This is a genomic window from Mesorhizobium sp. RCAM 06353, assembly GCF_059683585.1.
Genome location: NZ_CM185031.1, coordinates 228,368 through 455,526, shown reverse-complemented (window position 1 = coordinate 455,526; position 227,159 = coordinate 228,368). Strand labels below are relative to the sequence as shown.

At 63.3% G+C, this 227,159-nt stretch carries 203 protein-coding genes, 2 tRNA genes, 1 other RNA gene, 4 pseudogenes and 1 riboswitch (2 of these 211 running past the window's edge); of the genes and pseudogenes, 111 read left to right on the top strand and 99 right to left on the bottom strand.

Features of this window, described 5'->3' with window-relative positions:
* The 4 genes from AC56QX_RS02035 to AC56QX_RS02020 all read right to left on the bottom strand — a co-directional run.
* Window positions 1-596 carry the beginning of a cysteine desulfurase-like protein gene (locus AC56QX_RS02035; protein WP_497113481.1) on the bottom strand. 679 nt of this gene lie to the left of the window's left edge, so only the first 596 of its 1,275 coding nucleotides appear in the window; the start codon lies at window positions 594-596; its stop codon lies beyond the left edge, outside the window.
* 48 nt (window positions 597-644) lie between these two features.
* The gene (locus AC56QX_RS02030; protein ID WP_027032891.1) at window positions 645-1,319 is read right to left on the bottom strand and encodes an amino acid ABC transporter permease; all 675 of its coding nucleotides are present in this window, start codon (window positions 1,317-1,319) and stop codon (window positions 645-647) included.
* Between the two features lie 169 nt (window positions 1,320-1,488).
* On the bottom strand, window positions 1,489-2,286 hold the full coding sequence (locus AC56QX_RS02025) for an ABC transporter substrate-binding protein (protein ID WP_497113480.1): 798 nt from the start codon (window positions 2,284-2,286) through the stop codon (window positions 1,489-1,491).
* A 396-nt stretch (window positions 2,287-2,682) separates the two neighbouring features.
* Entirely contained in the window at window positions 2,683-3,444 is a 762-nt protein-coding gene (locus tag AC56QX_RS02020; RefSeq protein WP_497113479.1) for an HpcH/HpaI aldolase family protein, read from the bottom strand.
* 120 nt (window positions 3,445-3,564) lie between these two features.
* Here AC56QX_RS02020 and AC56QX_RS02015 point away from each other — a divergent pair, with 120 nt between their 5' ends.
* Window positions 3,565-4,656 (top strand): LLM class flavin-dependent oxidoreductase, encoded by a 1,092-nt coding sequence (locus AC56QX_RS02015; RefSeq protein ID WP_497113478.1) that lies wholly within the window; start codon window positions 3,565-3,567, stop codon window positions 4,654-4,656.
* A gap of 24 nt (window positions 4,657-4,680) precedes the next feature.
* Here the strand turns inward: AC56QX_RS02015 and AC56QX_RS02010 are convergent, their stop codons facing one another.
* The 13 genes from AC56QX_RS02010 to AC56QX_RS01950 form a co-directional block, all read right to left on the bottom strand.
* A complete protein-coding gene (locus AC56QX_RS02010) occupies window positions 4,681-5,094 on the bottom strand; it encodes a RidA family protein (RefSeq protein ID WP_497113477.1) in 414 nt (137 codons plus the stop codon).
* A gap of 65 nt (window positions 5,095-5,159) precedes the next feature.
* Complete coding sequence (locus tag AC56QX_RS02005; RefSeq protein ID WP_497113476.1) at window positions 5,160-6,308, bottom strand: acyl-CoA dehydrogenase family protein; 1,149 nt, start codon at window positions 6,306-6,308, stop codon at window positions 5,160-5,162.
* 209 nt (window positions 6,309-6,517) lie between these two features.
* Window positions 6,518-7,330 carry an enoyl-CoA hydratase family protein gene (locus tag AC56QX_RS02000; RefSeq protein ID WP_497113475.1) on the bottom strand — a complete coding sequence of 271 codons (813 nt, stop codon included), beginning with the start codon at window positions 7,328-7,330 and terminating at the stop codon, window positions 6,518-6,520.
* Complete coding sequence (locus AC56QX_RS01995; protein ID WP_027043615.1) at window positions 7,327-7,797, bottom strand: MarR family winged helix-turn-helix transcriptional regulator; 471 nt, start codon at window positions 7,795-7,797, stop codon at window positions 7,327-7,329. Before AC56QX_RS01995 ends, AC56QX_RS02000 begins: the two co-directional genes overlap by 4 nt.
* Entirely contained in the window at window positions 7,791-8,564 is a 774-nt protein-coding gene (locus AC56QX_RS01990) for an SDR family NAD(P)-dependent oxidoreductase (protein WP_497113474.1), read from the bottom strand. Before AC56QX_RS01990 ends, AC56QX_RS01995 begins: the two co-directional genes overlap by 7 nt.
* Window positions 8,561-10,855 carry a bifunctional salicylyl-CoA 5-hydroxylase/oxidoreductase gene (locus AC56QX_RS01985; RefSeq protein ID WP_497113473.1) on the bottom strand — a complete coding sequence of 765 codons (2,295 nt, stop codon included), beginning with the start codon at window positions 10,853-10,855 and terminating at the stop codon, window positions 8,561-8,563. Before AC56QX_RS01985 ends, AC56QX_RS01990 begins: the two co-directional genes overlap by 4 nt.
* A 142-nt stretch (window positions 10,856-10,997) precedes the next feature.
* Window positions 10,998-11,597 carry a VOC family protein gene (locus AC56QX_RS01980; protein ID WP_497113472.1) on the bottom strand — a complete coding sequence of 200 codons (600 nt, stop codon included), beginning with the start codon at window positions 11,595-11,597 and terminating at the stop codon, window positions 10,998-11,000.
* 77 nt (window positions 11,598-11,674) lie between these two features.
* Window positions 11,675-12,511 carry an ATP-binding cassette domain-containing protein gene (locus tag AC56QX_RS01975; protein WP_497113471.1) on the bottom strand — a complete coding sequence of 279 codons (837 nt, stop codon included), beginning with the start codon at window positions 12,509-12,511 and terminating at the stop codon, window positions 11,675-11,677.
* A complete protein-coding gene (locus AC56QX_RS01970) occupies window positions 12,504-13,382 on the bottom strand; it encodes an ABC transporter ATP-binding protein (protein WP_497113470.1) in 879 nt (292 codons plus the stop codon). Before AC56QX_RS01970 ends, AC56QX_RS01975 begins: the two co-directional genes overlap by 8 nt.
* Complete coding sequence (locus AC56QX_RS01965) at window positions 13,379-14,248, bottom strand: ABC transporter permease (RefSeq protein ID WP_497113469.1); 870 nt, start codon at window positions 14,246-14,248, stop codon at window positions 13,379-13,381. The genes AC56QX_RS01970 and AC56QX_RS01965 overlap by 4 nt, the downstream gene beginning before the upstream one ends.
* Window positions 14,214-15,221 carry an ABC transporter permease gene (locus tag AC56QX_RS01960; RefSeq protein WP_497113468.1) on the bottom strand — a complete coding sequence of 336 codons (1,008 nt, stop codon included), beginning with the start codon at window positions 15,219-15,221 and terminating at the stop codon, window positions 14,214-14,216. Before AC56QX_RS01960 ends, AC56QX_RS01965 begins: the two co-directional genes overlap by 35 nt.
* Before the next feature lie 90 nt (window positions 15,222-15,311).
* On the bottom strand, window positions 15,312-16,841 hold the full coding sequence (locus AC56QX_RS01955) for an ABC transporter substrate-binding protein (protein ID WP_497113467.1): 1,530 nt from the start codon (window positions 16,839-16,841) through the stop codon (window positions 15,312-15,314).
* A gap of 113 nt (window positions 16,842-16,954) precedes the next feature.
* Window positions 16,955-18,529 carry a phytoene desaturase family protein gene (locus AC56QX_RS01950; RefSeq protein ID WP_497113466.1) on the bottom strand — a complete coding sequence of 525 codons (1,575 nt, stop codon included), beginning with the start codon at window positions 18,527-18,529 and terminating at the stop codon, window positions 16,955-16,957.
* Window positions 18,530-18,647: 118 nt separating this feature from the next.
* Between AC56QX_RS01950 and AC56QX_RS01945 the strand changes: the two genes are divergently transcribed.
* The 7 genes from AC56QX_RS01945 (at window position 18,648) to AC56QX_RS01915 (ending at window position 29,364) form a co-directional block, all read left to right on the top strand.
* Complete coding sequence (locus AC56QX_RS01945; protein WP_127373568.1) at window positions 18,648-19,439, top strand: cyclase family protein; 792 nt, start codon at window positions 18,648-18,650, stop codon at window positions 19,437-19,439.
* A gap of 16 nt (window positions 19,440-19,455) precedes the next feature.
* Entirely contained in the window at window positions 19,456-21,027 is a 1,572-nt protein-coding gene (locus AC56QX_RS01940) for a phytoene desaturase family protein (protein ID WP_497113465.1), read from the top strand.
* The gene (locus tag AC56QX_RS01935; protein WP_027043603.1) at window positions 21,027-21,509 is read left to right on the top strand and encodes a MarR family winged helix-turn-helix transcriptional regulator; all 483 of its coding nucleotides are present in this window, start codon (window positions 21,027-21,029) and stop codon (window positions 21,507-21,509) included. The genes AC56QX_RS01940 and AC56QX_RS01935 overlap by 1 nt, the downstream gene beginning before the upstream one ends.
* A 44-nt stretch (window positions 21,510-21,553) precedes the next feature.
* Window positions 21,554-23,707, top strand: a complete 2,154-nt coding sequence (locus AC56QX_RS01930; RefSeq protein ID WP_497113464.1) for a thiamine pyrophosphate-dependent enzyme — start codon at window positions 21,554-21,556, stop codon at window positions 23,705-23,707.
* Entirely contained in the window at window positions 23,700-25,286 is a 1,587-nt protein-coding gene (locus AC56QX_RS01925; protein WP_497113463.1) for an indolepyruvate oxidoreductase subunit beta family protein, read from the top strand. Before AC56QX_RS01930 ends, AC56QX_RS01925 begins: the two co-directional genes overlap by 8 nt.
* A 268-nt stretch (window positions 25,287-25,554) precedes the next feature.
* Window positions 25,555-28,962: an acyl-[ACP]--phospholipid O-acyltransferase gene (locus tag AC56QX_RS01920; protein ID WP_497113462.1), complete on the top strand. Its 3,408-nt coding sequence runs from the start codon at window positions 25,555-25,557 to the stop codon at window positions 28,960-28,962.
* Between the two features lie 153 nt (window positions 28,963-29,115).
* Window positions 29,116-29,364, top strand: coding sequence for a GCG_CRPN prefix-to-repeats domain-containing protein (locus AC56QX_RS01915; protein WP_497117641.1), 249 nt, complete (start codon window positions 29,116-29,118; stop codon window positions 29,362-29,364).
* 89 nt (window positions 29,365-29,453) lie between these two features.
* Here AC56QX_RS01915 and AC56QX_RS01910 read toward each other — a convergent pair whose 3' ends face one another.
* From AC56QX_RS01910 to AC56QX_RS01865, 10 genes are all read right to left on the bottom strand, one after another.
* Window positions 29,454-30,686 (bottom strand): DUF1501 domain-containing protein, encoded by a 1,233-nt coding sequence (locus AC56QX_RS01910; protein ID WP_497113461.1) that lies wholly within the window; start codon window positions 30,684-30,686, stop codon window positions 29,454-29,456.
* Window positions 30,687-30,732: 46 nt separating this feature from the next.
* Entirely contained in the window at window positions 30,733-32,199 is a 1,467-nt protein-coding gene (locus AC56QX_RS01905) for a DUF1800 domain-containing protein (RefSeq protein WP_497113460.1), read from the bottom strand.
* A gap of 114 nt (window positions 32,200-32,313) precedes the next feature.
* Entirely contained in the window at window positions 32,314-32,592 is a 279-nt protein-coding gene (locus AC56QX_RS01900) for a GCG_CRPN prefix-to-repeats domain-containing protein (protein ID WP_497113459.1), read from the bottom strand.
* A 109-nt stretch (window positions 32,593-32,701) separates the two neighbouring features.
* A complete protein-coding gene (locus AC56QX_RS01895) occupies window positions 32,702-33,157 on the bottom strand; it encodes a periplasmic heavy metal sensor (protein WP_497113458.1) in 456 nt (151 codons plus the stop codon).
* Window positions 33,154-33,600, bottom strand: a complete 447-nt coding sequence (locus AC56QX_RS01890; RefSeq protein WP_497113457.1) for a hypothetical protein — start codon at window positions 33,598-33,600, stop codon at window positions 33,154-33,156. The genes AC56QX_RS01895 and AC56QX_RS01890 overlap by 4 nt, the downstream gene beginning before the upstream one ends.
* Before the next feature lie 113 nt (window positions 33,601-33,713).
* Complete coding sequence (locus AC56QX_RS01885) at window positions 33,714-34,250, bottom strand: RNA polymerase sigma factor (protein ID WP_497113456.1); 537 nt, start codon at window positions 34,248-34,250, stop codon at window positions 33,714-33,716.
* 45 nt (window positions 34,251-34,295) lie between these two features.
* Window positions 34,296-34,739 (bottom strand): EF-hand domain-containing protein, encoded by a 444-nt coding sequence (locus tag AC56QX_RS01880; protein WP_497113455.1) that lies wholly within the window; start codon window positions 34,737-34,739, stop codon window positions 34,296-34,298.
* A 216-nt stretch (window positions 34,740-34,955) separates the two neighbouring features.
* Window positions 34,956-35,144 carry a YodC family protein gene (locus AC56QX_RS01875; RefSeq protein WP_019863018.1) on the bottom strand — a complete coding sequence of 63 codons (189 nt, stop codon included), beginning with the start codon at window positions 35,142-35,144 and terminating at the stop codon, window positions 34,956-34,958.
* Window positions 35,145-35,243: 99 nt separating this feature from the next.
* On the bottom strand, window positions 35,244-36,314 hold the full coding sequence (locus AC56QX_RS01870; RefSeq protein ID WP_497113454.1) for a YihY/virulence factor BrkB family protein: 1,071 nt from the start codon (window positions 36,312-36,314) through the stop codon (window positions 35,244-35,246).
* A 10-nt stretch (window positions 36,315-36,324) separates the two neighbouring features.
* Window positions 36,325-36,477: a hypothetical protein gene (locus tag AC56QX_RS01865; protein WP_497113453.1), complete on the bottom strand. Its 153-nt coding sequence runs from the start codon at window positions 36,475-36,477 to the stop codon at window positions 36,325-36,327.
* 198 nt (window positions 36,478-36,675) lie between these two features.
* Here AC56QX_RS01865 and AC56QX_RS01860 point away from each other — a divergent pair, with 198 nt between their 5' ends.
* On the top strand, window positions 36,676-36,996 hold the full coding sequence (locus AC56QX_RS01860) for a hypothetical protein (protein WP_497113452.1): 321 nt from the start codon (window positions 36,676-36,678) through the stop codon (window positions 36,994-36,996).
* Between the two features lie 122 nt (window positions 36,997-37,118).
* Here the strand turns inward: AC56QX_RS01860 and AC56QX_RS01855 are convergent.
* Window positions 37,119-37,194 (bottom strand) — tRNA-Thr (locus AC56QX_RS01855).
* A gap of 287 nt (window positions 37,195-37,481) precedes the next feature.
* On the opposite strand from AC56QX_RS01855, the gene AC56QX_RS01850 reads away from it, so the two are divergent.
* Window positions 37,482-38,627, top strand: a complete 1,146-nt coding sequence (locus AC56QX_RS01850; RefSeq protein WP_497113451.1) for a hypothetical protein — start codon at window positions 37,482-37,484, stop codon at window positions 38,625-38,627.
* Window positions 38,628-38,747: 120 nt separating this feature from the next.
* Here AC56QX_RS01850 and AC56QX_RS01845 read toward each other — a convergent pair whose 3' ends face one another.
* A complete protein-coding gene (locus AC56QX_RS01845; RefSeq protein ID WP_497113450.1) occupies window positions 38,748-40,349 on the bottom strand; it encodes a cisplatin damage response ATP-dependent DNA ligase in 1,602 nt (533 codons plus the stop codon).
* Window positions 40,350-40,353: 4 nt separating this feature from the next.
* Complete coding sequence (locus AC56QX_RS01840) at window positions 40,354-41,361, bottom strand: ligase-associated DNA damage response exonuclease (protein WP_497113449.1); 1,008 nt, start codon at window positions 41,359-41,361, stop codon at window positions 40,354-40,356.
* A 105-nt stretch (window positions 41,362-41,466) separates the two neighbouring features.
* On the opposite strand from AC56QX_RS01840, the gene AC56QX_RS01835 reads away from it, so the two are divergent.
* From AC56QX_RS01835 to AC56QX_RS01820, 4 genes are all read left to right on the top strand, one after another.
* Entirely contained in the window at window positions 41,467-42,384 is a 918-nt protein-coding gene (locus AC56QX_RS01835) for a class I SAM-dependent DNA methyltransferase (RefSeq protein ID WP_497113448.1), read from the top strand.
* Between the two features lie 152 nt (window positions 42,385-42,536).
* Window positions 42,537-42,899, top strand: a complete 363-nt coding sequence (locus tag AC56QX_RS01830; RefSeq protein WP_497113447.1) for a hypothetical protein — start codon at window positions 42,537-42,539, stop codon at window positions 42,897-42,899.
* A 136-nt stretch (window positions 42,900-43,035) separates the two neighbouring features.
* Window positions 43,036-43,563, top strand: a complete 528-nt coding sequence (locus AC56QX_RS01825; RefSeq protein WP_497113446.1) for a P-loop NTPase family protein — start codon at window positions 43,036-43,038, stop codon at window positions 43,561-43,563.
* A 192-nt stretch (window positions 43,564-43,755) separates the two neighbouring features.
* A protein-coding gene (locus AC56QX_RS01820; RefSeq protein WP_497113445.1) for an IS5 family transposase occupies window positions 43,756-44,516 on the top strand; the annotation gives its coding sequence in 2 pieces (ribosomal slippage) (window positions 43,756-44,083 and window positions 44,083-44,516; 762 coding nt in all).
* A gap of 18 nt (window positions 44,517-44,534) precedes the next feature.
* Here the strand turns inward: AC56QX_RS01820 and AC56QX_RS01815 are convergent.
* The 7 genes from AC56QX_RS01815 to AC56QX_RS01785 form a co-directional block, all read right to left on the bottom strand.
* A complete protein-coding gene (locus AC56QX_RS01815) occupies window positions 44,535-45,476 on the bottom strand; it encodes a 2-hydroxyacid dehydrogenase (RefSeq protein ID WP_497113444.1) in 942 nt (313 codons plus the stop codon).
* Between the two features lie 30 nt (window positions 45,477-45,506).
* Window positions 45,507-47,135, bottom strand: a complete 1,629-nt coding sequence (locus AC56QX_RS01810; RefSeq protein ID WP_497113443.1) for an ABC transporter ATP-binding protein — start codon at window positions 47,133-47,135, stop codon at window positions 45,507-45,509.
* The gene (locus AC56QX_RS01805; RefSeq protein ID WP_497113442.1) at window positions 47,132-48,271 is read right to left on the bottom strand and encodes an ABC transporter permease; all 1,140 of its coding nucleotides are present in this window, start codon (window positions 48,269-48,271) and stop codon (window positions 47,132-47,134) included. Before AC56QX_RS01805 ends, AC56QX_RS01810 begins: the two co-directional genes overlap by 4 nt.
* A complete protein-coding gene (locus AC56QX_RS01800; protein ID WP_475453724.1) occupies window positions 48,271-49,368 on the bottom strand; it encodes a microcin C ABC transporter permease YejB in 1,098 nt (365 codons plus the stop codon). Before AC56QX_RS01800 ends, AC56QX_RS01805 begins: the two co-directional genes overlap by 1 nt.
* A gap of 30 nt (window positions 49,369-49,398) precedes the next feature.
* A complete protein-coding gene (locus tag AC56QX_RS01795) occupies window positions 49,399-51,261 on the bottom strand; it encodes an extracellular solute-binding protein (RefSeq protein ID WP_497113441.1) in 1,863 nt (620 codons plus the stop codon).
* Window positions 51,262-51,275: 14 nt separating this feature from the next.
* Window positions 51,276-53,153 (bottom strand): extracellular solute-binding protein, encoded by a 1,878-nt coding sequence (locus tag AC56QX_RS01790; protein ID WP_497113440.1) that lies wholly within the window; start codon window positions 53,151-53,153, stop codon window positions 51,276-51,278.
* A gap of 166 nt (window positions 53,154-53,319) precedes the next feature.
* On the bottom strand, window positions 53,320-54,003 hold the full coding sequence (locus AC56QX_RS01785) for a c-type cytochrome (RefSeq protein ID WP_497113439.1): 684 nt from the start codon (window positions 54,001-54,003) through the stop codon (window positions 53,320-53,322).
* Window positions 54,004-54,197: 194 nt separating this feature from the next.
* On the opposite strand from AC56QX_RS01785, the gene AC56QX_RS01780 reads away from it, so the two are divergent.
* Both AC56QX_RS01780 and AC56QX_RS01775 read left to right on the top strand, forming a co-directional pair.
* Window positions 54,198-54,926 (top strand): 3-deoxy-manno-octulosonate cytidylyltransferase, encoded by a 729-nt coding sequence (locus AC56QX_RS01780; protein WP_497113438.1) that lies wholly within the window; start codon window positions 54,198-54,200, stop codon window positions 54,924-54,926.
* 42 nt (window positions 54,927-54,968) lie between these two features.
* Window positions 54,969-55,832 carry a prephenate dehydratase gene (locus AC56QX_RS01775; protein WP_497113437.1) on the top strand — a complete coding sequence of 288 codons (864 nt, stop codon included), beginning with the start codon at window positions 54,969-54,971 and terminating at the stop codon, window positions 55,830-55,832.
* 55 nt (window positions 55,833-55,887) lie between these two features.
* Here AC56QX_RS01775 and AC56QX_RS01770 read toward each other — a convergent pair whose 3' ends face one another.
* The 3 genes from AC56QX_RS01770 to AC56QX_RS01760 are packed head-to-tail and all read right to left on the bottom strand — an operon-like array spanning window position 55,888 to window position 57,645.
* A complete protein-coding gene (locus AC56QX_RS01770) occupies window positions 55,888-56,193 on the bottom strand; it encodes a Dabb family protein (protein WP_497113436.1) in 306 nt (101 codons plus the stop codon).
* Between the two features lie 31 nt (window positions 56,194-56,224).
* Window positions 56,225-57,169: an NAD(+) diphosphatase gene (nudC, locus tag AC56QX_RS01765; protein ID WP_497113435.1), complete on the bottom strand. Its 945-nt coding sequence runs from the start codon at window positions 57,167-57,169 to the stop codon at window positions 56,225-56,227.
* 56 nt (window positions 57,170-57,225) lie between these two features.
* The gene (locus AC56QX_RS01760) at window positions 57,226-57,645 is read right to left on the bottom strand and encodes an HIT domain-containing protein (protein ID WP_477223057.1); all 420 of its coding nucleotides are present in this window, start codon (window positions 57,643-57,645) and stop codon (window positions 57,226-57,228) included.
* Window positions 57,646-57,800: 155 nt separating this feature from the next.
* Between AC56QX_RS01760 and ffs the strand changes: the two genes are divergently transcribed.
* The 12 genes from ffs (at window position 57,801) to AC56QX_RS01700 (ending at window position 69,387) form a co-directional block, all read left to right on the top strand.
* Window positions 57,801-57,897: signal recognition particle sRNA small type (gene ffs / locus AC56QX_RS01755), an RNA gene on the top strand.
* 104 nt (window positions 57,898-58,001) lie between these two features.
* Entirely contained in the window at window positions 58,002-59,825 is a 1,824-nt protein-coding gene (locus AC56QX_RS01750) for a DNA polymerase III subunit gamma/tau (RefSeq protein WP_497113434.1), read from the top strand.
* A 23-nt stretch (window positions 59,826-59,848) separates the two neighbouring features.
* On the top strand, window positions 59,849-60,172 hold the full coding sequence (locus AC56QX_RS01745) for a YbaB/EbfC family nucleoid-associated protein (protein ID WP_027043571.1): 324 nt from the start codon (window positions 59,849-59,851) through the stop codon (window positions 60,170-60,172).
* Window positions 60,173-60,247: 75 nt separating this feature from the next.
* Entirely contained in the window at window positions 60,248-60,655 is a 408-nt protein-coding gene (locus AC56QX_RS01740; protein ID WP_497118066.1) for a hypothetical protein, read from the top strand.
* Window positions 60,656-60,885: 230 nt separating this feature from the next.
* Window positions 60,886-61,869 carry a cell wall hydrolase gene (locus AC56QX_RS01735; protein ID WP_497113433.1) on the top strand — a complete coding sequence of 328 codons (984 nt, stop codon included), beginning with the start codon at window positions 60,886-60,888 and terminating at the stop codon, window positions 61,867-61,869.
* A gap of 90 nt (window positions 61,870-61,959) precedes the next feature.
* Window positions 61,960-62,565 (top strand): recombination mediator RecR, encoded by a 606-nt coding sequence (gene recR, locus AC56QX_RS01730; protein WP_497113432.1) that lies wholly within the window; start codon window positions 61,960-61,962, stop codon window positions 62,563-62,565.
* Between the two features lie 26 nt (window positions 62,566-62,591).
* On the top strand, window positions 62,592-63,884 hold the full coding sequence (locus tag AC56QX_RS01725) for a lytic murein transglycosylase (protein ID WP_497113431.1): 1,293 nt from the start codon (window positions 62,592-62,594) through the stop codon (window positions 63,882-63,884).
* Window positions 63,885-64,144: 260 nt separating this feature from the next.
* Complete coding sequence (locus AC56QX_RS01720) at window positions 64,145-65,788, top strand: ABC transporter substrate-binding protein (protein WP_096453270.1); 1,644 nt, start codon at window positions 64,145-64,147, stop codon at window positions 65,786-65,788.
* Window positions 65,789-65,806: 18 nt separating this feature from the next.
* Entirely contained in the window at window positions 65,807-66,868 is a 1,062-nt protein-coding gene (locus tag AC56QX_RS01715) for an ABC transporter permease (protein WP_497113430.1), read from the top strand.
* Window positions 66,865-67,785: a nickel transporter permease gene (gene nikC / locus AC56QX_RS01710; protein WP_497113429.1), complete on the top strand. Its 921-nt coding sequence runs from the start codon at window positions 66,865-66,867 to the stop codon at window positions 67,783-67,785. Before AC56QX_RS01715 ends, nikC begins: the two co-directional genes overlap by 4 nt.
* A 10-nt stretch (window positions 67,786-67,795) precedes the next feature.
* Complete coding sequence (locus tag AC56QX_RS01705; RefSeq protein WP_497113428.1) at window positions 67,796-68,641, top strand: ABC transporter ATP-binding protein; 846 nt, start codon at window positions 67,796-67,798, stop codon at window positions 68,639-68,641.
* Complete coding sequence (locus AC56QX_RS01700; protein WP_497113427.1) at window positions 68,638-69,387, top strand: ABC transporter ATP-binding protein; 750 nt, start codon at window positions 68,638-68,640, stop codon at window positions 69,385-69,387. Before AC56QX_RS01705 ends, AC56QX_RS01700 begins: the two co-directional genes overlap by 4 nt.
* Window positions 69,388-69,393: 6 nt before the next feature.
* Here AC56QX_RS01700 and AC56QX_RS01695 read toward each other — a convergent pair whose 3' ends face one another.
* The 3 genes from AC56QX_RS01695 to AC56QX_RS01685 are packed head-to-tail and all read right to left on the bottom strand — an operon-like array spanning window position 69,394 to window position 74,707.
* Window positions 69,394-72,495 (bottom strand): efflux RND transporter permease subunit, encoded by a 3,102-nt coding sequence (locus AC56QX_RS01695; protein WP_497113426.1) that lies wholly within the window; start codon window positions 72,493-72,495, stop codon window positions 69,394-69,396.
* Window positions 72,495-73,571 (bottom strand): efflux RND transporter periplasmic adaptor subunit, encoded by a 1,077-nt coding sequence (locus tag AC56QX_RS01690; RefSeq protein WP_497113425.1) that lies wholly within the window; start codon window positions 73,569-73,571, stop codon window positions 72,495-72,497. Before AC56QX_RS01690 ends, AC56QX_RS01695 begins: the two co-directional genes overlap by 1 nt.
* The gene (locus AC56QX_RS01685) at window positions 73,568-74,707 is read right to left on the bottom strand and encodes an efflux RND transporter periplasmic adaptor subunit (RefSeq protein ID WP_497113424.1); all 1,140 of its coding nucleotides are present in this window, start codon (window positions 74,705-74,707) and stop codon (window positions 73,568-73,570) included. Before AC56QX_RS01685 ends, AC56QX_RS01690 begins: the two co-directional genes overlap by 4 nt.
* Before the next feature lie 237 nt (window positions 74,708-74,944).
* On the opposite strand from AC56QX_RS01685, the gene AC56QX_RS01680 reads away from it, so the two are divergent.
* Entirely contained in the window at window positions 74,945-76,222 is a 1,278-nt protein-coding gene (locus AC56QX_RS01680; RefSeq protein WP_027043559.1) for a 4-aminobutyrate--2-oxoglutarate transaminase, read from the top strand.
* 106 nt (window positions 76,223-76,328) lie between these two features.
* Here AC56QX_RS01680 and AC56QX_RS01675 read toward each other — a convergent pair whose 3' ends face one another.
* Window positions 76,329-77,579 (bottom strand): NAD(P)/FAD-dependent oxidoreductase, encoded by a 1,251-nt coding sequence (locus AC56QX_RS01675; protein ID WP_497113423.1) that lies wholly within the window; start codon window positions 77,577-77,579, stop codon window positions 76,329-76,331.
* A 434-nt stretch (window positions 77,580-78,013) separates the two neighbouring features.
* Between AC56QX_RS01675 and AC56QX_RS01670 the strand changes: the two genes are divergently transcribed.
* The 18 genes from AC56QX_RS01670 to trmB all read left to right on the top strand — a co-directional run bounded on the left by AC56QX_RS01670 (window position 78,014) and on the right by trmB (window position 95,166).
* Complete coding sequence (locus AC56QX_RS01670; RefSeq protein ID WP_497113422.1) at window positions 78,014-79,303, top strand: imelysin family protein; 1,290 nt, start codon at window positions 78,014-78,016, stop codon at window positions 79,301-79,303.
* A 113-nt stretch (window positions 79,304-79,416) separates the two neighbouring features.
* Window positions 79,417-79,728, top strand: a complete 312-nt coding sequence (locus tag AC56QX_RS01665; protein WP_497113421.1) for a (2Fe-2S)-binding protein — start codon at window positions 79,417-79,419, stop codon at window positions 79,726-79,728.
* Complete coding sequence (gene bfr, locus AC56QX_RS01660) at window positions 79,694-80,179, top strand: bacterioferritin (protein WP_258585963.1); 486 nt, start codon at window positions 79,694-79,696, stop codon at window positions 80,177-80,179. The genes AC56QX_RS01665 and bfr overlap by 35 nt, the downstream gene beginning before the upstream one ends.
* A 12-nt stretch (window positions 80,180-80,191) precedes the next feature.
* Window positions 80,192-81,787, top strand: coding sequence for a di-heme oxidoreductase family protein (locus AC56QX_RS01655; protein WP_497113420.1), 1,596 nt, complete (start codon window positions 80,192-80,194; stop codon window positions 81,785-81,787).
* Window positions 81,787-82,866, top strand: a complete 1,080-nt coding sequence (locus tag AC56QX_RS01650) for an imelysin family protein (protein WP_497113419.1) — start codon at window positions 81,787-81,789, stop codon at window positions 82,864-82,866. The genes AC56QX_RS01655 and AC56QX_RS01650 overlap by 1 nt, the downstream gene beginning before the upstream one ends.
* 2 nt (window positions 82,867-82,868) lie before the next feature.
* A complete protein-coding gene (locus AC56QX_RS01645; protein ID WP_497113418.1) occupies window positions 82,869-83,972 on the top strand; it encodes a DUF1513 domain-containing protein in 1,104 nt (367 codons plus the stop codon).
* A 96-nt stretch (window positions 83,973-84,068) separates the two neighbouring features.
* On the top strand, window positions 84,069-84,746 hold the full coding sequence (tsaB, locus tag AC56QX_RS01640; protein WP_497113417.1) for a tRNA (adenosine(37)-N6)-threonylcarbamoyltransferase complex dimerization subunit type 1 TsaB: 678 nt from the start codon (window positions 84,069-84,071) through the stop codon (window positions 84,744-84,746).
* A gap of 1 nt (window position 84,747) precedes the next feature.
* On the top strand, window positions 84,748-85,242 hold the full coding sequence (gene rimI / locus AC56QX_RS01635; RefSeq protein ID WP_497113416.1) for a ribosomal protein S18-alanine N-acetyltransferase: 495 nt from the start codon (window positions 84,748-84,750) through the stop codon (window positions 85,240-85,242).
* 26 nt (window positions 85,243-85,268) lie between these two features.
* Window positions 85,269-86,069: a lyso-ornithine lipid O-acyltransferase gene (gene olsA, locus AC56QX_RS01630; RefSeq protein WP_497113415.1), complete on the top strand. Its 801-nt coding sequence runs from the start codon at window positions 85,269-85,271 to the stop codon at window positions 86,067-86,069.
* Between the two features lie 75 nt (window positions 86,070-86,144).
* Window positions 86,145-87,554 carry a tRNA (N6-isopentenyl adenosine(37)-C2)-methylthiotransferase MiaB gene (miaB, locus tag AC56QX_RS01625; RefSeq protein ID WP_497113414.1) on the top strand — a complete coding sequence of 470 codons (1,410 nt, stop codon included), beginning with the start codon at window positions 86,145-86,147 and terminating at the stop codon, window positions 87,552-87,554.
* A gap of 83 nt (window positions 87,555-87,637) precedes the next feature.
* The gene (locus AC56QX_RS01620; protein WP_023766987.1) at window positions 87,638-88,630 is read left to right on the top strand and encodes a PhoH family protein; all 993 of its coding nucleotides are present in this window, start codon (window positions 87,638-87,640) and stop codon (window positions 88,628-88,630) included.
* 18 nt (window positions 88,631-88,648) lie between these two features.
* Window positions 88,649-89,149, top strand: coding sequence for an rRNA maturation RNase YbeY (gene ybeY / locus AC56QX_RS01615; RefSeq protein WP_497113413.1), 501 nt, complete (start codon window positions 88,649-88,651; stop codon window positions 89,147-89,149).
* Between the two features lie 27 nt (window positions 89,150-89,176).
* Window positions 89,177-90,271: a hemolysin family protein gene (locus AC56QX_RS01610; protein ID WP_497113412.1), complete on the top strand. Its 1,095-nt coding sequence runs from the start codon at window positions 89,177-89,179 to the stop codon at window positions 90,269-90,271.
* Between the two features lie 16 nt (window positions 90,272-90,287).
* Window positions 90,288-90,758: a VOC family protein gene (locus tag AC56QX_RS01605; RefSeq protein ID WP_497113411.1), complete on the top strand. Its 471-nt coding sequence runs from the start codon at window positions 90,288-90,290 to the stop codon at window positions 90,756-90,758.
* Between the two features lie 99 nt (window positions 90,759-90,857).
* Entirely contained in the window at window positions 90,858-92,447 is a 1,590-nt protein-coding gene (gene lnt, locus AC56QX_RS01600; protein WP_497113410.1) for an apolipoprotein N-acyltransferase, read from the top strand.
* A gap of 139 nt (window positions 92,448-92,586) precedes the next feature.
* A complete protein-coding gene (locus tag AC56QX_RS01595) occupies window positions 92,587-93,006 on the top strand; it encodes a helix-turn-helix domain-containing protein (protein WP_027032979.1) in 420 nt (139 codons plus the stop codon).
* Window positions 93,007-93,174: 168 nt separating this feature from the next.
* Window positions 93,175-94,440, top strand: a complete 1,266-nt coding sequence (gene metK, locus AC56QX_RS01590; protein WP_497113409.1) for a methionine adenosyltransferase — start codon at window positions 93,175-93,177, stop codon at window positions 94,438-94,440.
* Window positions 94,441-94,464: 24 nt separating this feature from the next.
* A complete protein-coding gene (trmB, locus tag AC56QX_RS01585) occupies window positions 94,465-95,166 on the top strand; it encodes a tRNA (guanine(46)-N(7))-methyltransferase TrmB (RefSeq protein WP_497113408.1) in 702 nt (233 codons plus the stop codon).
* Window positions 95,167-95,195: 29 nt separating this feature from the next.
* Here trmB and AC56QX_RS01580 read toward each other — a convergent pair whose 3' ends face one another.
* Window positions 95,196-95,360: a hypothetical protein gene (locus tag AC56QX_RS01580; RefSeq protein WP_477441123.1), complete on the bottom strand. Its 165-nt coding sequence runs from the start codon at window positions 95,358-95,360 to the stop codon at window positions 95,196-95,198.
* A gap of 290 nt (window positions 95,361-95,650) precedes the next feature.
* Here AC56QX_RS01580 and rimP point away from each other — a divergent pair, with 290 nt between their 5' ends.
* From rimP to AC56QX_RS01530, 10 genes and pseudogenes are all read left to right on the top strand, one after another.
* Complete coding sequence (gene rimP / locus AC56QX_RS01575; protein ID WP_497113407.1) at window positions 95,651-96,295, top strand: ribosome maturation factor RimP; 645 nt, start codon at window positions 95,651-95,653, stop codon at window positions 96,293-96,295.
* Between the two features lie 48 nt (window positions 96,296-96,343).
* A complete protein-coding gene (gene nusA / locus AC56QX_RS01570; protein WP_497113406.1) occupies window positions 96,344-97,939 on the top strand; it encodes a transcription termination factor NusA in 1,596 nt (531 codons plus the stop codon).
* Between the two features lie 38 nt (window positions 97,940-97,977).
* Window positions 97,978-98,628 carry an RNA-binding protein gene (locus AC56QX_RS01565; RefSeq protein ID WP_497118064.1) on the top strand — a complete coding sequence of 217 codons (651 nt, stop codon included), beginning with the start codon at window positions 97,978-97,980 and terminating at the stop codon, window positions 98,626-98,628.
* Window positions 98,625-101,204 carry a translation initiation factor IF-2 gene (gene infB / locus AC56QX_RS01560; protein ID WP_497113405.1) on the top strand — a complete coding sequence of 860 codons (2,580 nt, stop codon included), beginning with the start codon at window positions 98,625-98,627 and terminating at the stop codon, window positions 101,202-101,204. Before AC56QX_RS01565 ends, infB begins: the two co-directional genes overlap by 4 nt.
* 173 nt (window positions 101,205-101,377) lie before the next feature.
* On the top strand, window positions 101,378-101,830 hold the full coding sequence (gene rbfA / locus AC56QX_RS01555; RefSeq protein WP_497113404.1) for a 30S ribosome-binding factor RbfA: 453 nt from the start codon (window positions 101,378-101,380) through the stop codon (window positions 101,828-101,830).
* Window positions 101,830-102,807, top strand: coding sequence for a tRNA pseudouridine(55) synthase TruB (truB, locus tag AC56QX_RS01550; RefSeq protein WP_497113403.1), 978 nt, complete (start codon window positions 101,830-101,832; stop codon window positions 102,805-102,807). Before rbfA ends, truB begins: the two co-directional genes overlap by 1 nt.
* Window positions 102,808-102,851: 44 nt before the next feature.
* Entirely contained in the window at window positions 102,852-103,946 is a 1,095-nt protein-coding gene (corA, locus tag AC56QX_RS01545) for a magnesium/cobalt transporter CorA (protein WP_497113402.1), read from the top strand.
* A gap of 77 nt (window positions 103,947-104,023) precedes the next feature.
* Window positions 104,024-104,398, top strand: a complete 375-nt coding sequence (rpsO, locus tag AC56QX_RS01540) for a 30S ribosomal protein S15 (RefSeq protein WP_272481095.1) — start codon at window positions 104,024-104,026, stop codon at window positions 104,396-104,398.
* Between the two features lie 408 nt (window positions 104,399-104,806).
* Window positions 104,807-106,955 (top strand): annotated as a pseudogene (gene pnp, locus AC56QX_RS01535) (polyribonucleotide nucleotidyltransferase).
* A 69-nt stretch (window positions 106,956-107,024) separates the two neighbouring features.
* Window positions 107,025-108,035, top strand: a complete 1,011-nt coding sequence (locus AC56QX_RS01530) for a class I SAM-dependent methyltransferase (RefSeq protein WP_497113401.1) — start codon at window positions 107,025-107,027, stop codon at window positions 108,033-108,035.
* A gap of 17 nt (window positions 108,036-108,052) precedes the next feature.
* Here the strand turns inward: AC56QX_RS01530 and AC56QX_RS01525 are convergent, their stop codons facing one another.
* The 4 genes from AC56QX_RS01525 to fabA all read right to left on the bottom strand — a co-directional run bounded on the left by AC56QX_RS01525 (window position 108,053) and on the right by fabA (window position 112,384).
* Window positions 108,053-109,597, bottom strand: a complete 1,545-nt coding sequence (locus AC56QX_RS01525; protein ID WP_497113400.1) for a putative bifunctional diguanylate cyclase/phosphodiesterase — start codon at window positions 109,595-109,597, stop codon at window positions 108,053-108,055.
* 164 nt (window positions 109,598-109,761) lie between these two features.
* On the bottom strand, window positions 109,762-110,565 hold the full coding sequence (fabI, locus tag AC56QX_RS01520; protein ID WP_477223017.1) for an enoyl-ACP reductase FabI: 804 nt from the start codon (window positions 110,563-110,565) through the stop codon (window positions 109,762-109,764).
* Between the two features lie 33 nt (window positions 110,566-110,598).
* A complete protein-coding gene (gene fabB, locus AC56QX_RS01515) occupies window positions 110,599-111,819 on the bottom strand; it encodes a beta-ketoacyl-ACP synthase I (protein WP_497113399.1) in 1,221 nt (406 codons plus the stop codon).
* Window positions 111,820-111,868: 49 nt separating this feature from the next.
* Complete coding sequence (gene fabA, locus AC56QX_RS01510) at window positions 111,869-112,384, bottom strand: 3-hydroxyacyl-[acyl-carrier-protein] dehydratase FabA (RefSeq protein WP_010913332.1); 516 nt, start codon at window positions 112,382-112,384, stop codon at window positions 111,869-111,871.
* A 243-nt stretch (window positions 112,385-112,627) separates the two neighbouring features.
* Here fabA and irrA point away from each other — a divergent pair, with 243 nt between their 5' ends.
* A complete protein-coding gene (gene irrA, locus AC56QX_RS01505; protein WP_497113398.1) occupies window positions 112,628-113,077 on the top strand; it encodes an iron response transcriptional regulator IrrA in 450 nt (149 codons plus the stop codon).
* A gap of 10 nt (window positions 113,078-113,087) precedes the next feature.
* The gene (locus AC56QX_RS01500; protein WP_497113397.1) at window positions 113,088-113,468 is read left to right on the top strand and encodes a DUF4260 domain-containing protein; all 381 of its coding nucleotides are present in this window, start codon (window positions 113,088-113,090) and stop codon (window positions 113,466-113,468) included.
* Here AC56QX_RS01500 and AC56QX_RS01495 read toward each other — a convergent pair.
* The gene (locus AC56QX_RS01495) at window positions 113,458-114,018 is read right to left on the bottom strand and encodes an SH3 domain-containing protein (RefSeq protein WP_497113396.1); all 561 of its coding nucleotides are present in this window, start codon (window positions 114,016-114,018) and stop codon (window positions 113,458-113,460) included. The two genes, AC56QX_RS01500 and AC56QX_RS01495, sit on opposite strands and share 11 nt — an antisense overlap.
* Window positions 114,019-114,166: 148 nt before the next feature.
* Here AC56QX_RS01495 and AC56QX_RS01490 point away from each other — a divergent pair, with 148 nt between their 5' ends.
* Window positions 114,167-115,168, top strand: coding sequence for a 2-hydroxyacid dehydrogenase (locus AC56QX_RS01490; protein ID WP_027043526.1), 1,002 nt, complete (start codon window positions 114,167-114,169; stop codon window positions 115,166-115,168).
* 27 nt (window positions 115,169-115,195) lie between these two features.
* On the opposite strand, the gene AC56QX_RS01485 is transcribed toward AC56QX_RS01490, so the two are convergent.
* From AC56QX_RS01485 to AC56QX_RS01445, 9 genes are all read right to left on the bottom strand, one after another.
* On the bottom strand, window positions 115,196-115,684 hold the full coding sequence (locus AC56QX_RS01485) for a GNAT family N-acetyltransferase (RefSeq protein ID WP_497113395.1): 489 nt from the start codon (window positions 115,682-115,684) through the stop codon (window positions 115,196-115,198).
* Between the two features lie 2 nt (window positions 115,685-115,686).
* On the bottom strand, window positions 115,687-116,439 hold the full coding sequence (locus tag AC56QX_RS01480) for a molybdopterin-synthase adenylyltransferase MoeB (protein ID WP_497113394.1): 753 nt from the start codon (window positions 116,437-116,439) through the stop codon (window positions 115,687-115,689).
* A gap of 31 nt (window positions 116,440-116,470) precedes the next feature.
* Window positions 116,471-117,610, bottom strand: coding sequence for a DNA replication/repair protein RecF (gene recF, locus AC56QX_RS01475; RefSeq protein WP_497113393.1), 1,140 nt, complete (start codon window positions 117,608-117,610; stop codon window positions 116,471-116,473).
* 78 nt (window positions 117,611-117,688) lie between these two features.
* On the bottom strand, window positions 117,689-118,807 hold the full coding sequence (gene dnaN, locus AC56QX_RS01470; RefSeq protein ID WP_497113392.1) for a DNA polymerase III subunit beta: 1,119 nt from the start codon (window positions 118,805-118,807) through the stop codon (window positions 117,689-117,691).
* A 362-nt stretch (window positions 118,808-119,169) separates the two neighbouring features.
* Entirely contained in the window at window positions 119,170-120,714 is a 1,545-nt protein-coding gene (gene dnaA / locus AC56QX_RS01465) for a chromosomal replication initiator protein DnaA (protein ID WP_497113391.1), read from the bottom strand.
* Between the two features lie 858 nt (window positions 120,715-121,572).
* Window positions 121,573-121,839: a 30S ribosomal protein S20 gene (gene rpsT / locus AC56QX_RS01460; RefSeq protein ID WP_027043520.1), complete on the bottom strand. Its 267-nt coding sequence runs from the start codon at window positions 121,837-121,839 to the stop codon at window positions 121,573-121,575.
* A 181-nt stretch (window positions 121,840-122,020) separates the two neighbouring features.
* Window positions 122,021-122,794 (bottom strand): enoyl-CoA hydratase, encoded by a 774-nt coding sequence (locus tag AC56QX_RS01455; protein ID WP_497113390.1) that lies wholly within the window; start codon window positions 122,792-122,794, stop codon window positions 122,021-122,023.
* Window positions 122,795-122,826: 32 nt separating this feature from the next.
* Window positions 122,827-123,717, bottom strand: a complete 891-nt coding sequence (gene mutM / locus AC56QX_RS01450; RefSeq protein WP_497113389.1) for a bifunctional DNA-formamidopyrimidine glycosylase/DNA-(apurinic or apyrimidinic site) lyase — start codon at window positions 123,715-123,717, stop codon at window positions 122,827-122,829.
* Complete coding sequence (locus AC56QX_RS01445) at window positions 123,710-124,951, bottom strand: phosphopentomutase (protein ID WP_497113388.1); 1,242 nt, start codon at window positions 124,949-124,951, stop codon at window positions 123,710-123,712. The genes mutM and AC56QX_RS01445 overlap by 8 nt, the downstream gene beginning before the upstream one ends.
* A gap of 130 nt (window positions 124,952-125,081) precedes the next feature.
* Between AC56QX_RS01445 and AC56QX_RS01440 the strand changes: the two genes are divergently transcribed.
* Window positions 125,082-126,005, top strand: coding sequence for a phosphate/phosphite/phosphonate ABC transporter substrate-binding protein (locus AC56QX_RS01440; RefSeq protein ID WP_497113387.1), 924 nt, complete (start codon window positions 125,082-125,084; stop codon window positions 126,003-126,005).
* 6 nt (window positions 126,006-126,011) lie between these two features.
* On the opposite strand, the gene AC56QX_RS01435 is transcribed toward AC56QX_RS01440, so the two are convergent.
* From AC56QX_RS01435 to AC56QX_RS01425, 3 genes are all read right to left on the bottom strand, one after another.
* Window positions 126,012-126,635, bottom strand: coding sequence for a TadE/TadG family type IV pilus assembly protein (locus AC56QX_RS01435; RefSeq protein WP_497113386.1), 624 nt, complete (start codon window positions 126,633-126,635; stop codon window positions 126,012-126,014).
* Between the two features lie 34 nt (window positions 126,636-126,669).
* Entirely contained in the window at window positions 126,670-127,260 is a 591-nt protein-coding gene (locus AC56QX_RS01430) for a TadE/TadG family type IV pilus assembly protein (RefSeq protein WP_497113385.1), read from the bottom strand.
* 141 nt (window positions 127,261-127,401) lie between these two features.
* Window positions 127,402-127,824, bottom strand: coding sequence for a pilus assembly protein N-terminal domain-containing protein (locus AC56QX_RS01425; protein ID WP_497113384.1), 423 nt, complete (start codon window positions 127,822-127,824; stop codon window positions 127,402-127,404).
* A gap of 356 nt (window positions 127,825-128,180) precedes the next feature.
* On the opposite strand from AC56QX_RS01425, the gene AC56QX_RS01420 reads away from it, so the two are divergent.
* From AC56QX_RS01420 to AC56QX_RS01380, 9 genes are all read left to right on the top strand, one after another.
* Window positions 128,181-128,357, top strand: coding sequence for a Flp family type IVb pilin (locus AC56QX_RS01420; RefSeq protein WP_027043512.1), 177 nt, complete (start codon window positions 128,181-128,183; stop codon window positions 128,355-128,357).
* Window positions 128,358-128,540: 183 nt separating this feature from the next.
* A complete protein-coding gene (locus AC56QX_RS01415) occupies window positions 128,541-129,059 on the top strand; it encodes an A24 family peptidase (RefSeq protein ID WP_497113383.1) in 519 nt (172 codons plus the stop codon).
* A gap of 217 nt (window positions 129,060-129,276) precedes the next feature.
* Entirely contained in the window at window positions 129,277-130,092 is an 816-nt protein-coding gene (cpaB, locus tag AC56QX_RS01410) for a Flp pilus assembly protein CpaB (protein ID WP_497113382.1), read from the top strand.
* Entirely contained in the window at window positions 130,089-131,606 is a 1,518-nt protein-coding gene (locus AC56QX_RS01405; protein WP_497113381.1) for a type II and III secretion system protein family protein, read from the top strand. The genes cpaB and AC56QX_RS01405 overlap by 4 nt, the downstream gene beginning before the upstream one ends.
* 14 nt (window positions 131,607-131,620) lie before the next feature.
* Window positions 131,621-132,331, top strand: a complete 711-nt coding sequence (locus AC56QX_RS01400; RefSeq protein WP_497113380.1) for a CpaD family pilus assembly protein — start codon at window positions 131,621-131,623, stop codon at window positions 132,329-132,331.
* Between the two features lie 36 nt (window positions 132,332-132,367).
* The gene (locus tag AC56QX_RS01395; protein ID WP_497113379.1) at window positions 132,368-133,657 is read left to right on the top strand and encodes a CpaE/TadZ family protein; all 1,290 of its coding nucleotides are present in this window, start codon (window positions 132,368-132,370) and stop codon (window positions 133,655-133,657) included.
* Between the two features lie 23 nt (window positions 133,658-133,680).
* Complete coding sequence (locus tag AC56QX_RS01390) at window positions 133,681-135,189, top strand: TadA family conjugal transfer-associated ATPase (protein WP_497113378.1); 1,509 nt, start codon at window positions 133,681-133,683, stop codon at window positions 135,187-135,189.
* A gap of 29 nt (window positions 135,190-135,218) precedes the next feature.
* Window positions 135,219-136,232: a type II secretion system F family protein gene (locus AC56QX_RS01385; RefSeq protein ID WP_497113377.1), complete on the top strand. Its 1,014-nt coding sequence runs from the start codon at window positions 135,219-135,221 to the stop codon at window positions 136,230-136,232.
* Window positions 136,233-136,241: 9 nt separating this feature from the next.
* Window positions 136,242-137,267 (top strand): type II secretion system F family protein, encoded by a 1,026-nt coding sequence (locus AC56QX_RS01380; protein ID WP_497113376.1) that lies wholly within the window; start codon window positions 136,242-136,244, stop codon window positions 137,265-137,267.
* A 79-nt stretch (window positions 137,268-137,346) separates the two neighbouring features.
* On the opposite strand, the gene AC56QX_RS01375 is transcribed toward AC56QX_RS01380, so the two are convergent.
* Window positions 137,347-138,168, bottom strand: a complete 822-nt coding sequence (locus tag AC56QX_RS01375; protein ID WP_497113375.1) for a tetratricopeptide repeat protein — start codon at window positions 138,166-138,168, stop codon at window positions 137,347-137,349.
* Window positions 138,169-138,298: 130 nt separating this feature from the next.
* On the opposite strand from AC56QX_RS01375, the gene AC56QX_RS01370 reads away from it, so the two are divergent.
* The 5 genes and pseudogenes from AC56QX_RS01370 (at window position 138,299) to pdeM (ending at window position 144,496) form a co-directional block, all read left to right on the top strand.
* Window positions 138,299-139,663 carry a leucyl aminopeptidase family protein gene (locus AC56QX_RS01370; RefSeq protein WP_497113374.1) on the top strand — a complete coding sequence of 455 codons (1,365 nt, stop codon included), beginning with the start codon at window positions 138,299-138,301 and terminating at the stop codon, window positions 139,661-139,663.
* Between the two features lie 76 nt (window positions 139,664-139,739).
* Window positions 139,740-140,090, top strand: coding sequence for a MarR family winged helix-turn-helix transcriptional regulator (locus AC56QX_RS01365; protein WP_010913361.1), 351 nt, complete (start codon window positions 139,740-139,742; stop codon window positions 140,088-140,090).
* A gap of 29 nt (window positions 140,091-140,119) precedes the next feature.
* On the top strand, window positions 140,120-140,980 hold the full coding sequence (locus tag AC56QX_RS01360) for a C40 family peptidase (RefSeq protein WP_497113373.1): 861 nt from the start codon (window positions 140,120-140,122) through the stop codon (window positions 140,978-140,980).
* A 269-nt stretch (window positions 140,981-141,249) separates the two neighbouring features.
* Window positions 141,250-143,783: pseudogene (locus AC56QX_RS01355) on the top strand (ligase-associated DNA damage response DEXH box helicase).
* Window positions 143,780-144,496 (top strand): ligase-associated DNA damage response endonuclease PdeM, encoded by a 717-nt coding sequence (gene pdeM, locus AC56QX_RS01350; protein WP_497113372.1) that lies wholly within the window; start codon window positions 143,780-143,782, stop codon window positions 144,494-144,496. The pseudogene AC56QX_RS01355 and the gene pdeM overlap by 4 nt, the downstream one beginning before the upstream one ends.
* Window positions 144,497-144,502: 6 nt before the next feature.
* Here the strand turns inward: pdeM and AC56QX_RS01345 are convergent, their stop codons facing one another.
* The 4 genes from AC56QX_RS01345 to AC56QX_RS01330 are packed head-to-tail and all read right to left on the bottom strand — an operon-like array spanning window position 144,503 to window position 149,396.
* Window positions 144,503-145,438 (bottom strand): dimethyl sulfoxide reductase anchor subunit family protein, encoded by a 936-nt coding sequence (locus tag AC56QX_RS01345; protein ID WP_497113371.1) that lies wholly within the window; start codon window positions 145,436-145,438, stop codon window positions 144,503-144,505.
* Window positions 145,439-145,441: 3 nt separating this feature from the next.
* Window positions 145,442-146,176, bottom strand: a complete 735-nt coding sequence (locus AC56QX_RS01340) for a 4Fe-4S dicluster domain-containing protein (protein ID WP_497113370.1) — start codon at window positions 146,174-146,176, stop codon at window positions 145,442-145,444.
* Window positions 146,173-149,103 (bottom strand): molybdopterin oxidoreductase family protein, encoded by a 2,931-nt coding sequence (locus tag AC56QX_RS01335; RefSeq protein ID WP_497113369.1) that lies wholly within the window; start codon window positions 149,101-149,103, stop codon window positions 146,173-146,175. Before AC56QX_RS01335 ends, AC56QX_RS01340 begins: the two co-directional genes overlap by 4 nt.
* Complete coding sequence (locus AC56QX_RS01330; protein ID WP_497118076.1) at window positions 149,100-149,396, bottom strand: hypothetical protein; 297 nt, start codon at window positions 149,394-149,396, stop codon at window positions 149,100-149,102. Before AC56QX_RS01330 ends, AC56QX_RS01335 begins: the two co-directional genes overlap by 4 nt.
* On the opposite strand from AC56QX_RS01330, the gene AC56QX_RS01325 reads away from it, so the two are divergent.
* On the top strand, window positions 149,382-150,284 hold the full coding sequence (locus tag AC56QX_RS01325; protein WP_497113368.1) for a LysR substrate-binding domain-containing protein: 903 nt from the start codon (window positions 149,382-149,384) through the stop codon (window positions 150,282-150,284). The two genes, AC56QX_RS01330 and AC56QX_RS01325, sit on opposite strands and share 15 nt — an antisense overlap.
* Here the strand turns inward: AC56QX_RS01325 and AC56QX_RS01320 are convergent, their stop codons facing one another.
* From AC56QX_RS01320 to AC56QX_RS01305, 4 genes are all read right to left on the bottom strand, one after another.
* Complete coding sequence (locus AC56QX_RS01320) at window positions 150,285-151,541, bottom strand: Hsp70 family protein (protein ID WP_497113367.1); 1,257 nt, start codon at window positions 151,539-151,541, stop codon at window positions 150,285-150,287.
* Window positions 151,542-151,714: 173 nt separating this feature from the next.
* The gene (locus AC56QX_RS01315) at window positions 151,715-152,506 is read right to left on the bottom strand and encodes a TIGR02186 family protein (RefSeq protein WP_477441166.1); all 792 of its coding nucleotides are present in this window, start codon (window positions 152,504-152,506) and stop codon (window positions 151,715-151,717) included.
* On the bottom strand, window positions 152,506-153,429 hold the full coding sequence (locus tag AC56QX_RS01310) for a sulfite exporter TauE/SafE family protein (RefSeq protein ID WP_027043492.1): 924 nt from the start codon (window positions 153,427-153,429) through the stop codon (window positions 152,506-152,508). The genes AC56QX_RS01315 and AC56QX_RS01310 overlap by 1 nt, the downstream gene beginning before the upstream one ends.
* 191 nt (window positions 153,430-153,620) lie before the next feature.
* Window positions 153,621-157,754, bottom strand: coding sequence for a peptidoglycan-binding protein (locus AC56QX_RS01305; RefSeq protein WP_497113366.1), 4,134 nt, complete (start codon window positions 157,752-157,754; stop codon window positions 153,621-153,623).
* 460 nt (window positions 157,755-158,214) lie between these two features.
* Here AC56QX_RS01305 and AC56QX_RS01300 point away from each other — a divergent pair, with 460 nt between their 5' ends.
* The 8 genes and pseudogenes from AC56QX_RS01300 (at window position 158,215) to AC56QX_RS01265 (ending at window position 167,698) form a co-directional block, all read left to right on the top strand.
* Window positions 158,215-158,676, top strand: coding sequence for a MerR family transcriptional regulator (locus tag AC56QX_RS01300; RefSeq protein WP_172234990.1), 462 nt, complete (start codon window positions 158,215-158,217; stop codon window positions 158,674-158,676).
* Window positions 158,677-158,965: 289 nt separating this feature from the next.
* Window positions 158,966-160,757, top strand: a pseudogene (locus tag AC56QX_RS01295) (acyl-CoA dehydrogenase).
* Between the two features lie 51 nt (window positions 160,758-160,808).
* A complete protein-coding gene (locus AC56QX_RS01290; protein ID WP_497113364.1) occupies window positions 160,809-161,981 on the top strand; it encodes an acyl-CoA dehydrogenase family protein in 1,173 nt (390 codons plus the stop codon).
* A gap of 33 nt (window positions 161,982-162,014) precedes the next feature.
* Window positions 162,015-163,223 (top strand): acetyl-CoA C-acetyltransferase, encoded by a 1,209-nt coding sequence (locus AC56QX_RS01285; RefSeq protein ID WP_497113363.1) that lies wholly within the window; start codon window positions 162,015-162,017, stop codon window positions 163,221-163,223.
* A gap of 14 nt (window positions 163,224-163,237) precedes the next feature.
* On the top strand, window positions 163,238-165,457 hold the full coding sequence (locus AC56QX_RS01280) for a 3-hydroxyacyl-CoA dehydrogenase NAD-binding domain-containing protein (RefSeq protein WP_497113362.1): 2,220 nt from the start codon (window positions 163,238-163,240) through the stop codon (window positions 165,455-165,457).
* 65 nt (window positions 165,458-165,522) lie between these two features.
* Window positions 165,523-166,068 carry a thioesterase family protein gene (locus tag AC56QX_RS01275; RefSeq protein ID WP_497113361.1) on the top strand — a complete coding sequence of 182 codons (546 nt, stop codon included), beginning with the start codon at window positions 165,523-165,525 and terminating at the stop codon, window positions 166,066-166,068.
* Window positions 166,069-166,192: 124 nt separating this feature from the next.
* Entirely contained in the window at window positions 166,193-166,831 is a 639-nt protein-coding gene (locus tag AC56QX_RS01270; RefSeq protein WP_497113360.1) for a S24 family peptidase, read from the top strand.
* Window positions 166,832-166,840: 9 nt separating this feature from the next.
* Window positions 166,841-167,698 carry a thermonuclease family protein gene (locus tag AC56QX_RS01265; RefSeq protein WP_497113359.1) on the top strand — a complete coding sequence of 286 codons (858 nt, stop codon included), beginning with the start codon at window positions 166,841-166,843 and terminating at the stop codon, window positions 167,696-167,698.
* Here the strand turns inward: AC56QX_RS01265 and AC56QX_RS01260 are convergent.
* Window positions 167,664-169,310: a lysine--tRNA ligase gene (locus AC56QX_RS01260; protein ID WP_497113358.1), complete on the bottom strand. Its 1,647-nt coding sequence runs from the start codon at window positions 169,308-169,310 to the stop codon at window positions 167,664-167,666. The genes AC56QX_RS01265 and AC56QX_RS01260 overlap by 35 nt on opposite strands.
* 169 nt (window positions 169,311-169,479) lie before the next feature.
* On the opposite strand from AC56QX_RS01260, the gene AC56QX_RS01255 reads away from it, so the two are divergent.
* Window positions 169,480-169,893 (top strand): tellurite resistance TerB family protein, encoded by a 414-nt coding sequence (locus tag AC56QX_RS01255; protein WP_477222971.1) that lies wholly within the window; start codon window positions 169,480-169,482, stop codon window positions 169,891-169,893.
* Between the two features lie 43 nt (window positions 169,894-169,936).
* Here AC56QX_RS01255 and AC56QX_RS01250 read toward each other — a convergent pair whose 3' ends face one another.
* On the bottom strand, window positions 169,937-170,761 hold the full coding sequence (locus tag AC56QX_RS01250; protein WP_497113357.1) for an ABC transporter substrate-binding protein: 825 nt from the start codon (window positions 170,759-170,761) through the stop codon (window positions 169,937-169,939).
* A gap of 285 nt (window positions 170,762-171,046) precedes the next feature.
* On the opposite strand from AC56QX_RS01250, the gene AC56QX_RS01245 reads away from it, so the two are divergent.
* From AC56QX_RS01245 to AC56QX_RS01235, 3 genes are all read left to right on the top strand, one after another.
* Entirely contained in the window at window positions 171,047-171,778 is a 732-nt protein-coding gene (locus AC56QX_RS01245) for a helix-turn-helix transcriptional regulator (protein WP_172234531.1), read from the top strand.
* 98 nt (window positions 171,779-171,876) lie between these two features.
* The gene (locus AC56QX_RS01240; RefSeq protein ID WP_477441178.1) at window positions 171,877-172,515 is read left to right on the top strand and encodes an acyl-homoserine-lactone synthase; all 639 of its coding nucleotides are present in this window, start codon (window positions 171,877-171,879) and stop codon (window positions 172,513-172,515) included.
* Between the two features lie 8 nt (window positions 172,516-172,523).
* The gene (locus tag AC56QX_RS01235) at window positions 172,524-173,270 is read left to right on the top strand and encodes an enoyl-CoA hydratase-related protein (RefSeq protein ID WP_497118062.1); all 747 of its coding nucleotides are present in this window, start codon (window positions 172,524-172,526) and stop codon (window positions 173,268-173,270) included.
* A 54-nt stretch (window positions 173,271-173,324) separates the two neighbouring features.
* On the opposite strand, the gene ppk2 is transcribed toward AC56QX_RS01235, so the two are convergent.
* Window positions 173,325-174,233, bottom strand: coding sequence for a polyphosphate kinase 2 (gene ppk2, locus AC56QX_RS01230; RefSeq protein WP_497113356.1), 909 nt, complete (start codon window positions 174,231-174,233; stop codon window positions 173,325-173,327).
* Between the two features lie 120 nt (window positions 174,234-174,353).
* On the opposite strand from ppk2, the gene AC56QX_RS01225 reads away from it, so the two are divergent.
* From AC56QX_RS01225 to AC56QX_RS01215, 3 genes are all read left to right on the top strand, one after another.
* Window positions 174,354-175,619, top strand: a complete 1,266-nt coding sequence (locus AC56QX_RS01225) for an ATP-binding protein (protein WP_497113355.1) — start codon at window positions 174,354-174,356, stop codon at window positions 175,617-175,619.
* 109 nt (window positions 175,620-175,728) lie between these two features.
* Entirely contained in the window at window positions 175,729-176,454 is a 726-nt protein-coding gene (gene phoU / locus AC56QX_RS01220) for a phosphate signaling complex protein PhoU (RefSeq protein ID WP_497113354.1), read from the top strand.
* 97 nt (window positions 176,455-176,551) lie between these two features.
* Window positions 176,552-177,559: a magnesium and cobalt transport protein CorA gene (locus AC56QX_RS01215; protein WP_497113353.1), complete on the top strand. Its 1,008-nt coding sequence runs from the start codon at window positions 176,552-176,554 to the stop codon at window positions 177,557-177,559.
* Window positions 177,560-177,655: 96 nt separating this feature from the next.
* Here the strand turns inward: AC56QX_RS01215 and AC56QX_RS01210 are convergent, their stop codons facing one another.
* Window positions 177,656-178,177, bottom strand: a complete 522-nt coding sequence (locus AC56QX_RS01210; RefSeq protein WP_027043472.1) for a GcrA family cell cycle regulator — start codon at window positions 178,175-178,177, stop codon at window positions 177,656-177,658.
* 357 nt (window positions 178,178-178,534) lie between these two features.
* On the opposite strand from AC56QX_RS01210, the pseudogene AC56QX_RS01205 reads away from it, so the two are divergent.
* The 3 genes and pseudogenes from AC56QX_RS01205 to AC56QX_RS01195 all read left to right on the top strand — a co-directional run bounded on the left by AC56QX_RS01205 (window position 178,535) and on the right by AC56QX_RS01195 (window position 181,807).
* Window positions 178,535-179,735: pseudogene (locus AC56QX_RS01205) on the top strand (aspartate aminotransferase family protein).
* 16 nt (window positions 179,736-179,751) lie between these two features.
* Window positions 179,752-180,663 carry an ornithine carbamoyltransferase gene (gene argF, locus AC56QX_RS01200; RefSeq protein WP_172234523.1) on the top strand — a complete coding sequence of 304 codons (912 nt, stop codon included), beginning with the start codon at window positions 179,752-179,754 and terminating at the stop codon, window positions 180,661-180,663.
* A 112-nt stretch (window positions 180,664-180,775) separates the two neighbouring features.
* Window positions 180,776-181,807 carry an Hsp33 family molecular chaperone gene (locus AC56QX_RS01195; protein WP_027043469.1) on the top strand — a complete coding sequence of 344 codons (1,032 nt, stop codon included), beginning with the start codon at window positions 180,776-180,778 and terminating at the stop codon, window positions 181,805-181,807.
* A gap of 120 nt (window positions 181,808-181,927) precedes the next feature.
* Here the strand turns inward: AC56QX_RS01195 and AC56QX_RS01190 are convergent, their stop codons facing one another.
* A complete protein-coding gene (locus tag AC56QX_RS01190) occupies window positions 181,928-182,872 on the bottom strand; it encodes an IS110 family RNA-guided transposase (protein ID WP_497113352.1) in 945 nt (314 codons plus the stop codon).
* Between the two features lie 389 nt (window positions 182,873-183,261).
* Here AC56QX_RS01190 and AC56QX_RS01185 point away from each other — a divergent pair, with 389 nt between their 5' ends.
* Window positions 183,262-184,452, top strand: a complete 1,191-nt coding sequence (locus AC56QX_RS01185; RefSeq protein ID WP_497113351.1) for an integrase core domain-containing protein — start codon at window positions 183,262-183,264, stop codon at window positions 184,450-184,452.
* 59 nt (window positions 184,453-184,511) lie between these two features.
* On the opposite strand, the gene apaG is transcribed toward AC56QX_RS01185, so the two are convergent.
* Window positions 184,512-184,904, bottom strand: coding sequence for a Co2+/Mg2+ efflux facilitator ApaG/CorD (apaG, locus tag AC56QX_RS01180; protein ID WP_027146773.1), 393 nt, complete (start codon window positions 184,902-184,904; stop codon window positions 184,512-184,514).
* A 301-nt stretch (window positions 184,905-185,205) separates the two neighbouring features.
* On the opposite strand from apaG, the gene AC56QX_RS01175 reads away from it, so the two are divergent.
* Complete coding sequence (locus tag AC56QX_RS01175; protein ID WP_497113350.1) at window positions 185,206-186,357, top strand: ceramide glucosyltransferase; 1,152 nt, start codon at window positions 185,206-185,208, stop codon at window positions 186,355-186,357.
* Window positions 186,358-186,389: 32 nt separating this feature from the next.
* On the opposite strand, the gene AC56QX_RS01170 is transcribed toward AC56QX_RS01175, so the two are convergent.
* On the bottom strand, window positions 186,390-187,580 hold the full coding sequence (locus AC56QX_RS01170) for an O-succinylhomoserine sulfhydrylase (protein ID WP_475453527.1): 1,191 nt from the start codon (window positions 187,578-187,580) through the stop codon (window positions 186,390-186,392).
* A 55-nt stretch (window positions 187,581-187,635) separates the two neighbouring features.
* Window positions 187,636-187,713: riboswitch (SAM riboswitch) on the bottom strand.
* Between the two features lie 139 nt (window positions 187,714-187,852).
* On the opposite strand from AC56QX_RS01170, the gene AC56QX_RS01165 reads away from it, so the two are divergent.
* A complete protein-coding gene (locus tag AC56QX_RS01165) occupies window positions 187,853-188,947 on the top strand; it encodes a 2'-deoxycytidine 5'-triphosphate deaminase (protein ID WP_497113349.1) in 1,095 nt (364 codons plus the stop codon).
* 99 nt (window positions 188,948-189,046) lie between these two features.
* Complete coding sequence (locus AC56QX_RS01160) at window positions 189,047-189,820, top strand: ABC transporter substrate-binding protein (RefSeq protein WP_497113348.1); 774 nt, start codon at window positions 189,047-189,049, stop codon at window positions 189,818-189,820.
* Window positions 189,821-189,838: 18 nt separating this feature from the next.
* Here AC56QX_RS01160 and AC56QX_RS01155 read toward each other — a convergent pair whose 3' ends face one another.
* The 5 genes from AC56QX_RS01155 to chvE all read right to left on the bottom strand — a co-directional run bounded on the left by AC56QX_RS01155 (window position 189,839) and on the right by chvE (window position 195,573).
* The gene (locus AC56QX_RS01155; RefSeq protein WP_497113347.1) at window positions 189,839-190,294 is read right to left on the bottom strand and encodes a hypothetical protein; all 456 of its coding nucleotides are present in this window, start codon (window positions 190,292-190,294) and stop codon (window positions 189,839-189,841) included.
* A gap of 15 nt (window positions 190,295-190,309) precedes the next feature.
* Entirely contained in the window at window positions 190,310-191,302 is a 993-nt protein-coding gene (araD1, locus tag AC56QX_RS01150; protein WP_477446331.1) for an AraD1 family protein, read from the bottom strand.
* Window positions 191,303-191,589: 287 nt separating this feature from the next.
* The gene (mmsB, locus tag AC56QX_RS01145) at window positions 191,590-192,876 is read right to left on the bottom strand and encodes a multiple monosaccharide ABC transporter permease (protein ID WP_497113346.1); all 1,287 of its coding nucleotides are present in this window, start codon (window positions 192,874-192,876) and stop codon (window positions 191,590-191,592) included.
* A complete protein-coding gene (gene mmsA / locus AC56QX_RS01140) occupies window positions 192,873-194,405 on the bottom strand; it encodes a multiple monosaccharide ABC transporter ATP-binding protein (RefSeq protein ID WP_497118061.1) in 1,533 nt (510 codons plus the stop codon). Before mmsA ends, mmsB begins: the two co-directional genes overlap by 4 nt.
* A 97-nt stretch (window positions 194,406-194,502) precedes the next feature.
* Window positions 194,503-195,573 (bottom strand): multiple monosaccharide ABC transporter substrate-binding protein, encoded by a 1,071-nt coding sequence (gene chvE / locus AC56QX_RS01135; protein WP_027043461.1) that lies wholly within the window; start codon window positions 195,571-195,573, stop codon window positions 194,503-194,505.
* Window positions 195,574-195,886: 313 nt separating this feature from the next.
* Between chvE and AC56QX_RS01130 the strand changes: the two genes are divergently transcribed.
* A complete protein-coding gene (locus AC56QX_RS01130) occupies window positions 195,887-196,876 on the top strand; it encodes a LysR family transcriptional regulator (protein ID WP_497113344.1) in 990 nt (329 codons plus the stop codon).
* An 85-nt stretch (window positions 196,877-196,961) separates the two neighbouring features.
* Here the strand turns inward: AC56QX_RS01130 and AC56QX_RS01125 are convergent, their stop codons facing one another.
* Window positions 196,962-197,216, bottom strand: coding sequence for a hypothetical protein (locus AC56QX_RS01125; protein ID WP_497113343.1), 255 nt, complete (start codon window positions 197,214-197,216; stop codon window positions 196,962-196,964).
* Between the two features lie 395 nt (window positions 197,217-197,611).
* On the opposite strand from AC56QX_RS01125, the gene AC56QX_RS01120 reads away from it, so the two are divergent.
* Window positions 197,612-198,373: a Stf0 family sulfotransferase gene (locus AC56QX_RS01120; RefSeq protein WP_497113342.1), complete on the top strand. Its 762-nt coding sequence runs from the start codon at window positions 197,612-197,614 to the stop codon at window positions 198,371-198,373.
* Between the two features lie 98 nt (window positions 198,374-198,471).
* On the opposite strand, the gene AC56QX_RS01115 is transcribed toward AC56QX_RS01120, so the two are convergent.
* The 9 genes from AC56QX_RS01115 to AC56QX_RS01075 form a co-directional block, all read right to left on the bottom strand.
* Window positions 198,472-198,545: transfer RNA gene (locus AC56QX_RS01115), tRNA-Gly, on the bottom strand.
* 95 nt (window positions 198,546-198,640) lie between these two features.
* A complete protein-coding gene (locus AC56QX_RS01110; protein WP_497113341.1) occupies window positions 198,641-200,527 on the bottom strand; it encodes an acyltransferase family protein in 1,887 nt (628 codons plus the stop codon).
* Between the two features lie 203 nt (window positions 200,528-200,730).
* Window positions 200,731-202,221: a hypothetical protein gene (locus AC56QX_RS01105; protein WP_497113339.1), complete on the bottom strand. Its 1,491-nt coding sequence runs from the start codon at window positions 202,219-202,221 to the stop codon at window positions 200,731-200,733.
* A 49-nt stretch (window positions 202,222-202,270) separates the two neighbouring features.
* The gene (locus AC56QX_RS01100; protein WP_497113338.1) at window positions 202,271-202,726 is read right to left on the bottom strand and encodes a GtrA family protein; all 456 of its coding nucleotides are present in this window, start codon (window positions 202,724-202,726) and stop codon (window positions 202,271-202,273) included.
* Between the two features lie 32 nt (window positions 202,727-202,758).
* Complete coding sequence (locus AC56QX_RS01095; protein WP_497113337.1) at window positions 202,759-203,784, bottom strand: glycosyltransferase family 2 protein; 1,026 nt, start codon at window positions 203,782-203,784, stop codon at window positions 202,759-202,761.
* Between the two features lie 127 nt (window positions 203,785-203,911).
* Window positions 203,912-205,339 carry a sensor histidine kinase gene (locus tag AC56QX_RS01090; RefSeq protein WP_497113335.1) on the bottom strand — a complete coding sequence of 476 codons (1,428 nt, stop codon included), beginning with the start codon at window positions 205,337-205,339 and terminating at the stop codon, window positions 203,912-203,914.
* Complete coding sequence (locus tag AC56QX_RS01085; RefSeq protein ID WP_497113333.1) at window positions 205,336-206,010, bottom strand: response regulator transcription factor; 675 nt, start codon at window positions 206,008-206,010, stop codon at window positions 205,336-205,338. Before AC56QX_RS01085 ends, AC56QX_RS01090 begins: the two co-directional genes overlap by 4 nt.
* Window positions 206,011-206,059: 49 nt before the next feature.
* Window positions 206,060-206,446 (bottom strand): hypothetical protein, encoded by a 387-nt coding sequence (locus AC56QX_RS01080; protein ID WP_497113332.1) that lies wholly within the window; start codon window positions 206,444-206,446, stop codon window positions 206,060-206,062.
* Between the two features lie 191 nt (window positions 206,447-206,637).
* On the bottom strand, window positions 206,638-207,255 hold the full coding sequence (locus AC56QX_RS01075; RefSeq protein WP_497113331.1) for an outer membrane protein: 618 nt from the start codon (window positions 207,253-207,255) through the stop codon (window positions 206,638-206,640).
* Between the two features lie 462 nt (window positions 207,256-207,717).
* Here AC56QX_RS01075 and AC56QX_RS01070 point away from each other — a divergent pair, with 462 nt between their 5' ends.
* The 3 genes from AC56QX_RS01070 (at window position 207,718) to AC56QX_RS01060 (ending at window position 209,868) form a co-directional block, all read left to right on the top strand.
* The gene (locus AC56QX_RS01070; protein ID WP_497113330.1) at window positions 207,718-208,656 is read left to right on the top strand and encodes a hypothetical protein; all 939 of its coding nucleotides are present in this window, start codon (window positions 207,718-207,720) and stop codon (window positions 208,654-208,656) included.
* Complete coding sequence (locus tag AC56QX_RS01065; protein WP_497113329.1) at window positions 208,653-209,495, top strand: hypothetical protein; 843 nt, start codon at window positions 208,653-208,655, stop codon at window positions 209,493-209,495. Before AC56QX_RS01070 ends, AC56QX_RS01065 begins: the two co-directional genes overlap by 4 nt.
* 109 nt (window positions 209,496-209,604) lie before the next feature.
* Complete coding sequence (locus AC56QX_RS01060; protein WP_497113328.1) at window positions 209,605-209,868, top strand: DUF6460 domain-containing protein; 264 nt, start codon at window positions 209,605-209,607, stop codon at window positions 209,866-209,868.
* A 4-nt stretch (window positions 209,869-209,872) separates the two neighbouring features.
* On the opposite strand, the gene AC56QX_RS01055 is transcribed toward AC56QX_RS01060, so the two are convergent.
* Window positions 209,873-210,775 (bottom strand): histone deacetylase family protein, encoded by a 903-nt coding sequence (locus AC56QX_RS01055; RefSeq protein ID WP_497113327.1) that lies wholly within the window; start codon window positions 210,773-210,775, stop codon window positions 209,873-209,875.
* Between the two features lie 132 nt (window positions 210,776-210,907).
* On the opposite strand from AC56QX_RS01055, the gene AC56QX_RS01050 reads away from it, so the two are divergent.
* Window positions 210,908-212,248, top strand: coding sequence for an MATE family efflux transporter (locus AC56QX_RS01050; RefSeq protein WP_497118059.1), 1,341 nt, complete (start codon window positions 210,908-210,910; stop codon window positions 212,246-212,248).
* Here the strand turns inward: AC56QX_RS01050 and AC56QX_RS01045 are convergent.
* Both AC56QX_RS01045 and AC56QX_RS01040 read right to left on the bottom strand, forming a co-directional pair.
* Window positions 212,241-213,320, bottom strand: coding sequence for a quinone-dependent dihydroorotate dehydrogenase (locus tag AC56QX_RS01045; protein ID WP_497113326.1), 1,080 nt, complete (start codon window positions 213,318-213,320; stop codon window positions 212,241-212,243). The genes AC56QX_RS01050 and AC56QX_RS01045 overlap by 8 nt on opposite strands.
* Window positions 213,317-213,667, bottom strand: coding sequence for a DUF952 domain-containing protein (locus AC56QX_RS01040; protein ID WP_497113325.1), 351 nt, complete (start codon window positions 213,665-213,667; stop codon window positions 213,317-213,319). Before AC56QX_RS01040 ends, AC56QX_RS01045 begins: the two co-directional genes overlap by 4 nt.
* Before the next feature lie 107 nt (window positions 213,668-213,774).
* Between AC56QX_RS01040 and AC56QX_RS01035 the strand changes: the two genes are divergently transcribed.
* Both AC56QX_RS01035 and AC56QX_RS01030 read left to right on the top strand, forming a co-directional pair.
* Window positions 213,775-214,209, top strand: coding sequence for a hypothetical protein (locus tag AC56QX_RS01035; protein WP_497113324.1), 435 nt, complete (start codon window positions 213,775-213,777; stop codon window positions 214,207-214,209).
* Between the two features lie 126 nt (window positions 214,210-214,335).
* Complete coding sequence (locus AC56QX_RS01030; protein ID WP_497113323.1) at window positions 214,336-214,995, top strand: response regulator transcription factor; 660 nt, start codon at window positions 214,336-214,338, stop codon at window positions 214,993-214,995.
* A gap of 300 nt (window positions 214,996-215,295) precedes the next feature.
* Here the strand turns inward: AC56QX_RS01030 and AC56QX_RS01025 are convergent, their stop codons facing one another.
* Window positions 215,296-218,784 carry a PAS domain-containing hybrid sensor histidine kinase/response regulator gene (locus AC56QX_RS01025; RefSeq protein ID WP_497113322.1) on the bottom strand — a complete coding sequence of 1,163 codons (3,489 nt, stop codon included), beginning with the start codon at window positions 218,782-218,784 and terminating at the stop codon, window positions 215,296-215,298.
* A gap of 264 nt (window positions 218,785-219,048) precedes the next feature.
* Between AC56QX_RS01025 and mscL the strand changes: the two genes are divergently transcribed.
* Window positions 219,049-219,471 (top strand): large conductance mechanosensitive channel protein MscL, encoded by a 423-nt coding sequence (gene mscL / locus AC56QX_RS01020; RefSeq protein WP_475453476.1) that lies wholly within the window; start codon window positions 219,049-219,051, stop codon window positions 219,469-219,471.
* A 105-nt stretch (window positions 219,472-219,576) separates the two neighbouring features.
* The gene (locus AC56QX_RS01015) at window positions 219,577-220,743 is read left to right on the top strand and encodes a pyridoxal phosphate-dependent aminotransferase (protein WP_497113319.1); all 1,167 of its coding nucleotides are present in this window, start codon (window positions 219,577-219,579) and stop codon (window positions 220,741-220,743) included.
* Window positions 220,744-220,815: 72 nt separating this feature from the next.
* On the opposite strand, the gene hemA is transcribed toward AC56QX_RS01015, so the two are convergent.
* Window positions 220,816-222,093 carry a 5-aminolevulinate synthase gene (gene hemA, locus AC56QX_RS01010; protein ID WP_497113318.1) on the bottom strand — a complete coding sequence of 426 codons (1,278 nt, stop codon included), beginning with the start codon at window positions 222,091-222,093 and terminating at the stop codon, window positions 220,816-220,818.
* A 266-nt stretch (window positions 222,094-222,359) separates the two neighbouring features.
* Between hemA and galE the strand changes: the two genes are divergently transcribed.
* From galE to AC56QX_RS00995, 3 genes are all read left to right on the top strand, one after another.
* Window positions 222,360-223,355, top strand: a complete 996-nt coding sequence (gene galE / locus AC56QX_RS01005) for a UDP-glucose 4-epimerase GalE (RefSeq protein ID WP_497113317.1) — start codon at window positions 222,360-222,362, stop codon at window positions 223,353-223,355.
* Between the two features lie 102 nt (window positions 223,356-223,457).
* Window positions 223,458-224,708, top strand: a complete 1,251-nt coding sequence (locus AC56QX_RS01000) for a D-amino acid dehydrogenase (RefSeq protein ID WP_497113316.1) — start codon at window positions 223,458-223,460, stop codon at window positions 224,706-224,708.
* Window positions 224,709-224,710: 2 nt separating this feature from the next.
* Window positions 224,711-226,537, top strand: coding sequence for an alanine racemase (locus AC56QX_RS00995; protein ID WP_497113315.1), 1,827 nt, complete (start codon window positions 224,711-224,713; stop codon window positions 226,535-226,537).
* Here AC56QX_RS00995 and AC56QX_RS00990 read toward each other — a convergent pair whose 3' ends face one another.
* Window positions 226,538-227,159, bottom strand: the end of a protein-coding gene (locus tag AC56QX_RS00990) for an FGGY-family carbohydrate kinase (protein WP_497113314.1). 755 nt of this gene lie beyond the right edge of the window; 622 of the gene's 1,377 nt are visible here — the last part of the coding sequence; its start codon lies beyond the right edge, outside the window; the stop codon is at window positions 226,538-226,540.

The window sequence follows — 227,159 nt, the reverse complement described above, 5'->3', positions numbered from 1 at the left end:
CCAACTGCGTGCGCGATCTCTGCCACCGAGGCGACATCGACGATCGAGCCGATCGAGTGTGCTGTGACCGTGCAGGCGACAAGACGGGTGCGGTCGGAGACCAGGGGCTTGAGATCGTCGACATGCAGATTGCCGTCCTCGCGCATGCGCCACCATTTGAACTTGGCGCCGACGGATTCCAGCGCCAGCCATGTGGCGATGTTGGCGTCATGATCCATGTCGGTGACGACGATCTCGTCACGCTCCTGCAGCATCTGGCCGATGCCGAGGCTGACCAGGCGGATGAACGAGGTGGCGTTCATGCCGAAGCAGATTTCGGCCGGGCTATAGGCGTTGATCAGCAGTGCCACGCTTGTCCGGGCATCGGCGACCGACTGGTCGACGGTGACGCTGCGGCCATAGCGGCCGCCGCGCTGCACATTGTGCGAAACCAAATGGTTGGTCACCGCGTCGAGCACGCTCTGCGGAATCTGCGCGCCGGCGGCATTGTCCAAGAAGATGAAATCGCCGGCCCGCTGCAGAGCGGGAAACATGGCGCGGATGGTGTCGACGGGGAACGCTGAGGCGTTCGCATTGTCGGTCTGGTGCTTGTTCACGGGGTAGGCTCCTACAAAGGACTTGGGCGAGTGGATCAGTCGGGAATGTCAGCGCGTCTTCTCGGTCTTGAAGCGGTCTTCAAGCAGGCTGACGAGGCGGACCATCGGCCAGAGGAAGATGAGGTAGACGAGTGCTGCGCCGATCAGCGGCGAGGGGTTGGCGTAGAGCGACTGCGCGTTGGTCGCCTCCTTCAAGAGTTCCGGCAGCGCCACGGTCGAGGCGAGCGAGGTGTCCTTGAACATCGACACGCAGTTGCTGGTCATTGGCGGGATGACCACGCGGATCGCCTGCGGCAGCACCACCTTGCGCAAGGTCAAAAGGAACGGCAGGCCGAGCGCCTGCGACGCCTCGAACTGGCCTTTCGGAATGCTCTCTATGCCGGAGCGGAACACTTCGGCCGAATAGGCCGACATGATGAAGGCAAACGCCGTCACCGCGGACGCCCAGGACGACAGCCGGATGCCGAGGAAAGGCAGCGCGTAATAGATCAGGATCAGCACGACCAGCACCGGCAGAGCTCGAAAAATGTCGGTATAGCCGACCGCCAGCCAGCGCAGCGGCTTCGGCGCATAGAGCCGCACCAGGCTGATCCCCAGGCCGATGGGGATACCGATGCCGATGCTGAGGATGCCGAGCAGCAGCGTGTTCAGGAAGCCGCGCAGCAGCGCCGGCAGGCTGGACATGATGACATCGGGATTGAAGAAGGTGTCGATCAGCGACATGGGAGCGTTCCCGAACTGTTTTGTGTCCCGCGACGCCAGAGCAAAGGGTGCTCCAGTTAGAACCAAACGACGTCGCCTACGGTGAGGCGGTCTGTGCGGCAGCAGGCGCTGGAGCGTGAAATGAATCGTGCCGGCCTGGAAAGCCGGCACGATTTGAGTGCATTGCCGCTCAGGCCTTCGGCAGCGGCATTTCCTTCACCGTCGAGGAATCGGCCGGCGCGTCGCTGCCGAACCACTTCTTGTGGATCGCGGCCAGCGTGCCGTCCTTCTTCATCGCCGTCAGCGCGTCGTTGAGCTTGCCGAGTAGCGGGTGGTCTTTGGTCATCATCAGCCCGTACTGTTCGCCGGTCTTGATGCGCTGCTTGACCTTCAAATCCTTCATCTTGGTGAAGGAATATTCCATGCCCGGAATGTCGCTGACAGCGGCATCGACGCGGCCGGCGCTGAGGTCGAGCAGCAGGTTCTGCTGCGTGTCATAGCCCTTCACGTCGCTGAAGCCGTCGGCTTCCTGATGCGCCTTGACCCAGGTCTCACCGGTCGAGCCGGACAGCACGCCGACGATCTTACCCTTGAGGTCGGCCTCGGTGTTGACAGCGCTGTCGGTCTTAGTGGCGATGCCCATATCGGAATCGTAATAGGGTTGCGTGAAGGACTGCGACTTCAGCCGCTCCGCCGTGATGGTGATCGAGGAGATGGCGACGTCGATGCGCTTCGACGTGGTGGCGGCGAACAGCGCCTGGAAGCCGAGGTCGGCGATGTCGGTCGTCATGCCGATGCGCTTGGCCGCTTCGTTGACGATGTCGACTTCAAAACCCTCGAAGGTGCCGCTCTCGTTCTTGTATTCGAAGGGCGGATTGGTCGGGTAGGCGCCGACATTGAGCACATCGGCGGCATAGGCGGTCGCGGGGCCGGCGGCGATGCCGATGGCAGCGGCAAACAGGATAAGATTGCGACGGTTGAGCTTCATTGGAGTTCCCTCTGGGGTATTCCCTCTGGTTGTTGATCGGACGGGGCTGGCCCCGCACGGTTTCTTGCCGTCCCACCTCCCAGCGGGGCGTCAATTCATGGCCGCGACAATGTGCGCGGTGGCAAATGGTTTCGGTGTGCAGGTCGCGGATCTTGGCGCGCACGCCATCGAACGCATAGCGCGCGCTGGACGACGACTGGGGCAGCATGAACGTCAAGGACTGAACCCCTCCCACCCGAACACCACGATGGACTGGCCGGCAACCCCCTCCGGCACGGGCAACCGCCATCGATTTTGAATGCTTATCCAAAGTGGGACGCTTTTCAAGGCGAAAGTTTTAAGCTTAAAAAGCTTGGCCGGCCTGTTGCTCCGGCGATACGCTTTTTGCCTGGCCGTCTATGCCAATTCGTCGTGCGCGGCCGCACAGTTGGCCGCGGCGCCGGCGCCCAGAAACATCGTGTCGCTGGCCAGCACGAAGAAACTCGCGCCGATGGCTGCCCAGCGGCTGACAGTCTGCGGGCTGGCGCAAAATATGCCGGCTGCCTTGTCGCGTGCGATCGTCGCGCCGATGATTGTCCGGATCGCCGCATTGAGCTTGTCGGCGCCTTGCGGTCCGACTGCGTCGATCGATACCGAAAGATCACCGGGGCCGACGAAGATCACGTCGACCCCGTCGACGGCCGCGATCGCGTCGATGTTGGCGAGCCCCTCCGATGTCTCGACCTGGACCGCGACGACGGTTCTGTCGTTGGCGCCGGCAAGATATTCGGGAATGCGATAGCCGTAGCCGGCGGCCCGGCCGGGTCCGACGCCGCGCTCGCCCAGCGGCGGATAGCGCGAGGCTTTCACGGCCATCGCGGCCTGGGCTGCGGTCGAGACGCGCGGCACCAGCACGCCTTGCGCGCCGCTGTCCAGCGCCGCCTGGATGGCTTCCCGCGCATGGCCGGGAACGCGCACCATCGCCGGCACGCGATGGACGTCGGCCGCGCGCACCATGGTCTCGATCATGTCGCGCGAAATCTGGGCATGCTCCCAGTCGATGCAGAGGAAATCGAGGCCGGCCTGTGCCATCACTTCAACCGCGACGGGATGCGGAATGGCAGCAAAGGAACCGACGAGGTTTGCCTTGCCGATGCATTTCTGACGGAATTCGCTCATGCCGATCCCTTTCTCATTCCGCCGAATTCATATCGGCAAACCATCGCAAGGCGAAGCTATTTCATGCTTGAAATATTTTCGCGGAGCCGTAGCGTGCGATCTTCGCCGGGAGGTCACGACATGAACAAACCACATCCCTTGCACGGCTCCAACAAACTGAAACTCGGCGTCTTTTCGACCAATGCGGATGGCGGTCTTGCCATCACCGATGTTCCGGAACGCTGGACGGCAAGCTGGCAGGACAATCTGACGGCGGCGCAAATTGCCGACCGCGCGGGGCTGGAGTTCATGCTGCCGATTGCCCGCTGGCGTGGCTTTGGCGGCCGCAACAAGGTGCGCGAATGGTCGTTCGAAACCTTCACCTGGGCAGCGGCGCTTGCCGTGGCCACCGAACAGATCGGCCTGTTCATGACCGTGCACGTGCCGCTGGTGCATCCGCTCTATGCCGCCAAGGCGCTGGCGACGGTCGACCACATCAGCCAGGGCCGCGCCGGCCTCAACATCGTCTGCGGCTGGAACCCGAAGGAGTTCGGCATGTTCGGCACGCCGCTGGTCGAGAAGGGTTACGACCAGGCGGCCGAGTGGATCGAGATCCTCGAAAAGCTTTATGCGTCGGCCGAGCCTCTCGACTACGAAGGCACCTACTATCGCCTGAAGGAAGCCGTCAGCCGGCCGGCCAGCCTGCAGGCTCGGCGCCCGGTGACCATGAACGCCGCATTCGGTGGGCCGGGCCGCGATTTCGCCGCCGCCCGATGCGATTATCTGTTCACCACCTTTTCCGAGATCAGCGATGCCGGCAAGCATGTCGCCGATATCAGCGAACGAGCCGACAAGGTTGGCCGGGATGTCGGTGTCTACACCGTGGCGCATGTCGTCTGCCGCCCGACGATGGAAGAGGCGCAGGCTTACTACACGCGCTATGCCGTTGATATGGCGGACCATGACGCGGTCGACGCCCACATGGCCGGCAAGAAGGAATTCTCGCAGTCGCACGACCCGCACGCCTATGACCGCTACCGCCAGCGCTTCGCCGGCGGTGCCGGCACCTATCCCCTGATCGGTACGCCGGAAACAATCGCCGCCGAGATGGCTGCCATTGCCGGACACGGCTATCAGGGCATTGCGCTGTCCTTCGTCAACTATACCAGGGAGTTGCCCTATTTCTGCGACCACGTGCTGCCGATTTTGAGGCAGGCGGGGCTGCGCGCATAAATTATTCCGCGAGCAACGAATTCATTATTCCGGGCGAACAAGTTCGTCCGGAATGACGGCGGTAGCCTGGATCTCCACCTTGGCGCGGTCCTCTACCAGCGCCACCACCTGCATGGCGGCCATCGCCGGAAAATGCCGGCCGATCACCTCGCGATAGGCTTCGCCGATGCCCCTGAGGTTGGCGAGATATTCGGCCTTGTCGGTGAAATACCAGGTCATCGAGGTGATGTGCCGCGGCTCAGCACCTGCCTCGGCCAGCACCGCGACGATGTTCTCGAGCGTCTGCCGCACCTGGCCGACAAACTCGTCGGTTTCGAACTGGCACTGCCCGTTCCAGCCGACCTGTCCGCCAACGAAGATGAGCCGCCCCCGCGCCGCGACGCCATTGGCGTAGCCGACCGGCTTGGCCCAGCCTTCCGGCTGCAAAATCTCGTGCATTTCTAGCCTCCCCGTATTCCCAAAAACCAAAGTCTCAAAATTGAATGCCCGTCAATTTTTCATCATCAGGCCGCGCCCATCACTTGCCGCGCGATGACCACCTTTTGCACGTCGGATGCGCCCTCATAGATGCGTAGCGCGCGAATCTCGCGATACAGGCTTTCGACGATGTGGCCTTTGCGGACGCCGTCGCCGCCATGCAGTTGCACCGCCTTGTCGATCACCTCTTGGGCCTTGTCGGTGGCGAACAGTTTGGCCATCGCCGCCTCGCGAGTGACGCGAGCGGCTCCCATGTCCTTGGTCCACGCGGCGCGGTAGACCAGAAGGGCTGCCGCATCGACGTCGAGCGCCATGTCGGCTATATGGCCCTGCACCATCTGCAATTCCGCCATCGGCGCGCCGAACAGTTTGCGCTCGGCCACTCTCTTGATGCTTTCATCGAGCGCGCGTCGGGCAAAGCCGAGTGCTGCCGCACCGACGGTCGAGCGGAACACGTCAAGCACCGACATGGCGATACGAAAACCGTCGCCGGGCTTGCCGATCAGTGCGGCGGCAGGCAGGCGGACCTTGTCGAAGGAAAGCCGCGCCAGCGGATGCGGCGCGATCACTTCGAGGCGTTCGGCAATGCCGAGGCCCTTGACGTCACCAGGCACGATGAAGGCGGAAAGCCCCTTGGCGCCCGGCGCCTCGCCGGTGCGGGCAAAGACGACATAGAGATCGGCGATGCCGCCGTTGGAAATCCAGGTCTTTTCGCCAGTGAGCACATAGCTGTCGCCGTCACGGGTCGCCGTCATCTCCGTGTTGGCGACATCCGATCCCGAGCGTGGTTCCGACAAGGCAAAGGCCGAGATCGCCTTGCCCGCACGCGTCTTTGCCAGCCATTGCTGCTGTTCCGATGTACCGAAAAGGCTGAGCGCACCGGTGCCGAGCCCTTGCATGGCAAAGGCGAAATCGGCGAGCCCATCATGGCGGGCAAGCGTCTCGCGCGTGATGCACAGAGTGCGCACGTCGAGGGGGCCAGGATTGTCGGTGTCAACAGCTGTCGGCTTCAGCCAGCCGTCCCGGCCAAGTTTTTGCACCAGTTCGCGGCAGGCCGCATCGACATCATGGTGATCGACCGGGAGATTTGTCGCGCACCAGGCTTCCAGCCGTTCGGCCAGTTCGCGATGACGGTCCTCGAAGAACGGCCAGTTGAGAAAGGAACGGTCAGGCATGGAGGTAACCTTCCGCGTGTTGGTGCGAGGCACCCCCCTCTGTCCTGCCGGACATCTCCCCCGCAAGGGGGGGATTGGCAGCCTTGCCGACGGCTTCGACCTGGCAACGTTGGAGAGTGGCGAAAACAGAACGTGCAGCTGATCTCCCCCCTTGCGGGGGAGATGGCCGGCAGGCCAGAGGGGGGTGCCTGGGCGAAAACCAATCATCCTCAATTGCCCTCGAACACCGGCTTTTCCTTGGCCACGAACGCCTTGTAGGCGCGCTCGAAGTCGCGCGTCTGCATGCAGATCGCTTGCGCCTGTGCTTCCGCCTCGATCGCCTGCTCGAGGCCCATCGACCATTCCTGGTTGAGCTGCGTCTTGGTGATGCCATGGGCGAAGGTCGGGCCGGAGACGATGCGCGCCGCCATGTCGAGCGCGTCGGCCTCGAGCGATGCGGCATCGACCAGCCGGTTGTAGAAACCCCAGCGCTCGCCTTCCGTCGCCGTCATGGTGCGGCCGGTGTAGAGCAGTTCGGCGGCGCGGCCCTGGCCGATGATGCGTGGCAGGATCGCGCAGGCGCCCATGTCGCAGCCGGCGAGGCCGACGCGGGTGAACAGGAAGGCGGTCTTGGCTTCCGGCGTGGCGATGCGGATGTCGGAGCTCATGGCGATGATGGCGCCGGCGCCGACCGCCACACCGTCGACCGCGGCGATGATCGGCTTGCCGCAATTCAGCATCGCCTTGACGAAATCGCCGGTCATGCGGGTGAAGGCGAGAAGCTCTTTCATGTCCATCTTGACCAGCGGGCCGATAATGTCGTGGACATCGCCGCCGGAGCAGAAATTGCCGCCATTGGACAGGAACACCACGGCATCGACATCGTCGGCATAGACGAGGTCGCGGAATGTGTCGCGCAACTCGGCATAGCTGTCGAACGTCAGCGGGTTCTTGCGCTCCGGCCGGTCGAGTCGGACCTTGGCGATCCTGCCCTCGACCTCCCAGAGGAAGTGTTTCGGCTTGAGGCTGGCCATTGCGGTCATTCGCGTCCCTCCCAGTTGCTGCGGAACGAGGTCAGCATGCCGGTCAGCCGGCGGGCATCTTCTTCGCTCACCTTGCCCAGCAATTCGCCGATCCAGCCCTCATGCGCCGCGGCAATGGTGGCAAAGGACTTGGTGCCTTCATCGGTCAGCCGCACCATCGAAGTGCGTCGGTCGCCATTGCGGCGCGCGCGGGCGACCAGCCCTTCCGAAACCAGCCGATCGACAATGCCGGTGACATTGCCGTTGGAGACCAGCAGGAAGCGCGACAGGTCGCTCATCAGCATGCCTTCCGGCACGCGGTAGAGGGCCGCCATCACATCGAAACGCGGCAGCGTTGTATCGAATTCTTTCTTCAGGCGCTCGCGCAGTTCGGCTTCGATCGTGCGCGAGGCGCGCAGCAGCCTGATCCACAGGCGCAGCCGGTCCTTGCCGGGTCCTGACGGCGCGGGCAGGGGGCCGGCTACCATGTTTCGCCTCCTGAAATGGAGATCGTCTGTCCGGTGATCGACCGGGCGGCATCGCCGCACAGCCACAGCACGGCGGCGGCAACTTCCTGTGGCTGGATGAAGCGGCCTTGCGGGTTGGTCGAGGCGAGACTTGTTCGCGCCTGCTCGACCGAACGGCCGGTCTTTTCGATGATGCGCTGGATAGACTCCTCCAGCATGTCGGTCTCGACGAAGCCCGGGCAGACCGCATTCACGGTCACGCCCGATTTCGCCGTCTCGGCGGCAAGAGCCCGCATCAGTCCGACGACGCCATGCTTGGCGGCCACGTAAGGCGCGACATAGGCGTAGCCCTTCAACCCAGCCGTGGAGGCGACGAACACGATCCGCCCCGATTTCCGCGCGGCCATGCCGGCCAGTGCCGGCTTCACCGTCAGGAAGGCGCCGGTCAAATTGACGTCGAGCGTCCGCTGCCAGTCGGCCAGCGTGGTCTTGTGCGCCGGCGTGCTGCCGGCCATGCCGGCATTGGCGACGACGATGTCGAAGGGCCCGCGCACGGCTTCCGCCGTCTGGTAGAGCGACGCCATCGCCGTCTCATTCGTAACATCGGCGGCGATGCCGAAAATGCGGTCGCTTTCGCCGGCCACCTTGGCAAGCTCAGCCTCGCGGCGACCACAAATGGTCACATCAATGCCCGCGCCCGCCAGCGTCAGCGCGATGGCCCGGCCGACGCCGGAACCGCCGCCGGTGACCAGCGCATGCTTGCCCCTGATCGCTGTAGCGGCCGTCATACTTTCAGCCCCGCCGCGGCATCGCGCTCGGCCAGCCGGTAGAGCTGGTCGCGTCCGGGCAGATAGGGATCCGGCCACTTCACGCCACGGTCGCCGAGCGTCACCGCCGCATGCAGCGTCCAGTAGGGGTCGGCGAGATGCGGGCGGGCCAGCGCCACCAGATCGGCGCGGCCGGCCATCAGGATCGAATTGACATGGTCCGGCTCATAGATGTTGCCGACCGCCATTGTCGCCATGCCGACCTCGTTGCGGATGCGGTCGGAAAACGGCGTCTGGAACATGCGGCCATAGACCGGCTTGGCTAGCGCCGAAGTTTGCCCTGCCGAGACGTCGCAGATGTCGACGCCGGCCTCATGCAGCAGCTTTGCGATCTCGACCGCGTCGGCCGGCGTGACGCCTTCGATACCGACCCAGTCATTGGCCGAAATGCGCATCGAAATCGGCTTTCCCGCCGGCCAGACGGCGCGCACCGCGCGGAAGATTTCGAGGGGATAGCGCATGCGATTCTCAAGCGAACCGCCGTAGTCATCCGTGCGCCGGTTGGTGACCGGCGTGATGAAGGACGACAGGAGATAGCCATGCGCGGCGTGAATCTCCAGCATGTCGAAGTCGCAGCGGTCGGCCATCTCGGCGGAGGCCACGAACTGGTCGCGCACCAGATCCATGTCGGCGCGGTCCATCGCCTTCGGCACCTGATTCTGCGGCGACCACGCCACCGCCGATGCCGCCATGATGGGCCAGTTGCCGGAGGTCAGCGGCACGTCCGTGCCTTCCCAGCCAAGCCGGGTCGAGCCCTTGGCGCCGGAATGGCCGATCTGGGCGCAGATCTTGGCTTCGGTCTCGGCGTGGACGAAATCGACCAGCCGCTTCCATGCCACCTCATGTTCGGGCGCGTAGAAGCCGGGACAGCCCGGCGTGATGCGGCCTTCGGGGCTGACGCAGGTCATCTCGATATAGATGAGGCCGGCACCGCCCTTGGCGCGCTCGGCATAGTGAGAAAAATGCCAATCGGTCGGGCAGCCGTCGACGGCCTTGTACTGCGCCATCGGCGAGACGACGACGCGGTTGTTGAGCCTGAGGTCGCGCAGCTTGAACGGCGCGAACATCGGCGCGCGGCGCAGCCTGTTGCCGCCGGCACCCGCCTGGCGCTGGAACCACTCTTCCGCACCACCCAGCCACTCGGCATCGCGCAGCCGCAAATTCTCGTGGCTGATGCGCTGCGAGCGGGTCAGCAGCGAATAGTTGAACTGCACCGGATCGAGCCCGAGATAACGCTCGACCTCCTCGAACCACTCCAGCGAATTGCGCGCCGCCGATTGCAGCTTCAGCACCTCGGTGCGGCGGGCGTCCTCATATTTGCGGAACGCTGCGTCGAGGTCCGGCTCGATCTCGACATATTCGGCCAGCGCTACCGCGCTTTCGAGCGCCAGCTTGGTGCCGGAGCCGATCGAGAAATGCGCCGATGCCGCCGCGTCGCCCATCAGCGCCAAATTCTTGTACGACCAGCGCTCGCACAGCACGCGCGGGAAATTGATCCAGGCCGAACCACGGATGTGGTTGGCATTGGTCATCAGCGCATGGCCGCCGAGATGCTTCGCAAAGATCCTCTCGCAGACGGCGATGGACTCCTGCTGCGACATCGCGCCGAAGCCGAAGGCAGCCCAAGTCTGTTCGCTGCACTCGACGATGAAGGTCGCGGTTTCGCTGTCGAACTGGTAGGCGTGTGCCCACACCCAGCCATGCTCGGTCTTCTCGAAGATGAAGGTGAAGGCGTCGTCGAATTTCTGGTTGGTGCCGAGCCAGACGAATTTGCACTTGCGAGTGTCGATGTCTGGTTTGAAGATGTCGACGAAAGTGTTGCGCGCCCTGGAGTTCAGCCCGTCGGCGGCGACGACCAGATCATGCGTCTCCATGTACGGTCGGGGGTCGGCGATGTCGGTCTCGAACATCAGCTTGACACCGAGTTCGCGGGCGCGGCGCTGCAGCAGGACCAGCAGCCGCTTGCGGCCGATGCCGCAGAAGCCATGGCCTGACGAGACCGTGCGCACGCCGTCATGGATGACGGCGATGTCGTCCCAATAGGCAAAATGCTTCTTGATCCAGACGGCGCTGACCGGGTCATTCTTGGCGAGGTTCTCGAGCGTCTCGGCCGACAGCACGACGCCCCAGCCGAACGTGTCGTCGGCGCGGTTGCGCTCGAACACCGTCACATCATGCGCGGCGTCCCGGAGCTTCATCGAAATGGCAAAGTAGAGGCCGGCTGGTCCGCCGCCGAGAACCGCAACCTTCATGTCTGCGATCTCCTCTTCGCTTGCTGTCTCGTGAGTATCGCGCCGGCGGATAGATATTTCAAGCTTAAAGTTTTATATCGAAATCATTATGCGGGCATTGGACGGCGCGCTTGCGTGTCGTTCCGCAAGCGCGCGCCAAGGGTCACTTTTCCGGATTCTTCGGACTCCACAGCACTGTCTCGGCACCCTTCTCATAGGCCATGCCGTCAGGATAGCTGATCGCTTCCAGCTGCAATCCCCAGGGCGCCTGGAAATAGAGAATGGTCTGGCCGGCGGCCGGCCCTTCCTTGACCGGCAAAGGCCCCATCCTTGTCTTGACGCCCTTGCCGTCGAGATAGGCTTTGGCCGCCGCGACATCGTCGACATAGAGGGCAATGTGGAAGCCGCCAATGTCGCTGTTCTTCGGCGTCAGGTCTTTCTGGTCGGGCGCGGTGTATTTGAACAGCTCGATGTTCGATCCATAGCCGCAACGAACCATGGTGACCTGCTCGATGACGGCCTTGGGATCGACGCCCAGAAGGTCCTGCATGAAGGTACCCTTGTCGTCGGCGAACGGGCCGAACGACATCGCCTTCTTGCAGCCGACCACCTCGGTGAAGAAGTCGACCGCCTGCTTCATGTCGGGAACGGTGATGCCGGTGTGGTCGTGGCCGCGCATGCCGGGGATCGAATCCGCCGAGGCCATGCCGGCACTGCCAAGGATGGCGGCGGCGAGCATTGCATTGCGAAGTATCGTCTTCATGTCAGTCCTCTCCATTGGCGGGACCTGGGTCTTTGCGGTCGCATGTCCGAAGCCCGCTTTTCGGCATGCGTATGCATTCACGTCGGCGGCTTGGCCGCGGAAGGGATGTCCAGCCAGCCGGCGTCGATTTCAGGCAGCGGAATGGCGGCGATGAGATCGCGCGTGTAGGCCTGCCTGGGATTGTCGAACAAGGCGTCGGTGGCGCTGGCCTCGACGATGACGCCTTCGCGCATGACGATCACTTGCTTGCACAGCCGCCGGATGACCGACAGATCGTGGCTGATGAAGGCGACCGTCAGGCCCATCTCGGCCGCGAGCTTCTCCAGCAGGGTGAGGATCTGCGCCTGCGTCGAGACATCGAGGCCGGAGACGATCTCGTCGGCCAGCACGAATTTCGGTGACAGCGCCAGTGCGCGCGCAATGCCGACACGCTGGCGCTGGCCGCCCGACAGTTCGTGGCGGTAGCGGCTGGCAAAACTCTGCGGCAGCCCGACCCGCTGCAGCGCTTCGGCGACGCGTCCCTTCAAATTATCGCCGAGGCCGTTCTGCTTCAGCGGCGCGGCGATGATGCTGGCAATGGTGCGGCGCGGGTTGAGCGACGACATCGGATCTTGGAAGATCATCTGCAGATTGCGGCGCAGCGGCCGCAGCTCCGCCTCCGACAGGTGCGTGATATCTAGGCCATCGAAAGTGACGCTGCCGGCGCTGGGCTCCAGCAGGCGGACCAAGGCACGGCCGAGCGTCGACTTGCCGGAACCGGATTCGCCGACAATGCCGGTCACCGATCCCTTGGGCAGGTCGAAGTCCAGACCCTTCAGAATCTGGGCCAAAGGCGCGCGGCCAATCAGCGGCTTGCGCGTCATGTCGGGCAGCGCAACCTTCAACCCGCGCACGGAAAACAGCGGCTCAGCCATGCGGCCGCCTCCAGGCTTGGTCGGCGGTTGCGATCTCCGAAGCGAGCCCGGCCAGCACGGCATCGTCGACTGGCTTCAACGAGGCGAACGGGTCGGTGTAGCGGGGTGTCGCCGCCATCAGCGCCCGCGTATAGGGATGTTGCGGCGCGGCGAAGAGTGCAGCCGTCTCGGCTTCCTCCACCACCTTGCCGGCATAGAGCACCGAGACCTTCTGGCTGATCTTGGCGACGACGCCGAGATCATGGGTGACGAACAGGATCGCCGTGCCATGCTCGCGCTGCAACGCAGCGATCAGGCGCAGGATCTGCTTCTGCACGGTGACGTCGAGCGCCGTGGTCGGCTCGTCGGCGACGATCAGCCGGGGCTCGGCGGCGAAGGCGGCGGCAATCAGCACGCGCTGGCGCATGCCGCCGGAGAGTTCATGCGGATAGCTTTTCAGCACGCGGTCGGGGTCGCGGATCTGCACCTCGTCCAGCAACTGCCGGATGCGGGTGTCGGCCTTCTCGCCGCTCCAGCCAAGGATGCGCACCAGCCGGTCTGTCATCTGCGGGCCGATGCGTCGCGACGGATTGAGCGCGGTCAGCGGATCCTGCGGAATCAGCGCCGTGCGGGCACCGATCAGCGTGCGCCGTGCCTTGGGGTTCAGCTTGCCGAGGTCTTCGCCCTCAAGCCGCATGTCGCCTTCGACGATGCGCACGCTCGACGGCAGCACGCCGAGCACCGCCTTGCCGATCATCGTCTTGCCGGCGCCGCTCTCGCCAACCAGCGCGCGGACCTCGCCGGGCTGCACCGAGAGCGACACTGAGCGCAGCACGCGAGCGCCGTTCGGCAGCACGGCGCTCAGATTGGCGATGTCGAGGCAGGCGCTCATCGCAGCACCGGGTCGAAGCGCGCCTTCAGCGCCTCGCCGAACTGGCTGAACGACAGCACGGTGAGGATCAGCGTGATCAGCGGAAACACCAGCACCCACCAGGCCTGGTGGATCGACAGCCGGCCCTCGGCGATGATGCTGCCCCAGGTCGGGTCGTCGGTCGAGATCGACAGATTGACGAAGGACAGGATCGCCTCGACGATCACGGCGATGCCCATCTCTAGGGACAACAGCGCAACGATCGACGGCACCACATTGGGCAGCACTTCGCGCAGCATGATGCCGATGCGGCCGTAGCCGGCGATGCGGGCATTTTCGACATAGTCCATGCGCGACTGGCCCATCGCCTCGGCGCGGATCACCCGGCAAAAACGCGTCCAGTCGATGATGGCAATCGCAAGGATGACGGAGCTGAGGCCAGTGCCGAGAACGGCCACCAGGAGAATGGCGAACAGCACCGGCGGAAACGCCATCCAGACATCGACGATGCGCGAGATGATGCGGTCGGCCCAGCCGCCGAAATAGCCGGCGATCAGCCCAAGCGTCGAGCCGACCAGGCAGGCGGCGATCGCCGCGGCAAAGGCGACGATGAAAGCGATGCGGCCGCCGAAGATCAGCCGCGATAGCAGGTCGCGGCCGAGGCTGTCGGTGCCCAGCCAATAGCCGGGCTCGGCGCCATCGAGCCAGAACGGCGGCAGCCGCTCCAGCATCAAATCCTGCGCCAGCGGATCCTGCGGCGCGACCAGCGGCGCGAAGATCGCCGCCAGCAGTGCCAGCAGCAGCCAGCCGCCGGCGAGCCATAGCCTCGGGCTCAATCCACGTCTTGAGGCTCTATCCATGGCGCAGCCTCGGATTGAGCAGTGCATACATCATGTCGACGGTGAGATTGATCAGCACGAACAGCAGCGCGAAGACCAGCACGATGCCCTGGATCAGCGGCAGGTCGCGATTGATGACGGCATCGATCGCCATGTTGCCGAGGCCTTCATAGGAAAACAGCCGCTCGACGATGACCGTGCCGCCGATGAGGAAGGTGAATTGCACGCCAACCAATGTCAGCGTCGGCAGCGCGGCGTTCTTCAGCGCCTCGCGCAGGATGACCTGCGTTTCCGAAAATCCCTTCACTCGTGCCAGCACGACATAGTCGAGGTCGAGCACTTCCTTCAGCGACTGTTTCAACAGCTGCGAGATGATCGCGGCCAGCGGTAGCGCCAGCGCCACCGCCGGCATCAGCATGTGCTTCAGGAGATCCCAGGTCAGGTCGAGGCGCAGGCGTAAAATGCTTTCAAACAGGTAGAACTGGGTGACGAAGGGCAGGTCGAGCTGCGGCGACACACGGCCGGAAATGTCGAAGATCGGCACCAGAACGCCGAACAAAAGAATCAGCACCAGGCCCCACAGGAAATCGGGGATGGAAAGCGCTGCACCACTGGCGATGTCGATGCCGGCCTCGACCGCCGTGCCACGCTCACGCGCGCCGAGTATCGCCGTCGTCCCGCCAAGCCCCACCGCCATGATCAGCGCGACGATGGCGAGTTCCAGCGTTGCCGGCAGCCGGTTGAAGACGAGGCCGAGCACGTCTTGCCTGAGTGAGATCGAGGTGCCGAAATCGCCCCTGACGACACCGGCAAGCCAGATGAAGAACTGCTGCACGATGGTCTTGTCGAGGCCGTAAAGCGCGCGCAGCCGGGCGATGTCGGCATCCGTCGCGCCGGGCGGCAGCATCATGGCGATCGGATCGCCAGGCGCGACGCGGATCACGACGAAGACGACGACGGCCACGCCGAACAGCGTGATCAGCATCGTCAGGAGACGGATCAGGAATCGTTGCAGGAGCATGTAAATCTTTGCGGGAGCCCGTGGGCTCGTATGCCCGAATGGAAATGCGCGCCGTCATTGACGACGGCGCGCGGCAATTCCAGGCCGATATCAGGCCGGGGTCATCAGGGCCGGCAGCAGCGCACCGGAAATGTGCTGGACCACGTTGACGCCCTTGGCATGCACGATCGGCTGCGCGAACTGCAACAGCGGCAGCACATAGGCCTGCTCTGCGATGTACTTGTCGACCTCTTTCCAGCCGGCGATGCGCTTGGCTTCGTCCTTCTCGCCCCACAGCGGTCCGATCTTCGCATCGAGATCGTCGGTCTTCCACGACGAATGCGGCGACGGGCCGAACATGGCGAAGCCGGTCGAGGTGGTAGGATCGCCGATGGCGTTGCCCCAGTTGTAGAAGGCAGCAGGCGCCAGCTTGTGCGCGGCGCGCAGCTCGTAGTGCTTGGCGATCTCATAGACCTCGATCGTCGCCTCTATGCCGACCTTGCGCCACATGCCGACGATCGCCTGCACCATCTCGTAGTCCTTGGGCTTGAAACCCTTGGTGGTCTGGATGGTGATCTTGGCGGGCTTCTCCGGCGAATAGCCGGAGGCGGCCAGCAACTCCTTGGCCTTCTCCGGATTGTGCTCGACCTTGATCGACGCATCGTAGGCGGCATATTCAGGGGTTTCCAGCGTCGCGATCGGCTGGCCGTAGCCGCGCAGCAACCGCTTGACCAGAAGCTCCTTGTCCACCGCCATCACGGCCGCCTGGCGGACGTTCTTGTCCAGCATCGCGTCCTTGTTGTTGAAGAAGATCATGCCGATGTCGGAGACGTTCTTGCACGAGCCGGCGAGGCCGTCCTTGGCGATCAGCCGGTCATATTCCTCGTACGGGATTTCCAGCGTCACCTGCGAGGAACCGGACTCGATTTCGGCCACACGGCTCGCCGCGTCGGTGACGAACTTGATCGTCACATTCTCGAAGGCCGGCTTGTCGCCCCAATAGTTCGGGTTGGCCTTGAGCCGCAGGAAGGCATTGCGCTCGAATTTTTCCACCATGTAAGGGCCGGTGCCGATCGGCGCCTTCTCGAAACCTTCGGCGCCGACCTTCTCGTAATAGGCCTTCGGCAGGATGTAGCCGGTCAGGAACGACATCCACTTGAAATAGACCGGGTCGAACTGCACCACGTCGCCGGTGATCTTGTTGCCGTCGATCTTGAAGTTGTTGACGTTCTTCCAGACGAACTGGATCGGGTTGCCGGTCTTTTCGTCACCCGCGCGCTGCAACGACCAGACGACATCCTCGGGCGTGAAGGGCGAACCGTCATGCCATTTCACGCCTTCGCGCACCGTCATCGTCACCTTGGTGCGGTCGTCGTTCCAGCCCCATTCGGTGAGCAGGCCGGGTGCGAAGGACAAGTCCGGCTTCTGCGGGATGAACTGGTCGAACACCGACTGGTAGAGGCCCTGGATCGTCGGGTTGACGGCGGAGGGGCCGGTGGTCGGATCCCAGGACGGCAGGTTGACATTGTAGGCGATGGTCAGTTCGCCGGCAGCGGCCTTGGCGATCTTCGGCAAGCCCACGGCGGCCACCCCAAGTGCCGCGGCACTGTATCCCAGCAATTCGCGTCTGTTGATTGTCATGGTCGTTCCCCTTGTTGGTTTTCTGTTTTCGTCGCGCGGCAATGTCACTTCATTGGTTCAGGCTTCGTGGCAGCAGCGCCTTGCCTCTCGTCACCTCTATGCAATCGTCGGTCCTACCTCCCGCCAAGCTGTTGCGCGAGCATATAGCCCGAGGCCGCACCCGTGCCGGCGCCCGGCCATGTCGCGGCGCCGGTGAGATGCAGATTGCCGACCGGCGTGTTCCAGCCGGCAAAACCACGCGCCGGACGGAACAAAAAATTCTGCGCCAGATGATGGCTGCCGCAGACCTGGTCGCCGCCGACAAGGTTCGGGTTCTCGCGCTCGAGATCGATGGGTGAGAACACCGCCCGGCCGAGGATTTTCGCACGCAAGGCCGGCGCGTAGGTCTCGATGATGTCGAGCACGCGCTCGGCATAGGCCTCCTTGACCTGATCCCAATGCGCGGGCGCGATCTTGCCAGCGGCATCGCCCAGGATTTCGGCCGGCAGCATGCGCACCTGCACCCACAGCACATGCTTGCCCTCAGGCGCGCGCGACGGATCGATCGACGAGGGCTGGCCAACGACCAGCACCGGCTCGTCCGGCAGCATGCCTGCCATCGCCTGCTGATAGGTGCGCGACATGGCATCAAGCGACGGCGACAGATGCACATAGGCGAACTGCCGAAGCTCGGCACCGGCGCGCCAGTCCGGCAGATTGTCCAACGCCAGGTGGATCATCATCGTGCCCGGCGCGTAGCGAAATTTTTGCATCGCCGTATCGAAGCCGGCGTCGCCGGAACCATTTGGCAGCAGTTTACCTGCCAGCGCCTTGGGCGCGACGCCGGCGATGACCGCCTTGGTGGCGGTATGCGTCTCGCCGGAAGCGAGACGGACGCCGGTCGCCTTGCCGGCGGAAACCGTGATCTCGGTCACTTCGGCGCCGGTGACGATCGCACCGCCGGCCGACGTCACCATGCCCGACAAAGCGCGGATGATGGTGTCGGCGCCGCCCTTGCCCAGCGCCATGCCAAAGCTCTGGTTGGCCATCGATTCAAGATAGGGGAATACTGCACCGCCGGCGATATCAGGGGCGAAATCGAGATGCATGCCCCAGGTCGCGAGCGTCGCGCGCACATGCGGCGACTCGAAAGTCTCCTCCAGCCAGGCGCGCGGTGAGGACAACAGCAGACGGCCAGTATCGAGCGCGCCGGACATGCCCTTCTTGCGCCACAGGTTCCAGGCGGTGCCGGCAAGGGCGCGGGCGCTCATCGGCGAACCTAGCAGCCGGAACAGGTGTTCGGCCTCCGCCGGGAAGGCGGCAACCAATCTGCGCCATGTCGCGGCATCGGCGGCTGAAAAGACGGCCATGCGCGCTACGGTTTTTTCCAGATCGTTGCTGATGCCGACCCAGCGCCCGTCCGGAAAGGCGCTGGCGAAACAGTCGGCGACCGGCGCGAACTCCAGCCCCTGCGCTTTCAATTCATTTGCATATTTCCGGTGGAAGGCGGAGCCGGCAAACAGGCTCAGATTCATCGCGCCGAAATCGTGACGGAAGCCGGGGAGGGTGAATTCGCGGGTCTGGACGGAGCCGCCGATTGTTGCGCCGCGCTCGAAAATCCCGGTTTTCCAGCCTTTGAGCGCCAGATGCGCGGCGCATGCCAGACTGTTGTGGCCCGCCCCGACAAAGATGGCGTCGAACTCGCTCACGCCCCGTTCCCATTTCCTTTATGCTTAAAGATAATTGCAGATGCATATGTTTTCGTCTAGTAGGATATTAAGGGCCGAGACGAGCCTTGATCATCATCGAAAAGAGGGAACAGAGACAATGGACACCCAAAAACTCCTCGGCGAAGTCGCCGGCCAGCTGCTTTCAGGCGCCATCAAGGTGGTTGACCTCTCGGCGCCGCTCGGTCCCGACACGCCCCTGATCAAGTTGCCGCCGGAACTCGCCGTCGACACGCCGAAGGTCGAGATCCACAACATCTCGCGCTATGACAAGAACGGCCCTTGGTGGGCCTGGAACTGGCTGAAGCTCGGCGAGCATTCGGGCACGCATTTCGACGCGCCGCAGCATTGGATCAGCGGCAAGGACTATCCGGACGGCGCCACCGACACCATTCCGGCGCAGAATTTTGTTGGCCCGGTCAACGTCATCGACTGCTCGAAGGAAGCTGCCGCTGACCATGATTTCCTGCTCACCGTCGACCACATCAAGGCATGGGAAGCCAAGCATGGCGCCATCAATGCCGGCGAGTGGGTGGTGATGCGCACCGACTGGTACAAGCGCAACGGTTCGGAAGCCGAGTTCCTCAACGCCAACGAGACCGGCCCGCACACGCCTGGCCCGACGGCTGAAGCTATCCAGTTCCTGATCAGCAAGGACATCAAGGGCTGGGGCTCGGAGACGATCGGCACGGATGCCGGCAAGGCCGGCGGCATGGAACCGCCATTCCCGGCGCACACGCTGATGCACAAGGCCAACCGCTACGGGCTGGCCAGCCTCTGCAATCTCGACCAGCTGCCGCCGAAAGGCGCGATCCTGATCGCCGCCCCGCTCAAGATCGAGCACGGCACCGGCAGCCCGATCCGCGCGCTGGCGCTGGTGTCGAAAGGCTAAGCGAAGGCACGCTGAGGTGGGTCAGCCCGATCACATCATCGTCGGCAGCGGCATCAACGCGCTGGTCTGCGCGGCGATGCTCGGCGGCAAGGGGGCGAAGGTGCTCGTCCTCGAGCGCAACGACCGCATCGGCGGCTGCATGCGCACCGAGGAGGTCACCGCACCCGGCTTCATCCATGATGTGATGGCGACGACCTTCGTGCTGTTCATCACCTCGCCGGCCTTTGCAGCATTGGGCGGCGATCTCGCCCGACACGGGCTGGAGTTCTGCCATACGGCCAAGCCGACGGGTGTGCTGCGGCCGGACGGCAGCCATGCCGTGCTGAGCACCGATCGCGCCACCAATATTGCCGCGCTCAACGCGATCGTCGCTGGTGATGGCGACCGGCATGCGGACGATGTCGGTGGCATCGAGCGCAATGCCGGCCTGCTCTTCGGCCTGCTCGGCGGCAGCCTGTGGTCTTATCCCACCGCGAAACTGTTGGCCGGTGACGCCTGGCGGCGTGGCCCGCGTGGCCTTGCCGCCTTTCTCGGCGAGGCGCTGGTGCCAGCTCGAAACTGGCTGGAAAGCACGTATCAGTCCGAAACCATCCGCGCGCTGTGGGCACCCTGGGTGCTGCATGCCGGGCTAGGGCCCGAGGATGCCTTCTCCGGCCAGATCGCTAAGGTGATCGCCTTCGCGCTGGAGGCGGCCGGCGCGCCGATCGTCAAGGGCGGTGCGAAGAACCTGCTCACCACCTTCGAAGCCTTGATCAGGGAACGCGGCGGTGACATCCGCACCGGTGCCGATGTCGCCTCGATCGTCCAGGCCGGCGGCCGCGCCAGCGGCGTGCAGCTGGCATCTGGCGAGACAATCACGGCAAACAAGAGCGTCATCTGCTCGGTCACGCCGACGCAGCTTTACGGTCGTCTGCTCGGCGCGAATGCGCCCAAAGCCGATGTCGAGGCGACGCAGAAATATCGCTACGGCAAAGGCAATTTCCAGATCCACTATGCTCTCGACAAGCCGCCGGCATGGCGCGGCGATGGTCTCGACAAGGTGGCGCTGCTGCATCTGACGCCCGGGCTGGATGGCGTGTCGAAAGCCTGCAACGAGGCGGCGCGCGGCATGCTGCCGGAAGTGCCGACCATTTGCGTCGGCCAGCCGCATGCGCTCGACCCGTCGCGCTGTCCACAAGGCAAGGCGATCCTGTGGCTCCAACTGCCCGAGGCGCCCCGGCACATCAAGGGCGATGCCGCAGGCAAGCTTGAGGCGCCCGCTGACGGGCAATGGACTGACGCGCTGCGCGAAGCCTATGCCGATCGTGCCGAAGCCATTCTCGCCAGCCATATCGATGGCCTCAAGGACAGCATCATCGCGCGCCGTGCCTATTCACCGGCCGATCTCGAAGCGATGAACATCAATCTGGTCGGCGGCGACCCTTATGGCGGCTCCTCGACCCTCGACCAGTCCTTCCTGTGGCGGCCGTTCAAGACCAGCCGCAACCACCAGACCGGCATCAAGAACCTCCACCATATCGGCGCCTCGACGCATCCCGGTGCAGGCCTCGGCGGCGGTTCCGGCTTTCTCCTGGCAGGGAGGCTGTGATGGAGCAGAAGGTCGCGGAAAAACGCCAGCGCATTTCGACCCTGGGTCAGATCGGCCTGCAGCAATTCGCGCCCTATCTGATGAACCGCATCATGGGCCGCTACAACGCCACCTTGCGCGACGATTTCCGCAAACAGGGGCTGACCATTCCGCAGGTGCGTACGCTGGCGGTCCTTTCGGTCGCCGACGGCGTCACGGTCAACGACCTCTCGGTCTATACGGTCATCGAGCAGTCGACCTTGAGCCGCACGCTCGACACGCTGGAGGGGCAAGGCTTCGTGCGGCGCGAGCAAGGCGTCACCGACAGCCGCATTCGCCACGTGTTCCTGACCGACGATGGCCGCGCCGAGTTCACCCGCGCCTGGCCGGCCATGCATGACGCCTTCGAGGCGATGTTCGACGATATCGACGACGCTGAATACGCGGCGCTGATCGCGACGCTTTTGAAGATGCTCAAGAACATTCGCAAGCACGACATCTAGACATACGCGCTGGCCGCATCGGCCGGCAACGGAAGGTTGGAAAAATGGCCGAACGGTCTTTTGCCAAGGAAGTCGAAAAGCTCCGGCTCGGCGCCGGCGAGGAGTTTGCCGGGGAGGGCATTCTCGCCATCACCAAGGCACTGCTGCAATGCGGCGTCGGCTATGTCGGCGGCTATCAGGGTGCGCCGATCAGCCATCTGATGGATGTGCTGGCCGACGCGCAGGACATTCTGGGCGAGCTCGGCGTGCATTTCGAGGCGAGCGCTTCGGAGGCCACCGCCACCGCCATGCTGGCCGCCTCTGTGCATTATCCCATCCGTGGCGCGGCGACCTTCAAGTCGACCGTCGGCACCAATGTCGCCTCCGATGCGCTGGCCAATCTGGCCTCCGGCGGCGTCACCGGCGGCGCGCTGATCATCGTCGGCGAGGATTACGGCGAGGGCTCGTCGATCATGCAGGAGCGCAGCCATGCCTTTGCCATGAAGAGCCAGGTCTGGCTGCTCGACCCGCGCCCGAACCTGCCGTCGATCGTCAAAGCGGTCGAAGACGGGTTCGAGCTGTCCGAGATTTCCAACACGCCTGTGATGCTGCAGGTTCGCATCCGCTGCTGCCACGTCCATGGCCATTTCATCGCCAAGGACAACAAGCGCCCGCCGATGTCGGTGGCCGATGCGCTCGACGCACCGCGCCGCGACACCGGCCGCATCGTGCTGCCGCCCGCTTCCTTCCTGCACGAGAAAGAGAAGGTGCAAAAACGCTGGCCGGCGGCGGTCGATTTCATCGCCAAGAACAAGATCAACGAATTCTTCGGCTCGGACCATGGCTCTGTCGGCATCGTCATGCAGGGCGGCATGTACAATTCGGTCATCCGCGCCTTGCAGCGTCTCGGTCTTGCCGACACCTATGGCGAGACGGATGTGCCGCTCTATGTGCTCAACGCCGTCTATCCCTTGATCGACGATGAGTTCCTGTCCTTCTGCGAGGGCAAGCAGGCGGTGCTGGTCGTCGAGGAAGGCCAGCCGAATTACATCGAGCAGGCCTTTGCCGCGATGCTGCACAAGGCCGGGCGCGGCACCAGGCTGGTCGGCAAAGAGTATCTGCCGATGGCCGGCGAATATACCGGCCAGGTCATGCTCGACGGCATCGGCACCTTCCTGCGCGCCGAGGCGCCGCACCTGCTCCCGGGCGAAGTGCGCGCACCCAACAAAGTCGGTGACGGCGTCGACACCGCGGACCTGATCAATGTCGTGCCCGGCCGTCCGCCGGGCTTCTGCATCGGCTGCCCGGAGCGGCCGATCTTTGCCGCGACAAAGCTGGTCGAGCAGGAACTCGGCAAGCACCACATCGCCTCCGACATTGGCTGCCATCTGTTCTCGATCATGCCGCCCTTCGAACTCGGCGCCACCACCATGGGCTACGGTCTGGGGCCAGCCTCGGCCTCGGCCTTCAATTCGCCCGACGCCAAGCGCCGTTCGATCTCCTTCGTCGGCGATGGCGGCTTCTGGCACAACGGCCTGACCTCCTCGATCGGCAATGCGGTGTTCAACAAGAATGATGGCGTCATCGTTATCGTCGACAATTTCTACTCCGCCGCCACGGGCGGGCAGGACATCCTGTCATCGCGCGCCGGCAACAAGACCAAGTCGACCAAACATCCGATCACCGAGGCGGTGAAAGGCATGGGGGTCAAATGGCTGCGCCATGTCGACCGCACCTATGACGTGACCAAGATGCAGGACACGTTGCGCGAGGCGCTGACGACGGACGAGAAGGGGCCGAAGGTCATAGTCGCCTCGTCAGAATGCATGCTCAACCGGCAACGTCGCGAGAAGCCGCTGGTCGACAAGGCGATCAAGGGTGGCGAGCGCGTGGTAAAGCCGAAATTCGGCGTCGATGAGGATATCTGCACCGGCGACCATGCCTGCATGCGGCTCTCAGGCTGCCCGTCGCTGTCGGTGAAGTCGCTCGACGATCCGTTGCGCGATGATCCGGTGGCGAGCATCGACCAGAGCTGCGTCGGCTGCGGCAATTGCGGCGAGGTCGCCGATGCGGCGGTGCTGTGCCCGTCCTTCTACCGCGCCGATGTCGTGCACAATCCGAGCCGCTGGGACCGCTTCCTCGAATCCGCACGCCGCGCCACCATCGGCCTGTTGCAACGCCGCCGCGAAAGCCGGCGCCTGACCTTCGCCGATGCTTGACGCTGTCCCGCCATTCCGCGCCAAAGTCGGCGCCCAGGACGACGAGCGCGTCATCAAGCTCGCCGTGCTGGCCGTCGGCGGCCAGGGTGGTGGTGTGCTGGCCGACTGGATCACCGATGTCGCCGAGCGCAATGGCTACGTCGCGCAATCGACCTCGGTCGCCGGCGTGGCCCAACGTACCGGCGCGACGATCTACTATATCGAGATGGCCCGCGACACTGGCCGGCTGCCGGTCTTCGCGCTGTCGCCGTCGCAGGGCGACGTCGATATATTGATCGCCGCCGAATTGATGGAAGCCGGTCGCGCCATCATCCGCGGCTTTGTCACGCCGGAGCGCACCACGCTGATCGCCTCCTCGCACCGCATCGCCGCCGTGTCGGAAAAGATCGAGCCGGGCGACGGCCGCGCCTCATCTTCCAAGGTGCATGCGACAGCGGAAGCGGCGTCCAAACGCTTCATCGCCTTCGACATGGAAAAGATCGCCGCCGACAATGGCTCGATGATCTCGGCCAGCCTGCTTGGCGCGCTGGCCGGATCCGACGCGTTGCCGTTCACGCGCGAAAGCTACGAGCAGGCGATCGGTGCCGGCGGTCGCGGCGTCAAGGCCAGCCTTGCCGCCTTCGGTGCCGCCTATGACCGCGCGCGCCGCACGGCCGCACCGGCGCCAAAGCCGGCAGAGCCGGCGATTGTCGAATCCGCCCTGGGCGCGGGGCGTGTGACCGGCCCCCAAAACCTGTTGCAGGGCTGGCAGGCGCTGGCCGCACGCATCGACCTGATGCCCGTGGCGGTGCGCGACATGGCGCTCAGGGGCCTGAGAAAGGTCGTCGACTATCAGGACATCGCTTACGGGCGGGAATATCTCGACCGGCTGGACAAGGCCGTCGCGCTGGATGGCGCCGACCATGCCCATGCGCTGTCCATCGCCGCCGCCAAGCATCTCGCCAATGCCCTGTGCTATGACGACATGATCCGCGTCGCCGACCTGAAGACGCGCTCGACGCGCGAAAAGCGCGTGCGCAAGGAGGTCGGCGTCAAGGACGGCTCGATCCTGCAGGTCACCGAATATTTCCATCCGCGCATCGAGGAATTCTGCGGCACGCTGCCGGCGGGGCTGGGCAGCTATATCGAGAACCGGCCGAAACTCGCTGCCTTCCTCGACCGCCGCATCAACCACGGCCGCCGCATCCGCACCGACAGCCTTGCCGGTTTCGCAGCCCTCTGGTTTATCGGCGGTCTGCGCCGCTGGCGCCGGAGCCTGTTGCGCCACAAGGTCGAGATGACCCATCTCGATCGCTGGTACGCGTTGGCGCTCGGCCATGTGCCGGCAGACTACGCGCTCGCCGTCGAAATCCTCAACTGCCGCCGGTTGATCAAGGGCTACAGCGACACCCATGTCCGCGCGCAATCGAAATTCGACCGCGTGCTGTCGGCGCTTCCCATGCTCAAGGGCCGCGACGATGCCGGCGACTGGATACGTCGCCTGCGCGAGGCGGCGCTGAAGGACGAGAAGGGCGACATGCTAGACGGTGCGCTGAAAACCGTGGCAACGCTAGGACCAGGCCCGGCACCCGGCAACTGAGACACCCTGACCCTGACAGACCTCACCAGCTGCTGGCTCCATTTGGGCCGCGGTGAACGCTGTTCATTTTCCGCTTGAACAATGTTCAAAACCTGATAGAGTGCGATTGTGAACGATGTTCATTTCCGGCAAGCCGAAAGCCGTGGATGGGCATCAAGCGCAGTAAGGAAGTTTAATCAGCTCACTGATATCACTGAGATTGAAACACCGCCTTCAACCCGCAGAGCCTCCGGCGCATCGTCGCAGGTCCCGCAAAATGGAAATCGCCATGAACACGCATCTGATGTTGTCCCGGCGCTTTGCGCCTCTGTTCTGGACGCAGTTCCTGTCCGCCTTCAACGACAATTTCCTCAAGAACACGCTGGTGTTCCTGATCCTCTTCACGTTGGCCGCCGATCAGGCGGCTTCGCTGGTCACGCTCGCCGGGGCCGTCTTCATGGCTCCGTTCCTGTTGTTGTCTGCCCTTGGCGGCGAGATTGCCGACCGCTTCGACAAGGCGCTGATCGCGCGCCGGCTGAAATTCACCGAGATCGCCGCGGCGGCAGTCTCTGTCGCCGGCATCGCTCTGTCGTCGATCCCGGTGCTGATGGTGGCGCTGCTGATGTTCGGCGTCATCTCGGCGCTGTTCGGACCGATCAAATACGGCATCCTGCCCGATCATCTCGAGCGCAAGGAACTGCCCAAGGCCAACGCCTGGATCGAGTCGGCGACGTTTGCCGCCATCCTCGGCGGCACCATTGCCGGCGGCGTCGTTTCCGCCGATGGCATCGGCGTCACCGTCTTCGGACCGATCATGATGGCGTTGGCCGTCGGCTGCTGGTTCGTCAGCCGCTACATCCCGTCCACCGGTTCGGCGGCGCCCGACCTTGTCATCGACAAGAACATCTTCCGTTCGACCTGGCGTCAGGTCAGCGAATTGCGCACCGACACGCGCATCTGGCGCGCCGGCCTGATGACCTCCTGGTTCTGGCTGATCGGCGCCATCGTGCTGTCGATCCTGCCGACGATGATCAAGGATTCACTCGGCGGCAACGAGATCGCCGTCACCGTCTATCTCGCTGTGTTCGCCGTCTCCATCGCGATTGGCTCTGCCATTGCCGCATGGATGTCGCAGGGGCGCATCGTGCTTCTGCCGGCACCGGTCGGCACGGCGCTGCTGGCGCTGTTCGGCCTGCATCTGGCCTGGACCATCTGGAGCATGCAGCCTTCGCCCAAGGCCGAAACCCTTGGCCTGTTCTTCGCCGGACCCAACACGATCCGCGTCGCGATCGACCTTGCCGGCATGGCCATCGCCAGCGCCTTCCTCGTGGTGCCGACTTTCGCCGCGGTACAGGCCTGGTCGCCCGAAGCGCGCCGCGCCCGTGTCGTCGCTGCCGTCAGCATCGTCAATGCCGGCTTCATGACGGTCGGCGGCATTATCGTCGCTGTCATCCAGACGAAAGTCTCGACCGGCGGCATTCTGTTCGGGCTCGCCGTGGCCAACGCCGTTGCTGCCTGGCTGATGTTGAAATTCCTGCCGACCAACGCGTTTCGCGACTTCGTCTCCATTCTGTTCCGCGCCTTCCTGCGCCTGGAGGTCGAGGGCATGGAAAACCTCAAGGCGGCGGGCAAAGCGCCGATCCTGGCACTCAACCACGTCAGCTTTCTCGACGGTCCGCTGGCGCTGACGCTGACCGACGAGGAGCCGGTCTTCGCCATCGACTACACCATCGCCCAGGCCTGGTGGATGAAGCCGTTCATGAAGCTTGCCCGCGCTCTGCCGCTCAACCCGGCCAAGCCGATGTCGACCCGCACGCTGATCAAGGTCGTGCAGGGCGGCGATCCTCTGGTCATCTTCCCCGAAGGCCGCATCACCGTCACCGGCGGGCTGATGAAGGTCTATGACGGCGCCGCAATGGTGGCGGACAAGACCGGCTCGATGGTTGTGCCGATCCGCATCGACGGGCTGGAGAAAAGCCCGTTCTCTCGGCTGACGTCACAGCATGTGCGCCGCCGCCTGTTCCCGAAGGTCAAGGTGACCATTCTGGAGCCGGTCAAGCTCGAAGTGCCGCAGGAACTGAAGGGCCGCAAGCGCCGCGCCGCGGCGGGTGCGGCACTCTATCAGGTGATGTCGGATCTCGTCTTCCGCACCCAGGACATCGACAAGACGGTGCTGGAAAAGATCATCCTGACGGCGAATGAACGCGGCATGGGAGAGCTTGCGGTGCAGGATCCGGTCACCGGTTCGCTGAGTTATGGCAAGCTGCTCACGGCGGCCGCCGTACTCGGTGAGAAATTCCAGAACCTTTACACCGATCAGCAGACGCTCGGCATCATGCTGCCCAACGCCAACGGCTCTTGCGCCACACTGCTTGGCGTGATGTCGGCCGGCAAGGTGCCGGCGATGATCAACTTCACCGCAGGTGCCGCCAACATCCTGTCCGCCTGCAAGGCGGCGCAAGTCCGGACTGTGCTCACGTCTCGCGCGTTCGTCGAGCAGGCAAAACTCGGCGCGGTGGTCGAAGAAATCGGCCGCTCGGTCGACATCGTCTGGCTCGACGATCTGCGCAAAACCATAGGTCTCAAGGACAAGTTGCTCGGCCTGCTGCGCAAGTCGACGCCGCGCGCGAAGCGCTTGCCCAACGACCCGGCGGTGATCCTGTTCACTTCGGGGTCGGAAGGCACGCCGAAGGGCGTGGTCCTTACCCACCGCAACATCCTGGCCAATGCCGCGCAGGCGGCCTCGCGCATCGACTTCCACTCGGGCGACAAGGTGTTCAACGTCTTGCCGATCTTCCACTCCTTTGGTTTGACGGCTGGCACGGTGCTGCCGCTGATTTCGGGCGTGCCGGTCTATTTCTACCCATCGCCGCTGCACTACCGCCTCGTGCCGGAACTGATCTACGCATCCAACGCGACCATCATCTTCGGCACGGATACGTTCCTCAGCGGCTATGCACGTACCGCGCACCCGTACGACTTCCGCTCGATACGCTATTGTTTTGCCGGCGCGGAGCCGGTCAAGCAAGCGACGCGCATGACCTATATGGAAAAGTTCGGCGTGCGTATCCTCGAGGGCTACGGCGTGACCGAAGCGGCACCTGTAATCGCCATCAATACGCCGATGTACAACAAGTCCGGCAGCGTCGGCAAAATCATGCCCGGAATGGAGTATCGCCTGGATGCGGTGCCGGGCGTTGACGAAGGCGGACGTCTCTACGTGCGCGGCCCCAATGTAATGGCGGGCTATCTGCGCGCCGAGAAGCCGGGCGTGCTCGAAACGCTGCCGGATGGCTGGCATGACACTGGCGACGTCGTCTCCGTGGACGAGGGCGGCTTCATCACCATTCGCGGCCGCGCCAAGCGTTTCGCCAAGATCGGTGGCGAGATGATTTCGCTCGCCGCCGTCGAGGCGCTGGCGGGCGAATTGTGGAAAGGCTCGTTGTCCGCCGTCGCTTCCGTACCGGATGCGCGCAAGGGCGAGAAGCTCATTCTCATCACCGAGGCTCCCGGCGCCACACGCGCTGAGTTCCTGAGCTTTGCCAAGGCGAATGGCGCAATGGACCTGATGGTGCCTGCCGAAGTGCGTGTCGTGCAGAAAGTGCCGGTGCTCGGCTCCGGCAAGCTCGACTTCGCCGGCGTGACCAAACTGCTGCGCGGGGAGGATGCGCCGCTCGGCAAGGTCGAGGCCGCCTGATCGAGGTGACACGCTCGGCGCCGCGCGGAAAGTCGCGGCGTCGCCTGGCGAGCGCTTTGCCGCTAACGAATATGTGATCGGACCACCCACCCGGCATTCAGCCGGGTGGGTGGTATACTGTCCTCGGGAATGTCACCCATGAAGGACACTATCATGCTCACCAGATACATTTTGCCGATTGCTATCGCCGCAGGCACATTGATGCTGTCGAGCGTCGGCTCGCAGGCCTTGCCCATGGCAAAGCCCAGCGCCGCTCCGTTGCCAGTAGAGAGCGTCGGCTGGAGATGCGGCCCTGGCTGGCACATGAACGGCTGGGGAAAATGCGTGCCCAACCGTCGTCGCGTGATAATAGTCAGGCCGGGACATTGGCGGCACCATCACCACTGGCACCACCACTGGTAATCACGGAGCGGATCGACGCGGCACCCGCTCTGAAATGACGCGGGCGTTTGCACCAGAGGTGGCGTCCCCTGTGACGCCATCTTCCTTCCTCATGCGACGAGATTCCGCATCGGCTTCACCGTGGCGGACTCCGGAAACACCTTGTCGCCGAGCACGGCGGCCGAAAGGCCGAACTGGTCGGCGAGCAGGCCTTTCAGCACCGCCCTGACATCGCTGGTCGGCGCCAGATCGCGCTGTTGGTAAAGCTGAGCCGGCTTCAATCCCGGCCAGTCGGCGATAATGCGGCCGCCCTTGATCGCGCCGCCGGCGAGTAGCACCACCGTGCCGGTGCCGTGATCGGTGCCGACCGTGCCGTTGATCTGCGCCGTGCGCCCGAACTCGGTGATGGTGACGATCGCCGTGTCCTTCCAGCGTTCGCCGAGCCCCTTCTCGAATTCCTCGAAGGCGCCGTCGAGGCCACCGAGCAGCGTGGCGAGCCGGCCGGTCGCGCCGCCTTCGTTGACATGCGTGTCCCAGCCGTCGAAGGCAAGGGCGGCAACGCGCGGCCCGTCATCGGCCGCGATCAGCTTGGCCGCGCCTTGCGCGGCCTGCCGCATGCCGGCGGCGCTGTCGAGGCCGCCCTTCGGCTTCATCGACTTTGCGCCCATCTGGTCGTCGAGCGCCATGCGGTCGGCGTCGAGGCCCTTCTCCAGGGCCACCGCCAGCACCGGGTCGCGATGCTGGTAGAGATCGAGAACCCGTGCCGCGAGGTCGCCGGCCGGCGCCGGCAGCGATTGCGGCGCCCAGCCGAGCACGGGGGCAGCACCTCGGATCACGAGCGGCGTCGACGGGCCGACAGCCAAGCCGCCAAGCGTCGCCACGCGGTCACCCGCCGGCAGGCTCTCCAGCGCCCGGTTGAGCCATCCGGTGGCGACATGACCCGGGCCGGCGAAACCGCTTTCCAGCACATCCTGCCCGTCGAAATGTGAGCGTTCGCGATAGCCGGTCGCCGCGGCGTGCACCACTGCCGCCTGGTTGGCCTTGAACAGCCGCGCAAACACCGGCATCGCCGGATTGACCGCGAAGAAACCATCGAGAGGCAGCGCCGGGTGCGGGCCGGTGAGCGACAAAGCGATGTCGCCATGCAGGCCGGCATAGTCGGGATCGCCGACCGGACCGACCGCCGACAGGCCGTCGAGCGCGCCGCGCAGCACGATGACGACCAGGCGCGGATCGCGATTGTCGGCGGCGCGGGCGAAGCGCGGCAGATAGGCCCAGGCAAACACCGCGCCGCCGCTCATCAGCACGGCGCGGCGGGAGGGGGTTTCACACAGCAGGCTCATGACTTGGTCTCCATGGGAGTTGTCGGCGCAGGACCTGTCGCTCGACCTATCGTCTCTGGAATTCGGGCGCCATCAGCAGCAGCGCCAGGCCTTGCTGCTTGGACTCGGCGCGGGCCACCGCTTGCCGCGTCTCGGGCGAGGCGGAAGGGCCGATGACGGCGTCGAGCATGTCGTTGGGATTGCCGATATCCTTGACCTCGCGGGCCGCCTGCCAGGCGATGTCGAGGCGGATCTTCATGCCTTCGGCCGAGGCCCAGCTGTCCGCCTGATCGGAAAAGCCGTTCGGTCCCGGCGGCTGCCAGAGCGGCTCGCCGAGTGCGTTGAGCCAGTTGAGCGACTGGCCGGGATCGTTCGCCGGACCCGGGCCGGCCGCCCGGCGGATGGCGGCGATGTAGTCGAAGGGCGAGCGCATCTTGGCCAGGGGTGTCGACCAGGCCTCCGGCATATCGATGAGCGACGATGCCAGTGCCCGGAGATTGCCGTCGCTCTTGGCGAAAACCTTGGTCAGGCGCGCAACCGCCGCGGGCGGCGGGTCGTCGGCTATGAAATGGCGGGCAAGCTCTGTGGCGATGTGCTGCGCCGTCGCCGGATGGCTGGCGATGTCTTTGAGTGCCGCCTCGGCCTGACCCATGCCGCCGGCCGGATAGGTCTTGCCCAGCAGCACGGCATCGCCCGGCTCATGGGCGTTGGCGTTGAAGACGGAACTGCCTGGTTCGCCCAGCCGGCCTTCGCGTCCTGCCATCGTCCAGCCGGTCAGGATGCGCGCGAAGCTGGTGACGTCGGCCTGTGTATAGCCACTGCCGACGCCCAGCGTGTGCAGTTCCATGATCTCGCGGGCAAGGTTCTCGTTGAGGCCGCGCTGGCGGTTCTTGCCGGCGCGGGAGTCCGGACCGATCGACTGCTGGTTGTCGAGGTAGAACAGCATCGCCGGATGCCGCTCGACCGCCATCAGCATGTCGGCGAAACGGCCGAGCACGAAGGGCCGGATGGCTTCCCGTTCGAAGGCACCGGCGCTCGCGCGCACGATGTTGTCCTTCGCCACGGAAACGCAGAAATGGTTCGACCAGAAATAGACCAGACGTTCGACAAAGCCGGCCTCCGCCCGCAGCGCGTTGTCGAAGCGCGCCTGGGCTTCTGCGCGGAACAGCGTCGCCTCGATTGGCGGCGCGGGCTTTGCCGGGGCTGGCGACGGCGGCACGGGTTGGACAGGCATGCTCTGGGCGCTCGCCGTCGCCGGCTGCGCCGTGGCTGCGGCCATATGCTCGCGGTCGAGCTTGCGTTGGAAATTTGCCGCCATGCTGGCCTGGATGGCTGGCGTGCTGCCCGGCAGGCTGGCATAGGCCGGATCGTCAAGCGAGATCAGGGCGATGTCGGGCTGCCGCAGTTCCGCCTTCAGATAGCCGCGCGGGTCGTGGGCCACCCTGTCGCGATCGCCGAGCCTCGCGCCGAGGCCGAAGCGGTTGAAAGCAACAAGGGCTGGATCTGGCGGGGAATTGGAGGCCGGGATTGCCAAGTCAGCTCTCCATTGCTGGGGCTTCCTGCGCGCGGTGCCGGAAGCCCGTTCGAACCGTTTCGTGCCTGTTCAACCGAGGTGGTGGGGCCGGCGCTGCGGCCGGCCCGGGCGATCCTACCAGCGATGCCAGCGGTGCCAGTGGCGGTGCGGATGCCCGATGTAAAAGGCCGGGCCATGCCAGTAGTGGTAACCGGGGTAGACCACCACGCGGTTGGGGACGCAGCGGCCCCAGGGGTTGGGATGCCAGCCAGGGCCGCAACCCCAGGCGACGTGCTCGACCAGCGCCGGGGCGGCAACCGGCGCCAGCGGCATCGCCGAGGATGCCGCAACCGTCGCCGCCGTTCCGGTCACCGTAAGAGCGGCGGTGATCGCGTATTTTGTCAGAGAGTTCATGACCATGCTCCGAAGTTGTCCGAGGTTGAAAACCTGTCGCACCACACGGTCCGGCAGGTCCTGCCCTTCATTTCGTTAAACGGGCGCCGTCGGCATTTTCCGTCGGTCGTCATGGCGATTTTTTTGGTGTGGCGGATGGCTGTGTCCCGCTGCGTCTTGCGAGGCCCTCCCCCAAGACGCTGCGATCCTCGGCGGACCCCGCCGCCGCGAACTCGACAATGCGCTGCTCCAGCCGCGTGCGCACGGTGACGTCGGCATTGCGGGCGCGCTCGAGCGCCGCCGACAGCGCCGCCGTGTCGAGGACAGGCTGCTGCAGCAGATCCGCCGCCTCGCGCCTGGCCTGCTGGCCGTCGAGGATGATGTCGCGCGACTCGCGGCGGACTTCGCGCAACGCCTTGCGGAACAACATACGCTGCTGGTCGGGAAGCCGGGCGCCCGCCGCTTCCAGCGAGTAGCCCTGGGCCGGCTTGCCGCTTCTTATCCAGACGGCCCCGCCGGCCAGCGCCCCGGCCAGGAAGACGTTCGCCACCACCGATGCGATGAGGAGATTACGGCCTGCGCTCATAGGTCTTCCTCGATCGTCTCGGGGCCGGCATCGCCGAACGCCGTCGCATTGGCATCGAGCACATAATGGTCGGGCTGAACCTCGGGCGTGACGACGGTCACCAGCGCCAGTCCGGCGATGGCGCCGGCCAAGCCAATGCCGGCAAGCCCCAGCCCCAGCCACCAGAACCGCTGGCGCCGGCGCCGGACGATGTGCCGGTCGGCGGTCCGCAGGATCGTGTCATGCAGTGCCTTGCCGGGGTGCGGGACGCTGTAGCTGTCAAGCAGGGCGTCAAGCGTGCCGGCCTTTCGCGAAATGGCTTGCCCTGTCTCGCTTGAAGCAAAGGCGGAGGCGGCTTCGCGCTCCGCTTGCGGCCAGCGCCGCAAATCGCCGCCATAGGCTTCGGCGAGCGCCGCAAAGCGTCTGGCGTCCATTGCCGGGCCGTCCTCGATGTCTTCAGCCATCTGTCTTCCCCTTGCCCTTTGGTGCCGCGTGCCCACGCGGGTTGGAAACGAGGCAGCCCCGCCGGACGCCAGCAAGGCGCGATGAATGTCTTTCATTCATGGTCGCGCCTTTCTCAGTCATGGACGCCATCCCTGGCCAGGATCATCTGCAAGGCCCGCCGGCCGCGCGAGAGCAGGCTCTCCAACGCGTCGACGCTGATCTCCAGTGTCGCGGCCGCCTCTATGTTGGACATCTCCTGATAATAGACCAGGATGATCGCCTCGCGCTGGCGTGGCGCGATTGCCTGCAAGGCCTGCTCGACTCGATGCGGCTCTTCGCTTGCATCGGGAAGCGGAGCAGGGTCCGCCATGTCCGGCAAATCGTTGGTCACCACCTCGCGACGCCGGCGCAGCCGGTCGTAGCAAAGGTTGAGCGTCACCCGGTGGATCCAGCTGTCGAAGCGTGCATTGCCGCGCCGCCAGCTTGAGGCATGACGCCAGATGCGCAGGAAGGTTTCCTGCGCGACGTCCTCGGCCTCCGCCGCGTCGCCCAGCATGCGCGCGGCGAGCGAAAGGATGCGCGGCAATTTGCGCGCGACGAGCGCCTGCACCGCCGCGGGATCGCCAGCGCCGACCAGACGAACCAGCTCCTCGTCCGGATCGGCGCTCATCGGCTGGCGCACTCCCGATATCCATCACGCGTCATGGCCTCTTGGTCATTGCTCCGGCTTGGCAGCGGATTTGTGGCCTGGCATCTCGTCGGCCGTCAGAATGCCGTCGCCATTCTTGTCCAGCCTGGCAAAGCGCTTGGCAAAGAACGCATCGAGCTCGGCGCGATCGATGAAGCCGTCATGGTTAGAATCGATGCGCGCGAAGGATTTGGCGGCGTCGCCCTTGACGTTGCGCTTGGCCTGAAAGGCCTCCCACTCCAGCAGGCTGATCTTGCCGTCGCCATCCGTGTCGGCGGCCATGATCGCCTTCTCCCGCCGCTTCTGGAACTTGGCCAGCGTGATGTCGGACCTGACCCTTGGCGCAGCCGGGGCGGCGGCCGGCGGCGTGGCGCCGGGAGACGTGGCAACTGGAGGCTGCGTCGCCGTCTGGGCGAGGGCCGCAACGGTCAGCAGGCTCAAGGCGGCGGCAAGGATCGAACGGCGTATCATGCTTAGGCGTCTCCGGTTGGCGCATCGGCCACGGCCCATGCCGTGGTCACGCTTCAACCGTTAAACGCCGCGACAAGGGAAAATCCGTCGGTCGCCTGCGCCGATCATCCGATTCGGCGATGCAGCCTCGGTGCTGGTTCCAGGAGCAGCGGCCATGGCACCGCATCCGGCGCCATTGGAATTCACGCCGGCCGGCCCCTGGCGAACGGGCAGGAGCTACGCCGATGGGTCGGCCGCCACCAATTGGTCCGGTTTGAAACCCGCATGTTGCGGGATCCAAACATCGCCCTCGCGGTTGAACCAGTGGCAGAGATACATGCCGGAAGCGGCGCCGTCGCTGACAGTCATCTTCGGCCCTCCCGACTTCAGCTTGACGACGTCTCCGGTCTTGAAAGTGTTGGGCATTTTGGACCTCCCATGCTGAGGCCCACGAGTTTCCCACCAAACCCGAGTCGCGACAATGGCGGATATGGGTCGACGGCAGCGCAGCCATCAGGCCAGGTATCAATCCGCAATCTTGCCCAACGTGTCGGCGACGACGGCGCCGCGCTTGCCCATCGGGCGAGCCGGCCCCGTGGTGGAGTCGACGGCGGTCTGATGCTCCATCTCCGCATTGATGGCGGCGCCGGCGATCAGGATGATGACCGAAATCCACGTCCACATCATCAAGCCGACGACCGCGCCCAGCGACCCGTATGTGGCGTTGTAATTGGCAAAATGCTGCAGGTAGAACGAGAACAGCCAGGATGCCGCGATCCACGCCACCGTCGCAATCAAGGCGCCCCAGCTCAGCCAACGCCATTTCGCATGTTCGCGGCTTGGCCCGAAGCGGTAGAGCAGGGAAATGCCGGTCAGCATGGCGCCGATCAGGATCGGCCACCGAGACACCGCGACGAGCGTTTCTGTCCAGGCATCAAGATAGAAATACTGCAGCAGTGCCGGAACCACGCCCACCGTCAGCAACAGCACTATACCGATCAGCAGCGCTCCGACCGTAAACAGGATCGACATCGCGTTGAGCATGAGGAAGCTGCGTTTCTCGCGCTCTTCATAGGCGATGTTCATCGCGTCGAAGAGTGCTTTCATGCCGCTGTTGGAACTCCACAGCGCGATGCCAAGGCCAATGAAGAAACCGGTGCCGAGTGCGCCCGGCTTCTGACTGGCCAGTGCTTGCAACTGGCCGCGAATGAGGTCCAACCCACCCGATGGCAGCAATCCGCCGAGATAGGCGACATGGTCGGCGACCGCAACCGGATCGGCGACAAAGCCGTAAATTGAAATGAACGCGGCCAGCGCCGGAAACAGTGCCAACAAAAGGTAGAAGGTGGCGCCGGCCGCGACGAGCAGAACCCGGTCCTTGTTGAATTCTTCCCACAGCCGCCAGAAGATATCCTTCCAGCCGAGAGCAGGTATCTGTGATGGCCAAGCCGCGTCGCGCCCTCGATCACCCTTCTCCGCCCTCAGGGTCGCCTTACTATCCTGCGTCGTTGATGCAGCGCGACTGGCCGCTTCTTCGTCGATCAACGAGGCTTGCTTGCCTGCGGGCTCCGGCCTCTGCTTCGCTTTCGAGGCCACGCGGCGCTCCTTACTCGCCGCCGCGTTCGATCAGGATGCCTGCGGCGTCGGCCATATCGGCAAAGGCCTCCCTCGCCGCTTCCTGAGCTGAGGCGATTCGCTGGATTTCGGCTCCATCACTCAGACGCACTTTGACTGGGGTGCTGAATGCCTCGTCCTTCATTGCCGGCCTCCTTCGCCCGGATCGATGTCCGACGCGTGCTCAGTAACGCGGCGGAAGGACGACCTGTTCCCACGATGCAGCGTCGAAAACCTCGAGATCGAGGGCTCGACCCGACAGACGGCAATTTTCTCGTCAGCTCAATGCATCTTTTGGCGCCCCGTGGACGTTGCAAGCAAGTCCATTGTTGAGGTGTGTCTCATGAAGGCGTTGACCAAGGATGATCTGAAGACCGAGGCGGACCTTTCCGAAGACGCCGACCTCATCGTCAACCGAACCGGCCACTTTGTGGAAGATTGGATCGAGGAGCACGTCGTCGAACAACCGACAGAGGTCCCCGCTGGGGTCGACGTGGCGCAGGAACTGGCCAGCCAGTGCATCGCCGATGCGCAGGACGAAGGCATCGCCGCTGAAGACATTCAAGATGAGGTTGGCGACCTCAGGGAATACATTGCCGAGGCTATCGCCGAGGAGAGTGGACCACTGGATTCGGCCAATCTAAAAAAGAGCAGCGCCGCATGACCAGGGCAGCAATTCCCCAACCGCCAACATCGCCATAGCATCGCAGTGCGAGGCGCGTACCGACAAGGCGCTCGGAGGGCGCAAGGCCTAATGCCGGAGACGGTCGAGAATGTGGGAAAATATGGTGCCGCTTAGGTGACTCGAACACCTGACCCCATCATTACGAATGATGTGCTCTACCAACTGAGCTAAAGCGGCCCGGGAGGCCGAGGCCTCCAAGATGGGCTGGGTGATAGACTCAACCGGCCGCGAATTCAAGATGCGACTTGCCAAATCATGCACGAGCGCCCGCGGCCACCGAAACCAGGGTTCGCGCCTCCGTTTGTGCGATAATCGCCGGCACATGCCGATTTTGTTTGCCGGAACATCGCCAAGATGGACTTTGGACTGCCCGTCGAGGCAGAATGCGGCGCCCGCCCGTTGATTGATTGGTCGCCTACGGCTAACCATCACGGAAGTTTGGGCAATTTGCAGAGGGATCCCGCTTGGACGCGATCGAAAAAGCGATCCGGAACGCCTTGGAAAAGGGCAATGCCGAGGACCGCGCGTTCCGCGAGAGGGTCTATCGGTCGGCCTTTGCCGCGCTTGACCGCGCGCTCCAGGCCAATCCCGGCGTGACCGTGGAAGTCGCCATCAAGCGCCGCAAGGCAATCCAGGCGACAATCACCGAAATCGAATCCGAGTTCCTGCCGGCGGTGCCGGATGTTGGCCCGGGTGTCGATGCACCGGCGGGGGAGCCCGCGGCCACTGCGGCGCCCGCAATCGAGATCGGCGACAAGACGCCGTCGCCCGCCGTCACCGTCGACGGGCCTGCGCCGCCCGCATCCGACGCGCCGCGCTCGCGCGTGCTGCCGGTCGTTCCCGACATCATGCCGGACGCGACTCTGCCCGGTGCGCCGGCCATCGACATGTCGGTTCCCGCCGCGTCCGGGGCCGCCACGGAAGTGGCGCCCGATCGCGACGAGCGGCGCATTCGCGGACGCCGCCTGCCGCTGACCGCCATTTTCTTCACCGTGACCCTGCTTGCGGCGATCGGCATCGGCGTGTTTTTCGCCATCCAGACCGGCGTGTTCAAGACGGCGGCGCAGCTCGATACGGCGCCGCCGGAGGCGCCACCAACCGTCGAGGACGACGATTTCACCCCGGCCGATGGCGCCAACGCACCGGCCAAGCCCGGTGCCGCGGATCAGTCGCGCAACTGGATCAATGTGTTCTCGCCGACCGATCCGACGCATGTCGCCGCTCCGTCGGACGCCAAGGCCGAGGCGATGAAGGACGACAGCGGTCCGTTCCTGCGCATCCAGTCCGGCCCATCCGGCTCGGCGGTCGCCTTCGATGTCGGGCAGGGCGTGCTGGAGAAGCTTGCCGGCAAGCACGCGGTGTTCGATATCATCGCGCGCGCCGAGGATGGCAAGGACACGCAGATCTCCGTCGACTGCAATTTCGGCGAGCTTGGCGATTGCGGCCGCAAGCGCTACGCCGTCGGCCAGCAGCGCAACGAATATCTGTTCGACGTGCAGTTCCCCGACAAGCATCCGGGCTCGGCCGGGACCATCGCCGTCAATTCCGATTTCGACAAACAGGGCAAGGCGGTCAACATCTACGAGATCCGCGTCTCGATCGAGCCGTAAGGATGTCTGCTGCGGGCGCCTAGAGCAATTCCAGGAAAAGTGTGAGCGGTTTTCCGTCAGGAGTTGCGTCAAAACAAAGAGTTAGAGCGGTTCGCCGTTTCCATGAAACGGTGAAACGCTCTAGCGGTCGAGCAATGCCTGCAGGGTCTCGATGCGGTCGGCCTCGTTGGCCGGCTTGTCCCATCGTAGCCGTGAAATGCGGGGAAAGCGCATGGCGACGCCGGATTTATGCCGGGTCGAACGGTTGAGCCCCTCGAAGGCGACTTCCAGCACCAGGCCGTTGTCGCGGTCGGCGCGCACCGAACGCACCGGCCCGAAACGCTCGACCGTGTTGTCCCGGACATATTTGTCGATCTGCTTCAGTTCCTCGTCGGTGAAGCCGAAATAGGCCTTGCCGACCGGCACCAGTTCCTCCTCGCCGTCGGCCCCGGACCAGACGCCGAAGGTGTAGTCGGAGTAAAAGCTCGAGCGCTTGCCATGGCCGCGCTGGGCATACATCAGCACCGCGTCCACCGTGTGCGGATCGCGCTTCCATTTGAACCACGGGCCTTTCGGCCGGCCGGCGACGTAGGGCGAATCCCAGCGCTTCAGCATCACGCCTTCGATGATCGGGTGCGGCGGCGCGCGGCGCAGGGTCTCCAGCGCCTGCCAGTCCGCGAAGGCGACGAAGGGCGACAGGTCGAAACGGCTCGGGTCGAGCGTTTTCACGAAGGCTTCGAGGCGGCCACGCCGTTCCCGGAACGACAATGTGCGAAGGTCTTCGTCGCCGATCTGCAGCAGGTCGTAGCAGCGCATGAAGGCCGGATATTGCTGCTGCATCTTCGGCGTCACCGTCTTGCGGTTCAGCCGCTGTTGCAAATCGGAGAAGGTTCCCGTCGCCTCTCGCGGATCGCCGACAAGCAATTCGCCGTCGAGTGTCGCGGAAAAATCCATGGCGTCGGCAAGGTCGGGAAAGGCGCCGGAGACATCGTCGCCGGTGCGCGAGTAAAGCCGGCGGATGCCGCCTTCCGCCACCGCCTGGACACGGATGCCGTCCCATTTCCATTCGGCCGCATAATCCGGCGGATCGAGCTTTTCGAGATCGCCGTCGCCGACCGGGTTCGACAGCATTACCGGGCGAAACAGCGCCAATGCCGTGTTCCGGGGCTTCTCAGCCTTGCCCTCCAGCCACGCGAACAGCGCCGCGTAAGGTGGCGACAGGCCATGCCAAAGCTCCTCGATCTCGGCGACGTCGACCTTGCCGAAATCGGCCAGCGCCTGTTTGGCGAGCCGCGCCGAGACGCCGATGCGCAGGCCGCCGGTGACCAGCTTGATGATGGCAAAGCGCGCCGAGATGCCGGCGCTGTCGAGCAAGCTGGCCAGAACCTTAGGTCCGTCGGAGCGGCTTGCCGCCTGCAGTCTTGCCACGACCTCGCCAAGCGTCGGCTCGCGGTTGGGGATCTTGCCAGGCGTCTGCGGCCAGACCAGCGACACCGTCTCGGCGAGATCGCCGACATAGTCGTAGGAATAGCCGAACAGCACCGGGTCCATGCGTTCGGTGACCAGCGTGCGCAGCATCGCCGGCTTGACCGCCGCTATATTCAGATCGCCGGTGATGGCGGCCAGCGCCAGCCCGCGATCCGGATCCTCCACGGTGCGGAAATAGTCGACCAGCAGCGTCAGCTTGCCGTTGCGCGACGGCGTCAGCACCAGGCGGTCGAGGAGTTCGGCGAAGCGGTTCATGCCCTCAATCGCCCTCGTCCTCATAGCCCACCAGATGCAGTGGCTTTGCGGCGATGCCTTCCAGCTCGCACCAGCGCACCAGCGCTTCCTCGCGGCCATGCGTCACCCAGATTTCCTCGGCGCCGGTCTCCTTGATGGTGGCGATCAGTTCGTCCCAGTCGGCATGGTCCGAGATGATCAGCGGCAGCTCGACGCCGCCTTGCTTGGCGCGCTGACGGATGCGCATCCAGCCCGACGCGAAGCACGAGATCGGGTCTGGGAAGCGCCGCGCCCAGCGGTCGGCGAAGGCCGATGGCGGGCCGACGACGATGGCGCCGGCAAAGTCCCCCTTGCCGCCGTCCACTGTCGCCGGTTCGAGTGTCCCCAGATCGATGCCTTGGCTCTGATAGTACTCGCTGAGCCTGGCCAGCGCGCCATGGATGTAGAGCGGCTTGTCATAGCCGGCGTCGCGCAACAGCCGCATCACCCGCTGCGCCTTGCCCAGCGCATAGGCGCCGACCAGATGCGAGCGCTCGGGAAACTGCGCCGCCGATTTCAGCAGACGGGCGATCTCTTCGGTGTCGGGTGGATGACGGAAAACCGGCAGGCCGAAGGTCGCCTCGGTGATGAACACGTCGCAGCGGATCGGCTCGAACGGCGCGCAGGTCGCGTCCTTCCGCCTCTTGTAGTCGCCGGAGGCGACGATGCGCATGCCCTGATGCTCGACCGCTATCTGCGCCGAACCCAGCACATGGCCGGCTGGGTGGAAATTGACGCTCACGCCATTGAGGGCAATCGTCTCGCCGAGCCGAGCCGCTTGGGTCGTTCCGGCAAAATCCTCGCCATAGCGCAGGCCCATAATGTCGAGCGTCTGCTGCGTCGCCAGCACCGAGCGGTGGCCGGAACGCGCATGGTCGGAATGGCCGTGCGTGATCAGCGCCCGGTTCACCGGCCGCACCGGGTCGATGAAGAAGTCGCCTGGCGGGCAATAAAGGCCCTCGGGCCGGGGATGAAGCAGGTCGCTGGCGCGCATGATCCCCAAGATAGGATACAATTCCGCCACGGGAAGTCTGTTGCCACGGACTGCTGACTCCAGCATACAGCACCATCGGCCTCATGCGCCGATAGGACCCATGACATGAAACCGCTCCAGGCCTCGTCCGGCGACTTGAACGCCGATCGCCGCGCCGATTATGCCGAAATGCTCCATGCGGATGGCGATCACGTCGCTGCGGCGGAACTGCTGCTCGGGGCACTCGAATTGACACCGCAATGGGCGATGGGCTGGTTTCGTCTCGGCGAAATGCAGCAGGCGGCGGGTGCATCGGATCTGGCCGCACAGGCATGGAGGGTGTCGCTGCAACTCGATCCGACGGATCGTCAGGGTGCCGCGCTGAACCTGCAATTGATCGGCAAGGCGCCGGTGTCCGACGTGCTCCCCAGCGCTTTCGTCGAGACACTGTTCGACCACTACGCCGGGAGCTTCGACGAATCTCTGGTCGACAGGCTGGGTTACCGGCTGCCTGAGGTGCTGGATCAGGCCATTCGAACGGCAAGGCCGGGTCGCTTCCCGCTGGCGCTCGATCTCGGCTGCGGCACCGGCCTGATGGGGCAGAGGCTGCGGCCGATTGCCGACCGGCTCGAGGGCTATGACATTTCGACCGGAATGCTGAAACGGGCGCGGGCCAAGGGCGTCTACGATTTCCTGGGCAAGGCCGATCTGCGGAATTTTTCCTATGCCGGCCCGAAAGCCGAGCTGGTGACAGTGGCCGACGTCTTCATCTATGTCGGCGCGCTCGACGGCATGCTGAAGACGATCGCCGGCTTGTTGGCCGGGGATGGCCTATTCGCCTTTTCCGTAGAGAAGTCGAGCGGCAGTGGCGATTTCGTGTTGCTGCCATCGCGCCGCTACGCGCACTCTGAAACCTATGTGCGTGAAACCCTGGCCGCCAACGGATTTTCGATCCTGTCCTTGGAAACAACCGTGATCCGGCAGGATCGTCGGGAGCCGGTCGACGGGCTGGTCGTTGTGGCCGGGAAAGTCCACGCAGCCTGAAGCATTCACAATCGGGCCAATGTGGTGATCCTTCCCAACCCCAAAGAGGTACTGCCCCACTTGTCTCGGTGAAGCTTCTGCTGCGAAAAAGCCCGAATCGCGTGCGCGGGTAAAACGGGGCGCGCGCGGAATATCAGGAGGGAGCATATTCGATGCGCTGGAACATAATGATCTTGGCCTCTTGCCTGGCAACAGCCGGCTGCGTCGGCAACTCGATGTCCGAGCGGCAGGACGCCAACATCGAGTCCTCCCTGCAGTACGACACCGTGCCATGCGATCAGTTGCTGGCGCAGCGCAACGGGTTGGCGCAGCAGAACAACCTTCCGGTGACCGCGAAGCCGACCTTCTACAATCCCGCGATGGGTTTCGGTCCGTTCACCCCCGATATGCGCTCCAAGGCCCAGCGCGATAGCGACAAGGCGGCAGGTGACATCGATGCCATGAACCGGTCGATAGAGCGGCGCGACTGCGGCAAGCCGGACAACCAGAAGGAGAAGTTAGCTCTGCCCGCTTGAAGATACGAAACAATCATTGGTCGAGAATTTATCGCAGGCAGCTGGGCTAGAGCAATTCCAGGAAAAGTGTTCAGCGGTTTTCCGCTCGGAATTGCGTCAAAACAACAAGTCTATGTCCTCGCAGGGGCACGATCGGATGAAACTCTCGGACCTTGGCGACCGGATCTGCATCCTGGGGCCGTCCAACAGCGGCAAATCGACCCTGGCCGTCGCGATTGCCCGCAAGCGTGGCCTGGAGCCCATTCACCTCGATCTGCTTCATCATCTGCCCAACACCGACTGGGAACCACGTCCAAAGGCCGAATTCATCGCCTTGCATGACGCTGCGATTGCCGGTGAGCGTTGGGTCATGGATGGAAATTACTCAGTCGGCATGCCGCAACGCTTTCAGCGGGCGACGGGATTGATCCTGCTCGATATCTCCACGCCGGCAAGTCTGCTGCGCTATTTCAGGCGAACCCTGTTCGAGAAGGAGAGGCGCGGAGCCCTGGAGGGCGGGCGCGAAAGCGTCAAATGGGATATGATCCGCCATATTGCCGTGACGACGCCGAAAAACCGCCAGAGATACCAGGCGATGTTCGAGCAGCTCGACCTGCCAAAGCTGCAGCTCTCCTCCGTGAGAGCAATCAAGCAATGCTTCCGGCAATGGGATCTGGCCGGGTAGGAATCCTGGCTAGAGCAATTCCAGGATAAGTGTGAGCGGTTTTCCGTCAGGAATTGCGTCAAAACAAGGAGTTAGAGCAGTTCGCCGTTTCCATGAAACGGTGAAACGCTCTAGGCTGTAGTGACAAATTAACGGCTTGGGATTCCCATCGCGAGGCAAATCAGATTCAAGGCTGACTTTTGGAGGTCGGCTTTGGAAGGTGAGGTTCTACGCGACGATCAGTGGGAGCAGATCAAGCGTTTTGTGCCGGGTGGGCGCAAGGGCAAGCGGGGTCCGCGTAGCGATGGTGGGCGCTTCTTCGATGCGCTTTTATGGATCGCTCGGTCAGGCGCGCGCTGGCGCGACCTGCCGGAGCGGTTCGGCCCATATCAGAGGGCAAAGCGACGTTACTACCGCTGGATCGAAGCGGGCGTGTTCGACCGGCTGTTCGAAGCCATCAGCAGGCATCCAGATATGGAATGGCTGATGATCGACGCGACCGTTATCCGCGCTCAGGCCCAGGCTGCTGGAGCCCGGCGTAAAAGGGGGGATCTGAAGCCCAGGCTCTCGGCCGCTCGCGTGGTGGGTTCGGCACCAAGCTCCATGCCGTCATAGATGCGCTCGGCCTACCGGTCCGCTTCGAGATCGGCCCCGGCCAGCAAAACGACATGGCAGCGGCCTGCGGTCTGATCGAGGGGATTGCAGCAGGCCAAGTGATCGCCGACCGCGCTTATGATGCCGATCGACTGCATGATGTGATCCTCGACCAAGGCGGTGAACCGGTCATCCCGCCGCGGCGCCATCGCAGATACCAACACAGCTATGACAAGATCGCCTACAAAAACCGCTGGGGCATCGAGGCCTTCTTTGCAAAGCTCAAGCAGTGGCGGCGCATCGCAACGCGCTACGACAAAATCGCCGCCAACTTCCTCGGCTTCGTCAAGCTCGCAGCCATCATCCTCTGGCTCAAATGATCAAATTGTCACTACAGCCTAGTATCCCGCCTTGCGGTCCACCAGATTGTCGAGCTTTTCGCCGCGCTCGAAGGCGTCCATCTGGCGCAGCATGGGCGGCACCAGGTGCATGGGATCGGAGGTCGCCGCGGCGTGCGGCGTCACGAACACTTTTGGATGGTTCCATAACGGGCTGGTCTTCGGCAGCGGTTCGACCTCGAACACGTCGAGGCTCGCCTCTTTCAGCGTGCCGTCATCCAGCGCCCGCACGATGTCGGCGTCCTTCTGCAAGCGGCCGCGTCCGGCGTTGATCAGCACCGAACCCCCGAGGCCGTTGCGCTTGCGCAATTCCTTCAGCACGCCGTAGTTGATGATGCCTTGCGTGTCCGGCGTCAGCGGCAACAGCACGACAAGGATATCGGTCGCCTTGAGGAAGGGGATCAAACCGGCCTCGCCGGAATAGGTCGCGATCCCTGGCATCGGCCGGTCGTTGCGTGACCAGCCATTGACGGCGAAGCCGAGCGACAGCAGCACCGAGGCTGCGGCGCGGCCGAGATTGCCGAGCCCCATAATGCCGACGGAAATGTCGCCGGCTGGCCTCTGCGGCGGCTCGTGCCAGATCTTCTTGGGCTGTTGCTGCCGGTAGAGCAGGCCCTGGCGATGATGATCGAGCACCCGCCAGACGACATATTCGGTCATGTACTGGGTGAGGTTGTCGGCGACGACCCTGACGATCGGCACGTCGGGCAGCCCGGGATCGGCGAAGATATGATCGACGCCGGCGCCGATCGAGAAGATGGCGCGCAGATTGGGCAGCGACGACAACAGGTTCGGCTTCTGCTTCCACACCACCGCATAGGTGATCGACGGATCTGTGGCGCCGTCCGGCTCCAGCACCACCTCGCGCTCGGCCGACAACAGGTCGCGCCAGCGCTGCGGATGAAAGCCGGTGACAGCAAGCAGGATACGGCCTTTTTCCATCGCGGTTCGTCTAGTCCCTCTTCACGCAGATTACTCGCTGACGATGCCGACCGGCGCCGTCTCTATCTTGAAGGCGGCCGAGATCAGTGCCCGAGTATAGTCGGTTTGCGGATTTTCAAAAATCTGCTGGGAAGGGCCGGCTTCGACAATCCTGCCATTGCGCATGACGATGACGTCGTTGGCAAGCGCCCGAATGACCTTGAGATCGTGGCTGATGAAGAGATAGGCGAGGTCGTACTTGGCCTGCAAATTGCGCAGCAGGTCGACGACCTGTGCCTGCACGCTCATGTCGAGCGCCGATGTCGGCTCGTCCAGCATGACGAAGCGCGGGTTGAGCACCATGGCGCGCGCGATGGCGACGCGCTGGCGTTGGCCACCGGAAAACTCGTGCGGGTAGCGGTTGCGGGTCTCCGGATCGAGGCCGACCTCCTTCAGCACGGCGGCCACCTTGTCGTCGCGCTCGTCGGGCGACAGCTTCGGCTCGTGGATCTTCAGCCCTTCCTCGATGATCTCGGCAATCGACATGCGCGGACTGAGCGAGCCGAACGGATCCTGGAACACGATCTGCAATTCGCGCCTGAGCGGCCGCATGGCGTTGAAGGTGAGCTGGTTGATATCGCGGCCGTTGAACTGGATGGTTCCGGTCGATGAGATCATGCGTGCCAGAGCCAGACCAAGCGTCGTCTTGCCGGAGCCGGATTCGCCGACCACGCCCAGCGTCTGGCCTGCGCGCACGGTGACATCGATGCCGTCGACCGCCTTCACATGATCGACGGTGGTTCGGAAAAACCCCTTCTTGATCGGGAACCAGACCTTGATGTCCTTGCCGGTCATGACAGGCTTGGCGGCATCATTGGCGGCCGGCGGCTTGCCCTTCGGTTCGGCCGCCAGCAAATGCTTGGTGTAGGCGTGCTGCGGGTTGGCGAAGATGTCCTTGGTCGGTCCGGTCTCGACGATCTTGCCCTTGGTCATCACGCAGACCCGGTCGGCGATCTTGCGCACGATGCCGAGGTCATGGGTGATGAACAGCATCGACATGCCCTTGCGGCTTTTCAAGCCCGCCAGCAGTTCGAGGATCTGCGCCTGCACGGTGACGTCGAGCGCCGTCGTCGGCTCGTCGGCGATCAGCAGTTCAGGTTCGTTGGCCAGCGCCATGGCGATCATCACGCGCTGGCGCTGACCGCCGGAGAGCTGGTGCGGATAGGCGTCGAGACGTTTTTCCGGCTCGCGGATACCCACTTCCTTGAACAAGGCCAAAGTGCGCGCCTTGGCCGGGCGGTCGGCCATGCCTTGATGCAGCTTCAGGATTTCGACAATCTGGTGCTCGATCGTGTGCAGCGGATTGAGCGAGGTCATCGGCTCCTGGAAGATCATGGTAATCTTGTTGCCGCGCACTTGCCGCAACTGCTTCTCGTTCATGGCCAGCAGGTCGGCGCCCTGGAACAGGATCTTTCCCGAGGGGTGGCTGGCCGTCGGATAGGGCAGGAGCTTCAGCACTGACAAGGCCGACACGGATTTACCGGAACCGGACTCTCCGACCAGTGCCACCGTCTCGCCCTTGGCGAGGTCGAAGGAAATGTGGTCGACAGCTATCGACTGGTTGCCGCCTTGGGTGAAAGCGACGCTGAGATCGCGGACAGAGAGCAGAATTTCGCTCATCTGAATGCCTTGCGCGGATCGAAGGCGTCGCGTGCGGCCTCGCCGATGAACACCAGCAGCGACAGCATCAGCGAGACGACGACGAAGCCGGAAATACCGAGCCATGGCGCGTTCAGGTTGCTTTGCGCCTGCTTCATGAGTTCGCCCAGCGACGGCGAGCCCGGAGGCAGGCCGAAGCCGAGATAGTCGAGCGAGGTCAGCATCGAGATCGAGCCACTGGTCAGGAACGGCAGGAAGGTCAGCGTCGCCACCATGGCATTGGGCAACAGATGCCGGAACATGATCGTGCGGTTCGGCACGCCGAGCGCCCGCGCCGCGTTGACATATTCGAAATTGCGGGCGCGCAGGAACTCGGCCCGCACCACGCCGACCAGCGCCACCCAGGAGAAGATCAGCATCAGGCCAAGCAGGATGAAGAAGCCGGGAGGCAGGATAGCGGAGACGATGAGCAGCAGATAAAGCACCGGGATCGCCGACCAAATCTCGATGAAGCGCTGAAACAGAAGATCGGTCCAGCCACCGAAATAACCCTGCATGGCGCCCGCGGCGACGCCGATCAGCGACGAGCCGGCAGTCAGGATCAGGCCGAACAGCACCGAGATTCTGAAACCGTAGATAAGCCGCGCCAGCACGTCGCGCGCCTGGTCGTCGGTTCCCAGCCAGTTCCAGTTGCCGACTATGCAGTCGGGATCGGCCGCCCCTTGTGGATACTGGCTGCAGCGCTTGTCGGCATCATATTGCCACGACGGCTTTGCAGGAGCGGCATCGGGGATCGCATTGTTGACGGTGCGATAGGAGTAGCGGATCGGCGGCCAGATCATCCAGCCATTGGCGTTGATCTCGTCCCGGATGACCGGGTCGCGATAATCGGTCACGGCATAGAAGCCGCCGAACTTCTCCTCGGGGTAGGCGACCAGCACCGGGAACAGGATCTCGCCCTTGTAGGAGACGAGGATCGGCTTGTCGTTGGCGATCCATTCAGAAAACAGCGAAAGACCGAACAGGACAAGGAAGATCCACAGCGACCAGTAGCCGCGCCGGTTGGCCTTGAAATTCTGCCATCGCCGGCGATTCAGCGGCGACAGCCAGGGCCGTTTGGCGCGTCTGGGCGTGTTCTCGACAACGGCTTCGGACATCAGATGTCTCTCCGCTCGAAATCGATGCGCGGATCGACCCAGGTGTACATCAGGTCGGACAGCAAGCCGACGAACAGCCCAAGCAGCGAGAAGATATAGAGATTGGCGAACACGACCGGATAATCGCGCGCCAAAACCGACTTGAAGCCGAGCAGGCCAAGACCGTCGAGCGAAAAGATGTTCTCGATCAGCAGCGAGCCGGTGAAGAAGGCCGAGATGAAGGCGCCGGGAAAGCCGGCGATGACGATCAGCATGGCGTTGCGGAAGACATGGCCGTAGAGCACCTTGCGCTCCGACAGGCCCTTGGCGCGCGCCGTCACCACATACTGCTTGCGGATTTCCTCGAGGAAGGAATTCTTGGTGAGCAGCGTCGTCGTGGCGAAGGCCGACAGCACCAGCGCGGTCAGCGGCAAGGTCATGTGCCAGATATAATCGACGATCCTGTCCGGCCAGGACAACTGGTCCCAATTGTCCGAAACGATGCCGCGCAACGGGAACCAGTCCCAGAACGAGCCGCCGGCAAACAGCACCATCAGCAGGATGCCGAACAGGAAGCCCGGGATGGCATAGCCGATGATGACGACGCCGCTGGTCCACATGTCGAACGCCGAGCCATCCTTGACTGCCTTGCGGATGCCAAGCGGGATCGAGATCAGGTAGGACAGGATGGTGATCCAGATGCCGAGCGAGATCGACACCGGCATCTTTTCGAGGATCAGGTCGAGCACCGAAATGTCGCGGAAATAGCTGTCGCCGAAATCGAACCGGATATAGTTCCACAGCATCATGCCGAAGCGTTCGAGCGGCGGCTTGTCGAAGCCGAACTGCTTTTCCAGCTTCTTGATGAACTCGGGGTCAAGACCCTGGGCACCGCGGTATTTCGAGCTGATATCGCCGGCCACATCGAAATTGCCACCGGTGCCGGCGTCGCCACCGCCGCCGCCGAGGCGATCGCTGCCGCCCTGGTTGGTCAGGCTGGCAATCACCTGCTCGACCGGACCGCCGGGCGCGAACTGGATCACAGCAAAGGAAATCGCCATGATGCCGAACAGCGTCGGGATCATCAGAAGGATGCGTCGCAGTATATAGGCGCCCATCAGGCTGCCGGCCCCGCGTGAACGGTCATGTCAGGCTTTGCCAATCTTTGCCGCCTTGCCCTTGTCGACCCACCACAGCGCTTCGACCGGAAAGCCGAAATCGGGTTTCTGCTCGGGAAAGCCGAACATGTCCCAATAGGCGCTTCGGTGATTCGCCAGGAACCAACTTGGAATCCAATCGCGCCGCGCGCGCAAGACCCGGTCGAGAGCGCGCATGGCAATTGTCAGGCTTTCGCGGTCCTTGGCGGCGCCAACGGTGTCGATCAGCGTGTCGATGGCCGGGCTCGATGTTCCCGGCAGGTTGCGCGAGCCCGATATGGTGGCGGTTCGCGAGTGGAAGAAGGTTTCGAGGTCGTCTCGGGTTGGCGTCGCCGGAAATGAGAACGCAACCGAGACGAGATCGTAGTCGAACGAATTCTGCCGCAACTGATATTGCGCGGCGTCGACCAGCCGGATCGATGCGTCGATGCCGATTGCCTTCATGTTTTCGACCCAAGGCGAATAGACCTGCTCAAAGGTTTCGTCGTCGACGAGAATCTCGGCCGATAGCCGGCCGCCCTTGTCGTTGACGACGAAATCGCCGGACCGTTTCCAGCCGGTCTCGGCCAGCAGCTTGGCTGCCTTGCCGAGCAGTTGGCGATCGCGGCCGGAGGCGTTCGAGACCGCCTGGGTCACCGCTTCGCCCAAGGCTTCAGGAGGAATCTGGTCACGCAGCGGCTCGAGCAGCGCCAGTTCCTCCGGCGACGGTGAGCCCTCGGCGCGGAAATCCGATTTCTCGAAGCAGGACTGCGAGCGCTCATAGGAGCCGTAGAAGAAATTGCGCCGCGTCCATTCGAAGTCGAAGCAGAGCCCGATCGCCTGCCGCACGCGCGGATCGCGGAATTGTTCGCGCCGCTGGTTGACGGCGGTGGCCTGCATGGCAGGCACCGTTTCGGCCGGGAATTCGTGCTTGGCCACCTTGCCGGCGGTAAAGGCCGGAAAATTGTACTGCGTCGCCCAGACGCGCGAGGTGAATTCCTCCCTGTAGAGGATTTCCCCCTTCTTGAAGGCTTCGAAGGCGACGTTGCGGTCCTGGTAGAATTCGACGCGGATGCGCTGGAAATTGTTCTGGCCGCGATTGACCGCAAGATCGTTGCCCCAATAGTCCGGCACGCGCTCATATTCGATCCAAGCGCCGGCGGACCAGCGCCCGACCTTGTAGGCGCCGCAACCGAGTGGTGGGTTCATCTGCGAGGAATCGAACGGATTGGCGGTGTAGAAGGCCTTCGACAGGATCGGAAAGACGACGACGTTGAGGATGGTGCGGGTCGTCTGCTTGCCCGAGAATTTGAGCTGCAGCGTGTTGGCGTCGATGGCGACCGCATCATCCAGATGCGTCAGCGGCAACGAATAATCCGGATGCCCCTTGTCCTTGAGCAACTTGAAGGTGAAGGCGGCATCCTCTGCCGTCAGCGGCGTGCCGTCATGGAAACGGGCCTGTGGGCGCAGTCCAAAGGTGAAGCTGTTGCGATCGTCGGAGATCGTGATGGTCTCGGCGATCAGCCCGTAGACGGCGTCGGACTCGTCGAGCGATCTCGCCATCAATTGGTCGAAGCACATCTCCAGACGCTGCGGTGCATCGCCCTTGGGAACGAAGGCGTTCAGCGTGTTGAAGGTGAGCGGGCTCTGGTTGGCGCCCCAGTTGGGAGGCAGGAAGTTGAAGGTGCCGCCTTGCGGTGCATCGACATTGACATAGTCGAAATGCGTGAAGTCCGGTTTGTACTTAAGGTCGCCGAAGGCCGACAGCCCGTGCAGTTTCACGCCGGTCGGGCTGGCGGCGAAGGCCTTGCCCGGCAGCAGCGCGGCGGCGGTCGCCGCGGCGCCGAGCGCCAGGAAGTCGCGACGAGGAAGCATCGGCTGCTGCCCCATCAATCGCTACCCCTGTATTTGGCCGCGAGCGCCTTTTCCTTTTCGGTGTCGATCCACCAGGAATCGATATCGGCGCCGCGGTAGCTTGGCTGCTTGTCCGGAATGCCGAACTTGTTCCAGTAGGCGAGCCACACCACCGCACGGTAGTATTGTGGCACGGCATAGTAGTTCCACAGCAGCACCCGGTCGAGCGCATGGGTGACGGCCACGAGATCGTCGCGGTCGGTGGCGAAGATGATGCGGTCGACAAGGGCGTCGACGACCGGATCCTTGATGCCGGAATAGTTGCGTGCTCCCGGTGTGTCAGCGGCCTTCGAGCTCCAGAAATCGCGTTGCTCGTTGCCGGGCGATTCCGATTGCTGCAGCACGTTGGTGATGACGTCGTAATCGAAATTGTTGACGCGGTTGATGTATTGGCTCTGGTCGATGATGCGCAGCGTCGCATCGACGCCGATTTTGCGCAGATTGGCGATGTAGGTGCCGGAAAGGACCTGGTCCGTTTCACTCGAGCCGATGATCTCGAACTTGAACGGCTCGCCGGTCTTGGCGTTGACCATCTTGCCGCCCTTGATCACCCAGCCGGCTTTGGCGAACAGATCGACCGCCTGCCTCAGATATTTGCGCTCGGCTTGCGGCGTGTCATAGACCGGCAGCTTGAACTCTTGCGTGAAAAGCTCGGGCGGCAGCTTGTCGCGGTATTTTTCCAGGATTTCCAATTCCTTGCCTTGCGGCAGGCCGCTCGAGGCCAGCTCCGTGCCCTGGAAGTAACTGCTGGTACGGGTGTTGAAGCCGAAGAACAGCGTCCGGTTCATCGTCTCGAAATCGTACGCATAGGTCAGTGCCTCGCGTACCAGGCGATCCTGGAACAGCGGCCGCCTCTGGTTGAGCATGAAGGCCTGCATCGGCTCCGGCGAGGTGGTCTTGAATTCCTGCTTGATCACGTCGCCGGCCTTGATCGCCGGGAAATCATAAAACGTTGCCCACTTCTTCGAGCTGTTTTCCGGCTTGATATCGTCGAGCCCGCCCTTCTTGAAGGCTTGCCAGGCAGCATTGTCGTCAAGAATGTAGGTGAAGCGCTGGGTGTCGAAATTCTCGCGCCCGATCTTCACCGCCAGCTTGGCGCCCCAATAATCCGGCACGCGCTGCCAGATGATCTCCGAGCCCGGCTTGAAGCTGGCAATCTTGTAGGCAGCCGAGCCAAGCGGTGGCTCCAGCGTCCCCTTGGTGATGTCGCGTTTCTTGCCGTTGGCGTCGGTACCTTCCCACCAATGCTTGGGCAGAACGACGAGGTCGCCGAGGATCTTGGGCAGCTCGCGGTTGCCCTTTTGGTTGAAATGGAATTCGACCTCGCGGTCGGAGATCGCCACCGCCTCGGTGACGTTCTCGAAATAGCGGCTGTACATCGGGCTGTTCGCCTTCAGCGCCTGGAACGACCAGATCACGTCGTCGACGGTGATCGGCTGCCCGTCATGCCACTTCGCGCGCGGGTCCAGCCGATAGGTCGCCGAGGAATAGTCCGTCGGGTACTTGTAGGCGTCGGCGATCAGCGGATGGCTGACGCTGCCTTCGTCGGTCGCCTGGTCCATAAGCGTATCGTAGAGCAGGCCGCCGCCGAACGGCTGGAAGCCGGCGGCCGGCGCTCCTTGCACGATGTAGGGATTGAAGCTGTCGAATGTCCCCTGGACGACGGAGTTGTAGTTGCCACCCTTCGGCGCATTCGGGTTGACGTAGTCGTAGTGCTGGAAATTGTCGCTGTATTTGGAAGGGCCGATCAGCGATGAGGTGGTGCGCCACTCGTCGGCCCGGGTCGTATGCAACCCCGCTACCAGCGTGGCCGCCGCCAGCAGCGACTTGAGAAGCGTTCGGCCAACCGTCATGCACTATCCTCTTCGCGATGCGTGCCAGATCATCCTGAAGGGCAATCTAGATGATTTGGCGCGCGTGAAAACCGCCATGCGCGGCTTTGTCGCCGCATATGCGGTTTTCCTAACAAAAAAGCCGGGCAGAACCCGGCTTTTTCAAGGTCGTCGCGATGATATCTGGTTACTGGGCGGGCGCAGGCGCCGGAGCTGGTGCAGCCGGTGCTGCTGGCTTGGCCGGCGCTGCGCCGTCAGCCGGCTTTGCCGGGGCGGCTGCATCGGCCGGCTTGGCGGGCGCGCTGGCGTCGGCGGCGGCACCCGGCGTAGGCAGAGGCTTGGGATTGTCCGACAGCGTGCGCAGATAGGCGATGACGTTGGCGCGGTCCTCGTCCTTGGGCAGTCCGGCGAAACCCATGGCCGTGCCCTTCACGAACTTCTTCGGCGAGGTGATGAAGTGGTTGATGTTGTCGTAGGTCCACTTCTCGGTGCCGCCCTTGGAAAATTCCTTCATGCCGGCCGAATAGGCGAAGCCTTCATGTTCGGCGACCGGGCGGTCGACGAGATCCCACAAATCGGGGCCGACCTTGTTGGGGCCGCCCTTTTCGCCGGAATGGCAGGCCTGGCATTTCTTGAACACGGCAGCGCCAGCCTCGACATTGGCGGTCTGCAGCAGATCGGCGATCGGCTTGGCTTCGGCGGCGGGTGCTGCAGGGCCGCCTTCGGCGGGCTCCGCGGCCTCGATGATGAAGCCGGGCTTTTCAGGAGCCGGCGAGGCAAACAGCGCGTCCGAGACCAGGCCGACCGAGAAAACGACGAAAACGGTTCCGAGCAATCCGGCGAGCAGTTTGTTGACTTCGTTGGAATCCATTCGCCCCTTGCTCCCTTTTCCGGCGGACCGAACCGTCCACTCCGTCCGTCGGTATCGAGACCTGCCCTCCAGAGCCGGTCAAATCGGGCGGAAACTAGGTCTTTTGCTGCGGCGTTGCAACACCTATAAGGGCGCTGCCAGTGAGACCTTTTGCCACTTTTCCTTGTCCTCTTTTCGAACGCCTTGCCATAGCGATGTCCACTCTGATCCTGATCCCGGCCCGCATGGCCTCGACCCGCCTGCCGGGCAAGCCGCTGGCCGACATCGCCGGCGCGCCGATGATCGTTCATGTCGCGCGCCGCGCGGCCGAAGCCGGCCTCGGCCGCGTGGTGGTGGCGACCGACACGCAAAGCGTCGCCGAAGCGGTGCGCGCGCATGGGTTCGAGGCGGTGATGACGCGCATCGACCACGAGTCGGGCTCCGATCGCATCCACGAGGCGCTGCTCGCACTCGATCCCGGACACAAGGTCGAAACGATCGTCAATGTCCAGGGCGACCTGCCGACCATCGATCCCGGCATCATCGCCGCCTCGCTCAGGCCGTTCGAGGACGCAGCCGTGGATATCGCCACGCTCGGCGTCGAGATTGTCCGCGAGGAGGAAAAGACCAATTCGAACGTCGTCAAGATCATCGGTTCGCCACTATCGGCGACGCGGCTGAAGGCGCTCTATTTCACCCGCGCCACAGCACCTTGGGGCGAGGGGCCGCTCTATCACCATGTTGGCCTCTACGCCTATCGCCGCTCGGCACTTGAGCGCTTCGTCGCGCTGAAGTCGTCGCCGCTCGAGCGCCGCGAGCGGTTGGAGCAGCTGCGGGCGCTGGAAGCCGGCATGCGCATCGACGCCGAGATCGTCCAGTCGCTGCCGCTTGGCGTCGACACGCCGGAAGACCTTGAGCGCGCCAGGACGATCCTGGCAAACTGAGAAATCCCTTCGAACCGAGATACCGTGAATCGAGACCCGGCCATGCCTGAAAAGACCAACAGAATATCCTTCCAGGGCGAGCCGGGTGCCAATTCCGACACTGCCTGCCGCAACGTCTATCCCTCGATGGAGCCGTTGCCGTGCCCGACCTTCGAGGACGCATTCAACGCGGTCGAGACCGGCAAGGCCGATCTCGCCATGATCCCGATCGAGAACACCATCGCCGGACGTGTCGCCGACATCCACCATCTGCTGCCGGAATCGAGGATGCACATCGTCGGCGAGTATTTCCTGCCGATCCATTTCCAGCTGATGGTGCTGCCCGGCGTCAAACGGGAAGAAATCAAGACGGTTCACAGCCACATCCATGCGCTTGGCCAGTGCCGCAAATACATCCGCAAGAACGGCTGGAAGGCTGTCGTCGCCGGCGACACGGCGGGTGCCGCCAAGATGGTCTCCGAGGTCAAGGACCGCACCATGGCGGCGCTGTCGCCGGCGCTGGCCGCGACGCTCTATGGGCTCGATACCATCGAGGAGAATGTCGAGGACACCGATTCCAACGTCACCCGTTTCGTCGTCCTGACCAAGAGCAAGCAATGGGCCGAACGCGCCTCAGCCGACGTCAAGATGATGACGACCTTCATCTTCCGCGTCCGCAACGTGCCGGCCGCGCTCTACAAGGCCATGGGCGGCTTCGCCACCAACGGCATCAACATGACCAAGCTGGAGAGCTACCAGCTCGGCGCCTTCACGGCGACGCTGTTCTACGCCGACATCGAGGGCCATCCCGATGATCCGCTGGTCAAGCTGGCGCTGGAGGAACTGCGCTTCTTCTCGCGCGAGGTGCGGATTTTGGGCGTCTATCCGGCCAGCGAGTCGCGCGAGCAGTGGAAAGTCGCGGACTAGCTCCTATTGAGCATGATCTTTTCCGAAAACCGGTTTCCACTTTCGGGATCATGCTCTAAACCACCGAGCCCAGCGGCACGTAATCGATCTCGAGAAATTTCTCGACCTCCGGCACCCAGCGGTCGCGTACGAAGGCGACATGGTCGGGATGGTCGTTGTACCTGGTGTAGGCGGCCTGGTCGGCGAACTCCATCGAGAAGCCGAAATGATAGTCGTTCTTGGGGCTGATCTGCCGCAATTGCTCGAAGTGCGTGACGCCCTTGATCGCGGTGAGGATTTTCTTGGCATCGACGAGGAACCGCTTTTCGTCGAGCGAGTGCGGCGGGTGCTTCAGCGTGAAGACGACGGTGTGACGGATCATTTGTCTCTCCTGCAATGACTTTCGGTATTCGCTATTCGCTGTCGACCCAGGCGCGGATGAGGTGATGCGCAATCGCCCCTTTCGGCGGCGTGACCAGATTGTCGGGATGCTCCCTCGCCAGCATCAGGCGCACCTCGTCGCGGCCAAACCAGCGGCAATCTTCCAGCTCGTTGAGGTCGGCCTGGATATCCTCGTTGAGCGGCTCGCCGAAGCAGCCGATCATCAGCGAATAGGGGAACGGCCAGGGCTGGCTGGCATGGTAGACGACGCGGCCGAGCCGGATTCCGGCCTCCTCCAGCGTTTCGCGGCGCACCGCCGCCTCGATCGTCTCACCCGGCTCGATGAAGCCGGCAAGCGCCGAATACATGCCCGGCGCGAAGTGTCGGCCGCGCCCAAGCAGGCATTTCTCGCGCGTCGCCGTCACCATGATCGCCACCGGGTCGGTACGCGGAAAATGCTCGGTGCCGCAATTCGGGCAGTGCCGCTTGTAACCGCCGGCCCGCATCTGGGACTCGCTGCCGCATTTGCTGCAGAAACGATGGCTTGCATGCCAGGCAAGCAGGGCGGCCCCTTGCGCCATCGCACCGGCCGCCGCTTCGTCGATCAGTCCTTGCATGTAGACCGACCGGTAGTCGATCGCCTTGACGGTCTCGAGCAACTGTTCGGCCTCGATCCCGACTGGCATCGCCAGCACCGGCCCCTGGTCGGAAAAGCCGAGCAGCACGCCCTGGGCGAAGGAAGGCTTGAAGGGCTCGCTCTCGGCGGCGCCGAACCACGGGTCGAGGCCGCCGCCCCCGTCGAGCTTCAGGTGGAGCCGGCCGCCATTCATCAACAGCAGCCGCGTCGTCGGATCGGCCAGCGCCTTCTCGACCGAATCGTCGGCGCGGTTCTCGGATTGCCGGTCGATCGTGTTGCCGGCAAAACCGACGAACTGGCTCGGCTCGCGCAAAGGCGCGTCAAACAGGCTGAAGCTCATACGGACTCTGATGTTTTGGGATGGACATTTTTTGAAATGAACGTGTTGGGGAAGGCTTATAGCGCCGCCCTTATCGTTTCGGCAAACCGGCGCAGGTCGGAACCTTGATAGGGTTCGCGCAGGCCGTGTCCCCACACCGGGCCGGGCCAGCCGGGATCGCCTTCGGACCGGGCGATAATATGGATATGCAATTGGCGCACGATGTTGCCGAGCGCGCCGGTGTTGATCTTCGTGCAACCGCTGACTTTCTTCAGCGCCTGCGCCACCATATTGGTCTCGAAGGTCAGCATCGCCTGGTCAAGCGGCGTCATGTCGTGGATTTCTTCCGCGCCCGGCCGCTGCGGCACCAAAAGCAGCCATGGCCAGCGGCGATCGTTCATCACCCGCAATTCGCACAGCCCAAGCCACATCAACTGCTCGCTGTCCGCCTCCAGCCGGGCATCCAGCGTGAATCCGGCCTTCAGGCCCGGCAGCATCGGCGTTTCCCTTGCTTTTCTTGGTTTCTTAGAACCCATGAACGCTAGAGCGCTGGCCCGGGGGCTGCAAGCGAATCATTGTTGCTCTCACGGTTTGGTGCAGCAAATCGCCTGCGGACTTGCATTTCATCGCGCAATTGCCGATATGGACAGCGGGAGGTTGGTGGTGGACGATCCACTCGCCAACCGGGTCAGGTCCGGAAGGAAGCAGCCCTAACGAGCCCGGAACGGGTCATTGTTCCAGCCTCCCACCTCATCGGCCCTCCTCGCGACATTGACGACGCATTGCAGCGCGGGCGAGACTATGCGCAGGAATCGGCGCCTTTGGGCGCGGCCTTTTGGAGCTTAACGGGCGAATGAGCGAAGCCGGAAATTCGGGGCCAAAAGGCCTGGAGAATGGAAAGGCCGCTGCCTACCGCGTGCTGGCGCGCAAATACCGTCCGTCGAATTTTTCCGAGCTGGTCGGCCAGGAGCCGATGGTGCGCACCCTCACCAATGCCTTTGCCACCGGCCGCATTGCCCAGGCCTGGATGCTGACCGGCGTTCGCGGTGTCGGCAAGACGACCACGGCGCGCATCCTGGCGCGGGCACTGAACTACAAGACCGCGACAGTTGACCAGCCCTCGATCGACCTTGCCGTGCTCGGCGAGCATTGTCAGGCGATCATGGAAGGCCGTCATGTCGACGTCATCGAGATGGACGCCGCCTCGCACACCGGCATCGACGATATCAGGGACATCATCGAGCGCGTGCGTTACGCACCGGTCTCGGCCCGCTACAAGGTCTACATCATCGACGAAGTGCACATGCTGTCGACGCAGGCCTTCAACGGCCTGCTGAAAACGCTGGAGGAGCCGCCTCCGCACGTCAAATTCATTTTCGCCACCACCGAAATCCGCAAGGTTCCGATCACCGTCCTGTCGCGCTGCCAGCGTTTTGACCTGAGGCGAATCGATGCCGGCGCGCTGGTCGCGCATCTTTCGTCGATCGCCGGCCAGGAAGGCATTTCGGTCGACGACGACGCGCTGGCGATGATTGCGCGCGCGGCGGAAGGTTCCGCCCGCGATTCGCTCTCCATCCTCGACCAGGCGATTGCGCACGGCGCCGGCTCCGTCAGCGCCGAGGCGGTGCGGGCGATGCTGGGGCTGGCCGACCGTGCCCGCATCGTCGACCTGTTCGAACATGTGATGAAGGGCGATGTGGCGGCGGCCCTGGCCGAATTCCGCACCCAATACGACACCGGCGCCGATCCGGCCGCCGTGCTGACCGATCTTGCCGAGTTCAACCACCTCGTCACCCGGCTGCGTTTCGTGCCGACCGCCATGGACGATGCCTCGCTGTCGCAGGACGAGCGCGAGCGCGGCGCCGATTTCGCCAGGGCGCTGTCGGTCAGGGTGCTGTCGCGGACCTGGCAGATGCTGCTCAAGGGCATCCCCGAGGTGCAGTCCTCCAATCGGCCCGTCAGTGCAGCCGAAATGGTGCTGATCCGGCTGGCGCATGCCGCCGACCTGCCGACGCTGGATGAAGCGTTGCGGTCGCTTGAGGGCGCAGGATCGGCACAAAGTGGTGCATCGCGTCCGAATGGCGCGCCTGCGGGTTCCGGCACCGGCAATGGCGGTGGGGCCAGCGCGGTGGCGCAGACGCGCATGCCATCCGGGCCCGGTGGCGCGCAGACCATGCGGCTGGTCGAGGCCACGCCGGCGCCGGTCGCGTTCGTCGCCCCGCCCGCGCCGGTGTCAGAGCCGCAGCAGGTGCCGGTCAGGTCGCTGGCCGATATCGTTGCGCTTGCCGACGCGCAGCGCGACATCGCTTTCAAAGTGCTGGTCAAGCGCTGCATCCGTCCCGTGCGCTTCGAGCCCGGCCGCATCGATGTCAGCCTGACCGACGATGCGCCGAAGCTGCTGCTCAACGACCTGACCACCAAACTGCGCGCCTGGACCGGCCGCAACTGGCTGGTGTCGCTGTCGAAGGAAGAGGGCGGCCAGACGCTGGCCGAAATGGAATCGACCAAGCGCGAAAACGCCTTCCTCGATGCCAAGAGCGATCCGACGGTTGCCGCCTTCCTGGCGCGCTTTCCCGGTGCCAAGATCATCGACGTGCGCATCCCTGACGCGCCGGAGGCGGACACGACCGAGGCCGAAGTGCCGGTCGAGCCGCCGGCCGACGACGACGAGACCTGACAAACCAAGACAAGGACCGGACCATGAAAGATCTTCTCGGCCTGATGGGCAAGGCGAAGGAAATGCAGGCCAAATTCCAGGCCATGCAGGACGAGATCGCCACGCTGGAAGCATCCGGCCAGGCTGGCGGCGGCCTGGTCAACGTGACGCTGACCGGAAAGTTCGAGATGAAGTCGCTGAAGATCGACCCGTCCCTGTTCAAGGAGGACGATGTCGAGATCCTCGAGGATTTGATCCTCGCCGCCCACAATGACGCCAAGGTCAAGGTCGAGCAGATCATGCAGGAAAAGACCAAGGCGCTGACCGCCGGCCTGCCGATCCCGCCGGGGATGAAACTGCCCTTCTGATGCATGTCGCCCAAACCGTGCAGCGGTTTTGGGGCAACGACATGCATGAAAGTTGAACCCAGCGGCGATGCGCCCATGACCGAAGAGCCGTCCGAAAGACTGATCGAGCAGCGTATCCGCAACAGGATCTACGAGATTCTGGAAATCCTCGCCGATAGCGATGCCGGCGTCGATATTGTCGGCATCAAGGGCTATTTCCACCTGTTCGAGGATTTCGTGCACCGCCCGTCGATCGAGGCTGGCACATCGGCGCTTTCGAAGGAGGAGCGCGCGGTCGTGCTGGAAATCGCCGAATTCCTCGAGGCGGCGTCCGAAACAAATCCCGATTTCACCAAGGCCGAGTTCATCGACAGCGACTGGCCGGGAAAGATCGCGCCGGCTGCCAGGGACGCGCGGGCTTTGTTCCTCAGGCGCGGCCTGTTTTCAGAGAATGTCGAGGAGCTCGAGCCGGGTCGGTCGGCCGTGATTGCGGCCGGGCGGTAGCGATTCCCTGGAAAGACGTTACGCGGTTTTTCCAGCCGCAATTGCGGCGAAACCAAGAGTGAGTGGTCATCGCCTTTATGAAATGACGGCTCGATCTATCTGGAAAGCCTCGAAATTGTGCCTTTTAGGCAACAGCGCATGGTTAATAACGTTTTGGCCATCATTTTGCCTGAAAGTGTCTCATTCTTGCCGCAGCCTGGGGGCGGGCATCGAAGTGAGAGGGTAACCTGTTGATTGTTACGCGATGGAAGGCGCCGCTGTTGCTCGGCGTCATCACGTCTCCCCTGTTCCTGGCCGCCTGCAGCCAGACCACTTCGCATGGCATGTCCGTTGCAAGCCTGACCGATGCCATCACGCCGAGTTTCCTGAGCCGGCCCTTCAGCCACACACCGAAGGATAGGGAATGCCTGGAAAGGGCGATGTTCTTCGAATCCAACCGCTCGAGCCGCGACGGCATGATCGCCGTCGGTACGGTGGTGATGAACCGCTTGCGCTCCGGCAACCACGGCAGCACCATCTGTGACGTGGTGGGTGAGCCCGGGCAGTTCGCGCCGGGTGTTATGACCAGGCCGATGAATTCGCGAGCAATGCCCGATGTCGAGGAAGCCGCCGATGCCGTGCTCAAGGGTGAGCGCAAGGCCAAGCTCAAGAACACCATGTACTTCCACACCGCCGGCCTGCATTTCCCCTACAAGAACATGCACTACACCATGGTCGCCGGTGGCAATGCCTTCTACGAAAAGCGCGGCCGCAACTGGCAGCCGCTGCCCGACGAGCCAATGGTTGCCTCGGTGGCGCCCGAAATGGTCAAGCCGGCCGCGCCGGTGACGATGGTTGCCTCGGCCGAGCCGGTGCGCCCGGCCAAAACGTCCCGCACCGCTCCGGCGCAACAGGTCTTTATGACCGCCTCGGTGGAACCGGCCCGTCAGCCCAAGACCAAGATCGCGCCTGCCCAGCAGACCTATGTGACCGCGGCTGCGGCGCCGACGGCAAAGTCGGCGCGCGTTACGACGAAGCAGACGATGGTCGCCATGCAGGAGCCGATGGAAGAGCCGGATGCGGCCCGTTTCGGCGGAACCTTGAACGCGAAGGTCATCAGTTCGGTTCAGGGCGAGCCGCAAGAGGCGGCGATGGGCTTCCAGTCGACGCCTGAGAACACCGACGCTATTGGCGCGATGATCGTCAGCCAGGGCCGGCCGCTCGAAGCCAACTGACCCGTATCGCCAAGCTTCGCATGGCAGCATGATGGATCGTGCTGGACGGGAGCTGTTCCAAAGCGCTCCGAAAAATCCTAGATCAGGGCGATGTCCAAGCGAATCGCCGGTCCCGAGATCGAACGTCTGATCCAGCTCCTGGCCAAGGTGCCGGGGCTTGGGCCCCGTTCGGCCAGGCGCGCGGCCCTTCATCTGATCAAGAAGAAGGAGCAGCTGTTGTCGCCGCTCGCCGTCGCCATGGGCGAGGCCGCCGATAAGGTGCGCATCTGCACGACCTGCGGCAATGTCGATACATCCGACCCCTGCATGATCTGCACAGACCCGCGCCGCGACGCTACCACCCTTATTGTCGTCGAGGACGTTTCCGATCTCTGGGCGCTGGAGCGGGCGGCGGCGATGAACGTGCGCTATCATGTGCTCGGCGGCACGCTGTCGCCGCTCGACGGCGTCGGCCCCGACCAGCTCAACATCCGCTCGCTGATCGACCGCGTCGCCGGCGGCGAGGTGAAGGAGATCATCATCGCCGTCAACGCGACGGTCGAGGGCCAGACCACCGCGCATTATCTCACCGACCAGCTGTCCGGCTTCGACATCAAGGTGACAAGGTTGGCGCACGGCGTGCCGGTCGGCGGTGAGCTCGATTATCTCGACGAGGGCACGCTGGCCGCCGCACTGCGCTCGCGGACGGCGTTTTGACAAAGTTGCGGAAGAGGGTGCGGATCATGAGTGTTGCGCGTCCTTCCAGGCTAGTGCCAAGCACCGCCACAGAACGCGGCCTTCGCCAGTTTTGTCTTGCATTCTTCCTGGCTGCTCTAGCCTTCCTTTTCTTTTCTGCCCCCGTCTCCGCCGCCAAGATCGACGACCAGTTCCGCGCCTGGCTGCAGAACGACCTCTGGCCGCAAGCCAAGGCGAATGGCATCTCCAAACAGACTTTCGATGCCGCCTTCGACGGCATCAAGCCCAATCTGAAGCTGCCCGACCTCGTCATGCCCGGCGAGAAGCCGAAGACGCCGCAGAAGCAGCATCAGGCAGAGTTCGGCTCGCCCGGCGCCTATTTCGCCGAGAAGACGGTTCGTGCGGTGACATCAGGCGGACGCGCGCGCGAAGCGACCAACGCCAAGACGCTGGCCGCTATCGAAAAACGCTATGGCGTGCCCGGTGAGATCGTTCTGGCGATCTGGGGTCGCGAGACCGGCTTCGGCGCGGCGAAGATGCCTTACGACGCCTTCGAGGTTCTCGGCACCAAGGCGTTCATGTCGACCAAGAAGGATTTCTTCCACACCGAGCTTCTGGCTGCACTGGAAATCGTCCAACGCGGACTGGCGCCGGTCGGCGCGATGAAATCGTCCTGGGCCGGTGCGCTCGGCCAGCCGCAATTCATGCCGACCTCCTTCCTCAAGCATGCCGTGGATTTCGACGGCGACGGCCGCGTCGACATCTGGAACTCGACGCCTGACGTGCTCGCCTCGATCGCCAATTATCTCGTCCACTATGGCTGGGTGAGGGGCCGCGGTTGGGGGTTCGAGGTGACAGTGCCCGACAGCGTCTCCTGCTCGCTGGAAGGCCCCGATCAAGGCAAGAAGATATCCGAGTGGGCTGACATGGGTGTCAAGCGCATCGGCGGAAAAGCATTTCCGGCGAGTGAGCTGAAGGCGGAGGGCTTCCTGCTGATGCCTGCCGGCCGCAGCGGGCCGGCTTTCATCGCCACGCCCAATTTCTATGTGCTGAAGGAATACAACACCAGCGACCTCTACGCGCTGTTCATCGGCCATGGCGCCGACCGCATTGCGCATGGCGATCAGAATTTTTCCGGCAGCTGGGGCCCGGTCGGCGATCTCCACCGTTCCGACATTGCCGCCCTGCAACGGGCGCTGGAAGCCAAGGGCTATGATGTCGGCAGCGCCGACGGCCTGCCCGGCTTCAAGACCCGCCGCTCGATCGGCAAATGGCAGGCCAAGAACGGCCAGGCCGCGACCTGTTTTCCCGATGCCGGCCTGGTCGCAGCGCTGAAATAGCGCCGAAATTAGCAGATTTTTCCCTTTCCGCTGCCTTGGATGGCTGGCCTATGCGTCGACACGCCACCCGTCTTTCTGGCCCAATGAGCCGTCAGGTAAATGCTCGTTGCCGGCCACGGGCCCCCCGGATATGGTGTTGACCAACTGGACAAAAACCGCAACGGTAAGAGGTCGGAGGGCCGTCTCCAGGTCCGAAAAGAATTCCGCAACCCTGAGCCGGGAACTCAGGTCAACAAACAACAAAACAGGGAACAATCACCATGATGATGGAAAAGTTTGCTCTACGCTCCCGCATCCTGCTTGCGGGTGCAGCCATGTCCGCGCTGCTTCTGGCCGGAGCGCCGGCCGGTGCGGTCACGCCCGCCGACACGCTGGTCGAGGGTTTCGCGATCGACGACATCATCTCCATGGATCCGGGCGAGGCGTTCGAGCTGTCGACCGCGGAAGTCACCGGCAACACCTATGATTTGCTTGTCCGCCTCGACCTCAGCGACACCTCCAAGGTCAAGCCGGATCTCGCCGCGAGCTGGACCGTTTCTGACGACGGCCTGACCTATACATTCAAGCTCAAGCCGGGCCTCAAATTCGCCTCGGGCAACCCGATCACCGCGGCCGATGTCGCCTATTCGTTCGAGCGCGCCGTCAAGCTGGACAAGAGCCCGGCCTTCATCATCGGTCAGTTCGGCATCAGCGGCGACAACGTCACCGAAAAGGCCAAGGCCGTCGACGACGCCACATTCCAGTTCACCGTCGACAAGGCCTATGCGCCGAGCTTCGTGCTGAACTGCCTCTCGGCAACGGTCGCCTCGGTGGTCGACGCCAAGCTGGTCAAGGAACACGTCGCGGCGGTGACGCCGAGCGCCGACTACAAATGGGACAATGATTTCGGTAACGCCTGGCTGAAGACCGGCTATGCCGGTTCCGGCGCCTACAAGCTGCGCGAATGGCGCGCAAACGAAGCCGTGGTCATGGAGCGCAACGACAATTATTACGGCGAGAAGGCCAAGCTCGCCCGCGTCATCTATCGCAACATGAAGGAAAGCTCGGCCCAGCGCCTGGCGCTCGAAGCCGGCGACATCGACGTTGCCCGCAACCTCGAGCCGAACGATCTCGACGCCATCGCCAAGAACGCCGACCTCACCACCACCAGCGCGCCGAAGGGCACGGTCTATTACATCAGCCTCAACCAGAAGAATCCGAATCTGGCCAAGCCCGAGGTGCGCCAGGCCTTCAAATATCTGGTCGACTACGATGCGCTGAGCACGACCATCCTCAAGGGCATCGGCGAGATCCACCAATCCTTCCTGCCCAAGGGCGACCTCGGCGCCGTGGACGACAATCCGTTCAAGCTCGATGTCGCCAAGGCCAAGGAACTGCTGGCCAAGGCCGGCCTGCCCGACGGCTTCAGCGTCACCATGGACGTGCGAACGGGACAGCCGACGACAGGCATGGCGGAATCGATCCAGCAGACGCTGGGACAGGCCGGCATCAAGCTGGAGATCATTCCTGGCGACGGCAAGCAGACGCTGACCAAATACCGCGCTCGCAATCACGACATCTACATCGGCAATTGGGGCCAGGATTATTTCGATCCGAATTCCAATGCTCAGACCTTTGCGTCGAACCCCGATAATTCGGATGCCGGCAAGTCGCACACCCTCGCCTGGCGCAACAGCTGGGACATTCCGGATCTGACCAAGGAAACGGAAGCGGCCCTGCTGGAGAAGGATTCTGGCAAACGCGCCGACATGTACAAGGATCTGCAGAAGAAGATCCTCGACACCAGCCCCTTCGTCATCATTCACCAGCAACTGGAAGTGGTTGGCCTGCGCAAGAACCTCAAGGGCCTCGTGCTTGGCCCGAGCTTCGACACCAATTTCGTCGGGTCGGTCTCCAAGGAATAATGCGGTCGGACGCGCCGCATGAGCGCGGTTGAAAACGAGAGCGGGCGCGGCAGCGCCCGCGCCGTCGCCCTTGCATCGGCGATAGGCCGCTTCCTGGTCATCGCGGTCACGACCTATCTTGGTCTGCTCGCGGTCACCTTCTTCATTGGCCGGGTCATCCCGATCGATCCGGTGCTGGCGGTGCTCGGTGATCGCGCGCCTCTCAATGTCGTCGAACGCACGCGCCGCGAGATGGGTCTCGACCTGCCGCTGGTCGAGCAGTTCTACATCTATGTCAAAAATGCCCTGAACGGTGATTTCGGCACCTCGGTGCTGACCACCAATCCGGTCATGACCGACATCCGCCGCGCCTTTCCTGCGACCATCGAACTGGCGACGCTGGGAACGCTGATCGGTTCGGTGCTCGGCGTGCCGCTCGGTGTGCTGGCAGCGGTAAAACGCGGCAGCGTCATCGACCAGATCGTACGCATTGTCGGCCTGATCGGCTATTCCGTGCCGATCTTCTGGATCGGGCTTTTGGGGCTCGTCCTGTTCTACGCCAAGCTGCAATGGGTGGCATTTCCCGGGCGCCTCGACGTCGTCTACGAATACACGTTCACACCGATCACTGGCTTATATCTGCTCGACGCCGCGTTGCAGGGGCAGTGGGATGTCTTCTATGACGCCTACCGCCACATCATTTTGCCGGCAGGCCTGCTCGGCTATTTCTCGCTGGCTTACATCAGCCGCATGACGCGCTCGTTCATGTTGAACGAGCTGGGGCAGGAATACATCGTCGCCGCGCGCGCCAAGGGCTTGTCGGAAACCCGCATCATCTGGGGCCACGCGCTGCGCAACGCCGCCGTGCCGATGGTCACGGTGATTGCGCTGTCCTACGCCAATCTGCTCGAGGGCTCGGTGCTGACCGAGGTCGTCTTCTCCTGGCCCGGCATCGGCCTCTACATCACCAATTCGCTGCAGAACGCAGACATGAACGCCGTGCTCGGCGGCACCATCGTCATCGGCTCGGTGTTCATCGGCATCAATCTCCTGTCCGACCTGCTTTACCGCGTGCTCGATCCAAGGACGAAATCCGCATGAGCGTAGAGGCGATCCAGAGCCGTCGCGACTGGCTGCTCAGCGAGCGCCCGGCCTCGCGCATGCAGGCAAGGCTTGGCCGCGCCTATGTCGCGTGGCGGCGCTTTTCCGCCAACCGGCTGGCTTTTGTCGGCCTGCTGATCATCATCGCCCTGCTGGTCATCGCCGCCCTTGCCGGCGTTCTGGCGCCTTACTCGCCGACATTCGGCGATCTCAAGAATTCACGGCTGCTGGCGCCAAGCGCCGAGCACTGGTTCGGCACCGACGATCTTGGCCGCGATATCCTGTCGCGCATCCTCTACGGCTCGCGCTGGACGCTCTATGTCGTCATTCTGGTTGCCATCATCGCCGCACCCATCGGCCTGCTGGTCGGCACCGTCGCCGGCTATGCCGGCGGCTGGACCGATGCCATCCTGATGCGCATCACCGACATCGTCCTCGCCTTCCCCAAGCTGATCCTGGCGCTGGCCTTCGTCGCAGCGCTGGGACCGGGCATCGAGAATGCGGTGCTCGCCATAGCCATCACCTCCTGGCCGCCTTATGCGCGAATTGCCCGCGCCGAAACGCTGACGGTGCGCAATTCCGATTACATCAAGGCCGTGCAATTGATGGGCGCCTCGCCCTTCCGCATCGTGCTGCGCCACATCATGCCGCTCTGCATCTCCTCGCTTATCGTCAGGGTGACGCTCGACATGGCCGGCATCATCCTGACCGCCGCCGGCCTCGGTTTCCTCGGCCTCGGCGCGCAGCCGCCGCTGCCAGAATGGGGCACCATGATCGCTTCGGGCCGCCGCTTCGTGCTGGACCAGTGGTGGGTGGCCGGCGCGCCGGGTTTTGCCATCCTCATCGTCAGCCTCGGCTTCAACCTGCTTGGCGACGGCCTGCGCGACGCGCTCGATCCCCGGAGTGGTGACCAATGAGCGGCGACCAATGAGCAGGGAGACGAAGACACTTCTCGACGTCGACGATCTACGCGTCACCTTCCCGACCCGCACCGGGCTGATCGAGGCGGTGCGCGGCGTTTCCTTCTCACTTGGTCGCGAACGCCTCGGCATCGTTGGCGAGTCCGGCTCGGGCAAGTCGCAGACCGGCCGCGCCATCATGGGCCTGACGCCGCCGCAGGCCAGGATATCGGCCAACAAACTGGTCTTCGACGGCATCGACCTGCTCGGCATCTCGCCACGCGAACGCCGGGCGCTGCGGGGTAACCGCATCGCCATGATCCTGCAGGATCCGAAATATTCGCTCGACCCGGTGATGAGCATCGGCCGCCAGATCGTCGAAACACTGCGCACGCATGAGAAAGTCTCCAAGGCAGAGGCGCGCGAGCGCGCGCTGGCCATGCTGGAAGCGGTGCAGATACGCGATCCCAAGCGTGTCTACGACCTGCATCCGCACGAAGTGTCCGGCGGCATGGGCCAGCGCGCCATGATCGCCATGATGCTGATCGCCGGGCCGGAGATGATGATCGCCGACGAACCGACTTCGGCGCTTGACGTCACCGTGCAGCTCGACGTGCTAGGCATCCTCGATAAATTGGTCAGCGATCGTGGCATGGGGCTGATTTTCATTTCGCATGATCTGCGTCTGGTCTCGTCCTTCTGCGATCGCGTCATCGTCATGTATGCCGGCAAGGTGGTCGAGCAGCTCAAGGCCTCCGAACTCGGCCAGGCCCAGCACCCCTACACGCGCGGCCTGCTCAACTGCATGCCCAGGATCGGCTTCGAGCGCCACCCGCTGCCGGTGCTCGACCGCAAGCCGGAGTGGGCGGCATGACAGCTGCGATCACCGTCGACCGGCTGGAAGTGATCTTCGACCGCTTTCGCGCGCTGAAAGGCGTCAGCCTCGAAGTCAGATCAGGCGAATCCTTCGGCCTCGTCGGCGAATCCGGTTCCGGCAAATCGACGCTGCTCAGGGCGATCGCCGGCCTTGCGCCGGTCGCCTCGGGCAGCATCACCGTCAATGGCAAGAGGCTTGGCGCGCGCCGCGACAAGGCCTTTTACCGCGAGGTGCAGATGGTCTTCCAGGACCCGTATGGCTCGCTGCATCCGCGCCAGACCGTCGACCGGCTGCTGCAGGAGCCGCTGGCCATCCATGGCTTTGCCGATGGCGAAAAGCGCATCCAGCAGGCGCTCGACGAGGTTGGCCTCGGCAACGGTTTCCGCTTCCGTTACTCGCATCAGCTGTCGGGCGGCCAGCGCCAGCGTGTGGCGATCGCACGTGCCCTGATCCTCGAACCCTCGATCCTGCTGCTCGACGAGCCGACCTCGGCGCTCGATGCCTCGGTGCAGGCCGAAGTGCTCAATCTGCTGGAAGAAGTCCGCCGGCGGCGCAAGCTGACCTTCCTGATGGTCAGCCACGACCTCGCCATCGTCACCCATATGTGCGAGCGGCTGATGGTGATGCAGGGCGGCGAGGCGGTCGAGAACCTCACGGCGGCCCAGCTTGTCGCGCACCGCGTGACAGAGGATTATACGCGCAATCTGCTCAGGGCCAGCGAGGGGTTTGTCCGCACGGGTTAAGGGATTTCAGGCTGTCCCACCTTCCTGCACCGTTTCCCCATGTGCGCCTTCGCTATCTTGCGCCGCCTTCGGCTCCTTGATCCGGAACCACGTCACGTAAAGCGCTGGCAGGAACAGCAACGTGATCGCCGTGCCGGCGATGATGCCGCCCATCATCGCATAGGCCATCGGCCCCCAGAACACTTCGCGCGCGATCGGGATCAGCGCCAGACTGGCGGCCGCCGCCGTCAACGCGATCGGCCGCATGCGGTGTTCGGTTGCCTCGATAACAGCCGCCCAGCGGTCCTTGCCTTCTGCGACAAGGTCCTCGATCTGCACGATCAGGATGACCGAGTTGCGGATCAGGATGCCGATCAGCGCCAGCACGCCGAGGATGGCGACGAAGCCAAGCGGTGCGCCGCTGGGCACCAGGGCCGCCACCACGCCGATCAGTCCGAGCGGTGCTACAGCCACCACAAGGAACAGGCGCTGGAAGCTTTGCAACTGCACCATCAGGATGGTCGCCATGACGAACAGCATCAACGGCACCACGGCGGCGATCGGTCCCTGGCTTTTGGCGCTTTCCTCGACCGAGCCGGCAGTCTGGACGGAATAGCCGGGCGGCAGCTTGGTGATGAAGGCGTCGAGCGATGGCTTCAGCTCGTTGACGACGGTGGCCGGCAGCACGTCGCCAACCAGCCCTGCGCGTACGGTGATCGTCGGAATGCGGTTGCGCCGCCACACAGTCGGCTGTTCGAGGTCGTAGCGGAAGTTGGCGACCGCCGCCAGCGGGATCGCCTCGCCGGTGCTGGTCGGCAGCTGCAAGTTCTGCAGCGTGTCGATCGAACCGCGTTCGGCCTCGCGCGAGCGGGCGATGACGTTGATCAGATAGGTGGCGTCGCGCACCTGGGTGATGGTGGCGCCGCCAACCGTGCTGTTCAGCGCGCTGGCGATGTCGGAGGAGGTGATGCCGAGTTGCCGCGCCTTGTCCTGCAGCACGTCGACCTTGAGCACGCGCTGGGGCTCGTTCCAGTCGAAAGTCGGCGCCGCCAGCTTTGGATTGGCCGAGATCAGGCCGGCGACTTGCTGCGCCAACTCCCGCACCGTCTGAATGTCGGGTCCGCCGACGCGGTACTGCACGGGACGGCCGACCGGCGGCCCGAGTTCGAGCGGCTTGACAAAGGCGTCGGTGCCGACGAACTCCTCGCGCAACAATTTCTCCAGCACCGGCTTGATCCGGTTACGGGCCTCGATGCTCTTGGTAACGATCACCGTCTGGCCGAAATAGGGATTGGCAGGCTGCACGTCGAAGGCGAGCAGGAAGCGCACCGCGCCCTGGCCGATATAGGACGAGAAATGGTCGATGTCCGGGTTGCCGGCCAGCGCCCGCCCTTCGAAACGCTCGATCTGGTCGCGCGTCTCGGTGATCGACGAGTTCTGCGGCAGGTTCCAGTCGACGATCAGCTCCGGCCGGTCGGAAGGCGGAAAGAACTGCTGCTGGACGAGGCCGAAGCCGGCTATCGAGCCGGCAAACAACAGCACGGTGGCGATGATGGTCAGCCAGTGATGTCGCACGGAGCCCAGGAGCACGCGCCGGAACAGGCTGGTGAAGCGGCCGGGTTTGTCGTGATGCTGTTGCTTCATCGTGGCCGGCAGGATGGTGACGCCGAGCAGCGGCGCAAACAGCACCGCTACGATCCACGACACCAAAAGCGAGACCGCGATGACGACGAACAGCGTGAAAGTGTATTCGCCGGCAGCGCTGTTGTTGAGGCCGATTGGGATGAAGCCGGCGACCGTCACCAACGTGCCGGTCAGCATCGGGAAGGCGGTCGAGGTGTAGACGTACGTCGCCGCCTTGCGCAGATTGTCGCCGACCTCCAACCGCGCCACCATCATCTCGACCGCGATCATCGCGTCGTCGACCAGCAGGCCGAGCGCGATGATCAGCGCGCCGAGCGAAATGCGCTGCAGCGAGATGCCGAGATAGGCCATGACCGTGAAGGTGATGGCCAGAACCAGCGGGATCGACAGCGCCACGACGAAGCCGGCGCGCATGCCGAGGCTGATGAAGGACACCGCGAGCACGATGGCGACCGCCTCGGCCAGCGCCCGGGTGAAGCCCGAAACCGCTTCCTCGACGATGACAGGCTGGTCGGCGACCAGATGCACGCCGACGCCGACCGGTAGGTCGCTCAGCACCTCTTTCATTTCCTTTTCCAGCGCCGCGCCAAATTCGAGCAGATTGGCGTTGGGCTTCATGCCGATGGCGAGCCCGATCGCATCCTGGCCGTTGAAGCGGAACAGCGACGTCGGCGGATCGGCATAGCCGCGCCGGATCGTCGCCACGTCGCTCAACCGGAAGAAGCGATCGTTGACGCGCAGATTGATGCCGCGCAGGCTCTCCTCGGAGGTGAACTGGCCACCGACGCGGACGCTGACACGCTCGGGCCCGGATTCGACGACACCCGACGGCGTGATGGCGTTCTGTGCCTGCAGGCTCGCCACGATCGCTTGCTGGTTGAGGCCAAGCGCTGCGATCTGACGGGTCGAGAATTCGAGATAGATGGCTTCGTCCTGCGCGCCCACCAGATCGACCTTGCCGGCGTTGGGCACGGCCAGGATTCTGGTCCTGACATCCTCGACATAGTCGCGCAGTTGGCGCGGCGTCAGCCCGTCCGAGGTGAAGGCGTAGATATTGCCGTAGACGTCGCCGAAGCGGTCGTTGAAGAACGGCCCCTGCACGCCTTGCGGAAACTGCGCCTTGATATCGTTGACCATGTTGCGCACCTGAATCCAGTTCGGAACGACATCGCGCGCCTTGGTGGTGTCCTTCAGGTTGACGAAGATGACGGTCTGGCCGGCGGTGGTGACTGATTTGGTGTAGTCGAGACTGTCGAGTTCCTCGAGCTTCTTCTCGATGCGATCGGTGACCTGTTGCAATGTCTCCTTGACCGACGCACCCGGCCAGTTGGCCTGGATGATCATCGTCTTAATGGTGAAGTTTGGGTCTTCCTCACGGCCGAGATTGAGGTAGGAGAAGATGCCGGCAACCACGAAGACCAGCATGAAATACCAGACCATGGAGCGGTGGCTGAGCGCCCAGTCAGAGAGATTGAAGCCCTTCATCAGACGCCGCCCTCCGGCACTTTGACTTTCTGGCCTTCGCTCAGGCTGTGGACGCCCGCCGTGACCACGCGCATGCCGGCTTCAAGCCCCTCGGCGACCGTGAAGGTCTCGCCATTCTTCGAGGCGACCTTGATGTCGCGTGCGCTCACGCTCGATGTCTGCGGATCGACGATCCACACCTTGTCGGAACCGTTCTTTTCCAGCAGCGCCGAGATGGGCAGTTCGATCGTCGGCACCACCTTGGTCATGCGGGTCGCCGTCACCGTCGAGCCGAGCCGGAAGGCCTGCGGCGGGTCGGTGAGCGCGAGCTTGACGCGCCGGGTGCGTGTCGAGCCCTCGGCCTGCGGCGCGATCTCGCGCAGCTTGGCCTGGGTCTCGATCGTCGGCAGCGATTGCAGGATGACCTGGAACGGCGTACCGGCCGTGAGATCGCCGGTCAGTTGATCGGGGATATCGACCACCGCCTCGCGCAGATCCGACCGCGCCACGGTGACGACCGTCTGGCCGGCCGAGACCGTCTGCCCGACCTCGGCGCCGACCGCGGTGACGACGCCATCGAAATCCGAGAACAGCCTGGCATAGCCAAGCTGTTCCTGCGATTTCGCCAGCGCTGCCTTGGCCCGTTCGACGTTGGCTTCCGCTGCTTTGCGTGCCTGCTGCGCGGCATCGAAGACGGCCTGCGTGGCGTTGGCCGAGGCGAGCAGCTGGCGCTGACGCTCCTCGCTGGCGGCAGCGTTGGCGAACTGTGCTTCGGCATTGGAGAGCTCGGCCGTGGCTGCTTGCACCGCCAGCTCCAGCGCGGTCGGGTCGAGCGCGGCGATCGTCGTGCCCTTGCTGACAATGTCGCCGACCTTGACGTCGCGCGAGACGACCCGGCCGAGCAGGCGGAAGGCAAGGTCGGCGCTGATCTGCGGCTCGATCGAGCCGGCAAAGCCGAAGGTCTGGGTGGTGCGCGGCTCGATCACGACCGACAGCACCGGCCGGATGATTTCCGGCGGCTTTTCATCCGATTTCGAGCAGGCGGCGAGCGCGCCAAGCGCAAACAGGCCAAGCATGATCCGTGGCAACCGGTTCATTGGCCCGCCCCCGATATCTCGACCGTCTGGCCGGGACTGAGCAACTGCCCGCCGGCGGTCACGACGCTTTGGCCTTCGTTCAGACCGCTGGCGATGACGACCGTGCCCGAATCGAAGGCCAGCACGTCGACCGGCGTCGTTGCCACCGCCTTGGTCGAGGGATCGACGATCCAGACCGCCGGTTTGCCGGCGCTGGACGTCAGCGCCTGCCAGGGCAACAGGATCGCCTTCGCCGGCTTGGCGCTGACCGAGCCGATGACGGCCGCCCCCAGCGGCATGCCGGCCGGTGTATCGGCAATGCCGATCTTGACCCGGATCGAGCCGGAGGCCTGGTCTACCGCCGGCGCAATTTCGCGCACCGTGCCTTTTGCCCGGACCTGCGGGTCGGACAACAGCGTGATCGTCACCGCCGGCGAGGGCGGCGTCTTGGCGACCAGCGTCTCCTGGACGTTGAACACCGCATCGCGGTCGCCGTCCTCGGCGACGGTGAAGACGGTTTGCGCCGCTTGCACCACCTGGCCGGTTTCGACCTGGCGGGCGGTGATGACGCCGGGGGCGCCGGCCTTGAGCTCCGTGAAGGACAGGTTTTGCTGGGCATTGGCGAATGCGCTCTGCGCGGCGTCGACGCTGCCTTGCGCCACCTTCAGCGCCTGATCGGCGGCGTCATAGTCGCGCCTGGTGGTGAAGCCCTGGGCAAGTAGCGTCTTCTGCCGCTCGAAGGCGGCGGCGGACTGCGTCAGTTGCGCTTGTGCCGCATCAAGATCGGCCTGTGCCGATCGCAAATCGGATTGCTGCTCCTGCGGATCGATGCGGGCAAGCACCGTGCCCTGGTCGACATGCTGGCCGACATCGACAAGCCGCTCGGCAACGCGGCCGCCGACCCGGAACGACAGATTGTTCAGCGTGCGTGCCGCGATCACCCCGGTCAGCGAGGTTCTCGGCGCATAGTCGGCCATCGCCACCGTTTCGGTGCGCACCATGATCGGCAGTTTCTTGTCCGCCGCTTGCTGCTTCTGGCAACCGGCCAGCAGCAATACGGCTGTGCAGACGCACACTGCCGACACGGTTTGAAAAGACAAAAGGCTGGAGGTTCTGACGGATGATGGCGAGACGGACGATGTCGCGTTCCTGCTCATGGGCTCCCCCAGCCGCGGGTCGCTCGCTGATCGCGATGCCTCGCGGATATCTGGAGGATAATCGATCTCCGCAAAAAGGAAACCGGTCTCGTACGCGTATCGCCCGACTGGTTAAGGCTGGGATCTGCCCGTCGCAGGCCCAATCGCCAGCCGATGGTGCCGACTTGAGGAAAACGTGAAATAAGGTCAGAAGACATCTGATCAACGAGAACGGGCGCCGGCCCGATGAGGGATATCATGAAGAATTCAGCCATTTCCGAACGCAAGAACCAGTCGATCTCGCGCGGCGTCGGCATGACCACGCAGATTTATGCCGACCGGGCTGAAAATTCGGAAATCTGGGATGTCGAGGGCCGCCGCTACATCGACTTCTCCTCCGGCATCGCCGTCGTCAACACTGGCCATCGCCATCCCAGGGTAATCGAGGCGGTCAAGGCGCAGCTCGATCGCTTCACCCACACCTGCCACCAGGTCGTGCCCTATGAGAGCTATGTGCGATTGGCCGAAAGGCTGAACGCCATGCTGCCCGGCAAGTTCGAGAAGAAGACCATCTTCGTCACCACCGGCGCCGAGGCGGTCGAGAACGCGATCAAGATCGCCCGCAACGCCACTGGCCGCCAGGCCGTCATCGCCTTCGCCGGCGGCTTCCACGGCCGCACCTTCATGGGCATGGCGCTGACCGGCAAGGTCGTGCCCTACAAGGTCGGTTTCGGCGCCATGCCGGGCGACGTCTATCACGCGCCGTTCCCGGTACCGCTGCACGGCGTGTCGGTCGCCGATTCGCTGGCTGCACTCGACCGGCTGTTCAAGGCCGATGTCGATCCGGCCCGCGTCGCCGCCATCATCATTGAGCCGGTACAGGGCGAGGGCGGCTTCTACGACGCGCCACGCGAATTCCTGACGGCACTGCGCAAGCTCTGCGACCAGCACGGCATGCTGCTCATCGCCGACGAGGTGCAGACCGGCTTTGCCCGTACCGGCAAGATGTTCGCGATGGACCATCATGAAGTCGCTGCCGACATCACCACCATGGCCAAGAGCCTGGCCGGCGGCTTCCCGCTGGCGGCGGTCACCGGCCGCGCCGAGATCATGGATGCGCCCGGCCCCGGCGGTCTCGGCGGCACCTATGGCGGCAGCCCGATCGGCGTCGCCGCGGCGCACGCCGTGCTTGACGTGATCGAGGACGAAAAGCTCTGCGACCGCGCCAACACGCTGGGTGCAAGGCTGAAGCAGCGCCTGCAGTCGATCCGTGATGACGTGCCCGAGATCGTCGATATCAGGGGTCTCGGCTTCATGAACGCGGTCGAGTTCAACGACGTCAAGAAGGGCCTGCCATCGGCCGAGATCGCCAACGCGATTAGGCTGAAGGCGCTCGACAAGGGCCTGATCCTGCTGACCTGCGGCGTCTACGGCAACGTTATCCGCTTCCTGGCGCCGATCACCATCCAGGACGAGATCATGAACGAAGCGCTCGACATACTTGAAAGCTCGATCCGCGAAGTCTGCGCGGCCTGAACTGGAGCTTGCCTTCTCACCGTCACTATACGGGGAGAAGGTGCCGGCAGGCGGATGAGGGGCAGCGCCGACGCTCCAGATCGGGATCTTCCCGCAGCTCTGCCAACTAGCCCGCAGCCCTTGCCGGCTCATCCTGCTGAAACGCGGCCAGCGCCGCTTTCAGCCCTTCGGGACCAGCTGCGATTGTCTGTGGCGTCGGCGAGAAGCCGGCGCCGAGCATCTTGCGGCCGAGCATGTGGTCGCCGGGGCGGTTGACGGATTCGATGCCGAGCAGCCGGTCGCCGGCATAGTGATAGATCGAGAACTTGTTGTCGGGCAGATCGCCAAGCACGACATGGCTGTCGCCGCCGGCGGTCAGCCCTACCATCTGCAGCTTCATGTCGCCAATGTCGGACCAGAACCATGGCACCGCCGAATAGGCATCGGCGTGGCCCGTGATGGTGCGGGCGGCAAGCCGCGCCTGGTCGGTGGCGTTCTGCACCGATTCCAGCCGCACATCGCCGCCGGTGAACCAGTGCCGATAGGAGGCGGCGTCGCCGATGGCCAGGATTTCCGGCACCGAGCTGCGCATATGGTGGTCGACGCGGATGCCGTTGGCGATTGTGAGGCCGGCGTCCTGAGCCAGTTCGACATTGGGCACCGCGCCGATGCCGACAATGACCATGCGCGCCGGCAGCCTTTCGCCCGACGAGGTGATCGCGGCGGCGACATGGCCGTTTTCGCCCTCGAGTTTTGAAATCGAGGTGCCAGTCAGGATGCGCACGCCGGTTGCTTCCAGCCTTTGCCGGACATGGCTCGCCACCACCGGCGCCACGGCGCGGCCGAGCAGCCGGTCGACCGCTTCCACCACCGTCACCGTGCGGCCGGCCGAACGCAGCGTCGCGGCGATCTCCAGCCCGATAAAGCCGCCACCGAGGATGACGACATCTTCGCTCTGCGCGCTCAGCTCCCGGATCAGCCGCGCATCGGCCAGCGACCGCAATGACAAAACGCCGGACAGATCCGAGCCCGGCAGCGGCAGGACACGTGGGCGCGATCCAGTCGCCAGGATCAGGTGGTCGAAGGCAAGCGCGCCGCCGGCGATGTCGAGGCGGCGTCCGCCGGCATCGATGCGGTCGATCCGGATGCCCGGCCGGTAGTCGATGGCGTTGCCGGTATAAAACGCCTCGCCCCGCAAGGGTTGCGGTTTGGCCTCGGCATCCTTGATGAAGGTCTTCGACAGCGGCGGCTTGTGGTAGGGCAGTTCGTTCTCGTCACTAATGAGGATCACCGGCCCGTCATAGCCGTCCTCGCGCAGACTGGCGGCCGCCTGCACGCCCGCATGACCCGCACCGACAATGACCACGCCGTTCTTCATCGCGTCCCAAATCCTGATTCGATCCTAGAATCTCTCGCCAGGTGGCAATTGTCTGGCACCGCCGCAAGTGAGCGTTTGCGGGTCGCACCCGGAACGGCGGCTGTCAATCGTACAGTTCGGCGGCAATGCCGGCGCAGGCGGGGCATAAAGTTGACTGTTGTAGTTTAGAATAATTCTAAACTATTGTTTCGATTGAATTTTATCGATTCTGCCAGTTGACTTCCAGTGACGCCGACGCTTTATGAAGGCTCGCGCACATGCGCATCCCTTTGATGTCTGGGCCTTGAACCCGTTCGATTGGAGGCATTTTGGTGTCTTTCTTCCCTGAACCGCGCGATGGCGCGGCAAGTCTTGGCGCATTTGGCATCGATATGGTCTGGCGCCGGCCGGCGCGCGCGCCGTTTATAGAATTTCCGAGAAACTGGAGAGCGATAATGACAGCACGATACGGCGGCAGGCTTGCGGCGATTGGTGCCACGGCGCTGCTGACGGCAGCGGTGTTTGTGCTGCCTGCCAAGGCCGAAACCGACGCAAAGGCCGTTATCAAGACCTATGCCGACATCGGGCTCGCCAAATACGAGGATTCACTGACCACGGCGCAGGCTCTCGACAAGGCGGTCGATGCACTGCTCGCCAAGCCCTCAGCAGACACGCTCAAGGCCGCCCGCGACGCCTGGAAGGCCGCGCGCGTGCCCTACCAGCAGACCGAGGTCTACCGCTTCGGCAACAAAATCGTCGACGACTGGGAAGGCGAGGTGAATTCCTGGCCGCTGGACGAAGGCCTGATCGACTACGTAGCCAAGAGCTACGGCACGGAATCGGACACGAATTCGCTCTATACGGCCAATGTGATCGCCAACAAGGAAATCGAGATCAACGGCAAGAAGGTCGACGCCTCGAAGCTTTCGCCGGAATTCCTCTCCGGCACGTTGCAGCAAGCCGGCGGTATCGAGGCCAATGTCGCCACCGGCTATCACGCCATCGAATTCCTGCTCTGGGGTCAGGACCTGCACGGCACCGGCCCGGGCGCCGGTGAGCGCCCCTACACCGACTACGACCTCAAGAACTGTACCGGCGGCAATTGCGATCGCCGAGCCGAATATCTGAAGTCCGCCAGCACGCTTCTGGTTTCCGACCTGCAGGAAATGGTCGGCAACTGGAAGGAAGATGGCGCGGCGCGCAAGAACCTGGTCGATGGCGAGCCGAACACGGCGATCTCGGTCATCTTCACCGGCATGGGCTCGCTGTCCTATGGCGAACTCGCCGGCGAGCGCATGAAGCTCGGCCTGTTGCTGCACGATCCGGAGGAGGAGCAGGACTGCTTCTCCGACAACACCTACAATTCGCATCTCTATGATGCGATCGGTATCCGCGGCGCCTACCTCGCCAGCTATACCAGGCTCGACGGCACCGTCGTTTCGGGGCCTTCGGTACACGACATGGTCAAGGCGGCCGATCCGGCGATCGACAAGGAACTGTCCGATAAACTCGACGTCACCGTCGCCAAGATGGAGGCGATCAAGGCGCGGGCACTGGCCGGCGAGGCCTATGACCAGCAGATCGCCGAAGGCAATACGGCAGGTAACGCCACCGTGCAGGCGGCGATCGACGCGCTGATCGACCAGACAAAGTCGATCGAACGCGCCGTCGGCTCGCTGAAACTCAACGCCATTGCCTTCGAGGGATCCGACAGTCTCGACGCACCCGACAAGGTGTTCAAGTAAGCGCCGAAACCTGGAGCCTGGTCCGAAGCCTGACAATCGGCTTCGGAGTGGGCTCCAGGGCCAAAACAAGCCACACGGCGCGGGAGGCGCCGTCAGCCATCCGAGCACTATAAATGCTGATCTGCCATTGCAATATCATCACGGAGAAGGAGATCGAGCAGACGATCCTCGGGCTGCTGGACCAGGATCCCTGGCAACTCATCGTGCCGGCCAAGGTCTACCACTCGATGCAAAAGCGTGGCCGCTGTTGCGGCTGCTTCCCAAATGTGGTCGAAACGATCATCCGGGTCACCGAAAATTACCATGCCCGCTCGGAGGCGAGCGGCGTGGATATCGTTTCACATCTGGATCGCGTCAGAGGCCTGCGCGTCCAATACGGGAGCAGAACCCATGAAAGGCGAAAGTCAGATCATCGAGCGGCTTAACGAGGCTCTTTTCCTGGAGCTTGGAGCCGTCAATCAATATTGGGTGCATTTCCGTCTGCTGGAGGACTGGGGGTATACCAAACTGGCCAAGAAAGAGCGTGCCGAATCGATCGAGGAGATGCATCACGCCGACAAGCTCATCGCCCGCATCATCTTCCTTGAAGGCCATCCGAACCTGCAGTCCGTGGCGCCGCTGCGCATCGGCCAGAACGTCAAGGAAGTGCTCGAATCTGACCTTGCCGGCGAATATGACGCGCGCACGGCCTACAAGCGTTCGCGCGAGATCTGCCACGAGATTGGTGATTACGTGACCATGAAACTGTTCGAGGATCTGCTGGCTGACGAGGAAGGTCACATCGACTTCCTCGAGACGCAGCTCGACCTGCTCGCCTCGATCGGTGAGGAGAAGTACGGCCAGCTCAACGCCGACGCGGCCAACGAGGCGGAGTAAAGGCATGCGGGAATGCGGCGCCTCTTAGAATTCTTGCGCCGCTCGCGGTGGGCCGGCGGCTCGCCGCTTCTCCTGAAAAGACCAGCCGGACTGGCTCGTCGCACCATCCTTGTTTTGGCGCTGACATCGTCGGCGATTGCCGGCGACCTTCAGCCAGCTGGGCTCGCCACCACGCGCAACGACCTTAATCAAAAAGATCAGGCGCGCGTCATCGCCGTCACCAGGCCGACCACGGATTTCTCCAAACCCGAGCCGTTCGAGCTGATGCAAGGTGGCGCCGGCACCTCGGAGAAAGAGATCAGCCGCGATGCCTTCTCGCAATCCTCGGCCAACCTCACCTTCGAGGAAGAGGGTACTTTCAAGCTCGGCAACGCTTTGTTTCGCAAGAACTGGGTCTCGTCGCCATCCTCGACGCAGGCGTCGGACGGGCTCGGCCCGCTGTTCAATGAACGCGCCTGCCAGAACTGCCATCTGAAGGATGGCCGCGGCCGTCCGCCGCAAGGCGATACCGGCACCACCTCGATGTTCCTGCGGCTGGCGCGAGACGCCAGCAACGCCGAGGAGAAAGCAGCCGTCGCCAGCCACCAATTGCTCAATTTTCCCGACCCGGTCTATGGCACGCAGTTGCAGGAGCTGGCGGTGCCTGGCCTGCGCGGCGAAGGCAGGATGCATGTCGCCTATCAGGAACGTAAGGTGGAGCTGACGGACGGCACGGTGGTTTTCCTGCGCAAGCCAGGCTATTCCGTCACCGATCTCGCCTATGGGCCGCTTGATCCGCGCACCACGCTGTCGCCGCGTCTGACGCCGCCGATGATCGGCCTTGGCCTGATCGAACAGATCGCGCCGGCTGACATTCTGGCCAATGCCGACCCGGACGATCGAAACGGCGATGGCATTTCCGGCAGGCCGAACATCGTGCGCGACAGCCTGAGCGGGGAACTGACGCTTGGCCGTTTCGGCTGGAAGGCGCAGACCGCCTCGATCCGCCAGCAGGCGGCGGATGCCTTTGCCGGCGATATCGGCATCTCGACGCCGGAAGAGCCGAAACATTGGGGCGACTGCACCTCGGCGCAAGCAAAATGCCTGGCCATGCCGAATGGCGTGCAGGCGCGCCTCGGCCCGGTCGAGGCACCGGCGCCGGTGATGGATCTCGTCACCTTCTATTCGCAGAACCTCGCCGTGCCGGCACGACGCGATCTCGCCGCGCCTGATGTGCTCGCCGGCAAGAAGGTGTTCTATGAGATCGGCTGCGTTTCCTGCCACACGCCGAAATTCGTCACCCGCCGCGACGCGCCCAACAAGGCGCAGGCCTTTCAGTTGATCTGGCCCTATTCCGACTTCCTGCTGCACGACATGGGTCCCGATCTGGCCGACGGCCAGGCTGTGGGCGAGGCGACGGGCAGCGAATGGCGCACCCCGCCGCTGTGGGGCATTGGCCTCACCGAGACGGTCAACGGCAATTCCTTCTTTCTGCACGATGGCCGCGCGCGCAGCCTGACAGAGGCGATCCTGTGGCATGGTGGTGAGGCGCAAAAGGCGCGCGACCGCTTTGCCGCCGCCAAAGCGGCCGAGCGCGATGCGCTGCTCAAATTCCTGGAGTCACTCTAATGCTGAAGCGTTCCGCGCTGGTTCTCGTTCTGCCGCTGGCCCTGCTGGCTGCCTTCCCGGCATCGGCGGCTGTGAAAGCCTCCGACATCATCCAGCGGGCGATCGACGGCTTTGTCAGGCCGGCCTATGCCGACCTGCACCAGCATGCGGAAGCCCTGACGAAGGCGATGCGCAAGCTCTGCGAAGCGCCTTCGCAAGGGGAACTCAACGCGGCGCGGGCCGAATTTTCGGCCACGGTCTATGCCTGGTCGTCGGCCGAGATCATCGGCTTCGGGCCGATCAAGGAGAACAACCGTCTGGAGCGCACACTGTTCTGGCCAGATCGCAAGAGCATCGGCCTGAAACAAGTGCAGGCGGTGCTGTCGAACAAGGACGCCGGCGCCACCGATCCGGCACAACTGGCCGCCAAGAGTGTCGCCATGCAGGGGCTCGGTGCGCTGGAATTCGTGCTTTTCGGCGATGGCGCCGACGCGCTGGCGGGCAAGGATGATCCCTATCGCTGCGCCTATGGCGCGGCGGTTGCCGGCAATATCGAAACCATGGCCGGTGAAGTCAGCGCAGCCTGGAACAAGCCGGACGGTTTTGCCGCACTCTGGGCCAATCCGGGACCGCAGAACCCACTCTACCGCGACGGCAACGAAGCGGTGACCGAACTGGTCGGCGTTTTCATCAACGAATTGGAGATGGTGAGGGATGTCCGCCTGAAAGGCTTTTTCGGCGGCAAGCCCGAGGCGGACAAGGCGAAGCTGGCGATCTACTGGCGTTCGCAAAACACCGCCAATGCGCTAGCGGGAAACCTCGCCGGCATCGATGCGCTGTTCCAGGCATCCAAGCTTGGCGATGCCTTGCCTGAAGATGCGCGCTGGATGGCGGAATCGATCCATATCCAGTTGGTAAACGGCGTCGCCACCGCGAAGTCCATTCAGGGTCCCATCGACAAGACGCTCGCCGACCCGGCGCTGCGCGAAAAACTCGAGCATTTCGTGCTGATCACCTCCAGCCTGTCGACCCTGATCGGCACCAGGCTGACCGCCGAATTCGGCCTGACCGCTGGCTTCTCCTCGCTGGATGGGGACTGAGCATGCGCACGCCGCTCATTGACCGTCGCGACTTTCTGAAAGCAGCAGGCATCGGCTTTGCCGCCGCGATGGCGCCGTCGGCCTGGGCAAAGACGCTTGCTGCCGACGCCGTGTTCGCTACCGCCTTCGTCAAGCGTGACGGCAGTTTTGGCGCCGCCGTTCTGTCAGAGGCCGGCAAGGTGCTGCATGCAATCGACCTGCCAGATCGCGGCCATGATGTCACTTTCGATCCCATCTCGAAGCGTTCGGTGGTCTTCGCCCGCCAGCCCGGCACCTTCGCCGTGGTGTTCGATCACACCGGGCGGGACGCCCCGCTGACCATCGCCAGCATCACCGGCCGGCATTTCTTCGGCCATGGCGTGTTCTCGCCTGACGGCGCCCTGCTCTACGCCACCGAGAACGATTTCGACAACGCCGCCGGCGTCGTCGGCGTCTACGATGCGCGGGCGAAATTCAATCGCATCGGCGAATTTCCGACCTATGGCATGGGGCCGCATGAACTCCTGCTGCTGGGCGACGGCAGGACGATCGCGGTCGCCAATGGCGGCATCGAGACCCATCCGGACTATGGCCGCGCCGAGCTCAACATCGCGACCATGAAGCCGTCCTATGTGCTCATCGACCGCGCTACCGGAGACTTGATCGAGAAGCATGAATTGCCGGCGGCACTGCACCAGCTGTCGATCCGTCACATGGACACCGACCCGTCGGGCACCGTCTGGTTCGGCTGCCAGTACCGCGGGCCGGGCACCGATCGTCCGCTGCTGGTCGGCCGCGCCGCGCGCGGCAAGGAGTTGCAGCTTCTCGACATGCCGCAGGACGTATTGTCGGGCTTTCGCAATTATATCGGCTCGGTCGCTGCCAACGCGACAGCCGGCACCGTCGCCGTCTCGTCGCCGGAAGGCAATTCGCTTGTCGTGATCGATGCGGCCAGCGGCCGGGTCGTCTCGTCCAGCGCGCTGGTCGAGGTCTGCGGCCTCGCACCAGACGGATCGGGCTTCATGGCCACCACGGGCGCCGGCGAGATCATCGAGGGCAGCGGCGCGACACGGGTAGAACCGGACTACGTCTGGGACAACCACATGCTGCGCATCGAACAGGTCTGATAGCGCGCTGGCGGAACCGAAGCCGCTTAACAAATTAAGCTTGCGGTGGCGCGCCGTGGCGGGCACAGGAAGGTGTTTCTCGGAACCGGTCGTTTCATGAAAGTGCTTGCCATCGACTGTGCCGCCAGCCTCTGCGCCGCCTGCGTCTACGACGCGGCGGCTGGGCTGGAGCTTGGCCGCTCGGTGCTCGATCTCGGCAAGGGCCATGCCGAGCACCTGATGGCCGTCATCGCCGAGGCGCTGATGGCGGCCGAAACCGACTATGCCGGCCTTGGCGCCATTGCCGTGTCCGTCGGTCCCGGTTCCTTCACCGGCCTGCGCGTCGGCGTGTCGACAGCGCGTGGCCTGGCGCTGGCGCTGGAGATTCCGGCGATCGGTGTGACGACGCTCGAAGCGCTGGCGGCTGAAGCGGCGGCGGCATTTCCCGGCCGTGCAGTCCTGGCGGCGCTCGATGCCGGTCGGGAGGAAATCCATGCCGCGCTATACGACAGAACGTTAGTTTTGACTTACGGACCGGCGGTGACCACATTGCCGGAAGCCACTGCCTTGGCGGTAGAGAACTCCGCGGTGCTGGCCGGCACCGCGGCGGCACAGATCTCGGCATTGGCGAGCCGGGCTTCCGATATCGGGCCTCGGACGGCCACAGCCGACATTGTCACCTACGCCCGTCTGGCCGCCGCCAAAGGTGAGGGCGAAAGGCCGAAACCACTTTATTTGCGCGGCGCGGACGCCAAGCCGCAAGCCGGGTTCATTCTTTCAAGGCAAGAAAATTAGAATGCGCATACCTTTTCTCCAATCGCGGCGCCGGGACTATGCCCTCGAGCCGCTCAGGATCACCGACAGCCCCGCTGTGTCGCTGCTGCATCGCGAGGATTTCGTCCGTCCGTGGACCGATGGCGAGTTCGCCGCCTTGCTCGAGCAGGACACCGTGTTCGGTTATGCCGCGCGCGAAACCGGGCAGGGCGCCAAGCCGCCTGTCGGCTTCGTGCTCGCCCGTCTGGCCGCCGGTGAGGGCGAGATCCTGACCGTTGCGGTGGCGCGATCCCATCGCCGCCAGGGGCTGGGCTGGCAGTTGATGGATGCGGTGCTGCGCGAACTGCATGTGCAGCGCGCCGAAGCGCTGTTCCTCGAGGTCGACGAGACCAATGTCGCCGCGATCGCCCTTTACCGTCGGCTGGGCTTCCGCGAAGTCGGCAAGCGCCCGGATTACTACAAGTCGCCCGATCGCGGGCCGACCGGCGCGCTTGTCATGCGCCGCGATCTTCGCTAGCGAGAGATCGGGTAGGGCTAGGACTCATGATCGGAAAAATCAGGATTTTCCTGGCCCTGGGCCTTGTCGTCGCCGGTTCGCTGGTCCTTGTGCCATTGCAGATCCTGTCGATGAAGACCGGCTGGTGGCCGGAGACGGTCATTCTCAAGATCTGGCACAGGCTGATCCTCAGGACGCTCGGCATGCGCGTCCATGTCAAAGGGGCGTTGTCCGACAAACGGCCTCTGCTGGTTGCCGCAAACCACATCTCCTGGACCGACATCATGGTGCTGGGCTCATTTGCCGATGTGAAATTCATCGCCAGGGCCGATATGGAAGGCTGGCCGCTGATCGGCATGCTGTCGAAACTGCAACGCACCGTCTTCATCGAGCGCGAACGCAAGCGTTCCTCGGGCGACCAGGCGAGCGAGATCGCCAGCCGCATGGCCAAGGGCGACGCCATGGTACTGTTCGCCGAGGGTTCGACCGGTGACGGCAATGCCGTGCTGCCGTTCAAGAGCACGCTGTTCGGCGCCGCCTCGATGGCGATTTCGGAGGGTGCTGCCGAGCAGGTGTTCATCCAGCCGGTGGCGATCGCCTACACACGCCTGCATGGCGTACCGCTCGGCCGCCGCCATCGGCCGATCTCGGCCTGGATCGGCGACGAGGATTTGATGCCGCATCTCAAGGTGTTGATGGCGGAGGGCGCGCTCGACGTCGAGGTGCATTTCGGCGAACCGATTGCCTTTGCCAAGGGCTCGAATCGCAAGGAAACGGCCAGGCTGATGGAAAGCCAGGTGCGCGAGATGATGCAGGCGGCACTCGCCGATCCGCGCCCGAGCCGCTGATCGGGCGGCGCGCCCAAGCGGCGCATACCGAGAATCGTCTGTTTTTTGTCACGGAAAGGCGTTAGAAGCCGCCGGATGGACTTGAACACGATCGAAAGCGACGACATCGGCACCGTGGCCGGGCAGCCGGCTGCGCGCGCCACGGCAGCAAAAAAGGTCTTCATCAAGACCTATGGCTGTCAGATGAACGTCTATGATTCACAGCGCATGGGCGATGCGCTGGCCGCCGACGGCTATACCGCGACCGATGCCATCGACGAGGCCGATCTGGTGCTGCTCAACACCTGCCACATCAGGGAGAAGGCGGCGGAAAAGGTCTATTCCGAGCTCGGCCGCATCCGCGACATGAAGGCGGAGCGGGCTATTGCCGGCCGCGAACTGCTGATCGGCGTCGCCGGCTGCGTGGCGCAGGCCGAGGGTGCGGAGATCATCCGCCGTTCGCCGGCCGTCGATCTGGTCATCGGCCCGCAGACCTATCACCGACTGCCCGACGTGCTGGCGAGAGTCCGCAACGGCGAAAAGATCGTCGAGACCGACTACGCCATCGAGGACAAGTTCGACCATCTGCCGCAGCCGAAGCGCGCCGAGGTGATCAAGCGCGGAGTCACCGCCTTCCTTACCGTGCAGGAAGGCTGCGACAAGTTCTGCACCTTCTGCGTCGTGCCCTACACCAGGGGCTCGGAAGTGTCGCGGCCGGTGGCGCAGATCGTCGCCGAGGCCGAACGCCTGGCCGATGCTGGCGTGCGCGAGGTCACGCTGCTTGGCCAGAACGTCAATGCCTGGCACGGCCAGGGCGAAAACGGCGAGGAATGGGGCCTTGGCCGCCTGCTGTTCAGGCTGGCAGAAATCCCCGGGCTGGCGCGGCTGCGATATACCACCAGCCACCCGCGCGACATGGACGACGAACTGATCGCCGCCCACCGCGACCTGCCGGCGCTGATGCCTTATCTGCATCTGCCGGTGCAATCGGGGTCCGACCGCATCCTGAAAGCGATGAACCGCAGGCATACGGCCGGGGATTATCTGGCGCTGCTCGACCGCATCCGTGCCGCGCGGCCGGACATCGCGCTGTCTGGCGATTTCATCGTCGGCTTCCCCGGCGAGACCGAAGCCGATTTCGAGGCGACCATGGAATTGGTGCGCGAGGTGAACTACGCCTCGGCCTTTTCGTTCAAATATTCGCCACGCCCCGGCACGCCGGGCGCGGAGATGCCCGATCATGTGCCCGAAACGGTCAAGGACGAGCGCTTGCAGCGCCTGCAGGCACTGCTCTTGAAACAGCAGCAGGACTTCGGTTCGAGCCTGGTCGGCAGCACCATCGACACGCTGATCGAGAAGCCCGGACGGCAGGCTGGACAGAAGGTCGGCCGCTCACCTTGGCTGCAGCCGGTTATTGTTGATGAAAAGGCCGGCGAAATCGGTGACATTATCCAGGTGCGAATCACGAAGACGGGCTACAACAGCCTGTTCGCCGAATTGGCCTGATGGTCTCGGCAGATGAGGAGAGACGGTTGAGCGCAGCAGAGCTGAAGAACCTGCCCCCGGTACCGGCATCTGGGGCTTCTGACATGGCGCACATCGTTCTGACTTTCGACAACAACAAGCTTGCCAGCGCCCTTTACGGTCAGTTCGACGAAAACCTCGCCCGGCTCGAGCAGAAGCTTGGCGTCGACATCCGCTCGCGCGGCAACCAGTTGACCATCAAGGGGTCTGCTTCTGCCGCCGAACAGGCGCGCCGCGCCTTGGACAATCTCTACGGGATTCTGCAGAAGGGCGTCGATATCGGCCAGTCCGATGTCGATGGCGCCGTGCGCATGGCGGTCGCCGCCGACGATCAGCTGACGTTGCCGACGCTGGAACGCAAGGGCAAGGTCTCCGCTGCCCAGATCGCCACCCGCAAGAAGACAATCTATGCCCGTTCGCTGAACCAGGACGCCTATATGCGGGCGCTGGAACGGTCGGAACTGGTGTTCGGCATCGGTCCGGCCGGTACCGGCAAGACCTATCTGGCGGTGGCGCATGCGGCGATGCTGCTCGAACGCGGCATGGTCGAGCGCATCATCCTGTCGCGGCCGGCTGTCGAGGCCGGCGAGCGGCTGGGCTTCCTGCCGGGCGACATGAAGGAAAAGGTCGATCCGTATCTGCGGCCGCTCTATGACGCGCTCTACGACATGATGCCGGCCGACAAGGTCGAGCGCGCCATTGCCGCCGAAGTGATCGAAATCGCGCCGCTCGCCTTCATGCGCGGCCGCACGCTGGCCCATGCCGCCGTCATTCTCGACGAGGCGCAGAACACCACGCCGATGCAGATGAAGATGTTTCTCACCCGTCTAGGCGAGAACTCGCGCATGATCGTTACCGGCGATCCGACGCAGATCGACCTTCCTCCGAGCACCAAATCGGGCCTGGTCGAAGCCTTGCGTGTCCTCGACGGCGTGGCCGGCGCGGTCACCGTGCGCTTCAACGATATCGACGTCGTTCGCCATCCGCTGGTGGCGGAAATCGTCAGGGCCTATGACCGCGACGCCAAGCTGGCCCGCGGCCTGGGCGCCGAGAATTGACTTTGACGATGCGGCTTCATGCCTGAGGACAAAATATTCGTCGACGGGAATCTCCCCGTCGACATCGATATATCGGTCGAAGCGGGCGACTGGCCCGATGAGGCCAGCCTGACGCGGCTGGTCGATCGCGCGGTTGACGCTGCTTTTGCCGAGACCGGCGTCACGGGTCGTTCCGAACTCAGCATCGTTTTTTCCGACGACGCCCATATCCGGACCCTCAATGCCGACTGGCGCGGCAAGGACAAGCCCACCAACGTCTTGTCTTTCCCGGCTTTTCCGTTTGTACAAGGTGGCCCATTGCCGCCGATGCTGGGCGATATCGTGCTCGCCGCCGAGACGGTTTCACGCGAAGCGGCACTGGAAGACAAGCCGGTGCAGAACCATATCACCCATCTCGTCATCCACGGCCTGCTGCATTTGCTGGGCCATGATCACGAGACCGACGCCGAGGCCGAGGAGATGGAAGCGATCGAACGCGCAGCCCTTGCAAGGCTTGCCATTCCCGATCCCTACGCGTAACTACATCTGACAATTGACCGGACGACGATGAACGACAAACCAGAAACTGCCGCCCGCCCCGACGCCGGCAGTACGCCCAAGGCTTCCGATACGTCGGAAGAGGGATCAAGTCCGAGTACCGTTACCCCTGCTGTTGCCAACACCGGCAACGCTGCCAGCGAGCATTCGCCCGCCGGACCTTCCCTGTTCGACCGTGTTTTGGGCCTGTTCAGGCAACGCAACGGCACCAGCCTGCGTGAGGAAATCGCCGGCGCGCTGGCCGAGACGGCCAGTGACGCCGAATCCTTCTCGCCCGGCGAGCGCGCCATGCTCAACAACATCCTGCGCCTGCGCGAAGTGCGCGTCGAGGATGTCATGGTGCCGCGCGCCGACATCGAGGCGGTCGAGATCACCACGACGCTCGGCGACCTCCTGGGCACCTTCGAGCAGTCCGGCCATTCCCGCATGCCGGTCTATTCCGAGACGCTCGACGATCCGCGCGGCATGGTCCATATCCGCGACGTGCTGGCCCACATCACCAAGCTCGCGCGCGTCAAGAAGGGCCGCACGACCAGGAAGACCCCTGTCGCCACGCAACTGGATCTCGCTCAGGTCGACCTCGCACGCACCATCGGCGAGCTCAATCTGATCCGCCAGGTTCTGTTCGTGCCGCCATCGATGCTTGCTTCCGACCTGATGGGCCGCATGCAGACAACGCGCACGCAGATGGCGCTGGTCATCGATGAATATGGCGGCACGGACGGGCTTGTTTCGCTCGAGGACATTGTCGAGATGGTCGTCGGCGATATCGAGGACGAGCATGACGATGACGAGCCGATGATCACCCAGGCGGGTGACGGCGTCTTCATCGTCGACGGCAAGGCCGAGATCGACGAAGTCGCCAAGATGATCGGCGAAGACTTCGCCGCCGGCGAACATGGCGAATATGTCGACACCATTGGCGGCATGATCTTCAACACGCTCGGCCGTGTGCCGGCACGCGGTGAGGTGGTGCAGGCCATTCCGGGCTTCGAGTTCCATGTCCTCGATGCCGATCCGCGCCGCGTCAAGCGCGTGCGCATCGTGCAGAGCCAGAAGGGCGAGCGCCGCCGGCGCGTCACGGCGCGCACCGAACAGGCGTGAGTTTTCCGCTGGCCCGATGACGATCGACGACCCGTTCAAGCACGCGAGTCTGGGTTCCGGTGTCTTCTACAGGGATCCTCTTGCCGCGCTGGCGTGGCTGCAAGCCGCTTTCGGCTTCGAGCGCAGCATGGTGGTCAGCGATGCCGACGGAACGCTCGTCCATGCCGAGATGCGGTTCGGCGATTGCTACATCATCGTCGATTCCGAATGGAGTGAGTATGTCGCGAGCCCGGCTTCGGTCTCGGGCAAGAACACGCAATCGGTCTATGTCAGGCTCAAGGACGGCCTGGATGCGCATTCCGAACAGGCGCGGGCGGCGGGCGCTGACATAATCCAGGAACCGGCTGATCAGTTCTACGGCGAACGCCAGTACCGGGCCCGCGACCCCGAAGGCCATGTCTGGACCTTCACCCAGCCCATCCGTTCCGTTTCCCGCGAAGAGGCCGAGCGGTTGAGCGGTCTGCGCATTGAGGGCTGGCACCGGTAGCGCAGCGATCGGGTCATCGCGGCTGACAGGTCGGCGTTTGGAGCACGGGCCGTGGCCTGATAAATCTTGCATCCTGATTCGCGCGACTCGGAAGTATGCATGGAGCGCCTGGCCGGCCGGATAATTCTGCTTTGGGGTTGGCGGCGCGCGCTCGTGGCGTTTCTTGCAGGCGCCCTGGCGGTGCTTGGCCAGGCGCCCTACGATTTTTTCGCCGCCTGTTTCATCTCGTTTCCGCTGCTGGTCTGGCTGCTCGACGGCGCGACCGGCGAAGCCTCCGGCAGCCTGTTTCGGCGCCTGCGGCCGGCCTTCGCCGTCGGCTGGTGGTTCGGTTTCGGCTATTTTCTCGCCGGCCTCTGGTGGATCGGCTCAGCGTTGCTGGTCGAGGCCGACGACTTTGCCTGGGCGCTTCCCTTCGCCGTGATCGGCATTCCCTTCGCGCTCGCCTTTTTCTACGGCTTCGCAACGATGGTCGCCCGGCTGCTGTGGAGCAGCGATATCGGCCGCATCGCCGCACTTGCCTTCGGCTTTGGGCTGACCGAGTGGCTGCGCGGTTTCCTGTTCACCGGCTTTCCCTGGAATGCAATCGGCTACGCGGCGATGCCGGTGCCTCTTCTTATGCAGAGCGTGTCGGTGACCGGCATGATCGGCATGAACGTGCTTGCCGTGTTCCTTTTTTCATTGCCGGCGCTGCTGGCGGCGCGCCGGCACCTTCGCCTGGGCGCCGCACTGTTCGTCGCGGTTGCATCAGCCCATGTCGGATTCGGCTATGTCAGGCTCACTGCCCCTGAAAAGCCGGCGGAGCGCAGCCTGGATGTCCGCATCGTCCAGCCTGCCGTCGATCTCAGTGAAAAATGGGACGCCTCGGTGCGCGACCGCATCTTCGCCACCTTGCTCGGCCTCTCTGCCAAGGCGCCGGACCCCGGTCACGGTAAGCCACAACTCATTCTCTGGCCGGAAACCTCGGTGCCGTTCCTTTTCACCGAGCGCCCGGACGCGTTGACGGCGCTGGGCGACATGCTGGCCGACGGCCAGATGCTGATCGCCGGCGTCGTTCGCGAGGAAGGCGGCTCCGCGGCAGCCGACAGCCGCTATTACAACTCCGTGGTGGCGATCAACGACAAGGGTGAAATCGCTGACGCCGTCGACAAGGTCCATCTGGTGCCGTTCGGCGAATACCTGCCTTTCGCCGACTTGCTCAACCGTTTCGGCATCGCACAGCTTGTCGCCGGTCCGGTGACGTTCGCCGCCGGCAACGAGCGCCACGCCATTGCGCTGCCGGGCGGCATCCGTGCCCTCCCATTTATCTGTTATGAGGTGATCTTTCCCGATCTTGTGGCAGTTGACGCTACGTCAGCGCAGCTTATTGTGAACGTTACCAATGATGCCTGGTTCGGGGACACGCCGGGACCGTATCAGCATTTCAGGCAGGCCCAGATTCGTGCGGTGGAGAACGGATTGCCCTTGCTGCGTGCTGCCAACAACGGCATCTCGGCCGTCGTCGATCCACACGGACGCATCGTCGATGCGTTGGCGATTAACGCGCGCGGAGCCATCGATGTGAAGGTGCCGATTGCCGGACAGACGGTCGTTTCCTCGGACCAGCGGCGCATTAACGGAATGCTGATCATGTTGCTGTTTGCGCTCGTGGGGGCTCTGTTGAACGTAAGGCAAAGGCTACGGGTGAATTGACAGTCGACACATTAGAAACTCATACTGTATCGCCTGAAAATTTCTCGAAGCCGGTGGATCGTACTGTTGGGGCAGTCGCCTCCGGCCTTTTTTGGGCGAGAAAAAAATCACAAAGCCGAAAAAATTCGGCGAGGAAAAAATGACAGAAGAAAACAAGAAGAAACCGAATCCCATCGACATCCATGTTGGAAGTCGCGTCCGGCTTCGGCGCAACATGCTCGGAATGAGCCAGGAAAAGCTGGGCGAGAATCTCGGCATCACATTTCAACAGATCCAGAAATATGAAAAGGGCACCAACCGCGTCGGCGCCAGCCGGCTGCAGGCGATAGCCTCTATACTCGGCGTGCCCGTCGCCTTCTTTTTCGAGGATGCGCCCGGCCAGGAAGCGGTGGCCGGCCGTGGCTTTTCGGAGGATGCGTCGATGGCTTTCGCCGTTGAGTTCTGCGGCAGTCCCGAAGGCCTTCAGCTCAACCGGGCCTTCGTCAAGATCGCCGACGTCAAGGTGCGCCGCAGGATCATCGACCTGGTGAAGTCGCTCGCCGCGGACGATCTCGACTGACCCTCAATGCGCCTCGAACCGGCGGCATTCGCCGCCGGTGGCACAAGATATCGACATCGACAGTCGTGCCAGAATGCCGGCAACGCTTGACGAGCGGCGCTTTGCCCCGCTAACACGTGGCGCGCCAAAATCGGCAGCCTGCCGATCGTTTTTCAAGAGGGGACACCCGTGACGCGGCAGAACTACTTCTTTACCTCGGAATCCGTTGCCGAGGGCCATCCCGACAAAGTCTGTGACCGGATCTCCGACGAGATTGTCGATCTGGTCTACCGCGAAGCCAAGAAGACCGGCATGGACCCATGGAAAGTCCGTGTCGCCTGCGAGACCTTGGCAACCACCAACCGTGTCGTCATCGCCGGCGAAGTGCGCGTCCCCGAGACGCTGCTGAAGAAGGACAGGGCCGGCAATATCCTCAAGGATGCGGCCGGACATTCGATCATCAACCCAGCCAAGTTCAAGTCGGTCGCCCGCAAGGCGATTCGCGAGATCGGCTATGAACAGGCCGGTTTCCACTGGAAGACCGCCAAGATCGAAGTCTTGCTGCATGGCCAGTCGCCCGACATCGGCCAGGGCGTCGACAACGCCGCCGACCGCCAGGGCGAAGAAGGTGCCGGCGACCAGGGCATCATGTTCGGCTATGCCTGCCGCGAGACGCCGGACCTGATGCCGGCGCCGATCTATTACAGCCACAAGATCCTCGAACTTCTGGCCGCCGCCCGTCACGAAAACAACGGCGAGGCCGGCAAGCTCGGCCCGGACGCCAAGAGCCAGGTCACTGTCCGCTACATCGACGGCAAGGCAGCCGAGGCGACGCAGATCGTGCTGTCGACCCAGCATCTCGACGCAACCTGGGATTCGAAGAAGGTGCGCAAGGTCGTCGAACCCTACATCCGCGAAGCATTGGGCGACCTCAAGATTGCCGACGATTGCATGTGGTACATCAACCCGACCGGCAAGTTCGTCATCGGCGGCCCGGACGGCGACGCCGGCCTCACCGGCCGCAAGATCATCGTCGACACCTATGGTGGCGCGGCACCGCATGGCGGCGGCGCGTTCTCCGGCAAGGACACCACCAAGGTCGACCGTTCGGCAGCTTACGCGGCGCGCTATCTGGCCAAGAATGTCGTGGCGGCGAAGCTTGCCGACCGCTGCACCATCCAGCTTTCCTACGCCATCGGCGTCGCCCAGCCTCTGTCGGTCTATGTCGACCTGCACGGCACCGGCAAGGTCGACGAGGCAAAGCTCGAGGGCGCGCTGCGCACCGTGATGGACCTGTCGCCGTCAGGCATCCGCCGCCATCTCGACCTCAACAAGCCGATCTACGCCAAGACGTCGTCTTACGGCCATTTCGGCCGCAAGGCTGGCCGTGACGGGTCTTTCTCCTGGGAAAAGACGGATCTCGCCAAGGCGCTTAAGGATGCTGTCGCGGCCTGAGCGCCACGACAGACCTGCGACCAGATGAGCCCGCAAGACAGGCCAAGCCGTGCGACCGAAGCCTTTTTCGGTCGCCGGCGCGGCAAGCCCGTTCGCCCGCAGCAGGCAGCGGCCCTGGAAAGCGGGCTTGGCGCCTACCGGCTCGATCTGACGGCTGAGGCGCCGTCGGATCTGCGCACTCTGTTTGAAACTGATGTTTCGGCCGTGCGACTGGAGATCGGCTTTGGCGGCGGCGAACATCTTCTGCACCGGGCCATCGAGGCGCCGGCGGTCGGCTTCATCGGTGTAGAGCCCTTCGTCAACGGCATGGCCAAGATGATGATGGCCGTGCGGGCAAGGCCACTGGCCAATCTCAGGGTCCATGACGATGACGCCACCCGGCTGCTCGATTGGCTGCCGCCGGCCTCGCTCGACGGCATCGACCTTCTCTATCCCGATCCCTGGCCGAAAAAGAAACACTGGAAGCGGCGCTTCGTCAGCCCGGTCAATCTCGACCGTTTTGCGCGCGTCCTGAAGAAGGGTTCGAAATTCCGCTTCGCGTCAGATATCGACACGTATGTGAACTGGACCTTGCTGCATTGCCGGGCGCATGGCGCCTTCGCATGGCAGGCCGCGGAAGCGGCGGACTGGCACCGTCCCTACGACGGCTGGCCGAGCACGCGTTACGAGGCGAAAGCCATTCGCGAGGGCCGGCGGCCCGCCTATCTGACCTTTGTCAGGAAATAGGCGCCAACATGGCGCCTGTTTCCAGATTTTCAGAAACGGCCGATCCTGTTGAAAATAGCCGGATCCATGCCGAGTGTGCGCAAATCGTCGGCGCGCGGCTTGCGGCCGGCTTCCACGGCACGCGACGCGGCGACCGCGCTGCCGAATGTGGTGAAGAGATCGCCCAAGGCGGAAAATAATCTGCGGTTGCTCATGATCTTGTCCTTTCGCACGCCACCGCGTGCCGGTTCTGTTCGTGTCGTGGCTAACAAATAAGAGCGCTCCGCCGGCTCTCACAGGGGGATTGTCGCATGGCGGCCATGCGCCTGGAGCAATGCTGATGCTGTCAGCGCTTTTGCCGGACCGGCACGGCGGGCTTGAAACACCGGCCATGTTCGTTTATATCAGCCTCAAATTCTTGGTCGGTATGACGAAGAGTGGGTCCACCCGGTCCCGCTCTTTTTTATTACCTGCCGATAGGTTTGAAACGAACGACAGGTACTTGATGACTGCAACGGCAAGCGAAGGTGACGACCGCATCATCCGCGAAAGCGGCATCGATGCGCGCATTGCGCTGATCGTCCAGCCGGTGCTGCGCGGCATCGGCTTTCGCCTTGTGCGCGTGCATCTGTCCGGCCAGAACGGGCTGACACTGCAGATCATGGCCGAACGCGAGGACGGCACCATGACCGTCGAGGATTGCGAAGAGGTCAGCCGCGCGGTGTCGCCGGCGCTTGACGTCGATGATCCGATCGAGAAGGCCTATCATCTCGAAGTCTCGTCGCCCGGCATCGACCGGCCGTTGGTGCGCAAATCGGATTTCGTCACCTGGACCGGTCACTTGGTGAAGATGGAAACATCGGTCATCGTCGCCGATCGCAAGCGCTTCAAGGGCAAGATCGCCGAGGCCGGTGAAAACGACGTGCTGATCGAGCGCGACAAGGCGGCCTATGGCGAGGAGCCGACGGTGCGCGTTCCCTATGACGCGATCGCCGATGTGCGGCTGATCCTTACCGACGACCTCATCCGTGAGGCGTTGTCGAAGGACAACCGGGAACGCAAGGAAGCCAAGAAACGCCGCGGCGAGCCTGATGATGCACCCGACGGTGCTGAAGGCGGCGCGGAAGACGAAATCGAACAGGAACTATGATTGAGCGGCCGGGCGTAAAAGCTCGGCAACAAGCTCGGGAGAAATAAGATGGTTGTTAGCGCCAACAGACTTGAACTGCTGCAGATTGCCGACGCGGTCGCGCGTGAAAAGTCGATCGACAAGTCGATCGTCATCGCCGCCATGGCCGATGCGATCCAGAAGGCGGCGCGCTCGCGTTATGGCCAGGAAACCAACATCCGCGCCGACATCAACCCGAACACCGGCGAGATGAAGCTGCAGCGGCTGATGGAAGTGGTCGAAAAGGTCGACGACTACGCCACGCAGATCGCCATTTCCTCGGCCCGCGAGCGCAATCCCGACGCCCAGCTCGGCGACTTCATCGCCGAACAGCTGCCGCCGATGGATTTTGGCCGCATCGCCGCCCAATCGGCCAAGCAGGTCATCGTGCAGAAGGTGCGCGAGGCCGAGCGTGACCGCCAGTACGACGAATACAAGGACCGCATCGGCGAGATCGTCAACGGCACCGTCAAGCGCGTCGAATACGGCAACGTCATTGTCGATCTCGGCCGTGGCGAGGCGATCATCCGCCGCGACGAGCTGATTCCGCGCGAGAACTACAAGTATGGCGACCGCGTCCGCGCCTATGTCTACGACGTGCGTCGCGAGCAGCGCGGCCCGCAGATCTTCCTGTCGCGCACCCATCCGCAGTTCATGGCCAAGCTCTTCACCATGGAAGTGCCGGAAATCTATGACGGCATCATCGAGATCAAGTCGGTTGCCCGCGATCCGGGCTCGCGCGCCAAGATCGCCGTCATCTCGCGGGACAGTTCGATCGATCCGGTCGGCGCCTGCGTCGGTATGCGCGGCAGCCGCGTCCAGGCCGTCGTCGGCGAATTGCAGGGCGAAAAGATCGATATCATTCCGTGGTCGCCTTCGGCCGCCTCCTTCATCGTCAATGCGCTGCAGCCGGCGGAAGTCGCCAAGGTCGTGCTTGACGAGGACGCCGAGCGCATCGAGGTGGTGGTTCCCGACGATCAGCTGTCGCTGGCCATCGGCCGCCGCGGCCAGAACGTGCGTCTCGCCTCGCAGCTCACCGGCTGGGACATCGACATCCTGACCGAGGCCGAGGAATCCGAGCGCCGCCAGAAGGAATTCGTCGAGCGCTCGGCGCTGTTCATGGAAGCCCTCGATGTCGACGAGATGGTTGGCCGGGTGCTGGCCTCCGAAGGCTTCACCAGCGTCGAGGAAGTCGCCTATGTCGACGCTGGCGAAATCGCCTCGATCGACGGCTTCGATGAAGACACCGCTTCGGAAATCCAGACCCGCGCCCGCGAGTATCTGGAGAAGATCGAGGCCGAGCATGACGACAAGCGCAAGGCACTGGGCGTGACGGACGAATTGCGCGAGATCCCCGGTGTCACCACCGCCATGATGGTGACGCTCGGCGAGGACGGCGTGAAGACCATCGAGGATTTCGCCGGCTATGCCGCCGACGACCTGACCGGCTGGAAGGAACGCAAGGACGGCGAGACCAAGGTATTCCCCGGCGTGCTCGCCAATCACGGCGTGTCGCGCGCCGATGCCGAGCAGATGGTTCTCAATGCCCGCCTCAAGGCCGGCTGGATCACCGAAGACGAGCTTGCAGCCGAAGAAGTCCCGGCTGACGAAGCCGTTGGTGCGTGAGGTGAAACCGCATCGCACAGAACCCGCCCTTGGACGAGATGAACGATCGCACCTGCATCGTCACCCGCAAGCAGGCCGAACCGGATGAATTGATCCGGTTCGTCGTCGGCCCGGATTCGGCCGTCGTTCCTGATCTCAAGAGAAATCTGCCCGGCCGTGGTTGCTGGGTGAGCGCTGACCGCCTACATATCGACAAGGCGGCGGCCAGGAACCTTTTTGCCCGCGCCTTCAAGGCACAGGTGGTTGTGCCGCCGGATCTTGGCGGCATGGTCGATGGGCTGCTTTCCAGATCCGCTCTGGGCATGCTGGGTCTCGCCCGCAAGGCAGGCGCGATTTCTCTTGGTGCCACCAAGGTCGAGAGCGCGGTGCGCGGTGGATTAGCGCTTTTCGTGCTCCACGCGAACGAAGCATCCGACGATGGCGTGCGCAAGATCAGCCAGGCGCGGCGGGCGACCGTCCATATTGGCGGCCCTTCTATCCTTGCCTACAAACTTTTCTCCGAGGCCGAGTTGAGCTTGGCATTGGGGGGCACAAATGTGATACATGCTGCCGTCCTCGCGGGAGACGCGGGTAAGGCGGTCCAGAAGCGCATGGTTGCGCTCGACCGATATCGGGGCGGTACCCCGGACGATCTGGCAATGCTTGCGGCCGTTGCTGACGAAGATGAGCCCGCAGAGGATATGGAATGAGCGATACGAAATCGGGCGACGACAATACGCTGAGTGTGACGCCGAAGAAGACCTTGACGCTGAAGCGCCCCGGCATGGAGCAGGGCACTGTGCGTCAGAACTTCTCGCACGGCCGCACCAAGCAGGTCGTCGTCGAAACCAAGAAGCGCAAATTTTCGATGCCCGGCGACAAGCCGGAGCCGGTCGCCGCTCCCGTCTTCACACCGAAGCCGGTGGTCGTGGCTGCGCCTGTCGTACAGGAAGCGCCAAAGGCGCCACCTCCTCCGCCTCCGCCGGCACCACCAGCCCCTGTCGAACGCGGCGGTATGGTGCTGAACGAGCTGTCGCGCAGCGAAATGGAGGCGCGCCGCAGGGCGCTTGAGGGCTCGAAGGTCCGCGAGGTCGAAGACCGCCAGCGCGCCGCCGAGGATGCCAAGCGCCGCGCCGATGACGAAGAGCGCCGCAAGCGCGAACGCGAGGAGTCCGCGCGCCGCCAGGCCGAGGAAGAGGCACGGTTGCAGACCGAGGCCGAATCCCGCCGCCGCGCCGAGGAGGAGGCGCGCCGCCGCGCGCCGCAAGCTGCAGAATTGGCAACCGCCGATGACGAGGAGGTCAAGCCGAAGCGGGCCGTAGCTGGTGCGCCAGTGCGCCGTCTGGTCACGCCCGAAGTGGCGCGTCCGGCCAAGCCGACCAAGAGCGAGGAAGACCGCCGCCGTGGCAAGCTGACGCTGAATTCCGCACTATCCGACGAGGATGCGCGGGCCCGTTCGCTGTCGTCGATGCGTCGTCGCCAGGAAAAATTCAAACGCGCGATGCACAATGAGCCGCGCGAGAAAGTCATGCGCGAAGTGATCCTGCCGGAGACCATCACCATCCAAGAACTGGCGCAGCGCATGTCCGAGCGTGCGGTCGATCTGGTGAAGTACTTCATGAAGCAGGGCCAGATCCTGAAGCCGGGCGACGTCATCGACGCCGACACGGCCGAACTGGTCGCCACCGAATTCGGCCATACGGTCCGCCGCGTTGCCGAGTCCGACATCGAGGAAGGCCTGTTCAACATCGCCGACAATACCGAGGACCTGGTGTCGCGTCCGCCTGTCGTGACCATCATGGGCCATGTCGATCACGGCAAGACCTCGCTGCTCGACGCGATCCGCAATGCCAACGTCGTCTCCGGCGAGGCCGGCGGCATCACCCAGCATATCGGTGCCTATCAGGTCGAGAAGAATGGTCACAAGATCACCTTCATCGACACGCCAGGCCACGCCGCCTTCACGGCGATGCGCGCCCGTGGCGCCCAGGCCACCGACATCGCCATCCTGGTGGTGGCGGCCGATGACAGCGTCATGCCGCAGACGATCGAATCGATCAGCCATGCCAAGGCGGCCGGCGTTCCGATCATCGTGGCGATCAACAAGATCGACAAACATGACGCCGATCCGCAGAAAGTACGCTCCGAACTGCTGCGTCATGAGGTCTTCGTCGAATCCATGGGCGGCGAGGTGCTGGACGTCGAAGTGTCGGCGACCAAGGGCACCAATCTCGACAAGCTGCTCGAGGCGATCCTGCTGCAGGCCGAAATCCTCGACCTGAAGGCCAATCCGGACCGTACCGCCGAGGGCGTCGTTATCGAGGCGCAGCTCGACAAGGGCCGTGGCCCCGTTGCCACCGTGCTGGTGCAGACCGGTACCTTGATGCCCGGCGACATCCTTGTTGCCGGCAACGAATGGGGCCGCGTGCGCGCGCTGGTCAACGATCGCGGCGAGCAGATCAAGGAAGCGCCGCCGGCGATGCCGGTCGAGGTGCTCGGCCTTCAGGGCACGCCGCAGGCTGGCGACCGCTTCGCCGTGGTCAACAACGAGGCCCGCGCCCGCGAGATCACCGAGTATCGCCAGCGTCTGGCGCGCGAGAAGGCGGTGGCCAAGCATGCCGGCCAGCGCGGCTCGCTCGAACAGATGATGTCGCAGTTGCAGACGAGCGGGCTGAAGGAATTCCCGCTGGTCATCAAGGGCGACGTGCAGGGTTCGATCGAAGCCATCAACGCCGCGTTGGACAAGCTCGGCACCGACGAGGTGCGTGCGCGCATCGTCCATGCCGGCGCCGGCGCCATCACCGAAAGCGATGTGTCGCTGGCGGAAACGTCTGGTGCGGCGATCATCGGCTTCAACGTCCGTGCCAACGTGCAGGCACGTGCCGCAGCCGCGGCCGCGGGCATCGAGATCCGCTATTACTCGATCATCTACAACCTCGTGGATGATGTGAAAGCGGCTCTGTCGGGCCTGCTGTCGCCGGAGCGTCGCGAGACCTTCATCGGCAATGCCGAGATCCTCGAGATCTTCGACATCACCAAGGTCGGCAAGATCGCCGGCTGCCGTGTCACCGAAGGCAAGGTCGAACGTGGCGCGGGCGTACGCCTGATCCGCGACAACGTCGTCATCCACGAAGGCACGCTGAAGACGCTGAAGCGCTTCAAGGACGAAGTTTCGGAAGTCCCCGGCGGCCAGGAGTGCGGCATGGCCTTCCAGAACTACGAGGACATGCGCGTCGGCGACGTCATCGAGTGCTTCCGCGTCGAGATGGTGACCCGGACGCTCTGAGTTCGCGTGACTTGTCCATGCCAGGCGGTGGTCGAATGACCGCCGCCTGGAGTTTATTGTGAAATTGCGCATCGTGCTTTTCGAAACCGAATTCGATTTCGGGCCGATGCGTTGACATGTGAGACATGCGGCACGGTCCTATCCCGCGCCTCACGCTTTCAGGATTGAGAAAAATGCCCCGTCCAACCACATCCAGCCCATCCCAGCGTATGCTGCGCGTTGCCGAACAGGTGCGCCATGCGCTCTCCGAAACCTTGCAGCGCGGTGAGATCATCGATCCGCTGATCGAGAACACCGTGGTGTCGGTCTCGGAAGTGCGCATGTCGCCCGATCTGAGGGTCGCCACCGCTTTCGTCTCGCCGCTTGGTGCCAAGGATGCCGATGCGGTGATCGAGGCGCTGAACAAGCATGCGAAATTCGTCCGTGGCCGTGTCTCCGGCGCACTGCGGCAGATGAAGTTCATGCCGGAGTTCCGCTTCAAGCTCGACACCTCCTTCGACAATTTCGCCAGGATCAACGATCTCCTGAAGTCGCCCGAGGTGGCGCGTGATCTGGGTGCCGAAGGCCAAAACGACGACGACAAGGACAAAGACATCAAGGCCAAAGACGACAAGGACAGCGAATAATGGGGCGTCGCGGCAAGAAAAAGGGCCGGCCAATCTCGGGCTGGGTGGTGCTGGACAAGCCGGTCGGCATGGGCTCGACCGAGGCCGTGTCCAAGATCAAATGGCTGTTCCAGGCGGAAAAAGCCGGCCATGCCGGTACGCTCGACCCACTGGCGTCCGGCATGCTGCCGATCGCGCTCGGCGAAGCGACCAAGACCGTGCCTTATGTGCAGGACGGCGCCAAGATCTATCGCTTCACCGTTGCCTGGGGCCAGGAGCGCTCCACCGACGATCTTGAAGGACCGGTGACGAAGAGTTCCGAGCTGCGTCCGGCGGAAGCCGAGATCAAGGCGCTGCTGCCGAAATACACCGGCGTCATCATGCAGACACCGCCGCAATTCTCGGCCATCAAGATCGCGGGCGAACGCGCCTATGACCTCGCCCGCGAAGGCGAGACGGTCGACATTCCCGCGCGCGAGATCGAGATCGGGCGTCTGGACATCATCGAGCATCACGCCGACGACACTATTTTCGAGGTCGAATGCGGCAAGGGCACCTATGTGCGCTCGCTGGCCCGCGACATGGGCCGCGACCTCGGCTGCTTCGGCCATATTTCCAACCTGCGCCGGGTCGAGGTCGAGCCGTTCACGCCTGAGGATTTCGTCACCATCGCCGAACTCGAGTCGGCTCGCTTCGGCGTGCAAGGTGACGACAAGCCTGAGCCTGCCGACGATGCTGATGCAATTGAAGTGCCGGTGGACTTCGGCGCGATCGACGCGCTTCTTGTCGATACCTCAGCGGCTCTCGACTGCCTGCCGCAGATCGCCATCAGCGACGACGCGGCGACAAAGATCCGGCTTGGCAACCCGGTCATCATTCGTGGCCGCGATGCGCCTGTCGAGGCGGAAGAAGCCTGCGCGACGGCACGCGGCAAGCTGGTTGCCATCGGCGCGATCGAGCAAGGCATGTTCAAGCCCAAGCGGGTCTTTGCCGGCTGACAGCTCTCGGCTAACTTCACGTTGACTCTACGCTCGAGGGACACATGGCAAAGGCCGAGGCGGTGAAGAAGCGGGCGCCGGTGAAGACGCGGCGGCCACCGGTCGGCGCTTCGCCGGGCACGCTGATCGCCGATCCGGCGGCGCGCCGCTCCGAGCTCAGGCTGACGCTGATCTCGCCGGAAAAATTCGAGACCATCGACAATGCCAGCATCGATGACCTCAACACCCATTGCGACAGCTGGCCGGTCGTCTGGCTGGATTGCACGGGCCTCGCCAACATCCAGCTGATCGAGGAGATCGGACGGATCTTCAGCCTGCATCCGCTGGCGCTGGAAGATGTCGTCAATACCGGCCAGCGGCCGAAGGTCGATTTCTTCGAGGACCACGCCTTCGTCGTCATGCGTATGATCGACGACGTCAAGGTGCATCGCTATGAGCAGATCGCGGTGTTCTTCGGCAAGAACTTCGTCGTCACCTTCCAGGAGCGCGAAGGCGATCCCTTCGATCCCGTGCGCAAGCGCATTGCCGCCTCCTTGCCCAACCGGTTGCGTTCGCGCGGCGCCGACTATCTTGCCTATGCGCTGATTGATGCCATCGTCGACAGCTATTTCCCGCCGATCGAGACGGCAAGCGATGAGGTCGATGGCATCGAGGACGAGATGCTGACCACGCCGCACAAGCATCAGATGCGGCATCTGCACGAATTGCGGCGCGACGCCAATGTGCTCAAGGGCGTGCTGTGGCCGATGCGCGATGCGCTGGCGACGCTGATCCGCAACGACGTGCCCTATGTGAAGGCCGAGACCAAGATTTTCTTCAACGACACGCTCGACCATGCGCTGCGGCTGATCGAACTGGTCGAGAACCAGCGCGACATGCTGACCGGCCTGATCGAAATGCATCTGTCGCTGAGCCAGGCGCGCACCAACGACGTTATCTCCTACCTGACCATCGTCTCGGTGATCTTCATGCCGCTCACCTTCCTGGTTGGCATATGGGGCATGAATTTCGACCCCGAAAGTTCGCCGTGGAATATGCCGGAACTGAAGGCCTATTATGGCTATCCGGCTTCGCTGCTGTTCATGCTGGCCGTTGCTGTCGGGCTGATCGTCTTCTTCAAACGGAAGAAGTGGCTGTAAAAGCGGAAAACTTGCCGTTTTGGCGTGAAAAGCCGGCTTCGTGAATTGGGCTGGTGTTTTCCGGGGAATTGCACTATATGCGCCGCAGCATAGCGCCACGACGCTTTGCCTGCACCGGCCCCTGCTGGACGACATCCCGGCTGAGGGCGACCCGTTTCCTCAAACAGATAAGGAAAAACACGATGTCGATTACTGCCGAGCGCAAACAGGAATTGATGGGTGAATTCGCAACCGCCAAGGGCGATACCGGGTCTCCGGAAGTCCAGGTGGCCATCCTTTCCGAGCGCATCAAGAACCTGACCGATCATTTCAAGGACCACAAGAAGGATAACCATTCCCGCCGTGGTCTGCTCGCTCTCGTGTCCCAGCGCCGCAGCCTGCTTGATTATCTCAAGCGCAAGGACGACGCGCGCTATCAGACACTGATCGAGAAGCTCGGTCTGCGCCGTTGACGAATTGACCGGCGGGCTCCCACAGGGAGTCCGCCGGTCGCGCATTCGAGCCCCGGTCCAATCCGATCTCGAATGCAGGACTGGAGCGCCGCGCACTCATCCGGATGCCGGACGGACGCTCCAACAGGTGAATTTGCGCATGACGCGTTCCGTAAGCCGTGGGTTTCGGGGTCATGCGCAGGCCAGTCGATCGATTGGCCATATCCGGCTTAGAGCGTGCAGAGGGCCACTCTAAGCCACCCATGGACGGTCATGGGGCAGGATTGCAGGACGCTCGTATGGCCATAGTGCCGATGAAACCCGAGCCTCCCGTTGTCTTGCCCGTGGCTGCCCGAGAAAGGAAGCCAGAGGAAAGGGTACCCGCGCACGCTGAAACGGCGCGGCCCTTCCTCATATAAAGGACAAGACATGTTTAATCAGCACAAAGTGGAAATCGAATGGGGCGGTCGCCCGCTCATCCTCGAAACCGGCAAGATCGCGCGTCAAGCTGACGGCGCTGTGCTCGCGACCTACGGCGAGACCAAGGTTCTGGCCACCGTCGTTTCGATGAAGGAGCCCAAGCCCGGCCTCGATTTCTTTCCGCTGACCGTCAACTACCAGGAAAAGACCTATGCCGCCGGCAAGATCCCGGGCGGCTATTTCAAGCGCGAAGGCCGTCCGAGCGAAAAGGAAACGCTGGTTTCGCGTCTCATCGACCGCCCGATCCGTCCGCTCTTCGCCGCTGGCTACAAGAACGACACCCAGATCGTCGTCACCGTCGTCCAGCACGATCTTGAGAACGATCCGGACATCCTGTCGATCGTCGCCACCTCGGCCGCTTTGACCCTGTCGGGCGTTCCCTTCATGGGCCCGATCGGCGGCGCGCGCGTCGGCTACATCAACGGCGAATACGTGCTCAACCCGCATGTCGACGAGATGCAGGAATCCAAGCTCGACCTCGTCGTCGCCGGCACCGCCGACGCCGTGCTGATGGTCGAGTCCGAAGCCAAGGAACTTGGCGAAGAGCTGATGCTCGGCGCCGTCATGTTCGGCCACAGGGGCTTCCAGCCGGTGATCGACGCCATCATCAAGCTGGCCGAGGTTGCCGCCAAGGAGCCGCGCGACTTCACCGCGCCGGACTATTCCGCGCTTGAAGCCGAGATGCTGAAGATCGTCGGCGACGAGCTCAGCGCTGCCTACAAGAACGTCGACAAGCAGAAGCGCTACGCCGCCGTCGACGCCGTCAAGGCGAAGGTCAAGGCCGCCTTCGCTCCGGCCGAAGGCGAAGACGCCAAGTACACCTCCGAACAGATTGGCTCCGTGTTCAAGGAACTGCAGGCCAAGGTCGTGCGCTGGAACATTCTCGACACCGGCTCGCGCATCGATGGTCGCGACCTGAGCACGGTTCGCAAGATCGTCTCCGAAGTAGGCGTTCTGCCGCGCACCCATGGTTCGGCGCTGTTCACCCGCGGCGAGACCCAGGCGCTGGTCGTTGCCACGCTCGGTACCGGCGAAGACGAGCAGTATGTCGATTCGCTGACCGGCATGTACAAGGAGAAGTTCCTCCTTCACTACAACTTCCCTCCCTACTCCGTCGGTGAGACCGGCCGCATGGGTTCGCCGGGTCGCCGCGAAATCGGCCACGGCAAGCTCGCCTGGCGCGCTATCCGTCCGATGCTGCCGAGCGCTGACCAGTTCCCCTACACGCTGCGCGTAGTCTCGGAGATCACCGAGTCCAACGGTTCGTCGTCGATGGCCACCGTCTGCGGCACCTCGCTGGCGCTGATGGATGCCGGCGTGCCGCTGGCGAAGCCCGTTGCCGGTATCGCCATGGGCCTGATCAAGGAAGGTGAGCGCTTCGCCGTGCTCTCCGACATCCTTGGCGACGAGGATCACCTCGGCGACATGGACTTCAAGGTCGCCGGCACCGAAGGTGGCATTACCTCGCTGCAGATGGACATCAAGATCGATGGCATCACCGAAGAGATCATGAAGATCGCGCTTGGCCGAGGCCAAGGACGGTCGTCTCCATATCCTCGGTGAAATGGCGCATGCCCTGACCGGCGCCCGCCCCGAACTCGGTGAGTTCGCACCGCGCATCGAGGTCATGCACATCCCGACCGACAAGATCCGCGACGTCATCGGTTCGGGCGGCAAGGTCATCCGCGAGATCGTCGAGAAGACCGGCGCCAAGATCAACATCGAGGACGACGGCACGGTCAAGATCGCTTCGTCGAACGCCAAGGAGATCGAGGCGGCCAAGAAGTGGATCCACACCATCGTCGCCGAGCCGGAAGTCGGCGAGATCTACGAAGGCACGGTCGTCAAGACCGCCGACTTCGGCGCCTTCGTCAACTTCTTCGGTCCGCGTGACGGCCTCGTCCACATCTCGCAGCTTGCCAACGACCGGGTCGCCAAGACCTCCGACGTCGTCAAGGAAGGCGACAAGGTCTGGGTCAAGCTGATGGGCTTCGACGAGCGCGGCAAGGTCCGCCTGTCGATGAAGGTCGTCGACCAGGCCACCGGCAAGGAAGTCGCTCGCGACAAGAAGACCGAAGGCGAAGAAAACGCCGCCTGAGCGGTCTGACAGGAAATCGGAGCGGGCGCGGCTTAGGTCGCGCCCGTTTTCGTTTGGAAGGTAGAGGGAATGTCCGCTGAGGCGCTGAAGACGCTTTTCCATCCGTTCGAGGCCGAGGCTCTTGCCTTGCCGCGAAAGGGCGAGCGCATCCTTTTCCTCGGCGCCGAGCCAGGTTTTCGCCTGCCGAAAGGCTTCGAGGCAGGGCTGCATCTCGTACAAGGCTTTCGGCCGTACTTTCGCGCGCTGCAGGCATCTGGTTACGCCGTCACGCCGCAAGCGGAAGGCGGCAGCTTTGATATGGCGCTTGTGTTTGCCGGCCGTCATCGTGGCCAGAACGAGCTGCGCATTGCCGAGGCCCTCGAGCGCGTGGCGCCGGGCGGACTGATTGTCACTGCTGGCGGCAAGGACGATGGCATTGCAAGTCTGCGCAGGCGCGTCGACGAGCTTGTGCAGCTCGACGGCCATATGCCGAAATATCACGGCGTCGCCTTCTGGCTGCGGCGCCCTGTGGATATGCAAGCTGTCGCGGCACTTCGCGCCGCCAATCCCGGGCAACTGGTCGATGGCCGGTTCCACACCGCTCCTGGCATGTTCTCCTTCGATCGCGTCGATGCAGGGTCGAAACTGCTGGTTGACAACCTGCCCGGTGATCTGCGCGGCAGTGCGGCCGATTTCTGCGCCGGCTGGGGCTATGTGGCGGCTGAGATGGCCGCCCGTTGGTCAGGCCTGTCGGCGCTCGATCTTTACGAGGCCGATTTCGATGCGCTGGAGGCGGCCAAGGGCAACCTCGCCAACAGCGTGGCGCAAGGCTTCTTCTGGACGGATCTGCTCGCCGAGCCGGTCGAGCGCCGCTACGACGTCATCGCCATGAACCCGCCCTTCCATCGCAGCCGCGCGGCGGAGCCGGAGATCGGCGCCGGCATGATCCGCGCGGCAGCCAAGGCGTTGAAGCCCGGTGGCAGGCTGTTCATGGTCGCCAACCGCCAGCTTCCCTACGAGCCCGTGCTGTCGGCGGCCTTTGCCAGCCACGCGGAACTCGCCCGTGACGGCATGTTCAAGGTGTTCTCTGCGCGGCGCTGAAACGATGCGTATCGCGTTCAGTGCAAATTGGCGACACGTCTGACCTCGTCGGTGACATATCCGTCGCCGGCGCTGAACTTGAGCGGCCCCGGACGGCCGAACAGGTAGCCCTGCACCACCTCGCAACCGGCGGCGCGCAGCAAAGTCGCCTGGTTCTCGGTCTCGACGCCTTCGGCAATGATGCTGACGCCGAGTGCCCGCGAAAGCCCGACAATGGTCGAAACGACGGCACCGGAACTGGAATCGGTATCGATGCGGCTGACGAAGGAGCGGTCGATCTTCAGCTTGCCGAACGAAAAATCGATCAGGTAGCTCAGATTGGAATAGCCGGTGCCGAAATCGTCGACGGCAACGGAGATGCCCATGTCGGCAAGCTCTTTCAGGATAGCGGCCGCGCGGTCGCGGTCCTGCATCATCGCCGTCTCGGTGACTTCCAGCTCCAGCCGCGACGGCTTGATGCCGGTGGCCCGCATTGTGTCACGCACGATGCCGACGAAATCCTTGGTCATGAACTGAACCGGCGAGATGTTGACGGCGACGAAACAGTCTTCCGGCAAATGGCTGGCATCGCTGCAGGCCTTGCGCAAAACCCATTCGCCGATCGGGTTGATCATGCCGGTTTCCTCGGCGATCTGGATGAACTCCATGGGCGGGATCATGCCGCGTTCGGGATGGTTCCAGCGGATCAGCGCCTCGTAGCCGATGATACGGCCGGTCGGCAGGTCGAGCTGCGGCTGATAATGCAGGTCGAAGTCTCCGCGTTCGAAAGCGGTGTGCAGTTCGGATTCGACCCATTGGCGATAATCGGCGACACGCCCCATCTCGCTGTCGAACACCGACCAGTTGCCGACGCCGCTGGCGCGCGCATTCTGCAGCGCTAGGTTGGAGCGGCGCAGGAGAAGGACTGGATCGACGCCATCCTTGGGCATGGCGACGATCCCCACCGACAGACCCACCGATTGCTGATGGCTGCTGAGTTCATAGGGCTCGGTCATCTCGTCGATGAGCCTTTCGACCATGCTTTCCAGCGTTCCCTGGATCTGATGATCCGGGAGCAGCACGGCAAACTCGCCGGCGCCGATGCGCCCGATCAGGGCGCGTGCGGGCACACAGCCCTGCAGCCGTTTGGTGAAGGCGCGGATCAACTCATCGCCCTGGCTGTAGCCGATCGCGTCGTTGATGTGCTTGAAACGGTCGATGTCGATGTCGATCAGGAACATCGGTTCCCCGGTTCGGCTTGTCGCGCACGCCGCCTCGGCGATCTTGCCGACCATTGCCGGGCGCGCCAGCAGTCCGGTCAGCTTGTCGAAATGGGTTTCGTTGAAGACGAAATCCGCCGATTCATCGACGCCGGCGAAGAAGGACATTGCCGCCACCGACGCCGCCAGCGCGCAAAGCGCAGCCATGATAGCGACCATCATGTCCGCTGATATGCCGGCAAAACCACCACCGAGGCCAAGCTTCAGGCCCCAGATGCCGAGGATGAAACTGCCAATGCCCGAGCTCGCTATCGTGAGCAGTCGGAACACCGGTGTTCGCTTCGGGTTGCTGACGGCAGACATTCAAAGGTCCCCAGATTGCCGGGCTCTATAGCGGGAATCCTCTTAAAATGAGTTTCCGCGAATGCATCCAATTTTACTGGAGAAGATTATTTTTTTACTGGAAATGGGCCATTTCTCCGAAACGGTTGCCCAAAGCGTGTCGCCTTGATCCGTTTCAGGGCCGGTTAACCATCCGTCTGCTTCAACTCATCGAGCGTCGGCATCGACACGATGTGATAGCCGGAATCGACATAGTGGATTTCGCCGGTGACGCCGGAGGCGAGGTCGGACAGCAAATAAAGCGCCGAGCCACCGACCTCGTCGATGGTGACGGTACGGCGCAGCGGCGAGTTGCGCTGCTGGTAGGAGAACATGTGGCGGGCGTCCGAAATGCCGGCGCCGGCCAGCGTGCGCACCGGGCCTGCCGAGATGCCGTTGACGCGGATGCCGCGCGGACCGTAGTCGTTGGCAAGGTAGCGCACGCTGGCCTCGAGGCCGGCCTTGGCGACGCCCATGACATTGTAGTTCGGCATGACGCGGACCGAACCGGCATAGGTCAGCGTGATCATCGAGCCGCCCTGCGTCATCAGTGCTGCCGCATTGCGGGCCACTTCGGTGAAGGAGTAGCAGGAGATCACCATGGTGCGGACGAAATTGTCCCGGCTGGTGTCGGCGTAAAGGCCCTTCAACTCATTCTTGTCGGAAAAGCCGATGGCGTGGACGACGAAGTCCAGTCCGCCCCAGGCGTTGCCCAGCGTCTCGAACGTGGCGGCGACCGAAGCGCTGTCCTCGACATCGCAGGGCACAACCAGCGAGGCGCCGAGCTTGTCGGCGAGCGGCTTGACCCGGCGGCCGAAGGCCTCGCCCTGATAGGTGAAGGCGAGCTCCGCCCCATGTTCGGACAATTTCTGGGCGATGCCCCAGGCGATCGAATGATCGTTGGCGACACCCATGACAAGCCCGCGCTTGCCCTTCATCAGTCCGTCCATGGCTGGCAGATCCTTCTAGAAAAAACGCAGGCCTTATGCGGAATAGCGCTGGAAAACGAGCGTTGCGTTGGTGCCACCGAAACCGAAGGAATTTGACAGGACGGTGTCGATCTTGGCGTTGTCGATGCGCTTGCGCACGATCGGCATGCCCTCGAATTCAGGGTCGAGCATCTCGATATGGGCACTCTCGCCGATGAAGCCGCCTTGCATCATCAGGATCGAATAGATGGATTCCTGCACGCCGGCCGCGCCCAGCGAATGGCCGGTCAGCGATTTCGTCGAGGTAATGAACGGCATCTTCTCGCCAAACACCTCGCGGATGGCGCCCATTTCCTTGGAATCCCCCACCGGCGTCGAGGTGCCGTGGGTGTTGATGTAATCGACCGGCGTCGAAACGGTCGCCAGCGCCTGGCGCATGCAGCGGACTGCGCCTTCGCCGGAAGGCGCCACCATGTCGTAGCCGTCAGAGGTCGCGCCGTAGCCGACGATCTCGGCATAAATCTTGGCGCCGCGAGCCTTGGCGTGTTCAAGTTCCTCCAGGATGAGCACGCCCGCGCCGCCAGCAATGACGAAGCCGTCGCGATTGGCGTCATAGGCGCGGGAAGCGGCGGAAGCCCTGTCGTTGAACTTGGATGACATGGCGCCCATGGCGTCGAACAGGTCCGACATCGTCCAGTCGAGATCCTCATGGCCGCCGGCAAACACTACATCCTGCTTGCCCCACTGGATGAGCTCATAGGCGTTGCCGATGCAATGCGCCGAGGTCGAGCAGGCCGACGAGATCGAATAGTTGACGCCGTGGATCTTGAACCATGTGGCCAGCGTTGCCGACGCGGTCGACGACATCGCCTTCGGCACGGCAAAGGGGCCGATACGCTTGGGGCTGCCGTTCTTCAGCGTCGTTTCGGCCGCCTCGACGATAGTGCGGGTGGAAGGGCCACCCGAGCCCATGACGATGCCGGTGCGCTCATTGGTGATGTCGCTTTCGCCGAGGCCCGCATCGGCGATCGCCTGATCCATGGCGACGTGGTTCCAGGCAGCACCCTGGCTCAGGAAGCGCATCGCGCGGCGATCGATCATGGCGGACGGGTCGAGCGTCGGAGCGCCCCAGACCTGGCAACGAAAGCCGTGCTCGGCGAAGGAATCGGAAAAGCTGATGCCGGATCTGGCGTCATGCAGCGAGGTCTGCACCTCGTTGGCATTGTTGCCTATCGACGACACGATGCCGAGGCCTGTGACTACGACACGTCTCATTCGCAACTCCTTCCAGGGATGCTGGCCAGTGGGTCGGCCAGGACTGCGGTCAAGCGACCGCCGACTGCTTGGACAGACCGACCTTCAGGTCCGTCGCCGCATATATGGGCTCGCCATCCGCCTTCATCCAGCCATCGGCGATGCCCAGAACCAGCCGGCCGCGCATCACGCGCTTGAAATCCACGCCATACTCGACCTTCTTGACCGATGGTGTGACCATGCCCTTGAACTTGACCTCACCGGTTGACAGCGCCATTCCCTTGCCGGGTTCGCCGAGCCAGCCGAGGTAGAATCCGGTCAACTGCCACAAGGCGTCCAGACCGAGGCATCCTGGCATGATCGGATTGCCGATGAAATGGCAGGCAAAGAACCACAGGTCCGGCTTGATGTCGAACTCCGCGCGGATGAAGCCCTTGTCGAAGGCGCCGCCGGTCTCGCTGATCTCGGTGATGCGGTCGAACATCAGCATGGGCGGGTAGGGCAGCTGGGCATTGCCCTCTCCGAACAGCTCGCCGCGGGCGCAGGCCAGCAATTCTTCGTAGTCGTAGCTGGATTTACCCGCCATCAATCTCGTCCCCATATCGTCCGGGCGGTAGCGCGCCCTTGTCGTTGGTGTCCTAACACAATCTGTTTCAGGCCGGAAACCGGCGTTTGCGCTTAACCCGCCAGTCTGCCCGGGTCAATGCGCGCTATTGATCGCATTCGGGCGACAGAATATATGTCAACAGGGGGTCCGGTTTCGGCAGACGTTCATTTTTTTGCCATTCTGGGCGTGTCTTGAAGCGGGACTGTGAGCTTGGAAGACCAGATGGACCGGGGCTGCCGGAAGGAAAATGTCGCTGTGGACAAGCGGGTACGTGAAGCCGGCCTGAGGCCGACGCGGCAGCGCATCGCGCTGGCCGACCTGCTTTTTGCCAAGGGCGACCGCCATTTGTCGGCCGAGGAGTTGCACGAGGAGGCGCTGGCGGCCGGCGTGCCGGTGTCGCTGGCCACCGTCTACAACGCGCTCCACCAATTTACCCAGGCGGGGCTGCTGCGCATCCTCGCCGTCGAGGGTGCCAAGACTTATTTCGACACCAACACCTCTGACCACCACCATTTCTACATTGAAGGCGAAAACCGGATTTTCGACATCGCCAATGGTCCCGTGACGGTGACCAATCTGCCGGAGCCGCCCGAGGGCATGGAAATCGCCAATGTCGACATCGTGGTGAGGGTGAGGCCCAAGCGCCAGGAACGACCGGCGGGGTCAGAATAATCGGCCAGAAATGAAAGTCCTCAACCTGATAGTCAGGCTTGAATGGGCTGCTGTGGCGGTCGCCGCTGTTGTCTTCTACGCTTGGTCAGGCGTTTCCTGGTGGCTCTTCGCAGTGCTCATCCTGGCGCCGGACCTGTCGATGTTTGGCTACCTCGGCGGGCCGCGCATCGGTGCCATCGCCTACAACGCCCTGCACATCCTGATACCACCGGTGCTGCTGCTGCTCGTCGGGTACCTGTCCGGCCATGCGGCGGCAATCGCGGTCGCGCTGATCTGGATCACCCACATCGCCATCGACCGTGCGCTGGGCTACGGCCTGAAGCTGTCAACCGGCTTTCAGGACACCCATCTCGGCCGAATCGGGCGCAAGCGCAACGATCTCAGTCCTTGACCCGCTCGCCGGGATAGGCGCCCCAGACCGCCGCCTGGGCGAGCCAGCCGGTGTGGCCGTCAAGTGTCATTTCGCACCATTGGCCGTCGCAGGACTTGATCGTGCCCATGACGCCCGGCTCGACGATCGCCACCACGCTGGCATCCTTGTCGGGGCTTCTGAGCATATTGATCTGGGCGCCCTTGCCGCGCTGCCAAGGCGCGATGATCGCGGTGCGCCGTCCCGACAGCAGCGACTGGTTGATCCAGCCTTCCGAGCCGTCGGCATCGCGCACGCGGCGCCACGTGTCGAATTCCTGGATGATCTCCATCGGCAGGCCGGCCTTCATATACATCCAGTCGACCGAGTAATTGGCGCCCGGGCCGACGCGCGAATTGACGCGGCCGGATTTCAGGCTGACGAATCGCGGCAATGGCAGACCGCTCGGCCCGAGCGTGACGGCGCTCTGGGCGGGTGCGGCCGCGCTCTGTGCCGCGGCCAGCGGGGAATAGATGAGAGCGCCGAGAACTGCTGCGCTGAGGGTCAGGCGAAGCGACGCGAAACCAGACACTTTCGTTCCTTTCGGCGCTTGCCTCTCGGCCTCGGCGCCCCTTTTTCTTTGTCTTCGGCGGCACCGCTTGTTACATGGGTAAATCGGCTACCGCGACCGGCTTTCAGTTTCGCCGGTCTTGGTTAAAGAGGTCTCAACGAGGGAAACAATGGCAGGCAAAAAGAAGCCTCTCGTGGTCATCACGCGAAAGCTGCCCGACCCGGTCGAGACCCGCATGCGCGAGCTGTTCGACGCCAGGCTGAATGTCGAGGACCGGCCGATGACGCAGCCGGAGCTGGTCGCCGCGGTCAAGGAAGCCGACGTGCTGGTGCCGACGGTGACCGACCAGATCGACGCGGCGCTGATCGCCCAAGCCGGCGACAACCTCAAGCTGATCGCCAATTTCGGCAACGGCGTCGACAAGATCGACGTGGCGGCGGCCGCCAGGAAGGGCATCACCGTCACCAACACGCCCAATGTGCTGACCGAAGACACCGCCGACATGACCATGGCGCTGATGCTGGCTGTGCCGCGCCGCCTGGCGGAAGGCGCCAACGTGCTCACCGGCGACAAGAAATGGGCCGGCTGGTCGCCGACCTGGATGCTAGGCCGACGCATCTGGGGCAAGCGGCTGGGCATTGTCGGCATGGGCCGCATCGGCACCGCCGTTGCCAGGCGGGCCAAGGCCTTCGGCCTTTCCATCCACTACCACAACCGCCACCGCGTGCTGCCGGCGGTCGAGGACGGGCTGGAGGCGACCTATTGGGAGAGCCTCGACCAGATGCTGGCCCGCATGGACATCATCTCGGTCAATTGCCCGTCGACGCCCGCGACCTTCCATCTCCTGTCGGCGCGGCGGCTGGCGCTGCTGCAGCCCACGGCCTATGTCGTCAACACCGCGCGTGGCGACATCATCGACGAGGAAGCGCTGGTCAAGCTGATCCAGGACGGCAAGATCGCCGGCGCCGGCCTCGACGTCTACGAGCATGAGCCGGCGCTCAACGCCAAGCTGCTCAAGCTCGCCGCCAGGCACAAGGTCGTGCTCTTGCCGCATATGGGCTCGGCGACGCTCGAGGGACGCATCGACATGGGCGAGAAGGTCATCATCAACATCCGGGCATTCGTTGACGGTCACCGTCCACCGGATCGTGTGCTGCCGCTCAGAACCTGACGATCTCGCTTAGACGTAAGCCAAGGCTTACCAAATGACCTTGCGCATGGTGATCGAGGTCGGCCTGGCGTAGCCCTCATGCGCCGTCCGGTCGGTCTCGTGAAAGCCGAGGCGGGCAAAGGCGGCATGGTTGGCGGTGAGCTCGATGCGTGTTTGCAGCTCCAGCGCCGCCTTGCCGCGGTCGAGCGCGAGGCCTTCGACCGCCCGCATCAGCCGCCGGCCTATGCCTTGCCCCTGACGGTCAGGATCGACAGCGAGCTTGCCGACATAAAAGTCGTCTTCCCTTTCGAGAGCAAAGACGCAGCCGACGATTCTGTCGCCGTCGAGAGCGACAAAGCCGGTCTCGCGCCCAGCCCTGTCGTGCAGTCCATCGACGGTGAGCAGATGGGCCGAGGACGGCGGGTCGATGACGCCGTCCATGAAGGCGAAGGCCCGCATGATCAGGGCAAGCACCTCGTCCCAGCGACCGAAATCCGCCGGGATGCGGTCGATGGAGAGGTGTATGGTCCGCTCCAAGATCAGCGCCTGCTGTAGCGGATCGTTTCGAAGCGCGCGGAGAGCGCATCGTAAAGCAGCAGCCGGCCGACCAGCGGCTCGCCGATGCCGGTGATCAGTTTGATCGCCTCCATCGCCTGCAGCGTGCCGACGACGCCGGTCAGCGCGCCAAGCACGCCGGCCTCGGCGCAGGATGGCACCAGGCCAGGCGGTGGGGCTTCGGGAAAGAGATCGCGATAGCCCGGGTTCGGCTTGCCATCCGTGCCGTTCTCGAACGGCTTCAGCACCGTCACCGAGCCGTCGAAGCGGCCGACGGCGGCATGCACCAGCGGTTTGCGCTCGTTCGCACAGGCGTCGGCTACCGTATAACGGGTCTCGAAATTGTCGGAACCGTCGACGGTGATGTCATAGCCGGCGATCAGGGCAGGGGCATTGTCCGTGTTCAGCCGGACTGTGTGCGTCTCGACCGCCGTATTGGGATTGATGCGGGTGATTGCCGCCTTGGCGCTGTCGGTTTTCAGCATGCCAACGGTATCGGTGCCGTGGATGACCTGGCGCTGCAAATTGGAGAGCGACACGGTGTCGTCGTCGACGATGCCAAGCGTGCCGACGCCCGCCGCCGCAAGATATTCGAGCACCGGTGCACCCAGCCCGCCGGCGCCGATCACCAGGACCCGCGCCTGTTTGAGCTTCTGCTGGCCGGCGCCGCCGACCTCGGGCAGCACAATGTGGCGGGCATAGCGTTCGATCTCGTCGGCGGTGAGCGCGGTGGTCATGTCAGGAGCATATAGCGGCTGAAAAACCTTGTCAGGCGTCTTCGGTTGGCCCAACCGTGCCGTGGTCGACGGTCAGGAACTGCGCACGCCCCTTGAGGCTGGAAAACAACGCAGCATCGGTTCCCGTCATGAAGGCCTGGCAGTTCAACTCCTCCAGGATCGAAAACAGCGCTGCCCGCCGCCCGCCGTCGAGATGAGCGGCGATTTCGTCGAGCAGCAGGATCGGCGTCATGCCCGACATTTCGCCGGTCAGCCGGGCGTGCGACAAGACGATGCCGACCAGCAATGCCTTCTGCTCGCCGGTCGAACAGAGTTCGGCAGGCATTGCCTTGGGCCTGTGCCTCACCAGGAGATCGGAACGGTGCGGGCCTTCGAGCGTTCGTCCCGCGGCACGATCGCGATCACGGCCACCGGCAAGCGCCCGGCGGAACCGCTCCTCGACATCGACCGCCGGCGCGGTGGAAACCGCGGTTTCCAGATCGCCCGAAAGGCTGATATCGGCCTGCGGGAACGGTCCCGTGTCGGGCAGCCTGTCGATCATGGCGGCGAGCAGTCGCACCAGTTCGGCGCGCGCTGCCGCAATGGCGACGCCGGTTTCGGCCATCTGTGTCTCGATCGCCTCGAACCAGCGGTCATCTCGCGAACCCTCGGTAAGCAGACGATTACGGCCGCGCATCGCCTTCTCGTAGTCGAGCGCGCGCTGGCCGTGGCCGGGGTCGATCGCCAGCACCAGCCGGTCGAGAAAGCGCCGGCGGTCCGCGGCCGGTCCGGTGAACAGCGCATCCATGGCCGGTGTCAGCCACACCACGCGCAGCCATTCCAGCATGTCTTCGGCCGATCGGGCCGTTGCGCCATTGATGCGAACCCGCCTGCCGCCTTCACCCTCGCCGACCGAAATGCCCGTGCCGATCTCGATCTGGCCGTCGGGCCCGTCGAGCCGGGCGTGCAATGCAAAGCCGCCGTCGCCGCCTTCGCGTGCGACGTCGGCGTAAGGCGCACGGCGCAGGCCGCGACCGGGCGTCAGAAAAGAAATCGCTTCGAGGAGGTTGGTCTTGCCGGCGCCATTGTCGCCGGAAAACACCACGGCGCCCGGTGCGAGATCGATCGTCAGCGTCGCATAGTTGCGGAAATTAGTAAGTGTAAGCTTACCTATATGGGTTTGTGCCGGCAACCGCTATCCGCCTGTAGAAGTCGCCATTGTTTCCACTGCCGGTCCCTTCGCAGAGCCGGATCGATGATGCAGCGCTGGCTACACCCGCATCGGCATCAGCACGTAAAGCGCGGTCTCGTCGGCCATGTCGTGGATCAGCGTCGGCGAACCGGCATCGGCCAGCATGAATTTGGCTTCCGTGCCGGTCAGTTGCGCTGCGACATCGAGCAGGTATCTGGCGTTGAAGCCGATCTCGATCGGGTCGGACGAATAGTCGGCCGCCAGTTCCTCGGTGGCGCTGCCCGAATCCGGGTTGTTGACCGCAAGCGTCACCTGGCCTTCGCTGATCGAAAGCTTCACCGCGCGGCCGCGTTCGGAGGAAATGGTCGAGACGCGATCGACCGCGGCGGCAAAGCTCTGGCGGTCGATGATCAGCTTCTTGTCGTTGCCCGTCGGAATGACCCGCTGATAATCCGGGAAGGTGCCGTCGATCAGCTTCGAGGTCAGGACCACGCTGCCGATGGTGAAGCGGATCTTGGTGTCCGACAGTTCGGTCGTCACGGCGACATCCGGATCGTCGACCAGCTTCTGCAGCTCGCTCACCGTCTTGCGCGGAATGATGATGCCCGGCATGCCCTCGGAACCCGCCGGCGCGTCGATTTCGGCGCGCGCCAGGCGGTGGCCGTCGGTGGCCACCGAGCGCAGCTTCAGCTTGCCGCCGACCTCATGCGTGTGCAGGTAGATGCCGTTGAGATAGTAGCGCGTCTCTTCGGTGGAAATGGCGAACTGCGTCTTTTCGATCAGTCCCTTCAGGGCAACCGAGTCGAGCCGGAAGATATGCGAGAAGGATCCGGCCGAAAGCTCGGGGAAGTCGGATTGCGGCAGGCACTGCAGCCGGAAGCTCGAGCGGCCCGACGTCACCGTCATGGCGTTGCCGTCCTCATCCGTCTTCAGCATCACCTCTGCGCCTTCGGAAAGCTTGCGCACGATGTCGTAGAGCAGATGCGCCGGAACCGTCGTCGCCCCGCCGCGCTCCACCTTGGCTGGCGTCGCTTCCGTCACCTCCAGGTCGAGATCGGTCGCCTTCATTTCGAGGCTGGCGCCCTCGGCGCTGAGCAGCACGTTGGACAGGATCGGTATCGTGTTGCGCCGTTCGACCACACGGTGGACGTGGTTGAGCGACTTCAGGAGATTTGACCGTTCCAGGATAACACGCATGACGAAACAGGCTCGCTTGAAAGGATGAGCGGGTCTCCGGCTGGCGGCGCCCCGCGAAAGGTCTGAACAGGCTCAGAATCTGCGTAAACTGACAGGAAAAAGCCAGCAAACGCAAGCCCGCGCCACCGGTTCGGGCCAGCTGCGCGGGCTTTCTGGGGATAAAGGCCTGGATGACCGCCGGCCAGTGTGCTGAATCCCGAATCCAGATCGTCGCCAGGCTTTGTTTTGACACAATTCCTGTAGGAAAACCGTTTCACACTGTTCCTGGAATTGGTCTGGGCCGCGAGCCCATTTCAGGGTCGCGGCCGGGCAGGCAAGCCATTGAATTCCAGTGCGGTTCTGGCTTGCCTGTGCCGGACCGGTCAGGCCTGGTCGTTGATCAGCCGTCGCAGCAGCTCGAGTTCCTGTGCCAGCGTGTTGTCGTTGCCGGAAAGGTCCTCGATCTTGCGCACCGCGTGCAGCACCGTGGTGTGATCGCGGCCGCCGAAGCGCCGTCCGATTTCGGGCAGGGAGCGCGGCGTCATCACCTTCGACAGGTACATGGCGACCTGCCGTGGTTTGACGATTGTGCGCGTGCGCCGGTTGGACAGCAATTCGGTCTTCGACACGTTGTAATGGCGCGCCACGATGCGCTGGATATCCTCGATGCGGACCCGCTTCGGCTCGCCGGTGCGATAGATGTGGCCGAGGATCTCATCGATGCGATCGATGGTGATCTGCGGCTCGAACGACTGGCGAAACAGCAGCTGATTGAACGCGCCCTCCAGTTCGCGTCCGCTGCCGGTCACGGTGCGGGCGACGTGGTTGAGGATTTCGTCGGAAATATCGAGCGATGCGTCGTCGACCCTGGCCGTGGCCAGACGCAGTTTTAGCATGCCGAGGCGCATGGCGAAATCGGGCGCCGACATTTCGAGCGCAACGCCGCCATTGAGGCGCGAGCGGACGCGCGGCTCGAGCGATTCCAGCTCGGACGGCGGCCGGTCGGCGGCGACAACGACTTGCTTGGCGCTGTCGAGCAGCATGTTGATCAAATGGCAGAATTCATGCTGGATCGACTTGCCCTGCAGGAACTGCATGTCGTCGATGATCAAGAGGTCGATGTCGCGCAGCTGCTCCTTGAGCGTCAGCGCATTGTTGTCGCGGATCGCAGTGGCGAACCGCCACATGAAATATTCCGCGGTGAGATAGACGACGCGGGATTTCGGGTTCTGCTTCAGCGATTCCGCCGCGATGGCCTGCAGCAGGTGGGTCTTGCCGAGCCCGACGGTCGCGTGCAGGAAAAGCGGGTTGAAGCGCACGGCGCTGGACTGCGATTCCGCCACGGCCTTTGCGGCGGCGAAGGCCACCCGGTTCGACGGGCCTTCGATGAAGGAACCGAACGTGTAGCGGGGATCAAGCGGGGATCCCAGCACGTTGTGGCGGAACTCGGTCTCGACGGCCGCACCCGGGCGCGGCACAGGGGGCCGTTCCACCCTGCCGGGGCTCACAGTGCCGGCGGCCAGCGCCGTCTGCGTCTGTCGTGTCATCTTGCGTGCCGGCGCCAATTCCGGTTCGACATGGCTGCGCCCCTGGCGGGTGGCCGTGCGCACCACGATCTCGATCTTGAGGAGATCGGCATCCTCCTGCTTCCACAGTTCGGAGATGAGGTCGAGATAGTGGCCGTTGATCCACGAGCGCAGGAACGCGGTGGGCACCGAGATGCGGACAATGCCCTTGGACGCCTCCGCGACCTTCATGCGGCCGAACCAGCTCGAATAGACTTCAGCCCCCAGACGCGCCTTCAACTGGGTCTTGACCCGGTCGAACTTCTGTTCGGCGTCACTGGAGACCGCCATTTCGTTTGCTCCGATCAAAGTTCCAGGAAATGGGAGGTCGCCCGTAAGCTCCCTTTCGATGCCGCTCTGCATGATCGAGTTCCTTGCTTTTCTGTACCCGTTTTCGCTGGGGATGCGCCTCCTGCATCCGTTTTTCCAGCGACTATGTCTTCGCTACGATGCCCGTTGCCGCCGCCGGCAATGAACGTCGCCCACTATTCGGAGGGAACCGGTGCCGGCCCATGGAAGCCAGTCCGCGTTGGGTATGTCAGGGCAATACAACACCGTCCGGCGAAAGAGCGCCGGCGCGCCGTCTACCTGCCATGTCTAGTTACGCCAGTCCCCTTACCCACATCAAAAAAGACAAACCAATCCCGTTCACGGACTTGATCCGCGTTGCAAATCCGGCCAATTTACGCTGGCTGATTCGGACTGGGTTAAGGGCCACGGGCCCGTCCCTCTTGATGACCCAACATTACCGAAATCGCTGTGGATAGGGCAAGGCCACCCCTAACTGATTTTTAAGGAATCTGGTTACCTCGGGCTGGTTCGAGCCGCATGCCGCGACGGCATATTTTGACAAAGCCATTGTGATTCAAACCCTTTTCCGGCGAATATGAAAAAGTCGGGCCGGCGCGAAATATTCTGAAATAATTTGCTTGACAGCCGGTTGTCCTCCCGTCCCTTCGTGGCGTTGTGGACAAGCTGTGGATGACCATGGCTAACTATATGAAAAATATAGCTTATTTTTGATGATTAAGAATTTTCAAGCCGCCACTTTGCAAGCATGTCAACCATCTGCAGGCATGCATGTGCCGGCAAAGCATTTCGAATACTGAAATCCGCTTTGGGCACCGTTTCCGAGCATTCTTTTTAAGTACTTGCCGGCAAACGAAAAAACCCGGCACGACCGGCCGGGTTTCAAAGAAAGCTTAATCTGTAAAGGCGATGTCAGGCCGACAGCACCTTGAGGCGCGCGGCCAGACGCGACACCTTGCGGGACGCGGTGTTCTTGTGGATCACGCCCTTGGTCGCGGCACGCATCAATTCCGGCTCGGCGACCTTGAAAGCGGCCTGTGCGGCAGCCTTGTCACCGGAGGCGAGTGCCTCCTCGACCTGGCGGACGTAGGTGCGCACGCGCGAGCGGCGGTTCTTGTTGATCGCTGCGCGGCGGACGATCTTGCGCGTTGCCTTTTTGGCCGAGGATGTGTTGGCCATGATGCCTCTCTTCTGATCTGGTCGGCGCACGCGGCATGCCGCAGGGCGCAAAAAACAAACGGGCAGCCACAGGGCCGCCTCGGTTGGTGCGGCTTATAGTTCAGCTTTTCCGGCGCGTCAACGCTGCCTGGCGTTCTTTTTGGCCGACGCCACAGGGTTTCGATCGCTAGCCGGCAACGCTCTACCGATTGGTGAAATTCGGCTTCCGCTTTTCGGCGAAGGCGGCCATGCCTTCCTTCTGGTCTTCGAGCGCGAAAAGCGAGTGGAACAGGCGGCGTTCGAACCGCAATCCCTCGGCCAGCGTCGTCTCATAGGAACGGTTGACGGCCTCCTTCGCCATCATCACCGACGGCAGCGAGAAACCGGCGATCTTGGCCGCCGCCTTGACCGCCTCCTCGACAAGCTCGGCTGCGGGCACCACCCGCGACACCAGCCCTGAGCGCTCGGCTTCCGCTGCATCCATCATCCGTCCGGTCAGGCACATGTCCATCGCCTTCGACTTGCCGACGAACCGGGTCAGGCGTTGCGACCCGCCCATGCCGGGAATGACGCCGAGCGTGATTTCGGGCTGGCCGAATTTGGCGGTGTCGGCGGCGATGATGAAGTCGCACATCATAGCCAGCTCGCATCCGCCGCCCAGCGCATAGCCGGCCACTGCCGCAATGATCGGCTTTCGTGTGCGCGTGAACTCTTCCCAACCTGCGAAGAAGTCCTGGCTGTAGGCGTCCACATAGGAGATCGCCTGCATCTCCTTGATGTCGGCACCGGCGGCAAAGGCCTTGTCGGAACCGGTAACAACCATGGCGCCGATGCCAGGATCGGCGCCGAAGCCGTTCACGGCTGCGACGAGTTCAGCAAGGATCTGGGAATTCAGCGCATTGAGCGCCTTTGGCCGATTCAGTGTGATCAGTCCGACCTTGCCGCGCGTCTCGGTGATGATCGTTTCATAGGCCATGGCTGCTTCTCCTCGCTAGACCCCGGTCTAACTCAGCTCTGACACGTCCGGCAATAGAAGGTCGAGCGTCCGCTCTGCACGATGCGCTCGATGTGGCCGCCGCAGCCGGGCTTCGGGCAAGGCTCACCCTCGCGGTCGTAGACGGCGAAGGAATGCTGGAAATAGCCCAGCGATCCGTCGGTGTGCACATAGTCGCGCAGCGACGACCCGCCGGCGGCGATGGCATCCGATATGACCGAGCGGATCGCCTCGGCCAGGCGTTCGCTTTGTTCCTTGGCCTTCTTGCCCGGCTTGGCGATGGTGCCAGCCTCGCGCAAGGGCGACAGGCCGGCACGCCAGAGTGCCTCCGAGACGTAAATATTGCCAAGTCCCGCGATCAGCTTCTGGTCAAGAAGCGCTGCCTTCAGCGGCGATCTGCGGCCTTTCAGCAACGAGGCGAGCAGCACGCCGTCCAGCGCATTGCCCGTGGGCTCAACGCCCAGCCCGGCCAGCATCGGGTGTGTCTCCGGCGGACCTTCCGCAAACAGCATGAAACCGAAGCGGCGCGGGTCGTTGAAGATCACGCGGGACCGGGCGCCGTTGGCACCGACGACATCGAACACGACATGGTCGTGCGCCGTGCTTTTCGAGCGTTCGTGATGGAACACGCCGGGTGTCTCGGCGTCGTCATCGGTCTCGATGCGAAAGGAGCCCGACATGCCGAGATGGCAGATCAGCACCGGGCCGTCCTGCACATGCATGGTCAGATATTTGGCCCGGCGACCGAGCGCCGTGATGGTCCTGCCAGTCAGCCTTTCCGAAAACCGTTCGGGAAAGGGAAAGCGCAGATCCGGCCGTCGCGCCTCGACCTTGGTCATACGGGCACCTTCCAGGACCGGCTGCAGGCCACGCCGCACTGTTTCGACTTCGGGCAATTCAGGCATGGCCGCCAATCAGCGCATGGAAAGAAGTGCCGTGGCGGCCGGGCGCCAGCCCGAGGTGTTCGGCGATGGTCTCCCCGATATCGGCGAATGTCGTTCTCAGTCCGATGTCGCCACCTCTCAAACCGGGTCCCACGCCGATCACCGGGATGCGTTCACGCGTATGATCTGTCCCTCGCCAGGTCGGATCATTGCCATGGTCGGCCGTCAGGATGAGAAGGTCGCCCTGCCGCAGCTTTGCGAGTGCTTCCGGCAACCGCCGGTCGAAGGCCTCGAGCGCGGCGGCATAGCCGGCGACATCGCGGCGATGGCCGAATTCAGTGTCGAAATCGACGAAATTGGCGAAAACGAGATCGCCGTCACCGGCATCATCCATCGCACCGAGCGCCTTGTCGAACATGGCCATGTTGCCGGCGGCCTTGCGCACTTCCGAAATCCCACGATGGGCGAAGATGTCGCCGATCTTGCCAACGGCGATAACGCGGCTTCCCCGCGCCGTCAGCCGGTCGAGCAAGGTCGGCTCCGGCGGCGGCACGGCGTAGTCATGGCGGTTGTAGGTCCGCTGGAAGGTGGCGGCGGTCTCGCCGACGAATGGCCGCGCGATCACGCGTCCGATCCTGAGCGGATCGACCAGCCGGCGCACCACCTGGCAGAATTCATAAAGCCGCTCCAAGCCGAAATGGACTTCATGCGCGGCGATCTGCAGGACCGAGTCAACGGAGGTGTAACAGATCGGCTTGCCGGTGCGGATGTGTTCCTCACCGAACCGTTCGATGATCTCTGTGCCCGGCGCATGGCAGTTGCCGAGAATGCCTGAAACCTCGCCCTCGCGGATCATCGCCGCGGTCAAATCAGCCGGAAAGGCGGGAACCGTATCCGGGAAATAACCCCAGTCGAACCGCACTGGCAGGGCGGCGATCTCCCAGTGTCCGGAGGGTGTGTCCTTGCCGCTCGAAATTTCCTGAGCCGCGCCATGGAAGGCATCGGCGAGCAGATCCGTCCCGAAATGGGCAAAACCCAATCCTGTCGCCGTCTCGGCCGCCTTGCCAAGTCCGAGCGATGCCATGTGCGGGACAAACAGCGGCCCTTCTCGAAGCCCCTCGCGATCCGCGCGCCCTTCCGCGCAAGCTTCGGCGATGTGTGCGAGCGTGTTGGCGCCGGCGTCGCCATAGCGTTCGGCGTCGGCCGCGCCGCCGATGCCGAAGGAATCCAGGACAAAGAGGAAAGCACGCGCCATCGGGTCATTGTTGCCAGTGTGGACGCCCAGACATAGGGTTCCACGGCGGCATTGGCAAATCGGAAACCAAACGGCAAGGGCTTGGCGCAATAGTGGGCATGGATCGAATAAAACGCAGGACCGTCTTGCCATGAACGCTGCGCTAAAGGCGTGCACCACTCTCATGGTCGTGCATGGCGCGCTCTGGTGTGGTCCGGCGCGGGCCGACTGGCGCGATGATATAGGCACATTTCGCATCGGCATCGTCGCCGAGCCTGGCGCCGGCAACACCGTTCCGGGGCTGGCGCTGTTGACGCAATCCTTTACCAACGCGCTTGGCATGAAGGTGGAGTTCGTCGTTGCGCGCGATTATGCGGCACTGATCGAGGCGCAGGCCAACGCCCGGATCGAGTACGCCATCTATTCGGCGACGGCCTACGCTACGGCGCTGCAGCGCTGTGGGTGCATCGAGCCGCTTGTGGCGCCGGTTGATTCCGACGGTGCGGCTGGCATCCGTTCCGTGCTGCTGACCAGGGACGGCAAGCTGTCTGATCTGGCGACGATGGAGACGCACCGGATCGCCATGCCGCCGCCGGACAGCGTCGGGGGTTCGCTTTTGCCGCTGGCGGAGCTGGCCGCCGAACACGTCAAGATCGCTGAGGATGCCCCGTTTCTGATCCATGCCGATTCGACGTCCGCGGCGGAAACCATGCTTGTCGACGGCCAGGCTGACGCCTCGTTCGGCTGGGTGAGGGCAGCAGCCGACGGTCAGCCGCTGCTATCTGATGGCACGCAGGCAAGGCTCGAAGCAGCCGGCCTTTCGCCGTCGGCTCTCCAGGTCGTGTGGATGTCGGGCCTGCTGAGGTACGGTCCCCATGCCGTACGCACTGATCTCGACCCGGAAGCCAAGCGTCGGCTGACCGTGTTCCTGACCAACCTCAAATCGACGACGCCGGATGTTTACGATCTCCTGGAATCGAAACACTCCGGCGGCTTTCTGATCGTGGCCTCAAAGGATTATGCGATGGCGGAAGCGATCGTGCGCCTGGTGTCGACAACTGGTGGCCAGCAGTAAAAGTCTTCAGCAATCGCCGCAGGGGATCGTCAGGCTTCTGCGCGGGCGCAGATAGTAGGTCTCGCCCATCGGGATCGTCGTGGTGAGCGATTGTGTCAATCCGAGCTTTTGCTGGGTGTCCGACTGCCAGTTGATCATCGGCGAATAGCTCAGATTGCTTTCGACGCGGATGAGGAAGGTGCCGGCCACCTTGAGCGTTGTCGGAACCGTGGTGGCTGTGCCTGCGGCGGCCCCGACACTATAAACGCCACTGGCAACCTTGCGTGACCACACCACCTTCACCAGGGGCGTCGCATCGGTGGTGACCTGTATTGCCGTGATGGTGATGTTCGGCGTCGAGCGGTTGTAGGGCTGGATGGTCGAGGTGCCGATTTTCATGATGGCGTCGAGATCCGCCTTGACGATGGTCGGTTGCTGCGTGACGAGGTCGGCAACCATGCTGCCGATGCGGCTGACCTTCTTGCTGGTCTCGATGGCCTGCGAAGCCTCCATCGTCATGAAGTACATGACCAGCAGGATAGGAACGATAAGAGCGAACTCGACCGCCGCCACCCCACGGCGATTGGAGCAGAATCCGACTGCCTTGCTCCAGAGTCCTGCCATTCCCGGATGTGCCCCCGCACGCATCATGCCATTGCCTTTTTTCTTGTTGGTGCTTCCGTACTCAATTGTCGAACGGCTCGTTCTGCCAGGTCACCGACGCAAAGTGCAGCGTCCTGCCACCATTCAGATTGGCCATCGACTTGGCCATCAGATCGGTCACCACAGGCCATTTGTAGAAGACCCGCAGCATGTTCTTCGATTCCGCCAGGCCAGGCGTGTTTGCGAAAGTCTGTGAATTCGTGCCTTGCATCAGCACCACATCACCGTTCTGGATCTTGAAGCCCGCGGTGGCCGCATCCGCGAAAGTCGGATACTCGCGAAGGTCCACGAGCAGCTGATCGGGACAATCCGTCGAGACGATGATCTGCAGTCTGCCGCAGATCAGGGTCGTCAATTTGCTCCCGGCGACATCGGCCGGTCTCAACTGGCCCGTGCGCAACTGGCGCGCAACATCGTCGGTAATGTTGGCCATCACTTCCTGGCCGGCAAAAGAGATGCAGCTTTCAAGGATGCCAAAGACAAGAAGCGCGAACGGCACTGCAAGAATCGCGAATTCGATGGCCGTGCTGCCACGGCGGTTGCGAACGAAGCGCTTCAAAAACCCGCCGCGCTCCACCTTGTGCTGACCTGTCGAGCCGAATTCGTTGCCCATACCTTGTTCCTGCCACCCCTGGACGGTTCCGACAGGTGTATTAGCGCAAACCAATTGAGGTCCGGTTTGAATGATCGTTAAAGTCGGCGCGCGTGTCTTAACCGGCCGGTAACCTGGGGCGCATGCCGGAGCCGCGCAGGCCTATCTGCTGACGCTCATCTCGGCTTCGGAGGATTTTTCGGCCTCGCTCTTGTAAGAGCTTTCACAATAGGGCGTGCAAGACATGGTCTGGACCTCGGCCCGCCGGTAAATGCGAACCGACGAGGCTGCCTGCCGCACGACGGTAATCTGTGCGTCGACAATCGGGCTGCCCTCCTGGTCGAGAACAACGAGATTGGTGACACCGAAACCCTTGCCGGTGAGCACGATCGTCGAGGCGTCCTGAACCGAGGCATCGGCGATTGCCGGGTTGCCGACGACGATCGTGTCGGCTGGGCGCGACAGTTTCACGATCTTGGCCTGATTCATGGTGACTTCTATATCGGCCGCGGCTCTGGCGGGCGTGATCAAGCTCGTGGCGGCAAGAAGCACGGCAATCAGGATTGAGGATCTCTGCACGGCCATCGAGGCGCTCCACAAGCAAACTGTTCAACGGAACATGAACGAGATTGGTGAACCAACGGTTAAGTAGGCTTGCTGGTGCCGGATGTGGCGATCGGCATGGTTGCTCGCATGGCCAGACCCATGCCGGGTTGCAAGCTTCCTCAAGCCCTTGCCTTTTGCGGCGTTGGCCCGGGAAACGGCACTTTAGCCGGCGCTTAGCATGGAGTTAACCACGCACTCCGTTCGCGCCGGGAAAGGAATCGGTAAGGCTGTTTATTAAGCCGATCGAAAGAGCTTCTCCCTAGATTGGCAAGCATCCGATCAACCATCACAGAAGTTGACGGAAGTGCTGTAACACGTGGAGTAGGAGCTCTCAAATGTCTAACCTTTTTGCACGTTTCGTGAAGGACGAATCCGGCGCGACCGCTATTGAATATGGTCTGATCGCCGCTCTCATCGCGCTTGCCATCATCACCGGCGCCGGCGCCCTTGGCAACGCTATCAACGCCAAGTTCACCTCGATCGGCACAACGCTGAACTCCAGCGGCAGCTGATCTGCCGTACTGCTGACAATCAGCTTGTTTCTTACAGCAAGGGCCGCCCACTGGCGGCCCTTGCTTCGTTTTACCTGCTTCACAGTCAGTCCTGGCCCCGATTTTTAGGGAACCACCTCATCAATCGTTAATTGAAAATACCTAGGCTTGGCTCATTGGAATTGAACCTTAGGCGCGACACCGATGCTTGAAGCCCTGATCTTCGTCGTCTTTCCGTTCTGCATGCTGTTTGCCGCGATCTCCGACATGCTGTCGATGACGATTGCCAACCGCGTTTCGGTACTGCTTGTCGTCGTCTTCGCGCTGGTTGCACCGCTGACGGGTATGGACTGGGCAGCCTACGGTTGGCATTTCGCCGCCGGCGCCCTGGTCCTTGCCGTGACGTTCGGCCTGTTCGCCATGGGTGGCATGGGTGGAGGCGACGCCAAGCTGCTGGCCGCAACAGCCGTGTGGATGGGGTTGAACATCCATCTCGTCGAATACCTTGTTGTCTCGACAATGATCGGCGGCCTGCTAACGCTCGCCATCCTGATTTACCGGAAGTCGCCGCTGGCGGTTATTACCGGCCGCAATGCATTCCTGCGTCATTTCGCCGATGACACCACCGGGGTCCCCTATGGGATCGCGCTCGGCCTTGGCGGCCTGCTGACCTATCCGGATTCGCCCCTGATGGTGTGGGCGCTAGCAAGGCTTGCAAGCTGAACACGATCTGATTTCCGTTACCCCCGGACCGCGCTGCCCGACCCCTTTGAAAAAGAGCCGTGGCCGGCCCTTTGCGTTCGTGGCGAGGCGATCCAGCTAATTTATGTAAACGTTAAATTAATCACGATCGTAAGCATTACATTAACCTTGTTTTGACGATTGCCGCTGCAAAGTCCGGCTTGGCTACGTGGTTTGCCAAGGGCGAGGGTTCGGACAGATGCCAGCATCCCGACTTATTATTCTGAGCGTGGCGGTGGCTGCGGCGGGCGGCGCTGGCTATGTCGCAAAAAATATGGTCGCTGCCCCACCGCCGCAGATCGTCGTCGATTCCGGCCCCCGGGCTCCTGCCGTGCCCCTGCAGGACGTTCTTGTGCTCTCGGGCGATGTCTTGATGGGTAATGCGCTTCAGAACAACATCTCCTGGCAATCCTGGCCGGCCGACGGCGTCAACGCGAATTTCATCACCAAGACCAATGCTCCCGACGCCCTGGAGAAATTGAAGGGGTCGATTGCCCGTGTGCCGATGTACGCGGGCGAGCCCGTGCGGCGCTCCAAACTGATCGGCGAGGGGCAAAGCTTCATGTCGTCCATCCTGCCTTCCGGGATGCGGGCGGTCGCCACAACCATATCGGCCGACACTTCGGCCGGCGGTTTCATCCTTCCAAACGATTTCGTCGACGTCATCATGACCCGCAGGGCGGATGCCAGTGGCGGCGGCACCGGCTTCAACACCGAAACCATCCTCAAGAACATCCGCGTCCTGGCAATCGACCAGACCATCCAGGAGGACGAGGAGGGCAAGAAGACCAGGGTTGGCCAGACCGCCACGCTGGAGCTCACGCCCAAACAGGCGGAGATCATCACCGTTGCCCAGCAGATGGCGGATCGCCTGACGCTGGCGCTGCGGGCGATCACGGACACCCAGGAAAAGAATGTGGACGAGGCCGACTATCTCGTTTCCGGCAATGGCCGCAAGGGAACGGTGAGACTGATCAAGTCGGGTGAAGTTTCCGAAGTAGGGGCAAGGAAATGAGGCTAAGCGATAAACTGCCGGCAATCGCAGCCGCGGCATTCGGCCTGCTGCTCGTCGGAACGAATGTGCAGGGCGTTGTCGAGGCGAAGAGCACGCATGTGACGGCCACGACCGCCAGCCAGCGGGTCAAGCTCGGCCTCAACAAATCAGTGGTCATAGACCTGCCCAGCGATGCCTACGACATTCTTGTCGCCAATCCGACCGTAGCCGATGCGGTGACCCGCACCGCAAGGCGTATCTACCTGTTCGGCAAGGCGGTCGGCGAGACCAACATTTTCGTCTTCGGTCCGAACGGCGAACAGATCGCCAGCCTGGATCTGGCCGTCGAACGCGACGTCGCGGGCCTGGAAGACTACATCAAGCGCTTCATTCCGACCTCGGACATCAAGGTGGAACTGCTGAACGACAACGTCGTCTTGACAGGAACGGTCGATACGCCGCTGGACGCCAAACGCGCGGTCGACCTTGCGACGATCTTCGTATCGGGCGGTGAGGCGACGACCGGACAATATTCGCAGACCGCGGCAGGCGGCTCGGCCCAAAGCGGTGTCGACATCAACAACCCCGACCAGCAACGCCGTACCAGCAAGATCGTCAATCTGCTGCAGATCATTGGTGACGACCAAGTCACGCTGAAGGTTACCGTCGCCGAGGTCAGCCGCTCGGTAATGAAACAGCTCGGTGTCAACATGATCGGCAACGGCGGCAGCAATGGTATCAGCTATGGTGCGATCAGCGACAATTTCACGGGATTGGGCAAGGCGCTGTCGAATTCGGGCCTCAGCATCGGCAACTCGTCACTGAAGGCCTATATCAACGCCATGGAAGAGTCCGGGGTCATGAAGACGCTGGCTGAGCCAACCTTGACCGCCGTATCCGGCGAGAAGGCGACCTTCAAAGTCGGTGGCGAGTACAACATGGTGAGCGGCGTCTCCCAGAACGTATCCACCGACAACCAGACTGGCCTGACAACCTATACCATCGAGAAGATCGAGTATGGCATCGGCCTGGAATTCCAGCCGGTCGTGCTGTCTCCCGGCCGCATCAGCCTGAAGGTCAGAACCTCGGTTTCGGAGCCGACGACCGAAGGATCCGTGTCGCTTTCCAATGGCGTGACGAGCCCTGGCACGAATATTGTGTCGTTACGCAAGCGCCTTGCCGATACGACGGTCGAACTGCCCTCCGGCGGTTCCATGATGATCGCCGGCCTGGTTCGCGATGATGTCAGGCAGTCCGTCAACGGCTTGCCGGGACTGACGAAGATTCCCGTGCTTGGAGCGCTCTTCCGCAGCAGGGACTTCGTGCGCAACGAAAGTGAGCTCGTCATCATCATCACGCCCTATCTGACGAAGCCGGTGGCGCGCAATGATCTCGCCAAGCCGGACGATAATTTCAATCCTCCGAGCGACGGCGCCGGCATGTTCCTTGGCAAGGTCAATCGCGTCTACGGCACCATGCAGACCGACAAGCCCAACGGCCGGTACCACGGCGTTGTCGGCTTCATCTACAAGTGAATGAGGAAGCGGACATGTCTCAGTCAGCGTTGAAGACAAGGACCATCGCTATGACGATGCGAGCGCTGCCGATCCTGGCGGTGGCGGTGACGGCTTTGCTGGCCGGCTGTGCCCAGCGTGACAGCATCACCGTCGGCGCCATCCCCGACGACTATCGCACCAACCACCCGATCGTCATTGCCGAGAAGAACCAGAAGATCGACCTAGCCGTCGGTGCTGGCGACCGCGGCATGACCGGTTCGCAGCGCGACACGCTGCTCGGTTTCCTCGACGGCTATGACAAGAGTGCCGCGCCGACATTGACGATCCAGATTCCCAGCGGATCTGCCAATCAGGTCGCGGCGACGGCGGCCGGCCGTGATTTCGCCAGGCTGGCGGTCGCCAGCGGCATTAAGCGCAACCGCATCGTCGTGGTCTCCTATCAGGCTGGATCGAGCGAGACATCAGCCCCGGTTCGCGTCTCCTTTATCGCGGTGAGAGCCCAGACCGACAAATGCGGACGCTGGCCCGACGATCTGGTCGATACGTCGGAAAACAAGCACTATGCCGACTTCGGCTGTTCCTATCAGAACAATCTTGCCGCCCAGGTCGCGAACCCGTCCGACCTGCTCGGACCGCGCAAGCAGACCACCATCGACGCGGAAAATCGTGGTGCGGTGATCGATGTCTACCGCAGCAGGGGTATTTCGGATGAATTCCTCGGCAATTCGGAAGTGACGTACTGAGCCGAGCCCTCGAGGAAGAGAAGCCACGGAAAGAGCATGACCATGAGCAACCTTGCCTATGACGCCACCGTGGACGGCGGTGATACCTCGCCGCAGGACATCGCCGCGATGCAGGCATTGCGTCCGGTTCCGCGCATCTCGATCCAGGCATTCTGCGAGACTGAAGGCGTTGCCAATCCGGTCGAGCGCGCCGGCGAGGACCGCCGCATGACCAAGGCGCATCTCAAGGTCCATATGGGCGGCGTTGCCACGGCCATCGAGTTCTATCAGTCGGCGCCGACGCCGAACCTGATCCTGCTGGAGTCACGCAGCGAACCCAAGCAATTGCTGGAGCAGCTCGCCCAGCTCTCGGAATACTGTGATCCATCCTCGAAAGTGGTGGTGATCGGCCACTATAACGATGTCGGCCTCTATCGCGAGCTCATCCGCTCCGGCATCTCCGAATATGTCATCGCGCCGGTGTCGATGGCCGACATCGTCAGTGTCGTGTCGTCGATCTTCGTCGATCCGGAGGCCGAACCGCTCGGCCGTTCGGTCGCCTTCGTTGGCGCCAAGGGCGGCGTCGGCTCTTCCACCATCGCCCACAATGTAGCCTGGGCAATGTCCACCCTGTTCAAGTCCGAGGTCGTTGTTGCCGACCTCGACCTCGCCTTCGGCACGGCCAACATCAATTTCGACCAGGATCCGGCACAGGGCATCGCTGAAGCGGTATTCTCGCCTGAACGCATCGACGAAGTCTATCTCGACCGGCTGCTGACCCAATGCGCCGAGCACCTGTCGTTGCTTGCGGCGCCCTCGACGCTGGAACGCGTCTACGACTTCGATCCCGATGCCTTTGCGCAACTTGTCGATACCGCGCAGCGCAGCGTTCCGCTTCTGGTGCTGGACGTTCCCCATATCTGGACGGGCTGGGCCAAGAACACGCTGGTCAAGGCCGACGAGATCGTCATCACGGCGACGCCGGAACTGGCCAATCTGCGCAACACCAAGAACCTGGTCGACATGCTGAAGCGGCTTCGCCCCAACGATCCGCCACCGAAGCTGATCATCAACCAGGCCGGCATTCCCAAACGGCCAGAAATTTCACCGAGCGATTTCGCCGAGCCGCTCGGCCTGACGCCGATGTCGGTCATCGGCTTCGATCCGTTGCTGTTCGGCAATGCCGCCAACAACGGTCGTATGCTCGGCGAGATGGATGCCAAGAATCCGGTCGTGGCCATGATCAATGATATTGCTCATGTGCTGACCGGGCGCAGCGAAATCCGGGCGAAAAAGAAGGCTGGCCTGGGCAGTCTGCTCGGCAAGCTCTCGCGAAACAAGAAGTGACGCAGTGGGGTCGGTAGTCGATCATGTTCGGTAAAAGAGGCAACGACGACGGCAACCGGTTCACGCCGGAATTCCGCCAGCCAGCACCGGCGCCGGTCGCCCCGCCGCCCGCGGGTTCGGCGGACACGGCGGTTCTGGCCGCCCGTCCCGCGGCGCCGCCGCAGCCAAGCGCCCCTGTCGCGCCGCCCGCGCGCCGCGCGGTCGAGGCGCCGCCCATCGCGCCGGAGGCGAAGCGAGGTCGCGAAAAGAGCGAAACCTACTACGACACCAAGAGCCAGGTTTTCTCCGCGCTCATCGACACGATCGACCTGTCGCAGCTCGCCAAGCTCGAACCCGAAAGCGCGCGCGAGGAAATCCGCGACATCGTCAACGACATCATCGCGATCAAGAACTTCGCGATGTCGATTGCCGAGCAGGAGGAACTGCTCGATGACATCTGCAACGATGTGCTTGGTTATGGGCCGCTCGAGCCATTGCTCGCCCGCGACGACATCGCCGACATCATGGTCAATGGGTCGAAGAACGTCTACATCGAAGTCAACGGCAAGGTCGAGCAGACCGGCATTCGCTTTCGCGACAACCAGCAGCTTCTCAACATCTGCCAGCGCATCGTCAGCCAGGTCGGCCGCCGTGTCGATGAATCCAGCCCGATCTGCGACGCACGCCTTCCCGACGGCTCCCGCGTCAACGTCATCGCCCCTCCGCTCTCCATCGATGGAGCAGCACTTACCATCCGAAAATTCAAGAAGGACAAGCTGACGCTCGATCAGCTGGTCAAGTTCGGCGCCATATCCCCGCAGGGAGCCGAGGTCCTCAAGATCATCAGCCGCGTTCGCTGCAACATCGTCATCTCGGGCGGTACCGGCTCGGGCAAGACGACACTGCTCAACTGCCTGACCAACTATATCGACCGCGAGGAGCGCGTCATCACCTGCGAGGACTCGGCCGAACTGCAACTGCAGCAGCCGCATGTCGTGCGCCTGGAAACCCGCCCGCCCAACCTCGAAGGCGAAGGCGAAGTGACGATGCGCGACCTGGTCAAGAACTGCCTGCGCATGCGGCCCGAGCGCATCATCGTCGGCGAAGTGCGCGGACCCGAAGTGTTCGATCTTCTGCAGGCGATGAACACCGGCCATGACGGCTCGATGGGAACGATCCACTCGAACAGTCCGCGCGAATGCCTGAACCGCATCGAATCCATGATCGCCATGGGCGGTTATTCGCTGCCGCAGAAAACCGTTCGTGAAATCGTCGTCGGCTCCATCGACGTGATCATCCAGGCGGCGCGTCTGCGCGACGGATCGCGCCGCATTACCCACATCACCGAGGTCATCGGGATGGAAGGCGACGTCGTCATCACCCAGGATCTCGTCCTCTACAACATCAAGGGCGAGGACGCCAACGGCAGGCTGCTGGGCGAACACGTTTCGACCGGCATCGGCCGCCCGCATTTCTGGGACCGGGCTCGCTACTACGGCGAGGAACAGCGCCTCGCCACCGCGCTCGAGGCGATGGAGAAACGTGCTGACTGAGGTATCCGCTGGCGTGAAGGTTCTGGTCGATGTTTGGAATTGACGGCACCGTATTGGCGTTTGTCGTGCTCGCCGGCTTCAGCGCCGGCGCGGTCGCCTATGCATTCCTGTTCACCCAGATCAGCAATGAGAAACAGGCAGGCAAGCGGCTTGAAACGATCAAGGCCGCGGAGACGGACCGTTCCATCGTCAAGGCCACGCGCGACCGTGCGGCGGACGCGGCCAAGCGCCGTAAATCGGTGCAGGATTCGCTGAAGGACCTCGACGAGAAGCAGAAAACCAAGGACAACGCCGTCAAGAAGCCGCCACTGAAAGCCCAGCTTCGCCAGGCCGGCATGAAGGTTTCGATCGAACGTTTCTACATCTATTCCGCCATATGCGGCATAGCGCTGGCGGTGGTCGCCTTCGTGGCCGGGGCGCCGCTGATTGTTGTACCAGGCGTGCTTTTGGCCGGCGCGCTCGGCCTGCCGCGCTGGTTCGTCTCGTTTCGCCGCACGCGCCGGGTCAAGGCATTCCTCAACGAATTTCCAAACGCCCTCGACATCATCGTGCGCGCGGTCAAGTCCGGCCTGCCGCTGAACGATGCCATACGCCTGATCGCCAACGAATCCCCCGAGCCGGTGAAGACCGAGTTTCGCCGCATCGTCGATTCGCAGCAGATGGGCCTGTCCATCCCCGATGCGACCTTGCGCATGCCCGAAACCATGCCGTGCACCGAGGCGAGTTTCTTCGGCATCGTCATCCAGATCCAGTCGCAGGCCGGCGGCAATCTGTCCGAGGCGCTGGGCAACCTCTCGCGCGTGCTTCGTGATCGCAAGAAGATGAAAGCCAAGGTCCAGGCGCTGTCCATGGAGGCGAAGGCGTCGGCTGCCATCATCGGCGCGCTGCCCTTCATCGTCGCCTTCCTAGTCTACCTTTCGAGCCCGCTCTACCTGATGCCATTGTTCAACACCAGCGTCGGCAATCTTATCCTGGGTTGTGCCGCCGTCTGGATGTCGATCGGCATTCTGGTGATGCGCAAGATGATGAACTTCGAAGTCTAGGACCACGGCATGACCGAACAAGTCATCAAATCGCTGACTGATCCGACGCTGCTGATCGCACTGCTGGTCGGCATTGCCGTGTTCGCGACCGTCTTTACGCTGTTGCCGGCGTTTGGTGGCAGCCAGCTCAAGGCGCGCATGAAATCGGTCGCGCTGGAGCGCGACGAGCTTCGCGCCAAGCAGCGCGCGCGGCTTGCGACCGAGGCCGATCGCCGCCGCAAGGGTCTGCGCGAGCAACAGTCGGTCGGCATGCGCAACATCGTCGACCGCCTCGACCTGCGGCGCGCCCTGGCCGACGAGAGCACCTTGCAGAAGCTCAAGGTCGCCGGCTTCAGGGGCCAGAACCCGCTGACGCGGTTTCTCTTCTTCCGTCTGGTGCTGCCTTTTGTCGGCTTCGCACTGGCTCTGGTCTACATATTCGTGCTCGGCGGGTTGCCGGACAAACCATTGGTCATCCGGCTGTTCGTCTGCATCCTCGTTGCCTATGGCGGCTTCTACGCACCGGTCATCTATGTCAACAACCGTGCCACCAAGCGCAAGCAGTCGATCCAGATGGCCTGGCCGGATGCGCTCGACCTGATGCTGATCTGCGTGGAGTCGGGCATGTCGGTGGAGGCAGCACTGCGCAAGGTCGCCGACGAGATCGGCGCGCAGTCGGTAGCGCTGGCGGAAGAATTCATCCTGACCAACGCCGAGCTCTCCTATCTGCAGGAACGCAAGCAGGCTTATGAGAATCTTGCAAGCCGTACCGGTCTGGAATCGGTCAAATCGGTGTCGCAGGCGCTCGTCCAGGCCGAGCGCTACGGCACGCCCGTGGCGCACGCGCTGCGCGTGCTCGCCGCCGAAAGCCGCGACATGCGCATGAACGCCGCCGAAAAGAAGGCCGCCGCCCTGCCGCCCAAGCTCACCGTTCCGATGATCCTGTTCTTCCTGCCGGTGCTTTTCGCCATCATCCTGGGCCCTGCCGGCATCCAGGTCAGCCAGCGCGGCATCTTCGGCGATCATTCCGGAGCGGCTGCGCCGTCCAGCCAGTAAGAGACACGGCAATCCCTGCACAAATGCGAAAGCCGCGCTGCATGCAGCGCGGCTTTCTTCTGTTGGCGAAATCGCTGTGTTAGTTGGTTGCCGGCTTCGACTTGTCCTGATCCTTAAGCTGGCTCCAGGCATTCTGCTGGGCCAGCATCTGCCTGAGATAGGCGACATTGGCCTGTGCCTGTTCGGGCGACAGTTCCTGCGAGGCGATCTTCTCGGCCTCGTCGAAGCGTCCCTGCAGGCCGACTACCAATGCCAGGTTCTGGCGCACACGGCTGTCGGCGCCGGGCTGCTGGGCGGCCGAACGCATATAGGTCTCGGCGGTGCGCAGATCCCCCTCCAGCACATAGGACATGCCGAGATTGGAGAGCACCGAGGGCTCGTTCGGCTTGAGTTCGAGGGCCTTGCGGTAGAGCTGGCGCGCTTGGTCCTTCTGGCCGATCTGATCAAGGATGGCCGCTTCCGCCGACACCAGCTTCCAGTCGGGATATTCCGGCGTCTGTGCGCGGCGTACGGCGTCGAGGGCTGCCTCGAACTGGCCATTGGCGGCCAGCGCCTTGCCATAGGCGGCGAGCACGTCGCGGTCCTTGGGGTAGGCGATCGCCAGCTTGCGCATCACGGCAAGCGACTGGTCGGCATCGCCGTCCATTTGCAGCGCGGCCGCGAAGTTGGTCGCTATGCGCTTGTCGTTGGGGTTCTTGGAATAGGACTGGCCAAGAGCGGCCGTGGCATTGTGCAGTTCTCCCGCCGACATGGTCTCCAGAGGCTTGCCGCCGGTGCGGCCGATCGAGCCGGTGGTCATTCTGCTGGTTCCGCAACCGGCGACGCCCGCCGCCAGTGCCAGCATGAGGGCCATGGTGACGAGCCGTTTTCCCCTGGAATTCAGTGTCCGGTTGGTCGGCATTACACTCTAAGCCTCCATTCATGCGCGCGGCCATTGCGTGGCCATCTTCCCTCCCGCAGAAATATTCTGTTAACCCTAACGGACGGTTAAGAAACGCCGACTCGGCTTGGGGTCGGCAGGAGAACATCGAATGCCTGTCGAACTCGTCGAGAAGAAATTGCAAGGCGCGTTGCCGGTGCATCTGGTGGCCCGGGACGGTCTGGAGGCCGCGGGCCTTGCACCATCTGTTGTCAGCTGGGCCAGGGCCAACGGGTTTTCCGGCGAGGCAGGCAGGACGCTGGCCGTGCCCGGCGAAAACGGTGCGCTTGCCGGCGCGCTGTTCGGCATTGGCGACGGCGAGGGCGCGCTTGCTCTCGGCGCATTGTCGAAAACCCTGCCGGAAGGCGACTGGCATTTCGCCTCGATGCCTGCCGAGCCGGAACTCGCGGCACTCGCGTTGGCGCTCGGCGGCTATGTCTTTACCCGTTACGGCAAGAAGTCAGGCAAGGTGCTGCGCTTCGACCTGCCGACCGGTGTCGACGCGGCGCGCGTACGCCGCATCGCCGATAGCGTCTTTCTGACCCGCGACCTGGTCAACACGCCGACCAGCGACATGGGGCCGGATGATCTGGAGAAGGCGGTGCGGACTTTGGCCGCGGCTCACAAGGCGGAAATCTCCGTCATCAAGGGCGACGATCTGCTCACGCAGAATTTCCCGATGATCCATGCCGTCGGCCGTGCCTCATCAGGCGCGCCGCGGTTGATCGACATGATTTGGGGACAACCGGGCGCGCCGAAGGTGACACTGGTCGGCAAGGGCGTCTGCTTCGACACCGGCGGTCTCGACATCAAGCCGTCGTCCAGCATGCTGCTGATGAAGAAGGATATGGGCGGCGCGGCCAACGTGCTTGGCCTCGCCTCGATGATCATGGCCGCCGGGCTGAACGTGCGGCTGCGCGTGCTGATCCCTGCGGTCGAGAACTCGATTGCCGGCAATGCCTTCAGGCCGGGTGACGTGCTGGTGAGCCGCAAGGGCATCACTGTCGAGATCGGCAACACGGACGCCGAAGGGCGGCTCGTGCTCGGCGACGCGCTTGCGCTGGCCGACGACGAGGAGCCGCAGCTCCTGGTCGACATGGCGACGCTGACCGGAGCCGCCCGTGTCGCGCTCGGCCCTGATCTGCCGCCTTTCTACACCGGTGACGACGCACTGGCCTCGGAGCTGGCGGCGGCATCGCTGGCGGTCGAGGATCCGCTGTGGCGCATGCCGCTGTGGCGGCCTTATGAGGCGAAACTGTCGTCGAAGATCGCCGACATCAACAATGTCACCACGGACGGTTTCGCCGGTTCGATCACGGCGGCGCTGTTCCTCAGGCGCTTTGTCGAGAAGACGGCGAGCTGGGCGCATTTCGACATTTTCGCCTGGAATCCCGCTGATCGCCCATACGGTCCTTCCGGTGGCGAGGCGCAAGGCATTCGGGCGTTGGAGCGGATCATCTCGACACGCTTCGGCTGATTTGGGGCCGCAAGCAGAGCCGGCAAATCGCTGAAACTGAAACGGAACCGAAACAATTTGCCGTCATGCTGGCGTGATGTCGATTGCGATGCGCCCAAGCCAGGCCTTGCGACTGTGGCAGCAAGTGATGCTGTCGCAGGTGCGCGACGACGCGCCCGACCTGACCATGCGCCAGACGGCCATCCTGTTCACCATCTATCTCGATCCGCCGCCGCACACGGTGCGCGGGCTCGCCGCCCGCCTCAACGTCACCAAGCCGGTCATCACCCGCGCGCTCGACACGATGGGCGCGCTGAAGCTGGTGTCGCGCCATCGCGACGAACTCGACAAGCGCAACGTGCTGATCAAGCGCACGGTCGAGGGCGCGCTCTTTGTCGAGCGCTTCGGCGATGGTATCATCGCCAGGGCGCACGAACTGCCCATCTGACCAATTAGCCATTAGACCGAGTTAGTGATTTGACCGCCAGGGATGCCCGCCTTCACGCCTTTCGTTCCGATCTTGCCGATGCAAGATTGAAAGGTGAGGTTACCGCCGACCGTTTTGTCAGCGGCCGTCCGGCGCGGATCACCGCGTCGGTCGCCGATGTCCGCAAGGCGCCGCGGCCTGATGCCGGTGTCAACACGCAGCTCCTGTTCGGCGACGATGTCCTGGTCTTCGAGGTCGCCGAAGGCTGGGCCTGGATCCAGGCCGAACGCGACGGCTATGTCGGCTATGTCGCCGACACCATGCTGGGCGGACGAAACCCTGCGCCCACCCATATTGTTTCGGTGCCGCGCACCTTCCTTTATCCCGGTCCGGATCTGCGCTTTCCAGTCGCGGGACAGCTGTCGATGGGATCGACGGTGACGGTGACGGGCGCCGCCGAGACGCGCGGCACGCACTATGCCGTCCTGCCTTCCGGCCAGGCTCTCATCGCTGGTCACCTCAGGCCAATCGGCGAAGTTGCCGCTGACTATGTCGCGGTTGCCGAGACATTTCTTGGAACACCGTATCTGTGGGGTGGCGCTTCCGGCTTCGGCATCGATTGCTCGGGTCTGGTGCAACTGGCGATGCGCATGGCCGGCAGGGACGTGCTGCGCGATTCCGACATGCAGGCGGCAAGCATCGGCGAGCCCCTTGAGCCTGGCCCGGACCATGCCGGATTGCGCCGGGGCGACCTCGTCTTCTGGAAGGGCCATGTCGCCGTCATGACCGACGCCGAGACCATGATCCACGCCAACGGCCACACCATGCTGGTCTCGCGCGAAGGGCTGAAGGACGCCATTGCCCGCATAGGCTATCTCTACGGCGGGCCGACGGGGTTTCGAAGGCCGTAAGCCTCTGTCCAGCCGATAGATGGGTAACAGTTTGAACCGGATACATAGGTAACAGTTTTCCCCTTATGGAGGGTTCGCCGTAGCGGCAGGCGGATGAGGGGCAGCGCGAGCCTGCGAGTGATCGCGCCAACACCCAATTTGTGATCGCTGGCGCTGCCCTCACCTGCCTGCCGGCATCCTCTCCCCGTAAACGGGGCGAGGAACGCCAACGATCCCCTTTTGTTCCGATTTTCCTTGGCGATTGCCCACGGCCGCGCTACCTCTGGCTCGTGACAGTTGAGCCGCGCCTTGCCGAGCAGAATGCCGCCATTGCATTGCCCGAGCCATTCGTCAGATGGTTCGGCGAGAAAGGCTGGTCGCCGCGCGCCCATCAGATCGAATTGTTGGCGAAGGCCCAAAGCGGCCAATCGGTGCTGCTGATCGCACCGACCGGAGCCGGCAAGACGCTGGCCGGCTTCCTGCCTTCGTTGACCGAACTGGCAGTCCGGCCAAGGCGAAAACCAGGCCAGCGACAGCGCGGCATCCACACGCTCTACATCTCGCCCCTCAAGGCGCTGGCGGTCGACATCGAGCGCAATCTCGCCAAGCCGGTGGAAGAGATCGGTCTGCCTGTGACTATCGAGACGCGCACCGGCGACACGCCCTCACACAAGCGCCAGCGGCAGAAGCTGGTGCCGCCCGACATCCTGCTCACCACACCCGAGCAACTTGCCCTGCTGATAGCGGCTGGCGATGCCAGGCGCTTCTTCGAAGACCTGCGCTATGTCGTGCTCGACGAATTGCATTCGCTGGTGACGTCGAAACGCGGCCATCTGCTGGCACTCGGCCTGGCGCGGTTGCGCAGCTTTGTGCCCGGCCTGCAGACAATCGGCCTGTCGGCGACGGTGGCCGAACCGGACGAGTTGCGGCGCTGGCTGGTCAGCCAGAATCCGCCGGGTGATATGTCCGAGCTGATCGTCGTCACGGGAGGCGCGAAACCCGAAATCTCCATCCTCGATTCCGAAGAGCGTGTGCCGTGGGCGGGCCATTCGGCGCGCTACGCCACGCCGGAGATCTATCGCGAGATCAAGCGCCACAAGACGACGTTGCTGTTCGTCAACACCCGCAGCCAGGCGGAGCTGTTGTTCCAGGAATTGTGGCGGGTCAACGAGGACACCCTGCCGATCGCGCTGCATCATGGCTCGCTGGATGTCGGTCAGCGCCGCCGGGTCGAGAAGGCGATGGGTGAGAATGCGCTGCGTGCCATCGTCGCGACATCGACGCTCGATCTCGGCATCGACTGGGGCGATGTCGACCTCGTGGTGCATGTAGGCGCGCCGAAGGGCGCCAGCCGGCTGGCGCAGCGCATCGGCCGCGCCAATCACCGCATGGACGAGCCGTCCAAGGCGATCCTCATCCCGGCCAACCGCTTCGAAGTGCTGGAATGCCGGGCAGCGCTCGACGCTAACTATCTCGGGGCGCAGGATACGCCGCCGCTGGTCAATGGCGGCCTCGATGTGCTGGCGCAACATGTGCTCGGCTGTGCCTGCGGAGCACCGTTCCGCGCCGATGATCTGTTCGAGGAAGTGCGAACGGCGGCACCCTACGCAAGTCTCGACCGGCCGACCTTCGACCGCGTCATCGACTTCGTCGCCACCGGCGGCTACGCGCTGAAGAACTACGAGCGCTATGCCCGTATCCGCCTGAACAAGGATGGGTTCTGGCGCGTCTCCAACCCGCGCGTTGCCCAGCAATACAGGCTGAATGTCGGCACCATCATCGAAGTGCCGGCGCTCAACGTCCGTTACGTCAAAGCCGGCAGCAAGGGCTCGGCTTCGCGTGGCGGCGCGGTCCTAGGCAAGATCGAGGAGGCTTTTCTCGAAACGCTGACGCATGGCGACACCTTCATGTTCGCCGGCAAGGTGCTGCGCTTCGAAGGTATTCGCGAGAATGAATGCTTCGTGTCGAATGCCCCCGGCAGCGATGCCAAGGTGCCTTACTATGGCGGCGGCAAGTTCCCGCTTTCGACCTACCTTGCCGAGCAGGTCCGCATCATGCTGGACGACCCACAGCGCTGGAAGAAGCTGCCGGAGCAAGTGGCCGACTGGCTGCGATTCCAGGCCGACAAATCGGTATTGCCCAAGCGCGATGATCTGCTGATCGAGACCTTTCCACGCGGCAACCGCTATTATCTGGTCGCCTATCCCTTCGAAGGCAGGCTGGCGCACCAGACGCTGGGCATGCTGCTCACCCGCCGTCTCGACAGGGCGGGCGCCAGGCCCTCGGCTTTGTCGCCACCGACTATGCCTTGGCCATATGGTCGCTGGGCGATATGGGCGCCATGTTCAAAGCCCGGAAGCCGTCGCTCGGCGCGCTGTTCGACGAGGACATGCTGGGCGACGACCTCGAAGCCTGGCTGGCCGACAGCTGGCTTCTCAAGCGCACCTTCCGCAATTGTGCGCTGATTTCGGGACTGATCGAGAAACGCCATCCGGGCCAGGAGAAAAGCGGCCGCCAGGTCACCGTGTCGACCGACCTTATCTACGACGTGCTGCGCAGCCATGAGCCGGACCACATTCTGCTGCAGGCGACGCGTGCCGATGCGGCAGCCGGTTTGCTCGATGTCAGCAGACTTGCCGACATGCTATCGCGCATCCAGGGTCGAATCATGCATAAGAATCTCGAACAGATCTCGCCGCTTGCCGTGCCGATCATGCTCGAAATCGGCAAGATGCCGGTGAACGGTGAAGCCGATGAAACACTGCTGATGGACGCCGCAACACTGGTCGAGGAGGCCATGGGGCCGGGAATGGTAGAGGAATGAATTTTTCGCTGGCGCGCACATCGCTGATTGGTGAGGCCGATCTTGTCGGCATCGCCGGCGAACGTGCGGTCTGCGATCCGCGCGGCGTGCTCTATTTTCCGGAGCTCCGGCTTCTGGCGGTGTCCGACCTGCATCTGGAAAAAGGCTCGTCGCTGGCAAGGCGCGGCATGCTGATCCCGCCCTACGACACCGGCGCGACCTTGCTGCGGCTGCAGGCGGTGATCGCGGACTATCAGCCATCGATCGTCATCAGCCTGGGCGACAGCTTTCACGATGGTGGCGGCGCCGAGCGCATGCATGCGAGTTTTCGCGAGCGGCTGGAAGCGCTGATGGCAGGCCGCGACTGGTTCTGGGTCGCCGGCAATCACGATCCGGAGGCGCCGGCCGATCTGCCAGGTGAGACCGTGCGGGAACTCGCTATCGGTTCGCTGCTGTTCCGGCATGAGCCGTCGAAAGTGCGCATCGAGGGCGAGATCGCAGGCCACCTGCATCCCTGTGCTCGCATCGTCCAGCGCGGCCGTTCGGTGCGGCGGCGCTGCTTCGCCGGCGATGGCGGCCGCATGATAATGCCGGCCTTCGGCGCCTATACCGGTTCGCTCAACGTCCTCGACCGCGCCTATGCCGGGTTGTTTCGCCTGGAATCGCTGATGGCCTACATGCTTGGCGCAGACCGCATCTTCGCCATCTCCCGCTCGATGCTGCGGCCCGGCTGAGCAGCCTTATCTGCCGTAATACAGGGTAACCGTGTGCTTCGCCTCGGCGAAGAACAGCCAGCGCTCGACCAGCATGCCGGCCAACTGGACGATCGCGGCGAGCACTGACGGCACCGCCGCAAAGGGCCAGGGCAAGGCAAAGGTGGCGGCGAGAAGCAGGACGGGCAGGGAGAAGGCCAGAGCCTGCGTGATCTGGCGCAGGCGCGCGCTGTGCTTGCGCGCGATGCGAAAGCCCATTTCCTTGAGCAGATAATTCTCCTCGGTGTGCGGCCATTCCAGCGACCGCACCGTGCCGCCGGCCAGCCCCGTCGCGGTGTTGGCGGTGGTCGGGATCTCAAGCCGGTCATTGTGCCGCCAGGTCGCGAGTTTCCAGCCCCAGCCTAGCACCGTCAGCAGCACGCACGCCGCCAGAAGCATTTTCGAGCCGATCGCAAAACCTTGGCATAGTGCGTTCAGAAGCACACTGCCGGTCATCGCCGAGAAGATGAGGTACGCCGGCAGCGTGAAGCGGCTGTGCCACTGGCCGATGGGCTTGAGCGACGCATAGATCATGCCGGTGGTGCAGACGGTGACGATCGCACCAACAGCCGCGAGCAACCCGGCCGCGCACACCCATCCGCCGGTTTTACCCAGCAGCACCCAGCCGATGCCGAACAGTCCCGCCGGGATGAAGGTAGCGACCGAAGCAACGCCTTCACGCGACAGCCACGAACTGCGCCATTGCGAGAACGCCCGCCAGGCGCGTTCGGGTCTGCCGAGATGACCGGTCGAAGACAACAATCCGGCCGCGATCAGGCCGAGCGCCAGCCCCAGGCCGATCAAGCCCAGCCAGAAATCGGGCGGAATGATCTGGAACCCACCGAGCACGCCAAGCAGCGCGAGGAGCCCATAACCGGCACCGGTGGCAGTGGTGAAAAAGACGACGGAGTAGGCCGGATGCATGGGCTAGTTCGAAAGCATGCGATCGACCCAGCCGAGGAAGCCGCCTTCGGCCCGCACTGGCTCCAGCGCCTTCGCCGGCACCGATGCGGCGCGCTGGGTGTGGGCGCGCGGCGGCAGATATTTGTTGGTCGGGCGATATCCGAGTTCCGGCATCAGGTCGACGCCACCACGCTCCGCCACCAGTTGCGAGACGGCCGACTGAGGATCGCCGAGATCGCCGAAATGGCGGGCGCTGGTCGGGCAGGCAGCGACGCAGGCCGGCACGCGGTCGTCTTCGGCCAGATTGTCATTGTAGATGCGGTCGATGCACAGCGTGCATTTCTTCATCACGCCGACATCACTGTCGAACTCGCGCGCCCCATAGGGGCAGGCCCAGCTGCACAATTTGCAGCCGATGCATTTGTCCTCGTCGATCAGCACGATGCCGTCCGATGCCCGCTTGTAGGAGGCGCCGGTCGGACAGACGGTGACGCAGGCCGGCGTCTCGCAATGCAGGCAGGAGCGCGGGAAGTTCACGGTGCGGCCGCCCATCTCGGTCGTGTGCTCATAGCTGTGCACGCGGTTGAACCAGACGCCGTCGACGTTACCACCATAAGGGTCGATGTCGGTCAGGGGCGCCATGTGGCCACCGGTGTTCCATTCCTTGCAGGCGGTGACGCAGGCCTGGCAGCCGACGCAGGTGTCGAGATCGATGACCAGGCCGAGTTTTTTGCCGGTTTGACTTGGAACACAGGTCATTCGGCCGCCTCTCTTGCTCGCCGAAACTCGGCACCGAAACGAAGCGTGTCGGGCGAAGGTTCGAAATGCGGCGGCAGGTGGAAACGCTCGAATTGCGGCTCGGTGAAACCAGCTTCCTCATCAGCGCATTTGACGATGCGCACGCGCAGGTCGAACCATGCCGCCTGGCCGGTCACCGGATCGGAATTCGAATAGCGTTTGCCCTGCTTGTCGGCCGAGGTCTGGTCGCCGATGATGTGGTTGAGCAGGAAGCCGCGATTGCTCTCGGCGGCATCATCTTTCAGGCCCCAGCTACCGCGCCTCTTGCCGATCGCGTTCCAGGTCCAGACCGTGCTTTCGTTCACCCCGTCGATCAGCTTGATCTGCCCCTTCACCCTGCCATTGATGCTTTCGATCCAGACCCAGTCGTCATCTACCAGACCGAGGCTGGCGCCGGTCCGGTGATGCACGAACAGCCGGTTCTGGCTGGTGATCTGCCGCAGCCACGCATTCTGCGAACCCCAGGAATGGTACATGTGCATCGGCCGCTGCGTCAGCGCATGCAGCGGATATTTTTCGAGGTCGACGGCCGCTTCCTCGAACGGCACGTACCAGAACGGCAGCGGGTCCATGTAGGTCTCGATGCGCTGGCGTTCGCTCTCGGGCGGCACCACCCGGCCATGACCACGCGCGGCGAGTCGAAAGCGCTGCAATGGCTCGGAGTAGAGCTGGAAGACGATCGGTTCCGCCTTGGTGATGAAACCCATGCCCTCGGCGAAATCGAGATAGGAGCGGTTGGCCATCTTATAGTAGCGCTGCTCGTCAGTGAAATCGTGGTGCCAGAAGCCGCCATTGTCGATGTAGCGCTGCAACTGGTCCGGATTGGCGTCGCCCTTGCCGATCGCTGTGCCGTCCTTGCCGCGCCAGCCGGCTAGCGGGCCGATGCCCGGCGTGCGCTCATGATTGACGATGTAGTCGGCATAGTCGGCATACTTGGCCGATCCGTCGTCCTTGACGAAACAGGGCAGGCCGAGCCGCGCACCCAGTTCGATCAGCACCGATTGGAACGGCCTGACGTCGCGGTCTGGCTCGACGACGGGATGGCGGATGGCGTCGCCCGGCCCGTCCGCATGGCTGATGGGCCGGTCGAGCAGGCTGATGCAGTCGTGGCGCTCGAGATAGGTGGTGTCCGGCAGCACGAGGTCGGCGAACGGCACGGTCTCGGAATAATAGGCGTCGGAATAGATGATGAAGGGGATCTTGTAGCGGCCCTCCTCGTCATAGTCGGTCAGCATGGCAATGGTCTCGACGGTGTTCATCGAGGAATTCCAGGCCATGTTCGACATGTACAGTATCAGCGTGTCGATCTTATAGGGATCGCCGGCCCAGGCATTGCGGATGACGGTGTGCATCAGGCCGTGGGCGGCCAGCGGCGCGTCCCAGGAATAGGCCTTGTCGATGCGGGTCGGCGTTCCGGCTTCATCGACCAGCAGATCGTCCGGCCCGCAGACGAAGCCGAGCGGCATGCCGTCGAGTGGCGTCATCGGCTTGACGCTCTTGCCGGCCGGCTTCGGGCCCGGCGGCGCCGATCTGGGGTAGGGCGGCTTGAAGCGGAAGCCGCCGGGGACATCCACCGTGCCCAGAAGCACTTGCAGCAGATGGATGGCGCGGCAGGTGTGAAAGCCGTTCGAATGGGCTGAGATCCCGCGCATGGCATGCATCGAAACGGGCCGGCCCTTGATCGTCTCGTGCCGGCGCCCGGCCCAGTCGGTCCAGGCGATAGGCAGTTCGATAGCCTGTTCGAAGGCGACATGGGCAAGTTCGGCGGCGATCCGGCGGATCGTATCGGCGGCAATGCCGCAGCGCTCCGCGACCGCATCCGGCGCGTAGCTGTCATCCAGGTAGCGGTCGGCGATCAGCTGGAACACCGGTGTGCAGCGGCGGCCGCCGACTTCGAAGCTGCCGGTCAGCGCCGGCTTTGCTTCCGGGTCAGCTGCCTTGACGGAGGTCTTCGCCACCCTGTCCCAGGCCAGCGGATTTCCGTCGGCGTCGCGCACGAACAACCCGTCGTCGGGGGCGCCGGGCTCCTGCACGACGAGGACATGGGCGTTGGTGTAGCGGAGCAAATAATCGAGATCGACGCGGCCGGCTTTCAGCAGTTCGTGGATGAGCGCGAAGACGAACAGGCCGTCGGTACCTGGCCGGAGGCCGATCCAGTCGTCGGCAATGGCATTGTAGCCGGTGCGGCACGGATTGATCGACACCACCTTGGCGCCGCGCGCCTTGAGCTTGCCCAGCCCGATCTTGATCGGATTGGAATCATGGTCCTCGGCAACGCCGAACAGCATGAAATATCTTGTGTTGTCCCAGTCGGGCTCGCCGAACTCCCAAAACGAGCCGCCGATCGTGTAGAGCCCGCCCGCCGCCATATTGACCGAACAGAAGCCCCCATGGGCGGCGAAATTCGGCGTGCCGAACTGGCTCGCCCACCAGCCGGTGAGAGACTGCGACTGGTCGCGCCCGGTGAAGAAGGCGAGTTTCTTGGGATCGGTTCGGCGGATGGCCGAGAGCCGTTCGGTGGCGATCGCCAATGCTTCTTCCCACTCGATCTCGCGGAACTCGCCGGAACCGCGCGGGCCGATGCGCAGCAAGGGCTTCTTCAGCCGGGCCGGGCTGTAGTGCTGCATGATGCCGGAACTGCCCTTGCCGCAGATCACGCCACGATTGATCGGATGGTCCTTGTTGCCGTTGATATAGCGGACCTTGCCATCCTTGATGTGCACGTCGATGCCGCAGCGGCAGGCGCACATGTAGCAGGTCGTCTTGGCGATGCTGTCGGAAACGCTTGGCGAGGTCTCGACGCCATCGCCTTCATCGGGCGCGCGCGTGTCGGCAAGCGGGCGTTGCGATGGGGCCGAATTTGCGCCGCGGCGCGGTTCGTGGATCATGGGCTGGTGGTGCCCGCGCGGCCGGCGGACTTGGCGCGCGTCTTCGGCCCGGGGCCGCGCATGTAATGCTCCTCAGGGTGATAGCGATCGCCGGCCAGCCGCCGCCTCATGCCACGGGCCCAATGGGCAAACAGGGATCTGAACCGCCCGATCATTTTATGCGCTGCGACCTGAAGGCCAATTTTTTCTAACTTCGCCTGAAAAAGTAGAATAAAGCTATCGATCCGTCTAATCAGTTGTTCTTGTAAATTCGATCGATATTGGTTCTTAATGCCCGCATGACTCTGGACCAACTGCGCATTTTCGTCGCCGTCGCCGAACGCGGCCACATGACCAAGGCGGCGGAGCTTTTGGGCATTTCCCAGTCGGCGGCATCGGCCGCCATCCGCGCCCTTGAAGAGCAGCACGGCGTCCATCTGTTCAACCGAGTCGGCCGCAACATCGAACTCGCCCAGACCGGTCACCGTTTCCTGCCGGAGGCCAAGGCCGTGCTCGAGCGAGCCGCCGCAGCCCGCAATGTGCTGGAGCATGTCTCGCAGACGGTCGCCGGCAGCCTCTCGATCGCCGCCAGCCTGACCATCGCCAGCTACTGGCTGCCGCGTCGGCTGGCGTCTTTCCACGAAGCCTACCCCGCGGTGCGCCTGAGCGTCAGCATCGGCAACACGAGACAGGTCGAGGCCAGCGTGCTGGATGGAACCGCCGATCTCGGCCTGGTCGAGGGGCGCACCGAATCCGACATATTGCGCCGTGCCAAGGTTGACACCGACCGGCTGATGCTGGTCGTCGCTGCGTCACATCCCGAGATCACCGAAATTTCGCCGGGCCGGCCAGATATCAGGGGCCTGCGCTGGATCATCCGCGAGGGCGGTTCGGGCACGCGCGAGGTGCTGGAGGATCTGGCCCGGCGTGAGGGGATTTCGCTTGCTGACCTGCAGGTGTTCCTGGTGCTGCCCAGCAACGAGGCGGTTCGCCAGGCGGTCGAGGCGGGTGCCGGCGCCACCATCATTTCGGAACTCGTCGTCGGGCGCGCCGTTGCCGAAGGCAGCCTGCGGTCCGTGCCGATCGAACTGCCGAAACGCGACTTCGCCATGATCACCCATCGCGATCGCCAGGCAAGCCTGGCCCAGATGGCGCTCAAGGCACATTTGGGTACCGAATCCGCTGGGAGCGGCTCAGCGTAGTTAGGCGAACTTGCGCTGGGCATCCAGCGCCAGGCCAAGCCCGACCGAACCGAACATGTCGCCGTCGATGACGGAAGCCTGCGGCACCAGCGACAGGATTTGTTGTCTCGCCAGCGGGATCGCGGTCGAGCCGCCGGTCAGGAACACGGCGGTGATGTCGGATGGCTTGACCTCCGCGTCGCGGATCGTCTGTCCGACCGTTTCGGTGACCCGCTCGATGTCCCGCGCGATCGTGGCGTCCAGCCCCTGGCGCGTGATCTCGGCGGCGAACGCCACGTCAGATAGCCTCACCGCGACTTCGGCCGATGATTGGTCGGTCAACTCGATCTTGGCCCTTTCGACCAACGCCGCCAGCGCGTGCCCGTATCGGTGCTCGACAATGTGGATGAAGCGATCGACGAGATCGGCGCGCGCGGCCTCGTAGCGGATCTGGCGCAGATGCGTCATCGCCTTGGCGGTGTAGACCAGGTTGATGCGCTGCCATGTCGCCAGATCGATGAAATAGCTGGCCGGCAGATTGCGCTTGCCGTCCTTTGTCGGGGTCAAATAGCCGAGCTGCGGCATCACATGCGCGATGCTGAGCAGCCGGTCGAAATCGGTGCCGCCGATATGGACACCCCTGCTGGCCAGGATATCGTCCTTGCGGTCGAGGGATCGGGCACGCTCCGGCGAGACGCGCACGACCGAAAAGTCAGACGTGCCCCCGCCCATATCGATGATCAGCGCCAGCTCCTCGCGCGTCACCCTCTGCTCGTAGTCGAGCGCCGCGGCGATCGGCTCGAATTGGAAAGCGATGTGCTTGAAGCCCTGGGCATGCGCGGCCTTTTCCAGGTCGCTCTGTGCGTTGGCGTCGGCTTGCGCATCGTCATCGACGAACTGCACCGGGCGGCCGAGCACCACGGTCTCGACCAGATCGCCGCCATCCTCTTCCAGCTTTTTCCTGAGATGCCCGAGGAACAGGCCGATGATCTCCATGAAGCCGATCGAGCGCGCCTTGATGCGGGTCTTTTCATGCGCCAGCGAGCTGCCGAGCACGCTCTTCAGCGAGCGCATCAGCCGGCCGTCCACGCTGTCGGTGTAGTTGGCGATGGCCTGGCGGCCAAAACAGATGCGGCCATCCTCGAAATTGAAGAATACCGCACTGGGCAGCGTGACCTGGCCGTCTTCAAGCGCGACGAGGTGGGGTTGCCCGTTGCGGACCACGCCGACCGTGGAGTTCGACGTGCCGAAATCGATACCGGCGAATGCTGGTCGCAAAGCAGCCTCCTCATTGGCGCCAGGCAGCGGATCGGCGCTCGCGGAAGAAGCGTGCGCTGCGGTTTCGGGCGACCGGACCGCTCTGCCGAATTTGAATTGTGCGTGCTTGCCCGTTGGGCGGGGAGGTGCGGTCTATAGCATGACGCGGGAAAGGGAAACCCCTTTTGGGCGCCTCAGTCCTTGCGGAAGATCAGCCTGCCGAGCCAGCCCGTCAGCATGGCCAGCGATATGGCGAAGACGCCATAGAGGAAGGAGTAGTTGTGGGCGACCCGGAAGATCGACTGTTCGAAACCGGATTTGCGGATTTCGAGCTGGGCCGAACTCTCCTTGATGAACAGGCCGCTCTTGAACAGGAACGCGCGCGCTTTATGGGTTCCAACCGGCACATTGGGCGCCAGCCTGACAGTGGCGCGGAAAAGGTTCTGTGACAGGAACTGCACGCCGCCGACATTCTCGCTGTAGAGGCCGGTGGCGGCCTTACGTTCGCGCAAGGCTGTAGTGAACTCCTCGATCGTCGCCGGGCTGTCGCCGGCGTCAGCCGGCTGCATGTAGAGGTTGGAGGCGCCGAGCGACAGCTGCTTGTAGCTGTTCGGTTCGGTGATGTCCTGCAGCGGCCGCGTCGTTGCCACCGAATAGGACATCGGCACGTTCTCGAATGTTTCGGAATCGAGATTGACCCAGACGCCGAGCACCCGGTCCTTGCGGCGCACCACCACCGGCTTGGGTGGCCCCTCGAGCACGACGATGACGTCGTAGCGGCCCTGGCGCGCGACCAGCGGGTCGGGGTTTTCCAGCGAGCCGAAAATGGTCAGGTCGGCACCGGAAAAGCCGGCGGTGATCGACACATTGTCGGTGGAGAGCCCGATCTGGATGCCTTCCGGCAGCGGCGTCTGTGCCTTGGCAGGTGCGACGACCGCAAGCAGTGACAGGAAAATGGCGGTTGCGAACGCTTTGCGGCCCGTCATCAGTTGAGGCCCAAGGCAGACAGCGAATAGAGATTGGGCGGGGTGACGAAAAGATCGATGGCAAGTCTGATCGCTACAGCCAGCACCAGCAAGGCCAGCAATGCCCTGAGCTGCTCGCCGCGCAGCCTCTGGCCGGCCTTGGCGCCATATTGCGCGCCGGCCACGCCACCCGCCATCAAAATGAAGGCCAGCACGACATCGACCGTCTGGTTGGTGGTGGCGTGGACCAGCGTGGTGTAGGCGGACGTGAAGATGATCTGGAACAGCGACGTGCCGATAACGACATTGGTCGGCACCTTGAGCAGATAGATCAGCGCCGGCACCATGATGAAGCCGCCGCCGACGCCCATGATCGACGACAGGAAGCCGATGCCGGCACCAAGGCCCAGCACGGGGATGACGCTGACGAACAGTTTTGACGCCCTGAAGCGCATCTTCAGCGGCAGCCGATGGATCCAGTTGTGCTGGCCGGATTTCTTCAACACCGGAGCGGCGCCACTGCGTGTGGCACGCAGCGCATTGATGCTCTCGACCAGCATCAGGCCGCCGACCGTGCCGAGCAGCACGACATAAAGCAGCGAGATGAACAGGTCGAGCTGGCCGAGCCTGCGCAGGAAGGCAAAGACGTAGATGCCGGCGGTGGAGCCGACGATGCCGCCGGCCAGAAGCACGCCGCCGAGCTTGAAGTCGAGGGTGCCGCGCTTCATATGCGAAAGCACGCCGGAGACGGAAGAGGCGATGACCTGGTTGGCGCCGGTGGCAACCGCGATCGCCGGGGGGATGTTGTAGAAGATCAGGAGCGGCGTGATGAGGAAGCCGCCGCCGACCCCGAACATGCCCGACAGGAAGCCCACCGCCGCACCCATGGCCAGCAGCACGAAGACGTTGACGGAAATTTCCGCAATCGGGAGATAGATGCCCACCCGTCAGTCTCGATCAGTTTGCCTGTCGGCGAATACAGCCGCTCTGAGCAGTCTCGCACCGAAAAGCCAATTTTTCCTTGCGCCGACGCGGCAGCGGGGCCAAACCCCGTCGCCGCGCCGAAACAAAAAATATCTCAATCAGTTAACAGGCAAATGTGTGGCGAGAGCGTCGTGGAAACGACGCTTCTCTGTTATTTGCGCGCCAGCAGCGCCCGGACCAGTTTTTCATCGACGGCGCCGGTTGCCGGCAGCTTGTTGTCGGTCTGGAAAGCGATGATCGCGTTCTTGGTCTTCTCGCCCATGACGCCGTCGGCGCCGCCGGCATCATAGCCGTTCTTATTGAGGATGAGCTGGATGTTCTTGACCGCCTTCTTCATGTCGATGCCGGCGGTCGTCTGCGGCGTGCCTTCCTGCCAGGATTCGGGAATGTCGGCCGAATTGGTCGCCGCATTGAGCGGCTTGGCCTTCCACAATTCGGTCGCGGCGCGCGCCCGCTCGAGCTGCTCGGGCCGCAGCGCGTTGGCGATCTCGTCGCGCTTGGCGGCCGCATCCTTGTCGCCGGTCTTGGCGACGAGCGCGAACCATTTGTAGGATTCCTCGAGGTTCTGCTTCATGCCGACGCCCTTGGCGGCGAGGATGCCGAGATTGAACTGGCTGTCCTTGACGCCGAGGTCGGCGGCCTCCTGGAACCAGTGCGCGGCCGATTCATTGTCGGTCACGCCGTCTGCGGCCATGGCGAAGAGCACGGCCAGATTGTGCATGGCGCTGGCGTTGCCCTGTTCGGCGGCGAGCTGGTACCAGGTCTTCGACTTCTTGATGTCGCGCGCGACGCCGATGCCCTTCTCGTAGAAATTGCCGATGCGGTATTCGGCCGGCGCAAAGCCGAGTTCCGCCGATTTCTCGTACCATTTCGCGGCTGCCGCCATGTCTTCCTTGACGCCGCGCGACTCGGCGTAGCGCGAGCCGATCTCGAACAGCGCCTTGGCGTCGCCACCGGCGGCGGCATCGCGCAGCGCGGCCGGGCCTGCATCGGCCGGAATGTCGAACTTGGCTGCCGCTGCCGGCGCAGGAGCATCCGTCGGCGCAACCGCACCGGTGGTGTCCTTGGAGGTGGCCCCGTTGGCCGCCGTTGGCGCGGCCACGACCGGCTTGGCATCCGCATCCGTCGCTTGCGCACCGCCGGTGACAGCGGCCGGCTCTGAAGCCGTCGCATCCATCGGGGTCGTTGCAATGGGCGCAGCTGGCGCCGGAGCGACTGAAGCCATCGCGTCAGTGCTCGGGCCAGAAGAGGCGGCCGAAGCCGCGGGCTCTGCAACCGGCGCCGTATTCGCCATGGCATCCGTGTCCGACGGCATGGCCATAACGGGCTGCGCGGCCATGTCGTCCTTGCTTGCCGGCACCGACGGTTCGGCCTGCCTGACGGCACGGGCCGGTGCGCTGTCCGTTGCTGCCGGCTGAGTTTCCGCCTTAGGCGGGCTAGCCGTGTCGACGGATGCCGTTTGCACCGGCTGCGCGGCAACGATTGGTGCCGCGTCGTTGCTGGCCATCTGGGCCGGATCCGAGAGAAACGCCTTGCCGAGCTGCAGGCCGGCAAGCGCCAGCATGATCGCCGCCGCGGCCATCAGGATCGGCTTGCGTCGCGCCTTGAGCAGGTCGCCGATCCTGAGCGCTTTCACTGGCCCCTTCACCGTCGACTGGCGCTTCAAGGCGTCGGCCTCCGCGGCGGCAGCCTGCGCCGCGCGCCGCGCGGCAGCGATGAAATCCGATTTCGCGGCGTCGCTTTCGCTCAGCTTGGCCGGCTGACCGCGCTCGTCGCGCACCCGCTTCATGATCGCATTGAGATCGGGCGCGCCAGAACCGGGTTCCAGCGGTCGGTTGGCCACTTTCGGATCGAGCGGCTCGTCGAGATCGACACTCGGTATGTCGACGCTTGGCGCCGAGCCGGCCAGCGGCGGAACATCCGCCGCCTTCTTGCCCTTGAAGGCGCGTGCCAGCCCGCCGAACATCGATTTGCGGCCTGCCGGCTGGTCTTTCTCGGCAATGGTGTCGGAGCCGAGTGCGGCGATGGCGGCGGCAGCGGCGGCTTCCGCCGGCGAGCGAGTGCCCAAGTCACCCCGCGGGTCGCTGCGCGTGCCCAGGTCGCTACGCGTACCGAAATCGCCACGCGGCCCCGGGTCGCTACGCGAACCCGGCTCGTTGCCCAATATGGCGGCGGCGCGGCCGTCGAGATCGGCCATGTCGCCGGTCAGCGGCATCGGCTCGTCGATATCCAGGGAAGGCGCCTCGACAGCCATCTTGGCGGTCCGTGTACGGCGCTTGCCGACCGCCTCGTCCTGGCGCGTGTCCAGAAGCTGGCTTACCGCCTCGGACGGTTCGTTGGTCTCCAGCGAACCCAGCCTGTCGACGATCTTGAGCAGCGTGTCGTGGATGGCCTCGAAAGTTCGCGAATTGCGCTCGTCGGAACGCCGCGTCAGCGTTTCCAGCGTCTTCAGGTCCTGGGCGAGCCCGGAAACTGCTGACGCGTTGGCGTTCGACCCAGCCAGCGAACGCACCGCGTTCTCGGCCGCCTCGCGTGCCGCGCCGAGGATGGAATCGCGGGTCCCGGCCAGTGTCTTCTCGATATCGTTGAGGCGCGGGCTGATGTCTTCGAATTCCGGCAGCGGCGTGCTGGGCCTGGAAAGATGGGCGGACAGGCCGGCGACCTGCGCCTCCAGGCTGCGGATCAGCGCCGGATCGATACCGGCCACCTGGGCCGCCGATGCGTCGAGCCGGCTGGAGATGTCCTCGAGCCGGCTTTCCAGTCCACGGATCGCCGCTTCGCCGGCAGGATCGGGAGCGCGCGTCTCCATGCGCGTGGCGAGTGCGGTGAAGCGGGCATCGATGGCTTCCATGATGCCGGCGCTGTCGACTTGCGGCGCGATGCGCTGGTCGAGCCGGTCGGCAACTTCGTCCAGGCGCCGCTCGAGATCGCGAAACAGCATGTTGCCCTGTTCGATGGCGTCGCCCTGGCGGCGTTCCATCATGCTGGACAGCACATCGAAGCGCTGCTCAAGCCCCTGGAAGATGTAGTCGGCATCGGGCATGGCCGGCGCCTGGTCGATCTTGTCGGCGATGAGGGTGATCTGCTTGGCCAGCCGTTCCATTGCCTGTTCGGGCAAATTGGCGCGGCCGGCGAGTTCGTCGACCCGACTCGACAGCGTGCCCAGGCGATCCATGACCGCATTGCCGGGGTGGTCCTGCGCCACTTCCTCAATCTGCCGGGCAAGCGAGTCGATCCGCTTTTCGATGCGTTCAAAGGCTTCATGGTCGACCGAATTGGCCTGTGCCGCCACGGTCGAGGCAACGATGGCGCGGGAAATCTCGTCCAGCCGCTCGTCGATCATGGCAAGCGTATCGCTGCCGCGATTGTCCTGCTGGCCCGCGAAGTGTTCGACGGCGCCGGCCAGCGTACGGACCTTTTCCTCGAGCGAGCGCAGCGACAGCGATTCCGGTAAATTGTTGACGGCGTTGCTGATCTGCTCCAGCCGGTCGGTCAGGGCCGCAAGGGCGGGATCGTCGGAACGTTTGCGCTGGTCGGCGTCGACGCGGTCCTCGAAAGCCGTCCAGCGGCGGTCGAAGTCGTCCCAGCGGCGGTCGACCTTCTGCACGCTCTCCTCGCGCGCCAGCGTGTCGAGCGCGGCCTTGACCTGCTCGAGCTCCAGCCGCAGCAGGTTGACGCTTCTGTCGTCGCTCTTCTCCGATAGCGTTTTGATGGCGCCGGAAAGCCGTTCGAATTCGACGCCGAGTTCGGCGCTGCCCTTGCCTGCCGCGCCGGGCTTGGCGTTCGCCTGGAAGGCGCGATCAATATCCTTGCGTAGCGCATCGAATTCGCGCTGCAGGCCCGCCGTCATCTGGTGGCGCAGCTCCTCGCGCATGCCGCGCAACTCGCCGGCGATCTTGCCGACCATGGCGACGCTGTCTTCCTGGCCACGCACGCGGTCGATGTCGCGGGCGATGGCCTGGTAGTTCTGGTCGAAGGCGGGAGCCGGTGCCGGGTTCTGCGGGCGCGGCGCTGGCGGCTGCGGGTCCTCGTACCAGCGCTGCTGGGCGGTCGGTTGCGTGGCGGGATAACGCGGCTCCGTAGTGGGGGAGCGCGGATCGGTGGCTGGATAGCGCGGGTCGGCGCCGTATTGGCGTGGAGCGGGACTCGCCGTCACCTCCTCGCGCGTCTGCCCCAGTCGCTGTTCCAGCGTCTCCAGCGAGCGGTTCAATTGCTCGAGCGTGGTCTGCGGCCTGCGCTGCCTGCCGGCGTTGAGTGTGTCGAGATAGGACCGCTTGCTGTTCATCTGTGCGTCCGTCTTTCAGATTGGCCGGCTTGCGACCAGCTCCCCAAGTCCCTGCCGGAACGAAGGCGACCGCGCTTCCATGCCACGGTGGAAGACAAGCTTCCCGGGGGTCTCACCCGCGCTCCGAAAAACCGTGAAAAATTCGATACAGGATAAACACGGGTAGCCGACGCGCCCACATTTCCCCCAACGTGGTAAACAACGCGTTAACCAAGCTTAAGAAGTTGCAAGGAAGTTGGCTGTCGGCGTCCGCGCTGCGGCATAAAGCACCTTCTCAGAACGCCCCTTGCGTCATGAGGCGGCTATCGGTATAGAATTGACGTAAACGTAAAAGGCGCATTTGAGTGTGCTGTTTGCGATTTTGTTTGTCGAAACCACGGCCGGAAGCACGCCCCCGCTTCCAGTCAGGCGACGCATGGTCGAGGACCGCGACGCCACCAGACGGGGAAAGCCAGTGACCATGAAGCTTATCTCGGCCGGCGAGACCGCGGCCAATACCAACAATGCATCTATCGAAGCCGGTGAGGATCTCGTCCGCATCGGCGAAATGGCCAAGAAATACGGCGTGACGCTGCGCACGCTGCGTTTCTACGAAGACAAGGGCCTGCTCAACCCGCAGCGCGACGGTTCGACCCGTCTCTACACGCGCCGCGACAAGGCCCGGCTGAAGCTGATCCTGCTCGGCCGCAAGGTCGGGTTCTCGCTGCGCGACGTCAAGCAGATGATGGATCTCTACGATCCGACCGGTTCCAACACCAAGCAGCTGCGGCTGGCGCTGGACAAGTCGGAGAAGCAGCTTGCCCGCCTGCAGAAGCAGCGGGCGCTGATCGACGACGCCATCAACGAGCTCTCCGGCTCGATGTCGGCGGTGCGCCAGATGTTGACCGAGCGCACGGCGCCGCAGGCGAGCGTCGCGAGCTAAACTGCCGGTTCCGACTCTGTCGGATTTCTGACTATCTAAGCCGCGTGGCTTTGCCGCGCGGCTTTTTCGTTGTCCTTCATCTGCCCAATTGGTCCCTTGGCGCTGGCCTGCACGGAGTTGCGCCGATAGGCTCCTCAAGCATGGGCGGGGCGGAAATCTTGTCGCATCGAAAAAATTGACGTTTACGCAAACGTCAATTTTTGCTATCTCCGCCTCAACACGGGTCCGCATGCTGCCCTGACATGAATTCGGGGGCTTTCGGACCAGGTCCGCAGGGTGGAGAAAAAGCATGCCGACATACAGGGCTCCGGTCCAGGATACGCTGTTCGTCCTCAACGAGGTGCTGGGCTATCAGCGCTATTCCAACCTTCCCGGATTTGCCGACGCCACGCCCGACGTGCTGGAGGCGATCCTCGCCGAAGGCGCCAAGCTCGCCGAAAACGTCATGCATCCGCTCAACCGTGTCGGCGACATGGAAGGCTGCGTGCGCCACGACGACGGCTCGGTAACGACGCCCCAAGGGGTTCAAGGAAGCTTTTGACCAGTATCGCGAAGGCGGCTGGATGGGGCTTGCGGCACCGGTCGAGTTCGGTGGCCAGGGCCTGCCCTATGCCGTGCACACCGCAGTCGCCGAATACATGGTATCGGCCAATATGTCGCTGATGATGTATCCGGGCCTGACCCAGGGCGCGATCGCGGCGATCATCACCCACGGCACTGACGAGCAGAAGGCCAAATGGCTGCCGAAGATGGTCGAGGGTTCCTGGACCGGCACCATGAACCTGACCGAGCCGCATTGCGGCACCGATCTCGGCCTGCTGCGCACCAAGGCGGTGCCGAATGGCGATGGCACCTACAAAATCTCGGGCCAGAAGATTTTCATCTCGGCCGGCGAGCACGACATGTCGGACAACATCGTTCATCTGGTGCTGGCCCGCATCGAGGGCGCTCCGGAAGGCGTCAAAGGCATTTCGCTATTCATCGTGCCGAAGCTCAAGCTCGACGCATCGGGCAATCCGGGGACAAGAAACACGCTCTCCTGCGGCTCGATCGAGGAGAAGATGGGCATCCACGGCAATTCGACCTGCGTCATGAATTATGACGAGGCCGAAGGCACGCTGCTCGGCGAAGCCAATGGCGGCCTCAAGGCGATGTTCACGATGATGAACGAGGCGCGGCTCGGCGTCGGCCTGCAGGGCCTGTCACTGTCGGAGATCGCCTACCAGAACGCCGTCGCCTACGCCAAGGACCGCTTGCAGGGCCGTTCGCTCTCAGGCGCGAAGGCTCCCGACAAGAAGGCCGACCCGATCATCGTCCATCCCGACATCCGCCGCTCGCTGATGACCATGAAGGCCTTCAATGAGGCTGGTCGCGCGCTGGCGCTGTGGACAGCCATCAAGTCCGACATCGCCCACCGCTCCGCCGACGACAAGGACCGCCAGGCGGCCGACGACTACACCGGGCTGATGACGCCGGTGGTCAAGGGCGTGCTCACCGACAAGGGTTTTGATCACGCCGTGATGGCCCAGCAGGTGTTCGGCGGTCACGGCTACATCGAAGAGCACGGCATGAGCCAGTTCGTGCGCGATGCCCGTATCGCCATGATCTATGAGGGCGCCAACGGCATCCAGGCGCTCGACCTCGTCGGCCGCAAGCTCGGTCTGAATGGCGGCCGCGCCATCCAGGCCTTCTTCAAGGAGGTCGGCGAATTCTGCGAGGAAAACCGCGCTGACGAGAAGATGGCGCCGTTCACCAAGGGGCTGAAGAAGGGCCTCAACGATCTGCAGGCGGCAACGATGTGGCTGGTGCAGAACGGCATGGCCAGGCCCGACAATGCCGGTGCGGCCTCGACCGACTACATGCATCTCTTCGGCCTCGTGGCGCTGGGTTATATGTGGGCGCAGATGGCCAAGGCGGCACAGGGCAAGACCGGCGCCAACGGCTCCCAGTCTTTCTACGACAACAAGGTGGTGACGGCCCGCTTCTTCATGGAGCGGATCATGCCGGAGACCTCGGCGCACCTCGCTCGTATTTCGAGTGGTGCGGACACGCTAATGGCGCTGCCTGCTGAAGCGTTCTAGGTTCGGCGGGCCGGCAGCGCCGGCCCACAATGTCGGAACGCGGAGGAAATCGTGGCGACAAATCCAGCCGAAGTGCTCTCTTTGCCGAAGCCCGCCTGGGCGGCGGACGAGGTCGGCATGCTCTACGACATGGCAACCCGCTTCATGGCGGAGGAGATCGCGCCGCGCTACGACGAGTTCGAGAAGAACGAAATGGTCGACCGCGAGAGCTGGCTGAAGGCAGGTGCCGCCGGCCTGCTCTGCGCCTCGATGCCGGAGGAATATGGCGGCTCGGGCGGCACTTTCGCGCATGAGAGCGCCATCATCGAAGCCATCGGCCATGTTGGTGTCGACGGTTTTGGTATCGGCCTGCACAATTCGATCGTCGCACCTTACGTCCTCCACTACGGCTCCGAGGAACAGAAGAAGAAGTGGCTGCCGAAGCTCGCCACCGGCGAGCTGATCGGCGCCATCGCCATGACCGAACCGGGCGCCGGCTCCGACCTGCAGGGCGTCAAGACGCGGGCGCAGAAGGATGGCAACCAGTACAAGATCAACGGCTCCAAGACCTTCATCACCAACGGCCAGCTGGCCAACTTCATCATCGTCGTCACCAAGACCGATCCGGAAAAGGGCGCCAAGGGCACCTCGCTGATCGTCGTCGAGACCGACGAGGTTGAGGGTTTCGAGCGCGGCCGCAACCTTGACAAGATCGGCCTGAAGGCCAACGACACGTCGGAACTGTTCTTCAACGACGTGCGCGTGCCGACCTCAAATTTGCTCGGCCACGAAGAAGGGCAGGGCTTCATCCAACTGATGCAGCAATTGCCGCAAGAGCGGCTGCAGATCGGCACCGGAGCGATCGCCATGATCGAGCGGGCGCTGGCGCTGACCATCGACTACGTCAAGGAGCGCAAGGCCTTCGGCAAGGCGATCATCGATTTCCAGAACACCCAGTTCAAGCTGGCCGAGCTCAAGACCGAGGCCACCATCGGCCGCGTCTTCTACAATGATTGCGTCACCCGCCACATCAATGGTGGCCTCGATCCGGTGACGGCGTCGATGGCGAAATACTGGCTCAGCGATCTGCAGGGAAAAGTCGTCGACGAATGTCTTCAATTGCATGGCGGCTATGGCTACATGAATGAATATCCGATCGCCCGCATGTTCCGCGACGCCCGCGTCCAGCGCATCTACGGCGGCACCAACGAGATCATGAAATTGCTGATCGGCCGCTCTCTCTGAGAGCGACATCAGGCAAACCCAAGGAGCAAGGAAATGGCTGACGCTTATGTCTATGACGCCGTGCGCACGCCGCGCGGCAAGGGCAAGAAAGACGGATCGCTGCACGAAGTGCCGGCGGTGCGGCTTGCCGCCAAGACGCTGGAGGCGTTGCGCGACCGCAATGGGCTCGACACCGGCACTGTCGACGACATCATCTTCGGCTGCGTCGATCCGGTCGGCGAGGCGGGTTCGGTCATCCCTCGCGCCGCCGCCTTCGAGGCCGGCTACGACACCAAGGCGCCGGGCATGCAGATCTCGCGCTTCTGCGCCTCCGGTCTAGACGCCATCAATCTCGGCGCCGCCAAGATCGCGCAGGGCGCCGATGAGATCGTCATTGCCGGCGGCGTCGAATCCATGTCGCGCGTCGGTATGGGCGCCTCCGGCGGCGCCTGGTTCATGGACCCTTCGGTCGGCCTGCCCGGCTGGTTCGTGCCGCAAGGCATCTCCGCCGACCTGATCGCCACCAAATACGGTTTCTCCCGTGACGATGTCGACGCCTATGCGGTCGAGAGCCAGAAGCGCGCGGCCAAATCCTGGGCCGACGGCCGCTTCAAGAACTCGGTCATTCCGATCAAGGACCAGAACGGACTGACCATCCTCGACCATGACGAGCACATGCGGCCGTCGACCGACATGCAGTCGCTGGCCTCGCTCAACCCGTCCTTCATCATGCCCGGCGAAATGGGTGGCTTCGACGCCGTTGCCGTGCAGAAGCATCCGGAGGTCGAAGAGGTCAACCACGTCCACCATGCCGGCAATTCGTCCGGCATCGTCGATGGCGCGGCGGCCGTGCTGCTCGGCTCGAAGAAGGCCGGCAAGGCGATGGGCCTCAAGCCCCGCGCGCGCATCCGCACCTTCGCCAATATCGGCTCCGAGCCGGTGCTGATGCTGACCGGTCCGGTCGACGTCACCGAGAAGCTCCTGAAGCGCGCCAAGATGAAGCTGTCGGACATCGACCTGTTCGAGCTCAACGAGGCCTTCGCCTCGGTGGTGCTGCGCTACATGCAGGCCTTCGACATCCCGCACGACAAGATCAACGTCAATGGCGGCGCCATCGCCATGGGCCATCCGCTCGGCGCCACCGGCGCGATGATCTTCGGCACGGTGCTGGACGAACTCGAACGCCGCGACCTCAACACCGCGCTGGTGACGCTGTGCATCGGCGCCGGCATGGGCACCGCAACGATCATCGAACGCGTCTGACGGGGAGAGAAACCATGAGCTACACCAATTTCACCCTCGACACCGACGCCGACGGCATTGCGCTGGTCACCTGGAACATGCCCGACCGCTCGATGAACGTCTTCACCGAGGAGGTGATGAACGAGCTCGACAAGATCATCGACCAGGTGGTGGCCGACGCCGGCATCAAGGGTGCGGTGATCACCTCGGGTAAGGACAGCTTCTCCGGTGGCGCCGATCTCACCATGCTGCAGAAGATGCTGGCGGTCTTTGCCAAGGAGAAAGGCAAGGACCCGGAGAAGGCGGCAAAGCTGCTGTTCGACAATGCCGGCCGGATGGGCGGCCTGTGGCGCAAGCTCGAAACATCGGGCAAGCCCTGGGTGTCGGCGATCAACGGCACCTGCATGGGCGGCGCCTTCGAATTGTCGCTGGCCTGCCATGGCCGCGTCGCCGCTGACTCCGACAAGGTCAAGATGGCCTTGCCGGAAGTCAAGGTCGGCATCTTCCCCGGCGCCGGCGGCACCCAGCGCGTGCCACGGCTGACCGATCAGCAGCAGGCGCTGCAGATGCTGACCTCGGGCCAGAATCTGTCGCCGCAGAAGGCGAAGGCCATGGGCCTGATCCACGAGATCGCCGAGCCGGCCAAGCTTATCGAGACCGCCAAGGCGATGATCAAAAATGGTCTGAAGGCCGTCCAGCCCTGGGACGAGAAGGGCTTCAAGCTGCCTGGTGGCCAGATCTATACGCCTGCCGGCTTCAATCTGTGGCCGCCGGCAATCGCCATTCTGCGTCGCGAGACCTATGGCAACTATCCGGCCGCCGCGGCGATCCTGAAATGCGTCTATGAAGGCCTGCTGGTGCCGTTCGATACCGGCCTCAGGATCGAGCAGCGCTATTTCACCGAGATCATGCAGACCAAGGAAGCGGCGGCGATGATCCGCTCGCTGTTCGTGTCGCTACAGGAACTGAACAAGGGCGCCCGCCGTCCGGCCGGCGTGCCGGAAACAAAATTCAAGAAGATCGGCATTCTCGGCGCCGGCTTCATGGGTGCCGGCATCGCCTATGTCACGGCCAAGGCCGGTATCCCGGTGGTTCTGCTTGACCGCGATATCGAGTCCGCCAGCAGGGGCAAGGCGCATTCCGACAGCCTGGTCTCGGATCAGGTCAAGAAGGGCCGCGCCAAGCCCGAGGAGCGGGACAAGCTCCTGTCGCTGATCACGCCGACATCCGATTATGCCGATCTTGCCGGCTGCGACCTCGTCGTCGAGGCGGTGTTCGAGGATTCGGCCGTCAAGAAGGCCGCAACCGAACAGGCGGAGGCCGTGCTGAAGTCGTCGGCGATCTTCGCCTCCAACACCTCGACCATCCCGATCACCGGTCTGGCGAAGAATTCGACGCGGCCGAAGAACTTCATCGGCATCCACTTCTTCTCGCCGGTCGACAAGATGATGCTGGTCGAGATCATTCTGGGCAAGAAGACCGGCGACAAGGCGCTGGCGACGGCGATCGATTTCGTCCGCGCCATCAAGAAGACGCCGATCGTCGTCAACGACACGCGCGGCTTCTACGTCAACCGCTGCGTGCTGCGTTACATGTCGGAAGCCTACAAGATGCTGATCGAAGGCGTGCCCGCGCCGATGATCGAGAATGCGGCCAAGGCCGCGGGCATGCCGGTCGGTCCGCTGGCGCTGACCGACGAGACGGCCATCGACCTTGCCCAGAAGATCATGAAGCAGACCATCAGGGATCTCGGCGACAAGGCTGTCGACCCCAAGCAGATGGCGCTGATCAACACCATGGTCGACGACCATGGCCGTTTCGGTCGCAAGAACGGCAAGGGCTTCTATGACTATCCGGCGAAGCCCGCCAAGAAGAAGCTGTGGCCGGGGTTGAAGGACCTCTATCCGCAGCTCGCGGCCGAGAAGGTCGACTATGAGGAACTGCAGCAGCGGCTGCTGGTCACCATCGCGCTGGAGGCGGCACGCGTCATGGAGGAAGGTATCGTCACCGACCCGCGCGAGGCCGATGTCGGCTCGATCCTGGCCTTCGGTTTTGCGCCCTACACGGGCGGCGCGCTGTCCTATATCGACGGCATCGGCGCCAAGCGCTTCGTCAAGATCGCCAAGGATTTGCAGAAGAAGTATGGCGCCGAATTCAAGGCGCCCAAGCTGCTCATCGACATGGCCGAGAAGGGCGAAACCTTCTACCAGCGCTTCGACCCCTACGCCAAGGGCGACGTGAAGCAGGCCGCCTGACGCATGGGTAGAGTCGAAAGTGTTACAGCGTCCTTTGCGCGTCCAACAGGACGCGCGGCGCTGTAATGTACGTCTGGGCGCGCATGGCGCGCATGCTGGCCACGGCGCGAAGCCGTGGCCCCTACATGATGGGCGGTGAAAGCCGGCTGGCCTTTCGCTGCCTGCCGACCGACATCGATTTCAACATCCATCTCAACAATGCGCGCTACATGATGTTGGCTGACCTCGGCCGCATCGACCTGTTTGTCCGCGCCGGGCTGATCACGCTGGCGCGCAAGAACGGCTGGGCGCCGATGATGGGCGGGCTGCAGGCGGTCTATGCGCGCGAGATCAGGCTGTGGCGCCGCTTCGAAGTGGTGTCCTCGATCGAAACCTGGGAAGGCAGCCAGGTCATCGGCAAGCACCGCTTCGTCCTCGACAATGGCGAGACGGCCGCTTTGATCCTGACGACGGCCGGCGTCTACGACCGCAAGGCGCGGCGCTTTCTCGATATCGATGAGGTTGTCGCGGCACTTGGCCGCTCGGCAAACCCGAGACCGCCGACGCAGGCGGAACGGCTTTTCATGACGTCGCACCAGGGTTTGCGTAGCCTCGCCAAGGCGGCCGATTGATCCCGGGAATCGGATTTGCACGACCGGCAGAAACGTGCGCCAGGGGAGCGCGGCCGGTGGACAAACCGGCATTCGCGGACTAGAAGGAAAAGGCATTTTTTCCTGTCTCGAAGGAGAGCGTGACATGCTCTCGCACGACCGCGTCTGGGCCGCCATCGATGCTCTTGCCGAGCGTTATTCGCTTTCGGCGTCAGGTCTGGCAAGGCGCGCGGGGCTCGATTCGACCGCATTCAACAAATCGAAACGCCTGTCGTCGGACGGGCGGCCGCGCTGGCCCTCGACCGAATCGCTGGCCAAGATCATCGAGGCCACCGGCGCGTCGCTCGACGAATTCACCGGACTGATCGAAGGCCGCATGGGCGCCGCGCCCGCGCAAAGGCGATCCGTGCCTTTGCTTGGCTTTGCCCAGGCCGGCGCCGGCGGCTTTTTCGACGATGCCGGCTTTCCGGCGGGGCAGGGCTGGGATCTTGTCGAACTGCCGGCGCAATCGACCGACAGCTCCTACGCGCTGCAGGTGCAAGGCGATTCCATGTTGCCGCTCTACCGCAATGGCGACGTCCTCATCGTTGAGCCGGGTGCGGTCACCCGCAAGGGCGATCGCGTCGTCGTCAAGACCACATCAGGCGAGGTGATGGCCAAGGTGCTCGAGCGCCAGACCGTCAACTCGATCGCACTGGTCTCGCTCAATCCCGATCATCCCGACCGTGACATTGCCATGCGCGATGTCGAATGGGTGGCGCGGATTGTCTGGGCAAGCCAGTAGGTGCGGCGGGTGCGGTTTCCTCATCTTGTTCTGGCGGTTGTGATGGTGCCTGTGATGGCCGTCCTGGTCGTCGCCGGCGGCCGCACGCTGAAAGGAAGCGAAAGCACTGTTGCCGTGGATCAGATCGATCCCGGCGCTGACACGATCTCTCAGGCAGGCGCCGATGCCGGGCCTGACGAGCCGGCCACGTCAGCCATTCCCGCGCCGGCCGCTGCGCAGCCAAAGCCGCCGGTGCATTCGCGGGCGATCGATCCGGACGTCGTCGCGCCGCCGGAACTGCCCGCCGGGGAGCTCGAGCGGGTTGAGCCGCGCGAACCGCTGAGTAAGCTGGCGCTCGCCATGCCGCCCAAGCCGAAGATGCCCGATGACTGGAATGGTACAAAGCTGTTCCAGCCGGTCGCGACGGCCGCCGGCCTGATCGAGGCGAAAGGCTATTCGGTCACGGTTTCCGGCATAGATGTCGTCAGCCAGGACGAGACCTGCACCACCGACGGCAAATCCTGGCCGTGCGGCATCCGTGCGCGCACGGCGTTCCGTGCCTTCCTGCGCGGCCGCGCCGTGGTCTGCACCGTGCCGCCTGAAGGTGAACGCGTCCGGATCGCTGCGGAATGCCGGATCGGCAAGCAGGATATCGGCCAATGGCTGGTCGACAATGGCTGGGCGCGTGCCGCCAAGGGCGGACCCTATGTCGAGGCCGGCGAAAAGGCACAAAGCGCGAAGAAGGGCATTTTCGGATCGGCGCCGAACCTTGCCGGCATCTCGGCGGCGCCGGCCGCGCTCGCTCCGGCGCCTCAGGCGCCGGGCTCGATCCTGGAGGAGGTCGACGGCGCCCTCAAACCAGCTGACCAGCCAGCGCCTGCTGAATGAGCGCGCGGGTCTCGGCGACGCCGTAGAGCGCGGCGAACGAGCCGAAGCGCGGGCCGCGCTCCTGGCCGATGAGCACCTGGTAGATCATCTGGAAGAAGGCGCCCGAAACGCCTGGGCCGCCTTCCGGGCTCTGCTTGGAATGATCCTGATACCGTTCGATCTTGCGCGCCACGTTGAGCGAAGCGTTCTGGATCGCTTCGCCGCTGGCGTCCGTCGGCAATTCGCCGAGCGCCTTGTCGAGCGCCTGCAGCGCCTCGCGCTCGACCTCGTCGGCCGGGCGGAAGGTTTTCGTCGGCCGCACGAAATCGTCGAAATAGCGGATTGCATGGCCGACCAGCTGGTCGAGCTCCGGGTGGGTCTTAGGCGTCACATCAGTGGCATGGCGCGAGATGAAGCCCCACAGCACATCCTTGTTCTGCGCATTGGAGGCACTGACCAGATTGAGCAGCAGCGAGAACGGCACCGGCATGTCGATCGCCGGCGGGTTGCCGTCATGCATGTGCCAGACCGGATTGCCTAGCCGCTCCTTCCAGTCCTGCCGAGGATAGGCGGCGAGGAAGGTGTAATATTCGTCCACCGCCCTCGGGATGACGTCGAAATAGAGCTTCTTGGCTTGCCGTGGGCGCTGGTACATGTAGAGCCCGAGGCTCTCGGTCGGCGCATAGGTCAGCCACTCGTCGATGGTCAGGCCGTTGCCCTTCGACTTCGAGATCTTCTGGCCGTTTTCGTCGAGGAACAGCTCATAGACGAAATGCTCCGGCGCGCGTCCGCCCAGAATGTTGCAGATGCGGTCATAGACCACCGCATTGGTCTGGTGGTCCTTGCCGAACATCTCGAAATCGACGCCAAGCGCCGCCCAGCGCATGCCGAAGTCCGGCTTCCACTGCAGCTTCACCCGGCCGCCGGTGATCGAAAGCGTGGTCTCTGTGCCCTCGTCGTCGAAGGTGATGGTGCCGGCCTTGGCGTCGACATGCTTCATCGGCACGTAAAGCACGCGGCCGCTTTTCGGCGAAATCGGCAGGAAAGGGCTGTAGGTCGCCTGCCGCTCCGGCCCGAGCGTCGGCAGCATCACCGCCATGATCTTGTCGTAGCGTTCGGCGGCGCGCAGCAGCATCGCATCGAAACGGCCCGATCTGTAGTACTGCGTCGCGCTGGCGAATTCGTAGTCGAAGCCGAACGTGTCGAGGAAGCGGCAGAGCATCGCGTTGTTGTGGTCGGCGAAGCTCGCATAGTCACCGCCGAACGGATTGGGAACCGAAGACAGCGGCTTGTGCAGATGCGGCTCGAGCGCGGCGCGATCCGGGACGCTGTCGGGTATCTTGCGCATGCCGTCCATGTCGTCGGAAAAGCACAAGAGCTTGGTCGCGACCTTGTCCTGTGTCAGCACGCGGAACGCATGGCGCACCATAGAGGTGCGCGCCACCTCGCCGAACGTGCCGATATGCGGCAGACCGGACGGACCATAGCCGGTCTCGAACAGGATGGTTTCGGGAAAGTCGGCGCCCTTGTAGCGCTCGATGATCTTTTTGGCTTCCTCGAACGGCCACGCCTTGCTCTCGGTCGCGGCCGCCAGCAGTTCGGGGTTGAGATCGATGATGTTTGATCCCGCCATGGTCCTGTTTTCCAATTATTCGCCGGCCAAATTCGCCTGATATGGCCGCAGTGTCGATTTTCAACCGGTCTCTAGGCGTGCGTGGCCGGAGCGTCAACGCGCGCAGCGCTTTTTCCTTGCGGCCCTTGGCCCTCGTTCCTACCTTCGAGGCCCGTTCAAGGAGTGAAGAATGCCGTCGCCGACCCCGCATGAAGCCCTGATCTACCTGATGGTCATCACCTCGGCCTCCGACCGCGACATGACCGATGTCGAACTGGCCCGGATCGGCGACGTTGTCCGTTCATGGCCGGTGTTCGAGGATTTCAAGCAGGACCGGCTGGTTCCCGTCGCCCAGGCTTGTCAGAAGCTGCTGCATGAAAAGGATGGCCTGGAGGGCGTCCTGGCGCAGGTTGCCGAAGCCCTGCCGGAGCGCCTGCGCGACACCGCCTATGCCGCCGCCTTCGAAGTGGCCGCCGTCGATCTCGAAATGCGGCTGGAAGAAGTCCGGGTGCTGCAGCTGATCCGCCGAGAGCTCGATCTCGACACACTGACCGTCGCCGCGATCGGCCGCGCGGCCAAAGCGCGGCTGCGCACGCTGACCTGAGACCCTGCGGGCGGGGCAGCCCCTAAAGCTGACCGGAACCGGATCAGAAAAAACTGACCGGGAAATAGCGCAGGTAGAACTCCGTGAAGGTGCCCTTCATCGAAATCTCCTGCAGCGCGTAATCGATCGCGGCGGCCAGCGCCGGATTGTCCGCCCGTGTGGCGATGGCCATGCCCGTGCCCAGGTATTCGGGCGCCAGATAGGGACCGCCGGCAAAGCGGCAGCAGCCGCCAGCATCCGAGCCGCCCAGCCAGAAGGCGAAGCGCATGCCGTCACCGAAGGCGGCGTCGATCTTGCCCGCCTTGAGATCGCTGTAGAGGGCTTCGGGTCCGTCGAAGGAGACGATCTGGACCGTGTTGAAATAGTCGCGCAGCATGCGCTCATGCGCCGAACCGGCGAGCACGCCGACGCGCTTGCTGCGCAGCTTGTCGAAAATCGGTTCTGCAAAGGCCTTGCTCTTGGGCATGATGAAGCGCGCCGGAAACTGCAGATAGGAGCGCGAAAAGGCGTATGTCTGGCGCGATTGCGGCGTCGCGGCGATGCCGGCGATGATGGCTTCGCCTTCGCCTTTCTCGAGTGCCCCCTCGAGTTCGCCCCAGGGCAATGCCTGGATCTGGCATTTGTCGACGATGCCGAGTTCGGCGCAGATGGCGCGTGCCAGGTCGATGTGGAAACCGGACAGTTTTCCCGCGCCATCGAGGAAATTGAACGGCGGAAAATCCGTGGTCGTCAGGAACCGCAGCCGTGGCAGTGCCGAAAGATCGGGCTTCGGCAACCGTTCCTTGGCGTCCCACAACACCGGCACCTGCGGTTCCGCCGCGCGCGCGCCACCCAATGGCAGCGCCGCGATCAGCAGCGACGCCAGCATCAGGGACCTCCATTGGAACGCCACGATAGAACTCCGCCGCACTCTTATTTCGCACAGGTTTTGGTACGAAAATGGTACAGGCACAATGGTTTTTGATTTCAACGCGCCGATTTCAGGGTATGCTTTAGCGCGTTTGCAAACAGCGGTGGCCACTCTGGTTGGGGGATCAGGGTCGAGAACCACAACCGGAAATGAGCACGTTGCAATCCGCGGTCGGTGGCAAAGTGCGGACAATGCATGGACCATTGATCTCAATGCAGAAGGCAACATGGGGTTGATGTTGCGATGGGTCAGTTCGATCGCACGCTGGAATACATAGACCAACTGCAGCACGCCGGAACGGCGGCGGCGGTTTGCGATAAGCTGTTGGGCATAACGTCGGATTACGGTCTGACCGCGCTGATGGCCGGAACCGTTCCGCAGCCGGGCACGCCGACCGGCCAGCAAAAGCAGCATGTGCTGTTGTGCGACTGGCCTGTCGAATGGCTGGAGCGCTACGTGGCGCGCAACTATGTCGATCACGACCCCGTGGTCAGCCACATGAAGCAGTTGCAGGCGCCATTCCAGTGGCGCGAAGCCGCGCAGGGCATTCGCATCGACAAGAGCAGCGGCGAAGTGATGGGCGACGCCGGCGCGTTCAAGCTGCGCGACGGGCTGGCCTTTCCGCTGATCACGCTCGATGGTCAGATCGTCATGGTGTCGCTGGGTGGCGAGGCTGTGGAACTGTCGGCCGCCGAGTTCGGCCTGGTGTCGCTAGTCTCGACCTATGCCGTCGGCCGCGCCATGCAACTCCACACCATGGCGACCAAGACCATCGACCATATCGAATTGACGCCGCGCGAACGCGAATGCCTGCAATGGGCCGCCGTCGGCAAGTCGGAATGGGAGATTTCTCAAATCCTCGGAATCTCCGAGCACACGTCGGAGAAACATCTTCTTAACGCCAAAAGCAAACTCGGTGCCGTCAACCGGGTCCAGGCTGTCGCCGAGGCGATAAGGCGCGGCTACATTAGTTAGGTCGGCCGTGCCGACCTAGAATTTCTTGCCTACGTGATCACGCAATTTTCTCAAGAAAGCACGGCCGTATCTTCCTCTTAAACCCAGGAGACGACGGAATGCTTTTTTGTCTTACAACTCAAGAATTGATGGAACGTCCCGACCTTTGGGAGGCCGTCCATCGTCTGCGCTACCAGATATTTGTCGAGGAGATGGGGTGGGAGGACCTGCGGCGCCCGGACGGATATGAAGTCGATCAGTTCGACCATGACGAGGCCGTGCATCAGATCGTCATCAGAGGCAACGAAGTCGCGGGCTATCAAAGGATGTTGCCGACCACGCGGCCCCATCTGCTGACCGAGGTTTTGACCGACCTTTCCGAAGGGACGCCGCCATCGGGCCCAAACATCTGGGAATTGACCCGCTATGCGGTAGCTGCCGGTTTTCGCGACGGCCGTCGCGGCGTTTCGACCGTCGGCACCGAATTGATCGCCGGCTTCGTCGAGTGGGGGCTGAAGCGCGGCGTCGACAAGGTGATCATCGAGTTCGAACCGATGTGGGTGTTGCGCGCCTTGCAGCTGCATTTCCTGGCGACGCCGCTGGGCTATCAGCGCACCTACGGCAACCAGCAGGTCGTGGCGACGCTGCTCTCCTTCAACGAGCACACGCTGGACGTGGTGCGTTCGCGCCGCAATCATCATGCTCCTGTCCTGGCCAGGGGATATCCCGACATGTTCGGCCAAAGGAGGGCGTCATGAGATCGCCGATGCGTGCGCACCCGCAACCCGAACTTCGCAACCACACGCTGATCGTCACCGTGTCGTCGAATGACGGCCGGCCGGTGCTCGACAGAAGGGCCTATGAAAGCCTTGCCAGGACGTTTCATGAAGCCGCCGAAAATGACGAGGTTCGTGTCGTCGTGCTGCGTGGCCTGGCGGGCTGCTTCTGCCTTGGCGGCGACTTTTCCGAGTTTCTCGACGCCACCAAGCATCAGAAGCTGATCGCCGCCGTTACCGACATGTTCCGCACGCTGGCGACGTTCCCCAAGCCCATCCTCGCCTGCGTCGATGGCGATGCCGTCGGCGTCGGCTGTACCATCCTGTTCCACTGCGACATGGTGATCGCCTCGAATGAAAGCACGTTCCGGGTGCCGTTCGTCGATTTCGGCCTTGTGCCGGACGCGGCGACCAGCATCCTGGCACCGCAGAAGCTCGGCTATGCCGGCGCCTTCCGCTTCTTCTGCCTCGGCGACACGCTCCACGCCGAGGATGCCAGGGCGCTCGGCCTCGTCGCCGAGATCGTGCATGACGGTGTGGAGGAGGCGACGCTCGGCCGGGCCAGGCAGCTCGTCAAGAAGCCGGTCGCCGCCTTGCTGCAAACCCGCGGCCTGCTCAAGGGTAACACCGGCGCATTGTGCGACCGCATCGACCAGGAGATATCGCTGTTCCAGCAGGCGCTACAGGATGACACCACGTTGCGCCGCCTGCAGCGCATTGCCAGGCTGGCGGCTTGAGCGATTAGTAAGATACCGCGCCGCGCTGCCCAATGGCCGCGCGGCGCGCAAGCCTCAACCTTCCTTGCCGAGGAATGACGGCCCTTCGCCGATGATCTTCTTGTCTTCCTTGCCGACGACATCGAGATCGCGCCCCTCATAGGGCAGCGACAACAGGATCCGCCGCATCACCGCCAGCCGCGAGCGCCGCTTATCATTGGCCCGCACGATGATCCATGGCGCGAACTCCTTGTGGGTGCGCTCGAACATGGTGTCGCGCACCTTGGTGTAATCATCCCATTTGGTGATGCCGGCAACGTCGATCGGTGAGAACTTCCAGCTCTTCAGCGGGCTGTAGCGGCGATCGTGAAAGCGCTCGAGCTGGGTTTCCCGACCGATGTTCAGCCAGAATTTGAAGAAGTGGATGTCGTCGTTGACGATCATCCGCTCGAAATGCGGCGTCTCGTCGAGAAACTTCTCATGCTGTTCGGGCGTGCAGAAACCCATCACCGGTTCGACGCCGGCGCGGTTGTACCAGGAACGGTCGAAGGTGACGAACTCGCCCGACGTCGGGAACTGGTCGACATAGCGCTGGTAGTACCATTGCCCCTGTTCGGTGGGGGTCGGCTTGGTCAGCGCCACGTTGCGTGCGGTGCGCGGGTTGAGGTACTGCCGCAGCACGAAGATCGTGCCGCCCTTGCCGGCGGCATCGCGGCCTTCGAACAGCGCCATCACCCGCTTGCCGGTCGCCTGCAGCCATGCCTGCGCCTTGACCAGCTCGATCTGCAATTTCTCGAGCGTTTCGTCATACTCGTCGGTTTTCATCTTCTTGTCGTAGGGGTAGCCGCCCGCGGTCAGCTTGTTGTCCTCGACCCAGTCCGGAAGCACAGGATTCTCGATGTCGAACTCCCGTTCCTTGCCGTCGATCCTGACCTTCAGCGGACCCGAAGCCGGCGCGGCGGAACTTTCCTTGGCTTTTTTCATGCAGACGAACCCTTTCCAGCTTTCGGACTCATGCTATTGGGAGCCTCCGGACCGGTCCAGCGGAAGTTTCCGTTGCCGTGGCGGCGGATGCGAAGGCATGGGACGCGAGCGCGCAGGCGAATGACCGACCTGGACACAGAGCCGAAAGGCGTGGCGCAGACCTTAGCCATCAGGCTGTGGCACAGCCGCTGGCTGTTAGCCGCCGGGGTCGTGGCGGTTCTGGTCGCCTTTGCCTTCGCTGGTATTTCCGCCTACGTGCTGGTGCCGGCGCTGCTCCTGTTGCTTGCAGGCGCGATGCTGCCCCCCTCCGGCATGCGCCAGTCCGCCGAGAGTGCAGCTGCAATCGAGGCTATCGGCCTGCAGCGCTTGTCGGGCGAATATCTGGCGGCCGCCGTCGCCGACCCGCTCATCATCTTCGACCATACCGCCACCCTCGTCCACGCCAATGCCGCCGCCTTTGCCGCCTTTGGTGGGATCGCTCCGGGCATATCGCTGCCGCTGAAATTCCGCGCGCCGGAAATGCAAGCCCTGCTCGACAGCGTGCTGTCGGGCAATGTTGCCTCCGATGTCGTCGACTATGCCGAGAAGCTGCCGGTCGAACGGGCCTACCGGGTAAGCGCATCCTCGGTCGGGCACGGCACCGATCTCTATGTGCTGGTGTTCAAGGACCAAAGCGAGACGCGGCGCATCGACCGCATGCGCGCCGACTTCATCGCCAATGCCAGCCACGAATTGCGCACCCCGCTGGCCTCCATCGCCGGTTTCATCGAGACGCTGCGCGGACCGGCCCGCAACGATCCGGCGGCGCGAGAGCAATTCCTGCAGATCATGCACAACCAGACCGGCCGCATGGCGCGCCTGATCGATGATCTCTTGTCATTGTCACGTCTGGAGATGAAGCCCTATCTGAAGCCCGGAACCGAGGTCGACCTGCGCCAGACCGTCGACAGCGTCATCGACTCGCTGGCCCCGCTTGCCCGCGAAAACAGCGTTGCCATCGAGCGCGATTTCGCCGAGGGCCCTCTCAATGTGCCGGGCGATCGCGACGAACTGTTCCAGGTTTTCGAGAACTTGCTGGAAAACGCCTGCAAATACGGGCAGTCCGGCGGCCGCGTCGTGGTGTCGATCACGCGCACCGATGACGATTCAGAACCCGGCATCGACGTGACGATCAGGGATTTCGGCCCGGGCATTCCCGAGGAGCACATTCCGCGCATCACCGAGCGCTTCTATCGCATCGACGTCGAGACCAGCCGGACCCAGAAAGGCACCGGCCTCGGCCTGTCGATCGTCAAGCATATCCTGACGCGTCACAACGCCAGGCTGACGATCAAGTCGGAGGTGGGCAAAGGCGCGGCCTTCTCGGTCCATTTGCCGGCGCACTAACACTGCCCTAGTTTTCCAGGGACCGTTTCTTTTTTCTGTCATCCGGCTAGCGTATCAGCGGGGATTCGAGGACACGACTCAAAAGCAAGAACCCGTGGGAAGGCATTTCATGCAGTCCGTGCACATAATGAGCGCCTTTGACGAGGAGCTGAAATATCTGTCGAAGCGCATCGCCGCGATGGGCGGCCATGCCGAGCGCATGGTCGAGCAAGCGGTTGCCGCTCTCGTCAATGCCGATCCGGGACTGGCAGAGAAGGTCATCCGCGACGACGCTGTGCTCGACGAGGGACAGCGCGAGATCGACGACAAGGCGATCATCATCATCGCCAAGCGCCAGCCGATGGCGACGGATCTGCGCGAGATCGTCGGCGCCATCCGTATTTCCGCCGACCTCGAACGCGTCGGCGACCTCGGCAAGAACGTCGCCAAGCGGGTGGTCGCCGTCACCGACGGCCGCCAGCCGACCAGCCTGTTCCGCGGCCTGGAGGCCCTGGCCAATTTGGCGCTGACCCAGCTGAAGGAAGTGCTCGACGTCTACGCGTCGCGCTCGGTCGACAAGATCGGCTTCGTGCGCGACCGCGACGACCAGATCGATGCCATGTACACGTCGCTGTTTCGCGAATTGCTGACCTACATGATGGAAGATCCGCGCAACATCACGCCCTGCACGCATCTTCTGTTCTGCGCCAAGAACATCGAGCGCATCGGCGATCATGCCACCAACATCGCCGAGACCATCTATTACATCGTCACCGGTGACCAGATGCCGGCCGATCGGCCGAAAGGCGACAAGACGGACAAGATCAGCCTTTCCGCGCCGCTTCCGGCGAAATGAACGCTCTTCCTCTCGAACGCCAGATCATATTGCGCTAAACTATCCCGGCGTTAAGCTTCTCAGGCCTTGATAAAGGCCCTGCTTTCCGGAGGCTGCGATGGAATATGTCCGAGAGTTCAAGCCCGCGGCGCCGACATCAGGCATCATTGCCTCCAGTGTCTACACGGCCGGCAAGCGTATCGCCGACATTCCGATCGAGGAAGCCGGTGAATGGGCGAAGAAGTCGGGACATGTCGTCTGGATCGGGCTGCTCGAACCCGACCGCGAGCTCCTGTTGCGCGTCCAGGCGCAGTTCCATCTGCATGAATTGGCGATCGAGGACGCCGAGCATCCGCACCAGCGGCCGAAGATCGAGCAATATGGCGACGCGCTGTTCATCGTTGCCCGCACCGCGCAACTGATCGAAGGCCGCGTCACTTTCGGCGAAACGCATCTGTTCGTCGGCTCGGGCTACATCGTCAGCGTCAGGCATGGCCCGTCGACCTCCTACGCCGCCGTGCGCCAGCATTGGGAAAGCTGCCCGCATTCGCTGGCCAAGGGCGAGGATTTCGTCCTCTACGCCATTCTCGATTTCATCGTCGACAACTACATGCCCGTGCTCGAGCAGATCGAGGACGAGGTCGAGGCGATCGAGGACAAGGTCCTTTTGAAGCCGATGACCGGCCCCGACATCGAACGGCTCTATATGCTGCGCCGCGATCTGCTGCGCCTGCGCAATGCGGCACTGCCGCTTGTGGAGGTCTGCCGCCGGCTGACCAGCGCCGACCTGCCGCAGATCCACACCGCCATGCATCCGCTGTTCCGTGATGTGACCGATCACATCCGCACCGTCCAGGAAAAGATCGACAGTTTGCGCGAGGTGCTCGCATTTGCCTTCGAGGCGAGCCTGCTGGTCGGTCAGAGCCAGGAAACGGCAATCTCGAAGAAACTCGCCTCCTGGGCGGCCATCCTGGCGGTGCCGACAGCATTCGCCGGCATCTATGGCATGAACTTCACCGACATGCCGGAACTGAAGATGGAGTATGGCTACCCGATTGTGCTGGCCGCGATCGCGCTGATCTGCTCGTTTCTCTACTGGCGGTTCCGCAAAAATGGCTGGCTGTGAGGCAGTAGGCAGTAGGCAGTAGGATAAGAAGCGCCCCGCAAGCGCGGTTCAGAGCATATTGCCCTACTGCCTGATCCCCACTGCCTATTCCCTTACCTATCTATTCCGCCTCCGCTCCGCTGCCGGCTGGAAAGCCACGCGGGCATGGTATTTGCAGTAAGGACCGGTCTCGGCGGCCTCGTTGCCGCAGAAATTGAAGTCCTCCGACAGCGGGTCGCCGTTCGGCCATTTGCAGGTGCGCTCGGTCAATTCGACGAGCTGCAGATGCCGTGAGATCGGTACCACGACATTTTCGACCGGACGGATGTAATGATGGCGTGCGACTGGCTCGGCATCAAACTGGGTCTGCAGGGCCGTTGCGCCGATCGAAGTCGTGACGTGGCGTGCCGTGCTTGCGGCGCGCGCCACCGATTTCTGAACGGTCGATCCCTGGGCCGTCTTCTTCTGGCGTGCCGGCGTCGCCGTTGCGCGCCCGCGGCCCGACAGCTTCAGCCGGTGCACCTTGCCGATGACGGCATTGCGGCTCACCCCTCCAAGCTGGGCAGCAATCTGGCTTGCGCTCAGACCCTCCGACCACAGTTTCCTGAGAAGTTCAACCCGCTCGTCAGTCCAGTTCATGAGACCGCGCTCCTGCTAATCGTGCGCAATCGGAATCCCTTCCCGACCCAGCAACCTTGCTGGGGCAGACACCACATATATCTGGTGATTAGGTCCGCCGCACGAAATCTAGTTATTTCTCGACTACAATTACCTTATGCGCTGACTCGGTGACAAGAGTCCCAAGTGCAACACGAATCGGTTTTTTCGGTTTTCCCCAACTTGCCCGGTCGCTCATGAGCCGGCGTCGAGTTAGGGGGCTTATTGCGCGCCACTACGTGACGTTTTCGTTGACTTCATGGCCGAAAAACACGATAAGCCGCACAAGGCCGCCGCTTTGGCGGCTTTTTTGATTTTCCGGTACCGGAGACGCATATAATGAGCGGTTCGGCGCTTTACGAGACTTTTGCTCGCGCACCCCTGGCCTTCGACCACGGGGAAGGCACCTGGCTGGTTACCGACAAGGGCGAGCGATATCTCGATTTCGCCGGCGGTATCGCGGTCAATTCGCTCGGCCACAGCCATCCGCATCTGGTCGCGGCTCTCACCGAGCAGGCGGCTAAACTCTGGCACGTCTCCAATCTCTACGAGATTCCGGGGCAGAGCCGGCTTGGCGAGCGTCTGGCCGATGCCACCTTCGCCGACAAGGTGTTCTTCACCAATTCCGGCGCCGAGGCGCTGGAATGCGCGATCAAGACGGCGCGGCGCTACCACTTCGTCAAAGGGCATCCCGAGCGCTTCCGCGTCATCACCTTCGAAGGTGCCTTCCACGGCCGCACGCTGGCGACCATCGCGGCCGGTGGCCAATACAAATACCTCGAAGGCTTCGGCCCCAAGGTCGAAGGCTTCGACCAGGTCGGCTTCGACGACATCGATGCCGCCGAGAAGGCGATTACGCCGGAAACCGCGGCGATCCTGATCGAGCCGGTGCAGGGCGAGGGCGGCATCCGCCCGGTGCCGACACAATCGTTGAAGCGGCTGCGCCAGCTCTGCGACCAGCACGGCCTGCTGTTGATCTTCGACGAGGTCCAGTGCGGCATCGGCCGCACCGGCAAGCTGTTCGCGCATGAGTGGACAGGTGTCACGCCCGACATCATGGCGATTGCCAAGGGCATTGGCGGCGGCTTCCCGATGGGCGCCTGCACTGGCCACCGACGAGGCCGTGGTCGGCATGACGTCGGGCGTGCACGGCACCACCTTCGGCGGCAACCCGCTGGCGATGGCGGTCGGCAACGCCGTGCTCGATGTGGTGCTGGAAGACGGCTTCCTCGAAGATGTCCAGCGCAAGGCGCTGCTGATGAAGCAGGGTCTGGCGGCGGTCGCCGACGAGTTTCCCGATGTCATCGAGGACATCAGGGGCACCGGCCTGATGCTGGGCCTCAAATGCGCCATGCCCAACACCAAGGTGAACATGGCGCTGCGCGACCAGCATTTGCTGACGGTTCCGGCCGGCGACAACGTCATTCGACTGCTGCCGCCGCTCACCGTCACCGACGCCGAGATCCACGAAGCGCTCAACCGCATCCGCGCTGGCGCCAAAGGGCTGACGGATGCCATCGCCGCGGCCGCCGCGAAGTAATCCCGGAATATTGCTGATGTCAGTTCGCCATTTCACCGATCTCTCCACCGTTTCCGAGGGCGACCTGCGCTTCATGCTGGACGACGCGGTGGTGCGAAAGGCACGCCTCAAAGCCGGCGAGCGGACCAGGCCGCTCGAAGGCAAGGTGCTGGCGATGATCTTCGACAAGCCATCGACACGCACACGCGTCTCCTTCGACGTCGGCATGCGTCAGCTTGGCGGCGAGACCATCATGCTGACCGGCACCGAAATGCAGCTCGGCCGCTCCGAAACCATCGCCGATACCGCCAAGGTGCTGTCGCGCTATGTCGATGCCATCATGATCCGCACCACCTCGCATGAGCGGCTGCTGGAACTGACCGAGAATGCGACCGTTCCGGTGATCAATGGACTGACGGACGACACCCATCCCTGCCAGCTGATGGCCGACATCATGACCTTCGAGGAGCATCGCGGTCCGGTGGCCGGCAAGACCATCGCCTGGACCGGCGACGGCAACAATGTGCTGCATTCGCTGCTCGAGGCCTCGGCACGGTTCCGCTTCAACCTCAACGTCGCCGTGCCCGAAGGCAGCGAACCGGCGCAGAAGCATATAGACTGGTCCAAGGCGCATGGCGGCAAGCTGCATTTCACCCGCTCGCCCGAGGAAGCCGTCGACCAGGCCGACTGCATCGTAACCGACTGCTGGGTGTCGATGGGCCAGGAGCATCGCGCCCGCGGCCACAACGTGTTTTCGCCCTACCAGGTCAACGCCAAGCTGATGGCGCATGCCAAGCCGGATGCGCTGTTCATGCACTGCCTGCCTGCGCATCGTGGCGAGGAAGTGACGGACGAAGTCATCGACGGACCGCATTCGGTGGTCTTCGACGAGGCCGAGAACCGGCTCCACGCCCAGAAGGCGGTGCTTGCCTGGTGTCTTGGTGCTTGAGATGTCTGGGCGCCTGAAGTGTCCGGGCGCTTGATCTGCGGGGGCGCGATCCCTATCTGCGCCGCATCACGCAAATCAAGCGCGTTTGGACGCATGTGCCTCTTCGGGTCGCATGGCCGCGCCCTGGAGCTTTGTCATGTTGGAAACGCATCAAGTGACTGAACATCACCCCAAACTTGGCGAGTTCGGCTATGCCGGCGACGATCATGTCGTGCCGTTCGAGGTCGGCCCGCTCGACGTGCGCGGCCGCACCGTTCAACTCGGGCCGATGCTCGACGCCATCCTCAGCCGCCACGACTATCCCGAACCGGTTGCCCGCCTGCTGGCGGAAGCCTGTGTGCTGACGGTGCTGCTCGGCACCTCGCTCAAATTCGAGGGCAAGTTCATCCTGCAGACCCGTACTGACGGGCCGGTCGACATGCTGGTGGCGGATTTCTCCACGCCCTCGGCATTGCGCGCCTATGCACGCTTTGATGCCGACCGGCTGGAGGCTTTGGTCGCGGCGGGCGAAACGTCCCAGCAGACGCTGCTCGGCAGCGGCGTGCTGGCGCTGACCATCGACCAGGGCGCCCATACGCAACGCTATCAGGGCATCGTCCAGCTCGACGGCGAAACGCTGGAGGACGCGGCGCGCACCTATTTCCGCCAGTCGGAACAGATCCCGACGGATATCCGGCTCTCGGTCGCCAAGCTGTTGACGCCCGGCCCTGGCGGCGCGCGCGAGCAGTGGCGCGCCGGTGGCATCCTGGCGCAGTTCCTGCCGCAGTCGCCTGAGCGCATGCGCGTTCCGGACCTGCCCGGCGGCGATGGCGATCCGCGCGAGGAAATCCACGATCCGGCCGACAATTCCTGGCAGGAGCTGCTGGCGCTGCTCGGCACCATCGAGCCGACCGAGCTGATCGATCCGACGATCGGCGCCGAGCGGCTGCTCTATCGCCTGTTCCACGAGCATGGCGTGCGCGTCTTCGGTGGCGTCCCCGTCGCCGACCAGTGCTCATGCTCGCGCGACAAGATCCGCGGTATCCTCGAGGGTTTTTCCGCGCAGGAGATCAAGGACAGCACCGAGGATGGCGGCATCCACGTCGCCTGTGAATTCTGCTCGACGCAATACGACTTCGACCCGGCAGAATTTGCAGCGCAGTAAAGCTTCTTGCCTTCTCCCCGTTTACGGGGAGGTGAGGAGTGGTCCGCACAGCGGATGAAAAGCCAATTGCTTGGCTTTTCAAACGACGAACGCCCGAAGGGCGGATGAGCAACTGTGTTTTCAGGCTTTGTCTGGATACCAGGGTTGGTTGTGTCGAAGCATTGCGCTGAGGATGGTCATAATCTTTCGGGCCACGGCGACGAGGGCGACCTTTGGTTGCTTACCGTTTGCAATGAGACGCTGGTGGAAGGCTCTGAGTACGGGATTTGAGCGGCTGGCGGTGAGCGCTGCCATGTAAACCACCCTGCGCAGAGCATGGCGGCCGCCCCAGATGACGCGGCGACCTTTGAAGGTGCCGGTGTCGAAGTCGTAGGGCGCCAGACCGGTAAGCGCTGCAATCTCGCGTCGCGAGGCCTGCCCGATCTCCGGCGCCAGCGCCAGTATGGTATGGCTGAGGACTGGACCGGCACCGTGGAAGGACTGGATCAGGCGATCCTTGGCCGCGAGCGCCGGCTGGCTGGCGACGAGTTGGGCCATACGCTTGGCGAGCAGCGCGATATCGAGTTCGATACGACGCAGCCGCTGGGTGAAGATGCGCTTCACCATCGGCTCGCGTAGCTGCTCGAGTTGATTGGCGAGGCTGACCTTATCGTCGCTAAGCTGCCTGCGGGCCACGACCAGATCGGCCAGTTGCTCCGCAATTGGGTCGCAACGCACCGGCCGGGTCGGCAGTTCGGCGGTGTAGCGCGCAATCAGCAAGGCATCGATGCGATCATTCTTGGCCAATCGGCCAAGGGCGCGGGCATAGTGGCGCAATTTGTGCGGATTGACGTTCCTGGCCGGCAGGTCCGCGCTGCGCAGTGCCTTGGCCACGCCGCGCTCATAGCCGCCGCTCGGCTCCATGCCGATGGCGCGTACGGTGCGACCCCGCAGCCATCGGACCAGCTTGGCCCATCCATCCTTGTCGTTGTCGAAACGCGCTTGTTCCTGCGTTTGAAACACCGCCACGTCGAGCCAGCCTTTGGCAACATCGATGCCTATGTCCTGAACCGTTTGGGCTACCATCTCCTCGGTCCCTTCCTTGTGTGCGGGGGCTTGCCCCTTGCAACTGTTCGGGTTCACAAAAGAAGGCGGTCGGGCCCCAGCTCATCCACGGTTTAGGCCACCTGAGGGGCGACGGGCTCTCGACCGCCGCCACGGATCAGGCAAGCACCTGGTCCGTGGCACCCTCAACAATGCACGATTCCAAACACACAAGGGGTAGCGCGAACTTTGGCGAGTGGCCACGCGCTGACCCGTTATCAGGAAGGTTGGCGCCGCCCTCATTGCCCTGCCGGGCATTTCTCCCCGTATAGTGACGGGGAGAAGGGAGCTAATGTCTGAACCGGATAGATAGGTAACAGAATGGACCGATAGCATGGGTGACAGTTTTCTTGTCCGCCGGAGGACCGGCGATGGTTTGGCGAGAGACTGGCATCATGGACGAGCGGCTACGGTTTGTTGTGGACTGCCTTTCGGGTGAGGAAACGATGAGCGCGCTTTGTGCGGCCTACGGCATCTCGCGCAAGAGCGGTTACAAATGGCTTGGGCGCTATCGGGAGTTTGGCGCAGAAGGTCTGCACGATCCGCCGCGAGCGCCGCTCAATCACGGCCGGGCGACGCCTTGGGATGTGGTGGAGCGGATCGTGGCTATGAAGGAGGCCCACCCGCTGTGGGGGCCCAAGAAGATCATGGCCAGGCTCAAGCGTGCGGAGCCTCGCTGCGGCTGGCCTGCGGTCTCGACAGCCGGTGAGATTCTGAAGCGGCATGGACTTGTGGGGCGTAAGCGCAGGCGCTGGAAGGCGGCAGGCAATGGTCCATGGCCGGAAGCTTTAGAGCCGAACGCGGTGTGGACCGGGGATCACAAGGGCTGGTTCCGGACCCGTGACGGGTGGCGCTGTGAGCCCTTGACGGTGATGGATACATCGAGCCGCTACCTTCTGGCGCTCGAAGCAACGGGTTCGACGGCGGACGCCGAGGCCTGGCCGGTGTTTGAGCGGTTGTTTGAGGAGCATGGGCTGCCGGATCGGTTCAGAAGCGACAATGGCCCACCCTTCGCATCGCCCGGCGTCACCGGGTTGACGCCGCTTGCGGCGCGCTTCGTCAAACTCGGCATCGCCCTTGAGTGCATCCAGCCGGGCAAGCCGCAGCAGAACGGTCGCCATGAGCGCTTCCACCTGACCATGCTGCCGATGGCCAAGGCACCGGAGGCCGACAGGGCGGCTCAAGCTCAGGCGTTCGAGGCCTTCCGGTGCAGCTACAATGAGGAACGCCCGCACGAGGCACTTGGCATGGGCACCCCGGCACAGCATTACCGTCCCTCGACACGCCCCATGCCCAGGACGACACCCGAGCCGGACTATCCGGCCGAGGCGGCGATGCGCAGTGTACGCCAGAACGGCGCCATCAAATGGCAGGGCGCCGAGATCTACGTCTCGGCCACGCTGGCGGGCGAGCCTATTGCCATCGAAGAAACTGAGAACGGCGAATGGGCCATGCGCTTCTATGCCCATCCGCTCGGTTTCATCGACCAGAAGCACATGAAATTGGTTCGCCGAAGCGCCGCGCCAACCCAACCGCTTGGCGCTACGGCGAACCCTCCATAAGGGGAAAACTGTTACCTATGTATCCGGTTCAAACTGTTACCCATCTATCGGCTGGACAGCTAATTCACCGTCCGCCTCGTCCCCGGCAGATCCAGCGAAAACGCCGGGATGGCGATATCAAAAGTCTCGCCCCGCTTGTTGCGCATCGTGTAGCGCCCGACCATGATGCCTGACGGCGTCGAGAGCGGGCAGCCGGACGTGTACTGATAGCTGTCGCCAGGATTGAGTTCGGGCTGGTCGCCGACAACGCCGGGGCCGCGCACTTCCTCGACCCGGCCGGCACCGTCGGTGATGTGCCAATAACGCGACAGAAGCTGCACGAATTCGTCCGACTGGTTGTCGATCGTTATCTGATAGCCCCAGACATAACGGTTCTCGGAAGGATCAGAGCGATCCTCGAGGTAGAACGGCCTGACCTGCACTTCGATGTTGCGCGTGACGGCGCGGTACATAAGCGGCTCCAAAACAATCTCAAGCATGATCCCGAAAAGTGGGAACCGGTTTCCCCGGACAAACGGGTTTCCGTTTGTGCAGAGATCATGCTCAACAAACAGAACCTTTCGGCGCTCCCGGCGAGCAGGTCAACGTGCGCGTCTTGTCGCGCCTGACTTTGAAACGCAGGTGCCGGCAAAGAATGTCATTTAAGTGACACACGACAATGGTGGTGTGCACGCACCGGGCGACTCGGCGCTCTGTCGAACTGTTGAAAACGGCCACGATGCGGGCCGTCTCTTCTGGAGTGACCAGATCTCGATGGAACTCACTCTCATAGCCGCCTCGCTTTCGACTGCTCTTATCCTTTCAAACGCTGCCAGCATCCTGCTCGCCGCTTCACAGCTGAACCGGCGCACGACCATCGCACGGCCAGCCGGCAAATCGCCGCCGGTGTCGATTGTCGTACCGTCGCGCGGTGTCGAGCCGTTCACGCAGGAGACGCTGGAGCGCGCCTTCTCGCTCGACTGGCCGCGCTACGAGCTGATCTTCTGCGTCGCCCATGCCGACGATCCGGTGGTCAGGTTGATCCGTGCCGCCATTGGCCGCTTTCCAAAAGTCCCGGCCCGGCTGTTGATCGGTGACGATCGTGTCAGCGCCAATCCCAAGCTCAACAACTGCGTCAAGGGCTGGGAAGCCGCGCGGCATAACTGGGTCATCCTGGCCGACTCCAACGTGCTGATGCCGAGAGACTACATCCAGCAACTGATGGCGGCGTGGCGGACGGATACCGGCCTTGTCTGCTCGACGCCGATCGGTTCGCGGCCGGATGGCTTCTGGGCCGAGGTCGAATGCGCCTTCCTCAACACGCTGCAGGCCCGCTGGCAATATGCCGGCGAGGCGCTCGGCCTCGGCTTTGCCCAGGGCAAGAGCATGTTGTGGAACAAGCCGATGCTGGATGCCAATGGCGGCATCCGTGCACTGGCCGCCGAAATCGCCGAAGACGCCGCCGCGACAAAGCTGGTGAACGGCCTCGGCCTGCGCGTCAATCTCGTCGCCGCGCCCTTCGAGCAGCCGCTCGGCCGACGCAGGCTTGGCGAGATCTGGTCGCGCCAGGCCCGCTGGGCGCGCCTGCGCCGCGTCACCTTCCCGCTGTTCTTCGCGCCCGAAATCCTGACCGGCGCGGTGGTGCCGCTGCTGCTTGCGCTGGTTGCGGCGGCAAGTGCCGGCTTCAGCCTGCCGCTGACGGCCATCGCCGTGCTGGCGGCCTTCTACCTTCCGGAATGTGCCCTGGCCTGGTCCAAGGGCTGGTACCTGTCGCCGCGCATGGTCGCGGCGATGATTGCGCGGGACTTGATGCTTCCAGCCATGTGGGCACGCGGCTGGCTAGGCGGCGCCGTCGACTGGCGCGGCAACGCCATGACCATCGGCACCAAGGCCGCCGAACTGGAAGAGACGCCGTCGCGCGCCTGATCGCGGCGCGGACGACGCTGCCTCGACTGGTTCTATTTCGCGGCCTTCAGTGCCTGGGCAATGTCTTCCAGCAGGTCGTCTGTGTCCTCCAGGCCGACCGACAGCCTAAGCGTACCTGGCCCGATGCCGAGTTCGGCGCGGGCCTCGTCGCTCAAATTCTTGTGCGTCGTCGTTGCCGGATGGGTGATCAGGCTCTTGGCATCGCCGAGATTGTTCGAGATCAGCACGATGTCGAGCGCGTTCTGCAAGGCGAAGGCCGCCTGCTTGCCGCCCTTGACGTCAAGGCAGATCAGCGTCGAACCACCCGACATCTGCTTCTTGACGATATCGGCCTGTGGGTGGTCGGCGCGGCCGGGATAGATGACGCGGGCGATCTGCGGCTGTTCGGCGAGGAAGTCGGCGATCTTGCCGGCGCTTTCCGTCTGCTGGCGCACGCGCAACGGCAGCGTTTCCAGGCCCTTCAGCAATGTCCAGGCGTTAAAGGGCGACAGGCTGGGGCCGGTGTGGCGGAAATAGTCGTGCAAATTCTCGTCGATCCACTTCTTGTCGGACAGGATGACGCCGCCGAGACAGCGGCCCTGGCCATCGATGTGCTTGGTCGCCGAATAGACGACGATGTGGGCACCGAGCTGCAAAGGCTTCTGCTGCAAAGGCGTGGCGAAGACATTGTCGACGACAAGCCGCGCGCCGATCGAGTTGGCAAGCGAAGCGACAGCGGCGATATCCACCACTTCCAGCGTCGGGTTGGTCGGGCTTTCCAGGAAGAACAGTTTTGTGTTGGGCCTGACCGCCTTTTCCCAGTTGGCGATGTCGGTGCCGTCGACCAGCGTCGCCTCGATGCCGTAGCGGGGTGCCAGCGTCTCGACCACCCAGCGGCAGGACCCGAACAGGGCGCGCGCCGCGACGATATGGTCACCGGCCTTGACGCTGCACAGCATGGCCGCCGTCACCGCGGCCATGCCGGATGCCGTGGCGCGCGCATCCTCGGCGCCTTCCAGCGCGCACATGCGCTTTTCGAACATGTCGACGGTCGGGTTGGCGTAGCGCGAATAGATGAAGCCGGGTTCCTCGCCCTTGAAACGGGCTTCCGCAGCCTGCGCCGTTTCATAGACATAGCCCTGCGTCAGGTACATCGCCTCGGAGGTCTCGCCGAATTGGGAACGCAGGGTTCCGCCGTGCACGAGGGCTGTCTGAGGCTTCCAGTTACGCTTCTTGCTGCTCATCGCTTTGTTCCAGACACAAAAAAACCGGCCGCGAAAGTCGCAACCGGTCCATACGGCCTCGCGGCCAACGGTCCTTTAGCGACTTGTTTAACGTGGCTGCAAGCCGACCGGCCAAATCACCACGGGATAACGACCCTTTAGACCCGCGCCGCGCTTGCGTCAATTGCCGGCTTCATTAAGAGGTTTGTACCAAGCAGGTTCCGCAAAAGTGTTCCACGGTTTTGCGGCGAGAACCTGCGGCAAGAAAATCGTCTGGGCTAAGGAGCGGAGCCTTGCGGCAGACAGGCATTCTTCCCGATCAGGACATTTCGGCGCTGTTCCAGTCCGGTGCGCTGAAGTCGGCGCGCGCGCTCGATGCCGACCAGATCCAGCCGGCAAGCCTGGATCTCAGGCTCGGCGACAAGGCCTGGCGGGTGCGGGCCTCCTTCCTGCCCGGCCCCAACCACAAGGTTTCGGAAAAGCTCGACCGGCTGAAGCTGCACGAGATCAATCTGGCCGAAGGCGCGGTGCTGGAAACCGGCTGCGTCTACATCGTGCCGCTGCTCGAAAGCCTGGCATTGCCGGCCGAGATTTCAGCCTCCGCCAATCCGAAGAGCTCGACCGGACGGCTCGACATCTTCACCCGTGTCATGACCGACCGCGGCCACGAGTTCGACAAGATCGCCGCCGGCTACAACGGTCCGCTCTACCTGGAAGTCAGCCCGCGCACCTTCCCGATCGTCGTGCGCATCGGCTCGCGCCTGTCGCAGATACGCTTCCGCACCGGCAATGCACTACTCTCGGAAGCCGAACTGAACGAATTGCACCGCGCCGAGATGCTGGTCGCCACCGAGCCGCCGAACATTTCCGGCGGCGGCATCGCGCTGTCGATCGATCTCAATGGCGACAGTGACGGGCTGGTCGGCTATCGCGGCAAGCATCACACCGGCCTCGTCGATGTCGACAAACGTGCGGCACAAGAGGTCGTCGATTTCTGGGAACCGATCCACAAGAGCGGCGCCGGCGAACTGGTGCTCGATCCCGACGAATTCTACATCCTCGTCAGCCAGGAAGCGGTGCATGTGCCGCCGCTCTATGCCGCCGAGATGACACCCTTCGATCCGCTGGTCGGCGAGTTCCGCGTCCACTATGCCGGTTTTTTCGATCCGGGCTTCGGCCATTCGGCGTCCGGCGGCACCGGCAGCCGGGCGGTGCTCGAAGTGCGCAGCCACGAAGTGCCGTTCATCCTCGACCATGGCCAGATCGTCGGCCGCCTGGTCTACGAGCATATGCTGAAGCGGCCGCAGGCGCTCTACGGCACCGATCTCGGCTCCAACTACCAGGCCCAGGGCCTGAAGCTCTCCAAGCATTTTCGCGCCGCGCGCTGAGCCCCGATTACCGCCAGGCAAAATACTTGCCTGCGCTGGCACATCATGCTTGGCTGGCTTGTCGGTCGCCGGGATGCGGCGCTCAGGGGGAACAAGAAAATGCAGATTTCAAGATGGATCCTATCGGCAGCAGGCGCTGCCATGTTGGCGATTGCCGCCGGCTCTCTGTCGGCGCAGGCTGCGGAGAAATTGAAAATCGGCACCGAGGGTGCCTATCCGCCGTTCAACACCATCACCTCGGACGGCAAGGTTGTCGGCTTCGACATCGACATCACCAATGCGCTGTGTGCGCAGATGAAGGTCGAGTGCGAAATCGTCACCCAGGACTGGGATGGCATCATCCCCGCTCTGCAGGCCAAAAAGTTCGACGCCATCATCGCCTCGATGAGCATCACCGAAGAGCGCAAGAAGCAGGTCGCCTTCACCAACAAATACTACACGACGCCGCTCGCTTTGGTGGCGCCGAAGGACAGCGATCTGACCTCGACCGACCCGGCAGCCCTTGCCGGCAAGACGGTCGGCGCTCAGGCTTCGACCACGCAGGCCGACTATGCCCAGAACACCTATGGCAAGGCCGGCGCCGAGGCAAAACTCTATCCAACCCAGGAAGAGGCGATCACCGACCTGACCAACGGCCGGCTTGATGCCGTGATCTCGGACAAGTTCGTGCTGGTGGACTGGCTGAAGAAGGCAAGCGACGGCTGCTGCAAGCTGGTCGGCGACGTCAAGGGCACCGAGACGCAAGCCGGCATCGCCGTGCGCCTGGAAGACACAGAACTTCGCGACAAGCTCAATGCGGCCATAGATGCGATCGTCGCCGACGGCACCTACAAGAAGATCCAGGCCAAGTATTTCGACTTCGATATTTATTGATATTTAGATTTGCTGGAATCAGCCGCGAAAGAGACGTTCTTTCGCGGCGCCCAGACAGCCATGGAATTGGCCGATAAAGAGCAGTTCGCGCACGGCTAAGCGCCTCCTGCCCCAAAATTCCCTGGTGGTTTGCTTTTCCTCATCGAGCGAGGCGCTGGAGCCAGACCTCAAAGGGAACAGCTGTCTGTCGAGACAACCGAGAACACGGGCTCTGGCGGAGTCGATACCGCAAGTCCTGGCATTTTCGTTCAGTTTGTCAGCGCGAAGTGCGGATGTCATGCGATCGGCGTTGCGCATCAGAAAGCCCGCTTGCGTTTTCGAGTAACCGGAGGCCAGAAGCCGGCTCGTCATCGCCGACCGGGCTTCGCGGTAAGACGCTGCGCTGCATCGCCCGCCGCTGTAGGCAGCAGAGGACGTGCAGGCGAGGACCAGGGCCATGCCCGCCAACATGATACCAAGCCGTATCCTGTCCATTCTCTCTCCGCTAGCTCACAGCGCCTTCACCGCTACCTTTACCGGCTGCTCAATCTCGAGCGGGTTGCGCAGCGGCAGGCCGAAATCCCCAGCCTCGATCTCGAACACGTCGCCGGCCTCGGTCTTGACGCCATCGGCGAAGGACAGTGTCGCCGTACCGAACATATGCACATGCACGTCGCCCGGCTGGCGGAACGCCGAATATTTGAAATGATGATGTTCGAGATTGGCGATGGTGTGCGACATGTTCGCTTCGCCCGACAGGAATGGCTTTTCCCACAGCGTGTTGCCATCACGCACGATGCGCGACGTGCCGCGGATGTCGGAAGGCAGGTCGCCGATCAGGATCTCCGGCCCGAACGAGGCATTGCGCAGCTTGGAATGGGCGAGGAAGAGATAATTCACGCGCTCGGTCACATGGTCGGAAAATTCGTTCGATAGCGTGAAGCCGACACGGAAGGGGGCGCCGTCATCGCCGATGACATAGATGCCGGCGACCTCAGGTTCCTCGCCGGCGTCCTTGGCAAAGGCCGGTGACAGGAGTGCGGCACCCGGCGCCACGGCCATTGTGCCGTTGCCCTTGTAGAACCATTCCGGCTGCACGCCGACCTGGCCTTTGGCGGGTTTGCCGCCTTCCAGGCCCATGCGGAACATCTTCATGGAATCGGTGAGCTGCTCCTCGCCATCGGTGCTGAGCTTCTTGTGCATGGAATCGCGCGTCGCCGCCGAGCCGAGATGCGTCAGCCCGGTGCCGGTGAGATGCAAATGCGCCGGATCGGGATGGTTGATCGGCGACAGCAGCCGCCCCTTCTTGTAGGCGGCGTCGAGATCGACCGTCTCGCCGAGTCCCTTGCGCTCGATCAGCGCGACGAGGCCGACGCCGGTGCGGGCAGCCTCCATCGCCAGCGAGTAGACGCTGCGGGCGCCGTTGATGATCCGGGTCTTGCCGCCATTGCGGGCAACGACACGGATGGTCTCGGCGTCGTCGAGAATCTGCGAGATCAGCATGATCAATCCTCTCTCATGTGTCTTGGCCTGGTTGCCTGTCGGCAAACCCTGACCTGCGCGGCTCGGACCTCGCCGCGCCACGGGTGAAATTCTTCGTCCGGATTGCGCTCGCGGGCTTGATCCCCTGGGGGACTTCTTGATGCCGACTATTTGCCGGCAGCATCGCGATCTAGACCCGTATGCCTTCCTCGTTGCCTCGCCGGAGTGGTTCGACCCGCTCCCAGTATTTTGTTTCTGAGCAATTCCTGTAGGAAAACCGCGACGCACTTTTCCTGGAATTGCTCCTGTCAGGCCTTGTTCTTGTTGTAGACGTCGAAGATCACGGCACCGAGCAGAACCAGGCCTTTGACCACCTGTTGCCAGTCGACATTGACGCCCATGATCGACATGCCGTTGTTCATCACGCCCATGATGAAGCCGCCGACCACCGCGCCGATGACCTGGCCGACGCCGCCCATCGCCGAGGCGCCGCCGATGAAGACGGCGGCGATGACATCGAGCTCTGAGCCCAGGCCCGCCGCCGGAACGGCCTGGCCGAGGCGAGCCGCGATGATCAGGCCGCCTAGCGCCGACAGCACGCCCATGTTGATGAACACCATCAGTGTCAGCCGCTCGGTGTTGATGCCCGACAGCTGCGCCGCCTTTGGATTGCCGCCCATGGCGTAGATGCGGCGGCCGATGGTCATGCGCTTGGTGACGAAGACAAACAGCGAGATCAGCACGCCCATGACGAGCAGCACCACCGGCAGGCCCCTGTAGCTGGCGAACTCATAGACAAGGAACAGCGCCAGCGCGCTGGCGACCAGCGTCTTGATGATGAACAGGGGGAAGGGCTCGGCCTCATAGCCATGGCGCTCGCGCTTGCGCCGCGTCCTCACCCCGAAATAGGCATAGGCCACCACGGCGATCAGGCCGAGCACGATCGTCGTCATGTGCAGTGTCAGGCCGCTGCCCATGATGGTCTTGCCGGCCGCATTCACCGTCGGCGGGATCAGCGTCAGCGGGCCGATGACATCAGGGATGAAGCCGGAGCTGAGCATTTTGAAGTCGTCGGGAAGCGGACCGACCGAGGATCCGCCGCCGAGCAGCGCCTGGCAGATGCCGCGGAAGATCAGCATGCCGGCCAGCGTGACGATGAAGCTCGGTATTCGGTGATAGGCGATCCAGTAGCCTTGCGCCGCGCCGATCATGCCGCCCACGACCAGGCAGACGATCGAAACCACCAGCGGATTGCTGAGCGGTCCGAGCTGCCAGATGACCATCATGTTCGCCGCCAGCGCGCCGATGAAACCGGCGACCGATCCGACGCTGAGGTCGATATAGCCCGATACGATGACCAGCAGCATGCCCAGCGCCATCACGATGATGAAGGAGTTCTGCTGCACCAAATTGCTAAGGTTGACCGGCTTGAACAGCGTTCCCGACGTGGTGAACTGGAAAAACAGCATGATGACGATCAGCGCGATGATCAGACCGTATTCGCGCAGGTTCGTCGTCAGCGCCGAGACGGCGATGCGTGGACGCTGTTCTTCGGCGACGTTGCCCTGCGGGGCGGGGGCGCTTTCGGTGCTCATGCTGCTTTTCCTTCTCCGCGAACGATGGCGCGCATTATTTTTTCCTGGCTCGCGTCCGCCGCCGGCATTTCGCCCACGATGCGCCCTTCGTTCATGACGTAGATGCGGTCGGTGATGCCGAGCAATTCCGGCATTTCCGACGAGATGACCACGATCGCTTTACCCTCCGAGGCAAGACGCGCGATGATCGTGTAGATTTCGTACTTGGCGCCGACATCGATGCCGCGCGTCGGCTCGTCGAGGATCAGCACGTCCGGATCGGCGAACAGCCATTTCGACAGCACCACCTTCTGCTGGTTGCCGCCCGAAAGATTGCCGGTCAGCTGATAGACGCTGGAAGCTCGGATATTGGTCTTCTTGCGATAGTCGTTAGCAACGGCGAGCTCGCGCATGTCGTCGATGACGCTGTGGCGCGAGACACCGCCGAGATTGGCGAGTGTGATGTTGTGCTTGATATGGTCGATGAGGTTGAGACCGTAGGTCTTGCGATCCTCGGTCACATAGGCGATGCCGTGTTGAACCGCCCTGCTCACCGAGGAGACATCGACCGGTTTGCCCTTGAGCAGCACCTCGCCGGTGATGCGGCGGCCGTAGGAGCGGCCAAACAGGCTCATGGCGAATTCGGTGCGTCCGGCGCCCATCAACCCGGCAATGCCGACCACCTCGCCCTTGCGTACGTTGATGTCGATGCCCTTGATCACCTGCCGCTCGGCATGGATCGGGTGATAGACCGACCAGTTCTTCACCTCGAACACGACCTCGCCGATGTGAGGCTCGCGCGGCGGATAGCGGTCGTCGAGCGAGCGGCCGACCATCGAGGTGATGATGCGGTCTTCCGAGATGTCCTTCTTGGCCAGAGTCTCGATGGTGCGCCCGTCACGGATGACGGTCACCTTGTCGGCGACCCGGTTGATCTCGTTGAGCTTGTGCGAAATCAGGATCGAGGTCATGCCTTGCCGCTTGAATTCGAGCAGCAGGTCGAGCAGCGCCTGGCTGTCCTTTTCGCTGAGCGACGCCGTCGGCTCGTCGAGGATCAGCAGCTTCACTTCCTTGCTGAGCGCCTTGGCGATCTCGACCAGCTGCTGCTTGCCGACGCCGATATTGGTGATCAGCGTCTTGGGGTCTTCCTTGAGGCCCACCTTTTTCAACAGCGCGCTGGTGCGCTGCTCGTTGGCGTCCCAGTCGATGACGCCGTATTTGGCGTGCTCGTTGCCGAGGAAGATATTTTCAGCGATCGACAGCATCGGCACCAGCGCAAGTTCCTGGTGGATGATGACAATGCCCTTGTGTTCGCTGTCCTGGATGCCTTTGAACTGGCATTCCTGGCCCTGAAAAATGATCTGGCCGTCATAGGTGCCGGAGGGATAGACGCCCGACAGCACCTTCATCAGCGTCGATTTGCCGGCGCCATTCTCGCCGACCACGGCGTGGATCTCGCCTTCCTCGACGCTGAGGTTGACGTTCGACAGCGCCTTCACGCCGGGGAACGTCTTGGTGATGTCGCGCATCTCCAAAATCGTCGTCATCAGGGCAAGCTCCTCCGAGGCCGGCAGAAACAATACCGGGGTCGCTCGTGAACGGAAAGGGGCCCTGCATCGCGCAGGACCCCTGTCTTTGTAACCGAGATTACTTCAGGTCTTCGGCCTTGATGTAGCCGGAGTCGACGACCAGCTTCTGATAGTTCGACTTGTCGACCTCATGCGGCGTCAGCAGGATCGAGGGAACGACCTTGACGTCGTTGTTGTAGGTCTTGGTGTCGAGGCCATCAGGCTTGCCGCCCGAGAGCACCTTGTCGACGAGTTCGACGGTGGCCTTGGCCAGATCGCGGGTGTCCTTGAACACGGTCGAGTACTGTTCGCCCGTGATGATCAGCTTGACCGAGGCGGTCTCGGCGTCCTGACCGGTCACGATCGGCCAGGGCTGTGCGTCCGTGCCGTAGCCGACAGCGCGCAGCGAGGCGGTGATGCCGCGCGACAGACCGTCATAGGGCGACAGAACGCCATCGACGCGGCTGCCGTCCGAGTAGTTGGCCGACAGCAGGTTGTCCATGCGCGCCTGGGCGGTGGCAGCGAGCCAACGCAGCGTGCCGACCTTGTCCATACCGGTCTGGCCGGACTTGATCTTGATCGAGCCGTCGTCGATCAACGGCTGCAGGACAGAAATCGCACCGTTGTAGAAGAAGAAGGCGTTGTTGTCGTCGGGCGAGCCGCCGAACAGTTCAACGTTCCACGGCTTGGTGTTCGGGAAGCGCTCCTTGAGGCCCTTGACCAGCGAATTCGCCTGGATCACGCCGACGCCGAAATTGTCGAACGTGGTGTAATAGTCGACATTGGCGGTCTTCTTGATCAGGCGGTCATAGGCGACGACGACGACGCCCGCGTCAGCGGCCTTCTGCAGCGCATCCGACAGGGTGGTGCCGTCGATCGAGGCGATGATCAACGCCTTCGGGCCCTTGGTGATTTCGTTTTCCAGCTGGCTGAGCTGGTTGGGAATGTCGTCCTGCGCATACTGCAGGTCAACGGTGTAGCCGAGAGCCTCGAGCTGGGACTTGACGGCATCGCCGTCATTGATCCAGCGCTGCGAAGTCTTGGTCGGCATCAGCACGCCGACAAGACCCTTGTCGGCTGCGTGCGCCGAATAGGTCATGGCAGCGATGCCAAGCGCCGCGACTGCGGCCAGTGTCTTGATGATTTTCACATAACTCTCCCTGGTTGATGGACGCGGCACCCCGGGGGTCGCGGGCCGCGCAATCGTGCAGAAGCGCCAAGGCACTACTGCCGTCATATCGATCTCCGGTATCCTCCCATGGCCCCGAAGCGCTGATTTCAATCGATACGATTTTTGTCGTCGTCGATCGTTGCGTCTCGGAACGCTCTGACGTTGTGACCCTTTTGCCATAACTGTCAAATGCGATCTTTGATGGTTGCTATACCGCAAGTGGTATATGTTATGAGTCGTCGCAGGTTGCTGGCAAATGCCAGAGGGTCGCGGGCTGAGGCAGGGAAAAACCATGGCGGCATTACGGAATTCGACTGGGGTTTCAAATGGTTACAATGAGACTCCGGGCGATGGCGAAACCCTGCTGCGCAGTGGTCTCAGCCTGCGTCACATGCGCATGATCGTCGCCCTCGACGACCACGGCCGGGTGAGCGCGGCGGCGCAGGTCATGAACATTTCGCAGCCGGCGGCATCGCGCATGATCGCCGAAATGGAGGCGGTGCTCGAGGTCAAGCTGTGCGAGCGGCTGCCGCGCGGCATCACGCTGACGCCTTACGGCAAGGCGCTGGCCAGGCGCGCACGCTCGATCCTGCTGGAGATGCGCGAGGTCGACCGCGAGATTTCCGAGCTCAAGGCAGGCAAGGGCGGTTCCGTGTTTCTCGGCGCCGTGACGGCGCCGGCGATCGAGCTGGCGGTGCCGGCGATTCGCGAAATCCGCCGCATCTATCCGCGCATCGAGATCACCATGCAGGTCGAGACCTCCAATGTGCTGGCGCGCGAACTGATCGCTACGCGCCATGATTTCATCATCGCGCGTATTCCCGACGACCTCAATCCGCGGCTGTTCGAATCGCGTGTCATCGGCGTCGAGAAGGCTTGCCTGATCGTGCGCCGTGGCCACCCGCTCACCAGGGGCAGCGTGGTGCGGCTGGAAGACACCGCCGCCTATGACTGGGTCTTCCAGTCGGGCGGCTCGCCCTTGCGCCAGGCGATGGAGAGCAATTTCCTCAACCGCAACATCGCGCTGCCGGACCGTATCCTCAACACCTCTTCGCTACTGCTCACGCTGGTCATGGTCGCGCACTCCGACGCCATCGCGCCGGTTTCGGTGCAGGTGGCGAAATTCATCCAGAATCCCGACGGGCTGGCCGGCGCCATCGATGTCGTCCAGACAGAATTCGACATCGAGGTCAGGCCCTACAGCCTAATTACGGTCAGGAACCGCGCGCTCTCGCCGGCCGCCAAGATGCTGCACGATTTCATCCTGCGCGAAGTGGGGTGATGGAACAAGAAGTGCATTCGCGCGTTCAGGCCAATCGGCATGCTCGCTGGAGCCCGTTTTGGGCGAGGGAACGAGGTGCCGATGGTCAACAACTCGGGAGGTTTTGATGGAACGTCGGTTGTTTCTCACTGGACTGCTGGGCGTTGCGGGGGCCGTGGCGTTTGCTGGAGTAGTCGGACCCGGCCGCGCGGTTGCCGGTATTCCCCAGAGCAACGGAATTCTCGATGAACTGGACAAGCCGGATCCCGCTGTCTTCGAAGGCGATGACGCGGTCGAAGTGGAGCAGGTCTCCCATCGTCGCTGGCATCACGGCCATCATGGCCACTGGCGTCGTCGCCATGGCGGACGGCGCCGCGGTTGGAGACGAGTTTGCCGCAGTTACTGGCGCCATGGGCGCCGCCATGTCCGTTGCTGGCGCGAGCGCGTATGGCTTGGCGTCTGGCTGTGACTAACCACTGACGAAAGGCCGGCCACCGCAGCGTGGCCGGTGTCGTCTCTGCACAGACGCGCAGGGTCCAAGGCTTGCGTGTTGTAATGCCTGGCTTGGCACAGACCACCCCGTGACGGAATCGTCCGTCCCAGTTATCCTAAGATCGAATTGACGGAATCATATTAGACTTTACTAATTGAATTTCCGTCAGATAGAGGTGTGACCGTGCCGAGTGGCCATTAAGGAGCAGAACCATATCCCGTAACACCGGCTACACGTTTGCAGATCAGGGGCAATCGGCACGCATGAAAGGCGTGGCGATACTGACCGAAGCCCGCAGTGGCTCCGAATGGCTTGGCAGCCTGGCAAACAGCACCGGAATATTGGGGCAGTCGGGCGAATGGCTCGACCCCAGCGAGCTGGGGTTCAAGCCAAAATCCTTCGACGAACTTTTTTGCGCGGTGATTGATCGCGGCAAGACCGCGAATGGCAGGTTCGCTGTAAAAGTGTTTTCGCGGCACCTTGAGACGACGCAGGCCAAGTATGGAGTCGACTTCCTCACCGAATGCATCAGGCGCCACGGCATCGGATTGGTCTTGCTGGAACGGAGAGACCGACTTCGTCAAGCAATTTCTTATTGTCGGGCGAAAGCGTCAGGCCGTTGGCAGAGCACGACGAGCGGTACTGATCTGATCCCGGAGTACGACTTCGCCAGCATCTGCCAAGTCTACTTCCGGATCGAGCAGAGCCATGCCTTCTGGGGTGCCTACCTGCGGATGGCCGATCTGCCCTACGACCATTTTTTCTATGAAGATCTGTTGAGTGACCCCCGTCCGTATGTCGCCTCGTTGGCGCGCCAGTTATCGGTTGAAATGCCGAACTGCAATTTCGAGACGAATTTGCGGTTGCAGCGGGACGCCTACACCGAGGAATGGGTTGAGCGGTACCGCAATGACGCCAGGTCGAAGAATTTGCTGGCGCATCTTCCCGAAAAGATGGCGCCGCGCAACGTCGATAATCTCGCTCGGTTCCTTCTGAAGAAGCAGATGCGAATCAGTCAACTCTAGGTCGTGGCCAGCAATTAATTTCTACCTCAGGGGGGTGGATAGCGCCGAGGCGGGGTTCGAGACCCTCAACATCAGGCGTATAGCCCTTTGGCATAGTCTGGAGCGGGTAGCGGGAATCGAACCCGCGCGTTCAGCTTGGGAAGCTGACAGGCTACCATTACATCATACCCGCGCGTGCCCTCGTTACCATGAGGTTCGGCCTTCGGGCAATCGCAAAGCGACCCTGAACAAACGCTTTCGGGTTGCCTCCGCGCTGGTTCGCGGTTGCTATTTTGCCTTCGCGACTTTGTTGCTGGCGGCAAAGCTTGGCCAGTATTTCGAGATGGCGAGCGTCGCGCCGGCCGAAGAAAAATGACCGTAGTCGAAGTAGAGAAATTGCTTGGTGCCGACGTCGGCGTAGGAGCAGCCGGCCGTGTCGCAGAGATAGGCCAGCGGGTCGATGAAGGTGGCCCCTTTGGTAAACGGCAGCACCTGCTTGTTGATGTCCGGATCCATGGCCATCGGCCAGGATGTGTTGGCGACATGATCTCGTCTTGCGAAGAAAGCGATTTTCTGGACGTCGGCGATGAATTCCGGAGACTGGCCGATGACATAGACCTTGACGCCCATATCGCGCAGCCGGTCGATCGTCTTCTGCAGGCCCTCAAAACCCCGGGCCTGGTAGTCGGTCCATCGGCCGCTCAGGATCACGGCCTGGATGTTGGCTTCGCGGATGATCGACAGCGCCCGCTCGTTGAAGCGCGTGCAGGCCGGCCGGGCGTAGGAAAAGTAGGTCAGGTTGGGTGGGCAGCCGGCATAGGTGTACTGGATGACATTGGCCTGGATCTTCTCAGCGTTGGCCTCCAGCCCCGACACATAATGCGCGGCGAAGGAATCGCCCCACAGCAGCACATTGGTGGCAAAGCCATGGGTACGGGTGCAGTCGGCGAGGTTCCAGTCCTCGATCCGGCTCGCGCCCTCGTTGAAACACACGCCGTTGCGCCAGTCACCCACCACGACCCGTTCCGTCGAGAAGTCCGGGAACCGTTGCGGGAAACCCTTGCCCAGCAAACCGGCCACGCCGCCGACGCAAAGCAAGGCGATCGCAGCGGCCGAGAAAGCGAAAATGGGCAGCGGGGCGGTGAAGGCCCCCTTCTGGCGAAAGGGTTGCTCGACATACTTCCATGAGAATGTCGCCAGCGCGACGCTCGCCACCGTCATCGCCATGATCGTCGGCACGCCGATGGCTTTCAGCGAGATATAATGGACGAACGAATTGATCGGCCAGTGAACGAGGTAGAGCGAATAGGAGATGAGCCCGACCCAGACCAGCGGAGTGAGCTGAAGCACGCGCGTCGCGACAGGCACCGGCCTGTCGGCATGCGCCTGGCCCGCATAGATGAGCAGCGCCGTTCCGATGCAGGGGAACAGGGCATTGTAGCCCGGAAACGGGTCGCTCTCCGAAATCGTCAGAAAGCCGAAGGCGATCAAGCCAAAACCGGCGAGGCCGATCAGTTCCGTCAGCGGACGGCTGGCCAGCGCCGGCGGTTTTTTCAGCATCAGAATGGCGCCCAGCGCCAGTTCCCAGATGCGTGTCGGCAGCAGGTAGAAGCCGGCGGTCGGCGCCAGCGTGGTTGCCATGACCGCCAGGGCAAAACTGCCGATGGCAATCGGCAGCAATATCGTCAGCCAGCGCTTCGAGGCGTATCGGTAGATCAGATACACCAGGATCGGCGCGAAGATATAATACTGCTCCTCGACCGAAAGCGACCATGTGTGTAGCAGTGGCCGCAGTTCCGCGTCGATGGAGAAATAGTTGGTCGTTTTCCAGAAATAGATGTTCGACCAGAAGGTCGAGGCCGCGATCACGCTGAGGCTGTATTCGTGAAGATCCGACGGCAGGAGGATGAACCAGGCGGCGATGCTCGTGAGCAGGATGACGAAGGTCAGGGCCGGCAGGATGCGCCGCGCACGGCGCCAGTAGAAGCGGCCGATCGAGAACTGGCCGCGCTCGAGATCGTCGAGCAGGCTGCCGCTGATCAGATAGCCCGATATGACGAAGAAGATGTCGACGCCCGTGAAGCCGCCGGGAATGGCGGACACGCCGAAATGGAAGAGCACGACGGGCAGCACCGCAACGGCCCGCAGGCCATCGATATCGCGTCTGTAATTCATTCGGCCGGTCCGTACGCCGTGGCCCATGGCAGTCGTGTGGCGGAACCTGACATGCTGCTCATACGGCGATCCCCGTCGTAGTCGTGGCTTGTGGGGCCCCGGACTGTGCTCTGCAGCAGAAGTTTGCTGCACTGCAACATGCATGTCAAGGCATATGCCGCCCTTTGAACGCTGGCGAAGCCGGTTTCGCAGGGAGCGCGGTATCAGGCGCCGGGCAGGTAGATCACGGCGTCGTCGTCCGCATAGGCCCGCTTCCAGCCCAGCTCGGTGAAGAAGGGGATGCGGGTGTCGTCGGCCGTCAGGAGTGCCCAGCCGATGGCGTATTTCTTCAGCTGGGCCTCGAGCAGCGGTTTTCCGTCGCTGCGCCCCGTCGCCTCGTCGGTTTTCGTGAACCCGCCCAGGAACAGCTGGTCTGTCCTGCCGTCGATATAGGTCTTGATGCCGTGGAAAATCAGCGTGCCGCCGAAATTGTAGGAATTCAGCACGTTGCCTGTGAGGTGGTGATCCCTGGCGAATGCGAGGGCACCGCTGGCCGATGTTTTCGGGCTCGGCGCCACCTGATAGGCACTGCCGAGGACCAAGACCGAACCGAACAACAAGACAGCCATCGCGCCGCAGATCGCGTAGAACCGGCTGGCGAAGAGTTGTTCCAGCCCGTCACGCTTTTCCGCCAGCCAGTTCGTGGTTGAGAGCGAAGGATATTGCAGTGCGACCTCAACCGCGATCACCAAGGGAATCAACAGGAAGGGCAGATATACAAATCGCAGATGGGCGAGATAGACATGCAAGGCGAAGACGATGAACAACGCCTTGGCCCAGCCGATCCGCAGCCTCGATACCAAAAGCCCGAAAAGCGCCAACAGCATCGCCGCTTCCTGGAAGAGCTGCTCCTGGGCATTGAACGGTCGCCATTCCAGGATAAGGGGCACCGCCTCGTTGCCATAGGCCACGGTGAACGTCGCCAGGATGGCCTTCACGCCATAGGGATGCAGCAAGCTGACCAGGGGGCAGAGCAGGCCGAAAGCGACCCATTTTGCCAGCAGGACGGGTTTCGACAGGCCCGAGCGCGCCAAGAGAGCGAGCCCGGCAAAGGCGGCGATGACGAAGCTCAGGGTGAACGTGGCGTGCAGGTTGGCCCACAGGACGACGAGCACGAGCAACCACAAAGGCGGGGCCTTCTCTTCTTGCGCGGCACGAAACAGCATTGCCGTCCAGACGACGATGATCGGCAAGGTGAAGACGTGGGGGCGCGCCGTGTAGATCGGGGCGATCAGGAAAGCCGCGGCAAAGGCCAGCGCTATCGCCAGTATCGGCTTCAGCCATGCGCTGAGGAACCATCCCATCAGGAAGACGGTCAGGCCGACCGTGGCGATGATCAGGGTGACGACGCCATTCCAGCCACCCGCACGGTAGGCAAGGGCTAGAAAGACCTGCCCCAGCCATTCCTTGGCGATCCAGGGTTGGCCGGCGAACGTATAGGAATAGGGATCGACAGCCGGAAACGTCCGGTTTTCCAAGAAGTCCAGCCCGACCTTCACTTGCCACCAATTGTCGGGATCCTGCAGGATCGCGCCGGCAAAGGCGGTGAGTACGGAGGCCACGACGCAGGCGCCGAGAAGGCAGAACATCAGCCTGATGCGTTGTGCGTCCCCGAGCGACGGCGTCGCCGTCGCGATTGCTGCGGCCTGGTTCATGTCGCAGCTCCGGGTGACGGCGTCGCCGTCACGATTGCAGAGGCCTGGTTCATATCGCAGCTCCGGGCCATTTCGCGTTCGTTGCGGCCACGGGAACATCCGCGTCGCCGACAAAGACGAACCGGGCCGAGCCAAGATAGAAGATGATCGAGTAGAGGCAGTTTCCCGCCAGATGGACGAACGGGTTCTCGATGAAGCCGGCTGACATGGCGGTGATCACGATGCCCAGATTGGCGCCATAGGCGACGACGAAGGTGATCGCGTATCGAGTGACCGCGCTGGGGCGAAAGCCGCCGGCACGTCCGAACGTCCACTGGCGATTGAGGAAGAAGCCAAGCGTGAGGCCCGCGGCATAGCCTGCCGCATTGGAAAGGATATCGCCGAGGCCCAGCGCCAGCCCGGCCAGGATCAGCGTATATCCAATCGCCGTGTTGAGAAGCCCGACGGCGCCAAAGCGCAGCAGCCGCGAGACATCAGACGGAAGAGCCGACCGCATCCTGCCCATGCCGTTCCCGTTGCATCCGGTCGACCTTCGCCTCAGCCACGCGCGGCTCTTTTCGCCATCTCTTGCAGGCGATGGATGGCCAGGTCATTGTCCTTGGTCTGCTGGTCGCGCGAAACGATCTCGTTGACGAAGTAGAGCGGCCGCCGCTTCGTCTCCATGTACATGCGGCCGAGATACTCGCCGAAGATGCCGAGCACCAGAAGCTGGACACTGCCCATGATCAGCATGATCGCGGCAAGGCTCGTCCAGCCGGGCACCACGTTGCCCCTGGACCACTCGAACAGCGTATAGCCGAGCACGACCAGCCCGAGCAGGCCGAACATCATCCCCAGCAGCGAGGCAAACCGCAACGGCACGATCGAAAAGCTGGTCATCGCGTCGACCGCCAGAAGAACCATCTTCTTCAGCGGGTAGTGGGTGGTGCCGGCAAAGCGCCGATGCCTTTCATAGGGGAAGGCGACCTGCCTGAGCCCGATCCAACTCACCATGCCGCGAATGAACCTGTAGCGTTCGGGCATCGCGTTCAGATGGTCGAGCGCACGGCGGCTCATCAGCCGGAAGTCTCCGGAGTCCGGTGCGATCTCGACATCGACCATCCGGCCGAGCAAGCGGTAGAACATCGAGGCGGAAGCCCGCTTGAACCAACTTTCGCCGTCGCGCTTCACCCTCTGGCCGTAGACGACGTCGAAGCCCTCATCCATCTTCGCCATCATAGCGCCGAGCAGTTCGGGCGGATCCTGGAGGTCGGCGTCGAGAATGAGAATGCGCTCGCCGCGGCAGAACTCCAGCCCCGCGCTCAAGGCGATCTGGTGGCCGTAATTGCGGGCAAGGTCGATGGCGACGACATGGTCGTCCTTTTCGGCCAGTTCGAAGATGGCCTCGCGGGTACCGTCGGTCGCTCCGTCGATGACAAGCACGATCTCGTAGGACGGGCTTTGCTCGAGGCACACGGTGCTGACGCGTCGGTGAAGCTCGGCCACGCCGTCGCGCTCATTGTAGCATGGCACCACGACCGACAGGGCGATTGCGCGGTGCGCGCCGATTTTTCCCGTTCCCACCAAAGCCTGGCTCCCGCTCCTGGAATGGCAATAGCGGCAATTGGTTAGAAAACAGATAAGCCAGGGATCGACACGGGGTCATCGGCCGGCTGACCATCATGTGTTCGGCGCCATGGGCTCGCCACCGTCACGAACGCACCGGCAACTCCATGCGGATGCGGGCGCCGCGCCATGAGCCTGTCAGGATGCGGATCGTGCCGTCATGCAGCAGCGCGATCTGGCGGGCCAGATTCAGTCCCAGACCCGCCCCGCGCGACTGCGGCTGCAAGCGGTAAAAGGGCTCGAAGACGTTCTCGTGCTCTTCCGCGGGAATGCCCGGGCCTTCGTCGCGCACTTCGACGCCACCGGTCCCGTCGATGGCGATCGTGATCGTGCCACTGCCGCCGCCATGCTCGATGGCATTGCGCACGAGGTTGGCGAGCGCGCGCTCGATCTGCAGGACATTGACCTCCACCTGGGCCTTGCCGGGTGGCGGCTCGAAGGCGAGGTCATAGCCGGCCTCGATGGCCAACGGGGCGAAGTCGGCGGCGACCCGGCTGACGAGATCGTCGAGATCGACGATCTGGCGCTGGTCCGACGGCCGGTCGAGCAACTGATGGTCGAGCAGTTGCTGGGCGAGATGCGACAGGCGCTCGATGTCATGCAGCAGGCGCACGCTCTGCGGCTCCTGCTTCAAGAGTTCGGCGCGTGTGCGCAGGATGGCGATCGGCGTGCGCAGTTCATGCGCCGCGTCGGTGAGGAAACGGTTGTGCCGGTCGTAGCCTTGGGCGAGGCGGGCGAGCGCCTCGTTGAAGGCATGCACCAGCGGCGCGATTTCCTGTGGGACGTTCTTGACCGGCAACTGCATGGCGCGGGTGCCGATATCGATGCGCGCGGCCTGGCGGACGGTCTCGACAAGGCCGGCGAAGGATCGGCGCACCACCGCCGGAGTCGTCACCAGGGTCGTGGTTCCCATGACCAGGACGATCGGCAACAACAGGATGAGGATGATGACCGCAAGCGCGGGCAGTGCCTTCTCCCAGTTCCTGCTGCCGTCGGGATTCCTGGCGACGTCGACAGTAGCCGAAATGCTGAGCTCAAGGCCGTCGGTTTCTCGAGACGACCGCGTCCCGGCGATGATCTGTACCGTGCCGGCCCTGGTCGCGACCTTTTCGAGATAGGCCTCCGGCCTCAAATCATCTTCGGAAAATCCGATGGTGGCGTGATCGGCCTCGCCCAGCAGGTCGCCAAAATTCCTGGCGTAGACGTCAGGCACATTGCCGAAGCGCACGCTCTGGCCGTTGCCGTCACGAACAATGTACCAGACGTTGGGGAAGCCCTCGCGAAAGTTGGCAAGCCCCTCGGTCTCATGGACGATCAGTTTGCCGTTGCCGTCACGGCCAACCGCTTCCTTGATGGCGGCAACGGCCGCCTCGTTGTCGATCAAAAGGCGCGGATTGGCGATCCAAAGTGCTGCCGCGCAAAGCACGATGAAGATCAGCAGCGTCGCCGCCTGCAGCAGGATCAGCCGGCGGACGAGGATCCATTGCAGCGAGCGCGTGCGCAGCTTCTTCACGAGAGCGCCCGCAAGAGGTAGCCAAGGTTGCGGATCGCCCGGATCTCGATGCCGGCGGCGACATCGTCGAGCTTGCGGCGCAGCCGCGAAATATGCGCATCGAGCGCATTGGAGCCGATCTCGTCGTCCAGCGCGTAGACGGCTTCCTCCAGCGCGCTGCGCATGATGGTCCGCCCCGGCCGGCGGATCAGCGTTTCGAGCACCAGCCTTTCGCGCCGCGGCAGGTCGAGCGCCCGGTCCTCGACCAGCGCCTCGCGATGGCGGAAATCATAGGTGAGGCGACCGACCATCGTCTGGTTGGCGCGCGATGTGAACGAGCGCCGGTGCAAGGCATGAAGCCGCGCGACGAGTTCCACCGTGGCGAAGGGCTTGACCATGTAATCGTCGGCGCCGACATCGAGCCCGGCGACGCGGTCGTCCAACCCGCTCATCGCCGTCAGCGCGATGACAGGCACATCCAGGTGCAAGGCACGCAGGCGCGGTATGAGGCTGAGGCCGTCGCCATCCGGCAGCCGGCGGTCGAGCACCACCGCGTCGTGATAGCCCAGGCGGGCCATCGCCTCGGCATCGGCCAATGTCGCGGCATGGTCGACGATGATGTCCAGACGCTCGAGAGCGGCCTTCAACACGGAGGCCATTTCCGGTTCGTCCTCGATCAACAGGACGCGCATGAATATTCTCCCTTATCCGCGGCCGGTCGGGGGCCGTGGCCGCGGCAAATCATTCGCATTCCAGCTTCGGCTGGCGGAAATTGGTGATGAACCAGCGGCCGCCGGAGGCGCGGGCGTAGAATGTGTAGAAGCATTCCTGACGCTCGATATAGCCGGGCGTCTCGGTCTCTTCATAGACGGTTCCGTGTTTTGTGTGGCGAACCTCGCCGCTCGATGTGCCGGAAACCGCTGACGTCGATACCTTGCGCCATTGATAGGCGCGTTCGCCCTGGCCAAGATCGACGATCGCCGTTGGCGGGCCGTAATCCAGGATCACCGATTCGACTGGCTGCCCGACATAGTTCTTCATGATGTCGGAGGCACAGCCCGCGAGCGCGATGGCGATGAGCACTATCTTCGGGCCCCGTATAAGGAGGCCGGCGCCATATGTGGACATATCGGAACAGATTCCCATCATGAAAATTCACGTGCGGGGACCTAGATCGCGAAGATTGCATCGACATTGCGAAGAGCCGCGGGAACTGGATCCGTTACGGAAAAAGCCGACCGCCGCCTCGGGTATCGGCGCATGCCGGAACGCAGGATTGCGCGATGCCGCAGGGCATCGCGCAATCCAATCGACCTGTTCTAGAACCGGTAGTTGATGCCGGCCTTCAGTTCATGGCTGCCGATCGTCGTCTTGGACGTGCCAAGGGCCGATGTCGTCTCGACGCCAGGGGTGCGGACATAGTCGTACTCGACCTTGGCGGACAGTCCGCCGGCAAAGCCCTGCTCGATGCCGGCGCCCAAGAGATAGCCGACCTTCCACCCATCGGCGCTGGTGACATTGTCGCCCTTGTCGAACTTGGTCAGGGCAACGCCGCCGGTTCCAAACAGCAGCGTCTGGTCGAAGCTGACGCCTGCCTTGGCCTTGGCGGCACCACGCCATTTCTCCTTGATCTTGCCGCCATGCACGTCATGCTCGGCGCCGCCCAGATAGGAGCCTTCGATCTCGGCGCCGAGGACCGCCGGCCCCATCTGCTGGTTGTAGCCGGCCTGAACGCCGCCGCTGAAGCCATTTCGATCGGCGAACGGATTGGGCATCCTTGTGAACGCCGTGCCGCCATGGACGCCGACATAGGCGCCGCTCCACTGGAAGGCGGGGGGATCGTTGTAGGTCGGTGAAAGGTCGGCGGCCATCGCCGGCCCGAGAAGGCAGATGCCAAGGACACCGGCCGTCAGGACGATCTTTGCTTGAGAGGACACGAGCATTACTCCAACACAAACGCGCATCCGGCAAATCGGTACGCAGGTTAACTCCCGGGGAGCCTGACCGTTGGGGCGGTCGGGCTCCGATTTGGTGTCTTTCAGGGATGGCTGCACGGTCCTGAAACTGGCGTTCGCCAGCTGTGGTAGGGGGGTCGGAGCGCCGCGCAATCAGTCACCTGAAAGACGCCGACTGTCTCGCAGGTGAAAATTGCACGCACATTGCGCAAAATTCGAAAATGACGATTTTGTGCTTTATTTTCAATAAATTAAAATGATCTTGTTTACCAATATTTAAGAACTTTGGACCTTCCGAAGGCGGAAATTTAGATCATTTGTTCGAAATGAACAGCCTCTCCAGTTGCCCGGCTCCGGCGCGGCAGCGTACAAACCCCACGGGCAATTGGCCTCCGTCCGGAGGCTTCGCTTCGCTGTGCCCAAGGCAATTCGGGGGATTTGCTTTTGCGGGTCATCTATTTTCATTCCGACACGCATCCGTATGACAAGGCGATCTATCCCGGCGTGGGCCCGGCCTTCGCCAGACCGTTGTCGTGGGAGGCCCGGCCGATCAGTCAGATCGGCCAGGGCGATTGCGAGGTCGCCGTCGTCGACAATCGTCTTGAACCCGGCGATGTCGGGGTGCTCAAAAAGCATCTGGCGGTTCCCGCCAGCCGGCGGCCGCTGCTCTTCTTCCGGGTTAGCGATCCGGACATGCCGGAGACGGCCAATCCCTGTGTCAGATTCATCTTCGATTGCGCCGACCATCCCGGCGTCCACTATGCCACGACCTACGATCCCGAGGGACCATTCCAGGCCTTCGTGACGACGCTGAAAGTCTCTCGCGTCGTCCACCTGCCCTACGCATACGATTCCTCGCGAGAACTCGATACTCCGCTTTCTGGCCGTCGCCGAAAGATCTTCCTGTCGGGCAGCAATTCCAAGACCCTGTATCCGCTGCGCTATGCCCTGCGTCGCAAGCGCTCCCGGTTTCCCTGGTTGAGGCCGTTCCTTTTCGATCTCAAGCATCCCGGCTATCCGGAGGATGGAAAGCCGCCGCGTCACGACATCACGCACGCGCGCTTTGTCAGCCTTGCCTCGCAATTCACCCATTTCTTCCTTTGCGGGACCCTCCACAATGTCGAGCTGATGAAATATGTCGAATGCGCCTATGCCGGCTGTGTGCCGGTTGGCGTGCCGGCAACCTCGCTGAAGGCGACCGCGGGGCGGTATTTTCAACCCTACACCGCGCGCGGGTTCGACCTTGTCAGGGATGTTTTCCAGGCGATGCCGGTGCTTGAGCAGCGGGCGGCCGGCTACAGGGCCGCGATGCGCGAACTGAGGTCGCCAGCCAGGATCATCAAGGATTTCTCGGCCGAGGTCAGGAGCATCGAGCGCCAGTGACCGCCATGGATCCGCAACATCCAGAGGTACGTCCGGACGACGCCATCGAGCCCGTCGTCAACGCTGTTTGGATCGGCGCGTCTCTGGACGATTTTCACGCCGCCTGCCTGCGTTCCTTCGTGCTGGCGGGGCACCGGATGGTTCTCCATTGCTATGACATCCCGCGCAATGTTCCGCCCGGTGTGGAAACCGCCGACGCGTCGAAACTGATGTCGAGGGAGCGGGTCGTCTATTACAAGTCGAACGGAAGCCCGTCGCTGTTTTCCAATCTTTTCCATTTGAAGATCCTCGAAGCGGGGCTCGGTCTGTATGTCGATTGCGATGTGTTTTGTGTCAGACCAATTCCGAAGCAGGACTATATCTTCGGCTATCAGACAAATGATCAGCTCAACGGCGCGGTGCTGAAATTGCCGGCCGGCAGCCAGACACTGATCGAGATGCTGAAGTTCGCGGACGATCCCTATTACATCGTGCCATGGCTCGTGCGCTCCAAGCTGCTGCGCTACAGGTTCCGCAAATTCATAGGCCTGCCCATCCACATCTCCAATTACAGCTGGGGCCAGCTGGGGCCTGAGGCGATCACCTATTTCGCCCGCGAGGCCGGCACCATTCATCACGCAGCACCCATCGATGTTTTCTATCCGGTCCACCACTATCAGGTCGCGATGTTGCTCGATCCTGCCCTTCCGCTTTCGCAGATAGGCACGCCACGCACCCTGTGCATTCATCTGTTCGACCATACGCTCCGGAAATGGATGGCGGGCCGCGCCGTTCCGGCGCGTTCACCGCTCGGTCAGATGCTCGAGCGTTGCGGGCTTCCTACGGCAGGCAACATCTAGCGGCGGCCTACCGTCCCAGGTGCAGACCGCGCCGGCTTGATGGATGGCTGCCAAGCACGTATCTCTGGACCGTGCCCATGAGTCCGGGCATCTCAATCGGGAGACGGCCTTGTCCGCACTGACGCGCTTTCTCGGCGACTCGCCATTCAGGGTGATCCTGAAGCTGCTGGTGGTGTCGTTCCTCGTCGGCCTTGTCATGAATGCCTTCGGCTGGTCGCCGATGGATGTGTTCTACAGCATCCAGAGGTTCTTCATGGACCTGTGGAATCTAGGCTTCCACGCCATCGACCGCTTCCTCGGTTACATCCTGCTGGGTGCCGCGATCGTCGTGCCGGCCTTCATCCTGCTCAGGATCGCCAACTACCGAAAATGAGCTTCTAGGCGTAGTTCGACGCCACCTCGAACAGGATGGCGTGCCGCGCGGCAAGTGACGGCACATCCGTGGAATAGCCGCCGCCGACGACACCGCAGACGGGGATGCCGATCGCGCGGAAGTGGTGGACAACCATCTCGTCACGGGCCCGCAGCCCGTCATTGGAAAGCGCCAGCCTGCCAAGCCGGTCCTCGGCATGGACGTCGACGCCGGCATTGTAGAACACCATGTCCCAATGCGCCCGCGCCGACAGCTCCGGCAGGATGGCCGCCAGCCTTTCCAGATAGGCGGCATCGCTCGTGCCGTCGGGCAGAGCGATGTCGAGGTCGGAGGCGATCTTGCGCACGGGGTAGTTGCGCTCGCCATGCATGGAGAAGGTGAACACGCGTGGCTCACCGGCGAGGATATCCGCCGTGCCGTCGCCCTGATGCACGTCGAGATCGACGACCAGGATGTTTTGTGCGGCACTCTCCGTGAGCAGCACCAGCGAGGCGACGGCGACGTCGTTGAAGGTGCAAAAGCCGGCGCCTTGCGCGCGCCGTGCATGATGGCTGCCGCCGGCGGTGTTGCAGGCAATACCGTGGCGCAAGGCAAGGCGCGCCGCCAGTATCGTGCCACCGGCGGCAAGCTGCGCGCGCAGCGAAACGCGAGGACCGACCGGAAAGCCGATCTCACGTTCGATTTTTTCCGGCACCGAACAGCTGATGACCTGGTCGACATAGTCGGCCGCATGGGCAAGCTTCAGCCATGAGGCCGGCGCGGGTTCGGCCGTGTTGAGCGCGTCGGGTCCGGCCAGGCCACGTGCGCGCAAGGCCTCCATCAGCAACGGATACTTGCTCATCGGGAAGCGATGGTTGGTGGCAAAGCCGGCGTCGTAGTCGGGGTGGTGGACGATCTGCAGTGGCATGAACGGGATCCGGCGGACTCGCGCCAGACCGGGATTTCGGTTGGCCATCGCGGCAAGGGTGATTGCGCGGTGGCCGGAAAATGGGGCACATCGGCTCTTCGATCAAGCCGCAATCAGCAAGGCAGCAATCCCTTGGACAAGGGTGCAATCCCAGCCGACGCCAGACCTTTCGTCGTCACCAACCGTTCCGTGCTCGCCATTGCGGTGCCGATGACGCTCGCCTATCTGACCACGCCGATCCTCGGCCTTGTCGACACGGCTGTTGTCGGCCAGTTCGGCGACGCGGCCCTTCTCGGCGGCCTGGCCGCGGGATCGCTGGTGTTCAGCGTCGTCTTCACCAGCTTCAATTTCCTGCGCTCCGGCACCACCGGCCTTGTCGCCCAGGCTTTCGGCCGTGGTGATGCGCTTGAGGAACAAGCGGTGTTATGGCGCGCCGTGCTGATCGCCGTCATTGCCGGTATTGTCCTGGCGGCGCTTTCACCCCTGATCGCCGTCGGTGGCCAGTGGTTCATGGGCGCCGAACCGCGCGTCAGCGAGGCGATGAGCGTCTACATCAGGATCAGGCTGCTTGCCGCGCCCTTCTCGCTGATCAACTATGCCATCCTCGGCTATGTGCTGGGGCGCGGCGAGGGCGGGCTCGGGCTGGTGCTGCAGCTGGTGCTGAACGGCATCAACATCGGGCTCTGCTTCCTGCTTGGCCTGAAGCTGGGCTGGGGTGTTTTCGGCGTCGCCTGGGCGACCGTCACCGGCGAGTTCCTGGCCACGCTGCTTGGTCTGGCGATCGTGATCCGCCGCTTCCGCTCGACCCCGTCCTTGCCGCGCCATCGGCTGCTCGACATGAGCGCCTTCCTGCGCATGCTGTCGCTCAACCGCGACATCATGATCCGCTCGTTTTCGCTGCTCGCCGCCTTCGCGCTGTTCACCCGCCAGGGCGCGCAATTCGGCACGGTGACACTCGCCGCCAATGCGGTGTTGATGAACTTCTTCCTCGTCGCCGGCTACTTCCTCGATGGCTTTGCCACCGCTGCAGAACAGCTCGCGGGCCGTGCCGTCGGTGCGCGCGCCGAGCAGCCCTTCCGTCAGGCGGTGCGGTTGACCCTGTTCTGGGGTTTCGGGCTGGCTGGCGCCGCCACTCTGGTGCTGCTCTTGGCCGGCGCCAATCTGGTCGCCGTCGTCACGACATCGCAGGAGGTGCGCTCGGTGGCCGACATCTATTTGCCCTGGGCGGCATTCACTGCGCTCAGCGGCGTGCTGGCGTTCCAGATGGACGGCGTCTTCATCGGCGCGACCTGGTCGCGCGACATGCGCAATATGATGCTGCTGTCGTTCCTTGTCTTCGCCGTCGCGCTGCTGACGCTGGCGCCTGCCTTCGGCAATCACGGCCTGTGGGCGGCGCTGCACGTTTTCTTGCTGGTGCGGGGCTTCAGTCTGCTGGCCATTCTGCAGCTAAGGTTGCGCACGGCGTTCAGCTGAGTGGCTTGGACGCCCATCGGTCAAGGTGGCTGTCGCGCAACGCGCGGATGGATTTAAGCCGCTCCTTTTCCGCGAAACGGATCATCCCGGAAAGAATGCGGCCCGGCAGCGCAGGCCCGGCATAGATCATGCTGGTGTAGAGCTGCACGAGATCGGCACCCGCGCGGATTTTCTGCAGTGCCGTCTCGGCGGAATCGACGCCGCCGACGCCGATTATGGCGATGCCCGGCCCGAGCAGCTTGCGCATCTTCGCCAGCACGATGGTCGAGCGCTCGAACAGCGGTTTTCCCGAAAGCCCGCCGGTCTCGCGCGAGGCGTCGCCGCTGCGCAGCGGCGGCCGCGAAATCGTGGTGTTGGAGACGATGACGCCGTCGATCTGTTTTTCAATAACCTCGGCGGCGATGTCCTCCAGCTCGGCCTCGACCAGATCAGGCGCGATCTTCAGGAAGACCGGCGGCTGGGCCATTGCCGTGGCACGCGCGGCCATGACTCGCGACAAAAGCTCGCCGAGCTGCTCGCGCGCCTGCATGTTGCGCAGGCCGGGCGTGTTGGGCGAGGAGATGTTGACCGTCAAATAGCTGGCATAGGAAGCAAAGCGGGCGACGCCGCGCTCGTAGTCGCTGACGCGGTCGGTGCTGTCCTTGTTGGCGCCGATGTTGACGCCGACAATGCCAGAACGCCCCTTGCGCGCGGCAAGGCGTTTTTCGGCCGCCGCATGGCCCTCATTGTTGAAACCCAGCCGGTTGATCACCGCTTCATCCGCCGTCAGCCGGAAGATGCGCGGCTTCGGGTTGCCGGCCTGCGGCAGCGGCGTGACCGTGCCGACCTCGGCAAAACCAAAGCCGAGGCCAAGCAGCGCGTCGGGCACCTCGGCGTTCTTGTCGTAGCCGGCCGCCATGCCGAGCGGGTTGGGGAAATCGAGGCCGCAGAGGCTGACCTTCAACCTGGTGTCGTGCACCGTCCGCGCACCGACCGGCAGGCCGCAGCGCAGTGCCGCGATCGACATGCCATGCGCGGTTTCCGGATCGAATGTGAACAGCAGTTTTTGGCCAAGCCGGTCGAACAGACTCATTCGGCCTCCAGTGCCGGGAAGAGGTGGGTGCCATCGGCGCCGAGCGGCAGCAGTCGCACCCATGTGACGGATTTCAGTTCCAGCACGCCGTAAAGGTGCGGGAACAGCGCGCCGCCGCGCGAAACCTCGTATTTCAGCGCGTCGCCCAGGCTGGCGCCGTCGATGGCGACCAGCAGAAGGTCCGCCTGGCCGGAAAAATGTTTCGCCGCGGTTTCCCGGACCTGCGCTGCCGTGGAGAAATGGATGAAGCCGTCGGCAACGTCGATCGGCGCTCCGGTGAAACGGCCACTGGCTTCGGCCTCGCGCCAAGGCGCTTGCGGGGTTATCTTGTAGATAAACTGAGACATGGTTGCGCTATAGTCCGAACCAGCCACGCGGGAAAGGCCACGCCAAGGGTCTTCCCCATTTCCGGCGCAAACATGCGATATTTCAGGCCTTGGCCATGGAGGACAACATGCGTCTGCAACACATCTTGATCCCCGCCGCGCTCGTTTCACTGGTCGCGGCCACCGCCTCTTCGGAAGAAACCGACCGCTACCGGCTGGAAAAATCCGCCAACGGCTATGTCCGCATGGACACGCAGACCGGTGCGATGTCGATCTGCGAGGAACGCTCCGGTCAGCTCGTCTGCAAGGTGGCGGCCGACGAACGCGCCGCGTTCCAGGACGAAATCGACCGCCTGCAAACCTCGATGAAGGCAATGGACGAACGCGTCACCAAACTCGAGAATTCGCTGTCCGCGCGCCTCGAATCGAAACTGCCGAGCGAGGAGGATTTCAACAAGACGATGAGCTACATGGAGCGCTTCCTGAAGGGCTTCATGGGCATCGTCAAGGATATGGACAAGGACAACGGTGGCGGCGCCCAGCTCAATTCGCAGAAGACCTGAGCGCTGTAGACAAGGGAAAATGCGGCGCGCTGGTTTTGCCGCTTGAAAACAGCGCGCAGCCTCCCATAATCGTCCGACTGGTCCCGAAAAGCTTAAAAATCATCGACGGGATTCGGGGAGGGACATTTGCCGTCAGGCTATTCTTTCGTCATCGCCGACGATCATCCGCTGTTTCGCGGTGCTCTGCGCGAGGCACTTGCCGGCATCGGCAATGTCGCCGCCATCCACGAGGCCGGCGATTTCGAAAGCGCCAAGGCGCTGGTCGTGGCCAATGAGGATGTCGATCTGGTGCTGCTCGACCTGTCGATGCCGGGCGCCAGCGGCCTCTCCGGCCTGATTTCGCTGCGCGGCATCCATCCGGCGGTGCCGCTTATCGTGGTTTCCGCGCATGACGATCCGGCGACCATCAGGCGCGCGCTCGATCTTGGCGCCTCCGGCTTCATCTCCAAATCGGCGAGCATGGAGGAAATCCGCAACGCCGTGCAATCGGTGCTGGCCGGCGACATCGCCGCGCCCGTCGGTGTCGATCTCGGCGTCGAACGCGATCCCGAAATATCGGACCTGATCAAAAGGCTGCAGGCGCTGACGCCGCAGCAGACCCGCGTGCTCGGCATGCTGGCCGAAGGCTTGCTCAACAAACAGATCGCCTATGAGCTCGGCGTCTCCGAGGCCACCATCAAGGCGCATGTCTCGGCCATCCTGCAGAAGCTTGGCGTCGACAGCCGCACCCAGGCGGTGATCCTTTTGTCCAAGATCGGCAACGACCCGTTGCAGCCAGCGCACTGAGCGCCAGCGCCGAATGATTCATGCTACGTGCTTCAGGTCATCGTTCGGCCTTGCCTGTCACTCTGTGCTGGCTATCGCTTGTGCGATCGCGCGTATCCAGGTCGCAGCGGTCGCAGCGTCGCCGTCCGGCGCGCCGACTGCCGGCTCACCGAGATAGCTTGCCTGCCAGGACGCGGCGACATCGAGGCGGCCGCGTCGACCCGCCTGCCCCGGCGAAGGTGTTGCTCCGCAGTTAATCCAGACCGCGAACGATATCTCGAAGAACCTGGCATAGTGCTTACGAGCGAATAGGACCTGACCTTATTCGGCGGCCGAGGCCAGCGGCCTGACCCGGGCCATCATCGAGCGCAGCACGGCCGGTTTCAGCGGCTTGTTGATGATCGGAATCTCCAGCCCACCTGCCGCCGCCCGGACCTCATTGGACCGGTCTGCGGTGACCAGCACGGCTGGCAGGTCGTCACCATGGATCGCACGCAGCTTGGCGATGATGTCGAGACCGGTTTCGCCGTCGAGATGGTAGTCGGCAAGCACGATGTCCGGGCGGTGTATCGCGGCACTCTGGAGATCCCGTGAGCCAGACACCGTATCGACGTTGCATCCCCAACCTTCGAGCAGCAGCCGCATGCCTTCGAGGATGCGGGCGTCGTTGTCGATACAGAGCACATGCAGCCCGGCCAGCGAAGCTGCGGCACGGGCGGGGGCCTTGGTTTCGACCTCGCGTCGCGGTTCCTGCACCGCCGCCACCGGCAGGATCACCGAGAAGCGGGTGCCTTTGCCGGGATTGGAGAAGATGCGGATTTCGAGCCTGAGCACCCGGGCGATGCGGTCGACGATGGAGAGGCCGAGGCCGAGGCCCTCGGCTTCCCGCGCGCCTTCGTCCAGTCGGGTGAATTCATGGAAGACCGTGTTCAGCTTGTCGCCGGCAATGCCGATGCCGGTGTCGATCACCTGGATTTCCGCCAGTTCGCCGCGTCGCCGCACGCCGACCAGGATGCGACCGTGCCGGGTGTACTTAATCGCGTTGGAGACCAGATTCTGGATCAGCCGGCGCAACAAATTGCGGTCGGTCATCACGGTGAGCGACGAGGCCATGATGGTCAGTTCAAGCTTCTTTTCGGCTGCCATTGGCCGAAAATCATTGCCGATCTGGCGCAGCAATCCGTCGAGGTTGAAGGCGGTATCGTCCGGCTTCATCGCACCGGCGTCGAGGCGCGAGATGTCGAGCACGGCGCCCAAAATGGTCTCGACCGATTCCAGCGAGGATTCGATGTTGACCGCCGCCTTGCCGGCCGGACCCTTGCCGGCCTTCTCGATCAGCGACGAGCAATAGAGCCGGGCCGCGTTCAAGGGCTGCAGGATGTCGTGGCCGGCGGCGGCGAGGAAGCGCGTCTTGCCGAGATTGGCCTCCTCGGCCAGCATCTGCGCCTGCGCCAGTTCCTCGTTGACCCGGGTCAACTCGATGGTGCGGGTCTTGACGCGCTGTTCCAGCGATTCATTGGCGCGCTTCAGCGCCAGATCCTGTTCGACGCGCCCGGAAATGTCGGCATAGGTGGCGACGATGCCGCCATCCGGCATCGGGTTGGAGCGCAGCTCCAGGATGCGGCCGCTGGTCTTCAGCTCCATCTGCCAGGGGCTGACGAAGCTGGTCAGCCGGTTGAGCATCGCCACGCGCTGGTCGGCGGGGATGTCGCCGCGCTCCGCGAGATGGCGCAGGATCTGGTCGAGTGAGACACCGACCTGGCCCATCTCGTCGGGCAGGTCGAACAGCGCCCGGTATTGGCGGTTCCAGCAGATCAGGCGGAAATCGCGGTCGAAGACGGTGATGCCTTGCTCCATCTGGTCGAGCGCGATCTGCAGCAGGTCGCGATTGTGCTGCAGCGCCTCGGTGGCGTCGTCCAGCAAGCGGAAGGCATCGCGGGATTCGCGGTCATGGCGCCGAAACAGCAGCGACAGGATCAGCCGCGCCGAGGAAGAGCCGACGGCACTGGCCAAAAGCTGCTCGGAGAAGCGGATAACGTCCATGCTCGCCTGCTCCTTGCCGAGCAGCGTGGTTCCGTTGGTCTTCTCGAACGACTGGAAGGAGCGCTCGGTGCGCTCGACGCCGAGATAGCGGCCGATCGTGTCCTTGAGGTCGTTGACGGTGATGGCGGTGCGGAAGCGGCGCAGGCTCGGCATCGGGCCGGCGTCGCGCGGCACGAAAATCGACGCCTGGATGCGTTCCAGCGGCACTGACGCGCGCGACAGCGAGCCAAGCACGAAAAACAGCGTGTTGATCGACAGGCTCCAAAGCACGCCGTGGTTCAGCGGCTCGGCCACGGTGCCGAACAGCGCCTGCGGCCGCAACGCCTCGAAGCCGAACAGCCCATGCAAGAGGATATCGGTATCGGGCGCGACAAGTGACGGCAAAAGCAGCGTGTAGCCCCAGACGAGGATGCCGGCGACCATGCCGAGCGCTGCCCCCCGGCCATTGGCGCCGCGCCAGATCAGCCCGCCGACCAGCGCCGGCGCGAACTGCGCGATCGCAGCGAACGACATCAGGCCGATCGACGACAGCCGCGCGCTGTTGGTGCTTTCGCGATAGTAGAGGAAGGCGATGAACAACAGGATGAAGATCGCCCCGCGCCGCACATTGAGGATCAGCGTCGACCAGTCCTCATTCTCCGAGGTCGATGTCTTGAGCAGGCGGCGTACGAACAGCGGAATGACGAGGTCGTTGGAGATCATGATCGACAGCGCCACGCTTTCGACGATGACCATGGCCGTTGCCGCCGACAGCCCGCCGATGAAGGCCGCCATGGCGAGCACATCATGGCCGCTGAACAGCGGCAGCGACAGCACGTAGAGATCGCTGCTGGTGCCGGTGCCGACCAGCGACAGGCCGGCAAAGGCGATCGGCAGCACGAACAGATTGATCGCCACCAGGTAGAGCGGAAACACCCAGGTCGCGGTGCGCAACTCGGCCTCGCCGCGGTTCTCGACGATGGTGACGTAGAACTGCCGCGGCAGCATGATGATGGCACAGCCGCTAAGGCCAGTCAGGACCAGCCAGGTGGCGAGCGAGGTGTTGTAGCCCATCGCCTGCCGCACCTGCCCATTTTGCGCCAGCGTGGCGAACATGTCGCCTGGGCCGCCGAAGATCAGGAAAGTGACCATCAGGCCGATCGCCAGGAAGGCAGCGAGCTTGACCACGGTTTCGACCGCCACCGCCAGCACCAGCCCGTCCTGATGCTCGGTGGCGTCGGCATGGCGGGTGCCGAACAGCACCGCAAACAGCGCCAGCAGCATGGCGACGACCAGCGAGATGTCGCTGACGAACGGATCGAAGGAGGGCGGCGATCCCGAATAATGTTCGACCATCAGGCTGACCGAGCCGGAAATAGCCTTCAGCTGCAGCGCGATATAGGGCACCGCCCCAATGGTGGCGATCAGCGTGGCGATCGCGGCAACGGTGAAGCTTTTGCCGTAGCGCGCGCCGAGAAAGTCGGCGATCGAAGTGATCTTCTCGGTCTTGGCCAGCCGCACGATGCGGTTGAGCAGCGGAAAGCCGAACACGAACACCAGCACCGGGCCGGTATAGATGCCGAGGAATTCGAGGCCGCGTTCGGAGGACAGCCCGACCGAGCCGAAGAAGGTCCACGAGGTGCAGTAGATGGCCAGGCTGAGCGCGTAGATGAAAGGCCGCGCCCGGCTCGGCCCTGAAATCGCCGAACGGCGGTCGCCCAGGCTGGCGATGGCGAACAGCAGCGTCACATAGGCGATCGCGATGATGACGATGAACAAGCCCTGCACGCCTGGAATTTCCTCCTTTGCCGTCTTTTTATCGGCTTGTCTGAACGCAATCACAGCTTGGCGCTGGAGTCCATTGCGGCTTTGGCAGCATGATCGCGGCCACGAAACGAGCCTGGGCGCCGCCTAAGGTGCCGTAACGGAAGGAGAAAACGGTTGTTTTCCCTTTTTGCATATGTTGCAACCGCAGGTTTTTGTTATGTTGCCTTCAGGTCGATGCCGCAAGGACGGAGCGGCAGCGCGGCCTGTCATGACAAGGAGGGTCGAATGCTGAAAGAATTCCAGGAATTCATTTCCAAAGGCAATGTGATGGACCTTGCGGTCGGCGTCATCATCGGCGCTTCCTTTGGCACTATCGTCAAGTCGCTGGTCGACGACGTCATCATGCCAATTGTCGGTGCGATTTTCGGCGGCTTGGACTTCAACAACTATTTCCTGCCTCTGTCATTGGACAACAAGGCCGCGACGCTTGTTGACGCCAAGGCGCACGGCGCCGTCCTCGCCTATGGCAGCTTCCTCACCGCGGTGCTGAACTTCCTCATCCTCGCCTTCATCATCTTCCTGATGGTCAAGGCCGTGAACAATCTGCGTAAGAAGCTCGAGCGCGAGAAGCCTGCGGCACCCGCCGCACCGCCGCCGGCCGATATCGCGCTGCTCACCGAAATCCGCGATCTGCTTGCCAAGCGATAATTCAGCCAACGATTGCTGGACCAAAACCCCGGTCGTTCGCGGCCGGGGTTTTCTGTTCTCGCATCTGGTAAAGAGCGGCAACACCAAGGGAAAACGGATTTGTCCATGAGCCTGATCGACAGCTTTCGCGCTGAAGCCCGAGCCGCACCGGAAAGCGGCATTGTCGCCGTCGTCAATTACGGCCGCCTGCGCGAGGGTCTGATCCCGCTCTGGGCCGGCGAGGGCGACCTGCCGACGCCGGCCTTCATCACCGATGCCGCCTCGAAGGCGCTGGCCGGTGGCGAGACGTTCTACACTTGGCAGAGGGGTATTCCTGACCTCAGGCAGGCGCTGTCACGCTACTACGCCAGGCATTTCGGCAAGACGTTCCCCGAGGAGCAATTCATCGTCACCGGATCCGGCATGCATGCCATCCAGATGTCGCTTACCGCTCTCGCCGGCGCTGGCGACGAGGTGATCTATCTATCGCCGGCCTGGCCGAATTTCGATGCCGCCGCAGCCCTGTCGGGAGCTGTTCCGGTGGCGGTCACGCTCGATCATTCCGGCAATGGCTGGTCCTGCGACGTCGAGAAGATCGCCGCGGCGATCACGCCGCGCACCAAGGCGCTGTTTATCAACACGCCGTCGAACCCGACCGGCTGGACCGCCGATCATGAGACCTTGCAGGCGATCCTCGATCTCGCGCGCGCCAGGAACGTCTGGATCATTGCCGACGAGATCTATTCGCTGTTCCACTATGGCCATGGTCGCGCGCCGTCCTTCCTCGACATCGCGACAGAGGAAGACCGCATCCTGTTCGTCAACTCCTTTTCCAAGAACTGGTCGATGACCGGCTGGCGTGTCGGCTGGATCAAGACGCATCCGAGCCTGCAGCAGGTGTTCGAGAACCTGATCCAATATTCGAATTCCGGCGTTGCCCAGTTCATGCAGCGCGGCGCGGTCGCAGCCTTGGACGAGGGCGATGGGTTTGTCGCTGAACAGGTGGAGCGGGCGAGGAAGGCACGCGATCTGATCTGCGGCATTCTTGGCGCCACCGGCCGCGCAAGGTTTACCGTGCCGCAGGGCGCCTTCTATCTGTTCTTCACCGTCGACGGCATCACCGATTCCCGGACGGCGGCCTTCGACATCGTCGACAAGGCCAATGTCGGCCTGGCGCCGGGCACCGCCTTCGGTCCCGGCGGCGAAGCCTTCCTCAGGCTGTGCTTCCACCGCCGCCTCGATCAGGTCGAGGAAGCGGCGCACCGGCTGGCAAAGTGGATGAAGACTGTTTGAGCCGCTAACGAGGTCCGAAAAAAACCGCTCCGGCGAGCCAGATGGCCGCCGGAGCAGAGTTTCAATGCGGCTTCAGCCGCCCGACTTGGGCACCAGCAGCGGAACGATCCGATCGCTCTTGGCGACAGTGGGCCGGCCGGCGGAGCCGTAGGGAATGCCCAGCGCATCCCAGGTCTCGACCAGCGCGTCCTGCAGTCCCGCGATCAGGGTGTCGGAATGGAACGGCGTCGGCGTGATGCGCAGCCGCTCCGTGCCGCGTGGCACGGTCGGGTAATTGATCGGCTGGATGTAGATGCCGTGCACGCCGAGCAGGCGATCGCTGGCCATCTTGCAGAGCTCGGGGTCACCGACCAGCAGCGGCACGATATGGGTTGGCGACTCCATCACCGGCAAACCGGCCGCCGACAGGATCTGCTTGGTCCGGCTCGCCTGCTGCTGCTGCGCGTCGCGCTCGGCCTGCGAGCGTTTCAAATGGCGGATCGATGTCGTGGCCGCGGCGGCGATCGCCGGCGGCAATGCCGTGGTGAAGATGAAGCCCGGCGCATAGGAACGCACGGCGTCGATGACGGCACTTGTGCCGGTGATGTAGCCGCCCAGCGTTCCGAACGCCTTGGCGAGCGTCCCTTCGATGATATCGATGCGGTCGGCGAGGCCCTCGCGCTCGGTGATGCCGCCGCCGCGCGGCCCGTACATGCCAACGGCATGGACCTCATCGATATAGGTCATGGCGTTGTAGCGCTCGGCGAGTTCGACGATCTCTCTGATCGGCGCGATGTCGCCGTCCATCGAATAGACGCTCTCGAAGACGATCAGCTTGGCGCGCTCGCGCCCCGCCGCCTGCAACAGGCTTTCCAGATGCGCGACGTCATTGTGGCGGAAGATCTTCTTCTCGGCGCCCGAGCGCCGCACGCCTTCGATCATCGAGGCATGGTTCAGCTCGTCCGAGATGATCAGGCAGTTGGGCAAAAGCCGCGCAATGGTCGAGATCGACGCTTCGTTGGAGACGAAGCCGGAGGTGAAGACCAATGCCGCGTCCTTGCCGTGCAGGTCGGCAAGCTCATGCTCGAGCTCGACCAGCGGGTTGGAAGTGCCGGAAATGTTGCGGGTGCCGCCGGCGCCCGAACCCATCTTGCCGGCCGCTTCCTGGAACGCGGCGATGACATCGGGATGCTGGCCCATGCCGAGATAATCGTTGGAGCACCAGACGGTGATTTCCTCGGCGCGGCCATTGGAACGCCATATGGCGCGCGGAAACTTGCCCGCGATGCGCTCAAGGTCGGCGAAGACACGATAGCGACGCTCCGCGTGGAGCTGGTCGATCGCTTCTTCGAAGAACCGCTGGTAGTTCATGTCGGCTTCCCAATTTTGCGCGGGATCATAATCATTGCCCTATTGGTCGTCCACCGGGCCGTTTTGGTCAAAATGCCACGCCCCGTACCTGTTCCTAACGACCACGGATCGTGGCCTATTCCCTTGATGTGGATCAACTTTGTTTCAGGACGATGCCACATGCCGGTCATACCGGTTACCACGAGTTCTAATGGCCATGCGGCGGGCTTTCCAGTAGAGCGGGGGTTGAGACAGTTTCCGATAAATCTTGAGATGCGAGGTCGCGGATGACAGTGTTGGTGACAGGCGGTGCCGGCTATATCGGCAGCCACATGGTCTGGGAGTTGCTGGATGCCGGCGAAAGCGTGGTCGTTCTCGACCGGCTTTCCACCGGTTTCGAATGGGCGGTGGCACCGGAGGCAAAACTCGTCGTCGGCGATGTCGCCGACAAGGAATTGGTCGGATCGATCATCCGGGACAATAAGGTCGACGCCATCATCCATTTCGCCGGCTCCATCGTGGTCCCGGAATCGGTCGCCGACCCGCTTGCCTATTACGAGAACAACACCTCGAAGACGCGCACGCTGATCGAAACCGCTGTGCGCGAGGGCGTGTCCAATTTCATCTTTTCCTCGACCGCCGCAGTCTATGGCGGCGCCGGGCTGGAGCCGGTGCGCGAGGACGCCCGCCTGGCACCGGAATCGCCTTACGGCCTGTCCAAGCTGATGAGCGAATGGATGCTGCGCGATGCTGCGACAGCGCATCCCATACGCTACACCGCGCTGCGCTATTTCAACGTCGCCGGCGCCGACCCGAAGGGCCGCACCGGCCAGTCGACGCCGGGCGCCACCCATCTGATCAAGGTCGCCTGCGAGACGGCACTCGGCAAACGGCCTTTCATGCAGGTGTTCGGCACCGATTATCCGACGCCCGACGGCACCTGCATGCGCGACTATATCCATGTCAGCGACCTGGCGGCGGCGCATCGCCTGGCCCTGCAGCGGCTGCGCGCCGGGGGCACCAGCCTCGTCGCCAATTGCGGTTACAGCCATGGCTATTCCGTGCTCGAGGTCATTGAAAGCGTGCGGCGTGCCTTCGGCCGGGATTTCGAGGTCAAGATGGGCGATCGACGTCCCGGCGATGCGGCAGCCGTGGTCGCCAATTCGGACCTTGCCCGGGCGGAACTCGGCTGGACGCCGCAACGCGACGACCTCGACCAGATCGTTGCCGATGCGCTCGCCTGGGAGCGCATCCTGACCAGCAAGAACTCCGCGCGCGGCTGAGCCAGACTTCCCGAGGGCTCGCAAGGCGCGCGGTGACGCGCTATGGAAGCAGTCGCGACACGGCGTGGAGGCGCCGCGCCGCGAACAGCTTTGGGGGATGGCATGAAGATAGTGGTGCTTGGAGCCGGCGTTGTCGGTACGGCAGCCGCTTATTATCTGGCCGCCGATGGCCACGAGGTCACCGTGATCGAGCGCCATCCGGCGCCGGCGCGGGGCACCAGCCAGTCAAATGCCGGCCTGGTCTCGCCGGGCGATGCCACCGCCTGGGCCTCACCGGCGGCGCTCAAGACATTTTTGCGCGCGCTCTACAACCATGATCTCGGCATCAAGGTGCGGCTGCGCTTCGATCCCTATTTCCTCGCCTGGAGCCTGCGCTTCCTGCGCCAGTGCACGGTGGCGCGCCTGCGCGCCAACAGCCAGGTCAAGCTGCGGCTGGCGCTCTATTCGCGCGACTGCATCAACGCCATCTCCGCCGACACCGGCATCCATTATGACGAGCGCAAGAAGGGCATCCTCTATTTCTTCCGCTCGCAGCACAGCCTAGACACCGGCACCGACAATTACCGCTATCTGGCCGAACATGGCCTGCCGATCGAGATCGTCGGCCGCGACCGGCTGGTCGAGCTCGAACCGGGTCTTGCCGGGGTGAAGGAAAAGATTGCCGGCGGCGTCTATTCGCCGATCGACCAGACCGGCGATTCCAGAATGTTCGTCGACAATCTCGCCGCCTATGCGCGCGAAAAGCTTGGCGTCAAATTCCTGTTCGACACCACGGTCGAAGGCCTCGATATCGACGGCGACCGCGTGCGCGCGGTGATGACCTCGGCTGGTCCGATTGCAGGCGACGCCGTGGTCATTTCGATGGGCCCGGAAAGCGGCCTGCTCGGCCGCCGCTATGGCATCGACCTGCCGGTCTATCCGGTGAAGGGCTACACGGCCACCATACCGTTGGAAGACGAGAGCAAGGGGCCGACCATGGGCGGCGCCGACGAGGACCAGCTAATGGCCTATTCGCGCCTTGGCAATCGATTGCGATTGGCTTCGACCGCCGAATTCACGGGCTTCGACCGTACCCATAAACCCAGCGACTTTGCCACCATGTTCCGGACCGGCAAGGATCTGTTCCCCGGCGCCTTCGACGAGAAGAAAGCCGTACTCTGGGCAGGCCTGCGGCCAATGATGCCGAACTCCGTGCCGGTCATCGGCCAGGCGAAATACCGCAACCTTTACCTCGACACCGGCCACGGTCATGTCGGCTGGACCATGGCCTGCGGCTCGGGCAAATTCCTGGCCGATCTCGTTGCCGGCCGCAAGCCCGAGATCGACCCGCAGGGGTTGGTCTACAGGGGATAAAAATGTCGGGACCGCAAGTCGCCATCGACCTTGGCCGCATCGAGCGCAACGCGCGTACCATCGTCGAGCGCTGCGCGCTGTCGGGCATCAAGGTGTTCGGCGTCACCAAGGGCACCTGCGGCATGCCACAAGTGGCGCGCGCCATGCTGCGCGGCGGTGTCGCCGGCATCGCCGAATCGCGTTTCGAAAACATCCGCCGGCTGCGCGACAGCGGCATCAACGCGCCGATCATGCTGCTGCGCAGCCCGCCCATGGCACGCGTCGAGGAGGCGGTGCGCACCGTCGACATCAGCCTGCAATCGGAACTCGCCACCATTCGCGAAATCTCGCGCATCGCCGAGCGCATGGGCCGCGTCCACGACATCATGCTGATGATCGACCTTGGCGATCTGCGCGAAGGCATCTGGCCGAGCGACCTGATCCCCACGGTCGAGCGGATCCTCGAGTTCAAGGGCGTGCGCATTGCCGGCATCGGCACCAATCTCGGCTGCTTCGGCGCCATCATGCCGACGCCGGAGAATCTCGGGCAGCTCGTCGCCCACGCCTACAAGACCGAGCGCCTGTCCGGCAAAAGCCTCGACTGGATTTCGGGCGGCGCCTCGTCGTCGCTGACGCTGCTGCTCGAAGGCAAGCTGCCCGCCGGTATCAACAATCTCAGGGTCGGCGAAGCCATCCTGCAAGGCGGTGTCGAGACCTTTCGCGACGTGCCATGGGCTGAACTCGAACCCGATGCCTGCCGCCTGACCAGCGACATCATCGAGGTCAAGCTCAAGCCGTCGCGGCCGATCGGCGAGTCCGGTTACGACGCTTTCGGCAACCAGCCCGTTTTCCCCGACGAAGGCGACCGGCTGCGTGCCATCGCCAATATCGGCCGCGAGGACGTGCTGGTCGAAGGGCTGACTCCCATCGCAAAAGGGATACGCGTGCTCGGTGCCTCCAGCGACCATCTGCTGCTCGATGTGCAAGACGCCGATCCGCGGCCGACAGTCGGCGACCGCGTCGCCTTCCGAATGAGCTACGGCGCCATGCTGCTGGCGATGACCTCGGAATATGTCGAGAAGGCGCCGATGCACGACGTCGCCGACTTTTCCGGCCGCAAGATGGTGTCGATCACGGCTGAACAGGAAGCCGCCGGCATCCTCGCTCGCGAGGGAACCGGCGCGCGGCTGGAGGCGATGAATTTCGACGTCGTCGAACTCGCCGACATAGAGCGGCCACCCTCCGGGTTGATCCGACTGAGTGTTGGCACCGACCGCCGTATCGCCCACAAGGCGCTGACCGCGACGGCGCGCGCGACCCATTCCTTCGGCCTGATCTGGATCGATTCCATTGCCGCCCTGATGCCCGAGGACGAGGACGGCATTGACCTGCCGGAAGCGTCGGTGCTGGCCCGGACCCTCGGCCTCGATCACAAGCCCGGCGCGCTACAGCCGCAGCTGTCGCCGGAAAATGTCGTCATCGTCGGACTGCGCCATGCCGATCCGGCCGAGGCGCGGGTGCTGAAGGATTCGCGGGTGTCGGCCTTCACCATGACCGACATCGACGCCATGGGCATGCGCGACCTGATGCACGAGGCGATCCGCATCGCCACATCGGGCACGCAAGGCTTTCATGTCAGCTATTCGCCGACGGCCACCGAGTTCGCCGGCTGGGCGGCCGGCTCCGGCGGGCTGACGGTGCGCGAGACGCATCAGGCGATGGAGGCGATCGCGCTCTCCGGCGGGCTGCTGTCGATGGATGTTTCTGGCCTGACCGCGGATCTGGAGCCGCGGATCGGCACCGATACGGTGAACTTCGTCATGTCGGCCTTCGGCAAGCGGATCCTGTGATCAGCCTAACGCTTTGACCGCCGCGCGCCATGCGCTGACGTATTCGGCCCAGGCCGGGTCGGTTGGCGGCTCTGTTCTTTCGCCCTTGCCGTGCGTCGTTACCTGATCCGATGCCAGCAATGCTGCGCCGATGCTGGTGCCGGTGGCGGCCTCCGATGCGACGACGCTGCGTGCGGTTGCTGCCGCCAGCATGCCGACAAACAGCCGGTTGCGGGCAAACGGCCCTTCGACAGTGGTCGGGCCGTCGGCGCCGATCAGATCGAGACAGGTCGCCGTCATCAGCGCCAGATAGAACGAGATGGCGGCAAAACGCCGGCCGTTGTCGATGCCGTCGGCATCGAGCCATGTCGCGGCATGATGCGGGAACGGCCCTGATCCCTGCTGGGTCGACGGCAGCAGCAAGGTCTCGTCTGCCAGGACCGCCAGCACATCGCTGCCGCTGCAATCCTGCGGCTTGTCGGCAGTGAGCAGCGAAAACTCGCGGCCACCCATGAAACGGGCCGACGGTACCGGATCGCCGAGCGCGTTGACATTGACCAGCGTATCGCGCGCCGGATCGAGCGCAATCTCTCTGCCACCGACGGCCATAGACACCACCCAGGTGCCGGTCGAGACGACCGAG

What these genes read in the sequence shown, in the direction of transcription:
- AC56QX_RS02030 (WP_027032891.1), bottom strand. Translation starts at nt 1,319, where the DNA reads ATGTCGCTGATCGACACCTTCTTCAATCCCGATGTCATCATGTCCAGC.
- AC56QX_RS02025 (WP_497113480.1), bottom strand. Translation starts at nt 2,286, where the DNA reads ATGAAGCTCAACCGTCGCAATCTTATCCTGTTTGCCGCTGCCATCGGC.
- AC56QX_RS02020 (WP_497113479.1), bottom strand. Translation starts at nt 3,444, where the DNA reads ATGAGCGAATTCCGTCAGAAATGCATCGGCAAGGCAAACCTCGTCGGT.
- AC56QX_RS02015 (WP_497113478.1), top strand. Translation starts at nt 3,565, where the DNA reads ATGAACAAACCACATCCCTTGCACGGCTCCAACAAACTGAAACTCGGC.
- AC56QX_RS02010 (WP_497113477.1), bottom strand. Translation starts at nt 5,094, where the DNA reads ATGCACGAGATTTTGCAGCCGGAAGGCTGGGCCAAGCCGGTCGGCTAC.
- AC56QX_RS02005 (WP_497113476.1), bottom strand. Translation starts at nt 6,308, where the DNA reads ATGCCTGACCGTTCCTTTCTCAACTGGCCGTTCTTCGAGGACCGTCAT.
- AC56QX_RS02000 (WP_497113475.1), bottom strand. Translation starts at nt 7,330, where the DNA reads ATGACCGCAATGGCCAGCCTCAAGCCGAAACACTTCCTCTGGGAGGTC.
- AC56QX_RS01995 (WP_027043615.1), bottom strand. Translation starts at nt 7,797, where the DNA reads ATGGTAGCCGGCCCCCTGCCCGCGCCGTCAGGACCCGGCAAGGACCGG.
- AC56QX_RS01990 (WP_497113474.1), bottom strand. Translation starts at nt 8,564, where the DNA reads ATGACGGCCGCTACAGCGATCAGGGGCAAGCATGCGCTGGTCACCGGC.
- AC56QX_RS01985 (WP_497113473.1), bottom strand. Translation starts at nt 10,855, where the DNA reads ATGAAGGTTGCGGTTCTCGGCGGCGGACCAGCCGGCCTCTACTTTGCC.
- AC56QX_RS01980 (WP_497113472.1), bottom strand. Translation starts at nt 11,597, where the DNA reads ATGAAGACGATACTTCGCAATGCAATGCTCGCCGCCGCCATCCTTGGC.
- AC56QX_RS01975 (WP_497113471.1), bottom strand. Translation starts at nt 12,511, where the DNA reads ATGGCTGAGCCGCTGTTTTCCGTGCGCGGGTTGAAGGTTGCGCTGCCC.
- AC56QX_RS01970 (WP_497113470.1), bottom strand. Translation starts at nt 13,382, where the DNA reads ATGAGCGCCTGCCTCGACATCGCCAATCTGAGCGCCGTGCTGCCGAAC.
- AC56QX_RS01965 (WP_497113469.1), bottom strand. Translation starts at nt 14,248, where the DNA reads ATGCACTGCTCAATCCGAGGCTGCGCCATGGATAGAGCCTCAAGACGT.
- AC56QX_RS01960 (WP_497113468.1), bottom strand. Translation starts at nt 15,221, where the DNA reads ATGCTCCTGCAACGATTCCTGATCCGTCTCCTGACGATGCTGATCACG.
- AC56QX_RS01955 (WP_497113467.1), bottom strand. Translation starts at nt 16,841, where the DNA reads ATGACAATCAACAGACGCGAATTGCTGGGATACAGTGCCGCGGCACTT.
- AC56QX_RS01945 (WP_127373568.1), top strand. Translation starts at nt 18,648, where the DNA reads ATGGACACCCAAAAACTCCTCGGCGAAGTCGCCGGCCAGCTGCTTTCA.
- AC56QX_RS01935 (WP_027043603.1), top strand. Translation starts at nt 21,027, where the DNA reads ATGGAGCAGAAGGTCGCGGAAAAACGCCAGCGCATTTCGACCCTGGGT.
- AC56QX_RS01930 (WP_497113464.1), top strand. Translation starts at nt 21,554, where the DNA reads ATGGCCGAACGGTCTTTTGCCAAGGAAGTCGAAAAGCTCCGGCTCGGC.
- AC56QX_RS01925 (WP_497113463.1), top strand. Translation starts at nt 23,700, where the DNA reads ATGCTTGACGCTGTCCCGCCATTCCGCGCCAAAGTCGGCGCCCAGGAC.
- AC56QX_RS01920 (WP_497113462.1), top strand. Translation starts at nt 25,555, where the DNA reads ATGAACACGCATCTGATGTTGTCCCGGCGCTTTGCGCCTCTGTTCTGG.
- AC56QX_RS01915 (WP_497117641.1), top strand. Translation starts at nt 29,116, where the DNA reads ATGCTCACCAGATACATTTTGCCGATTGCTATCGCCGCAGGCACATTG.
- AC56QX_RS01910 (WP_497113461.1), bottom strand. Translation starts at nt 30,686, where the DNA reads ATGAGCCTGCTGTGTGAAACCCCCTCCCGCCGCGCCGTGCTGATGAGC.
- AC56QX_RS01900 (WP_497113459.1), bottom strand. Translation starts at nt 32,592, where the DNA reads ATGAACTCTCTGACAAAATACGCGATCACCGCCGCTCTTACGGTGACC.
- AC56QX_RS01895 (WP_497113458.1), bottom strand. Translation starts at nt 33,157, where the DNA reads ATGAGCGCAGGCCGTAATCTCCTCATCGCATCGGTGGTGGCGAACGTC.
- AC56QX_RS01890 (WP_497113457.1), bottom strand. Translation starts at nt 33,600, where the DNA reads ATGGCTGAAGACATCGAGGACGGCCCGGCAATGGACGCCAGACGCTTT.
- AC56QX_RS01885 (WP_497113456.1), bottom strand. Translation starts at nt 34,250, where the DNA reads ATGAGCGCCGATCCGGACGAGGAGCTGGTTCGTCTGGTCGGCGCTGGC.
- AC56QX_RS01880 (WP_497113455.1), bottom strand. Translation starts at nt 34,739, where the DNA reads ATGATACGCCGTTCGATCCTTGCCGCCGCCTTGAGCCTGCTGACCGTT.
- AC56QX_RS01875 (WP_019863018.1), bottom strand. Translation starts at nt 35,144, where the DNA reads ATGCCCAACACTTTCAAGACCGGAGACGTCGTCAAGCTGAAGTCGGGA.
- AC56QX_RS01865 (WP_497113453.1), bottom strand. Translation starts at nt 36,477, where the DNA reads ATGAAGGACGAGGCATTCAGCACCCCAGTCAAAGTGCGTCTGAGTGAT.
- AC56QX_RS01860 (WP_497113452.1), top strand. Translation starts at nt 36,676, where the DNA reads ATGAAGGCGTTGACCAAGGATGATCTGAAGACCGAGGCGGACCTTTCC.
- AC56QX_RS01845 (WP_497113450.1), bottom strand. Translation starts at nt 40,349, where the DNA reads ATGAACCGCTTCGCCGAACTCCTCGACCGCCTGGTGCTGACGCCGTCG.
- AC56QX_RS01840 (WP_497113449.1), bottom strand. Translation starts at nt 41,361, where the DNA reads ATGCGCGCCAGCGACCTGCTTCATCCCCGGCCCGAGGGCCTTTATTGC.
- AC56QX_RS01835 (WP_497113448.1), top strand. Translation starts at nt 41,467, where the DNA reads ATGAAACCGCTCCAGGCCTCGTCCGGCGACTTGAACGCCGATCGCCGC.
- AC56QX_RS01830 (WP_497113447.1), top strand. Translation starts at nt 42,537, where the DNA reads ATGCGCTGGAACATAATGATCTTGGCCTCTTGCCTGGCAACAGCCGGC.
- AC56QX_RS01825 (WP_497113446.1), top strand. Translation starts at nt 43,036, where the DNA reads ATGAAACTCTCGGACCTTGGCGACCGGATCTGCATCCTGGGGCCGTCC.
- AC56QX_RS01815 (WP_497113444.1), bottom strand. Translation starts at nt 45,476, where the DNA reads ATGGAAAAAGGCCGTATCCTGCTTGCTGTCACCGGCTTTCATCCGCAG.
- AC56QX_RS01810 (WP_497113443.1), bottom strand. Translation starts at nt 47,135, where the DNA reads ATGAGCGAAATTCTGCTCTCTGTCCGCGATCTCAGCGTCGCTTTCACC.
- AC56QX_RS01805 (WP_497113442.1), bottom strand. Translation starts at nt 48,271, where the DNA reads ATGTCCGAAGCCGTTGTCGAGAACACGCCCAGACGCGCCAAACGGCCC.
- AC56QX_RS01800 (WP_475453724.1), bottom strand. Translation starts at nt 49,368, where the DNA reads ATGGGCGCCTATATACTGCGACGCATCCTTCTGATGATCCCGACGCTG.
- AC56QX_RS01795 (WP_497113441.1), bottom strand. Translation starts at nt 51,261, where the DNA reads ATGCTTCCTCGTCGCGACTTCCTGGCGCTCGGCGCCGCGGCGACCGCC.
- AC56QX_RS01790 (WP_497113440.1), bottom strand. Translation starts at nt 53,153, where the DNA reads ATGACGGTTGGCCGAACGCTTCTCAAGTCGCTGCTGGCGGCGGCCACG.
- AC56QX_RS01785 (WP_497113439.1), bottom strand. Translation starts at nt 54,003, where the DNA reads ATGGATTCCAACGAAGTCAACAAACTGCTCGCCGGATTGCTCGGAACC.
- AC56QX_RS01780 (WP_497113438.1), top strand. Translation starts at nt 54,198, where the DNA reads ATGTCCACTCTGATCCTGATCCCGGCCCGCATGGCCTCGACCCGCCTG.
- AC56QX_RS01775 (WP_497113437.1), top strand. Translation starts at nt 54,969, where the DNA reads ATGCCTGAAAAGACCAACAGAATATCCTTCCAGGGCGAGCCGGGTGCC.
- AC56QX_RS01770 (WP_497113436.1), bottom strand. Translation starts at nt 56,193, where the DNA reads ATGATCCGTCACACCGTCGTCTTCACGCTGAAGCACCCGCCGCACTCG.
- nudC (WP_497113435.1), bottom strand. Translation starts at nt 57,169, where the DNA reads ATGAGCTTCAGCCTGTTTGACGCGCCTTTGCGCGAGCCGAGCCAGTTC.
- AC56QX_RS01760 (WP_477223057.1), bottom strand. Translation starts at nt 57,645, where the DNA reads ATGCTGCCGGGCCTGAAGGCCGGATTCACGCTGGATGCCCGGCTGGAG.
- AC56QX_RS01750 (WP_497113434.1), top strand. Translation starts at nt 58,002, where the DNA reads ATGAGCGAAGCCGGAAATTCGGGGCCAAAAGGCCTGGAGAATGGAAAG.
- AC56QX_RS01745 (WP_027043571.1), top strand. Translation starts at nt 59,849, where the DNA reads ATGAAAGATCTTCTCGGCCTGATGGGCAAGGCGAAGGAAATGCAGGCC.
- AC56QX_RS01740 (WP_497118066.1), top strand. Translation starts at nt 60,248, where the DNA reads ATGACCGAAGAGCCGTCCGAAAGACTGATCGAGCAGCGTATCCGCAAC.
- recR (WP_497113432.1), top strand. Translation starts at nt 61,960, where the DNA reads ATGTCCAAGCGAATCGCCGGTCCCGAGATCGAACGTCTGATCCAGCTC.
- AC56QX_RS01725 (WP_497113431.1), top strand. Translation starts at nt 62,592, where the DNA reads ATGAGTGTTGCGCGTCCTTCCAGGCTAGTGCCAAGCACCGCCACAGAA.
- AC56QX_RS01720 (WP_096453270.1), top strand. Translation starts at nt 64,145, where the DNA reads ATGATGATGGAAAAGTTTGCTCTACGCTCCCGCATCCTGCTTGCGGGT.
- AC56QX_RS01715 (WP_497113430.1), top strand. Translation starts at nt 65,807, where the DNA reads ATGAGCGCGGTTGAAAACGAGAGCGGGCGCGGCAGCGCCCGCGCCGTC.
- nikC (WP_497113429.1), top strand. Translation starts at nt 66,865, where the DNA reads ATGAGCGTAGAGGCGATCCAGAGCCGTCGCGACTGGCTGCTCAGCGAG.
- AC56QX_RS01705 (WP_497113428.1), top strand. Translation starts at nt 67,796, where the DNA reads ATGAGCAGGGAGACGAAGACACTTCTCGACGTCGACGATCTACGCGTC.
- AC56QX_RS01700 (WP_497113427.1), top strand. Translation starts at nt 68,638, where the DNA reads ATGACAGCTGCGATCACCGTCGACCGGCTGGAAGTGATCTTCGACCGC.
- AC56QX_RS01695 (WP_497113426.1), bottom strand. Translation starts at nt 72,495, where the DNA reads ATGAAGGGCTTCAATCTCTCTGACTGGGCGCTCAGCCACCGCTCCATG.
- AC56QX_RS01690 (WP_497113425.1), bottom strand. Translation starts at nt 73,571, where the DNA reads ATGAACCGGTTGCCACGGATCATGCTTGGCCTGTTTGCGCTTGGCGCG.
- AC56QX_RS01685 (WP_497113424.1), bottom strand. Translation starts at nt 74,707, where the DNA reads ATGAGCAGGAACGCGACATCGTCCGTCTCGCCATCATCCGTCAGAACC.
- AC56QX_RS01680 (WP_027043559.1), top strand. Translation starts at nt 74,945, where the DNA reads ATGAAGAATTCAGCCATTTCCGAACGCAAGAACCAGTCGATCTCGCGC.
- AC56QX_RS01675 (WP_497113423.1), bottom strand. Translation starts at nt 77,579, where the DNA reads ATGAAGAACGGCGTGGTCATTGTCGGTGCGGGTCATGCGGGCGTGCAG.
- AC56QX_RS01670 (WP_497113422.1), top strand. Translation starts at nt 78,014, where the DNA reads ATGACAGCACGATACGGCGGCAGGCTTGCGGCGATTGGTGCCACGGCG.
- AC56QX_RS01665 (WP_497113421.1), top strand. Translation starts at nt 79,417, where the DNA reads ATGCTGATCTGCCATTGCAATATCATCACGGAGAAGGAGATCGAGCAG.
- bfr (WP_258585963.1), top strand. Translation starts at nt 79,694, where the DNA reads ATGAAAGGCGAAAGTCAGATCATCGAGCGGCTTAACGAGGCTCTTTTC.
- AC56QX_RS01655 (WP_497113420.1), top strand. Translation starts at nt 80,192, where the DNA reads ATGCGGCGCCTCTTAGAATTCTTGCGCCGCTCGCGGTGGGCCGGCGGC.
- AC56QX_RS01650 (WP_497113419.1), top strand. Translation starts at nt 81,787, where the DNA reads ATGCTGAAGCGTTCCGCGCTGGTTCTCGTTCTGCCGCTGGCCCTGCTG.
- AC56QX_RS01645 (WP_497113418.1), top strand. Translation starts at nt 82,869, where the DNA reads ATGCGCACGCCGCTCATTGACCGTCGCGACTTTCTGAAAGCAGCAGGC.
- tsaB (WP_497113417.1), top strand. Translation starts at nt 84,069, where the DNA reads ATGAAAGTGCTTGCCATCGACTGTGCCGCCAGCCTCTGCGCCGCCTGC.
- rimI (WP_497113416.1), top strand. Translation starts at nt 84,748, where the DNA reads ATGCGCATACCTTTTCTCCAATCGCGGCGCCGGGACTATGCCCTCGAG.
- olsA (WP_497113415.1), top strand. Translation starts at nt 85,269, where the DNA reads ATGATCGGAAAAATCAGGATTTTCCTGGCCCTGGGCCTTGTCGTCGCC.
- miaB (WP_497113414.1), top strand. Translation starts at nt 86,145, where the DNA reads ATGGACTTGAACACGATCGAAAGCGACGACATCGGCACCGTGGCCGGG.
- AC56QX_RS01620 (WP_023766987.1), top strand. Translation starts at nt 87,638, where the DNA reads ATGGCGCACATCGTTCTGACTTTCGACAACAACAAGCTTGCCAGCGCC.
- ybeY (WP_497113413.1), top strand. Translation starts at nt 88,649, where the DNA reads ATGCCTGAGGACAAAATATTCGTCGACGGGAATCTCCCCGTCGACATC.
- AC56QX_RS01610 (WP_497113412.1), top strand. Translation starts at nt 89,177, where the DNA reads ATGAACGACAAACCAGAAACTGCCGCCCGCCCCGACGCCGGCAGTACG.
- AC56QX_RS01605 (WP_497113411.1), top strand. Translation starts at nt 90,288, where the DNA reads ATGACGATCGACGACCCGTTCAAGCACGCGAGTCTGGGTTCCGGTGTC.
- lnt (WP_497113410.1), top strand. Translation starts at nt 90,858, where the DNA reads ATGGAGCGCCTGGCCGGCCGGATAATTCTGCTTTGGGGTTGGCGGCGC.
- AC56QX_RS01595 (WP_027032979.1), top strand. Translation starts at nt 92,587, where the DNA reads ATGACAGAAGAAAACAAGAAGAAACCGAATCCCATCGACATCCATGTT.
- trmB (WP_497113408.1), top strand. Translation starts at nt 94,465, where the DNA reads ATGAGCCCGCAAGACAGGCCAAGCCGTGCGACCGAAGCCTTTTTCGGT.
- AC56QX_RS01580 (WP_477441123.1), bottom strand. Translation starts at nt 95,360, where the DNA reads ATGAGCAACCGCAGATTATTTTCCGCCTTGGGCGATCTCTTCACCACA.
- rimP (WP_497113407.1), top strand. Translation starts at nt 95,651, where the DNA reads ATGACTGCAACGGCAAGCGAAGGTGACGACCGCATCATCCGCGAAAGC.
- nusA (WP_497113406.1), top strand. Translation starts at nt 96,344, where the DNA reads ATGGTTGTTAGCGCCAACAGACTTGAACTGCTGCAGATTGCCGACGCG.
- AC56QX_RS01565 (WP_497118064.1), top strand. Translation starts at nt 97,978, where the DNA reads ATGAACGATCGCACCTGCATCGTCACCCGCAAGCAGGCCGAACCGGAT.
- infB (WP_497113405.1), top strand. Translation starts at nt 98,625, where the DNA reads ATGAGCGATACGAAATCGGGCGACGACAATACGCTGAGTGTGACGCCG.
- rbfA (WP_497113404.1), top strand. Translation starts at nt 101,378, where the DNA reads ATGCCCCGTCCAACCACATCCAGCCCATCCCAGCGTATGCTGCGCGTT.
- truB (WP_497113403.1), top strand. Translation starts at nt 101,830, where the DNA reads ATGGGGCGTCGCGGCAAGAAAAAGGGCCGGCCAATCTCGGGCTGGGTG.
- corA (WP_497113402.1), top strand. Translation starts at nt 102,852, where the DNA reads ATGGCAAAGGCCGAGGCGGTGAAGAAGCGGGCGCCGGTGAAGACGCGG.
- rpsO (WP_272481095.1), top strand. Translation starts at nt 104,024, where the DNA reads ATGCGCCGCAGCATAGCGCCACGACGCTTTGCCTGCACCGGCCCCTGC.
- AC56QX_RS01530 (WP_497113401.1), top strand. Translation starts at nt 107,025, where the DNA reads ATGTCCGCTGAGGCGCTGAAGACGCTTTTCCATCCGTTCGAGGCCGAG.
- AC56QX_RS01525 (WP_497113400.1), bottom strand. Translation starts at nt 109,597, where the DNA reads ATGTCTGCCGTCAGCAACCCGAAGCGAACACCGGTGTTCCGACTGCTC.
- fabI (WP_477223017.1), bottom strand. Translation starts at nt 110,565, where the DNA reads ATGGACGGACTGATGAAGGGCAAGCGCGGGCTTGTCATGGGTGTCGCC.
- fabB (WP_497113399.1), bottom strand. Translation starts at nt 111,819, where the DNA reads ATGAGACGTGTCGTAGTCACAGGCCTCGGCATCGTGTCGTCGATAGGC.
- fabA (WP_010913332.1), bottom strand. Translation starts at nt 112,384, where the DNA reads ATGGCGGGTAAATCCAGCTACGACTACGAAGAATTGCTGGCCTGCGCC.
- irrA (WP_497113398.1), top strand. Translation starts at nt 112,628, where the DNA reads ATGGACCGGGGCTGCCGGAAGGAAAATGTCGCTGTGGACAAGCGGGTA.
- AC56QX_RS01500 (WP_497113397.1), top strand. Translation starts at nt 113,088, where the DNA reads ATGAAAGTCCTCAACCTGATAGTCAGGCTTGAATGGGCTGCTGTGGCG.
- AC56QX_RS01490 (WP_027043526.1), top strand. Translation starts at nt 114,167, where the DNA reads ATGGCAGGCAAAAAGAAGCCTCTCGTGGTCATCACGCGAAAGCTGCCC.
- AC56QX_RS01480 (WP_497113394.1), bottom strand. Translation starts at nt 116,439, where the DNA reads ATGACCACCGCGCTCACCGCCGACGAGATCGAACGCTATGCCCGCCAC.
- dnaN (WP_497113392.1), bottom strand. Translation starts at nt 118,807, where the DNA reads ATGCGTGTTATCCTGGAACGGTCAAATCTCCTGAAGTCGCTCAACCAC.
- dnaA (WP_497113391.1), bottom strand. Translation starts at nt 120,714, where the DNA reads ATGCAGAGCGGCATCGAAAGGGAGCTTACGGGCGACCTCCCATTTCCT.
- rpsT (WP_027043520.1), bottom strand. Translation starts at nt 121,839, where the DNA reads ATGGCCAACACATCCTCGGCCAAAAAGGCAACGCGCAAGATCGTCCGC.
- AC56QX_RS01455 (WP_497113390.1), bottom strand. Translation starts at nt 122,794, where the DNA reads ATGGCCTATGAAACGATCATCACCGAGACGCGCGGCAAGGTCGGACTG.
- mutM (WP_497113389.1), bottom strand. Translation starts at nt 123,717, where the DNA reads ATGCCTGAATTGCCCGAAGTCGAAACAGTGCGGCGTGGCCTGCAGCCG.
- AC56QX_RS01445 (WP_497113388.1), bottom strand. Translation starts at nt 124,951, where the DNA reads ATGGCGCGTGCTTTCCTCTTTGTCCTGGATTCCTTCGGCATCGGCGGC.
- AC56QX_RS01440 (WP_497113387.1), top strand. Translation starts at nt 125,082, where the DNA reads ATGAACGCTGCGCTAAAGGCGTGCACCACTCTCATGGTCGTGCATGGC.
- AC56QX_RS01435 (WP_497113386.1), bottom strand. Translation starts at nt 126,635, where the DNA reads ATGATGCGTGCGGGGGCACATCCGGGAATGGCAGGACTCTGGAGCAAG.
- AC56QX_RS01430 (WP_497113385.1), bottom strand. Translation starts at nt 127,260, where the DNA reads ATGGGCAACGAATTCGGCTCGACAGGTCAGCACAAGGTGGAGCGCGGC.
- AC56QX_RS01425 (WP_497113384.1), bottom strand. Translation starts at nt 127,824, where the DNA reads ATGGCCGTGCAGAGATCCTCAATCCTGATTGCCGTGCTTCTTGCCGCC.
- AC56QX_RS01420 (WP_027043512.1), top strand. Translation starts at nt 128,181, where the DNA reads ATGTCTAACCTTTTTGCACGTTTCGTGAAGGACGAATCCGGCGCGACC.
- AC56QX_RS01415 (WP_497113383.1), top strand. Translation starts at nt 128,541, where the DNA reads ATGCTTGAAGCCCTGATCTTCGTCGTCTTTCCGTTCTGCATGCTGTTT.
- cpaB (WP_497113382.1), top strand. Translation starts at nt 129,277, where the DNA reads ATGCCAGCATCCCGACTTATTATTCTGAGCGTGGCGGTGGCTGCGGCG.
- AC56QX_RS01405 (WP_497113381.1), top strand. Translation starts at nt 130,089, where the DNA reads ATGAGGCTAAGCGATAAACTGCCGGCAATCGCAGCCGCGGCATTCGGC.
- AC56QX_RS01400 (WP_497113380.1), top strand. Translation starts at nt 131,621, where the DNA reads ATGTCTCAGTCAGCGTTGAAGACAAGGACCATCGCTATGACGATGCGA.
- AC56QX_RS01395 (WP_497113379.1), top strand. Translation starts at nt 132,368, where the DNA reads ATGACCATGAGCAACCTTGCCTATGACGCCACCGTGGACGGCGGTGAT.
- AC56QX_RS01390 (WP_497113378.1), top strand. Translation starts at nt 133,681, where the DNA reads ATGTTCGGTAAAAGAGGCAACGACGACGGCAACCGGTTCACGCCGGAA.
- AC56QX_RS01385 (WP_497113377.1), top strand. Translation starts at nt 135,219, where the DNA reads ATGTTTGGAATTGACGGCACCGTATTGGCGTTTGTCGTGCTCGCCGGC.
- AC56QX_RS01380 (WP_497113376.1), top strand. Translation starts at nt 136,242, where the DNA reads ATGACCGAACAAGTCATCAAATCGCTGACTGATCCGACGCTGCTGATC.
- AC56QX_RS01375 (WP_497113375.1), bottom strand. Translation starts at nt 138,168, where the DNA reads ATGCCGACCAACCGGACACTGAATTCCAGGGGAAAACGGCTCGTCACC.
- AC56QX_RS01370 (WP_497113374.1), top strand. Translation starts at nt 138,299, where the DNA reads ATGCCTGTCGAACTCGTCGAGAAGAAATTGCAAGGCGCGTTGCCGGTG.
- AC56QX_RS01365 (WP_010913361.1), top strand. Translation starts at nt 139,740, where the DNA reads ATGTCGATTGCGATGCGCCCAAGCCAGGCCTTGCGACTGTGGCAGCAA.
- pdeM (WP_497113372.1), top strand. Translation starts at nt 143,780, where the DNA reads ATGAATTTTTCGCTGGCGCGCACATCGCTGATTGGTGAGGCCGATCTT.
- AC56QX_RS01345 (WP_497113371.1), bottom strand. Translation starts at nt 145,438, where the DNA reads ATGCATCCGGCCTACTCCGTCGTCTTTTTCACCACTGCCACCGGTGCC.
- AC56QX_RS01340 (WP_497113370.1), bottom strand. Translation starts at nt 146,176, where the DNA reads ATGACCTGTGTTCCAAGTCAAACCGGCAAAAAACTCGGCCTGGTCATC.
- AC56QX_RS01335 (WP_497113369.1), bottom strand. Translation starts at nt 149,103, where the DNA reads ATGATCCACGAACCGCGCCGCGGCGCAAATTCGGCCCCATCGCAACGC.
- AC56QX_RS01325 (WP_497113368.1), top strand. Translation starts at nt 149,382, where the DNA reads ATGACTCTGGACCAACTGCGCATTTTCGTCGCCGTCGCCGAACGCGGC.
- AC56QX_RS01315 (WP_477441166.1), bottom strand. Translation starts at nt 152,506, where the DNA reads ATGACGGGCCGCAAAGCGTTCGCAACCGCCATTTTCCTGTCACTGCTT.
- AC56QX_RS01305 (WP_497113366.1), bottom strand. Translation starts at nt 157,754, where the DNA reads ATGAACAGCAAGCGGTCCTATCTCGACACACTCAACGCCGGCAGGCAG.
- AC56QX_RS01300 (WP_172234990.1), top strand. Translation starts at nt 158,215, where the DNA reads ATGAAGCTTATCTCGGCCGGCGAGACCGCGGCCAATACCAACAATGCA.
- AC56QX_RS01285 (WP_497113363.1), top strand. Translation starts at nt 162,015, where the DNA reads ATGGCTGACGCTTATGTCTATGACGCCGTGCGCACGCCGCGCGGCAAG.
- AC56QX_RS01280 (WP_497113362.1), top strand. Translation starts at nt 163,238, where the DNA reads ATGAGCTACACCAATTTCACCCTCGACACCGACGCCGACGGCATTGCG.
- AC56QX_RS01275 (WP_497113361.1), top strand. Translation starts at nt 165,523, where the DNA reads ATGTACGTCTGGGCGCGCATGGCGCGCATGCTGGCCACGGCGCGAAGC.
- AC56QX_RS01270 (WP_497113360.1), top strand. Translation starts at nt 166,193, where the DNA reads ATGCTCTCGCACGACCGCGTCTGGGCCGCCATCGATGCTCTTGCCGAG.
- AC56QX_RS01260 (WP_497113358.1), bottom strand. Translation starts at nt 169,310, where the DNA reads ATGGCGGGATCAAACATCATCGATCTCAACCCCGAACTGCTGGCGGCC.
- AC56QX_RS01255 (WP_477222971.1), top strand. Translation starts at nt 169,480, where the DNA reads ATGCCGTCGCCGACCCCGCATGAAGCCCTGATCTACCTGATGGTCATC.
- AC56QX_RS01250 (WP_497113357.1), bottom strand. Translation starts at nt 170,761, where the DNA reads ATGCTGGCGTCGCTGCTGATCGCGGCGCTGCCATTGGGTGGCGCGCGC.
- AC56QX_RS01245 (WP_172234531.1), top strand. Translation starts at nt 171,047, where the DNA reads ATGGGTCAGTTCGATCGCACGCTGGAATACATAGACCAACTGCAGCAC.
- AC56QX_RS01240 (WP_477441178.1), top strand. Translation starts at nt 171,877, where the DNA reads ATGCTTTTTTGTCTTACAACTCAAGAATTGATGGAACGTCCCGACCTT.
- AC56QX_RS01235 (WP_497118062.1), top strand. Translation starts at nt 172,524, where the DNA reads ATGCGTGCGCACCCGCAACCCGAACTTCGCAACCACACGCTGATCGTC.
- ppk2 (WP_497113356.1), bottom strand. Translation starts at nt 174,233, where the DNA reads ATGAAAAAAGCCAAGGAAAGTTCCGCCGCGCCGGCTTCGGGTCCGCTG.
- AC56QX_RS01225 (WP_497113355.1), top strand. Translation starts at nt 174,354, where the DNA reads ATGACCGACCTGGACACAGAGCCGAAAGGCGTGGCGCAGACCTTAGCC.
- phoU (WP_497113354.1), top strand. Translation starts at nt 175,729, where the DNA reads ATGCAGTCCGTGCACATAATGAGCGCCTTTGACGAGGAGCTGAAATAT.
- AC56QX_RS01215 (WP_497113353.1), top strand. Translation starts at nt 176,552, where the DNA reads ATGGAATATGTCCGAGAGTTCAAGCCCGCGGCGCCGACATCAGGCATC.
- AC56QX_RS01210 (WP_027043472.1), bottom strand. Translation starts at nt 178,177, where the DNA reads ATGAACTGGACTGACGAGCGGGTTGAACTTCTCAGGAAACTGTGGTCG.
- argF (WP_172234523.1), top strand. Translation starts at nt 179,752, where the DNA reads ATGTCAGTTCGCCATTTCACCGATCTCTCCACCGTTTCCGAGGGCGAC.
- AC56QX_RS01195 (WP_027043469.1), top strand. Translation starts at nt 180,776, where the DNA reads ATGGCCGCGCCCTGGAGCTTTGTCATGTTGGAAACGCATCAAGTGACT.
- AC56QX_RS01190 (WP_497113352.1), bottom strand. Translation starts at nt 182,872, where the DNA reads ATGGTAGCCCAAACGGTTCAGGACATAGGCATCGATGTTGCCAAAGGC.
- AC56QX_RS01185 (WP_497113351.1), top strand. Translation starts at nt 183,262, where the DNA reads ATGGTTTGGCGAGAGACTGGCATCATGGACGAGCGGCTACGGTTTGTT.
- apaG (WP_027146773.1), bottom strand. Translation starts at nt 184,904, where the DNA reads ATGTACCGCGCCGTCACGCGCAACATCGAAGTGCAGGTCAGGCCGTTC.
- AC56QX_RS01175 (WP_497113350.1), top strand. Translation starts at nt 185,206, where the DNA reads ATGGAACTCACTCTCATAGCCGCCTCGCTTTCGACTGCTCTTATCCTT.
- AC56QX_RS01170 (WP_475453527.1), bottom strand. Translation starts at nt 187,580, where the DNA reads ATGAGCAGCAAGAAGCGTAACTGGAAGCCTCAGACAGCCCTCGTGCAC.
- AC56QX_RS01160 (WP_497113348.1), top strand. Translation starts at nt 189,047, where the DNA reads ATGCAGATTTCAAGATGGATCCTATCGGCAGCAGGCGCTGCCATGTTG.
- AC56QX_RS01155 (WP_497113347.1), bottom strand. Translation starts at nt 190,294, where the DNA reads ATGGACAGGATACGGCTTGGTATCATGTTGGCGGGCATGGCCCTGGTC.
- araD1 (WP_477446331.1), bottom strand. Translation starts at nt 191,302, where the DNA reads ATGCTGATCTCGCAGATTCTCGACGACGCCGAGACCATCCGTGTCGTT.
- mmsB (WP_497113346.1), bottom strand. Translation starts at nt 192,876, where the DNA reads ATGAGCACCGAAAGCGCCCCCGCCCCGCAGGGCAACGTCGCCGAAGAA.
- AC56QX_RS01130 (WP_497113344.1), top strand. Translation starts at nt 195,887, where the DNA reads ATGGCGGCATTACGGAATTCGACTGGGGTTTCAAATGGTTACAATGAG.
- AC56QX_RS01125 (WP_497113343.1), bottom strand. Translation starts at nt 197,216, where the DNA reads ATGGCGACGACGCCAGTGGCCATGATGGCCGTGATGCCAGCGACGATG.
- AC56QX_RS01120 (WP_497113342.1), top strand. Translation starts at nt 197,612, where the DNA reads ATGAAAGGCGTGGCGATACTGACCGAAGCCCGCAGTGGCTCCGAATGG.
- AC56QX_RS01110 (WP_497113341.1), bottom strand. Translation starts at nt 200,527, where the DNA reads ATGAATTACAGACGCGATATCGATGGCCTGCGGGCCGTTGCGGTGCTG.
- AC56QX_RS01105 (WP_497113339.1), bottom strand. Translation starts at nt 202,221, where the DNA reads ATGAACCAGGCCGCAGCAATCGCGACGGCGACGCCGTCGCTCGGGGAC.
- AC56QX_RS01100 (WP_497113338.1), bottom strand. Translation starts at nt 202,726, where the DNA reads ATGGGCAGGATGCGGTCGGCTCTTCCGTCTGATGTCTCGCGGCTGCTG.
- AC56QX_RS01085 (WP_497113333.1), bottom strand. Translation starts at nt 206,010, where the DNA reads ATGCGCGTCCTGTTGATCGAGGACGAACCGGAAATGGCCTCCGTGTTG.
- AC56QX_RS01080 (WP_497113332.1), bottom strand. Translation starts at nt 206,446, where the DNA reads ATGTCCACATATGGCGCCGGCCTCCTTATACGGGGCCCGAAGATAGTG.
- AC56QX_RS01055 (WP_497113327.1), bottom strand. Translation starts at nt 210,775, where the DNA reads ATGCCACTGCAGATCGTCCACCACCCCGACTACGACGCCGGCTTTGCC.
- AC56QX_RS01045 (WP_497113326.1), bottom strand. Translation starts at nt 213,320, where the DNA reads ATGAGTCTGTTCGACCGGCTTGGCCAAAAACTGCTGTTCACATTCGAT.
- AC56QX_RS01040 (WP_497113325.1), bottom strand. Translation starts at nt 213,667, where the DNA reads ATGTCTCAGTTTATCTACAAGATAACCCCGCAAGCGCCTTGGCGCGAG.
- AC56QX_RS01035 (WP_497113324.1), top strand. Translation starts at nt 213,775, where the DNA reads ATGCGTCTGCAACACATCTTGATCCCCGCCGCGCTCGTTTCACTGGTC.
- mscL (WP_475453476.1), top strand. Translation starts at nt 219,049, where the DNA reads ATGCTGAAAGAATTCCAGGAATTCATTTCCAAAGGCAATGTGATGGAC.
- AC56QX_RS01015 (WP_497113319.1), top strand. Translation starts at nt 219,577, where the DNA reads ATGAGCCTGATCGACAGCTTTCGCGCTGAAGCCCGAGCCGCACCGGAA.
- hemA (WP_497113318.1), bottom strand. Translation starts at nt 222,093, where the DNA reads ATGAACTACCAGCGGTTCTTCGAAGAAGCGATCGACCAGCTCCACGCG.
- galE (WP_497113317.1), top strand. Translation starts at nt 222,360, where the DNA reads ATGACAGTGTTGGTGACAGGCGGTGCCGGCTATATCGGCAGCCACATG.
- AC56QX_RS01000 (WP_497113316.1), top strand. Translation starts at nt 223,458, where the DNA reads ATGAAGATAGTGGTGCTTGGAGCCGGCGTTGTCGGTACGGCAGCCGCT.
- AC56QX_RS00995 (WP_497113315.1), top strand. Translation starts at nt 224,711, where the DNA reads ATGTCGGGACCGCAAGTCGCCATCGACCTTGGCCGCATCGAGCGCAAC.